General features: G+C 37.0%; 236 protein-coding genes, 3 pseudogenes and 3 riboswitches (2 of these 242 cut by a window edge). Of the genes and pseudogenes, 46 read left to right on the top strand and 193 right to left on the bottom strand.

Annotated elements, in window-relative coordinates:
• Together ACM26V_RS02270 and ACM26V_RS02265 are read left to right on the top strand one after the other, a co-directional pair.
• Window positions 1-93: the 3' end of an amidase family protein gene (locus tag ACM26V_RS02270; protein ID WP_416149845.1), read on the top strand. Its footprint begins 1,389 nt before the window's first position; 93 of the gene's 1,482 nt are visible here — the last part of the coding sequence; the start codon falls outside the window, past its left edge; it ends in the stop codon at window positions 91-93.
• Between the two features lie 190 nt (window positions 94-283).
• Window positions 284-1,474, top strand: a complete 1,191-nt coding sequence (locus ACM26V_RS02265; protein WP_416149844.1) for a M14 family zinc carboxypeptidase — start codon at window positions 284-286, stop codon at window positions 1,472-1,474.
• A 128-nt stretch (window positions 1,475-1,602) separates the two neighbouring features.
• On the opposite strand, the gene ACM26V_RS02260 is transcribed toward ACM26V_RS02265, so the two are convergent.
• Entirely contained in the window at window positions 1,603-2,343 is a 741-nt protein-coding gene (locus ACM26V_RS02260; protein WP_416149843.1) for a MerR family transcriptional regulator, read from the bottom strand.
• A gap of 383 nt (window positions 2,344-2,726) precedes the next feature.
• Here ACM26V_RS02260 and ACM26V_RS02255 point away from each other — a divergent pair, with 383 nt between their 5' ends.
• On the top strand, window positions 2,727-3,125 hold the full coding sequence (locus ACM26V_RS02255; protein WP_416149842.1) for a hypothetical protein: 399 nt from the start codon (window positions 2,727-2,729) through the stop codon (window positions 3,123-3,125).
• Between the two features lie 77 nt (window positions 3,126-3,202).
• Here the strand turns inward: ACM26V_RS02255 and ACM26V_RS02250 are convergent, their stop codons facing one another.
• Window positions 3,203-4,060 (bottom strand): metallophosphoesterase, encoded by an 858-nt coding sequence (locus tag ACM26V_RS02250; protein ID WP_416149841.1) that lies wholly within the window; start codon window positions 4,058-4,060, stop codon window positions 3,203-3,205.
• A 190-nt stretch (window positions 4,061-4,250) separates the two neighbouring features.
• Window positions 4,251-4,418 (bottom strand): hypothetical protein, encoded by a 168-nt coding sequence (locus tag ACM26V_RS02245; protein ID WP_416149840.1) that lies wholly within the window; start codon window positions 4,416-4,418, stop codon window positions 4,251-4,253.
• 174 nt (window positions 4,419-4,592) lie between these two features.
• Between ACM26V_RS02245 and ACM26V_RS02240 the strand changes: the two genes are divergently transcribed.
• On the top strand, window positions 4,593-5,501 hold the full coding sequence (locus ACM26V_RS02240) for an SDR family oxidoreductase (RefSeq protein ID WP_416149839.1): 909 nt from the start codon (window positions 4,593-4,595) through the stop codon (window positions 5,499-5,501).
• Window positions 5,502-5,887: 386 nt separating this feature from the next.
• Here the strand turns inward: ACM26V_RS02240 and ACM26V_RS02235 are convergent, their stop codons facing one another.
• Together ACM26V_RS02235 and ACM26V_RS02230 are read right to left on the bottom strand one after the other, a co-directional pair.
• A complete protein-coding gene (locus ACM26V_RS02235; protein WP_416149838.1) occupies window positions 5,888-6,307 on the bottom strand; it encodes a DUF1801 domain-containing protein in 420 nt (139 codons plus the stop codon).
• Window positions 6,308-6,396: 89 nt separating this feature from the next.
• Window positions 6,397-7,425: pseudogene (locus tag ACM26V_RS02230) on the bottom strand (serine hydrolase domain-containing protein).
• Between the two features lie 206 nt (window positions 7,426-7,631).
• Here ACM26V_RS02230 and ACM26V_RS02225 point away from each other — a divergent pair.
• Window positions 7,632-8,558: a hypothetical protein gene (locus ACM26V_RS02225; protein ID WP_416149837.1), complete on the top strand. Its 927-nt coding sequence runs from the start codon at window positions 7,632-7,634 to the stop codon at window positions 8,556-8,558.
• A 51-nt stretch (window positions 8,559-8,609) separates the two neighbouring features.
• Here ACM26V_RS02225 and ACM26V_RS02220 read toward each other — a convergent pair whose 3' ends face one another.
• The 4 genes from ACM26V_RS02220 to fosB form a co-directional block, all read right to left on the bottom strand.
• The gene (locus ACM26V_RS02220) at window positions 8,610-10,742 is read right to left on the bottom strand and encodes an AAA family ATPase (RefSeq protein WP_416149836.1); all 2,133 of its coding nucleotides are present in this window, start codon (window positions 10,740-10,742) and stop codon (window positions 8,610-8,612) included.
• 308 nt (window positions 10,743-11,050) lie between these two features.
• Window positions 11,051-12,052 carry a C45 family autoproteolytic acyltransferase/hydolase gene (locus tag ACM26V_RS02215; protein ID WP_416149835.1) on the bottom strand — a complete coding sequence of 334 codons (1,002 nt, stop codon included), beginning with the start codon at window positions 12,050-12,052 and terminating at the stop codon, window positions 11,051-11,053.
• Between the two features lie 259 nt (window positions 12,053-12,311).
• Window positions 12,312-13,193, bottom strand: coding sequence for an AraC family transcriptional regulator (locus ACM26V_RS02210; protein ID WP_416149834.1), 882 nt, complete (start codon window positions 13,191-13,193; stop codon window positions 12,312-12,314).
• Between the two features lie 102 nt (window positions 13,194-13,295).
• Window positions 13,296-13,763: a metallothiol transferase FosB gene (fosB, locus tag ACM26V_RS02205; protein ID WP_416149833.1), complete on the bottom strand. Its 468-nt coding sequence runs from the start codon at window positions 13,761-13,763 to the stop codon at window positions 13,296-13,298.
• A gap of 131 nt (window positions 13,764-13,894) precedes the next feature.
• Between fosB and ACM26V_RS02200 the strand changes: the two genes are divergently transcribed.
• The 4 genes from ACM26V_RS02200 (at window position 13,895) to ACM26V_RS02185 (ending at window position 17,477) form a co-directional block, all read left to right on the top strand.
• The gene (locus tag ACM26V_RS02200; protein WP_416149832.1) at window positions 13,895-14,875 is read left to right on the top strand and encodes a Gfo/Idh/MocA family protein; all 981 of its coding nucleotides are present in this window, start codon (window positions 13,895-13,897) and stop codon (window positions 14,873-14,875) included.
• A 168-nt stretch (window positions 14,876-15,043) separates the two neighbouring features.
• Entirely contained in the window at window positions 15,044-15,196 is a 153-nt protein-coding gene (locus ACM26V_RS02195) for an SDR family oxidoreductase (RefSeq protein WP_416149831.1), read from the top strand.
• Window positions 15,187-16,143: an SDR family oxidoreductase gene (locus ACM26V_RS02190; protein ID WP_416151771.1), complete on the top strand. Its 957-nt coding sequence runs from the start codon at window positions 15,187-15,189 to the stop codon at window positions 16,141-16,143. Before ACM26V_RS02195 ends, ACM26V_RS02190 begins: the two co-directional genes overlap by 10 nt.
• Window positions 16,144-16,850: 707 nt before the next feature.
• A complete protein-coding gene (locus tag ACM26V_RS02185) occupies window positions 16,851-17,477 on the top strand; it encodes a LysE family transporter (protein WP_416149830.1) in 627 nt (208 codons plus the stop codon).
• On the opposite strand, the gene ACM26V_RS02180 is transcribed toward ACM26V_RS02185, so the two are convergent.
• Window positions 17,461-18,837: an amino acid permease gene (locus ACM26V_RS02180; protein ID WP_416149829.1), complete on the bottom strand. Its 1,377-nt coding sequence runs from the start codon at window positions 18,835-18,837 to the stop codon at window positions 17,461-17,463. The two genes, ACM26V_RS02185 and ACM26V_RS02180, sit on opposite strands and share 17 nt — an antisense overlap.
• Window positions 18,838-19,076: 239 nt before the next feature.
• Between ACM26V_RS02180 and ACM26V_RS02175 the strand changes: the two genes are divergently transcribed.
• Together ACM26V_RS02175 and ACM26V_RS02170 are read left to right on the top strand one after the other, a co-directional pair.
• Window positions 19,077-19,355, top strand: coding sequence for a hypothetical protein (locus ACM26V_RS02175; RefSeq protein WP_416149828.1), 279 nt, complete (start codon window positions 19,077-19,079; stop codon window positions 19,353-19,355).
• Window positions 19,356-19,474: 119 nt separating this feature from the next.
• Window positions 19,475-21,322 (top strand): LTA synthase family protein, encoded by a 1,848-nt coding sequence (locus ACM26V_RS02170; RefSeq protein WP_416149827.1) that lies wholly within the window; start codon window positions 19,475-19,477, stop codon window positions 21,320-21,322.
• An 87-nt stretch (window positions 21,323-21,409) separates the two neighbouring features.
• Here the strand turns inward: ACM26V_RS02170 and ACM26V_RS02165 are convergent, their stop codons facing one another.
• The 10 genes and pseudogenes from ACM26V_RS02165 to ACM26V_RS02120 all read right to left on the bottom strand — a co-directional run bounded on the left by ACM26V_RS02165 (window position 21,410) and on the right by ACM26V_RS02120 (window position 28,154).
• The gene (locus tag ACM26V_RS02165) at window positions 21,410-21,556 is read right to left on the bottom strand and encodes a hypothetical protein (RefSeq protein WP_416149826.1); all 147 of its coding nucleotides are present in this window, start codon (window positions 21,554-21,556) and stop codon (window positions 21,410-21,412) included.
• A 258-nt stretch (window positions 21,557-21,814) separates the two neighbouring features.
• Entirely contained in the window at window positions 21,815-22,591 is a 777-nt protein-coding gene (locus tag ACM26V_RS02160) for an alpha/beta hydrolase (RefSeq protein WP_416149825.1), read from the bottom strand.
• Between the two features lie 182 nt (window positions 22,592-22,773).
• Window positions 22,774-23,304, bottom strand: coding sequence for a GNAT family N-acetyltransferase (locus tag ACM26V_RS02155; protein WP_416149824.1), 531 nt, complete (start codon window positions 23,302-23,304; stop codon window positions 22,774-22,776).
• Between the two features lie 208 nt (window positions 23,305-23,512).
• Window positions 23,513-23,701 (bottom strand): annotated as a pseudogene (locus ACM26V_RS02150) (IS200/IS605 family transposase); the annotation flags it as partial.
• A 158-nt stretch (window positions 23,702-23,859) separates the two neighbouring features.
• A complete protein-coding gene (locus tag ACM26V_RS02145; RefSeq protein WP_416149823.1) occupies window positions 23,860-24,381 on the bottom strand; it encodes a hypothetical protein in 522 nt (173 codons plus the stop codon).
• 112 nt (window positions 24,382-24,493) lie between these two features.
• On the bottom strand, window positions 24,494-25,204 hold the full coding sequence (locus tag ACM26V_RS02140) for a class I SAM-dependent methyltransferase (protein ID WP_416149822.1): 711 nt from the start codon (window positions 25,202-25,204) through the stop codon (window positions 24,494-24,496).
• 18 nt (window positions 25,205-25,222) lie between these two features.
• Window positions 25,223-25,468, bottom strand: a complete 246-nt coding sequence (locus ACM26V_RS02135) for a histidine phosphatase family protein (protein ID WP_416151770.1) — start codon at window positions 25,466-25,468, stop codon at window positions 25,223-25,225.
• A 177-nt stretch (window positions 25,469-25,645) separates the two neighbouring features.
• Window positions 25,646-26,878, bottom strand: coding sequence for a DUF418 domain-containing protein (locus tag ACM26V_RS02130; RefSeq protein ID WP_416149821.1), 1,233 nt, complete (start codon window positions 26,876-26,878; stop codon window positions 25,646-25,648).
• 34 nt (window positions 26,879-26,912) lie between these two features.
• On the bottom strand, window positions 26,913-27,635 hold the full coding sequence (locus ACM26V_RS02125; RefSeq protein WP_416149820.1) for an HAD family hydrolase: 723 nt from the start codon (window positions 27,633-27,635) through the stop codon (window positions 26,913-26,915).
• 3 nt (window positions 27,636-27,638) lie between these two features.
• Window positions 27,639-28,154 (bottom strand): GNAT family N-acetyltransferase, encoded by a 516-nt coding sequence (locus ACM26V_RS02120; RefSeq protein WP_416149819.1) that lies wholly within the window; start codon window positions 28,152-28,154, stop codon window positions 27,639-27,641.
• Between the two features lie 179 nt (window positions 28,155-28,333).
• On the opposite strand from ACM26V_RS02120, the gene ACM26V_RS02115 reads away from it, so the two are divergent.
• A complete protein-coding gene (locus ACM26V_RS02115) occupies window positions 28,334-29,143 on the top strand; it encodes a LysM peptidoglycan-binding domain-containing protein (protein ID WP_416149818.1) in 810 nt (269 codons plus the stop codon).
• On the opposite strand, the gene ACM26V_RS02110 is transcribed toward ACM26V_RS02115, so the two are convergent.
• Window positions 29,121-29,279: a hypothetical protein gene (locus ACM26V_RS02110; protein WP_416149817.1), complete on the bottom strand. Its 159-nt coding sequence runs from the start codon at window positions 29,277-29,279 to the stop codon at window positions 29,121-29,123. The two genes, ACM26V_RS02115 and ACM26V_RS02110, sit on opposite strands and share 23 nt — an antisense overlap.
• Before the next feature lie 319 nt (window positions 29,280-29,598).
• Here ACM26V_RS02110 and ACM26V_RS02105 point away from each other — a divergent pair, with 319 nt between their 5' ends.
• Window positions 29,599-30,573, top strand: coding sequence for an NAD(P)/FAD-dependent oxidoreductase (locus tag ACM26V_RS02105; protein ID WP_416149816.1), 975 nt, complete (start codon window positions 29,599-29,601; stop codon window positions 30,571-30,573).
• 100 nt (window positions 30,574-30,673) lie between these two features.
• On the opposite strand, the gene dhaM is transcribed toward ACM26V_RS02105, so the two are convergent.
• The 10 genes from dhaM to ACM26V_RS02055 form a co-directional block, all read right to left on the bottom strand.
• Window positions 30,674-31,072, bottom strand: a complete 399-nt coding sequence (gene dhaM / locus ACM26V_RS02100) for a dihydroxyacetone kinase phosphoryl donor subunit DhaM (protein WP_416149815.1) — start codon at window positions 31,070-31,072, stop codon at window positions 30,674-30,676.
• 1 nt (window position 31,073) lies between these two features.
• Window positions 31,074-31,697 carry a dihydroxyacetone kinase subunit DhaL gene (dhaL, locus tag ACM26V_RS02095; RefSeq protein WP_416149814.1) on the bottom strand — a complete coding sequence of 208 codons (624 nt, stop codon included), beginning with the start codon at window positions 31,695-31,697 and terminating at the stop codon, window positions 31,074-31,076.
• A gap of 37 nt (window positions 31,698-31,734) precedes the next feature.
• On the bottom strand, window positions 31,735-32,730 hold the full coding sequence (dhaK, locus tag ACM26V_RS02090; RefSeq protein WP_416149813.1) for a dihydroxyacetone kinase subunit DhaK: 996 nt from the start codon (window positions 32,728-32,730) through the stop codon (window positions 31,735-31,737).
• Between the two features lie 62 nt (window positions 32,731-32,792).
• The gene (locus tag ACM26V_RS02085; RefSeq protein WP_416149812.1) at window positions 32,793-34,280 is read right to left on the bottom strand and encodes a phytoene desaturase family protein; all 1,488 of its coding nucleotides are present in this window, start codon (window positions 34,278-34,280) and stop codon (window positions 32,793-32,795) included.
• 167 nt (window positions 34,281-34,447) lie between these two features.
• Complete coding sequence (gene odhB, locus ACM26V_RS02080; RefSeq protein WP_416149811.1) at window positions 34,448-35,725, bottom strand: 2-oxoglutarate dehydrogenase complex dihydrolipoyllysine-residue succinyltransferase; 1,278 nt, start codon at window positions 35,723-35,725, stop codon at window positions 34,448-34,450.
• Between the two features lie 17 nt (window positions 35,726-35,742).
• Window positions 35,743-38,580: a 2-oxoglutarate dehydrogenase E1 component gene (locus tag ACM26V_RS02075; protein WP_416149810.1), complete on the bottom strand. Its 2,838-nt coding sequence runs from the start codon at window positions 38,578-38,580 to the stop codon at window positions 35,743-35,745.
• 218 nt (window positions 38,581-38,798) lie between these two features.
• Complete coding sequence (locus ACM26V_RS02070) at window positions 38,799-39,962, bottom strand: aminotransferase A (RefSeq protein ID WP_416149809.1); 1,164 nt, start codon at window positions 39,960-39,962, stop codon at window positions 38,799-38,801.
• Window positions 39,963-40,001: 39 nt separating this feature from the next.
• A complete protein-coding gene (locus ACM26V_RS02065) occupies window positions 40,002-40,514 on the bottom strand; it encodes a hypothetical protein (protein WP_416149808.1) in 513 nt (170 codons plus the stop codon).
• Between the two features lie 38 nt (window positions 40,515-40,552).
• The gene (locus tag ACM26V_RS02060) at window positions 40,553-41,734 is read right to left on the bottom strand and encodes an alpha/beta hydrolase (RefSeq protein WP_416149807.1); all 1,182 of its coding nucleotides are present in this window, start codon (window positions 41,732-41,734) and stop codon (window positions 40,553-40,555) included.
• Window positions 41,735-42,168: 434 nt separating this feature from the next.
• Window positions 42,169-42,852: a DUF4397 domain-containing protein gene (locus ACM26V_RS02055; protein ID WP_416149806.1), complete on the bottom strand. Its 684-nt coding sequence runs from the start codon at window positions 42,850-42,852 to the stop codon at window positions 42,169-42,171.
• Between the two features lie 166 nt (window positions 42,853-43,018).
• On the opposite strand from ACM26V_RS02055, the gene ACM26V_RS02050 reads away from it, so the two are divergent.
• On the top strand, window positions 43,019-44,713 hold the full coding sequence (locus tag ACM26V_RS02050) for an ABC-ATPase domain-containing protein (RefSeq protein WP_416149805.1): 1,695 nt from the start codon (window positions 43,019-43,021) through the stop codon (window positions 44,711-44,713).
• A 66-nt stretch (window positions 44,714-44,779) separates the two neighbouring features.
• Here ACM26V_RS02050 and msrB read toward each other — a convergent pair whose 3' ends face one another.
• The 6 genes from msrB to ACM26V_RS02020 form a co-directional block, all read right to left on the bottom strand.
• Window positions 44,780-45,205, bottom strand: coding sequence for a peptide-methionine (R)-S-oxide reductase MsrB (gene msrB / locus ACM26V_RS02045; RefSeq protein WP_416149804.1), 426 nt, complete (start codon window positions 45,203-45,205; stop codon window positions 44,780-44,782).
• 2 nt (window positions 45,206-45,207) lie between these two features.
• Window positions 45,208-45,741: a peptide-methionine (S)-S-oxide reductase MsrA gene (gene msrA, locus ACM26V_RS02040; protein WP_416149803.1), complete on the bottom strand. Its 534-nt coding sequence runs from the start codon at window positions 45,739-45,741 to the stop codon at window positions 45,208-45,210.
• A 211-nt stretch (window positions 45,742-45,952) separates the two neighbouring features.
• Window positions 45,953-46,828, bottom strand: a complete 876-nt coding sequence (locus tag ACM26V_RS02035) for a fructosamine kinase family protein (protein WP_416149802.1) — start codon at window positions 46,826-46,828, stop codon at window positions 45,953-45,955.
• Window positions 46,829-46,904: 76 nt separating this feature from the next.
• Window positions 46,905-47,828 carry a dipeptidase gene (locus ACM26V_RS02030; protein WP_416149801.1) on the bottom strand — a complete coding sequence of 308 codons (924 nt, stop codon included), beginning with the start codon at window positions 47,826-47,828 and terminating at the stop codon, window positions 46,905-46,907.
• A gap of 32 nt (window positions 47,829-47,860) precedes the next feature.
• Window positions 47,861-49,252 (bottom strand): class II fumarate hydratase, encoded by a 1,392-nt coding sequence (gene fumC / locus ACM26V_RS02025; protein ID WP_416149800.1) that lies wholly within the window; start codon window positions 49,250-49,252, stop codon window positions 47,861-47,863.
• Window positions 49,253-49,361: 109 nt separating this feature from the next.
• The gene (locus tag ACM26V_RS02020) at window positions 49,362-49,517 is read right to left on the bottom strand and encodes a hypothetical protein (RefSeq protein WP_416149799.1); all 156 of its coding nucleotides are present in this window, start codon (window positions 49,515-49,517) and stop codon (window positions 49,362-49,364) included.
• Between the two features lie 289 nt (window positions 49,518-49,806).
• Between ACM26V_RS02020 and ACM26V_RS02015 the strand changes: the two genes are divergently transcribed.
• Both ACM26V_RS02015 and acsA read left to right on the top strand, forming a co-directional pair.
• Entirely contained in the window at window positions 49,807-51,162 is a 1,356-nt protein-coding gene (locus ACM26V_RS02015) for an IS1182 family transposase (RefSeq protein WP_416147931.1), read from the top strand.
• A 186-nt stretch (window positions 51,163-51,348) separates the two neighbouring features.
• On the top strand, window positions 51,349-53,064 hold the full coding sequence (gene acsA, locus ACM26V_RS02010; protein WP_416149798.1) for an acetate--CoA ligase: 1,716 nt from the start codon (window positions 51,349-51,351) through the stop codon (window positions 53,062-53,064).
• A 176-nt stretch (window positions 53,065-53,240) separates the two neighbouring features.
• On the opposite strand, the gene ACM26V_RS02005 is transcribed toward acsA, so the two are convergent.
• The 3 genes from ACM26V_RS02005 to pgmB form a co-directional block, all read right to left on the bottom strand.
• On the bottom strand, window positions 53,241-54,008 hold the full coding sequence (locus ACM26V_RS02005) for a LysM peptidoglycan-binding domain-containing protein (protein WP_416149797.1): 768 nt from the start codon (window positions 54,006-54,008) through the stop codon (window positions 53,241-53,243).
• Window positions 54,009-54,330: 322 nt separating this feature from the next.
• Complete coding sequence (locus tag ACM26V_RS02000; protein ID WP_416149796.1) at window positions 54,331-56,634, bottom strand: glycoside hydrolase family 65 protein; 2,304 nt, start codon at window positions 56,632-56,634, stop codon at window positions 54,331-54,333.
• A gap of 68 nt (window positions 56,635-56,702) precedes the next feature.
• Window positions 56,703-57,347, bottom strand: coding sequence for a beta-phosphoglucomutase (pgmB, locus tag ACM26V_RS01995; RefSeq protein WP_416149795.1), 645 nt, complete (start codon window positions 57,345-57,347; stop codon window positions 56,703-56,705).
• A 215-nt stretch (window positions 57,348-57,562) separates the two neighbouring features.
• Here pgmB and ACM26V_RS01990 point away from each other — a divergent pair, with 215 nt between their 5' ends.
• Window positions 57,563-57,712, top strand: coding sequence for an aspartyl-phosphate phosphatase Spo0E family protein (locus tag ACM26V_RS01990; protein ID WP_416149794.1), 150 nt, complete (start codon window positions 57,563-57,565; stop codon window positions 57,710-57,712).
• 7 nt (window positions 57,713-57,719) lie between these two features.
• Here the strand turns inward: ACM26V_RS01990 and ACM26V_RS01985 are convergent, their stop codons facing one another.
• The 7 genes from ACM26V_RS01985 to ACM26V_RS01955 all read right to left on the bottom strand — a co-directional run bounded on the left by ACM26V_RS01985 (window position 57,720) and on the right by ACM26V_RS01955 (window position 65,119).
• Window positions 57,720-59,510 (bottom strand): S8 family peptidase, encoded by a 1,791-nt coding sequence (locus tag ACM26V_RS01985; protein ID WP_416149793.1) that lies wholly within the window; start codon window positions 59,508-59,510, stop codon window positions 57,720-57,722.
• Window positions 59,511-59,775: 265 nt separating this feature from the next.
• A complete protein-coding gene (locus ACM26V_RS01980) occupies window positions 59,776-60,321 on the bottom strand; it encodes a DUF420 domain-containing protein (protein WP_416149792.1) in 546 nt (181 codons plus the stop codon).
• Window positions 60,322-60,444: 123 nt separating this feature from the next.
• Complete coding sequence (locus ACM26V_RS01975) at window positions 60,445-61,710, bottom strand: OFA family MFS transporter (RefSeq protein ID WP_416149791.1); 1,266 nt, start codon at window positions 61,708-61,710, stop codon at window positions 60,445-60,447.
• Window positions 61,711-62,134: 424 nt separating this feature from the next.
• Complete coding sequence (locus ACM26V_RS01970) at window positions 62,135-62,305, bottom strand: hypothetical protein (RefSeq protein WP_416149790.1); 171 nt, start codon at window positions 62,303-62,305, stop codon at window positions 62,135-62,137.
• 69 nt (window positions 62,306-62,374) lie between these two features.
• On the bottom strand, window positions 62,375-63,586 hold the full coding sequence (locus ACM26V_RS01965) for an MFS transporter (protein WP_416149789.1): 1,212 nt from the start codon (window positions 63,584-63,586) through the stop codon (window positions 62,375-62,377).
• A 105-nt stretch (window positions 63,587-63,691) separates the two neighbouring features.
• Entirely contained in the window at window positions 63,692-64,132 is a 441-nt protein-coding gene (locus tag ACM26V_RS01960) for a hypothetical protein (RefSeq protein WP_416149788.1), read from the bottom strand.
• 120 nt (window positions 64,133-64,252) lie between these two features.
• Window positions 64,253-65,119, bottom strand: coding sequence for a patatin-like phospholipase family protein (locus ACM26V_RS01955; protein WP_416149787.1), 867 nt, complete (start codon window positions 65,117-65,119; stop codon window positions 64,253-64,255).
• A 151-nt stretch (window positions 65,120-65,270) separates the two neighbouring features.
• On the opposite strand from ACM26V_RS01955, the gene fdhF reads away from it, so the two are divergent.
• Window positions 65,271-67,346, top strand: coding sequence for a formate dehydrogenase subunit alpha (fdhF, locus tag ACM26V_RS01950; RefSeq protein ID WP_416149786.1), 2,076 nt, complete (start codon window positions 65,271-65,273; stop codon window positions 67,344-67,346).
• 204 nt (window positions 67,347-67,550) lie between these two features.
• On the opposite strand, the gene ACM26V_RS01945 is transcribed toward fdhF, so the two are convergent.
• The gene (locus ACM26V_RS01945) at window positions 67,551-68,399 is read right to left on the bottom strand and encodes a DegV family protein (RefSeq protein WP_416149785.1); all 849 of its coding nucleotides are present in this window, start codon (window positions 68,397-68,399) and stop codon (window positions 67,551-67,553) included.
• A gap of 259 nt (window positions 68,400-68,658) precedes the next feature.
• Between ACM26V_RS01945 and ACM26V_RS01940 the strand changes: the two genes are divergently transcribed.
• Window positions 68,659-69,309: a deoxynucleoside kinase gene (locus tag ACM26V_RS01940; protein ID WP_416149784.1), complete on the top strand. Its 651-nt coding sequence runs from the start codon at window positions 68,659-68,661 to the stop codon at window positions 69,307-69,309.
• A gap of 18 nt (window positions 69,310-69,327) precedes the next feature.
• Complete coding sequence (locus ACM26V_RS01935) at window positions 69,328-69,993, top strand: deoxynucleoside kinase (protein ID WP_416149783.1); 666 nt, start codon at window positions 69,328-69,330, stop codon at window positions 69,991-69,993.
• 133 nt (window positions 69,994-70,126) lie between these two features.
• Here ACM26V_RS01935 and ACM26V_RS01930 read toward each other — a convergent pair whose 3' ends face one another.
• From ACM26V_RS01930 to ACM26V_RS01915, 4 genes are all read right to left on the bottom strand, one after another.
• The gene (locus ACM26V_RS01930) at window positions 70,127-71,062 is read right to left on the bottom strand and encodes a hypothetical protein (RefSeq protein ID WP_416149782.1); all 936 of its coding nucleotides are present in this window, start codon (window positions 71,060-71,062) and stop codon (window positions 70,127-70,129) included.
• Between the two features lie 197 nt (window positions 71,063-71,259).
• Window positions 71,260-71,988 carry a twin-arginine translocase subunit TatC gene (gene tatC / locus ACM26V_RS01925; protein ID WP_416149781.1) on the bottom strand — a complete coding sequence of 243 codons (729 nt, stop codon included), beginning with the start codon at window positions 71,986-71,988 and terminating at the stop codon, window positions 71,260-71,262.
• Window positions 71,989-72,061: 73 nt separating this feature from the next.
• Window positions 72,062-72,265: a twin-arginine translocase TatA/TatE family subunit gene (locus ACM26V_RS01920; RefSeq protein ID WP_416149780.1), complete on the bottom strand. Its 204-nt coding sequence runs from the start codon at window positions 72,263-72,265 to the stop codon at window positions 72,062-72,064.
• A 200-nt stretch (window positions 72,266-72,465) separates the two neighbouring features.
• Window positions 72,466-72,849 (bottom strand): hypothetical protein, encoded by a 384-nt coding sequence (locus ACM26V_RS01915; RefSeq protein WP_416149779.1) that lies wholly within the window; start codon window positions 72,847-72,849, stop codon window positions 72,466-72,468.
• A gap of 130 nt (window positions 72,850-72,979) precedes the next feature.
• On the opposite strand from ACM26V_RS01915, the gene ACM26V_RS01910 reads away from it, so the two are divergent.
• Window positions 72,980-73,876: a diacylglycerol/lipid kinase family protein gene (locus tag ACM26V_RS01910; protein ID WP_416149778.1), complete on the top strand. Its 897-nt coding sequence runs from the start codon at window positions 72,980-72,982 to the stop codon at window positions 73,874-73,876.
• On the opposite strand, the gene ACM26V_RS01905 is transcribed toward ACM26V_RS01910, so the two are convergent.
• From ACM26V_RS01905 to ACM26V_RS01895, 3 genes are read right to left on the bottom strand one after another with little or no spacing between them, the layout of a single operon-like run.
• The gene (locus tag ACM26V_RS01905) at window positions 73,863-74,615 is read right to left on the bottom strand and encodes an NRDE family protein (RefSeq protein ID WP_416149776.1); all 753 of its coding nucleotides are present in this window, start codon (window positions 74,613-74,615) and stop codon (window positions 73,863-73,865) included. The two genes, ACM26V_RS01910 and ACM26V_RS01905, sit on opposite strands and share 14 nt — an antisense overlap.
• Before the next feature lie 45 nt (window positions 74,616-74,660).
• Window positions 74,661-75,179: a hypothetical protein gene (locus ACM26V_RS01900; protein ID WP_416149775.1), complete on the bottom strand. Its 519-nt coding sequence runs from the start codon at window positions 75,177-75,179 to the stop codon at window positions 74,661-74,663.
• Between the two features lie 21 nt (window positions 75,180-75,200).
• Window positions 75,201-76,586, bottom strand: coding sequence for a GGDEF domain-containing protein (locus ACM26V_RS01895; protein WP_416149774.1), 1,386 nt, complete (start codon window positions 76,584-76,586; stop codon window positions 75,201-75,203).
• Window positions 76,587-77,101: 515 nt separating this feature from the next.
• Here ACM26V_RS01895 and ACM26V_RS01890 point away from each other — a divergent pair.
• Window positions 77,102-78,157: a toxic anion resistance protein gene (locus tag ACM26V_RS01890; RefSeq protein ID WP_416149773.1), complete on the top strand. Its 1,056-nt coding sequence runs from the start codon at window positions 77,102-77,104 to the stop codon at window positions 78,155-78,157.
• Between the two features lie 27 nt (window positions 78,158-78,184).
• Window positions 78,185-79,114, top strand: a complete 930-nt coding sequence (locus ACM26V_RS01885) for a hypothetical protein (protein ID WP_416149772.1) — start codon at window positions 78,185-78,187, stop codon at window positions 79,112-79,114.
• A 103-nt stretch (window positions 79,115-79,217) separates the two neighbouring features.
• On the opposite strand, the gene ACM26V_RS01880 is transcribed toward ACM26V_RS01885, so the two are convergent.
• Both ACM26V_RS01880 and sigI read right to left on the bottom strand, forming a co-directional pair.
• Window positions 79,218-80,321, bottom strand: a complete 1,104-nt coding sequence (locus ACM26V_RS01880) for an anti-sigma factor domain-containing protein (RefSeq protein ID WP_416149771.1) — start codon at window positions 80,319-80,321, stop codon at window positions 79,218-79,220.
• A 17-nt stretch (window positions 80,322-80,338) separates the two neighbouring features.
• Entirely contained in the window at window positions 80,339-81,079 is a 741-nt protein-coding gene (gene sigI / locus ACM26V_RS01875; RefSeq protein ID WP_416149770.1) for an RNA polymerase sigma-I factor, read from the bottom strand.
• A gap of 502 nt (window positions 81,080-81,581) precedes the next feature.
• Here sigI and ACM26V_RS01870 point away from each other — a divergent pair.
• A complete protein-coding gene (locus ACM26V_RS01870) occupies window positions 81,582-82,541 on the top strand; it encodes a DUF2777 family protein (RefSeq protein ID WP_416149769.1) in 960 nt (319 codons plus the stop codon).
• Window positions 82,542-82,702: 161 nt separating this feature from the next.
• On the opposite strand, the gene ACM26V_RS01865 is transcribed toward ACM26V_RS01870, so the two are convergent.
• The 4 genes from ACM26V_RS01865 to ACM26V_RS01850 form a co-directional block, all read right to left on the bottom strand.
• On the bottom strand, window positions 82,703-84,313 hold the full coding sequence (locus tag ACM26V_RS01865; RefSeq protein WP_416149768.1) for a PH domain-containing protein: 1,611 nt from the start codon (window positions 84,311-84,313) through the stop codon (window positions 82,703-82,705).
• Window positions 84,306-84,815: a PH domain-containing protein gene (locus ACM26V_RS01860; protein WP_416149767.1), complete on the bottom strand. Its 510-nt coding sequence runs from the start codon at window positions 84,813-84,815 to the stop codon at window positions 84,306-84,308. The genes ACM26V_RS01865 and ACM26V_RS01860 overlap by 8 nt, the downstream gene beginning before the upstream one ends.
• Entirely contained in the window at window positions 84,815-85,024 is a 210-nt protein-coding gene (locus tag ACM26V_RS01855; RefSeq protein ID WP_416149766.1) for a hypothetical protein, read from the bottom strand. Before ACM26V_RS01855 ends, ACM26V_RS01860 begins: the two co-directional genes overlap by 1 nt.
• A 275-nt stretch (window positions 85,025-85,299) precedes the next feature.
• Window positions 85,300-86,424, bottom strand: coding sequence for a conserved virulence factor C family protein (locus tag ACM26V_RS01850; RefSeq protein WP_416149765.1), 1,125 nt, complete (start codon window positions 86,422-86,424; stop codon window positions 85,300-85,302).
• Between the two features lie 142 nt (window positions 86,425-86,566).
• On the opposite strand from ACM26V_RS01850, the gene ACM26V_RS01845 reads away from it, so the two are divergent.
• Complete coding sequence (locus ACM26V_RS01845; RefSeq protein ID WP_416149764.1) at window positions 86,567-87,298, top strand: metallophosphoesterase family protein; 732 nt, start codon at window positions 86,567-86,569, stop codon at window positions 87,296-87,298.
• Between the two features lie 106 nt (window positions 87,299-87,404).
• Here ACM26V_RS01845 and ACM26V_RS01840 read toward each other — a convergent pair whose 3' ends face one another.
• The 5 genes from ACM26V_RS01840 to ACM26V_RS01820 all read right to left on the bottom strand — a co-directional run bounded on the left by ACM26V_RS01840 (window position 87,405) and on the right by ACM26V_RS01820 (window position 91,561).
• Complete coding sequence (locus tag ACM26V_RS01840; protein ID WP_416149763.1) at window positions 87,405-87,827, bottom strand: TlpA disulfide reductase family protein; 423 nt, start codon at window positions 87,825-87,827, stop codon at window positions 87,405-87,407.
• Window positions 87,827-88,159 (bottom strand): thioredoxin family protein, encoded by a 333-nt coding sequence (locus tag ACM26V_RS01835; protein WP_416149762.1) that lies wholly within the window; start codon window positions 88,157-88,159, stop codon window positions 87,827-87,829. Before ACM26V_RS01835 ends, ACM26V_RS01840 begins: the two co-directional genes overlap by 1 nt.
• Before the next feature lie 98 nt (window positions 88,160-88,257).
• On the bottom strand, window positions 88,258-90,114 hold the full coding sequence (locus ACM26V_RS01830; RefSeq protein ID WP_416149761.1) for an SLC13 family permease: 1,857 nt from the start codon (window positions 90,112-90,114) through the stop codon (window positions 88,258-88,260).
• Between the two features lie 157 nt (window positions 90,115-90,271).
• Complete coding sequence (locus ACM26V_RS01825; protein ID WP_416149760.1) at window positions 90,272-90,898, bottom strand: cyclase family protein; 627 nt, start codon at window positions 90,896-90,898, stop codon at window positions 90,272-90,274.
• A 96-nt stretch (window positions 90,899-90,994) separates the two neighbouring features.
• Window positions 90,995-91,561, bottom strand: coding sequence for a cysteine hydrolase family protein (locus ACM26V_RS01820; protein WP_416149759.1), 567 nt, complete (start codon window positions 91,559-91,561; stop codon window positions 90,995-90,997).
• A 131-nt stretch (window positions 91,562-91,692) separates the two neighbouring features.
• Between ACM26V_RS01820 and cbpA the strand changes: the two genes are divergently transcribed.
• Window positions 91,693-92,322, top strand: coding sequence for a cyclic di-AMP binding protein CbpA (gene cbpA, locus ACM26V_RS01815; protein ID WP_416149758.1), 630 nt, complete (start codon window positions 91,693-91,695; stop codon window positions 92,320-92,322).
• A gap of 62 nt (window positions 92,323-92,384) precedes the next feature.
• On the opposite strand, the gene ACM26V_RS01810 is transcribed toward cbpA, so the two are convergent.
• The 3 genes from ACM26V_RS01810 to ACM26V_RS01800 all read right to left on the bottom strand — a co-directional run bounded on the left by ACM26V_RS01810 (window position 92,385) and on the right by ACM26V_RS01800 (window position 93,881).
• Window positions 92,385-92,834: a hypothetical protein gene (locus tag ACM26V_RS01810; protein ID WP_416149757.1), complete on the bottom strand. Its 450-nt coding sequence runs from the start codon at window positions 92,832-92,834 to the stop codon at window positions 92,385-92,387.
• A 105-nt stretch (window positions 92,835-92,939) separates the two neighbouring features.
• Window positions 92,940-93,311: a YppE family protein gene (locus tag ACM26V_RS01805; protein ID WP_416149756.1), complete on the bottom strand. Its 372-nt coding sequence runs from the start codon at window positions 93,309-93,311 to the stop codon at window positions 92,940-92,942.
• A 42-nt stretch (window positions 93,312-93,353) separates the two neighbouring features.
• Complete coding sequence (locus ACM26V_RS01800) at window positions 93,354-93,881, bottom strand: MerR family transcriptional regulator (protein ID WP_416149755.1); 528 nt, start codon at window positions 93,879-93,881, stop codon at window positions 93,354-93,356.
• 179 nt (window positions 93,882-94,060) lie between these two features.
• Between ACM26V_RS01800 and ACM26V_RS01795 the strand changes: the two genes are divergently transcribed.
• On the top strand, window positions 94,061-94,183 hold the full coding sequence (locus tag ACM26V_RS01795) for a hypothetical protein (protein ID WP_416149754.1): 123 nt from the start codon (window positions 94,061-94,063) through the stop codon (window positions 94,181-94,183).
• Between the two features lie 48 nt (window positions 94,184-94,231).
• Here the strand turns inward: ACM26V_RS01795 and ACM26V_RS01790 are convergent, their stop codons facing one another.
• A complete protein-coding gene (locus tag ACM26V_RS01790; protein ID WP_416149753.1) occupies window positions 94,232-95,191 on the bottom strand; it encodes a DUF2515 family protein in 960 nt (319 codons plus the stop codon).
• A gap of 202 nt (window positions 95,192-95,393) precedes the next feature.
• Here ACM26V_RS01790 and recU point away from each other — a divergent pair, with 202 nt between their 5' ends.
• Both recU and ACM26V_RS01780 read left to right on the top strand, forming a co-directional pair.
• Window positions 95,394-95,996, top strand: coding sequence for a Holliday junction resolvase RecU (recU, locus tag ACM26V_RS01785; protein ID WP_416149752.1), 603 nt, complete (start codon window positions 95,394-95,396; stop codon window positions 95,994-95,996).
• A gap of 36 nt (window positions 95,997-96,032) precedes the next feature.
• Window positions 96,033-98,672 (top strand): PBP1A family penicillin-binding protein, encoded by a 2,640-nt coding sequence (locus ACM26V_RS01780; protein ID WP_416149751.1) that lies wholly within the window; start codon window positions 96,033-96,035, stop codon window positions 98,670-98,672.
• Window positions 98,673-98,822: 150 nt separating this feature from the next.
• Here ACM26V_RS01780 and nth read toward each other — a convergent pair whose 3' ends face one another.
• The 17 genes from nth to ACM26V_RS01695 form a co-directional block, all read right to left on the bottom strand.
• Complete coding sequence (gene nth / locus ACM26V_RS01775) at window positions 98,823-99,488, bottom strand: endonuclease III (protein WP_416149750.1); 666 nt, start codon at window positions 99,486-99,488, stop codon at window positions 98,823-98,825.
• Window positions 99,488-100,210 (bottom strand): DnaD domain-containing protein, encoded by a 723-nt coding sequence (locus ACM26V_RS01770; RefSeq protein WP_416149749.1) that lies wholly within the window; start codon window positions 100,208-100,210, stop codon window positions 99,488-99,490. The genes nth and ACM26V_RS01770 overlap by 1 nt, the downstream gene beginning before the upstream one ends.
• A 114-nt stretch (window positions 100,211-100,324) precedes the next feature.
• Window positions 100,325-101,614, bottom strand: a complete 1,290-nt coding sequence (asnS, locus tag ACM26V_RS01765) for an asparagine--tRNA ligase (RefSeq protein WP_416149748.1) — start codon at window positions 101,612-101,614, stop codon at window positions 100,325-100,327.
• Window positions 101,615-101,847: 233 nt separating this feature from the next.
• Complete coding sequence (locus ACM26V_RS01760; RefSeq protein ID WP_416149747.1) at window positions 101,848-103,026, bottom strand: pyridoxal phosphate-dependent aminotransferase; 1,179 nt, start codon at window positions 103,024-103,026, stop codon at window positions 101,848-101,850.
• A 71-nt stretch (window positions 103,027-103,097) separates the two neighbouring features.
• Window positions 103,098-103,643 carry a DUF5590 domain-containing protein gene (locus ACM26V_RS01755; RefSeq protein ID WP_416149746.1) on the bottom strand — a complete coding sequence of 182 codons (546 nt, stop codon included), beginning with the start codon at window positions 103,641-103,643 and terminating at the stop codon, window positions 103,098-103,100.
• A 256-nt stretch (window positions 103,644-103,899) separates the two neighbouring features.
• Window positions 103,900-105,204: an amidohydrolase gene (locus ACM26V_RS01750; RefSeq protein ID WP_416149745.1), complete on the bottom strand. Its 1,305-nt coding sequence runs from the start codon at window positions 105,202-105,204 to the stop codon at window positions 103,900-103,902.
• Between the two features lie 7 nt (window positions 105,205-105,211).
• On the bottom strand, window positions 105,212-108,043 hold the full coding sequence (gene dinG, locus ACM26V_RS01745) for an ATP-dependent DNA helicase DinG (RefSeq protein ID WP_416149744.1): 2,832 nt from the start codon (window positions 108,041-108,043) through the stop codon (window positions 105,212-105,214).
• Window positions 108,044-108,208: 165 nt separating this feature from the next.
• Window positions 108,209-108,592, bottom strand: coding sequence for an aspartate 1-decarboxylase (gene panD / locus ACM26V_RS01740; RefSeq protein WP_416149742.1), 384 nt, complete (start codon window positions 108,590-108,592; stop codon window positions 108,209-108,211).
• 15 nt (window positions 108,593-108,607) lie between these two features.
• Window positions 108,608-109,465, bottom strand: coding sequence for a pantoate--beta-alanine ligase (panC, locus tag ACM26V_RS01735; protein WP_416151769.1), 858 nt, complete (start codon window positions 109,463-109,465; stop codon window positions 108,608-108,610).
• Window positions 109,458-110,303 carry a 3-methyl-2-oxobutanoate hydroxymethyltransferase gene (gene panB, locus ACM26V_RS01730; RefSeq protein ID WP_416149741.1) on the bottom strand — a complete coding sequence of 282 codons (846 nt, stop codon included), beginning with the start codon at window positions 110,301-110,303 and terminating at the stop codon, window positions 109,458-109,460. The genes panC and panB overlap by 8 nt, the downstream gene beginning before the upstream one ends.
• Before the next feature lie 369 nt (window positions 110,304-110,672).
• Entirely contained in the window at window positions 110,673-111,638 is a 966-nt protein-coding gene (locus tag ACM26V_RS01725; RefSeq protein ID WP_416149740.1) for a biotin--[acetyl-CoA-carboxylase] ligase, read from the bottom strand.
• The gene (locus ACM26V_RS01720; protein WP_416149739.1) at window positions 111,635-112,774 is read right to left on the bottom strand and encodes a CCA tRNA nucleotidyltransferase; all 1,140 of its coding nucleotides are present in this window, start codon (window positions 112,772-112,774) and stop codon (window positions 111,635-111,637) included. The genes ACM26V_RS01725 and ACM26V_RS01720 overlap by 4 nt, the downstream gene beginning before the upstream one ends.
• Window positions 112,775-112,783: 9 nt before the next feature.
• Window positions 112,784-113,911: an N-acetyl-alpha-D-glucosaminyl L-malate synthase BshA gene (bshA, locus tag ACM26V_RS01715; protein ID WP_416149737.1), complete on the bottom strand. Its 1,128-nt coding sequence runs from the start codon at window positions 113,909-113,911 to the stop codon at window positions 112,784-112,786.
• A complete protein-coding gene (bshB1, locus tag ACM26V_RS01710) occupies window positions 113,911-114,561 on the bottom strand; it encodes a bacillithiol biosynthesis deacetylase BshB1 (protein ID WP_416151768.1) in 651 nt (216 codons plus the stop codon). The genes bshA and bshB1 overlap by 1 nt, the downstream gene beginning before the upstream one ends.
• 62 nt (window positions 114,562-114,623) lie before the next feature.
• Window positions 114,624-115,046, bottom strand: a complete 423-nt coding sequence (gene mgsA, locus ACM26V_RS01705; protein ID WP_416149736.1) for a methylglyoxal synthase — start codon at window positions 115,044-115,046, stop codon at window positions 114,624-114,626.
• Between the two features lie 28 nt (window positions 115,047-115,074).
• Window positions 115,075-115,872: a 4-hydroxy-tetrahydrodipicolinate reductase gene (gene dapB / locus ACM26V_RS01700; protein ID WP_416149735.1), complete on the bottom strand. Its 798-nt coding sequence runs from the start codon at window positions 115,870-115,872 to the stop codon at window positions 115,075-115,077.
• Window positions 115,869-116,213 (bottom strand): nucleotide pyrophosphohydrolase, encoded by a 345-nt coding sequence (locus tag ACM26V_RS01695; protein ID WP_416149734.1) that lies wholly within the window; start codon window positions 116,211-116,213, stop codon window positions 115,869-115,871. Before ACM26V_RS01695 ends, dapB begins: the two co-directional genes overlap by 4 nt.
• A 213-nt stretch (window positions 116,214-116,426) precedes the next feature.
• Here ACM26V_RS01695 and ACM26V_RS01690 point away from each other — a divergent pair, with 213 nt between their 5' ends.
• On the top strand, window positions 116,427-117,242 hold the full coding sequence (locus tag ACM26V_RS01690) for a YitT family protein (protein WP_416151767.1): 816 nt from the start codon (window positions 116,427-116,429) through the stop codon (window positions 117,240-117,242).
• Between the two features lie 105 nt (window positions 117,243-117,347).
• Here ACM26V_RS01690 and ACM26V_RS01685 read toward each other — a convergent pair whose 3' ends face one another.
• The 57 genes and pseudogenes from ACM26V_RS01685 to ACM26V_RS01405 all read right to left on the bottom strand — a co-directional run bounded on the left by ACM26V_RS01685 (window position 117,348) and on the right by ACM26V_RS01405 (window position 172,350).
• Window positions 117,348-118,034, bottom strand: coding sequence for a zinc metallopeptidase (locus tag ACM26V_RS01685; RefSeq protein ID WP_416149733.1), 687 nt, complete (start codon window positions 118,032-118,034; stop codon window positions 117,348-117,350).
• Window positions 118,035-118,123: 89 nt separating this feature from the next.
• The gene (locus ACM26V_RS01680) at window positions 118,124-118,939 is read right to left on the bottom strand and encodes a sporulation protein YpjB (RefSeq protein WP_416149732.1); all 816 of its coding nucleotides are present in this window, start codon (window positions 118,937-118,939) and stop codon (window positions 118,124-118,126) included.
• A gap of 83 nt (window positions 118,940-119,022) precedes the next feature.
• Window positions 119,023-119,622, bottom strand: a complete 600-nt coding sequence (locus ACM26V_RS01675) for a DUF1405 domain-containing protein (protein ID WP_416149731.1) — start codon at window positions 119,620-119,622, stop codon at window positions 119,023-119,025.
• A 137-nt stretch (window positions 119,623-119,759) separates the two neighbouring features.
• On the bottom strand, window positions 119,760-120,548 hold the full coding sequence (locus ACM26V_RS01670) for a c-type cytochrome (protein WP_416149730.1): 789 nt from the start codon (window positions 120,546-120,548) through the stop codon (window positions 119,760-119,762).
• Window positions 120,549-120,586: 38 nt separating this feature from the next.
• A complete protein-coding gene (qcrB, locus tag ACM26V_RS01665) occupies window positions 120,587-121,258 on the bottom strand; it encodes a menaquinol-cytochrome c reductase cytochrome b subunit (protein WP_416149729.1) in 672 nt (223 codons plus the stop codon).
• A gap of 16 nt (window positions 121,259-121,274) precedes the next feature.
• Window positions 121,275-121,724: a ubiquinol-cytochrome c reductase iron-sulfur subunit gene (locus ACM26V_RS01660; protein ID WP_416151766.1), complete on the bottom strand. Its 450-nt coding sequence runs from the start codon at window positions 121,722-121,724 to the stop codon at window positions 121,275-121,277.
• A gap of 191 nt (window positions 121,725-121,915) precedes the next feature.
• Complete coding sequence (locus ACM26V_RS01655) at window positions 121,916-122,395, bottom strand: YpiF family protein (RefSeq protein ID WP_416149728.1); 480 nt, start codon at window positions 122,393-122,395, stop codon at window positions 121,916-121,918.
• A gap of 149 nt (window positions 122,396-122,544) precedes the next feature.
• Window positions 122,545-123,096 carry a ReoY family proteolytic degradation factor gene (locus ACM26V_RS01650; protein ID WP_416149727.1) on the bottom strand — a complete coding sequence of 184 codons (552 nt, stop codon included), beginning with the start codon at window positions 123,094-123,096 and terminating at the stop codon, window positions 122,545-122,547.
• 191 nt (window positions 123,097-123,287) lie between these two features.
• Window positions 123,288-124,568 carry a tetratricopeptide repeat protein gene (locus ACM26V_RS01645; protein ID WP_416149726.1) on the bottom strand — a complete coding sequence of 427 codons (1,281 nt, stop codon included), beginning with the start codon at window positions 124,566-124,568 and terminating at the stop codon, window positions 123,288-123,290.
• Window positions 124,569-124,657: 89 nt separating this feature from the next.
• A complete protein-coding gene (locus ACM26V_RS01640) occupies window positions 124,658-125,548 on the bottom strand; it encodes a hypothetical protein (protein ID WP_416149725.1) in 891 nt (296 codons plus the stop codon).
• 527 nt (window positions 125,549-126,075) lie between these two features.
• Window positions 126,076-127,368: a 3-phosphoshikimate 1-carboxyvinyltransferase gene (aroA, locus tag ACM26V_RS01635; protein ID WP_416149724.1), complete on the bottom strand. Its 1,293-nt coding sequence runs from the start codon at window positions 127,366-127,368 to the stop codon at window positions 126,076-126,078.
• 16 nt (window positions 127,369-127,384) lie between these two features.
• Window positions 127,385-128,488 (bottom strand): prephenate dehydrogenase, encoded by a 1,104-nt coding sequence (locus ACM26V_RS01630; protein WP_416149723.1) that lies wholly within the window; start codon window positions 128,486-128,488, stop codon window positions 127,385-127,387.
• 10 nt (window positions 128,489-128,498) lie between these two features.
• Window positions 128,499-129,581, bottom strand: a complete 1,083-nt coding sequence (gene hisC, locus ACM26V_RS01625; RefSeq protein WP_416149722.1) for a histidinol-phosphate transaminase — start codon at window positions 129,579-129,581, stop codon at window positions 128,499-128,501.
• A gap of 43 nt (window positions 129,582-129,624) precedes the next feature.
• Window positions 129,625-130,422: a tryptophan synthase subunit alpha gene (trpA, locus tag ACM26V_RS01620; protein WP_416149721.1), complete on the bottom strand. Its 798-nt coding sequence runs from the start codon at window positions 130,420-130,422 to the stop codon at window positions 129,625-129,627.
• Window positions 130,419-131,633, bottom strand: a complete 1,215-nt coding sequence (trpB, locus tag ACM26V_RS01615; protein WP_416151765.1) for a tryptophan synthase subunit beta — start codon at window positions 131,631-131,633, stop codon at window positions 130,419-130,421. Before trpB ends, trpA begins: the two co-directional genes overlap by 4 nt.
• Window positions 131,634-131,669: 36 nt before the next feature.
• Window positions 131,670-132,221: pseudogene (locus ACM26V_RS01610) on the bottom strand (phosphoribosylanthranilate isomerase); the annotation flags it as partial.
• A gap of 26 nt (window positions 132,222-132,247) precedes the next feature.
• Window positions 132,248-133,024, bottom strand: coding sequence for an indole-3-glycerol phosphate synthase TrpC (trpC, locus tag ACM26V_RS01605; RefSeq protein ID WP_416149720.1), 777 nt, complete (start codon window positions 133,022-133,024; stop codon window positions 132,248-132,250).
• Window positions 133,021-134,037 carry an anthranilate phosphoribosyltransferase gene (trpD, locus tag ACM26V_RS01600; protein WP_416149719.1) on the bottom strand — a complete coding sequence of 339 codons (1,017 nt, stop codon included), beginning with the start codon at window positions 134,035-134,037 and terminating at the stop codon, window positions 133,021-133,023. The genes trpC and trpD overlap by 4 nt, the downstream gene beginning before the upstream one ends.
• Window positions 134,034-135,551 carry an anthranilate synthase component I gene (trpE, locus tag ACM26V_RS01595; protein ID WP_416149718.1) on the bottom strand — a complete coding sequence of 506 codons (1,518 nt, stop codon included), beginning with the start codon at window positions 135,549-135,551 and terminating at the stop codon, window positions 134,034-134,036. Before trpE ends, trpD begins: the two co-directional genes overlap by 4 nt.
• Before the next feature lie 449 nt (window positions 135,552-136,000).
• On the bottom strand, window positions 136,001-136,384 hold the full coding sequence (gene aroH / locus ACM26V_RS01590) for a chorismate mutase (RefSeq protein ID WP_416149717.1): 384 nt from the start codon (window positions 136,382-136,384) through the stop codon (window positions 136,001-136,003).
• Window positions 136,381-137,472: a 3-dehydroquinate synthase gene (gene aroB, locus ACM26V_RS01585; protein ID WP_416149716.1), complete on the bottom strand. Its 1,092-nt coding sequence runs from the start codon at window positions 137,470-137,472 to the stop codon at window positions 136,381-136,383. The genes aroH and aroB overlap by 4 nt, the downstream gene beginning before the upstream one ends.
• Window positions 137,473-137,474: 2 nt before the next feature.
• Window positions 137,475-138,647, bottom strand: a complete 1,173-nt coding sequence (gene aroC, locus ACM26V_RS01580; RefSeq protein WP_416149715.1) for a chorismate synthase — start codon at window positions 138,645-138,647, stop codon at window positions 137,475-137,477.
• 352 nt (window positions 138,648-138,999) lie between these two features.
• Window positions 139,000-139,770 (bottom strand): CheR family methyltransferase, encoded by a 771-nt coding sequence (locus tag ACM26V_RS01575; protein WP_416149714.1) that lies wholly within the window; start codon window positions 139,768-139,770, stop codon window positions 139,000-139,002.
• Between the two features lie 222 nt (window positions 139,771-139,992).
• Window positions 139,993-140,436 (bottom strand): nucleoside-diphosphate kinase, encoded by a 444-nt coding sequence (ndk, locus tag ACM26V_RS01570; RefSeq protein ID WP_416149713.1) that lies wholly within the window; start codon window positions 140,434-140,436, stop codon window positions 139,993-139,995.
• 173 nt (window positions 140,437-140,609) lie between these two features.
• Window positions 140,610-141,581: a heptaprenyl diphosphate synthase component II gene (gene hepT, locus ACM26V_RS01565; protein ID WP_416149712.1), complete on the bottom strand. Its 972-nt coding sequence runs from the start codon at window positions 141,579-141,581 to the stop codon at window positions 140,610-140,612.
• A gap of 14 nt (window positions 141,582-141,595) precedes the next feature.
• Entirely contained in the window at window positions 141,596-142,453 is an 858-nt protein-coding gene (locus ACM26V_RS01560) for a menaquinone biosynthesis protein (protein WP_416149711.1), read from the bottom strand.
• 2 nt (window positions 142,454-142,455) lie between these two features.
• Window positions 142,456-143,061, bottom strand: coding sequence for a UbiX family flavin prenyltransferase (locus ACM26V_RS01555; RefSeq protein WP_416149710.1), 606 nt, complete (start codon window positions 143,059-143,061; stop codon window positions 142,456-142,458).
• Window positions 143,058-143,918 (bottom strand): UbiA-like polyprenyltransferase, encoded by an 861-nt coding sequence (locus ACM26V_RS01550; RefSeq protein ID WP_416149709.1) that lies wholly within the window; start codon window positions 143,916-143,918, stop codon window positions 143,058-143,060. Before ACM26V_RS01550 ends, ACM26V_RS01555 begins: the two co-directional genes overlap by 4 nt.
• Before the next feature lie 230 nt (window positions 143,919-144,148).
• A complete protein-coding gene (locus ACM26V_RS01545; RefSeq protein ID WP_416149708.1) occupies window positions 144,149-144,850 on the bottom strand; it encodes a demethylmenaquinone methyltransferase in 702 nt (233 codons plus the stop codon).
• Window positions 144,851-144,853: 3 nt separating this feature from the next.
• Complete coding sequence (locus tag ACM26V_RS01540; RefSeq protein ID WP_416149707.1) at window positions 144,854-145,669, bottom strand: heptaprenyl diphosphate synthase component 1; 816 nt, start codon at window positions 145,667-145,669, stop codon at window positions 144,854-144,856.
• 274 nt (window positions 145,670-145,943) lie between these two features.
• Window positions 145,944-146,162, bottom strand: a complete 219-nt coding sequence (gene mtrB / locus ACM26V_RS01535; protein WP_416149706.1) for a trp RNA-binding attenuation protein MtrB — start codon at window positions 146,160-146,162, stop codon at window positions 145,944-145,946.
• 156 nt (window positions 146,163-146,318) lie between these two features.
• Window positions 146,319-146,885, bottom strand: a complete 567-nt coding sequence (folE, locus tag ACM26V_RS01530; RefSeq protein ID WP_416149705.1) for a GTP cyclohydrolase I FolE — start codon at window positions 146,883-146,885, stop codon at window positions 146,319-146,321.
• A 363-nt stretch (window positions 146,886-147,248) separates the two neighbouring features.
• Window positions 147,249-147,521, bottom strand: a complete 273-nt coding sequence (locus ACM26V_RS01525) for an HU family DNA-binding protein (RefSeq protein ID WP_416149704.1) — start codon at window positions 147,519-147,521, stop codon at window positions 147,249-147,251.
• A 439-nt stretch (window positions 147,522-147,960) separates the two neighbouring features.
• The gene (gene spoIVA, locus ACM26V_RS01520) at window positions 147,961-149,439 is read right to left on the bottom strand and encodes a stage IV sporulation protein A (RefSeq protein WP_416149703.1); all 1,479 of its coding nucleotides are present in this window, start codon (window positions 149,437-149,439) and stop codon (window positions 147,961-147,963) included.
• A 383-nt stretch (window positions 149,440-149,822) separates the two neighbouring features.
• Window positions 149,823-150,539, bottom strand: coding sequence for a hypothetical protein (locus ACM26V_RS01515; protein WP_416149702.1), 717 nt, complete (start codon window positions 150,537-150,539; stop codon window positions 149,823-149,825).
• A 48-nt stretch (window positions 150,540-150,587) separates the two neighbouring features.
• Window positions 150,588-150,791, bottom strand: a complete 204-nt coding sequence (locus tag ACM26V_RS01510) for a DUF2768 domain-containing protein (RefSeq protein WP_416149701.1) — start codon at window positions 150,789-150,791, stop codon at window positions 150,588-150,590.
• 396 nt (window positions 150,792-151,187) lie between these two features.
• Window positions 151,188-151,448 (bottom strand): stage VI sporulation protein F, encoded by a 261-nt coding sequence (locus tag ACM26V_RS01505; protein WP_416149700.1) that lies wholly within the window; start codon window positions 151,446-151,448, stop codon window positions 151,188-151,190.
• Between the two features lie 83 nt (window positions 151,449-151,531).
• Window positions 151,532-152,581 carry an NAD(P)H-dependent glycerol-3-phosphate dehydrogenase gene (locus ACM26V_RS01500; protein WP_416149699.1) on the bottom strand — a complete coding sequence of 350 codons (1,050 nt, stop codon included), beginning with the start codon at window positions 152,579-152,581 and terminating at the stop codon, window positions 151,532-151,534.
• A gap of 11 nt (window positions 152,582-152,592) precedes the next feature.
• Window positions 152,593-153,210, bottom strand: coding sequence for a glycerol-3-phosphate 1-O-acyltransferase PlsY (plsY, locus tag ACM26V_RS01495; protein ID WP_416149698.1), 618 nt, complete (start codon window positions 153,208-153,210; stop codon window positions 152,593-152,595).
• A 27-nt stretch (window positions 153,211-153,237) separates the two neighbouring features.
• A complete protein-coding gene (gene der, locus ACM26V_RS01490) occupies window positions 153,238-154,554 on the bottom strand; it encodes a ribosome biogenesis GTPase Der (protein ID WP_416151764.1) in 1,317 nt (438 codons plus the stop codon).
• A 266-nt stretch (window positions 154,555-154,820) separates the two neighbouring features.
• Window positions 154,821-155,456 carry a hypothetical protein gene (locus tag ACM26V_RS01485; protein WP_416149697.1) on the bottom strand — a complete coding sequence of 212 codons (636 nt, stop codon included), beginning with the start codon at window positions 155,454-155,456 and terminating at the stop codon, window positions 154,821-154,823.
• Between the two features lie 235 nt (window positions 155,457-155,691).
• Window positions 155,692-156,747, bottom strand: coding sequence for a type 2 isopentenyl-diphosphate Delta-isomerase (gene fni, locus ACM26V_RS01480; RefSeq protein ID WP_416149696.1), 1,056 nt, complete (start codon window positions 156,745-156,747; stop codon window positions 155,692-155,694).
• Between the two features lie 142 nt (window positions 156,748-156,889).
• Entirely contained in the window at window positions 156,890-158,047 is a 1,158-nt protein-coding gene (rpsA, locus tag ACM26V_RS01475; RefSeq protein ID WP_416149695.1) for a 30S ribosomal protein S1, read from the bottom strand.
• Between the two features lie 104 nt (window positions 158,048-158,151).
• Window positions 158,152-158,739: a lysophospholipid acyltransferase family protein gene (locus ACM26V_RS01470; RefSeq protein ID WP_416149694.1), complete on the bottom strand. Its 588-nt coding sequence runs from the start codon at window positions 158,737-158,739 to the stop codon at window positions 158,152-158,154.
• Window positions 158,732-159,415, bottom strand: coding sequence for a (d)CMP kinase (gene cmk / locus ACM26V_RS01465; RefSeq protein ID WP_416151763.1), 684 nt, complete (start codon window positions 159,413-159,415; stop codon window positions 158,732-158,734). The genes ACM26V_RS01470 and cmk overlap by 8 nt, the downstream gene beginning before the upstream one ends.
• A gap of 120 nt (window positions 159,416-159,535) precedes the next feature.
• Window positions 159,536-160,192 carry a flagellar brake protein gene (locus tag ACM26V_RS01460; protein ID WP_416149693.1) on the bottom strand — a complete coding sequence of 219 codons (657 nt, stop codon included), beginning with the start codon at window positions 160,190-160,192 and terminating at the stop codon, window positions 159,536-159,538.
• A gap of 215 nt (window positions 160,193-160,407) precedes the next feature.
• Complete coding sequence (ypeB, locus tag ACM26V_RS01455; RefSeq protein WP_416149692.1) at window positions 160,408-161,751, bottom strand: germination protein YpeB; 1,344 nt, start codon at window positions 161,749-161,751, stop codon at window positions 160,408-160,410.
• A gap of 19 nt (window positions 161,752-161,770) precedes the next feature.
• Window positions 161,771-162,820, bottom strand: coding sequence for a cell wall hydrolase (locus tag ACM26V_RS01450; RefSeq protein ID WP_416149691.1), 1,050 nt, complete (start codon window positions 162,818-162,820; stop codon window positions 161,771-161,773).
• 289 nt (window positions 162,821-163,109) lie between these two features.
• Window positions 163,110-163,277, bottom strand: a complete 168-nt coding sequence (locus ACM26V_RS01445) for a hypothetical protein (RefSeq protein ID WP_416149690.1) — start codon at window positions 163,275-163,277, stop codon at window positions 163,110-163,112.
• Between the two features lie 120 nt (window positions 163,278-163,397).
• Entirely contained in the window at window positions 163,398-164,069 is a 672-nt protein-coding gene (prsW, locus tag ACM26V_RS01440) for a glutamic-type intramembrane protease PrsW (protein WP_416149689.1), read from the bottom strand.
• A gap of 105 nt (window positions 164,070-164,174) precedes the next feature.
• On the bottom strand, window positions 164,175-165,140 hold the full coding sequence (locus ACM26V_RS01435; RefSeq protein ID WP_416149688.1) for an asparaginase: 966 nt from the start codon (window positions 165,138-165,140) through the stop codon (window positions 164,175-164,177).
• 102 nt (window positions 165,141-165,242) lie between these two features.
• A complete protein-coding gene (locus ACM26V_RS01430) occupies window positions 165,243-166,226 on the bottom strand; it encodes a YpdA family putative bacillithiol disulfide reductase (protein WP_416149687.1) in 984 nt (327 codons plus the stop codon).
• 183 nt (window positions 166,227-166,409) lie between these two features.
• Window positions 166,410-167,702: a Glu/Leu/Phe/Val family dehydrogenase gene (locus ACM26V_RS01425; RefSeq protein WP_416149686.1), complete on the bottom strand. Its 1,293-nt coding sequence runs from the start codon at window positions 167,700-167,702 to the stop codon at window positions 166,410-166,412.
• A 226-nt stretch (window positions 167,703-167,928) separates the two neighbouring features.
• Window positions 167,929-168,510, bottom strand: coding sequence for an adaptor protein MecA (locus tag ACM26V_RS01420; protein ID WP_416149685.1), 582 nt, complete (start codon window positions 168,508-168,510; stop codon window positions 167,929-167,931).
• A 120-nt stretch (window positions 168,511-168,630) separates the two neighbouring features.
• A complete protein-coding gene (locus ACM26V_RS01415) occupies window positions 168,631-169,533 on the bottom strand; it encodes a MerR family transcriptional regulator (RefSeq protein ID WP_416149684.1) in 903 nt (300 codons plus the stop codon).
• 185 nt (window positions 169,534-169,718) lie between these two features.
• Window positions 169,719-170,477: a metallophosphoesterase gene (locus tag ACM26V_RS01410; protein WP_416149683.1), complete on the bottom strand. Its 759-nt coding sequence runs from the start codon at window positions 170,475-170,477 to the stop codon at window positions 169,719-169,721.
• 190 nt (window positions 170,478-170,667) lie between these two features.
• Window positions 170,668-172,350: a formate--tetrahydrofolate ligase gene (locus tag ACM26V_RS01405; RefSeq protein WP_416149682.1), complete on the bottom strand. Its 1,683-nt coding sequence runs from the start codon at window positions 172,348-172,350 to the stop codon at window positions 170,668-170,670.
• Between the two features lie 596 nt (window positions 172,351-172,946).
• Between ACM26V_RS01405 and ACM26V_RS01400 the strand changes: the two genes are divergently transcribed.
• Window positions 172,947-173,156, top strand: a complete 210-nt coding sequence (locus ACM26V_RS01400) for a hypothetical protein (RefSeq protein ID WP_416149681.1) — start codon at window positions 172,947-172,949, stop codon at window positions 173,154-173,156.
• Between the two features lie 29 nt (window positions 173,157-173,185).
• Here the strand turns inward: ACM26V_RS01400 and ACM26V_RS01395 are convergent, their stop codons facing one another.
• The 5 genes from ACM26V_RS01395 to ACM26V_RS01375 form a co-directional block, all read right to left on the bottom strand.
• Window positions 173,186-173,641, bottom strand: coding sequence for a DUF2663 family protein (locus ACM26V_RS01395; RefSeq protein WP_416149680.1), 456 nt, complete (start codon window positions 173,639-173,641; stop codon window positions 173,186-173,188).
• 64 nt (window positions 173,642-173,705) lie between these two features.
• Entirely contained in the window at window positions 173,706-173,948 is a 243-nt protein-coding gene (locus tag ACM26V_RS01390; protein ID WP_416149679.1) for a hypothetical protein, read from the bottom strand.
• A 60-nt stretch (window positions 173,949-174,008) separates the two neighbouring features.
• On the bottom strand, window positions 174,009-174,590 hold the full coding sequence (locus ACM26V_RS01385) for a lysostaphin resistance A-like protein (RefSeq protein WP_416149678.1): 582 nt from the start codon (window positions 174,588-174,590) through the stop codon (window positions 174,009-174,011).
• A 3-nt stretch (window positions 174,591-174,593) separates the two neighbouring features.
• Window positions 174,594-176,129 (bottom strand): RecQ family ATP-dependent DNA helicase, encoded by a 1,536-nt coding sequence (locus ACM26V_RS01380; RefSeq protein WP_416149677.1) that lies wholly within the window; start codon window positions 176,127-176,129, stop codon window positions 174,594-174,596.
• Window positions 176,126-177,133 (bottom strand): helix-turn-helix domain-containing protein, encoded by a 1,008-nt coding sequence (locus ACM26V_RS01375; RefSeq protein WP_416149676.1) that lies wholly within the window; start codon window positions 177,131-177,133, stop codon window positions 176,126-176,128. The genes ACM26V_RS01380 and ACM26V_RS01375 overlap by 4 nt, the downstream gene beginning before the upstream one ends.
• 308 nt (window positions 177,134-177,441) lie before the next feature.
• Here ACM26V_RS01375 and ACM26V_RS01370 point away from each other — a divergent pair, with 308 nt between their 5' ends.
• Complete coding sequence (locus ACM26V_RS01370; RefSeq protein WP_416149675.1) at window positions 177,442-177,690, top strand: ferredoxin; 249 nt, start codon at window positions 177,442-177,444, stop codon at window positions 177,688-177,690.
• Window positions 177,691-177,731: 41 nt separating this feature from the next.
• On the opposite strand, the gene ACM26V_RS01365 is transcribed toward ACM26V_RS01370, so the two are convergent.
• Window positions 177,732-178,385 carry a Crp/Fnr family transcriptional regulator gene (locus ACM26V_RS01365; RefSeq protein ID WP_416149674.1) on the bottom strand — a complete coding sequence of 218 codons (654 nt, stop codon included), beginning with the start codon at window positions 178,383-178,385 and terminating at the stop codon, window positions 177,732-177,734.
• A 42-nt stretch (window positions 178,386-178,427) separates the two neighbouring features.
• Window positions 178,428-179,123: a FadR/GntR family transcriptional regulator gene (locus ACM26V_RS01360; RefSeq protein ID WP_416149673.1), complete on the bottom strand. Its 696-nt coding sequence runs from the start codon at window positions 179,121-179,123 to the stop codon at window positions 178,428-178,430.
• 422 nt (window positions 179,124-179,545) lie between these two features.
• Here ACM26V_RS01360 and ACM26V_RS01355 point away from each other — a divergent pair, with 422 nt between their 5' ends.
• Window positions 179,546-180,364, top strand: coding sequence for a SurA N-terminal domain-containing protein (locus ACM26V_RS01355; RefSeq protein ID WP_416149672.1), 819 nt, complete (start codon window positions 179,546-179,548; stop codon window positions 180,362-180,364).
• 162 nt (window positions 180,365-180,526) lie between these two features.
• Here the strand turns inward: ACM26V_RS01355 and ACM26V_RS01350 are convergent, their stop codons facing one another.
• Complete coding sequence (locus tag ACM26V_RS01350; protein WP_416149671.1) at window positions 180,527-181,084, bottom strand: cob(I)yrinic acid a,c-diamide adenosyltransferase; 558 nt, start codon at window positions 181,082-181,084, stop codon at window positions 180,527-180,529.
• A gap of 164 nt (window positions 181,085-181,248) precedes the next feature.
• Here ACM26V_RS01350 and ACM26V_RS01345 point away from each other — a divergent pair, with 164 nt between their 5' ends.
• Window positions 181,249-181,770: a MogA/MoaB family molybdenum cofactor biosynthesis protein gene (locus ACM26V_RS01345; protein WP_416149670.1), complete on the top strand. Its 522-nt coding sequence runs from the start codon at window positions 181,249-181,251 to the stop codon at window positions 181,768-181,770.
• 247 nt (window positions 181,771-182,017) lie between these two features.
• On the opposite strand, the gene ACM26V_RS01340 is transcribed toward ACM26V_RS01345, so the two are convergent.
• From ACM26V_RS01340 to ACM26V_RS01305, 8 genes are all read right to left on the bottom strand, one after another.
• The gene (locus ACM26V_RS01340; protein WP_416149669.1) at window positions 182,018-183,811 is read right to left on the bottom strand and encodes an ATP-binding protein; all 1,794 of its coding nucleotides are present in this window, start codon (window positions 183,809-183,811) and stop codon (window positions 182,018-182,020) included.
• Window positions 183,811-184,527, bottom strand: a complete 717-nt coding sequence (locus ACM26V_RS01335; protein WP_416149668.1) for a response regulator transcription factor — start codon at window positions 184,525-184,527, stop codon at window positions 183,811-183,813. The genes ACM26V_RS01340 and ACM26V_RS01335 overlap by 1 nt, the downstream gene beginning before the upstream one ends.
• Before the next feature lie 178 nt (window positions 184,528-184,705).
• Window positions 184,706-185,890 carry a c-type cytochrome biogenesis protein CcsB gene (ccsB, locus tag ACM26V_RS01330; RefSeq protein ID WP_416149667.1) on the bottom strand — a complete coding sequence of 395 codons (1,185 nt, stop codon included), beginning with the start codon at window positions 185,888-185,890 and terminating at the stop codon, window positions 184,706-184,708.
• Window positions 185,874-187,532 (bottom strand): cytochrome c biogenesis protein ResB, encoded by a 1,659-nt coding sequence (resB, locus tag ACM26V_RS01325; RefSeq protein ID WP_416149666.1) that lies wholly within the window; start codon window positions 187,530-187,532, stop codon window positions 185,874-185,876. Before resB ends, ccsB begins: the two co-directional genes overlap by 17 nt.
• 327 nt (window positions 187,533-187,859) lie before the next feature.
• Window positions 187,860-188,579, bottom strand: a complete 720-nt coding sequence (locus tag ACM26V_RS01320) for a pseudouridine synthase (RefSeq protein WP_416149665.1) — start codon at window positions 188,577-188,579, stop codon at window positions 187,860-187,862.
• A 137-nt stretch (window positions 188,580-188,716) separates the two neighbouring features.
• The gene (locus ACM26V_RS01315) at window positions 188,717-189,247 is read right to left on the bottom strand and encodes a spore maturation protein (RefSeq protein ID WP_416149664.1); all 531 of its coding nucleotides are present in this window, start codon (window positions 189,245-189,247) and stop codon (window positions 188,717-188,719) included.
• Window positions 189,248-189,253: 6 nt separating this feature from the next.
• Window positions 189,254-189,844: a nucleoside recognition domain-containing protein gene (locus tag ACM26V_RS01310; RefSeq protein WP_416149663.1), complete on the bottom strand. Its 591-nt coding sequence runs from the start codon at window positions 189,842-189,844 to the stop codon at window positions 189,254-189,256.
• A complete protein-coding gene (locus ACM26V_RS01305) occupies window positions 189,837-190,991 on the bottom strand; it encodes a D-alanyl-D-alanine carboxypeptidase family protein (RefSeq protein WP_416149662.1) in 1,155 nt (384 codons plus the stop codon). The genes ACM26V_RS01310 and ACM26V_RS01305 overlap by 8 nt, the downstream gene beginning before the upstream one ends.
• A gap of 176 nt (window positions 190,992-191,167) precedes the next feature.
• Between ACM26V_RS01305 and ACM26V_RS01300 the strand changes: the two genes are divergently transcribed.
• Window positions 191,168-191,884, top strand: a complete 717-nt coding sequence (locus ACM26V_RS01300) for a DUF421 domain-containing protein (RefSeq protein WP_416149661.1) — start codon at window positions 191,168-191,170, stop codon at window positions 191,882-191,884.
• 23 nt (window positions 191,885-191,907) lie between these two features.
• Here ACM26V_RS01300 and spoVAE read toward each other — a convergent pair whose 3' ends face one another.
• Genes spoVAE through ACM26V_RS01285 form a run of 3 tightly spaced genes read right to left on the bottom strand, consistent with a single transcriptional unit; the run spans window position 191,908 to window position 193,207 of the window.
• Window positions 191,908-192,258: a stage V sporulation protein AE gene (gene spoVAE / locus ACM26V_RS01295; protein WP_416149660.1), complete on the bottom strand. Its 351-nt coding sequence runs from the start codon at window positions 192,256-192,258 to the stop codon at window positions 191,908-191,910.
• Window positions 192,259-192,296: 38 nt separating this feature from the next.
• The gene (gene spoVAC, locus ACM26V_RS01290; RefSeq protein ID WP_416149659.1) at window positions 192,297-192,761 is read right to left on the bottom strand and encodes a stage V sporulation protein AC; all 465 of its coding nucleotides are present in this window, start codon (window positions 192,759-192,761) and stop codon (window positions 192,297-192,299) included.
• 2 nt (window positions 192,762-192,763) lie between these two features.
• Entirely contained in the window at window positions 192,764-193,207 is a 444-nt protein-coding gene (locus tag ACM26V_RS01285) for a hypothetical protein (protein WP_416149658.1), read from the bottom strand.
• 187 nt (window positions 193,208-193,394) lie between these two features.
• Between ACM26V_RS01285 and ACM26V_RS01280 the strand changes: the two genes are divergently transcribed.
• The gene (locus ACM26V_RS01280) at window positions 193,395-193,907 is read left to right on the top strand and encodes a hypothetical protein (RefSeq protein ID WP_416149657.1); all 513 of its coding nucleotides are present in this window, start codon (window positions 193,395-193,397) and stop codon (window positions 193,905-193,907) included.
• Window positions 193,908-194,071: 164 nt separating this feature from the next.
• Here ACM26V_RS01280 and ACM26V_RS01275 read toward each other — a convergent pair whose 3' ends face one another.
• From ACM26V_RS01275 to ACM26V_RS01265, 3 genes are all read right to left on the bottom strand, one after another.
• Window positions 194,072-194,569, bottom strand: coding sequence for a DUF3907 family protein (locus tag ACM26V_RS01275; RefSeq protein ID WP_416149656.1), 498 nt, complete (start codon window positions 194,567-194,569; stop codon window positions 194,072-194,074).
• Between the two features lie 163 nt (window positions 194,570-194,732).
• Window positions 194,733-195,344 (bottom strand): SMC-Scp complex subunit ScpB, encoded by a 612-nt coding sequence (gene scpB / locus ACM26V_RS01270; RefSeq protein WP_416149655.1) that lies wholly within the window; start codon window positions 195,342-195,344, stop codon window positions 194,733-194,735.
• Complete coding sequence (locus ACM26V_RS01265; protein WP_416149654.1) at window positions 195,331-196,101, bottom strand: segregation/condensation protein A; 771 nt, start codon at window positions 196,099-196,101, stop codon at window positions 195,331-195,333. Before ACM26V_RS01265 ends, scpB begins: the two co-directional genes overlap by 14 nt.
• Before the next feature lie 145 nt (window positions 196,102-196,246).
• On the opposite strand from ACM26V_RS01265, the gene ACM26V_RS01260 reads away from it, so the two are divergent.
• Window positions 196,247-196,774, top strand: coding sequence for a DUF309 domain-containing protein (locus ACM26V_RS01260; protein WP_416149653.1), 528 nt, complete (start codon window positions 196,247-196,249; stop codon window positions 196,772-196,774).
• 160 nt (window positions 196,775-196,934) lie between these two features.
• Here the strand turns inward: ACM26V_RS01260 and ACM26V_RS01255 are convergent, their stop codons facing one another.
• The 23 genes from ACM26V_RS01255 to ACM26V_RS01145 form a co-directional block, all read right to left on the bottom strand.
• On the bottom strand, window positions 196,935-197,285 hold the full coding sequence (locus ACM26V_RS01255; RefSeq protein ID WP_416149652.1) for a GNAT family N-acetyltransferase: 351 nt from the start codon (window positions 197,283-197,285) through the stop codon (window positions 196,935-196,937).
• 221 nt (window positions 197,286-197,506) lie between these two features.
• Window positions 197,507-197,977, bottom strand: coding sequence for a 6,7-dimethyl-8-ribityllumazine synthase (gene ribE, locus ACM26V_RS01250; protein ID WP_416149651.1), 471 nt, complete (start codon window positions 197,975-197,977; stop codon window positions 197,507-197,509).
• A gap of 131 nt (window positions 197,978-198,108) precedes the next feature.
• Window positions 198,109-199,308 carry a bifunctional 3,4-dihydroxy-2-butanone-4-phosphate synthase/GTP cyclohydrolase II gene (locus tag ACM26V_RS01245; RefSeq protein ID WP_416149650.1) on the bottom strand — a complete coding sequence of 400 codons (1,200 nt, stop codon included), beginning with the start codon at window positions 199,306-199,308 and terminating at the stop codon, window positions 198,109-198,111.
• Window positions 199,309-199,327: 19 nt separating this feature from the next.
• Window positions 199,328-199,984, bottom strand: coding sequence for a riboflavin synthase (ribE, locus tag ACM26V_RS01240; protein WP_416149649.1), 657 nt, complete (start codon window positions 199,982-199,984; stop codon window positions 199,328-199,330).
• A 3-nt stretch (window positions 199,985-199,987) separates the two neighbouring features.
• Window positions 199,988-201,079 carry a bifunctional diaminohydroxyphosphoribosylaminopyrimidine deaminase/5-amino-6-(5-phosphoribosylamino)uracil reductase RibD gene (gene ribD / locus ACM26V_RS01235; RefSeq protein WP_416149648.1) on the bottom strand — a complete coding sequence of 364 codons (1,092 nt, stop codon included), beginning with the start codon at window positions 201,077-201,079 and terminating at the stop codon, window positions 199,988-199,990.
• A gap of 274 nt (window positions 201,080-201,353) precedes the next feature.
• A riboswitch (FMN riboswitch) is annotated at window positions 201,354-201,502 on the bottom strand.
• A 100-nt stretch (window positions 201,503-201,602) separates the two neighbouring features.
• A complete protein-coding gene (locus ACM26V_RS01230) occupies window positions 201,603-202,037 on the bottom strand; it encodes a peptidylprolyl isomerase (protein WP_416151762.1) in 435 nt (144 codons plus the stop codon).
• A gap of 116 nt (window positions 202,038-202,153) precedes the next feature.
• Window positions 202,154-203,503 carry a diaminopimelate decarboxylase gene (lysA, locus tag ACM26V_RS01225; RefSeq protein ID WP_416149647.1) on the bottom strand — a complete coding sequence of 450 codons (1,350 nt, stop codon included), beginning with the start codon at window positions 203,501-203,503 and terminating at the stop codon, window positions 202,154-202,156.
• Between the two features lie 104 nt (window positions 203,504-203,607).
• Window positions 203,608-203,784: riboswitch (Lysine riboswitch) on the bottom strand.
• Window positions 203,785-203,873: 89 nt separating this feature from the next.
• Window positions 203,874-205,355 carry a spore germination protein gene (locus ACM26V_RS01220; protein WP_416149646.1) on the bottom strand — a complete coding sequence of 494 codons (1,482 nt, stop codon included), beginning with the start codon at window positions 205,353-205,355 and terminating at the stop codon, window positions 203,874-203,876.
• Window positions 205,339-205,917 carry a stage V sporulation protein AE gene (locus tag ACM26V_RS01215; protein ID WP_416149645.1) on the bottom strand — a complete coding sequence of 193 codons (579 nt, stop codon included), beginning with the start codon at window positions 205,915-205,917 and terminating at the stop codon, window positions 205,339-205,341. The genes ACM26V_RS01220 and ACM26V_RS01215 overlap by 17 nt, the downstream gene beginning before the upstream one ends.
• 84 nt (window positions 205,918-206,001) lie before the next feature.
• The gene (gene sigF, locus ACM26V_RS01210) at window positions 206,002-206,757 is read right to left on the bottom strand and encodes an RNA polymerase sporulation sigma factor SigF (protein WP_416151761.1); all 756 of its coding nucleotides are present in this window, start codon (window positions 206,755-206,757) and stop codon (window positions 206,002-206,004) included.
• A gap of 14 nt (window positions 206,758-206,771) precedes the next feature.
• On the bottom strand, window positions 206,772-207,212 hold the full coding sequence (spoIIAB, locus tag ACM26V_RS01205) for an anti-sigma F factor (RefSeq protein WP_416149644.1): 441 nt from the start codon (window positions 207,210-207,212) through the stop codon (window positions 206,772-206,774).
• Window positions 207,209-207,562, bottom strand: a complete 354-nt coding sequence (gene spoIIAA / locus ACM26V_RS01200) for an anti-sigma F factor antagonist (RefSeq protein ID WP_416149643.1) — start codon at window positions 207,560-207,562, stop codon at window positions 207,209-207,211. Before spoIIAA ends, spoIIAB begins: the two co-directional genes overlap by 4 nt.
• Window positions 207,563-207,803: 241 nt before the next feature.
• Window positions 207,804-208,961, bottom strand: coding sequence for a D-alanyl-D-alanine carboxypeptidase family protein (locus ACM26V_RS01195; protein ID WP_416149642.1), 1,158 nt, complete (start codon window positions 208,959-208,961; stop codon window positions 207,804-207,806).
• 293 nt (window positions 208,962-209,254) lie between these two features.
• Window positions 209,255-210,556, bottom strand: a complete 1,302-nt coding sequence (locus ACM26V_RS01190) for a pyrimidine-nucleoside phosphorylase (RefSeq protein WP_416149641.1) — start codon at window positions 210,554-210,556, stop codon at window positions 209,255-209,257.
• Window positions 210,557-210,559: 3 nt separating this feature from the next.
• Window positions 210,560-211,414, bottom strand: a complete 855-nt coding sequence (locus tag ACM26V_RS01185) for a purine-nucleoside phosphorylase (protein ID WP_416149640.1) — start codon at window positions 211,412-211,414, stop codon at window positions 210,560-210,562.
• Between the two features lie 5 nt (window positions 211,415-211,419).
• Entirely contained in the window at window positions 211,420-212,235 is an 816-nt protein-coding gene (locus ACM26V_RS01180) for a purine-nucleoside phosphorylase (protein ID WP_416151760.1), read from the bottom strand.
• 20 nt (window positions 212,236-212,255) lie between these two features.
• On the bottom strand, window positions 212,256-213,440 hold the full coding sequence (gene deoB / locus ACM26V_RS01175; RefSeq protein WP_416149639.1) for a phosphopentomutase: 1,185 nt from the start codon (window positions 213,438-213,440) through the stop codon (window positions 212,256-212,258).
• A 125-nt stretch (window positions 213,441-213,565) separates the two neighbouring features.
• On the bottom strand, window positions 213,566-214,456 hold the full coding sequence (xerD, locus tag ACM26V_RS01170; RefSeq protein ID WP_416149638.1) for a site-specific tyrosine recombinase XerD: 891 nt from the start codon (window positions 214,454-214,456) through the stop codon (window positions 213,566-213,568).
• A 20-nt stretch (window positions 214,457-214,476) separates the two neighbouring features.
• Entirely contained in the window at window positions 214,477-214,710 is a 234-nt protein-coding gene (locus ACM26V_RS01165) for a YqzK family protein (protein ID WP_416149637.1), read from the bottom strand.
• Window positions 214,711-214,945: 235 nt separating this feature from the next.
• Window positions 214,946-215,380, bottom strand: a complete 435-nt coding sequence (locus tag ACM26V_RS01160; protein ID WP_416149636.1) for a Fur family transcriptional regulator — start codon at window positions 215,378-215,380, stop codon at window positions 214,946-214,948.
• A 190-nt stretch (window positions 215,381-215,570) separates the two neighbouring features.
• A complete protein-coding gene (gene spoIIM / locus ACM26V_RS01155; protein WP_416149635.1) occupies window positions 215,571-216,212 on the bottom strand; it encodes a stage II sporulation protein M in 642 nt (213 codons plus the stop codon).
• An 82-nt stretch (window positions 216,213-216,294) separates the two neighbouring features.
• Entirely contained in the window at window positions 216,295-217,500 is a 1,206-nt protein-coding gene (locus ACM26V_RS01150; RefSeq protein ID WP_416149634.1) for an endonuclease Q family protein, read from the bottom strand.
• A 2-nt stretch (window positions 217,501-217,502) separates the two neighbouring features.
• Window positions 217,503-218,054, bottom strand: a complete 552-nt coding sequence (locus tag ACM26V_RS01145; protein WP_416149633.1) for an NUDIX hydrolase — start codon at window positions 218,052-218,054, stop codon at window positions 217,503-217,505.
• Between the two features lie 199 nt (window positions 218,055-218,253).
• Here ACM26V_RS01145 and ACM26V_RS01140 point away from each other — a divergent pair, with 199 nt between their 5' ends.
• The gene (locus ACM26V_RS01140) at window positions 218,254-219,168 is read left to right on the top strand and encodes an aldo/keto reductase (protein ID WP_416149632.1); all 915 of its coding nucleotides are present in this window, start codon (window positions 218,254-218,256) and stop codon (window positions 219,166-219,168) included.
• Between the two features lie 196 nt (window positions 219,169-219,364).
• Here the strand turns inward: ACM26V_RS01140 and ACM26V_RS01135 are convergent, their stop codons facing one another.
• Entirely contained in the window at window positions 219,365-219,700 is a 336-nt protein-coding gene (locus ACM26V_RS01135) for a hypothetical protein (protein WP_416149631.1), read from the bottom strand.
• Window positions 219,701-220,180: 480 nt separating this feature from the next.
• Complete coding sequence (locus ACM26V_RS01130) at window positions 220,181-220,837, bottom strand: TlpA disulfide reductase family protein (RefSeq protein ID WP_416149630.1); 657 nt, start codon at window positions 220,835-220,837, stop codon at window positions 220,181-220,183.
• A 328-nt stretch (window positions 220,838-221,165) separates the two neighbouring features.
• Here ACM26V_RS01130 and uppP point away from each other — a divergent pair, with 328 nt between their 5' ends.
• From uppP to ACM26V_RS01105, 5 genes are all read left to right on the top strand, one after another.
• On the top strand, window positions 221,166-221,996 hold the full coding sequence (uppP, locus tag ACM26V_RS01125) for an undecaprenyl-diphosphatase UppP (protein WP_416149629.1): 831 nt from the start codon (window positions 221,166-221,168) through the stop codon (window positions 221,994-221,996).
• A 142-nt stretch (window positions 221,997-222,138) separates the two neighbouring features.
• Window positions 222,139-223,188 carry a permease gene (locus ACM26V_RS01120; RefSeq protein ID WP_416149628.1) on the top strand — a complete coding sequence of 350 codons (1,050 nt, stop codon included), beginning with the start codon at window positions 222,139-222,141 and terminating at the stop codon, window positions 223,186-223,188.
• 37 nt (window positions 223,189-223,225) lie between these two features.
• Window positions 223,226-224,200 carry a TIGR03943 family putative permease subunit gene (locus ACM26V_RS01115; protein WP_416149627.1) on the top strand — a complete coding sequence of 325 codons (975 nt, stop codon included), beginning with the start codon at window positions 223,226-223,228 and terminating at the stop codon, window positions 224,198-224,200.
• Between the two features lie 154 nt (window positions 224,201-224,354).
• Window positions 224,355-224,456, top strand: a riboswitch (purine riboswitch).
• A gap of 137 nt (window positions 224,457-224,593) precedes the next feature.
• A complete protein-coding gene (locus ACM26V_RS01110; RefSeq protein WP_416149626.1) occupies window positions 224,594-225,181 on the top strand; it encodes a xanthine phosphoribosyltransferase in 588 nt (195 codons plus the stop codon).
• A 20-nt stretch (window positions 225,182-225,201) separates the two neighbouring features.
• On the top strand, window positions 225,202-226,713 hold the full coding sequence (locus ACM26V_RS01105; RefSeq protein ID WP_416149625.1) for an NCS2 family permease: 1,512 nt from the start codon (window positions 225,202-225,204) through the stop codon (window positions 226,711-226,713).
• Window positions 226,714-226,826: 113 nt separating this feature from the next.
• Here ACM26V_RS01105 and ACM26V_RS01100 read toward each other — a convergent pair whose 3' ends face one another.
• A complete protein-coding gene (locus ACM26V_RS01100; protein ID WP_416149624.1) occupies window positions 226,827-227,696 on the bottom strand; it encodes a Cof-type HAD-IIB family hydrolase in 870 nt (289 codons plus the stop codon).
• A 68-nt stretch (window positions 227,697-227,764) separates the two neighbouring features.
• Window positions 227,765-228,508, bottom strand: coding sequence for an SDR family oxidoreductase (locus ACM26V_RS01095; RefSeq protein ID WP_416149623.1), 744 nt, complete (start codon window positions 228,506-228,508; stop codon window positions 227,765-227,767).
• A 249-nt stretch (window positions 228,509-228,757) separates the two neighbouring features.
• On the opposite strand from ACM26V_RS01095, the gene ACM26V_RS01090 reads away from it, so the two are divergent.
• The 3 genes in view from ACM26V_RS01090 to ACM26V_RS01080 are tightly spaced (at most 3 nt apart) and all read left to right on the top strand, a layout consistent with a single transcriptional unit that may run on beyond the window.
• Window positions 228,758-229,570 carry a carotenoid biosynthesis protein gene (locus ACM26V_RS01090; RefSeq protein WP_416149622.1) on the top strand — a complete coding sequence of 271 codons (813 nt, stop codon included), beginning with the start codon at window positions 228,758-228,760 and terminating at the stop codon, window positions 229,568-229,570.
• Window positions 229,539-230,261 carry a lysophospholipid acyltransferase family protein gene (locus ACM26V_RS01085; RefSeq protein WP_416149621.1) on the top strand — a complete coding sequence of 241 codons (723 nt, stop codon included), beginning with the start codon at window positions 229,539-229,541 and terminating at the stop codon, window positions 230,259-230,261. Before ACM26V_RS01090 ends, ACM26V_RS01085 begins: the two co-directional genes overlap by 32 nt.
• A gap of 3 nt (window positions 230,262-230,264) precedes the next feature.
• A protein-coding gene (locus ACM26V_RS01080) for a glycosyltransferase (protein ID WP_416149620.1) crosses the window boundary here: on the top strand, window positions 230,265-230,686 show its start. 685 nt of this gene lie beyond the right edge of the window; only the first 422 of its 1,107 coding nucleotides appear in the window; the start codon lies at window positions 230,265-230,267; its stop codon lies off the right edge, out of view.

Raw genomic sequence — 230,686 nt, 5'->3', positions numbered from 1 at the left:
TACTCTGAACCAACACTGATAAAATTTGCTTATGCTTTTGAACAAGCAACACTTCACAGGATTCCCCCACAACATAATGTAGGATCTTCTTAAAAGGCATGAAGCGTAAAGCTTCGTGCCTTTTCTTTTAGCAATGATGACATATACTGATCAATCGTTAAGTTTCGAATAATATATTTAACCTTTTGATCATATATTTATATAGATTTCTCTGTATTTTAGCTAAATAAATCATTTTAAAGTGGCAATCGTAAATTATCAAGTGGTAAAGGAGATTGTAATTATGCAGATTAGCGTACGTCAAGGCGATAACTTCTGGTATTATAGTCAACTTTTCAATGTACCCTTACAATTAATTACAGATGCCAATCCAAATGTAAATCCTACTACTATACAGATTGGCCAACAAATTTTGATACCAGGCTTTTATGTCAGTTTTTACACGATACAACCTGGAGATTCACTATGGCGTATTTCAGCACAGTTCGGGTTTAATATTGACGCTCTTTATTTATTGAATACAACGATTGACCCACTTGGCCTTCAAGTCGGACAGAGAATTAATGTTCCTGTTAGAGTTGAGAGTCCAATCGTTCAAGGAAGAAGAGATTATACTTATGCTGCAATGATGGCAGATATTCGTCAACTTCAGGAAATTTATCCGTTTTTAAGATCACGTTTAATTGGTCAATCTGTTATGGGTAAGGACCTTGTAGAACTTCAGCTTGGTCGAGGAGACAAACGCGTACACATGAACGGATCTTTTCATGCTCACGAATGGATTACAACACCTATTTTAATGCAAACTTTAAACCAGTATTTATTAGCTCTGACTAATATGGGCGACATTAGAGGACTTGATGTGTTCCCTCTTTATGAATCTGTATTCTTATCGATTGTTCCCATGGTTAATCCTGATGGTGTAGATCTTGTTATTGAAGGTCCACCTAATGAAGAACCTTATCGCAGCAGTGTTTTAGCCCTCAATAACGGAAATCTAGATTTTTCTGGATGGAAAGCTAATATTCGCGGAGTTGATTTAAACAATCAGTATCCTGCTCTTTGGGAACAGGAAGCTGAAGTAAAGCCAGAACAACCAGGTCCACGCGACTATCCAGGAGAGGCGCCATTAACAGAACCGGAGTCAATTGCTATGGCAGATTTAACGACAGAGTCTGATTTTGATCGAGCCCTTGCCTATCATACGCAAGGAAAAGTGATTTATTGGGGATACCAAGGACTAGAACCACCAGAGGCAGAAACGATCGTCAATGAATTTTCTCGTGTAAGTGGGTATGAACCTATCCAGTATGTAGAAAGTTATGCAGGGTACAAAGATTGGTTTATCCAAGAATGGCAGCGACCAGGATTTACAATTGAGTTAGGAAGTGGTGTAAATCCTTTACCGATTGAACAATTTGATGAAATATACGAAGAGAATCTCGGTATTTTTCTAGCCAGTTTATATATGTGATTTTTTCGTAATATCCTTCTGATCAACTAGCAATTTTCTCATCAGAATATCTTTTCATTTTAGGTAATTCGATTAATAAGGCTGCGTACACAAGTGTACACAGCCTTTCCTAATGTCTTTTCTATTTGTTAAGATTTTTGATCGTCCGCATAAATTGTCATAGCTTCAGACATAAACACTGCTAAACCCTCGCCGTATTGATCAATATTATCCGTGAACCGTTGATCTGCCACGTACATCTGACCTAATCCTTTGAATGCATCAAGAGAGTAGTTACCAAAAGTATTTATCAAATGAAACCACTCACCAATAAGTGCTTGAGCTTCATTTGAACCTGGAGAGTACTCTCTAATAAGCGCTAGTTTCCTATATATAGCATTACATTGATCTTGCAACTCTTCTTGTTTGAGAGACGACATCTGATTCATTTTTTTATTATATTTGTCGACCGTTTCATCCCCCCATCTTTCTCTAGCTTCTTGCTCATATGGGTTATTACTAAAATCAAACCCTTTAAATTTCTCTTCATTCGTCATCGTCATTTCTCCTTTCTGATACCGAATCGTTTGATCAATTGTCTCCATCATCTGATCCAGCTTCTCTCGTTTGTTTTTCAACATTTCCCTTTGCAAAACAAGCGCCTCTAACCGATCAAATGTTGGACTTTCGAGGATCTTCTTAATTTTTTTCAAAGGGAATCCAAGCTCTCTGAAAAACAAAATTTGCTGCAGCCTCTCTAAATTTTCTTTAGAGTACATTCTGTATCCAGATAACGTGGTTTCTTCAGGGACAAGTAAACCGATCTCATCATAATGATGCAGTGTGCGCACACTGATCCCTACAAGATCCGCTACTTCTTTTACTTTCATCTTGTTCCCTCCCTTCACCATTAACTATAAAGTATCACGTTACGTGAGAGTCAACACTCATTTTTCGGTAAATTGTAGATTTTCTCAAAGAATTCGACACCTTAGAAACCGTTAAACTACAAACTACTTTAAACTTGTCATAGGTTAGACATACCTTTCTTTGCTTTGAGCACCTAAATAACGAACATACGTGCTATAATTATATTTGATCATTAATCTTACATAAACTTTTTTCATAAGACAGGCAAGTCCTTTTGCCTCTTGTCCATAGATTAAATTCATTTTATAATTGGCTATGTTAAAGCACAATGAAAAGCGATACATGCCAACCTACACCAAACAAGAGCTATAAATATAATCCTAATAAAAGTGAGGTGAAATAAATGACAAACGATCAATTTCAACAAATGATGCTAGCAATAAAAGAACTTAGTATCGATTTATCAGGAGTGAAAGAAGATGTTGGAGGCCTAAAAAAAGATGTCTCTGGTTTGAAAGAAGATGTCTCTAGTTTAAAAGAAGATGTCTCTAGTTTGAAAGAGGATGTCTCTAGTTTGAAAGAGGATGTCTCTAGTTTGAAAGAAGATGTCTCTAGTTTGAAAGAAGATGTCTCTAGTTTGAAAGAGGATGTCTCTGTATTAAAAACAGATATGGCAGAAGTGAAAGTAGATATTAAACAGCTAAAAAAGCAAGTGACGAAATTAGAAGATGGGATGGAGTACCTCTACCACAAATCAATGGAACACGATGAAAAGATATACCATCTTAAACGAGCGAAATAATGATATTTATTCCCTATCGAATTGACACCAAGAGGTTATTTCATACATTGAAATAACCTCTTGGTGCGATATTATCATCATTCTTCTATTTTTCGCAAAGTAACACTTGTCACCTCTGGTCGATTAAATATCCGCTGAGGGATAATGCTGTTTCCTAATCCTCTGTTCACAATCAACGTTGATCCTTTTTCATCATATTTCCCTGCTGTATATTTGGGAAACCAGCCTTGTCCCGGAGCAACTATTCCTCCAACAAAAGGGATCCTAAATTGTCCACCATGTGCGTGTCCTGAGAAAGTTAGATCCAATTCGAAGTCTTGATAAATAGAAAACATTTCTGGTCTATGAGATAACAAAATTGTGAAATGATCTGTATGGTCTTTGTCATCTAGTGCTTGCTCGATCGAAGAGATAATGCTGGATTCTTCTACGTATCCACCTTCAAATTCAGCTGGATCGTCTATACCAAGCAATGTAAGAGACTCCCCATTCCGTTCAATTTCCTCTTTATCGTTTCTTAACACACGTACACCTAAATTCGTCAGCTCTTCTTCTATCGATTCCGTTTGATTTGCCCACCACTCATGATTTCCTGTCACATAATATGTAGGGGCAATCGATGTAACATGTTCCATCAACACAAGACCGGGTTTAACATCTCTGCTTTTTTCATCGATTAAATCTCCAGTAAACACAATAAGATCAGGGTTTTCTTTCTTAACGCGTTCAACAAGATTTTCTTGGTTTGATCCAAACCATTTACTATGTAAATCAGATAATTGAACGATTTTATATCCATCGAACTCATCAGGTATATCATTTGATATTACATCAATGCTTGTTGTCGTTAAAAAGTTATTCTGATAGTAAGAGAATAATATTGTAGCACCTATTACTATAAAAATAATTCCTAGTTTTTTAAGAAAAGGGTTCATCTCTTTCACGTCCTATCATTTAATCGTGGAATGACTCTCATAATTCAAAGCTATTGTCATCCAAGTGATAAGTTCCTGTTCTACTAACATTACCATATATTTCTTAAGAATAATTAAAAAGACTCCTTCCCTTAATCACAATTTGGAAAAGAGTCGAAGAATACCTATTTGATCAGGTCTTATACAATCGTTATAAGATAGGATAATATTTTCCGAACCGCTGGTTTGTATAACATGGTGGTCTAGGACCTATTTTCGGTAACAGAAATGGTTGGGGATCATTTGCATAAAACACTTGCACTTTCTCATCAGATTCATTTATCTCAAGCAAATATTGTTCAGAGTCTTCATATTGCAAGATGATAACCTCCTTTCATGTCTATTTAGGTTATTCGTGATATGAAAAGTAGAGCAAGTCTCTTAACCTTATTTCATTTTTTTCTTAAACAATGCACAGCATCCGCCTAGTTTTCATAAAGTGTTGAGAAATAGATATTTTTCATCACACCAAGATGACATAGGAGGCAATATCATGCACCAAGGATATCCGATGTATCCATATTACGGAAAAGTCACTCAATATGAAGATATACCGATTAGTGCACCAGCACAACGTCAGCTTAGACAACCAGGGTTTGAACGATACATGGTTCCGAAACCGATTGTAGAAAATCCCCAGTACAAAGGAAGCGGAAAACTATTAAATAAAGTTGCCCTCATTACCGGTGGAGATAGTGGAATGGGGGCAGCTATTGCGATTATATATGCTAAAGAAGGTGCAGATGTCGCGATCTCATATCTAGATGAACACGAAGATGCCCAACGGACAAAAACGAGAGTAGAGCAATTAGGCCGTCGTTGTATTCTCTTGCCTGGAGATTTACGTGACAAAAGTGTTTGCAAAGGAATTGTCAAAAATACAATCGATGTTTTTGGTAAGCTAGATATTCTATGTAACCATGTTGGCATTCAGTTTCAACAATTAAGTTTATTAGATATTACTGACGAGCAATTTGACGACACATTCAAAGTTAATATTTACTCGCATTTTTATATTTCAAAAGCTGCACTACCTTACTTAAAACCTGGTAGTTCAATTATTAATACAGCTTCTGTCGTAGCGTTTGCTGGTGAAAAACAACTTATTGATTACACAGCAACAAAAGCTGCAAATATTGGATTTACAAGAGCGCTTGCGAACAGTGTTGTCGATCAAGGCATTCGAGTTAACGCGGTTGCTCCTGGGAGAGTGTGGACACCACTTATTCCTTCAAGCTTCTCGTCAGATATGGTTAGTGTCTTTGGTTCCTTTAATCCAATGCAGCGGATGGCTCAACCGTTTGAATTGTCGCCGACTTGGGTTTTCTTAGCTTCTGACGATTCACGTTTTGTCACTGGTCAAACCTTTCATATTAACGGAGGCGAAACAACTGCTTCTTAATAGATCATGCCGCGGATGGTAGATACGCTGGAGACGTAAAAAGGTACAACTTTACCTTTAGCATTCGTAAAGCTGTGCCTTTTTAAATTGCTTGACTAAAATCGATTGATCGATTCCAAGAACGCCGTCCACCAATTCAATATACAAATGAACAATAGACTAAAGAATAATAGCATCACCACTGCAAGGATTAGCCACTTTTTCCATTTGCTCAATCGGAACTTCCTCCCTCATGGTGTCAATCTCTATTTCTTCACGTTGTATTAATTAATATGCATCTGCTATTCAATCTAAAACCGAACTTTTCTAATAGGGTTTTTAATACTGATTTGAACAATCGAAAAAGCTTAGAGAAAGTTGTCTCTAAGCTTATTAATGTTTACTGCTTATTCCGGATATGTCCGTTGTAAAAAATAGACCGATTGATCGATTAATTCCTTTAATACATCGACATCGATATCCGCTACTTTGTTAATATACACACAGGCTTTTCCAGACGTGTGTTTTCCGAACTTCTCTAATAAGTGCCCTCGTTGATCATCACCCGTCGCAAAATACAAGCTGATTTTCGCTTTACGTGGTGAAAAGCCTACAAGAGGTGCGTCTCCTTCATGCCCAGAAGCATATTTATAATGGTATGATCCAAATCCAATGATTGATGCCCCCCACATTTTCGCCTTATATCCTGTCACTTCCGTGAAAATATCTAACAATTTGTACGCGTCTTCCCGCTTCTTCACGCTATCTACCGCTTCAATAAACTCGATAACACTATTTTCTGTTTCTTTTGTTTTTAATTCATACACGTTACATTCTCCTTTGCTTGATAAAACACTATAAATATATAATACCTTAAAAACCCAAGTAAAAAAACTTAGGTTTTTAAGAGAAATAGTTATTCTATTAGCTTTTTTTCTACAAGAGACATCACGTCAAATGGACCTGATTCTTTATTTGACAATACAGTGAGTGTCACTTCTTTTTTAGGATAGACAGCCGAGTGGAAACTAACGCCTGGATCATAACCCATAACATGGTATTTATAAATTTCTCCGTTTCTTTTAGAAATCCAAATTCCATACCCATAACATTCATCAGGATCATCCACCTCATTCATATAGGGAGTGAACAACTTTTGCGTATATTCTTAACTCAAAAGTTTATTATTTAACAGTGCTCGCCAGCACTTCGACATATCACCAGCAGTAGTAAAAGCACCACCATCTGCCCCACCTTTAATCGGAATCGAGTAAATGTTCGTTCTCCAGTTGCCATCGTTCTCATTATCGATATAACCATAAGCTGTATTTTCTGGTAGTCGATCTAACATGAAATACCCTGATTTTGTCATTTCCGCTTTAGCAAAAATATTACTTTCAACGTACTCCGAGAAAGGTATCCCTGATATCTTCTCGACAATTAAGCCAAGTAATATATAGCCAGCATTGTTATAATGAAACCTCTCTCCTGGCTCAAACACTACTTTTTCCTGCTGAAAAAGTGGTAGGAAATCCTTTAAATTTCTAAGTGTATACATAGGAAATTCTATCCACAAATCCTCAAAATCATCCATCACTTCTTCATCAAAATAATCCGCAACACCTGATGAATGAGTTAACAGGTGATGGACAGTTACTTCTTTACTTACATGCGGAAAATCATCGTCTAAACACTCTCTCATACTAGTTTGGAATGATAATTTACCAGCCTCGACTAATTGACAAATAGCAATCGCTGTATATAATTTACATCCTGATGCAATCCCAAATCTTGTATCGAGATCATTTCTTAGTTGATTCGATCGATCTGCATAACCATAAGCCAGATGCAAATCATTCTTCCCCTTAGTTAGCTTGATCGTACCTGAGAATTCGATCTTTTTACATAAATTCCTAAATGATTCATTCATTGTTGCGTTCGACATGAAGACAGCCTCTTTTCAAGTTAAATTATGACATTACGGCAGGTCAGCATATTGTCGGTTCCGGGACTCATGTATAAATTTACCATCAAATCACTTTTCTTACAATGTATATAATTGATTATCACGAATTAATTGTATATATTTACATAATATCCTATAATTTAAGAAACTGCTGATTATTTGTACAAAAGGAGGTGGCTTATCTTATGAAATTATCATCTGAAAATTTTATTAAAGCAAAGACATTCATCAATTCGCAAGCTCGTCCTTTAGATCAAAAGCTATTTAAGTACTACTTTGAAAACGAAAGTGTTGCTGATGTTATTGAAGAACTAGAAAATTTTCAAAATGGTGATGGAGGTTTCGGAAAATCAATTGAACCAGACTTTAGACTAGCTATTTCTTCCCCGATGGCAACGACAATAGGCTTGCAATATGCACGCGAATTAAATCTAACCAGTAATCATCAAACTGTCCAAAGAGCGATTCGTTACTTATTAGAATCATTTAATGAGAAACAATTAAAGTGGATAGGAGTACCAAAGGCAGTGAATGATGTTCCTCGTGCACCATGGTGGAATTACGATGTTGCAAAAGTTGAAGGTGGTCAGACCCCATTTGCAAATCCCAGTGCTGAGATTGTAGGGTATCTCCACGAATACAGCGACCTTGTACCTCCTGCTTTTTTGGAAATGGTAACCGACGTAGCATTAAATGAGCTGAATCAGCTTCCAACCGCTATGGAGATTCATGATTTCTTTTGTTACCAACGTTTATTGGAAATGATTCCAAGCCCAAATAAAGAGAGTATTTATGAAAAATTAATATTGTCCGTTCGAGATATCACGTTACTTGATCCCGAAAAATGGGGAGGATACGGCGCTAAACCTTTACAAATAGCTTCTTCACCTCAATCACACTTTATCAGTCTACTAGAAAAGGAAGTCCAACTAAACCTTGATTATGAAATCAGTACGCTGAGTGTAGAAGGCTCTTGGAATCCTACTTGGTCTTGGTTTGGACAATATGATGAGGTTTGGAAACAAGCAGAGCAAGACTGGAAGGGCTGTTTAACTGTTCACAATTTAAAAATACTAAATAATTTCGGTAGGCTTGAAAATGCTCATATTTAAAACTAAAACTCCCGCTCCTTGGGTATGAACCAAATAGCGGGAGTTTAGAGTTTATTTCAATGTTATCTCTTCGTTTTCAACGACGACATTTATTTGTTTGACCCCTTCTTGATCGAGAATTAAATCAGTAATACGATCCTCTAGTTGTTCAGAAATTGCTCGTCGTAATGGTCGAGCACCAAATGCTTGATGGTATCCTAGCTCTGCTAACTTTTCTTTTGCGTCTTGTGAAACGGTAATTGTCATTGTTTTTTCTGTTAACGTTTCCTGCAAATCTTCAAGCATCAAATCAACAATTTCGATAAGGTTTTCTTTTTCCAAGTGATTGAACTCAATGATCGCATCGAAACGATTAAGAAATTCTGGTTTAAAGTAAGAGGACAACGAATCCATAATCGACGTTTGCCTCACTGCATCACTCGTAAACCCTACTGTCGGTTGTTTCGAACCCACTCCGGCATTACTCGTCATAATGACCACGGTATCTTTAAAGCTCACCGTTCGCCCCTGGCTATCTGTAAGACGACCATCCTCCATAATCTGCAAGAACATATGCTGTACATCTGGATGTGCTTTTTCGATTTCATCAAGAAGAATAATCGAGTAAGGATTGTGACGAACTTTCTCAGTTAATTGTCCCGCTTCTTCATGTCCGACATAACCAGGTGGGGAACCAATTAATTTCGATACGGCGTGCCTTTCCATGTACTCACTCATATCAAGACGAATCATTGAGTCTTTCGAGCCAAACATTTCTTCTGCTAATGTTTTTGTCAGTTCTGTTTTACCAACACCCGTCGGTCCAACAAACAAAAAGGAGCCAATTGGTCGATGCTTAGGTTTCAATCCTGCACGGGAGCGTCGGACAGCTTTGGCAACTTTCTCGACCGCATCCGCTTGACCGATGACTTTCCCGGCAAGATTCTCGGAAAGATTCTTCATTTTTGACGCTTCATTTTCTTGTAGTTTTCCAACGGGAATTCCTGTTTTCTTCTCAATAATCGCTTGGATATGCTCGACATCAACTACAACCGTTTGGTGATTTTTTGTTTCCATCTGCTTTTCAAGCTTCTCTTCTTCATCTCGAAGTTTCGCTGCTTCCTCATAATTTTCTTCTTCTAATACTTTCACTTTTTCATCTGCGATCGTAGCTAAACGCTCTTCGATTTCTGAATCACTCGCCATGTTCGCTTTTAAATTAAGTTTTGATCCTGCTTCATCTAGCAAGTCGATTGCCTTGTCTGGTAAAAATCGATCTTGAATATAACGGTTTGATAACGTGACACAAGCGTTAATCGCTTCTTCTGTATACGTTACTTCATGAAACGTCTCATATTTATCTTGAATTCCTTTTAGAATTTCAATCGCTTCACCTTCTGCTGGTTCATGAACAATAATCGGCTGAAAACGTCTTTCTAATGCTGCATCCTTTTCAATCGAGCGGTATTCTTTTAAAGTCGTTGCACCGATTACTTGCAGCTCACCTCGAGCGAGTGCTGGCTTTAAGATGTTTCCTGCATCCATCGACCCCTCAGCTGATCCTGCTCCAACTACTTGATGGATTTCATCGATGAACAGAATAACGTTCTTTCGTTGCTGTAATTCTGCAATGAGTTGCTTCATTCGTTCTTCGAATTGACCTCGTACACCTGTATTTGCAACAAGTGAGGCGACATCCAGTAAGTAAACTTGTTTATTTAACAGTTTGGAAGGTACATCTCCTTCGCTAATCTTAAGAGCAAGCCCTTCAACAATCGCCGTTTTACCTACACCTGGTTCCCCTATGAGAACTGGATTGTTTTTGTTACGGCGGTTCAATATCTCAATGACACGCTCGACCTCATCATTACGGCCAATTACCGGATCGACTAAACCAGTTTTCGCTGCTTGCGTAACATTTTGCGCTAGTTGGTCTAATAAGCCTTGCTTTCCACCACTTTGCTTTGCTTGATCTGTGTTTTTACCTTTATTATCCACGTTCATATCTGAAGAGTTAAATTGATTAAAGAATTCGTTTATTGGTACCCCTGAAAATCCATTCTCATCTAAACCAGAAGGCATTTTGTTTTCAGCTTGTAATTCTTCAAAGCACGGGTGACACAATTGAACCTGACGCTTACTGTTGTTAAATAGAACATTTAAATTGATTGTCGCTTTTCTTTCTTGGCAATGTTGGCAATTCATTTGTACATGACCTCCTTGATATAATGGTGGGTTAATTGTTTTAATCAAATTTGACTATCTTTGACTAACTTAACCTCATTATAGTTTGACCTATTTTGACTTTCAAGTATTATGCTCAGAATGAAAGATTATTTTTCTTACATTTCTTTATCCCCCGTCACAACAAATTACTATATTCATTCCACCATCAAAAATCAGACAAAGGATTTCTTTGTCTGATTTTTGATGGTATTTTTTTAAAAGGCTGTTTTCATATAGATTGTTACTATTTTGACCAAATTCTCTTTTTTTTTTTGCAGTCTTTAACGTTAACGCTTTTTATTACTTCTCCTAATTTCGTCATTCAATCTATTGTCTTGCTTGTATTTTGTACGATTTGGCTGGCCTTCAGCCCTTAAAATGTCTAATTTATTCAAATTTAAAACAAGGGAATAGAGCGTTCCAAAGTTATGCTCTTTTAAATTTAAACAAACATAGCCATTACTGTCAGACATAATATTTTTAGCTTTTTCCTCTCTCATATTTTCTTTTCTTGTTAAATGGTTTATCATAGTATAATTTCGTTCCGCAGTTCTACTCCAGGTTGCATTGGGTTGTGAGGTTTGATGAACAAAATGATTTGTACAAACAATATAAGATTCATCTTCATTCGGTGTTCGTACTCGAAAGTGATTTGGTCCTACTTCAATAACTGCCATATCACCATTTTTATCAGCAACTAAATAATTATTACTGAGTGAAGTGTGGAAACCACGTAACACTTCAATTGCCTCGTTTACAATTTGACAATGTTCCAATATATATCTAATAGCGAAATAGAAGTTTATACCAGGTCTTGTTTCTTCACTAGGAACAAGAGTCATACCAATGAATAATCCTTTTTCATTCAACCCATCAACTTTACCGATGAATACATCTGAATGACCTACAAAGCGTAATTTGTTTTCCATACAAATTAACGAGCTTTCGGTAAATTTCTTTACACTCAACAACATATCATAGTTTCTTCCTATAATCATTTCATCATTTTGAAATGAAGCAAATATACTACATTGAGCATTAATATCAAAGATTCCTATGCTTAATAAGAATGAACTTACTTGTTCACAAGAGACGTTACAAGCATCTGCAAAACCTATCATTTCATCAATAATTTCAGGATAAAAATTTTGCAGATATGGAAGACTCTCTTTACCGAATTCTAATTTTTCTTTTGACACATCAGGGAAGCGAAAACCGTTTTTATAAAGAATGCTTCCATAATGTTTACCAACAGCATAATAATTACCTCTTAAACGAGGATGATACATTAAATCCCTCCTCCTAAATTTCCCATCATTATCAGTAAAATAGTACATACGTTCGCTATAATCAACCCATATAATGGGATTTAATATACTATAAATTTTGTTAAGTTAATAAACCCTTTTTCCTTGTATTAGGGAAGGAAGTCTCTATGCCTATGTCGGATTTTTAATGATACCAAAAAAATAAATCCTTTTTGTATAATTAGCAACAATCAAATCTTTACGAAAACAGCCTTTTAAAACTAGATTCCTCTGTGTTCTTTTAGTTCGACTTATCCATAATTGGAACCCAAACTTGACATACATAGTTATCTGAATCAGTTTGATCATCATCTAACGGATACACTTCTAGTTCGGGTGCATGGGCATGTTCATAGCCTGTTGCTGGAAACCACTCTGAAAATATTCTTCCCCACGTCTCTTGAATTGACTTTGGAAGGGCACCTACAGATTCAAATACTGCCCATGTAGATGCTGGAATTTCTTTCACCACACATCCTTTAGGAATGTCATCCGTTTTCTTTTCAACAGCAATCACATAACTAAACGTTTTTAGCTCTTCATCAAAATCCATGCAAACACCTAAAACACCTAAACTGTCATTTCCTATCATCGATTCTAGTTTCTTCACTTCTCCATTTTTATGACTATCACTCCAAAATTGTGGGATTTTCATTTTATTCTCGCCATTTTCTGTCGACACTCGTTTTTCTATGCCAACAATCGGAAAAGCATCTTTTTTTATAATTTTATATTCCATGTCTGCAACTCCTTTTATTTGAATTTGAAAGGATATTCTTGGATAAGCTTTCATTTTCCTCCCTTCTTTTTTCGCTTTAGAGGGGCTAATTCCATGAAGTGCGCGAAAAGCTCTAGAAAACGATTCAGGAGATTCGTATCCGTATTTTAGCGACAGGTCAATTACTTTACTATTTGAATTTACTAGATCTTGAGCAGCTAATGTGAGCCTTCGATTTCTAATATAGGAGCTTACTGTAACACCCGTCAAAATTTGAAAAAGTCGTTGGTAGTGGAAATTTGAACAAAAACAAATACGGGCAAGATCTTCCGTATGAATATCTTCTAATAAATGCTCTTCCATATAATCAATCGTTTCAGATAGTCTTTGCAGCACTTCCATCATTTCCCTCCCTCATTTATAAGATATCAAATTAGTTACCTAATTTCCTGACATTATTTGCTCACTTCTGTATGATTTTTGGATCGTAAAGGACTTCAATTGAATTTAATCATAAAATGTCATAAATTCTTTATCTTGTTTATAGTAAGCCAATCTATCTTCTAAACTGCCAGTGTGAAATTCAAATTTGTGTCCATCAGGATCAATAAAATAGATCGATTTTTTATCTTTTTCATCTCTCGACCGACCAGGAAGAATTGTCACATTTAATGCTTGTAACCTCTTATAAATCTCTTCAAAATCTGAGTCATCAATAGTAAATGCCATGTGAGTATATGAATGATGGATCTCATTTCTCGGAATATCTATTTCTACATTTAGAGCCAGCCATATCCCATTCAAATCAAAATAAGCCGTCCGACTACCTTTCACTAACAATTTTGCTTCAAAAACTTGTTCATAAAATGAAATCGATTTTTCTAAATCAGAAACTGAAAATAATAGATGATTTAGTCCTTTTACTTTCACGCTATCTCTCCTTATCTTCTTAGTGACTATTTCACTTTTCTTCATTATATCTCCTCTCCTCATCTATTTCCCTTATAAAGTAAGACAAACTTCCCTAGTATATTTAAAGGACTTTGCCAAATTAATATAGAAGCTACTTAGTTGAAGTGAAAAATCTAACAAAGGAGAGGTTATAAATGAGTGAAAAGATTCGTTGGGGAGTTCTGAGCAGTGCAAAAATAGCAAAAACTGCAATCGTTCCAGCTATTCACGAAGCAGAAAGCGCAGAACTTGTCGCGGTAGCTAGTGAAAGTGGTAAGGCCGAGGCAACCGCAGCTGAATGGGGTGCTAAGTCGCATTATGACTCTTATGAAGCGCTTCTACAAGATCCAGAAGTAGATGCCGTTTACATACCACTACCAAATGCCCTGCATAAAAAATGGGTCATTGAAGCTGCAAAATATAAAAAACATGTCCTCGTTGAGAAACCTGCGGGCGTGACCTCTGATGAAGTCCTTGAAATGGGGGGAGCTGCCAAGCAAAACTCTGTTATTTGGATGGAAGCATTTATGTATCAATTCCATCCACAACATCAATATGTCAAAAAGCTAATGCAAGATGGATCAATCGGTGATGTAAAAAGAATCCGTGCACACTTCTCCTATCCTATGGATTTATCAAGTGATAATATCCGATTAAAAGGAGACCTTGGTGGGGGAAGTCTTTATGATGTTGGATGTTACTGTGTCCATGCTAGTCGCTTTTTACTTGAAGAGGAACCACTAAAAGTTTTTTCAACTGCTCGAAAACTAGACGAAACGAACGTCGATCTTTCTACTTCTGGGATACTTACTTTCGCGAATGCCGATGCAGTGTTTGATTGTAGTTTCCAAGAATCCGGCACTAACAGATATGAAGTTATTGGAACAAAAGGACGCATTGAAGTTCCCTATGCTTTCAGACCCGATTCAAATCCTAACGGTGGGAAAGGTGAAGTGATTTTGAAAAATGCTGGTGGTGAAGCGCTCGATCACCAATCCTTTGAAGCCAATCAATTTACCGTTCAAGTTCAGCATTTTTCTCAATGTGTAATAAACAATGTCGATCCAATGTATTCAGCAGATAGCACATACAATAACATGAAAGTGATTGAAGCGTTGTACCAATCACAAAGATGAGACTGGTTAGATATCCATTGTTAACTATTTATTGATTGTAAGCAAAAATCGCGGAAGGCTTTATACAGGCCTCCCTCGATTTTTCTGTATCAATTGAAATAACAAATCGATTCTAATCTAAATGATCCATAAATTAATAACTACAATTACGCTCCTAAGGGGGGGGAGATGGGTAATATTTATTTTTTTACGGGCTATCCTGGTTTTCTCGCACAAGCATTGATTAAGGAACTTGCTTCCTCACCCGATTCGATTAATCACATCTATTTGCTTACATTACCTGAAATGAAAAAAAATCCGAACATCTCGTTATCTCTCTGATCCAAGAAACAGAACAACTTAATCCAGAGAACGTTACACTTATAAAAGGGGATATCACCAAAGATCAACTTAATATAACTCCCTCCATCAATGATCATTTAATCAAACATGTTACTCACGTTTTTCATCTAGCAGCCATTTATGATTTATCTGTTACTCAGTCAATTGCTGACAACGTGAATGTAAAAGGGACGAAACATGTAACTAATTGGGTAAAACAATTAAACAATATTCAGCGCTACATTTACTTTAGTACAGCTTATGTTTCTGGAACTCGTGAAGGCAACATCTATGAAGTTGAATTGGAAATGAATCAATCATTTAAAAATTATTATGAAAAATCGAAGTACGAAGCAGAAGTTTATGTACAGAATAACATTTCTGAAATTCCTACCACGATTATCCGACCTGGAATTGTAAGGGGGCATTCTATAACTGGTGAAACGATCAAATTTGATGGTCCTTACTTTTTCCTTCGCATGTTTGATAAATTCAATCGTAGTCCGTGGATTCCGTACTTAGGAGAAGGAAAAGCCGAGGGTAACTTTGTCCCTGTCGATTACGTTATTCAAGCATCCATTTACTTAGCACATCTCCCACAAGGACGTGGAAAGACTTATCATTTAACAGACCCTGCTCCATTTCGCATGTTTGAAGTTTATGAAATGCTATTGAAAGAGTATTTAAATAAAAAGCCAAAAGGACGAATTCCAATTGGACTCGCTGAAAAGAGCATGGCAATTCCTCCTTTAAGGAGATACATCTCCGTTCAACGAGAAGCGATGAGTTACTTTTCGTATTTGTCTTCTTATGACTGCCAACAAGCAAATCATGATTTATTAAATAGTGGTATCAAATGCCCTTCGTTTGACCAGACATTGTCATCCATGGTTAACTATTACCGGGAACATAGAGATGATCAAACAAAATGGATAAAAGTAAGATAAACAAGATTTTTAACGAGGTGAGAAATCATCAAAAAAATCATTCTATATAGTGCATTAGCTGGACTTATTATCGGGTTTATCATTGTATTCTATTTACTAAATTTAGAAGCAGATCCTTCGGTAGCTGGTATGTTTGCTCAAAAAGTAACTCCTACTTTGTAGTGAGTTTCTTTTTTATTTTTCTTTTAACATGTTCTCTAGGTTATGACCAATGCAGAAGATGACCTCTCTTGTGCATTATAATCTTAAATTCTGCTTCCTTCACGCTCAAGATACCCTCTCTTCTGCAATATAATCTCAAATTCTGCTTCCTTCATGCTCAAGATGACCTCTCTTGTGCACTTTAATCTCAAATCTTTCTTCCTTCATGCACAAGATGCAGCCTCTTGTGCACTTTAATCTCAAATCTTGCTTCCTTCATGCTCAAGATGACCTCTCTTGTGCACTTTAATCTCAAATCTTTCTTCCTTCATGCTCAAGATGCAGCCTCTTGTGCACTTTAATCTCAAACCTTGCTTCCTTCATGCTCAAGATGCTCTCTTCTCGAGAAATCCCCTCCATAAATACCTATAAATCCTAAAGTTACGCCCTCTTTCAATCGCAGATTAATACATAATATCTAATTTTTAGTCGTATCATCCTTCCCCTTTGAATAGAATGTACAAGTATCTAGCTTGTCTGCTCTAGACTTATTGGAGGATGGTTAAATGGCTATATTTATGACTTATTTGTTATTAGGACTCTCCCTTGCTGCACCAATTGGACCAGTTAATGCAGCTATCTTGGACAGAGGGATAAAAAACGGATTTTTTCATGCTTGGTTAGTTGGCCTAGGAGCGACTATAGCAGATGGTTTGTATATGCTATTCGTGTTTTTAGGTGTCGTGCATATCGTTGAGATTCCGTTTGTTCAATCTTTTCTTTGGCTATTTGGTTTTTTTGTATTAGTTTATACAGGAATCGATAGTTTGAATGGAGCCGGGAAAATATCTATATCCGATACTAGGTCTTCAAATGAACTCCATACGAAATCATTTTTATCTGGTTTTTTTATGGCGTTATTTAATCCGCTAACGATTTTATTTTGGCTAGGTATTTTTGGTTCTATCTTAGCAAAAACAGTTCATTCCTACGGAACAGAACAAATAATTATTTACGTTAGTGCGATTTTTCTTGGGATTATAATTTGGGATGTTATGATGGCTGCTTTTGCTAGTACGTTAAGAAGATATTTAAGCTATCGTCTCCTGATGGGGATCTCTATTTTGTCAGGTCTTTCATTAATTGGATTCGGTGTCTATTTTGCTATCCAAGCAGCTACTGTTTTATTTTAGAGAACAATGAACCTGGCCCAGAATTATTTGGCTTATCATTCTTTTTACTCCATACGTAAATCATAATCAAAGTAATCAGTGCTATGATAACAAGGAATAGCAAACTCACATAAAAACCGGGACGACTAATTTCATGAAAAGCCGTACCTACTATTGCAACTAAAACAATGAGAAATCCTAATGCCCTCTTGAATTTTTCCAAGGTAGACAGCTCAAGTAATCGATTGTACGCCCCTAATATAAAAAACCAATTATATAAGAGCATCAATCCAGCTGCGGTCGTAATATACTCATAAATTTTTCCAGGCATTAGCAGAGACAAGACAATCGTCGCACTTATTGCTATTGCAGTCACACCAATAGCAGGCAGCGCAGTGTCTTTCAAAACTTTTTTGGAGAAAAAGTGAGGTGCATCAAATCCTTCTGCTAAGCTCAAGAGAATTCTAATCATTGCAAACATAGAAGCTACCATCGTTGAAAAACCTGCAATAATAAACACACTATTAAATATATCCGACATATAGGGAATCTGATAGTTCTCTAAAGACATCACAAAAGGACTTTTTTCAGTTTTAAAATCATCCCATGGTAGCAAGATCAATGCTAGTGAGAGGGAAGCAATATAGATAATTGCAAGCAGAGAAAACATGACCTTACCCGCTTTCATCGCATCCTCCATATTTTTTAGACGAATTGCAAGTAATCCAATAATTTCAATTCCTGCAAATCCATAAAAGCCAAAAATAAAGGCTGGCATTAATCCTGTCCAACCATTTGGCGAGAATGCATTAAATGAACGAGGAATCGGTGCCCGCTCAACTTGCTCTCCGAATACACCAAATAATGCGATGACTGCAATAATTATAAACATTAAAATCGCAGCAACTTTCAAAACAGCCAAGAGATTTTCAATTCTGTCAAACCCTTTTGCTCCAGTAAGAATGACAATTATTCCTAGCGCTGCATATCCAGAAGCGAATATCCATAATGAGATATCTGGAAACCAAAACTGAGAAAATAGTGATAGTGCCGTCAACTGACTCCCCATAATTAATAACTCCGATAGCCAATAAACCCAGCCACAAGAAAATCCTGCCCAACGACCATAAGCTTTTTTAGCATAAATACGAAAAGATCCTTCTTGCGGATCATCAATCGATAACTTCGCAAGAGCCTCATATACAAAATAAGTCCCAATTGCCGCTATTCCATAGGCTATAATAACTGATGGTCCTGCCATCGATATTGCAATACTTGAACCAAGGAAAAAACCTGTGCCGATAGTCGCCGCAACACCTAATAAAGAAAGTTGCCACCATTGAAGTTTTTTCTCTTCATTTGCTCTAGATTTAGCAATCATTGTTCTCCCTCACTTCCCCGAATGGTCTTAGTGTTTCAGAAAAACCAATTGTTTATGTAGGGCTACTGAAGCAAGAGACAAGAAAATAATTTAGAATTCTGCTTGAGACAAAAATTGTTTCAGGAGTTTTGAATTTTTTGTTCAAATCTATCACATCTTAAAGTAAAACAACTAATACAATTGTCGGCTACAATCCTTTTATTTTAGAAGGATATCAAACCGGCATCGGAGGGATTCGGTTGCAACTATATTTTTCCCCAGAGTTTTATAAACAAGACGCTCAAGTCCTTAATATTGTCACTGATAAGAATTTACCTGTTGGTTATCTTGCTTTTTTAATGACAGAAAGAAAAATGTATATCTATGGCTTAATAGAGGAAGAAGGGGTTGCCGAAAATTTCAAGGAATTAGTGACACCTTATATACAAGGACTCACAAAACTAACACCAGATTTGGAAATTTTCACTTATTTATCCGTAGGTGGAAAAAAGATCGAAATGGAAACTGGCAAAAATTAATAAAATAATAATGAGCGAATTGCTCGTTGATACTTTTAGCAAATTTCAATGACAAAGTTATTTTCAAATCTACTCTTTATATATTGCACACAAGGTTTTAAATTAATGGGGGAAGTATTGTGAAAGAAGTCTCACAACGTCAATTTATTGTGTTTATAGCTATATTCTTACTTTGGATTAAAACCATCTATATCGGTTTAACTGAGTTTCAAATTTCGTTAGAGAATCTAAATCAGTTGGTCATCCTTTTGTTAAATCCTTTACCTATCTTAATGGTTGGCATGATTTGGGTAAGCACAAGAAAGTATTCTAAACAAGTAGCCTATCTATTACTATTCATGACAGTTATCTCATTGATTCTTTATGCAAATATCATTTATTATCGCGCGTTCACAGATTTCATTACCCTTTCACTATTTGCGTTACGTACTCATGCTTCGGAACTAATATCAAGTATTATAACAATTATTAAATGGTCCGACCTAACTTATTTCATTGATATAATCGTAATTACAATTCTTCTTTATGCAACTGATAACTCAAGTAAGCAACTAGAGTTAAAATTTAAATTATCATTCATTCAGCCTTTTGTTACTCTATTAATCCTCATCACAGTCATACATTTGTGTCTCGCACACATTGAAAGACCACAATTGTTAGTCCGTTCCTTTGACAGAGAATTATTGGTGAAAAATATTGGAATTTACAACTTTCACATCTACGATACCATTTTGCATACAAATGCTAGAGCTCACCGCATGTTTGCTTCTGAAGACGAATTCATAGAAATTAAAAATTCAATTAGCAAAGAGCACAAAATTGCAGATAACGATTTACATGGGATTGCTGAAGGTAAAAATATTATTGTTGTTGCTGCTGAATCATTGCAAAACTTTGTGATCAATCAAACAGTGAATAACGAAGAAATCACTCCATTTTTAAATGAATTAATTGATGAGAGCTTTTACTTTAATGAATTTTATCACCAAACTGCCCAAGGAAAATCTTCAGATGCAGAATTTATCGTAAATAATTCGTTATTTCCACCATCAAGAGGGGCCGTTTTCTTTTCCCATCCAAATAACGAGTATGATGCTCTTCCGGAAATCCTCAACACTTATGGATACTACACATCTTCGTTACATGCAAATAATGGTAGTTTCTGGAATAGAGATATTATGTACAATCAGTTAGGTTATCAGCGTTTCTATACACAACTAGATTATCAGGTGACCCCTGACAATAGTATTGGTTGGGGGTTAAAAGATATCGATTTTATGAAACAATCAGTTGACCATTTACTTGAAATGCCTCAGCCTTTCTATGCAAATCTGATTTCTTTAACGAATCACTTTCCTTTTGAGTTAGGTGAAGAAGACATGTATATTGATCGATATGATTCTAACAGCCGAACATTAAATAAGTATTTCCCTACTGTCAGGTATATGGATGAATCGATCAAGATTTTGTTTGAAGAATTAAAAAATACAAAACTTTACGAGGAATCTATCATAATCATTTATGGAGATCATGATGGAATCTCATCGAATCACAACCGGGCGATGTCAACATACTTGAATAAAAAAGTGACTGCTTTTACCGAATTAGAACTTCAGAAAGTACCGCTTATTATCCACATTCCAGGAATAGAAGGAGAAACGATCACAACTGTGTCAGGACAAGTTGACTTTCGTCCAACATTGCTCCATTTATTAGGTATTGACTTAACAGATCAAATCATATTTGGAGATAACTTATTCTCTGAAGAACATGAAGCGTTCGTTTTCCGAAGAGATGGGAGCTTCGTTTCTGATGAATTAGTTTACACCGGAAATACTTGCTACTTAAAAAAATCTGGAGAACCTACTGATTTTTATTTATGTGAACCTTATATAGAAAGGGTAAATAAAAATCTAGATTACTCTGATATGATTATTTATGGAGACTTATTTCGCTTTAATAACTGAATGCACTGTATACTTATCAAAAATGCCTGGCTTACAGTTTCATAAGCCAGGCGAATCACACTTTATAATATTTTTGCAAATAGCTTCTTATAAACTTTTTTTACGTTTGCGAAGTGATTTTTCGCTTTCACGATTGTGTGAAATCGGATGTTCTTCATTGTGATCAGGCAAGCTTTCATCAGGTGTGTTGTTATTCGTCAAAGCAGCATTTTTCTCTGGGTTTCGTTTCTTCACTTTTCATTCCTCCTTCAAACGGTCATAAAAATAGGTTTAGTAAAGGTAGAATAATTATGCGCGAAAAATAAATATTTATAGCTTAAACGGTGTTCAGCAACAATATAAACTTGTCGCCCCACCCCCTCCAAAACCGCATTACTACGCCCCTATTTTTTACCAATATAATAAACATTTGCTTAAATCCTCTTTTCCTCCTACATATCCACAATCCTTCAGTCAAAATCTTATTAATCTGTTAGCTAAAAAAGCCTATTATTAATCTTTATATAAGTATCTAAGAATATCTGGAAACCGCTCTCTCCAAGAAACTTCATTATGAACACCACCTTCAACAGTTTCAAAACGATAATCGATATTCTTTTTATTAAGCACTTTTTTAAAAGAAAGATTGGAATTGAGATACTCTATTGGTCCAAAATGTACTACTTGTTCCTCTGTTCCCACATCGGAATAAAATTTCTTTACATTCGTTAAATCAGTTTTTTCAGCCAATTCTTCTATTTCTTTTTGACTAAGCCAATATGCAGGAGAAAGCGAGGCTGATCGTTTAAACACAGATGGATACTTACAAACAGCATATGTTGTAATAAACCCACCTGATGAACTCCCAGCCATCGCTGTATCTTCACTGATTGTTCTGTATTTTTTATCAATATCTGGTTTTAATTCTTTGACAATAAAATCAATATATTGCTCACCCTCGCCCCCTAAATTAATCGATTCATCTATTGATAACATTCTATTAATATTTTTATCACTTATCCAAGGTCCCATTTCATCGAATCGTTTGGTCCCTTCTCCATTACAATCAATGCCAACCACGATAAGTTCTAAACCACTCCGTTTAAGGCAATTAATCATTCGCCAACTGGTGCCAAAAAATGAATCTTCATCTCGGTACAAATTTTGTGCATCGTGCATATACAAAACAGGATACGCCTTATCAGATTGTTCATATCCTTCTGGAAGACAAACTCTTATCATTCTTTCTCGGTTTAATGCTCTCATATTAACTATGAATTTTTCTATCATATATCCTGTCCTCCGATTACACTCCCATTTTAATTGACGACCACCAATCATATGATAATGCATATGGTATATCTCTTAATGATTTCTAACTCACTCTCTTTACATAAACTCCACGATAGCGCCATAATAAGAGGTACGATTTTTTCACTAACGCTTTTCCATTTCTTTTAAGAAGAGATAATTCACTTATGGTATTCAATCAACCAACAATCTTGATATATCCCTTCGTGAAGCTCATGTTTTGGGAGTATTCTAACTTTTTTAAAACCACTTTTCTCATAACATTTTATAGCCCTCGTATTTCTTGTTTGAGGGTCCATAACTACTCGGTCTGCTTTTTTGTGCTCGATTAAGAATTTAACCATAGATGTAACAAGTAATGTTCCAATTCCTTTATTCCAATACTCTACTTCACCTATAAATTGATCTGTGCCATAAATATTTTTATCAAGATAACCATATTCTTTTTTCGTTTCATCATCTAATTTATAGAATTGGATATATCCTATCTCATTACCATCAAACTCTACAATACATTTAACTTCATTATCATCGATATCATAAAAAACTTTATTAACTTTGTTTAAATCAAAACGGTTGTCCCTTCCTTCATAAAATTGAAGTAATGTTGGGTCCGAAAGCCAATTTGCTAAAAGGTAATTATCCTTTATTTCCAATTTACGAACTCTTAAATTCTTATTTTGGAACAACATAATATCACCTCACATAAACTGCTTTTGGAAGATAATTCACTTCTTTATGGTCATTTCCTCCGTTTGTTTTGTTGAAATCAAAACCACCGGTGTGAACTGGTGGTTTGCTCTGCGGCTGAAAGCCTCTCTTACCGGCCTTGGCCTAAAAGGCCCACTGAACGGTTTTCCCTCCTGCACCACATTCTCACACTAATTCTAAAGAATTTCTTTATTTCTTCTTATTTTTCTGGCCTGTAAATGGGTCATATTCTTCGAACAACGTTAATTGATCGCCCATATAGTCTTCTTTTAGCTGATTTCTAATGTAATCTCGTATTTGCTTTTTGTTTCTGCCCACTTGTTCATAAAAACTTGCCGATTTTTGATAGTTTCTCACATTAATGTGAGTTTCAAATATACCTTTAATCATAGAACAATAATCCACCTTTTTTCTATTATAATTATACAAGTCATTATTTAACTGGACTAAACTACGTTTCTTTAATTGACCTTACATTACCTTCTTAAAGTTAACTTGCTCGTTAGTTGAAATAGTTCTTATGAAAATCCTTCGACTTACCCTGTGCGATTTGTATAGGTCAAATGCAATATAGAAGAATCTAAGTTTTTAGTATCTGATAGCCTAATCACTTTATTTTTATATAAATCTAACCTCTCTTCAAAAATTTCTCTGTTTCTTTCAAAGTCTCGTGTCCATTTATACATCATTTTTAACATAGTAATATCTGGTTTGTACTCACACTTTTCAAAACCAAGATTCTGCTTTAAAAACCGAATTAGAATTCTCATCTTTCGCTTCCAAAGTGGTGTATCAAGAAAAATGATTGTGTCTGCCATTTCAAATAAGCAACGATACGATTCACGGTCAGTTCCTTCAAAAATCCATTTTCCTTTTTCATCAATGTCATTGATTATGTCAACTTGTTCAGATGGAGTAAGTTTATATCTTGCATCTTTTGTTTTTTTGTGAACTATACTATCCAATTCATACCAAGGTATATTTATCTTTTTAGATATTTGTTTTGCAAGAGTTGACTTACCACTCGCTACAATTCCAACTATGTATATCTTTTTCATATTTTCCCGTCCACCTCTATAGATACTGTATTTTTGTTTCGTATCCTGTGTTAAGTTAAACTCACCTTTAGCGTCACAATCGTGTCCGATTGGAGGAGACAAGAAACACAAACTACTTTTTTGATGAAGCTTTTACTATTAGAAAATGAGGGCTGGTCATAAGATAGTGATAAGATTTTTCTTTCATTTCTTTAATCTTTTCTTGCGGTTGGGGTTCAATCAGTTTATCGAGATTGAAAAATTGCGTAGTTTCATTTAGGATGCTTTGTAAAGGTCTTCTGTAAAAACTTACATCAATAGTAATATTAGGTTTGTTCCAGGTTTCTGTTAAGGATTGGGTTTTAAAGTAATCCTCGCAATTATGTCTTGTATAGTCCATAAATGGATGATGAACCGAAAATAATAAGGTTCCGCCTGCTTTTAGAATGCGATTAAATTCTTGAAATGTGTAAGTCCAATTCTTTATGTAATGGAGCGTAAGCGAACTTACGATCACATCAAATGAATCATTCTTAAACGGAAGGCTTTCTTGAAGATCGTGACAAAGCAATGTCGCTTCTTCTCCTAAACGTTGCTTCGCTACTCTAATCATCTCAGGACTTACGTCTATACCAGTAACTTCTGCCCCTTGTTGCAATAATTGAGAAGAATACCATCCAGCCGAACAACCCGCATCAAGCACCTTTTTACTCTTCAATTGGTGGGGCAAAGCTGTCATCATAGCTGGGCGTTCATAATAAGCGTTATAAGGACTATTTTCATCAACATCGTTTTGATATGTATTAGCTAACTTATTATAAATATCTACAGGAGAATTTCTCATTAAATTCCCTCCTTCAGATTATTGAAATGTAGTTTTATAATCATTTATCAATACTCCTTTTTCCCTACATTCATGTGAAAAATCACTTTCCACAACTAAGTGATAATCTTCATATAACTCAATTATTGTAAGACTCGTACTGTGAATGAAGGAAAGTTCCCATAATTTTTCTATGGGGTGGTTCTTACAACAAGCTAATAATATTTTTATTACAACTGCATGAGTAACAATAAGTATATTTCCTGAAGTAAATTTTTCTTGTATCTTGCTTAAAAATTTTACAACTCTGTTCCTTAAGCGATTTAGTCGGCAAATTAAACTACTATTTTAAGTTTCCTCTCCAAAAAACCAACTCGATTAAAAACAATGTGCTACTACATGTAGCACATTGTCAGTTAACATTAATTCACAATAATATATGATTTTTCAAAAGGATATTTGTTATTTTTCTTTTATTACAAACGGTTGCCGTTTGCCATATGTTAAACTTTTCCACAGCCACTCCGCTGGGCCAAACCTGAATTTCTTCACCCAAATATTGCTGATCCAAATTTGTAGTCCGAATAAGATTGCAACAATAACTAACCAATAAAGTGGTCCAATCTCACCGTAAAATCCTAAACCATAGTTATAGAAAATCAGCGTCGATACAATCGATTGAAGCAAGTAGTTACTTAAAGCTGTCCGTCCAACTGCACGTAATGGATTAAAGAATTTCTTCCATCCTTGAACACGGCTCAGTAAAATAATCGAAGTCATGTAAAAGAAGCACAAAGCTGGTCCTCCGATAATCATCCCGACAAAATGAGTCATCATGTACGCGGATAAGTCCGCTCCTTGTTCAAAGTAACTATAAACAAAAATGACGTTAAATGGTAAACCAATTGCCAAACTCCATACCCATACTTTACGAAAAAATGGAAGATTGTTTTCAATATTTTGGTGAATGCCTTTCTTTGCGACATAAACACCAAATAAAAACATACCAAGCACAATTGGCGCCATTAATAAAGAATCACCAAATAGAAATAGATAGTCCGTCGCACGTTGCGCAAATATATCTGCTATTGATCCTGATCCATAAGCAGCGACAGATTGTTCTAACATTTGCATCCCTGTTGCTGTCATTCCCGTATCTGCTGGCATTAAATCGCCTAATAAGTATATAACCAAGCCCATGAACGACATAAAAGCAGCGGGTATCAGGATAAGCGCAAACGCCCAAATTAGCACTGTTTTTGGTTTTCTATTATAAAACAACAGTAAAAACACACCCGTGATCGCATATATGACTAAAATATCACCATACCAAATCCCGAACGCGTGGACCAATCCAATTAGAAATAAATAGAACAGCCTTTTCAGAAACAACTTCTTTGGATTTGAAACTTTCTCCGTTGCTCTCTGCAAGAAAATCACAAATCCTAACCCAAACAAAAACGAAAACATCGTGAAAAATTTTGAGGAAGCAAAAAATTGAATGATAAAATCTGCAAATACATGCCAACTCTCAATCCACCATGTTTCGCCTGTTAATGCTAAGTAAATCGCTGGTGAAGCAAATATCGGCATGTTTGCAATCAGTATTCCTAACAAAGCAAAACCGCGAATCATATCTAGTTCATGAACTCGCTCTTGTTCAGACACTGGGGTTGAATATTGTTTATTTTCCATGACAACCTCCCTATTAAGTTTTTTCTCAATCCACTTACTTCTGAAAAATACTTGCCTGAGCGTTTAACATTCGGATCAATTCTTGCAACGATCCTTGTTCATCAACTGGAAAATCAGGTTGTCCGCGATCAATCACACATCCATCTACAAGAAACGTCTTCATGCCAATTTGTGAGGCTGCCATATCTTCTTGTTTATCATTGCCGACCATTACACAGTCTACAGCAGGTACATCAAGTTTTTCGCAAATGTGCTGATAGTATTGTTTATGCGGTTTTGTGTAGAAACTGTCTTCATAGACGGTCACTAATTCAAAAGGAAGGTCGGCTACGTTTGCCCATGTTAACCGATGGTAAATCGCAGACTTCGGAAAAACAGGGTTCGTAGCTACAGCGACACGGTACCCCTGTTCAATCGCGACCTCAACCACTTCTCTACCTAATGGTGTCGGTTCGCATAGGTGTGAAAATGTTGGAAAGACAGTTTCATAAAAATCGTCTAATGTTGGCCAAATCTCTTCTTTATTCAAATCTGTCATCGATAAAAACGTTTCTTCAAAAACTTTCTCATTCGTTTTAAAAGCGTCTAGATTCTTCATCATCGCTTTTGTTCCACCCCATAGTGCTTTTACAAAGGTTTCTGGCTCTACGATATGAGAAACCCTTCCAGCTAACTCCCGAATATACGTTTCTACAAATCTTTCTGTGTCCATTGGTAATAATGTACCGTCTAAATCAAATAGAATCACTTTTGTCATATGTCACAATCCCCGTTCGCTGTTTAGTAATTTTGCTAGATAATATTCATCCACGCCCGTACCGTCGATGATAAATGATTGTCGTCTTAATCCTTCCACTTCAAATCCCATTTTTTTATATAAGGCTAATGCAAGTTCGTTATGTACCATCGTTGTTAATTCGAGTCTTGTCACACCATTTTCATTTGCCCATTTTTCTATCGACTGCATAAGATATGTACCGACTCCTCTGCCAATGTGATGCTGGACCACCCCTAATACAATCGATGCCGTGTGTTTTTTTCTGGCTACTTTCCCACCAACTGCCATTACATATCCTAATAACTTCCTATTCTCTTCCACTACCAAAATAGTAGAATTAGGTTGACTTACAAATGATGTAATCATAGATTCGAATTGATTTGTAGTCATATTTCTTTCACCTTTTTGATAGAGCATAAATGCTGATTCTCCATCAATCAATTCAACCATTTCTTTAAATTGGTCTGTGTCTGACTTATCAACTTGTCTAATACGCATGCCTTACTCCTCGCTGTAAGAAAATTTCGTTTTTCATGTTTCACAACTCGTCTATTATTGAGACGAACTTGTTTTATTTTACCATATTTTTCACAGCAATTTGTTTTTTTTTGCATAAGATCTTACTTCCCTATCATAAGCATTAATGACGAGACTTTGACTATGAAGGAGCGATAACCATGGCTTTTCAATGGGGAACACACATTATTCATACTGTACAACCAGGAGATACAATTTACAGCCTTGCCGTTCGCTACGAAAGTGACGTAAATAGAATTGTTCAAGCAAATGGAATTTATCCACCATTTACGGACCCCTTTGTGATTTTTCCAGGGCAAGTATTAGTCATTCCTAGAATGTATGTCGATCCTCTCGAAACCCTTTATGTCATTCAGCCCGGCGATACACTAGGAGCTTTAGCACAACGTTTTTCTTCTGAAGCTACGCTGTTAGCTGGTACAAATTCAAACATCCAAAACCCAAACATCATTCTCCCAAATCAACAAATACGTATTCCTGCTTTTACTTACGATGTAGAATCTGGAGACTCGATTGCATCAATTTCGCAACAAACTGGCGTGCCAATAGAATACATTCTAGCAGCAAATAGTTTCAGACCGAGTATTTCACCCGATTTAATCTATGAAGGAATTAAGTTAATCATTCCAATTCCAGTTTCAGAGAATATCGTTGTCTATCAACCTGTACCGGGAATGATGGTCCACGACAACACGATGATAAAGGGATATGCAAGAGCATTTGAAGCTAATGTCTTATATCGTTTGATCGATGATAATGAAGTTGAAGTCATGGAGGAAACCTTCACTACAGCAGAATTTGCTGGCCCCAATTATGGGAGATTCCAAGATACTATCTCATTTGACAGGGAACCTACTGCTTCAACAGGAGAACTGCAAGTTTATACAAGAAGTGCGAAAGATGGATCGATTCAAGATTTAGTACAAATTAATGTTTCTTTTCAGCAATGACGAGGATAAAAGTCGCTAAAGGTCCTAAAAAGATTGATAGCAAAAACCAATTAAGACCAGACCTATTTTTCCCTTGGGCAATACCTGCATTGATCAATGTCAATGTGCCCCACCCAACATAAAATGATTGATCCATTTATTTCACCTCCGTTTTTTTCTATTTAAACTGATTTTCATTTCTCTTATTAATCATGATATTTATAGCGTTGATTATAACAAGTCATTAAATAAATTGCATTGCTCTATTGATACGATATTTCTTGTGCTAAGGTTCCTATTTTTAACGATTTAATCTCATTATCATGAACAGAATTTGAAAACAGAATTTTGCTAGATTCTTTTCTCCTCATCAAATTTCGTTCTGTCGCTGGTTCTGTCGAAGCAAATCATGTGCATTCCTGTTAATAAACCACTACCATAAGAAGATAGATATGATTAGATGGGAGTTGCTTAAGATGGATGTTTCGATTATTGGTGGGGGTCTTTCTGGTATTTTTGCTGCAAAAACGTTACGAGGTTATGGCCATAACTCTGTGATCATAGAAAAAAGTCGCAGTGTTGGTGGACGAATGGCGACAAGACGAATCGGATCTGGACATGCTGATCATGGGGCGCAGTTTTTCACAGTTCGTTCAAAAGAATTACAAACACTAGCAAATGAATGGCTTGAAAAAGGCTGGATTCAGCGTTGGTTCGGAAACGATTATCCTCGCTATGCTGGCACAAATGGCATGAACCCATTTGTTAAAAATCTTGCAAGTGATCTGTCCATCAAACTAAATGAACAAGTTGTAAAAATAGAATCAACTTCTTCATCAGTAACGTTAGAAACAGCACAAGGTCATTCATTTAAATCAGACGCAACAATTATCACTGCTCCAGTCCCGCAAACACTTTCATTACTTCAGCAGTCACCTTTACTATTGAAGGAAGAAATCGAGCGGAATCTTGCCACTTCACATTTCAATCCTGCTTTTGTTGGACTGATTAGCCTTAAAAGCCCGATAAATATAGGTGAAAAAGGTATCATCTCTAATAATTTGCCTTCTGGTGTAGATAAAATCGTCGCTAACGACGAAAAGGGAATCTCTCTTTCTCCGATTTTATCTGTATACATGACTGGAGAATGGAGTGCTGAACGTTTTATGGATCAAGACGAATCGATTATAAATCAGCTTGTCGATATCATTACGCCCAATACTGTCCGTAGCGAGATGATTAATGACGTCCAGTTGAAACGTTGGCGATATGCTGAAGCATCTCACGTATATGATGAACCTTTCTTGAAATTGGATAACTACCCTATCTATATTGCCGGTGACAGCTTTTTGATGACAGATGATACTAGTGGACGAACAAGAGTGGAGAGTGCAATTCTATCAGGAATCCGTGCAGGAGAAGCTATCCATAAACGATTATTATCGATTTAAAAAATGCTCAGAGATTCTTTCTCTGAGCATTTTTCATCTTAATACGTTTTTATCACTAGACTAATTAGGTGGTTAAAAACTGAAAATACTGATTGTTACATTATGATCGATGTACTTTTTGCATTTCCTTCGCTTTTTCCGCCGCCTCAACGACTTTATCGACATCACTTCCGAATCCTGCCTCAACAACAGCACTGTAACCACCTTCTAGTAACGGAGCGTCAGCAATTCTAATATTTAATGGATCGGCGAGCATTTCTATCGCTAGCTCGGCGTTGATTAATGCACTTCCAAGATCAAATAAAATAACTGTTCCTTTTGGTGAGTGAACGGACTCAAGTGCCGTTTTAATATCAAACGCATTTGTCCCTATCCCTCCATCTTCTTCTCCACCGGCTATTCCAATCGTCACTGCCGGTTGCATTTCATACAAAAGAGCTTTCAACCCCTTTACAATGTCTGCACTGTGCGAAACAAATACGAGACTTACATAATCCAATTTAATGCCCTCCCTCTATCATCGTTTCTGCCAAACTTTCAAAAAGAAGATAGCTGGACATTGCACCAGGATCAATGTGTCCAACAGAGCGTTCTCCTAAATAAGCAGCCCGCCCTTTCTTCGCATGAAGTTCTTTCGTAGCTAGCATGTTTTTATGTGCTAGCGTCTTAAATTCTTCCCAGTTAATAGCTGATGTTTCAGCGAATTCAGCCAATAATGGACTCCACACATCAACCATCGTTTTTTCCCCAACTGACGATTTACCACGATGGATAATCGCTTGTTCTCCCTCTTTCAACACATCCAATAATTCTACATCAGATAACTTTATATTTGTCCCCATTTTTATGCTCATTTTCAGAAACGCCGAACCATACAAGGGGCCCGCAGCTCCACCCACTTTTCCGATCATTGTCATCGCTACTGCTTTGCTCAACTCTCCAAGCGTATCGAACGACTTACCCTCAAGCGTTTTAATGACTTCAGTTAATCCTCTTGACATATTTATTCCATGGTCTCCATCACCGATTGATTGATCTAAGTCCGTCAATGTATTTTTATTTGCTTGTATTTTCTCATCAAATTTTCTAAACCACGTTACAGTTGACTCAATTGTTAAACTCATTCTCTGCCCCCTCAATTCCATAATAAAGCAAATTCAATTATCTTTTAAATGCAACCGTATCTGCTGGTGCACAAAGCAATTCTTCCAACTGATCATCTAACCTCAGAATAGTTACAGATGCGCCGCCCATCTCTAACGAAGTCATCCATTCACCAACAATCGTTTCCGACACATTTAACCCTTTTTCTTTTAAAATATGGCTAAGTGTATGATTCATAATGTACAATTCCATCAATGGCGTTGATCCAAGCCCGTTGATGAGCACCGCAACATCCTCCCCGGGAATCAATTGCAAATCATCATTTATTTTAGTAAATAACGTGTCAACCAGATCATTTGCCTGAAAAATTTCTTTTCTCTCAATACCAGGTTCACCATGAATTCCTGTGCCAATCTCCATTTCATTTTCTCCAAGCGTAAAACCTGGCTTTCCTGCTGCTGGAACAGTAGCAGGACTTAGTGACATCCCCATAGATTTCACATTTTTAATCACTTTGTTCGCAACGGCCTCGACCTCTAGTAAATTTGCACCGGTTTCAGCCAGTGCTCCAGCAATTTTATGCACTAAAACAGTTCCTGCAATTCCTCTTCGACCACTCGTAAACGAACTATCTTCGACGGCTACATCATCATTGACGACGACTTGTCTCACGTCAATACCCTCGGCCTCCGCTAATTCAGCTGCCATTTCAAAGTTCATCACATCACCGGTATAGTTTTTAATAATCAGTAATACACCATGTCCACTATCGACAGCTTTAATTGCTGCAAAAACTTGGTCAGGTGTTGGAGAAGTAAATACTTCGCCTGCAACAGCAGCGTCCAACATTCCTTTTCCAACATAGCCGCCATGTGCAGGTTCATGACCGCTACCTCCACCACTAACCATACCAACTTTCCCTTTTATAGGTGCATCAACTCTCACTAATACCGTAGTCCCTTCAATCCTTCTCAATTGTTTCGGGTGCGCGGCCACCATTCCTTCTAACATTTCATCTACAACCGCGTTCACGTCATTCAAGATTTTTTTCATAACAAAACCACGCTCCTTCAATAAGTTATTAACCAAACCAAGACTCTATTTGCAGAATTTATTTACACAAGCCGTTTTCCAGATATTGATCGAGCCACGTGCACCCCTGAACTTGTCGCACCAACCGTGCCAGCACCAGGAAACACATTGTCACCGCACAACCATAACCCTGGTAATTTCGTTCGATGTTGCACCGCCCTCCATAAAGCATTCGCCTTTGTTTGCGAAAATCCTCCTACACCACCAGAATTTCGATGAACAAATCTTTCCCATGCCCTAGGACCACCTGTCAATTGATGGCGTAAACCAATTCTCGCGCCCGGCATCATCTCTTCCAATTTTGCCAACACACTTTCTAAAATCACCGAAGCATGCTCATCGTATTCGTGTTTCGTCTGCCATTCTTTTAAATCAATATGTGTCGACACAGTCATTGTCCGGTACCCATCAGGAGCTCGTAGAAGATCACCTTTTTCAGATAGCGACATAAAAAAATGGTTTGCACCAGTAGGTTCTGCTTCTGGATTGACCATCACTTGATGGAACAAATTAGTACTAGCCGGGATCACTTCTTCTTTCAAACTAAGGTATGTCGTAAACGATCCCCACTGTTTCAACGGATCTTCTTTCTTTTTCAAAGCAGGTTTAATGATTTGATACTCCTTTGGCTCGAGTAAATCACCAATCCCTCCCAAAGGAATATTAAGAACAACATGATCAGCTTCGTATGCATTACCTCGGTGGTCTAAAATTAGCCAACTTTTCCCTTCCCTACGAACCGAAATAACACGCCGCGGCTTTTTCACTGTCCCACCATTTTCTTTGATCGACTGAACAAGTTCCTCGGCTTCGCGATATAAACCACCCTTAACATAAAAAGCACGATGATGGTAAATATCTAAAGCCGTCGCCCCCATCATCAACTCACACTTCTCATACGAAGTCTGCATACTATCCATCAAAACACCGTTTATAAAATGTCTAAAAGTGTCACAATGCTCCAATCTGTGTTTCTTCACCAACGAATCAAGCGTCCTACCAAAATAAGGAATTAACCCCACCGACTTCGGTGATAATCCCCTAACTAACGCAAATATCTCCTGTTTCGATTTCGGAGGCAGCACCGGATAATGAAGCATATGCTTTCTCACTCCTCGTCCAATTCCCCACACTTCTTTGAAAAAATTTGCAATATGTATAAATTCATCAGGTTCTTCTTTCTCCCACATCGCTAAAAATCGCGAACGGTTTGTATAATATGGAAAAACCCTTTTTCCGATACGAACATCCATCACTGTTTCCAATTCAGTAAGTTCCAGTTGAATATCTAATTGGTCATTTACTTTTTTGTGAATCCCGTCCAATTCAAATCCCATTCCAAGAGTGGCACCAACAGGAAAAGTAAAATCGCTTCTCTGAAACTTACCAGCACATCCTCCCCATTCTGCAGCAGCTTCAAATAATGTAACGTGGTATCCTTGTTTCTGAAGCAGCGCCCCCGCCGTTAGTCCTGCTATTCCAGATCCTACAACTATTACCTTTTCCCCCATCTTAATACCTCCGCTTGTTACCTTTTATAGTCATTATCTTAAAGGTTAGTAATTTTTGCAAAGTATTCGTATTGAATAAGTCACCAAGTCTCATAAATGCAAAAGAGGCTGTCCACCCAAATGATGGGGACAACCTCTAGCTTCTTCACTAAACAAAATGAATTATTTTATCCTTCCAAAAGAAGTGATTCTGGATCTTCAATCAATTGCTTTACTTTAACGAGGAACTGGACGGCATCTTTCCCGTCAATGATTCGATGATCGTATGATAATGCAATGTACATCATCGGACGAACTTCAATTTCATCATTCTCCATCACAATCGGACGCTTCTGTATCGTATGCATACCTAGAATACCAACTTGTGGTGCGTTTAAGATTGGCGTCGACCATAACGAACCAAATACGCCGCCATTCGTAATTGTGAATGTTCCACCTGTAAGATCGCTTATAGCTAACTTTTTATCGTGGGCTTTTTTCCCTAATTCTCCAACTTCTCTCTCGATACCTGCAAAGTCCAAACGATCTGCATTGCGGACGACTGGAACAACCAAACCTTCTTCTGTTGATACAGCAATACCAATGTCATAGAATTTCTTTAAGACGACATCATCTCCATCAATTTCTGCGTTCACATTTGGATATTTCTTTAATGCACCGATAACCGCTTTTGTGAAAAACGACATAAATCCTAACTTCACGCCATTTGCATCTAAGAACTGATCTTTTCTGCGATTACGAAGATCCATTAAATTCGTCATGTCCACTTCATTGAACGTTGTCAACATCGCCGCAGTTTGTTGTGCTTCTACTAAACGTTTCGCAATCGTTTTACGACGACGAGTCATCGGAATTCTTTCTACTGGTTTAGCTGGATCATCTTGTTTCTTCTCAGGCTTCTTAGATTCAGTCGATGCCTGTTTACTAGAAGATTGCTGCCTCGATCCATGTTCATCAATATCTTCTTTACGGATACGCCCGAGTGGATCTCTTGGACTCACGTCACTTAAGCTAATTCCTTTTTCTCGTGCATATTTACGAGCAGACGGAGAAGCAAGCGGTCGTTCATGATCGTCGTTTGAATCTGACTCAGGCTGTTGGTTATTGACCTTCGTATCAGAAGGAGCTTTCGTTTCTTCAGGTTGTTCTTCTGGTTTCGACTCTTGTTCTGGTTTCTTTTCAGAATCATCACTTTTAGCTTCTGATTTTCCACTTGTATTTATTTTAGCGATGATATCGCCTACTTTTACAGTATCGCCAGCTTCAAACAGTGTACTCTCAAGAACACCTGCTTCATCTGCTGAAAGTTCAACATTCACTTTATCTGTTTCTAATTCGACGATGTCTTCACCTTTTTCTACAAAATCCCCCGGTTGTTTTAACCACTCTGCTATGGTGCCTTCTGTAACTGATTCTGCTAATTCTGGTACTACTACTTCTAACATTCGTTCTATCTCCCTTCTTAGTTTCGCGTTGTTGCTTCGGTTAAAATTCTATTCTGGTCTTTTTTGTGTACTTTGGGATCGCCTTCTGCGGTACTAGAACGACGTCTCCGGCCAATAAAAGTGACTTGATTTTCATGGCTGCTCAACTCTTGTAAGTAAGGAAGAATATAGTGCCAAGCTCCCATATTTTGTGGTTCTTCTTGTAACCAGATATATTCATCGACATTTGGATAACGATCCATCACTTCTTGGATCTTCTTGGTTGGAAAAGGATAAATCTCTTCGACTTTCACCATATGCATCCAGTCGAGGTCATCTACTTTCTCGCTAATCACTTCATCAAGTTCCACGGACACTTTTCCGGAACAAAATACAATTCTTTTTACACTATCGTTCTTTTTTCCTAAAAGCTGATTTTCCAAAATAGGCTCAAATTTCCCTTCACTTAACTCTTCAGGAAGAGAAGCAACTTTTTCATTTCTCAACAAGCTTTTTGGTGCCATTAACACTAGCGGACGAATCTCATTTTCTTTTAATAATTTTGCCTGTCTGCGCAACAAATGAAAGTATTGACTTGCTTTTGTCAAGTTTGCCACATGCCAGTTATTTTCAGCTGCCAACGTCAAAAACCGTTCCATTCTCCCGCTTGAGTGTTCTGGTCCTTGCCCTTCATAGCCATGTGGCAACAATAATACAAGTCCAGATTTCTGTCCCCATTTTGCTCGACCACTTGAAATAAACTGGTCAAAGATTACTTGTGCACCGTTGGAAAAATCACCGTATTGTGCTTCCCATATTGTCAACGTTTCTGGAGATTGTACGTTATAGCCATATTCAAAACCTACACACGCCGCTTCTGATAATGGGCTATTATGGATTGCGAAAGAAGCTTTTGCTGACGGCAATGTATGCAGAGGTGAATAAATATTATCAGATTCATAATCATGTAAGACAATATGCCGTTGCGAGAAAGTCCCTCGCTCGGAATCTTGACCTGTCATCCGAATTGGAATTCCGTCTGATAAAATCGTTGCGAACGCCAATGTCTCAGCTAATCCCCAATCAATTTTACCGTCTTGTTGAAAAGAGGCAATTCGACGTTTTAAGATTTTTTCCAATTTAGGGAAAACATTAAATTCATCTGGAAACGCTAAAAGATCATCATTTAACTGTCGTAATGTTTTTAACGGAACCTTCGTTTCAATACCGTCTAAAGTACTTCGAACATAAGCTGGTGGCACCATCATTTCATCAATTGTATCTCGCTTGTTATTTTTTATGTTTTCAAAGTGACTGTCGAGCCTAGCGTTAAACTCATCACGAATTTGCTGATTATATGTTTCCTCAACTAACTTTTCCGTGGACAGTTTCTTTCCATATAGCTCAAAAATCGTTGGATGAGCCTGTATTTTTTTATAAAGTCTTGGTTGTGTTGCCAGAGGTTCATCCATTTCATTATGACCATATCTACGATAACCAATCAAATCGATCACTATATCTTTGGCAAATTCCTTGCGATACAAATAAGCTAAATGTATCGTGGCAATACAGGCCTCAGGATCGTCAGCATTTACATGAATAACTGGGATTTCATAACCTTTTGCTAAATCACTAGCATATTTTGTCGATCTTGAGTCTCCACTCACCGTCGTGAAACCAATCATGTTATTTGCGATGATATGTATCGTTCCACCTGTTGTATACCCATTCAATTGACTTAAATTCAATGTCTCTGCAACAATGCCTTGCCCCGGGAAAGCGGCATCTCCATGAATGGAAATGGTCAAAGATTTATAAATTGATTGAGTTGGAAGACCAGGCTTTGAACGATCGTCTTGAGCTGCACGCGTCGATCCTTCTACAACAGGATTGACAAACTCTAAGTGACTAGGATTATTCGCTAAGGTGATCGTCGCATTAGATTTATCCTCTGTGATTTCCCTGTCTGCTCCAAGATGATACTTTACATCTCCAGTCCAACCGTAGTTAATCCCTACCGAACCTTCAGAAGGAACCAAATCTTTGTTAGGTGCGTCATGAAATTCGGAAAATATCATCTCGTATGGTTTCCCTAAAACGTGTGCAAGTACATTCAAACGTCCTCTGTGTGCCATACCAATCATCAATTTTTCCGTTCCGTCCTCAACAGATTCACGAACAACCTCATCAAGCATTGGCACCATCGTGTCTAAACCTTCAATTGAGAAGCGTTTTTGTCCTTTGAAAGTTTTGTGGATATAATGTTCAAAACCTTCCACTTTATTTAAACGTTCAAGTAATTTACGCTTTTTATCATCTGATAATGGTGGTAAATAATCACCAGACTCGACTTTTTGAAACAACCATTTCCGCTCATCAATATCGTGAACTTGGTTGAATTCAAACGCTTGCTTTTTTGTATAGATTCCTTTTAAGTGCTCAATCGCTTCCAATCCATTCTTTAAAGAGCGATAGTAGTGAGGCGAAAGTAATTCTGGTGGAACTTTCTTTAATTCTTCTTCTGTTAATTCGAACCGTTCAAGATCAAAAATGTTTGGTTTATCTTCTAATTCAATTGGAGAAATATCCGCCATTAAATGCCCATTGCGACGAATTGATTCAGCAAGCTTCATTGCATTGATTGCCGTGTAATAGCTATTGTTATTCGCTAAATTCACCTCTTGATTTCCAAGTGTTTTTTGTTGTTTTTCTTCTCCTTCTTCGTATGCACCCCATTGATCGAAAAAATTCGTTAATTCTTCTTCTACCGAATCAGGGTCCAACGTATACTCTTCATATTTTTCTAGCATGTACCCTAGATTGGGTCCATAAAATTGTGACCAGCCTTCACTCAATCGAATAGACTGATTTGCCATGTCCTTAACCTCCATTGATAATAAATATGTACTACATTTCGTTTTTCACTATGTTGATAGGGCAAAACCGTTTGCAAGGCTATTTTATCACTATCCTTGTCTTTCCTCAAAGGGTTTGTTTTAAGAAATGACATATTTCTCTAGGAATGACTGTCATACAGTCATCTTTCCCACTCATAAAAAAATCAATCGTATTTTTTTATATGTTAAAACCATAACTATGAGGAAGTTATTCTTCTCCAAAAAGATTCTAATCGCAGAAGTGCCTCTTCTAATTCTTCTATTCGATAGGCATATGACAAGCGAACGTAACCTTCGCCCAAATAAGAAAAAGCATCTCCGGGAACAACTGCAAGCTTTTCTTCTTCGAGTAATTTCAATGCAAACTCAAATGATGTAACCCCAGACTTCTTAATAGAGGGAAATACGTAAAACGCGCCTGAGGGTGAATTCGTTGGAAGTCCGATTTCTTCCAAACGTCTTATCATGAAATCTCTTCTTTTTTGATATTCTGATTTCATATCTAGCGAATCGTCTTGCCCGTATTTCATCGCTTCTAACGCAGCATATTGTGAAATAGAGCTCGCGCAACTAACATTATATTGGTGAACTTTAATCATATGTTTACTAATCTCTCTAGGTGAAAAAATAAAACCGATTCTCCAACCTGTCATTGAATGCGACTTGCTTAGGCCATTGATGACAATCGTTCTTTCTCTCATGCCTGGAAACGAGGCAATCGATTGATGGGGTCGGTCATAATTTAATTCAGAATAAATCTCATCAGCAACGACAAATAAATCTTGTTTATTTAAATATGTAGATAATTCCATTAATTGATCATTCGTTAATACCGCACCTGTAGGATTTGATGGATATGAAAGGATAAGTGCTTTTGTCCGCTTCGTTTGATGCCGTCTTATTTGCTCTGTAGTCACGACAAAATTCGTTTCTCTCGTGTCAATAAAGATAGGGACCGCTCCACACAATCGGATAATCGGTTCGTATGCTGGATACACAGGTGCTGGAATTAATACTTCATCTCCCGGTTCTAGAATTGACCTCATCGTGACATCAATGCCTTGGGAAGCACCAGTTGTCACGATGATTTCATCAACTGGATTATAATCTAGCATGTATTTTTTCTTAATAAATTCACTTGTGTATGTACGAAGCTCCATTAATCCAGCATTTGCTGTATACCTCGTTTGATTTTGATCGATCGCCTTTTTGGCTGCTTGCTTTACGTGATCAGGTGTATCGAAATCAGGCTGCCCCAACGTTAATTGAACTGCTTCTGGATAGGCTTGCACTCGATTGAAAAATTGACGAATACCTGATAATTCAATATTTTTTACGTTTGAATTTAATTTTGATTCCATATTTCAAATGCCTCCATAGTTATTCATTTTTTGTGTAGCTCAATAAGGATTAAGTGACATTGTGAGTATTGTTAGGGTAAAGTGAACGAGATAAATTGCAATTGCAATTAAAAATACTTTCCAAAACCATTCAATAAATGATTTATTAACTTTGAAAATTTTTCGTATTTGCGAAAGAGAAAAGCTTACAATTACGATAAGATACATGACTAAATAGAGAATTTCAACCAATACATTTGATCCTTGTAAAGGTTCTGCGACAGAACCAGAAACAAGCAGAAAAACAGTAGCCGCAATCGCAATGACTTTAGATATAAACAATTGAACAAAAATACTCATCGTAAACCACCATGACCACGTCTTTCGTAAAAGAATCCCGATTGCAGCCGGCACAAAAAGCGAAAAAACGCTATCAGAAACTAGTAGCATGAGCAACCTTTCGCTAAAACCCCAGAAGATCCCCACGTAGACGTAATATCCAAAGTAAACAAACACGAACAATAACAGAAAACTAGCAAATATATTAATAGGGATAGCTAATTTACGATCCATTGCACGACTCTCCTCCATCCTTCATAATAAAACGTCCGCTACTCATTCAATAGATCTGCTCCCGAACGGCCTATTAAATATGCGGCAATCGCAAAAGCTTCTGTTTGTTCTCTGACTCGGTCCAATCCTTGGGGAGGCTGGCGAACTTGCAATTGGTATTGATCAGTGATTTGAAGCGTATCTTGATTAGCTTGCCTTAAAAAACTAGACATTTCTTGTAAACCGTACCGACCGCTTTGCATGATTTCGTAAAAGGAGATGAATGCATGCATGACGCCACGATATCTAGTTGCTCGCACCGGAACATCAAATTCAGCTAACCGCTCCGCATAAGCCTCACCTTCATCGCGTAAAGGGTCGAATTCGGCCGTAATGATTAGCGTTGGCGGCAAATCACTTAAATCGTCAGCATGTAAAGGGGAAGAATAAGGATTCGCCCACATTAATTCGTCTGGAGTGTATTGATCTCTCGCCCGATACATGACCTGCCTTGACAATAAATAATAGCCACTATCGTAAATTTCTCGCGATTCCAATGGAACATCTTGGAACGTCGTTAATGGATAGAGTAATACTTGCGAGATGATATCTGGACCATTTCGATCTCGCGCCATCATTGCTGTCACTGTAGCAATGTTTCCACCAGCGCTATCTCCAACAACACTGATTCGATCCACGTCCCCATGAAACGTATCTGCATGATCCACTGCCCATGTTAATGCTGAATAGCTATCTTCTACAGCAGCAGGGAATATATACTCTGGTGCAAGGCGATACCCGGGTGCTAACACAATACTATTTGTCCTTGAAGCTAATGAACGAATAATGTTGTCATGCGTCTCAATGTTTCCGTAACCTTTAAGAAATGCACCACCATGATAGTACATAATGATCGGAAATGGTCCTTCTCCTTGGGGGCGGTACATTCTCATAGGAATTTGCACATCTCCTTGCACAGGAATAAATAAATCTTCTTTTAATAGAGGCGATCCCCCACCGCCACCTCCTCCTGAAACGATGCGAGGGGGGGTTATGTTAATATCCAGGTCAACTAAGTTATTATTAATGGCATGGAGAACAACTGCTGTTTTTGCCGGAAGTCTTCCTTCTTCTGTCGATTGCCATAAATATACAGATAACGATATGATTATCAATAGCACGGCTACACCTAATGAGCTTATTAAAAAAAGATGTTTAAAAAACGGTTTGCCCCATCTCATGTTGTCCTGCCCCTCCCAACATCGAAATTACCTGAATACGTTTTTCACTTTGACATACTATTAAGTTTAATTATAAACCATTTTCGGTTGATAGTATCAAAGAAGAATGAATTACCATTATTCTCGATTTAGCTTCCTATTCATAAGGCTATGTGAGTATTAAAAATTGATTAATGTTCCATAATTTAAAGCTGGTTCCACTGTTTTATTCACCTGCAGCAGCACTAATAATAATTTTTATAATTATGTATTATTTTACTTACTTCCCCTGAAAAAAGTGTACCATTGTGAAAGTCATTCTAAAACACTATTTTCTAATAGGTTTTAATAACTGAGTTGTTTGGCTGATACTTTAATTGTCAGCGTGAAATTTTTTTATTGAGAAAAGAAGGAGGCCGATAGATGTTTATCGGCCCCCTTCTTTTTTAGAATAGTTATTGATCTTTTGCTAAAATTAGGTCAAAGGCTGGGTCACCTTTTAGTAAACCTACGGCGATAGCTGTATAATTCTCACCTTTTTTCAGTTGAATATTTGGTACATTAAATATTGCTTTATCTTGTCCTGCTGGCCGGATGTCTACCGAATATTCCCCTTCTGGCAAATTCTGATACTCGGTTGCCTTTTCGTAACCTACATCCGTAAATAAAGGAGTGTCTATTGAAAAGACATCGACTTTCGGTGCATCGGGAGATAGATGAATTACTCTTAATTTTGCCTCATCATCTACAGTCGTTAAATCATCACTAAATTCAGTAAGGGCTAGATCGTTTAATTTACCACTTGCGGCTAATGTATAAGCTTCTCCAGCCATGAACGTAAGATTTTCTTCTAAAACAGGGTCAGATTTCTTCGGTTTGCTTCCTGCCGCAAAAATCTTTATGTCGTAACTTCCTTCATCGAGTGGTAAGTATTCGCTTAATTCTTTAAATTTCATTCCACTTATGATTTTATCTTTGTTAACATAAACATCAACTGCTGGTGCATCTGGAGACGCATGCAATACGCGAACTTTTGCACCACTCGTGTCTTGATTAGCTTCAGCACTAATTGTTAAAGGCGTCACCAGCATCATTACAAAAGCAGTTAATGTAAACAACATCACGATTCGTTTTCTCACTTATTTCACTCCTATTTTTGTATTTGACAAGGTTATCCTGTCCAATTTATTACCTTTATATGTACGTATATCAGTCTAAAATGTTTGATAAAAAGTCGGAGAGGTTATAACTAAACCGTCATACACAAACAACCAATTAAATTTTTAAGCGAGGATGGTTAATTAAATGGAAAAATTACTAGAATCATTAAAGAAATTAGATGGAAAGTCCTACCGTTCTTTGAAATCAATTCAAGGCACTTACCATGGAGATCTGTTTACTTTGTTTGTAGACTATGTCCAGGGAGACCCTTTTGCAGCACCATCGAGAATTCGAATATTTATTCCTATGAAACACTTGGATATCAGATCGACACAATTTAATACAAATGAGCGTCTCGTTGCATGCAAGCATTTTTTTGCCAATGAGTTTTCAAAGCAACTCGTCAAAACAAAGAATCCGGTCCACGGAACGGGAAAAAGTGGCATGGTCTTCATAGATCAACCTGGCCAAGAGGTGATTGACCGAACGGCAGTTAAAATCAACGAATCTGGAATCGAATTTCGACTATCTGTTGGACTACCTGCACAAGGTCGACGCATTCTTGGCCACCAAGCTGCAACACTCTTAGGCCGAATCGCCCCTGAAATTGCAACGAATACGGTCGCTAACTACGATCGCAACCGTTTGAAAGAAGCGATCCAATTAACTGATGATCAGACGGAAATACGTCGACAATTAAAGAAGAGGAACTTAATTGCTTTCGTAGCAAATAATGCAATTCTCCCAAGGAAAAGCGGAATAAGCGACAAACCGCTGAGTGGAAAGGATGTCATCTCTTTCCAAAGTCCAGAAAACTATCAAGTTTCGATCGAGCTTCCTTCCGGAAAAACCATTGTAGGTATGGGAGTGAATAAAGGGATCAGCTTGATTATTGGCGGGGGTTACCATGGTAAGAGTACGCTGCTTCAGGCTATCGAAAGAGGTGTCTACAATCATCAATTAGACGATGGAAGAGAATATGTAATCACAGATGACACTGCGATGAAAATCCGCTCCGAAGACGGACGGAGTGTCAGTCATGTAAATATTTCTGCTTTTATTAATGATTTGCCCTTTGGTAAAAAAACGACGGATTTCTCATCTCAAGATGCAAGTGGAAGTACATCTCAAGCCGCTAATATCGTTGAAGCTCTAGAAATGAAAGCCAACACTCTTCTGATCGATGAGGATACAAGCGCAACAAATTTTATGATTCGTGACGGGCGTATGCAACAATTAGTCAAAAAAACGAAAGAACCGATCACTCCGTTTATCGATCGTGTTCGAACCCTTTATGATGACCATGGTGTTTCTACGGTTCTTGTATTAGGTGGTTCTGGTGATTACTTCGATGTTGCCGACCACATTATTATGATGGACGAATACCAACCTGTGGATAAAACGGAAGAAGCAAAAAGTTTAGCCCGTGATATGAAAACTACGCGAACGGCTGAAGGTTCAAGTTTCATCGAACTTCAGCAATCACGGCATGTCCAACGACAAGCAATCTCTAAGCTTTTAGACAGAAAAGAAAAAGTTGATGGGAAAGGTCTTCACACTATTAGAATCGGAAATAGCAACATTATTTTGAATGATGTTGCGCAGTTGGTTGACGCAAGCCAAACGCGAGCAATCGCCCAGATGATTAAAAAAACCGTCAAGGACACAAACGGCCCGACGGAATTAAAAGCAACGATAGACAAACTTTATTCAAACATTGAAAAAAATGGTATTGATTCTTTATCAGCTTTTGTTAATCAGCACCCTGGCGACTTTGCCTTACCACGTAAACTCGAAGTTGCAGCAGCATTTAACAGGATTCGATTAGAAACACGCTAGCTATTTGTTGATTCGCTACTACTTAGGTAAGTAATCCACCTTAGTAGTAGCTAAAATCACTTCAGCTTACTCAAAAATTGAAACATATTCCCCATATCCTTCTGCTTCGAGTTCAGCTTTAGGAATAAATTTCAACGAAGCTGAATTAATACAATAACGTAATCCAGTTGGGGCAGGTCCATCTGTAAAGACATGACCTAAGTGAGAGTCACCAGTTTTACTGCGGACTTCGGTACGAACCATGAACAAACTACGATCATTTTTTTCAACAACAGCTTCTTCTTTAACCGGCTTCGTAAAACTTGGCCAACCACAGTTCGATTCAAATTTATCCTTTGATGTAAATAACGCTTCACCCGAGACAACATCGACATATAACCCCTCTTCGAAAAAATCCCATAGCGGGTTTTTAAAAGGTGGTTCCGTCGCATCCTCTTGCGTAACGCTAAATTGGATTGGCGTCAGTTTCTGCTTTAATTCGTCCTTACTCATTTCTAAACACCCCACGTTTTCGTAATATAATCTTCTCTGCCGCTTCCTTTTCGATACATCTTATAATGCATTGAGTTCTTTTTATAATAGTGCTGATGATAATCCTCTGCCGAATAGAATGTCGAAGCTGCTTTTATTTTCGTCACAACTGGCGCCTTAAATTTACCGCTCTCGTCAAGCGCCTTTTTTGCATCTTCTGCAATTTGTTTTTGTTGTTCGTCATGATAAAAAATCGCTGTCGTATAAGACTCTCCGCGATCATGAAATTGACCACCAGGATCTGTTGGATCTATTTGTTGCCAAAACAGTTCGACTAATTTTTCATATGGAAAAATCTCCGGATCGTACGTGATTTGAACGGCCTCTACATGGCCTGTCGTTTCTGAACAGACTTCCTCATACGTTGGATTCTCTGTGTGACCACCTGTATACCCTGATTCTACTTTATGAATTCCCGGCTGTTCATCAAACGGGGAAACCATGCACCAGAAACAGCCTCCTGCAAATGTTGCTTTTTTCAATCCTTGTTGTTCCATCAAACAAAAACCCCTTTCATTATTGAATCATTCTCTGTTAAACGGTATTTTGAATATAAAATATTCTAATTCAGTGAAGTACCTCTTGTTATTTTGTGTCGAACTTGGAAAATGCTTTTGAATTACAACATTATCACCATTATAACATGGGAAATGTCGGTTTCCTTATTAGGTGCTTATAAGGAAATTGAGTACAATTTCACTTTACTAGTTAACCGACATATCTCTTCAACACGGTATCGACATGACTCCCGTATTTTTCACCAAACGTATTTAAATGTACTAGTAAAAAAAACAATTGGTATAAAGGTTTTCGATTCTTATATTCACGATCGATCGGAAGTATTTGTTGATACACGTCATAAAACTCTTCAGGAAAACCTCCAAACAATTCTGTATAAGCCAACTCGAATTCATGATGCCCATAAAGAATCGAAGGGTCGATCAAGTAAGGTAGCCTATTCTTGCCAATCATCCAGTTTCCAGCCCATAAATCCCCATGTAGAAGTCTTGGAGTGATGTCATCAGTTGGTATCCACTCATTCATTCGTCCAACCAGTGCCTCCAACCTTCGCCTTCTAATTAGCGGCATGTATCCAAGCTGTTCAGCTAACCTCATTTGAGGTTGGATTCGCATCATTTGGTAGTATTCACACCAATTGTCCCACCAACCATTTTGTTGAACAATTTCCCCGACAAATGTGCGGTCTTTATAGCCGTATTGAGCAGAGGTTACCTTGTGTAGTTTGGCCACCGTTTCAGCCAATAGTTTCGGAGACCCTCCCTGTTTGCTCTCTATCCATTCCATCACACAACCACTTAAATGCCCTTCGTTTATAGTAAATAAGCCGAATACGTCTGGCGTTAGAACGCCACCTCTTTCTTTTAACTCCATTAACCCTTCCGCTTCAGATTGAAAAAAATCCTCCCCAAATGCAGCGTTTGCTTTTATGAATATTGGGGATTTATCTGTTTCCACATAGTACGCTTGATTGATTTCTCCACCAGAAATAGGTTTCATACTTATAATTTCACTATGTATTCCTACTTGAGTCATTGCTTCTTTCATCCATGGTAGCGGTCGCATTCTACTTACCCTCCAATCTCAACATATTTAAAATAGGAAGAATAGATGATTATATCTACTCTTCCTATTTCCAAATTTAAATCGGTAACTTGTTCAAAACATTCTGATAAGCAAACCCACGAACTTCCTCTTCTTTAAATCTCTTTTGCAGTTCTTCAATCAGAACTTGATATTTTCCACTATGCTCCAAACCTGTTACTAACGTTGTCAGCCCGTCAAAATCAGAACCTAAAGCAATGTGGTTAACTCCACCAATCGAACAGAAATAATCAATATGCTTGATGAGATCATCGATCGTAGCCGCTTCCGTTCCATTAACAAATTCTGGACTGAAAACCATTCCAATAAACCCATTTTTGCGAAAAACTGCTTTAGCTTGAACATCATCCAAGTTTCGCCGATGATTACAAATCGTCTTCGAATTTGAATGAGTTGCGATCGGGTAGTCGGCTTTATTCAACACATCCCAAAATGATTTAACTGAAAGGTGAGAAACATCGGTCCAGATATGGTGATCATTATTCATTGCAACAACGTCAAAACCTAGTCGTGTTAACCCCCCACCTCGTGGTTCACCAACACCATCCGCGCATAAATTGGCATTGTTCCAGGTTAGGCCAAGTGATTTAACGCCTAAACGGTAAAACGTTCGTAGTTTAGTTAGATCATTCCCAAAAGCATCGGCACCTTCCAAGGAGAGCATTGCACCAATTTCACCTTTTTTTAGTTGATGAATATCTTGCCAATTGCTTATCTTTTTCATCTGACTATGTTCGTCGACAACTTTCGTATGAAATAAATCAATTTGCTCTAATGCTAATTGAAATTTTTTGTCACTTGGAATATCTGGATCAATATAAACAGCAAATACTTGCAAAGCGACATCCCCTTGAACGAGACGTTTCACATTTACATTTAAGTCTGGATGATTTGTAAACGAACGCGTGCGATCCTCTTGCAGTTTTAATAATGCGTCACAATGTAGATCAACAACTTTCATTGATGCCCTTCCTTTCTTGGTGTCTCTGTAATCTAGTCTGTCGTTGGTCGAACCATTTTTTCAAGATTAATATATTCATCAAATTCTTTTTCTGTTAAAAATCCGAGTTCAACAGCTGTTTCTTTTAGTGTCGAATTATTTTGAAAGGCTGTTTTTGCTATGATTGCTGATTTTTCATAACCGATATATGGGTTTAAAGCTGTTACAAGCATTAGTGAGTTTTTCACATGCTTTTCGATAACTTCTTCATTGACTTCGATACCCACGACACATTTATCATTGAACGAATCCATCGCATCACTTAACAACCTAACAGACTGAAGGAAATTATAAATGATGACAGGTTTAAATACATTAAGTTCGAAGTTTCCTTGGCTTCCGGCAAATCCAATCGTAGCATCATTTCCAAACACTTGTGAAACTGCCATCGTTAATGCTTCAGATTGGGTAGGGTTTACTTTCCCAGGCATGATGGAACTACCTGGTTCATTTGCAGGAATAGAAATTTCACCAATACCTGAACGTGGGCCACTTGATAACCAACGTACATCGTTAGCAATCTTCATCAAATCAGCAGCAAGTCCTTTTATCGCTCCATGTGCATAGATGAGTTCATCATGACTCGTTAGAGCATGAAACTTATTATCAGACGAATCAAAAGATACACCTGTAATACGACTAATTTCTTCGGCAGTGTACTCACCAAATTTTGGATGAGCATTTATTCCAGTACCTACTGCGGTACCGCCAATAGCTAAGTGGCGTAGTTGATCTGCTGATTGCTCAATCATTTGTTCTGATCTTTCGAGCATGTAAGACCAACCACTCATTTCTTGTCCTAATGTCAATGGTGTCGCATCTTGCAGATGAGTTCGACCAATTTTAATAACATCCTCAAATGCCTTTGACTTTTGATCTATTGTCTTTTTGAGTCGTTTTAATGCCGGCAAGAGTCTTTTATGAACATCTTGTAATGCAGCAATATGCATCGCTGTTGGGAAAGTATCATTCGAACTTTGTGAACGATTCACGTCATCATTTGGGTGAATGCTTATGCCACTTTCCGATTTAGCTAATCTTTCGTTCCCTCGAAAAGCGACGACTTCATTCATATTCATATTAGATTGTGTTCCACTGCCTGTTTGCCAAACGACTAACGGGAAGTGTTCGTATGTACCTTCTTCTCTTAATTCCTGACACACCTCTTGGATTGTCTTTGCTTTTACTTCATCCATATTTTTTAAGCGGAAATTTGCAGCAGCTGTTGCTTCTTTCAATATCGTAAACGCCTCAACTACTTCTTTTGGCATCTTTTCTGTACCAATTTTAAAATTATCCAAGCTACGTTGTGTTTGCGCTCCCCACCATTTATCTACAGGTACCTTTACTTCACCTAATGTATCCTTTTCCACGCGATAATCCATGATAATTCCTCCTTTTTTTATTAACAAAATAAAATCATAAATCGAAAATCTACAACATAACACTAGTTATTACTTCATAATGTATTCTAATCGTTCGAGGCTGCATTTATCAAAGAAGTATCATATTTACAGTGACCACTTGCTGAATAACATAAATAATTAGTAAGATTAAACCTACTGTTATGACAATCCGAAAAATCGCCCCAACGACTCTCAACAAGACTATTCCTATAACAATAAGAATAAGTATCGTTATTAAATCCATCTACTATCACTCCTTATGGTTTTAAAATACTTTTCTTTGCATTAAAAATCAAGATGGAAGCCTCATTTCTTAATTTTAAGTATTATCACAGTAAGTACTGTTTGAAATTTCGAAATATTAAGTATATGATATTTATATATCTTTTTTTAAAAGATTAGTTGAGTGAATTTCATAATTTAGAGCCCTTGCGTCCCAAGGAGTTTGAGACACAAAAAAGGAAGTACCTCCCCAAGTCCTGTATAATGGTGGTTGACCAAAACAACCAAAAAGACTGGAGGAAATACTCCCTATGGCCATTATACGACAAACGAGCTTATTTAGCATTCAAGACTTATATGAGATGGAACCTACCCAACGTTATGAATCGATTATTTCAGCGATAGATTTAGATGCGATCCACGATGAAATAACCAAAAAATCCCGACTTGGTGCACCCGTAGAGCTGAATTATGCGGCAATGGTTATTTCTATGTTTGTACGAATCGTTGAGCGCATTCCAACGATGAAGGACTTAATAAAACGTTTGAATGATGACTTTATATTTAAGTTGAATTGTGGTTTTCTTGTGTCTGACAATACTCCCTCTGAAGCTGCCTATTCACGACTTATAACGAAACTGGATGACTCTATTGTTTTAGAGGAATCACAAGAGAAAGTTGTTCTTCAAGCCATGGCGGAAGGCTTTATTATGGATGACACGGTCGCTATTGACGCCACCCATTTTGAAGCACGTGATCAAGCACCACCAAAAGAAGAAAAGCCAAAAGCAGAACCTAACAAGCGTGGGCGCAAACGTAAAGACGAGCGAGAACAATGGCTGATGGAACAAGCAGAAAAGGAAGCAAATCTTCCACTTTTCGAAAAGAAAATAGAAGCTCAGTTGGATGTTCCTTTACATGAGTTACGTTCGGAAGTTCCTCAAGACCCTAAATGGGGTGTAAAGAAGAACAGCGAAGGAAAAAATGTCTTTTGGTACGGCTACAAAGGTCACTTAGCTGTTGGTACATCCAGTCAATACATTTTACAGTCCCTTTTTTCTTCTGGCAGTTTGAATGATGGAAAAGCAGCTATTCCTTTATTAAAGGGAGTGGATGAATGCCTATCCTTGCCTTCTTTGGCCTACCAGACAATGGACGCAGGCTATGACTACGCCCCTATTTATGAACAAGTTCATCGAATGGGAAACCAATCTGTGATTGCTTATAATAAGAAAAATGAAGCAGAACCCATCGGGTTTGATAAACACTTTGCCCCAACCTGTTTTAGGGAACATTCCTATCGTTATGATAGTTTTGATGCCAAGTATGAAACGTTGAAATACACAAGTCCAAAAGAATGTAGCGACTGTCCTTTAGCTAACGAAGGCATTTGCCAAAAGGTTTATAAAGTAAAAATCACGACAGACCTCCGAAAATATACAGCACCAGCACGTGGTTCAAAAGCATGGAAACATCTATCCAAACGCCGCTCAGCAGTAGAACGCGTCAATGCTTATCTAAAGGAATATTATCAACTAGACAATGTACGTTATCGAACGGGAAAACGCGCAAAAGTTCATTTTGACATCGTCACGCTTATTTATAATGCATCAAAATTAGCAAGTGATCGTATCAATTTACTGTTAAATCAGCAACAAGCTGCTTAAAGAAATTTTTAAAAACGACATTATTAAAATTCTGCAGGTCTTTGAATTTTTAAAAAGGTGAATTATGAAATTGATTCAGTTAAATGAAAATTTCATTTCAAGAGAATATTGTGGCTGCACTGATGTAAATAACACGACAAGATTTATTTTTATAGGGTAGCCTTAGATTAAGTGGAGGTGGAATGTATGGAAATATTACAACCAAAACAAGAAACTTATCAGTTAAAAAATTATCAAGAAGCGAAAGATACATTTAAATGGGACGACGTAAAAAGTGTATTTAGTTGGTCTAAGACTGGAAATGTCAACGCAGCTTATGAATGCATCGATCGCCATGTTGTAAATGGGAACGGCGAAAAAGTAGCACTGTTATATTCAGATGCTGCAAGAGATGAATCATACACATTTAAACAGCTACAAACAGAAACCAATCAAGCAGCTCATATGTTTCGAAGACTAGAAATAGAAAAAGGTGATCGTGTTTTTATCTTCATGCCTAGATCTCCTGAATTATATGTAGCACTCCTCGGCGCTATTAAAATGGGAGCAGTTGTCGGCCCTTTATTTGAAGCATTTATGAAAGAAGCCGTTCGAAGTCGACTTGAAGACAGCGAAGCGAAAGTAATCGTAACAACTCCTGAACTCGTATCTCGTATTCCGCATGAAGAGCTTCCACATTTGGAGAAGATAATTCTTGTAGGAGAAAACGTGCAAAAAGATGGCCCTTTCTATTCTTATTACGAAGAAATGGAAACGTCTCCAAATGATGATTCAGCGATGGAGTGGGTAGATTTAGAAGATGGAATGATCCTTCATTATACTTCAGGTTCAACTGGTAAACCTAAAGGGGTTTTACATGTTCACAACGCAATGATCCAACATTATCAAACAGCTAAATGGGTTCTCGATCTACGAGACGATGATATTTACTGGTGCACCGCTGACCCTGGATGGGTTACTGGAACATCCTACGGTATTTTTGGACCTTGGTTAAACGGAGTGACAAATGTTATTCGTGGAGGCCGATTCTCTCCTGATGACTGGTACGCAACGGTTGAGAAAAATAATGTCTCCGTTTGGTATAGTGCACCAACTGCTTTCCGTATGTTGATGGCCGCGCCAAAAGAAGTCCTCGCTAAATATGACTTAAGCTGTTTGCGTCATATTTTAAGTGTCGGAGAACCATTGAATCCTGAAGTTGTTCGTTGGGGCTGGGAAGTCTTTCACCACCGCATCCACGACACGTGGTGGATGACCGAAACTGGAGCTATGCTCATTTGTAACTATTTAAGCGAACCGATCAAACCAGGTTCGATGGGAAAAGCCTTTCCTGGTATCCATGCTGCTATTATTGATAATGAAGGAAAAGAACTCCCACCATATGAGATGGGTAACTTGGCGATTCAGGCAGGATGGCCAGCACAGATGAGGAAAATTTGGAAGAATGATACGAAATTTCAAGAATATTTTTCCATCCCTGGTTGGTATGTTTCCGGGGATACTGCTTATATGGATGACGATGGTTACTTCTTCTTCCAAGGACGTAATGATGATTTAATCATGACAGCTGGAGAGCGCGTTGGACCATTTGAAATTGAAAGCAAACTTGTAGAACACCCTGCGGTAGCAGAAGCAGGTGTCATAGGAAAACCCGATGAAATACGCGGCCACATTATCAAAGCGTTTATTGCTCTAAATATAGGTTATGAGCATACAGATGAATTAAAAGCTGAAATTAAGCATTTTATTAAATCTGAATTATCTGCTCATGCTGTTCCAAAAGAAATTGAATTTAAAGATAAACTTCCTAAAACAAGAAGTGGAAAAATCATGCGCCGTGTTCTGAAAGCTTGGGAATTAGATGAACCGGCCGGCGATTTATCAACGATGGATGATGCTTAATAAGAGTACCTCCTGAACTGACATTTAGAGAAATTCTACAGTCATGATAAAATAACTTAAGTTACAAAACAGATTAATATTGATTAATCAAAAGACCCTCAAGTTGTCGAGGGTTTTTTGGTTCAAAATATAGGTTAGTTCCTACTTTGTAAGTACCTTGTATTTTACACTTATGTTTATTTTGCAAAAACGTGATTTCCAATACGTTGACTAATCGTTAGGTTATTAACCCATTCCGATGTTGCTGTATCTGGATTGAAAAAATAAATGGCACCATTTGTAGGATCATACCCCTTCATAGCTTCTTCCACCGCTTGGATTGAATCTGAACTTGCATATCCACGAATTGTCCCATTTTGAACAGGCTCAAATGCATATATACTTCCAGAATCGTACGTTTCATAAATCACATGAAAGATGCTTGATGGAAAACCGTTATGATTCACTCTATTTAATACAACTGAAGCAACAGCCACTTTCCCTTCATACGATTCACTTTTTGCCTCAGCTTCTACTAGTCGAGCTAATACTTCCCCCTCAGCTTCACTGTAACCATTAACTTCTCCAACATTATTCACCTGATTGCTCTCTGATATCGTAAGCGTCTGACCTGGATAAATCAACGAACCAGAAATTCCGTTCCAATTTCTCAACTGAGAGACAGTTACAGCATGATGATTTGCGATAATCCAGAGGGTTTCTCCTCTCTGAACCGTATGATGCGATACTCCCTTGTTTGGAATTATTAATGCTTGTCCTGGTCTAATTTCATTATGAGATAGGTTATTTTGACGTTTTAACCCCTCAATTGTAACACCGTATTTTTGGCTGATTGTCCAAAGACTATCGCCACTTCTCACTTCATAGGAAGAGGCAGAAACTTCCTCTTGTAAAACCAATAGAAACATTCCCATTAACGCACTCATGACAATTATTTTTTTCATAAATGTACACCCTCCTTTTTTTAATAAATGAAACTACTTTTTTTATCGTAATAAATTGCGTGTGTTATGTCGTTAGTAGATTGTTAGATACTTTTCAAAAAATGACCAAATGATAGCGTTTAGCTGAAATAAATGGAATGTCTCACATTTTTACTGCAGAAGTGGGATTTAATCATGAAGTTTCTCGTAGAATACATCGAGCTGACCTTCCATCTTCTTTTCACAATAGAAAAAGATGATTCTTCATCAGAAAAGTCCGGCTTTTAAAATTCCGGAACAAAAAAGCACCCCAATTGAGATGCTTTTTAAACTTCATTTTATGTTAGTGAGTAACCGTAATCGCTTTATTGCCCTTTAGAAGGATTTTTTCTCCATGAATCACAACATCTAAAGATAATGCTGATTCGTTTGTAACCGTTACTTCTTCCTGATCGACTCGAATCATTAAACGTGCTCCACGGAACAGTACTTTAAATGAGAACGATGTCCACTGACTTGGAATGAATGGATTTAACACAAACTGATCGTTGGTAATTTTCATTCCGCCAAAACCTTGAACAACAGACATCCATGTTCCTGCCATACTCGTCGTGTGACAGCCATCTTCTGTGTCATTATTGTAATTGTCTAAATCAAGGCGTGCTGTCCGTAAATACATGTCATATGCTTTATCCTTATAACCTAGTTCACAAGCTAAAATAGCATGAACACAAGGTGATAGAGACGATTCATGAACTGTCATTGGCTCGTAAAAATCAAAATTACGTTTTTTTGTCTCTATATCAAACTCATGATTTAAGAAATAAAGCCCTTGCAAGACATCTGCTTGTTTAATAAAACAGGAGCGTAAAATCCGATCCCATGACCAGTTTTGATTTAATGGGAGATGCTTAGAATCCAAATCTGCCACAGGTAATATCTCTTTGTCTAAGAAATTATCTTGTTGCAAGATGACACCTAGCTTTTTGTCCTCTGGATAATACATTTTGTCAATGATATCGAGCCATTTTTTCATTTCTTTTTCGTTTAGTTTCAACTTGTCAATCCACTGCTGATATAATTTATTATCCGAGTCTTTCAAATAGTCAAGAACGTAGAGAGTGTATTCCAATGTCCAACTAGCAATACGATTTGTGTACCAATTGTTGTGTACATTATTCTCGTATTCGTTCGGTCCAGTCACACCTAGCATCATATACACATCTTTTTGCGGAACGTAATTTACACGCTCTTCCCAAAAACGAGAAATCTCTACTAATACTTCAACACCATATTCACCAAGATAAGCTTTATCTCCAGTGTAATTCACATAGTTATAGATCCCATATGCAATCGCACCATTTCGATGAATTTCTTCAAATGTAATTTCCCATTCATTATGAGATTCTTCCCCGTTCATCGTCACCATTGGATAAAGTGCACCTTTTTCAAATCCTAGCTTACGAGCGTTTTCTTTCGCTTTTTCTAAATGGTTATACCGATAAATAAGTAGGTTTCTTGAGATTCTTTCCTCAGCTGTTGCTAAATAAAACGGTAAACAGTAAGCCTCCGTATCCCAATAAGTGCTTCCTCCATATTTTTCACCGGTAAAGCCTTTAGGACCGATGTTGAGACGAGCATCTTCACCAGAATATGTTTGATTCAATTGATATATATTGAAACGAATGCCTTGCTGTGCAGCAACATCTCCTTCTATGACAATATCACTGTTTAGCCACTTCTCTTTCCAAGCAGACGCTTGTTCTTTTTTTAATTGTTTGAAGCCTTTGGCAACAGCTTTATCTAGTTCTTTTCCTGAGATAATTTCAAGCTGGTTCTCATCGTGATCACGATTCGTTACATTTGCCGCATATTTATAAATGGTTGTTTTTTCGTTTTTTACAAGTGGCGCTTTGTAAGTTAGCCCAGCATATTTGATTTCTTCTATACCTATTCCTTCTACATCAAGCTGTTTATCCGCTTTGAAAATTTGTGTTTCTATCGTTGAACAAAATTGAAAATTTAATTTTTTTGTTTTGACAGATAGAGAAGCTCTGTCTTTACTCAACGAAGAATCGATAGGGTCCCAAAATTTCTCGTCGTAATTCGCATCTTGGTTTCTTACGTCACCGTCAAGATATGAGGTGACCTGCAAAGTTCCATCAAAATTCAAAGGGGTAATATCGTATTTTATCGCTCCTATTTCTTTATCAACAATACTGACAAAACGAGTTGCTTGCACCCTTATTCTTTTTCCTTCACGAAGTTCTGCTTCGAAAGAACGTGTTAAGTTTCCTTCTTTCATATTCAGTTCACGAACGAAGTCACTAACTACCGCCTTATTTAAATCGAGGTCTTCTCCATCGATAACAATTTGTAATCCAATCCAGTTTATTGAATTTAAAACTTTTGCAAAATTTTCAGGATAACCGTTCTTCCACCAACCGACTCTTGTTTTATCCGGATAATATACGCCTGCCATGTAACTACCTTGAAGCGAAGAACCAGTATATGTTTCTTCAAAGTTTGCTCTTTGCCCCATATGACCATTACCTAGACTGAATACACTTTCTGAAATTTCGTGGTTTTCGGGATTAAACCCTTCTTCTATAATTGACCACTCGTGTTCTTTCAAATACGGTTTCATATTAATCTCCTCCTATTTTAAATATTTTCATTTGCGCAATCGGTTGCACTTCGTATGAAAAAAATTTACTACGACAGACGCTCTATTGACATCTGTTCCATCGAATTAATATAATCATTAGCTCCTTTTAAAATATTTGGATTTCCTACAGCCACAACGTACATTCCTGCTGCTTTTCCTGCTTCAATTCCTGATTGTGCATCTTCAAACACGACACAATTTTCAGCGTTTACTGAAAGTTCTTCTGCTCCCAACAAAAATACTTCTGGGTCAGGTTTCGCATTTGATATCGAATTACCATCTATAATAGCATTAAATTGGTCATATAATCCAATTTTCTTAAGAATTATCGGTGCATTTTTACTCGCTGAACCTAATGCAAAAGGAATATTATTATCTTTTAATTCAGTAAGAAATGCTTGCACACCTGGAAGAATTTCCGATTCATCCATTTTCGAGATAGATTTTACATACCGTTCATTTTTACGTGCTGCGAGTTCCTCTTTTTCCTTATCATTTTTAACCAAATTACCAATCTCGAGTAAAATATTTAATGAGTCCATTCTACTTACGCCTTTTAAACGTTCGTTGTCATCTTCGGTAAAATCAAATCCTAATTCGTTTGCTAATTGTTTCCACGCTTTAAAATGGTGTTTAGCCGTATCTACAATGACACCATCTAAATCAAATAGGACGGCTTTTAATGTTGCCATCTTTTCATCCCCTTCCAGTAATGTTTCCACTCTATTTTAGCTCAGCTAACTTGAATAGGGAAGCGTTTTATCAATAATGTTTTAAATCTAGCAATTGTCGTATTTTAAGATTTATTAGTTTTTTTTGACATTTATAGAAGAATGGGTTTATTTCCGTCGAATTATGTTTAATAATTGTACTATCTCCATCAAACTTTAAAGGGGCTGTTGTTAACATGGTCAGTCTATTATCTATTGAATCGAAACGAAAGCAATTAATTGAATGTGTTATTATTCATGGTTTAACATCTGATTTGACGTTAGAACGATCAAAAGAGCTTGATGAATTGATCATTCAATATCAAGCTCTTCAAAATGAGGAATAGTTGAAGTTCACCAGTTCATCGCTTCACTAGCATTGATCATTCCATAGCCGTGATACCGATCAAACCCAGCTGGGCCGATATCATCTGCGGTCACGCGAATTTTTTCATAGACATCTTCATTTGTCAGGTCTTCATCTTGAGATCGGATCAAAGAAGCAATTCCAGCAACATGTGGAGCTGACATCGAAGTTCCACTCATCATTACATACTGGCCTCCAGGAAAAGTACTTGGTATATGTTCTCCTGGTGCGGTTACATCCGTATGATCACCAAAATTTGAAAAAAAACTTCTCTCGCGGTTTTGATTCGTTGATCCGACTGCTAGTACTTCATCATAAGCCGCTGGGTACATAGGAGTTTCTACATTGTCATTACCTGTTGCTGCTATTAGCACAACATCATTATCATAAGCGTACCTAATAGCTTCATACATCACTTCCGAGTCGTGTTCATCCCCTAAGCTCAAGTTGATGACCTTCGCGCCATTGTCTGTTGCCCAATAGATCCCTTCGGCGATTGAGAATGAATTTCCAATCGCTTCATCATCTAAGACTTTCACTGCCAATATGGGGGCGTTCCAAGTAACCCCAGCGATACCATCCTCATTATTAGTCACGGCGCCAAATATCCCTGCAACATGAGTCCCGTGTCCATTATCGTCAAAATAGGACTCATTATTTTCAAATGCATTGTAGCCTTTAACTACTCTCTCTTGCAAATCACGATGCTCTGGATCTATGCCACTATCAACAATTGCGACGGGAACACCCTCACTCCCTTGTGTTTCATTCCACACACCTTCTAAGTTCATCTGCTTTAAATTCCATTGATAAAAATCATATAATTCATCGTTGGGTAGATCTATAGGCTTGGATGAAGTACTTGCTTTATTACTTGTTTGTTTCTTAAAGTTATAATTAGGTTCCATATATTTAACAGAAGGGTCATGATCCCATTGATTCATCATTTCATCAGCCTCTTTCGTTAAATCACGGACAACGACCGTCTTACCCATTTGATCCAAAAGGAACACATCATGATCTTCAGCCCACTTTTCGGGCTCTACTTCTTCAGCTAACACTACAACTACCTCGCCTTTTTTCATTTCCTCTTTTGTAGTATTTTCTAATTCTGATGACAAATATAGGTCCCATTTTAATTCTGGTATTTTTCTTCTTGCCGATAATTCATCAACAGTTGCTTCACTTTCAGAAAAAGATAAATCGAGACCAGAATTTCCAATAAAGAAATTTCCATTATTATCAGATAAGGATGCTAGTTCTTTGACGTAATGTTCAACAAAACTTAAATCAACTTCTGATATAAAAAATTCGTCATCATTCTCCAATCCGACTACCATCTTTTTAGTGCCGCGAGAAGTATAAGGTTCTGAGTATAACCATTGGTCGCCACTTGTTGATTGGCGTTGGAATTTATCAATGCTGTCTTCTGGTAGCGAACCATGTTCATATATTAATGTTTCTGATGGCAGTTCATAACTAGCAAACCCATCAATATGAGCATGATTATTTAACTCCTCTTCGATCCAGGCTGCTTCATTTTGATTGTTAGTTAACGATTCTTCCCAATGAAGTAAATCAAGTTTCACTTGTGATAAAAAGAGTTCTATTGTCATGACCAAATCTTCTGCTTGTTGCTCATTAAATGCCTGTTGCTGATCAGAAGTTTGTAGATCTGGATAGGCAATTCTGTTTAAATGTTCTGACCTATACCAAACAGCTAATACGACAATCAGCACTATACTACTTAACAAGGCTAAACGATAAATGGCTCTCATACATCGACTTCCTCTCTCTTAAGCGACATTCTTTCTATTATGATGCGCAAAAGAAAAAAAGATATGAGAATTAATTATTTAGGAAAAGAAAATGCAAATTATTATGAAAGATATAGCCCAAATCAATAAAAAACATCTACCAAATTAACATGTAATTTGATAGACATTTTAAGCAATATTATTAATGTTTTCGATAAATAATTGAACTCGTTATGAAAAACCAAGAGATTTCCGCCGGTTCTTTTATATTATAATTGGACTTTCGTTAAAATGTATAATACGGTGAAATCATTACATACACCAATACCCCTGTCGCACTAACGTATAGCCATAATGGCATAGTCCAACGCACCCATTTGCGGTGTGTCGGTCTCATATCTTTGTATCCAGTGAAAAAACTCATTAATGCTAAAGGAACAATCACAACTGCTAAAATTATATGCGTAATTAAAATAAAATAGTAAAACCCTACAATTGCCCCAGTTCCTCCATATGGAGTCGACTCCGCCATGAAATGAAACGTCACGTAAGAAATCAGAAATAAGCTTGTTGTTGTAAAAGCCGAATAAATGAACCTTTTATGCACAGTAATATTTTTCTTCAATATTGCGATTAACGCAAAGAACAAAAACATAAATGTAAATGAATTTAATATTGCATTTACTAAAGGAAGTCGGCTAATCCAAACTGGAAGTTCTCCTCCGTAACCAGGTAAAAAGGATAACAGAACAATCAATAAATTTACAACTAAAGTTAATACAATCACTGTTTTTATATGGTTATTTATAATAATATTCCACAATGCTTTCATTTCCGCTACCTCCATCTCCATTCACCAAACATTTTTCTTATTAACCATTAAATAGTATACAATGAATTTTGCTAACATAAAAGAAGAAAGCACCTCGCTTTAGTAAGCGAAATACTTTCTTCATCAAGCATATTGCGTTTTGACTGACTTCACTTTCTTTTCTTCTGTTACTTGCTTGATATTTCTAATCATAAAGATCGAAGTAGTGAATGCAATAACTAATAATCCTGCAAAAATATAGAAGGTTAAATCATAGCTTGCCGTGGTTGCTCTCACATACGAAACAACCATTGGACCAACCACACCCGCCATCGACCATGACGTTAATAATAATCCGTGAATCGCTCCTAATTCCTTCGTTCCAAATAAGTCACCAATAAATGCCGGTAAAGCAGCAAACCCTCCACCGTAAATAGAAATAACGGCTAATATCAGTATTTGGAATAAAATAACGTTGGATGTCATCGGTAGAATTAAAAAAGCAACTAAATTAATTCCAAAGAAAATCATATATACTCTTGCCCGACCAATATAATCAGATGCAGATGCCCAAATAATTCGACCGCCACCATTAAATAGTCCCATTATTCCAACCATACTCGCTGCAGCAATCGCCGTCATGCCAACTTTTTCTTGAGCCATTGGAGAAGCGACCGATATTAACATGATTCCGACAGAAATATTGATAAACATCATCACCCAAAGCATCCAGAAACGCTTTGTTCTAACTGCTTCTTTTGCAGTTAATTGAGCTAAATCTTCTTTCGCAGGCTTTTTTTGTTGCTCTTGTTTTTCAGTCATCGCTTTCGGTTTCCAGTCTTTCGGTGGTCTTTCAATATACAACGCACCTGATACCATAAGCACGAAAAATATCGTTCCCAATATAAAAAATGTAGCTGATATTCCAACTACTTCAATTAAATTTGCCGCAACAGGTCCAGAAATTAAAGCACCTGCTCCAAATCCAAATACAGCCATTCCTGTCGCAAGTCCACGGCGATCTGGGAACCACTTTACTAAAGTTGATACAGGTGATATATAGCCTAATCCTAACCCCATACCACCGATAGCACCGTAAAATAACAGAAACAAAACTACAGACTCAACGGCAATGGCTACCCCAGATCCAATTAAACCCGTTGAAAAGAAAATAGCTGCTAACAAAGCTGCTTTACGAGGACCTTTTTTTTCCACAAATGGACCAAAGAATGCAGCTGAAATACCTAAGAAAAAGATCGCTATTGTAAAGGCTAATGCCACTTGTGTCTTCTCCCATCCCAACTGATTTGCTATTGGATTTTGAAACACACTATAAGCATAGGCTGAGCCGATAGATAAATGTATTGCTACTGCAGATAAAGCAATTAACCAACGATTTTTTTGTTTCATTTTAATAAACCACCTTTCGAAATCATAATGTTTCTTATATCTAATAATCTACTTATGATTTTAAAGGTTTTTTTCATTTTCAAAAAGTAGTTTGTTACAAACTTCACAAATTCATCGTTTCTTTTTAACAAATTTGTGACAAAAATAGCGGAGTTGGATCAAATACGGGCCTGTTAACATACTTAGTTTCTAATAAACAATCCGAGCATTTAAAACAATAGATAGGTTTGTTTATAAGGTAGGGAGATTGCTATATGACTTCGTTTTTCTCCTAGGCGCCACAAGAGTATATCATCTTCCCCCCCTAGGTTCTCCTATAAAATTAAGAAAATATTCTTTAACTTAAAAAAGTTAAAGAATATTTTCCATGCTTAATTAAAATTGTTAGCTACATATACTAACCCGCAAATATATAAGAATTCCGCTATAATTTCGTTGGTTTCACTGTGTTTACTTTTTCATTTCTAAAGCTTTGTTCCATTTTATCTAATAACTGATCAACGTCTTGTTTCTGCTCCTTTCCCCCGAACACTCTTCTCTTTTCTTTCTTCAAAATGCGAATCAACATTTTTTTCTCTTTAGCAGTCAATACCATGAGTTCATTACCCCTTTACTTGGTTTCAGAGCAATCGTCATTACTTTTATGCCCGTTATAAGAAGATTACTAAACTTCTATTTTCTGTGCATTACTTTTAGTTACTCGTAGAACGATATAAAACATTAATGCAGCAATAAAAAATAAAAATGAAGACATGTAGAAGACAGATGAAATTCCCCAAAGTCCAGCAACAACTCCTCCAGCGACCGGTCCTATAACGTTTCCGAGAAACCGAAAACTTTGATTGTATCCTAATACTTCCCCTTGCATCGAAAGTGGCACAGCAAGACGAATATACGCAGTGACACATGGAATAATTCCCCCGATCGCCATCCCAAACATAAACCTTAATCCAACCAATTGCCAAATGTTCGTAACAAAAGCTTGTGGAATAAAGAAAATACCAGCCATTATTAGACATATTAGTAGGATTTTTTCGTGACCAATCCGATCACCTTGAATCCCCCAAAATCTTGTTGCAACAAGATTTCCAAGGCCGGTAACCGAAAAAGCTAATCCTGCCAAAAAAGCAATATTCTCAGCAGTGATTAATTGACCAACGTAGAGAGCTAATTGTGGTTGAATACTGAAATTTGCTGTTTGTACAATCAATGAAATTATCATAGTCATTACAAGAATCCGATCAGCAGCAATATGTTGAACCACTTCTTTCATCGTTTGTTTCGCTTGTTTAGGACCTTCATCTACTTGAACTTTCACTTCTTTTATAGCAAACAATACAAGCGTTGTTGCGATTGTTATAACAATTCCTGTGATAAAAAATGTATAAGTAAATCCAACCGAATCAGCTAATAACCCTCCAATAAGTGGACCAAATAACCCACCGGAAACAGTTCCCATTTGTAACGTCCCCAACACTTTTCCTGCAATTTCTTTTTTCGTTTGGGCTGAAATCAATGCCATAGATGTTGGTATAAAACCTGTCACAATACCCATAAACATTCTTAACAAAAATAACCCAGCTACTGTTTCCACATAGCTCATTAAAAAAATAGAAATAGCTATCCCATAGCCAGTTATTAATAGTATTTTTTTCCTGCCAAACTTATCACCAAATCTCCCCCATAAAGGAGAAACAAAAAAAGCGATCAAAAAAGTAATTCCAAAAATGAAGCCAGACCAACGTTGAACATAAGCCTCAGAAAAAGAACCGAACGTTTCTATATATATTGATAAAAAAGGCAGAACCATGGTCGCACTTGCTGCTACAAAAAAATTTGCTATCCACATGATCAGCAAATTACGATTAGCCATCATTGATCACATACACTTCCTATTATATATTTCGTCACTCTAAATACTATTGTATCTTAAATAATATTAGATTGACAAATGCTAAAAAGAAAGCTTATCCTGCTCTTCTTAGCTTAACCATTTTTTTAGGATTGTAGTGAAACCATAGAGAGACAAGACAATACCTCCAATTAAAAACACGAGAAATACAAAGTGTTCATTTTCCATCCAACCTAATCGATGAAAAACCCCTTCCACTTCAAAGTATCCATTAAACCCAAAAATCACCAATATTGCTCCAACTATAAATAACAATATCGGAAATATCATCGTTGATGTTGATGTCGAAACAGCTGATTGGTGACCTGATTTGTTCGAGATTGATCGTCCCATTTCATTATTGTTTTTTTTTAGTCGCTCTCTTTCTTTTACATCTCGACTTAACAATACAATAATTAATACGGCAATCGTTAAAGAGATCACTAAATATATGATCGATCTCGAGATCAAACTAACAAAAGCAAATATTAAAATAACAGATAGTATTCTGTAGCTTTTTCCACGGTTCACGTTAATTCTCCTCATCGTTACATTCCTACAGATGGATTCGGCATTTTGGTACAGAATAAACCCTATAATAAGCGACGACGTAGCTGCTATCAGATTCCGCCTACTGCCTAAACTTGAGTGTCAATCCTTTAAAAACTCCATCATAGCTTCATACTGTTTTTCTGCTTGTTTATACCCATGATCATACAAGGCTTCCAAGCGATCTTTTTTCCGTTCAATTCGTCCTACTTCATGTAAATGGTCTGGTCTGAAAACAAAAGCTTTCCCTTGCTGTTCAAGCTCCGCTACTCGTTCAATTGCTTGATTATAGACATTTGAACGGTTTTTGACGACTTCAATTAATCCTGGATAATTTCGGTACTTCCTCGTAAAATACCACATACCTCGCTTCGCAGGTCTTTTCAAATACCCTTTACATTGCGTGAGAACAACGATATGTTTTTCATTCCCAACACGAATCGACTGCTCTATTGGAATAGGATCACTAATGCCTCCATCGAGAAGTGCACGACCATCGTGTTCAACGACAGGTGCAACCATTGGTAAAGACGACGATGCACGCAAAATTTTATTTATTAGCTGATCGCCTAAATCCTGTTTTTCATAATAAATAGTCTCTCCAGTATGACAATCAGTTGCACCAACATAAAACTGTTGTGTAGATGAAAAAAATTTATTATAGTCAAATGGATTTTCTATATTTGGAATTAGGTTAAAAATCAAATCCATATTAAATAATTCACCAGATCTTATGAGACGTTTAACAGAAATATATTCTGGATGGTTTGCATAACCAATTGTTACAGCTTTGTTACGACCTGCCTGTCTAGAAACAAAAGAAGCGGCATTACAAGCGCCTGCTGAGACGCCTAAAATATTTGGGAAGTTAACATCTTTTTCTAAGAGATATTCCAATACCCCTGCGGTATAGACTCCCCTCATGCCGCCCCCTTCAAGAATTAAGCCTGATCTTTTCAAAAGTGTCACTCTCCTTGTTATCTATTTCTCTATTGTATCGAAACGAAGATCATTCCTCAAATACTTCTATACACGATCCTTATAAAAAGTTCATCGAATCTACAATTAAAAGTGAGTGATCGCTAACTTATTTTTGATAAAATTGACATAAATCATAACAATGAAAGGAATGTTAACTATGTCCGAAACAACAAAAGTAGAAACAACTTGCGCATATTGCGGTACAGGTTGTGGATTAATTGTCGAAGTAGAAGATGATCAAATTGTTCGCGTCAGAGGAAACAAGGCAGCTCCTGTGAACCAAGGACAAACGTGTATCAAAGGTGCCTTGGGTTATCACTATATTCATTCAGAAGATCGCTTGACAACGCCTTTAATTAAGAAAAACGGTGAGTTTAAAAAATCAACATGGAGTGAAGCGCTAACCTATATATCTGAAAAATTAACGTCGATTAAAAATCAATTTGGCGGAGAAGCTTTATCGATGTTTGCCTGCGCCCGAGCAACGAACGAAGTCAATTATGTTACGCAAAAATTTACTAGAGCTGTCATGGGGACAAACAACATTGACGGCTGTAACCGAACGTGACACGCCCCTTCTGTCGCCGGTCTGGCGACTGTATTTGGCAATGGTGCACCAACGAGTTCTATCATGGATATTGATAAAGCAAATGTCCTTCTCTTAATCGGATCAAATACGACAGATGCTCATCCTATTATTTCAAACCGGATGAAAAAAGCCACAAAAAATGGCTTGAAAATCATCGTCATTGATCCAAGAAAAATTAGCATGACAAAAGCCGCTGAATTACATCTCCCATTAAAAGTTGGTTCAGATATTGCGCTGATGAATGGCATGATGAATGTCATCATCGAAAATGGCTGGTATAACAAAGATTTTGTGAAACATACCTCCTTACATTTTGATGAGTTAAAGCAACACGTTTCAAAGTATCCACTAGATACTGTTGAGGAAATCACTGGCATTCCACAAGAAGATATCATTGAAGCGGCGAAACTTTATGCTCAAGCCGATAGGGGAATGATCGCTTACACCCTTGGAATTACAGAACATCACTGTGGTGTAAACAATGTATTTGATATAGCTAACATGGCCCTTATCACTGGCCATATCGGTCGTGAAGGAACAGGAATTATGCCACTTAGAGGACAAAATAATGTCCAAGGAGCCGGAGATATGGGATGTTTACCAAACTTGCTTCCTGGTGGCGTTCCATTAACAAGTGAAGAATATCGTATACCGATGCAAGAAGCTTGGGGTGTTCCTATCCCTCCTAATGTTGGTCATACACAAACAACAATGCTAGAAAAAATGGAAGAAGGTTCAATGAAAGGGTTATATATCATCGGAGAGAACCCGATTGTCGCTGATGTCCATAAAAACCATACGACAGAGCTATTCAAAAAATTAGATTTTCTTGTTGTGCAAGATTTATTCATGACCGAGACAGCGGCCCTTGCTGACGTAGTTCTTCCTGCAAAAGGTTGGGCAGAAGTTGAGGGGACCTACACGAATACAGACCGTAGAGTTCAAAGAGTCCGAAAAGCCGTTCCTTCTCCTGGTCAAGCAATGGATGACTGGAAAATTCTCAGCGACTTAGCAGCAATGATGGGTTATCCGATGAATTATCAATCCTCAGAAGAGATTTGGAATGAAGTTCGTGAAGTGGCTCCACATTTATTTGGTGGCATGTCTTACCAACGCTTAGGTGAAAACATGAGTTTGCAATACCCTTGTCCTGATTCAAATCATCCTGGTACAGCTCTTCTTCACCAAGAACTTCACCATAACGGTACAGGTAAAACAGCGCCATTTACACCAGTAGATTACACAGAGCCAATCGAAATGCCTGACGACGAATATCCGTTTACGCTAACGACAGGTCGTCGTGCTGAGCCTTACAATACGCATACGCAAACAAAATACTATCCAGATACATTGAAACGAAAACAGCTAGAAGAAACCGTAGATATACATCCATTAGATGCTAAACGACTTAACATTGAAGACGGTGAGTATGTCAATGTCGCTTCAAGAAGAGGTCAAGTAACTGTTAAAACAAAAGTGACAGAAGAAGTTCAGCCTAACCTAGTATTCATGAGTTTCCATTGGTCGGAAGTACCAACAAATGTGTTAACTATCAATGAATTTGATCCCATTTCTGGTACTGCTGAATACAAAGCTTGTGCTGTTAGTGTGGAGAAAATAAGATAATAACAGATTCGATCTAAAAAAACAGTCTAAAATTAACCTCTGGACACTCCTCTACCAAAATCCAGGCGAGTGTCCCGATTGAGTGCCATTCTGGACACTGAAGGAGAAAGATGGAGGACAGTTTCCCGAACGTCTATCTGTGTCAGTATCGCTCCCTAAACAACACAAAACAGGCCATAATTTTTCAAGTTATGGCCTGTTTTACTATTCATCAAAATAATACATCAAAGCCAATGCCCCTGGTCCTGTATGAGTACTTACAATCGGTGTTGTTTCAATAATCGATACGTCCTCAAACCCTGAGATATCCTTCATTGCATCTTTTACTTGATTCGCTAATTCCAATGCATCTATTTGTGCGATTCCAATCCCTTTTACAATTTTACCTGCTGCTTCTTCTTCAAACTGATTTTTCATAAATTTAATCATTTGGAGATGCGTTCTTACTTTTTTTGCAGGTGTATAAACCCCATCATCAAGTGATGCGATAGGTTTAATTTTTAACAACGAACCTAGAAAAGCACTCCCTCTTCCAATTCGTCCACCTTTCACGAGATATTCCAACGTATCCACCATAATATACAAGGAAGTATTCTTTCTCACAATTTCAAGGCGATCCAATATTTCTTTCAGTCCTTTACCTTCATTTGCCATCTTTGCTGCTTCACGTACTTGAAATCCTAGCGCAACAGAAATAAATTTAGAATCGACAACAGTCACATCACTCTCAGTCATGTCAGAAGCAGTTTTAGCTGAAGCGTATGTACCACTCATTCCATTAGTCATATGAATAGACAAGACAGAACTTCCATCCTTACCAAGTTCATCATATACCTCAACAAAAGAACCTGCTGATGGTTGTGAGCTTTGAGGAGTTTCTTCTGACTCAACTAGCAGTTTAATAAACTCTGATGAAGTAATATCTACACCATCTAGATAGGATTTTCCATTAATCGTAACTGAAAGCGGAACGACCGTAACACCAAGCTTATCCACCTCTTCTGTTGATAAATCTAATGTCGAATCCGTTACGATCTTCACATTTTTACCCACATTGAACACCCCTTTATTTACTTGAAAATCTATTACTTTATTTTACTATAGATTACTACCCCTGTTAAGTTTAGTGACTGTATATCCCAAAACTCCGACAAGCTTCTGAAGATTTCTTACATTTGTTCCATTTGCTAAATTACATATAAATATACAAAAAGAATTCTATCCCCCCCCCCGTTACCTTTGCTAAGTTATATGGTAAACTATACGTTGCTATATTGAATTCAACATTCTTTTGAAAGGAGGAACGATAAAGTTGAGCAATCAATTTGACGCTCCATTTATTGCTATTGAAGGCCCAATCGGTGTAGGAAAAACTTCCTTAGCAACAAAACTCTCTGAATATTTCCAGTATGCTATATTGAAAGAGATCGTCGATGAAAATCCATTCCTTTCAAAGTTTTATGAGGATATTCATGAATGGAGTTTTCAGACGGAGATGTTTTTCCTATGTAATAGATTCAAGCAACTTGAAGATACATACGATCACTATTTATCAAAAGGTTATCCTGTAATTAGTGATTATCATATTTTTAAAAATCATTTATTTGCAAAACAAACTTTAAAAGAGCAACATTTCGATAAATACGATCGCATTTATAATATCTTAACTAATGATTTGCCTATGCCAAATATTATTATTTATTTACATGCTAATCTTCCGACACTACTTGATCGTATTAAGCAACGTGGCCGCACCATGGAGCAATCAATCGAACCTGATTACCTAAAACAACTTTCGGCAGACTATCATCAGTTCATGAAGGAACATCATCGTGTTTACCCGCACATTCCTGTCCTTTGGTTAAATGGAGATGAACTCGATTTTATAGAAAAAGACGAGGATTTCCAACGAATTATTGATCAAGTGAAAACAGCGCTACTAAACAAACGTACACTATTTTAATTTACTGGAGTGGCTTAAATGGAAAGTATTAATCATCAATTACACCCAAATTCTCTTATAACACTAGCAGGTACTGTGGGTGTTGGTAAATCAACATTAACAAATGCGTTATCTGGTGCATTAGGATTTAAATCTGCTTTTGAAAAAGTAGATGGAAATCCCTACTTAGAAGATTATTATAAAGACTTTAAGACATGGTCCTTCCATCTACAAATGTATTTTTTAGCAGAAAGATATAAACAACAAAAGCACATGCATGAAGATGGACTAGGTTATGTACAAGACAGAAGTATTTATGAAGATGTCGGGATTTTTGCAAAGCTACAGTATGACCAGGGGAATATGACAGATCGCGATTACGATACATACCGATCACTGTTTGAAGCGATGGTCATGTCGCCCTATTTCCCCAAACCTGACGTATTAATTTTTATCGACGGTTCGTTTGATAGCATCATGAAACGAATTCATATTAGGGGACGCGAAATGGAAATAAAGACTCCAGTTTCGTTTTGGGAAGATCTATATTTACGTTATAAAACATGGATATCAGAGTTTACAGAATGTCCTATTCTGCACTTGGACATTGATCACTACGACTCTCAAGATCCTGCCTCTGTCAAACAAATTGTCCGGGCGGTGGAAGCATTACAAAAATCTAATAGCGATAGAAAATATTTATAACTTGGAAAATTAGTTTCTTAGGAATGACGATAAAACAGAGATAAGCCATCACCCTTCTCTGTTTTATATCATTAACCTCGAAATCCACAAAAACAGGCCACAACGAAATTATGTCTGCCATTTTTATACTTCATTACTCCTTTATTCCTGAATAGTACTCTCTCTCAAAAGATTTATTATTAGACCACAAAAATTTAGAAAACCGATCCTCTTCATTCCCAGTCGTCGGAATAAATAATAATTGAACAAGGATAATCGTCTGGATATAGATAATCATCGTGGTCTGAATAAATATTGGAAACCTAAAACCTAATGGCCAATGAATGTATAAAATAAATGGTTGCAAGGCAACGACAATAAATAATGGAAAACCAAGCCAAAATAGCAAGGACGACTTAGACCCTCTCCATAAAGCGAATATTGGAATGAATCCTAGAATCATCAAGACTGAATGAGTTACCATCGCCATGCGTTTCTTCGATTCAAAATATAATCCAAAATGAAATGATTTTTGATTATAGTAAGGCTCTATAAATGGAAAAATCATACTACTCATCAAGTAATATGTTATGAAAAGGAGAATTCCTCCAGCTAGAATTCGGACTGCCCAATCAAATGGATGGCGTTGATTGAAGAATCTATAAATTTGTTGGAAGTATGGCTTTGTTTCACTAGAAGATTTTTGAAAACCTTTAATGATCAGTGCTGCGCTCGTAATAGAAACGAAGATTGATGTAATTAGCAGGGATTCAAAAAGTACTTCCGTTTGCATAACGTAATGAACAAGACCTTGTATAGCGCCAGTTAAAAAGAAAAAATAAAAAAATAAACTAATAGTTTTCGCACGTATTGATAATAAAAATTGTTCAAAAAGTAAGCTAACAAAAAAGATAATTACCCAGTAACTTAAAAGCATGTAAAACAAAGCATTCATCGAAAATAAATGGTGTGAATTAGAGAAAAAGTAGCTTGATAAGTAATCAGTACTAATATAAATAAACACGCATCCAACTGCTATCACAAGACTATACATCATTCTGTGTGCATATTTAAACGTCTGTTTAGTCATTTTAAAATCACACCTTTCTAGAATACAACGAATTGTCTCACCTTAATTATCTTATAAGATGAGTTAAATGGATGCTTAATAATTGACAATTTGTTGAAAAGGCTATGGACATTTCGTTCACAAAATATTACAAAGGCAAAAACAACCTTCCCATAAATTAACCATGGAAAGGTTGCTAAAACAGATAGCTTATTTTATTATTCGTGAGACTGTGCCTGTTTCTTTTTTTTGCGCCGATAAATAATTCTCGACATTGTTATACTAATTTCATATAAGAGTAGTAATGGAATAATTACCAACACATCCGAAATGAAATCCGGTGGTGAAATTAATACACTAACGACAATTAAAGCAAAATAAGCGTATTTACGATTTTTCCTCATACCATCTGGAGTAATGATCCCAATACTAGTTAAAAACATTACTACTAATGGCATCTCAAATAAAATACTGAATGGAACGGTCATTCGAAGCACAAATTGAAAATAGTGTTGCGCCGTAAACATCGTGAGAAATGTATCACTTCCTAAATCAAGTAAAAACTCAAATACAATCGGCATGACAACAAAATAACCAAATGCAAGGCCCCCGACAAATAATACAAATGATGCTGGAATGTAAATAATCGTCGCCTTTTGCTCCTTATCTGTTAAAGCAGGTTTCACAAATAACCAAATTTGAAAAATGATAACGGGAACGGTTAGAGCTAGTGCAATGATGGCAGCTAATGTGAAATAAATCATTATAATGTCCAATGGTCCAAGAACGGCCAACGTCATATCCAAATCTTTAGTGAACCAATCATAAATATCTCTAACAAAAACAAAAACACCGATAAAAAGAGCAATAAATATTCCTAAGATAATCATGATTCTTCTTCGTAATTCATCAAGATGATCTAATATGTTCATGTTTTCATCTGACATGACATGTCTCCCCTTAAACTAAACGTAAACGTAAAAAGATGCAAGATGAAAGCATCTCACACCTCTTCATCTATCATTTATCCTTATTGTCACCCTTCTTATCCGAACCATCTCTTTCATCGTCATCATCTTTCGTTAATTCTCTCGTAGAACTCTTAAATTCTTTTAATGTCTGGCCCATCGCCCGACCAATTTCCGGGAGCTTTTTAGGTCCAAAAATTACCAGAGCTATGACCAACACCAATATGAGTCCTGGAATTCCAATGTTAGAAAGCATGTTTCCCCTCCTTAGCTGACTGCTATATCAACACACTCTGTGATTATACTATCAAATGATCGTTTTTGAGTGCAATAGGATAATCGCAACTTTAGCTTGCCAGTCTTTTCGATAAGCCTAAGTTTGACTGTACTCTCTATTATAAGGTCTCCAACTTCATTTTACTATAAACATATATCTTCTAAAACAAAATACATACTTTAGTCATCATTAGAAAACTGAATTAACAACTCATCAACAGAAACCCCTTCACCATATCCAATTCCATCGCCTTCTTTCACATCAGAGGGATTATTGATGGAATTAGTAGAAGAAATTACTTCTCTATCATTCGTTATCAACCCACCACCTTCATTATTAGAAGGAGTTTCTTCAAATGCAACTGGTTTGTCTCGCAAGACAAAATCAGCAATCAATTCACCTTCTCCTAATAAGTGTCTCTGATTTTCAGCATCCACCGGCTTTTCCGCGATGTTTCCAGCAATATGAACAGAATTTCCCTCTCCTTGTATAAAGATATTTAAAAAAACTCCCCAAACAGAGATAGCAATAATCGTCGTTGCAGTTAAAACAAACCATTTCATTAATATTGACCCTTCTTCCTTTAAAATAAAAGCATTCTTAGTTTCATAAGATGATATAATAATTTACAGTCACAACAATAAACGACAAAATAAGAAGAAATCTAGACCTTATCTAACAAGGAGCCGCGTCATGTATATTGTCATTGTAAATTCCCACTCTGGTCGTAAAAATTTTCGAAAGTTACCCAACTATTTCAACAACAAAGAATCATCTATATCTTTTGTACCATACTATACAAGTAAATATCAAGAAAAAGATCTTTGGGACCAGGTAAAAAGATTCATTTCATTAAATAAAGTTGCTATTCAAGGCGTTATTATTGTTGGCGGAGATGGTACTTTTCATGAAGCAATTAATCAATTACACAATTTTAACGTTCCATTTGGATTAATTCCTACCGGATCTGCAAATGACTTTGCAAAAGCATTAAAAATACCATTAAATCAAAAAAAAGCCCTTCATAGAATTACGTCTGGTTTGCCTAGCTCATATGATTTACTAATGGTAAATCATAAACGGGTTCTTTCTGTAGCTGGAATGGGAATCGATGCTGAAACCGCAATTAAAACTAATAGCTCATCTTTAAAAAAATGGCTTAACCGAATATATCTTAGTAAACTCACGTATTTACTAACATTTTTTACACTAATTCGACAGTACCATCCTTTTAAAGCAGAATTAACGTTTCAAGATGGAAGCAAAAAATTCTTTGATCGAGTATGGCTTTTAGCAATTGGCAATACCGTTTATTATGGAGGCGGTATCCCGATATGTCCTTCTGCTAACCCTCAGGATGGTTTAACAGAAGTAATTATCGTTCATCGGTTATCAGTAATCACCTTGCTACTCGTCTTGCCAACTGTATTTTTACGCTTACATACATTTCTTCCATATGTAACAAAAATTCAATCATCTAGCTTTTCTGTCAAAACAGAACATCCAGTCTTAGTTCAAGGTGATGGGGAAAAGATCGGCCATACCCCTCAAAAAATCTCGGTTCAATCAGATGCTATTAAGATCTTTTAACCGGAAAGTGATAAGTAACTTGTTTTCGCTCACTGCCAAATGTTTTTTCAACAAATGTTACCGTTCCTTGACGATTAATCAAAATAACTGTACTGCTTTTCGTTCCATATTCATCTGTTTGAATATGGATTGGAGAAAGTTTCCTTTCAAGATCTATACCTATTCCAGTGTTCGGTAACTCTTGGTCAGTAAATCGCTCTCTTTGAAAAAGGGTATCAAATAAATAGTGAGTCATTTCCTCTTCATTCTTTGCTTGTAACTTTTGCAAATCAGCCTCTAATTTCTGTGCTTTTGGCCACGGTGAATTGAGTGTAGCATTACTTAAAACGTGGATTCCCTTTTTAAACTTTTTATCTTCATACGGTTGATTTGTCGTATATGTTAGTTCACGAATATTCCCATACAACAAATTAAATCCATCATACGTGTCTTTCTCTTTCAATATCCGCTTAAATCTGTTTCGATCATTGAAGTAAGCAGCAATAATATCACCTCTTGAAGTCGAAACACTTTTGGACGTTTCGCCACTTCTAACATTTGTTAATGCGGCTAACTCTCCTGAAGCAGATAATCCTAACCAAGTACCTCCTTTTTCTAGGTCTTTTCCAGCTAGTAATAATGGGTTCTCATCCCAAAAATGTGCCTCTTTCGTTTGTCTGTGGTAAAATTCATCGCGATTAGCACAAAGAATAAAGGGGAATTGTTCAGACACGCCTAACGCTATTCCGATTAAACACATACATTAGTCCTCCTCATACTTACACACTTACTATCCTTCACAACTTCAAAAAACCTCAGTGGGTTCCTCAACAAATAAAATTCTATCATCTCTTCTAATTTGTCTATAAGCTTCTTCAATAAATGCTGCTCGCGTTAATTTATGAATCAACACATAAGATTTCATTTCCATATACTCTTTTTCGTTGATTTTTCGTTCATGCCTCCAACGCTCCAACAACGGAATACGAAACTGATCTACACTCATAAAAGCGATATTTATGTCTTGATTTCCTCTGTGCAATGTCGTTATCAGTCCTTCATGTACAGGAAAGATAAATGATCTGTATGAAGGTTTTGCTTGAAAGTGACTTAATTCAGAATGATAAATCACCGGGTTTCGATTAGGAAGGGATACGAAATACGTTAATTCTTCAAAAGAGTAATGAATATCTTGGATGTCTGTATTTAATTTAGCAAACTTGCTTTCTGATTTCCATTTTATAAGAAATTCAGAAAAAACTCGGCTAAAGATAACAGAACAAATTACTACAATAAAACAAGAAAGAATCACTAAAACTATCATTCAAGATCACTCTCCTCACCGCTATAAACTAATAACTCTGTTCCGACCTAAATGTTTCGCTTGATATACAGCTTCATCAGCGAGATGAATTAGCTTCCCACAATCTTTAGTTGAGTTAGGGTAAGAAGCTACTCCAACACTTGCAGTTACGTAACCAAGTGGTTGTGACTCTCCCCCTTGGAAGTTATGACTACAAATTGATTGTCGAATCTTTTCGGCAACCTCCACTCCCTTAATAGCGTTCGTTTTCGGTAATAAAATAACAAATTCTTCACCGCCAAATCGACAAACAATGTCGTCATCATCTACCGATTCAGATAGAATTCTACCCATTTGAATGAGAACATCGTTACCCAATAAATGTCCATGTGTATCATTGAAAATTTTAAAATAGTCAATATCTAATACAATTGCCGTTAAATTCGTTTTATTTGATTGTGCTGATTCCTGTAAGTGAGGAAACATCCTGTCGAGAAATCTTTTGTTTTTCAAACCTGTAAGGGCATCCTCAATTGCCATGCTTTCTGATCGCTCATAGAGAATAGCATTTTCTATCGCCATTGCTCCTTGAGTAGCCAGAGGCATAATATTATCTAAATCGTCAAATTCGATCACATTATGATCAACAAAATTATCAATCATCATCAACCCAATTACTTTTCCTCTTGTCAGCAAAGGGATTATCGCAAACTGTTTCATTGAGAACTTTTCTTTAATGGATTGCAACAGTTCATCTGATTCAATAAAATGGTCATCAACAATAATAGGTTCTTTTTCAGTTAAAACTTGGTTGCATATCCGGTGATTTGACTTAATTTTAAAATGATAAGACCGAATCATAGTATTTAATTCCTCATCATTCATCTCAGCTTCTCGTTGCAGTTTAATAAAATCCCGTAACGTCAATTTTTTGCTGACAACATTTTCCCAAATGACATGCCCTTCTTCGACACTAAGTGGCCCAATAGCTAAGCGCCCATTAAAAATACTAGAATCCTTACCATCTTGCAATAAAATAAATGCACGATTAAAACCTAGTCCGTACCCTGCTGTAACAGCAGTTAAAAAAATGTGCATTATTTTGTCTACTTTTAAGGTACTTTGTAAAGCTAATGATACTTCTCTTAGTACATGTAAATTTTTAGACTGCTTGTTAAAGAAATTTTGCCATCGATTCAAACGTTCATTTTGGTGATCAAAATATTGAAACGTTCCCGTAATTACAATTGAAAATAGTAAATACCCTCCTGCTATGTATAGAAAAGCCTCACCATCGTACAAATCGTATATATAATAAAGTGCCACTAATACCGTTGAACCAACAAGTGAGCCTATCCACTTATAGGAAGCTGACAACACGAACAAAATGAACAATCCTAGCCAGTATGCATTCTCAAAACCTAACACAAAGCAATTAACAAATGTAAAAAAACATCCAACTAGTGTGAAAATAAACTTATTGTAACTCTCGTTAAATTTAAATCTAATAATATTTATAAATATGAAAAAAATTGTATTTAAAAAAATAACGAGCAATGGAATCATTTTTATATACCTCCAAGTAACGAGTAAAATAAGGCAATCTTTTAAAGTATTTAAACTCAATACAATCGTTTGCATAAATTCCTATATGGTGGAATCAATATTTCGTACTATCGTACTATTGTACCATAAAGCCAATAATAACTTATATTTATCATTCTTTATCTATAATTGTTTAGATATGATAATACCTGTATAATTAAAGAGAAGCATAGTATTGAAACCTTTTATCACATATTTCGTAAAGATTAACAGAGGAAATCATTTATAAATTCTCTTCATTAATTTGTTTCTATGCAGCTTGAATTTATTATGCAGCTAATAAGCAACGAGCATGTTCTCTAATTTCATCAATCCCCTAAAAAGTGGAGGTAATAAATATGAATCAAAATAACGACACAGAAGCCGCAACTTCAATGAATCAAAATCCAGAAAACTCTAATGAAAACGCAGCAACAGAATACGTAGATAAAATTCGTTCACAAGAAAGCTTGGATCAAGTGCTAAACTCAATCGGCAAATTAGGTGCTCGTGAACAGGAAAAAGCAGGTGAATCTCTAGAAGCTTTAAAACGCCCCGTTAGTGATATGATGAACGATCCTAATCATGAGTTGCCTGATCAGCTTTCAAAATTAAAAGATGTTGTATCTGAATTAGAACCAAATTACTTACAACAAGGAAAGGTCAAACAATTCTTAACAAAAATCATTCGAAAAAGTCCAGCTGAGAAGTATGCTAGAAAATACCAATCAATTGAATCAGAAGTTGAAACGATAATTGAAGCGCTACTTCACGGCAAAGATCGTTTGGAAGAAGATACGGTTATGCTTCATCAATTAAAAGACATTGCTAGAGACCGTATCAAAGGATTGAATGAGCAGGTTGCAGTTGGTAAACAATTAAACGGAATGCTCGAGGAAGAACTCTTAAAAGACGAGTGGAAAGATGATCCCTCTCCTATTCAGAAGGGACAACAAAAAGTACTTTCAAGAGTGAAAAATATGCAGCAAGCTGTACTCGTCCTCCAGCAATCATTGGCATCTGTAGATATCATTGTCGAAAATAATGATAAACTAGAAGAAGCAATCTTCAATGCGATTACGATGACGAAAAACATCATAACCGTCACAGCTGCAATTCAACTCTCCCTAAGTAATCAAAAAAGAGTGATAGATGCTGTGAACAATGTGAATAAATCTACGGAATCAATGCTTCTAAATAATGCAGAAATGCTTAAATCAAATACGGAAGAAACATTAAAAACTCTTGAAGAACCTGCTATTGCAATGGAATCTTTTAAGAAAGCGTATGAAGATGTCTATTCTGCAATTGAAATGACTGAGCAATCAAATACGCGAATTATTGAATCCAGTAAGCAATTTATAACTGAAATGGAACAATTAAACGAGCAAATGGAACATAAACTATTAAAATAGAAGACACATTGAATGGGGGGGAACCCTTTGAATTGGCGAGAGCGACTAATAGAACAGAGTTGGATCATTCCACTATTACCGAACTATATGAAACCATTAAACGAACCTAACTTACAAAATCAACATACGAAAGAATTTGTTTTTGAAGCAGAAGAATTTATTTCTGACCTTTCCGCTCTTTCCGAGTTGCCACGATTAAATAAAACATTTAAACGGAGCATCCAAGGGTTTGCTTATAAGATAAAAATTAAACAGAAAAAAATTCATGTTGAAATGGTTGACACAAATAAATCTTCTTCTAATATCAAAAAGAGAGTCTATATTACGATCTTCAGAAAAAACATTAAACAGGAAAATGGTTTTGGTAAAGTCATTGATTCAACGATCTACTTCCAATTACAAGGAAAAACAGTTGTCAGAAATGTTCGCAGACACCCTTTATTTTTATCGTTATTTCATCATTTACATCGCCTTGATTTATCTCTTTCTGGGGAATCAACAGAAAACATTGTTGCTCCCACATCTGCTATAGAAGAGCAGCAGCTAGAGCCGACGAAAGATCATCATGATCAAATTAAAGCACTTATGAGTTCTGTAGATCATACGTACAAACAATTCAGAACGATTGATGCTAAAGTTGACAAAATACTACAAGATCTTGTAACTGAAATTGGGCGTTGTACAGAAGAATTTCAATTACTAGATCTAGAAGAAAAACACCATATGAAAAGGATGATTCAACACGATTTACCAAATTTATTAAACACTTATGATTCACTTACCAATGAACAAAAAAGCAATGCTTTTCTAGAAATGGTCACTTCCTTAAAAAATATGAGAAGTTTCTTACAAAGACAAGCTAATGACTTACAATCAACTCGAATGGAAAGAATGAACTATTTATTAAAACTTAATGAGCTGAGATATGATCCTAATAGCGATCAAAAAAAGATGTAACCATTTAGGTTTACACCTTTTTTTGATTGGATGTTTTATATCTTTCATGTTTTCGTATTTATGGTTAAAATAAGAAATTTGTTAATTGTAATATTATTATTATTTAATTCGATTTTTTTCCCCCGGCATGAGTTGGTTTTCCTTTCTCTTTCTCTTTTCCGTTTGCCTCGCCAACTTCGCCATTAGATGAATTCTTTTTTCCATTATTCGATTTATTTTCCTTGTTATCTTTATTATCTTTGGTATTTTTGTTTAGTTTTTGGTCCTTCTCGTCTACATTTCCCTTTCCTGGATGCTCTTGCTTATGAGGGTGTGACTTTTTCCCAGATGGGTTTAAGGGTGCATCTTTTTTCTCATCTTTATTTCCATCACTTTCACTATTTTCAGGTTCTAGTTCAGCTTTACGAACTTCATTGCTAGAAGAATCATCTTTAGATGTGTCCTCTAATTCTTCCTTATAGTCATCTTTATTTTTAGATATATCTAAAACACTTTCAACATTAGTCATGTCATCGAATGATTGACCAAAATTTTGTTCGATTTCTTGCATTGGTGTATTACTCAGTTCTAAAGAATCAAATTTATCTGACTCCACGTTAGATTGTAAAAGTAGTTTAGCAGGAGAGATAGAAAGCTCTTGAGCTTCTTTAGCAAGCGGCTCTTCTACCAAAATCGAGTATACATCAAAATTATATTCATCTGAAATGGAAATGGACCAAGATTCAAGGTTTAACTCATCATAAAAGGATAGAGCTGAACTGAAGTAAATCGCATTTGTATCTCCAATCATCCCTTGATCATATCCTTCTTGTAACAATTCGCTTGCCGCATTTAAAAAGGTCATTCCTTCTAAAGAATTTTCAATATTTTTTAACAATGACTTTCCTTTTTCGTTATAACCAACCGTTGATACAATTTCATAATGATCATTTACAGCTAACTCAATACTTGGGTTCATATCCAACGAGACAACCCCATACACTGTAGACGTTTGAAACAAAGAAGAAATAGGAAAAATAAGTAAAAGTGCAAGTGCAGAAGCAATAGGAACACTATAAATCTTCCGTTCAAAAAAAGTCGAAAATTGATAAAGTGGTATTGGTGAGAAAGACACTTCCTCACCTATGCCCACATTTGCTTTCGTCTTTGCTCGGATAAATTCCCCTTTTTCCGTCAGGACAATCATATTTTTGTTTCTGATCTCCATGACGACCCCTTTTTTCACTATAACCACTCCCTCAAATAATCCTTTAGATATTGATAGTCTTCCATCATCACAATAACTAGCGCAATAATATATTTGCGGTTTCTTTCTAAAGTTTTACGACTCATCGAAATATAGCTCATTAATTGCTTCACTGGTAGACGCTTCTTTTGCATAAGAATTTTCAATAATACTTCATTTTCTATGATTATTTTAGAAATTTCAACCATATTCTTACGAGCATCCAAATGTTTTGGACATTGATCAGCTACTTCTGTTATTTGAATTTCAAAAGATGATAATCTTTCTTGAAAATGACGAATCTCTTCTCTACGATGTTCACTTTCTATTTCTTGATAATAATCTTTAAAAGAGGCAGATATTTCTGCAACATTCTCTACGTTTTCCATGTCTTCCTCTTTGTAATCTAATGAAAGAAATGTTTTTTTTCGTTGTTCCATTCGAATATAATCAATTACTCTTCTTTTCATAACTAAACTTGAAAAAGACAAGAATGAACTTCCTTTTTCTGGATGATACTTGTTAATCGCTTCACTAAATGCAATCATCGCAATACTAAATTCATCGTCAATATTAGGATCTATGTATCTTTTACAAACACTTGCTGTTACTTTACGAATAAATGGAATGTATTGGTTTATTAAGTCATTTTCAGCTTCATCATTACCAGTTTGTATCAATTTTATCGTCGCATTTATGTCATCGTTTTGTTTTGGTTTGGCTAAAAGGCGCTTTAGCACAACAAACACCTCACTATGTGTTCAATATTGTATTCGACCCATCTCTACAATTTAAGGGGGGGCATTATAACATCATAATCATATTTTGGTCTTGTAGCAGGAGACCTTGTCCCTAACTATCGATTACGTTTTAATGTTAGCTGCTTTACAAAACGATGACGAGTTATTATATTTCTTATACAAACTAGGTTCTAAAAAAATACAATCCCCTGGTACAACTTGATTTGTAGAATGAACTTACCGTATTAATCAGCAATTATAATTTTATCAGGTAAGATTAAAGAACCAAGACTTTAGAATCGTTATATGTGTTAAAAACAAGAGATGCGTTGTCATAATCACTCCATATCACTCAGTTAGCTATTAAATTTATAACTCAAAGTTGATTATTATTTTTAGATTATCAAGGGTGTCGTTTTGCAAGAAATGATAGTATAATAAGAATTATACAGTATCTTGAATATCGATTATTAAATGAAAATTTATTAAAGTGAGGTTTCTTATGAATCGAACGGAAGCAAAACAGTATATTGGTCGCCAGGTACTTATTGACCAAGTTGATAATGGACAGTACACTGCGATCTTGGAACAAATGATTACCCAACCTAACACTCCATGGCGAGGAAAAGTGCGCATTACAGGAGTTCTAACATACCCTTCCAATTTATCAGATCATGTGCACTCCCTCCTTTACGATGAAAATCAAATCGTTGAAGTCCCAGGAAAGCAAATCCATCCTTTAACTGAACCGCTAGAGCAAACATTTAAAGAATCATTGGCGTCTTCTTTAAAGACAAAGTGGGACGAAGTTAGAGAGGAAAATGATCAATATGATAAAGCATTAGCTCACATACAACAAGAACTTAGAAAAATTGGTTCGGAGCATTTAATTTTTGAAGATTCATTTGTTTACTATCAATTAGTAAAAAAAGGACGAGAGTTATATATTTACGACGAAGTCAAAAAAGAATCTCTCTCTTTAAATGGATGTCCTTTTGAATTTGAAGTGAAAATCAACGGAAAATGGAAACCGTCGTTTTACATTAGTGACTTTACCTTTCAAACAGGTGAAGATGAAGAGGTTGAATTAAAACACGGGTCAACAGTTAGATTAAATAAATCACAATTTGATCCATACAGAATATTAACAAACGAACTTGAAACGCCTGCTTTACAAGCATTAGAGAGCGGCTTGCAAAAGTTAGGAATTGGACACGAGCATTCCGTTTACTGTCACAATTCTCTCCTTATTCAACTTTTAAGTTCATTCAAGCATAAGTCCTTCTCAGGTGTTAATTTCATATCATATGCGAATACAACAACTCAATTTCTTGTCCAGCATCATTATGAGCGGACGATTTTGGAAGACGATGATGATATTACATTTGATAGATTTGAATTTACATCTGATAAAGGTGAACGAGTATTAACTACTTATGCCACACAGTTTTCAAAGGATTAATTAGAACTTAAATTACTTTGAATAGCGACACATAATCAGGAGATAGGTTCAGGAAAATTAGGACATCTAGGTAAGTAATGGAACGAAACATCTCTAGTGATTCACTACGTTTATTAAATCTAGTTAACACTATAATTTTTAATAAAAAAAGACATCTGTATTCACGAGTTCTCGTGAATTCCAGATGTTTTTTCTTGATTCTTTAATAATTCTTCATAAGAATACCACAAATATCCTGCTTCTACTTGCTTTCCACTGACATGGCGAAGAGAGAATGTTTTCCCAACCATGCTAGTTAGCACTGCAACATGAATCGTATACAAATCATCAAATTTTTGTAAGACATTTTGCGACGTTTCTACGTCTTGAATTCTGCGCCTCGGTAAAAGCACTTCAGTCTTAGCAAACACTCGCGACTTTATACAAAGAAAATCTTCTTGTTGTGATATTCCTGCTGAGCGATATTGAACGTAACCGAGTACTGCTGCTATTACAGGCAATACAAATGCAATCCATCCATAAGGAATAAAATATGTTACCGCCCCCGCTACAATAAGTGTCGGGACAATTAACTTAATCATATACCTCCGTAAACTCTCTTTTGGAAGTCCTTCATAACTTGGTGTAAATGAAAATTCAGGAATAATTTCTTTGAGGATCCCTTCCACTTCACTTCGCTTACATATGGGTGTCAAAATAGTTGATAAATCCTCTTCCTTCGTACCTCCTCCAGCACTTTCTACATAGATAGAGACAAAATTAAAAAGCTGTCTAATTGGACTCTGAACGATTCTGACAGCAGTAATTCTCGTTGCATTCAATGTCAACTGCCGTTGCTCTAACACCCCTCTTGAAATATGGATGTCATCCTTCTTTTTCGTCAACGTAAATAAGCCATATTTTAAGACTGTACCAATTAAAGTAAACAGCCATGCTGCAACAAGAATTGAAACAAGCGTTCCACCAATAAGCATAAAGCTAGATCGAACAAACCAACCTATCACTTGATCGAAAAGCCAATCCGGTAAAAATTGTGGAGCTTGAGAAACGATCGCTGCTATAAACGTAGCGGCAATCCCTACACCACTGGAAGTTATTGCTGCAATGAAAAGCCTTTTGGCTCCCAACTCCCATTTATAATCAGGTGTTTCATCCTCTTCTTCTATAGTAGGTTCCACTTGCTCTGTTAAATCATCATTTTGTTCAAATTCCGTTTCTATCTCTGAATTAGCTGATTCTGGAGTAGTGGAGATAGCCCCCCTGGTAGATGTAATCTCATTTTCTTCGAGCGGCCCTTGTTGTTCAACAGCTTTTTTTTGATGGTCTGGATATTTCGCTAGTAGGTGTTTTTTTATCTTAGCTGCTTCTTCTTTTTTTAATGCAACAATTCGAAATTCTGGTTCACTTCCCCCACCAGCTGTTTCGATACGAACTTCAACTAATCCAAATAACCTTTGAATCAGCTTTGCATTGATATCAATACTTTGAATACGATCTTTACGAATAAAGCGATTTTTCCGAAAAATTAATCCTTGTTTTATTTGTAATTCATCGTGTTTTAAGTAATAGTGAAATTTCCACCAACTTATAAACCCATTACCAACAGAAAATAATAATATCACTGCAAAAATAATCACATACACCGTAGCACTCATTCCCTGAGCAGATTGGCCAAAAATAAACAATGCAATCAAAGTAACGATCATTTGTTTTAAGTTACTTAGAAAACTAATAAAAATAGCTGCTGGATGTTGTCGTTTCCATTCATTCATCAGGATCAGCTTCCCTTGCTAGTTGAGCGATATGATCTCTCACAGTATCTGCCTTTTCTAATGTCAATCCAGGAATCTCATGCGTAGTTGCTGCAGTTGACACCGTTACAGTAGCGAGATTGTAATGACGTAATAATGGCCCTTGTTTTGTATCCACATGTTGTACACGAATCATTGGAATGATTACTCTTCTAACAACGAAAACACCATGCATTAATTCAATTTCGTTCTCGTATATTTTGTAACGCCATCGACTCCATTGTAGCTTTTGAATGATAAAAATATTAATGATTGCTACTAAGATAACAAAAGCTATAATAAGATAAAATGGCCACATTGGAATATCCCAAATCATCCTTGCTCCCCAATAGGCTGCTGGAAAAACAATTAGTAGCAACGATGACAATGCGGTGACAATTTTCCACACTTTTAATGTTTTAACCGCTAATGGCTGATCTGGTTTTACTCTCATCTTCAGTTCTCCTTCAGTTTCTATCGGCATTATTCATCCTCATTAACATAAATAATTTCAACACCTTGTTTAGTCAAGTAGTCTAAAACTGCTTTGTTTAAATCCTCATCTCTCAATAAACCTAACGAAGGTGCTAGTTCCAACTCATGAAGGTGACCTCTTTCTGCATCGTCAATAAGCTCTAAAATTTCAATCATATTATTTTCCGATAATATTTCCATCATCTTTTCGCGATCCATACGTTTACCTCCTTTTAATAAGCTAACTGTATGCTATCATAGCTGTTAGTGTTTTTCCATATTTTATTAATAAGGCACATCTTACTTTAAAAATTGAGACCTATACACTGGTTATTTATATAGATAGTCATTCCATTGTTTCCAAACAAAACCAAGCTCTTTAAATCAGCTTGGCTTGGTTTTGTTTTATATTATATTTTATAACAAATTCGTAAAACAATTCAATAGACCAAATAAAATGACCACGATCGACTTTCTTAGAATTTCATATTACGTTAATCATCAAATGCTTCGGTCATTTGTTTCCAAACTGATCCTTTTGCTTCCTCGCCGCCTTCTATACGTGCTGATGCAATCTTTGCTTGCATGCTAACCTCAAACTCAGGATCATCCTCAGCTTTTTTTAAAGCAGGTATAGCTGAATCATCACCTACTTCATAGAGGAACATTGCCGCTCTCCATCGTACAAGTTTGCTTGGATCTTCCAGTGATTTAATCATCGCTGGAATCCCAGCCGTACTTCCTATGTCTGACATTGCATCCCCTGCTGTTCGTCGAACTGTGACTGTCTTGTCTTGTAATGCTTTTTCTAGATAAGGGATGATAGCATCGTCTTCAATCATTCCTAAATATACGGTTGCTAGTCTTCTAATCGAAGCCTTAGGGTCAGCAAGCGCTTTTTCGAGTACAGCAAGATCACTTAATTCTGGATTCATTTGTTCTAGAATCGCAAACCTTTTTTTCCAATCGGATTCATCAAGCATCTCTTCCGTCACTTTCAACCACTCTTTTTTTGGCTTCTCTAGCGTTAAACTATCGTTTGCATCGATTGCCGTTTCCACTATTTCTTTTAAACGGCCATCCGTAAATGTTGCTTGTAATTCTTCCGCAACTTCATTTGCTACTTCTTCCAAGTCGCCATAACGAGGACGTTCTTCTTTCCACTTTCTCATTAGGACAACATTGTCATCTTTCTTCGTCGCTTTCGCAACTGATTCAATAAATCGCTCTGGCATCCCCACACGCTTCTCTTGTTCACCATCACTAACTTTAACCTGCATCGGAATTCCTTTGAATTCTTGAATATTCACTGTTACTTCTCCAAAGTGATCATCTACATTTGTGCTATCTTCTTCATCAGCAACTTCACCAAAAACATGACGTACTTTAGGTAAGATCACTTTCCAATCTACTTTCGCATTTCGTTCAACAGCGATGAAGTCCGCAACATGATACACACCCTTCACACCCTCGATTTCAAAAATATCTTTAACAAAGGATGGACCTTCGTGTTTGTTTTTATCTGTGTAATTATTAGCTGTTCCTTGTGCAAGTGACTCATTTAAAGTAAATTTCATTGTATTTGGACTAGGCGTTGGTTCTACTGAAATAATTTTCACGTTTGTATTCCCCTTTCCACTATCTTAATGTTGTAATTTCATCGTACCATAAAGCGACAACCAACCCAATGAGCATGCTTGGTTCACATTATTTTTAGAGTTTGGTAAAGTAGAGGAAACGAAGAAAATGGAGGCAATAATTATGAAGCTAGCAATACTATCAGATATACATGGCAACGAACAAGCATTACGAGCTGTACTAGAAGATATTTCCAAGATTAACGTGACACATATCGCAGTTTTAGGTGACATTTCATACAGAGGAGCGAAACCTAAGCAATGTCTTGACTTAGTTAGAGAGTTAGATGCAAAAGTGATCAAAGGAAATGCAGATGAGTGGATAGTTCGTGGTGTAAAAAGCGGAGAAGTTCCAGAAAAGGCTTTGTCAATGATGCAAACTGAACAAGCGTGGGCAAAATCAAAGTTAACAGACGAAGATCTAAACTATTTAAATTCATTACCTGAAACTCTTGAAATTCCTCTCACCAATAAAACTCAGTTATTTGCATGTCACGCGACACCTACTAGCTTATTTGATATCGTTTCCGACCAAGCAGGAAAAGAGCAATTCGCTCAATTTAGTCAAGCAAATGAACGTGCTGATTTTTATGTATACGGTCACATTCACCTTCCTTTTTTGCGTAGTTTTTCCGGAAAAAAAATAATAAATACAGGTAGCGTTGGATTACCATTTGACGGTGATCCCCGTGCTTCTTACCTTATCTTTGATCGGTTTGGAGATGATATTCAATTACAATTTAGACGTGTTAAATACGACATTGACCAGGCTTGTGCTGATTTAGATGACGAAAATTATCCAGAAAACGCTAGAGATTTAATTAAAGGGATATACCGCAGTGCAATGAAACCTTAATCGCCATTCCAAGGATGATGTTACTTATGCAAAGGCTATCTGATAAGAATAAAATCTTATCAGATAGCCTTTTATATGTTTAGATCTGAATCCTTTTGGGACTTAACTAGGACGACAGTACAACCCCTATTTCTTTAATCATTTGTTGAAACGAAGCTTTGTCATTAAATCTTCCGACAATTTCATGGTCTTTATTTAACAAAAATGTCGTCGGAACGGACATACACTGATAAGTGTCATACACTTTTGTTCCCTCATCTTTGAGAACAGGAAAAGTGAAGTTATTCTCTTTATAATAAGTTTCTCCTGCATCTTCTGACCCTTCACGTCCTGATACATGGATCATCAACATCTCTAAATCATTCGTCCTCATAGACTTATATAACTGTTCTTTATTCGCAAGGTCTCTTTGACAATCTGGACACCAAGAAACCCAAAACGTTATTAACAGCGCTTGATTCTGATAATACTGTAAAGAATATTCCTTACTTGAATGCATATCTTTCAATGAAAAATTTGGCGCAACCATTATTGATCACCTTTCTTTACTAATTTTTGATGATTAATAAACTCAAATACAGTTGATACAGACTCAAATGCATATAATTTTTGTTGTATTTCGCCATGAGAAAACTCGACAAGACAAGGGACACTTTCAATTTCCCATTCACGCGCTTGATCTTTAGCTAAGTTCAAATCCATTTCGCAAACAAACTCGATTTCTTTCACTTTTTCAACCATCGTAATAAATGATCTAGCAATTTCACACGTCCCACACATCGGCGCGTATAAAAAGACCCAAAGTGTTGCATCTGTTTCAATTTTATTAATCAGTATTTCACGACTATTCACCCTCTTCATCTTGTCACCTCTCTTTTTAATTAATTTTAACTATAGCATAGCAAGAAGAAGGACAAAAGTAGGGTGAATATTTTTTTGATTTTTGTTAGAAATTTTGTTTAAAAAGGAAAGAACAACGGAATTGCTATCATCATTACAATAAATAAAATCACCTGCAGAGGCACACCTACTTTAATGAAGTCCATGAATGAATAACCTCCCGCTGTCATCACTAAGGCATTTGGAGGCGACGCAACAGGGGTTGCGAAGGCCATACTCGCTGCAACAGAAACAGCAATTAGAAAAGGGTATGGACTAACTCCTAGTTGAATTGCTGTCGTAATCGCTATCGGTGCGAATAATACAGCAGTTGCTGTGTTACTAATGAATTGACTAAACAACATTGTGAAAAAGTAGAATCCTGCTACTACAGCTAATGGGCCTAGTTCTCCGAGTACTTTAATAAATATATCTGATAAATGTTGAACTCCTCCCGTTTTTTCAAGTGCAATAGCCATCGGCAACATCCCCGCGATTAGTAAGACACTTTCCCAGTTAATCCTCGAGTATGCTTCATCCATATTTCGTAAACAACCTGTTAAGACCATTGCCATTGCTGCGATCATAACAGCAGTGACTGCAGCAACAATTTCAAATGTCATCATCACTAACATCACTATCATAATTCCCGCTGCTATAGGGGCTTTTCCATTAGCCTTAGCATCTGAAGCATGTTCTGTTGGTTGTCCTACAACAACCACATCTTGAAATTCTTTTGATATTAACTCAATCTTATTCCAATTACCTTGCACTAGTAAGGCATCACCAAACTGAAGTTTCTCATTTCCCCACTGTTGAAAAAAATACCGACCTTTACGGTTCATACCAACGATGTTTAATCCATATTTATCGCGAAACTCAAGGTCACAAACTTGTTCGTTTAAGAATTTAGAATGGGGAGTAAGTAATATTTCAGCTACTCCGAGCTCAGCATCAACGAGACTTCCATTTATTTCTCTTTCTGTTTTTGAATGAATAGTTAGCCCGTAAGTAGCTGCGAAGTGATCAACATTTTCTTTAGGACCTTCGATATTAATGACGTCGCCTTTTTTTAGGACTGTATTTGCTCCTGCTGGTTTCCTAATATGTTTTGGTTGAAACGTTCTTTTATCTCGCCATTTACGTTCAATCGTTAAAATATAAATTCCAAACCGGTTCGTTAGCTTTAATTCTTTTAATCTTTCACCTGTTAACTGATCATTGTCAAGTGGAATAACAATTTGATAAATTTTATCATTCAACCCATACAATTTCATTAATTCACCAGGTGTCGCTTCTGCTGAATCATCCCCTCTAACAGCAATTCTCTCCGGAATTAATTTTCTTCCGAATAAAGCTAGGAAAATGATACCCGTTGTTAACGCTACAAGTCCAATAGGAGTAAAGGCAAAAAAACTCAATCTTTCATATCCATAGTCTGCCAATGTCTGACTAGCAATTAAATTTGGAGGCGTCCCAATTAAGGTCAATACCCCGCCTAAGCTACTAGCAAATGCTACTGGCATAAGAAATCGTGATGGGCTTATCTTCATTTTCATCGAAACACTTATTATAACAGGCATAAGAACTGCTACCGTTCCTGTGTTACTCATAAATGCACTTAGAACAGCAACTAAAATCATAAGCATGATTAATAATAAAAATGGCTTGCCTCTCCCCAACTTCATTGTCTGTTTGCCCGCTGCTTCCGCTAAACCTGTTCGGAAAATTCCACCACCAACAATAAACAGTCCTGCTATCATGATCACAAGACTATTGGAAAAACCACTGAGCGCCTCTTCGGTTGTAATAATACCTAACAATAACAACGTAAGCAGTGATAATAGTGCTACAACATCAGAACGAAGCTTTCCCCACGCAAAAAATACTGTTGTAACAACCAATACAATAAACGTTAACATCAAGTCTAAACTCATTTTCCCACCTCAACATTATATTGACGTATGAAATAATGTGAATCTTTTCACAAATTGTGTTAAAAAAAGAGATTACCCCATTTAATAATGGAAACAATCTCTATAACTTCATTATAAATCAGTACTGCAAGTCTAACGAAGGAAAAATATTACAAGGTTATGAACGTTTGATTTCTTTTAATAAGGCTCTTACTGGCGATCCATCGCCACCTTCTAACTTTAGCGGAAGTGCAATCAGATCATAAATTCCAGCCGCTACATGATGTAAATCTACTCCCTCAAGAATAAACACCCCACCTCTTTTAAAAGCATGATGTGCATCGAGCGATTTGCTGGTTAGTGGGTCAACTGATGGTGCATCGGTTCCAATTAACTGAACCCCAATTTCACTCAAACTAATAGCCGCCTTTTCTGAAATAACCGGAAAATGATCATAATTATAGACCTCTTCATTCTTCGTTGTTTTAAATAATATTTTCGTTATTCCTTTAAGATCCATTGTATTAATTACCTCTTCATCGATTACAGAAACCGTCCCTGTTTCAACTACGAGGCATTCACCACATACAGCATCTAGCGGAATCTCATCTATCGTTATGCCGTCTTCATCATAATGGTATGGAGCATCTAAATGAGTGCCTGTATGAGTACTCATTTCAATTTTGCCAACATTTACGTTATCGCCTTTTCTTATCGACATCGAGGATGTAAATTTGAAATCGTAATCACCTGGCCAAACTTTCATTCCTTCAAATAAAGGTCTTGTAATATCAATATATTTCATTTAAACACCTCTTTTAAATTGTGCTAAGCTTATATTACGTCTATTTGAATGTCTTGTTAACTACTCTCTAATTGATTTATGAATTATTCACCCAAGTTACTCTTTCCAATTTTCAACTACATTTGCTCCTAACGTTTGTGAAAAATGCTGCAACGCCCAAGAATGTCCTTCCGGGTTAAAACTCTCTACAGCGTCAGAATGAACCGTGATGGTAAACCCTTTGTTATAAGCATCAACTGCGGTATGAAGAATGCAAATATCTGTACACACACCGACAAGGTGAATCTCATCAATATTTCTCTCTCTAAGTTTCAGTTCTAAATCAGTACCTGCAAATGCACTGTATCGCGTTTTGTCCATCCAATGATATTTGTCTATTCCTTCATATGTTAAGTCATCTATATATTGACCTAAACTTCCATAAAGAGCTCTTCCCTTCGTTCCAATAACATTATGAGATGGAAATAGTTTAGCTTCAGGATGATGGGGATCTTTCTCTTTATGAGCATCTATAGCAAAAGCAATGAAATGATCTTGTTCAATAAATAATTTCGTTAATTCAGTTAATCTTTTATCTATAGATTGACCGCGTTCACCACAAGTTAACCTGCCATCCTCTGCTACAAAGTCATTCGTATAATCTATTACAATTAGTGCCTTCATAATATCCTCCTAGACAACTTATTTTCTTCATTGTATCATTTTGACGCGTAAACAGTTGAACATCAAAGTATATTTTATTCTACTAATTTTTCATATATACTTGAATAAGGTAAAGAGAGGTGGGAAATTTCATGAAAATTAAATATAATATCATAAAGAAAGATAACGTCCGTTTCTGTAAAGAATCATTTACTGTTCGTGAAGCCATTGAAGAATTAGAAAAAAACGGTTATCGATGTGTTCCTATTCTTGATGACAGCGGCAACTATTTCAAAGGTAACATTTATGTACAAGACATCTATCGAGCTATTGTGAAAGAAGCGGTCACATGGGATGATTCTATATCGAAACTTATTGATGATGTGGACGTCTCGATCAACGAAAAAGCATCTTTCTTTCGTATTTTCACAACCATTAAAAAATATCCATATTTAGCAGTACTCGACGAAAATGAAAAATTCACAGGAATCTTAACACACGCAAATGTTATGGAAATTCTTGAAGATTCATGGGGGTTAGAAACAGGGAGTTATACAATGACCATTTCAACACATGAATATCAAGGCGCACTAAACACAATCGTTGCTAGCCTAAAGAAATTTACAAACATTCAAAGTCTCATGACGCTTGATAATGAGAGTACATTCTTTCGGCGTGTGATTGTTACATTGCCAAATGAAACGTCTATTACCAAATTGGATCAAGTTGTAGGTCACCTTGAAAACGAAGGTTTACGAGTATTTGATGTTGAAAAAATATAACACTAAATATGGGCTGCTTTTTAACAAGAGTATAAGTAGCACCTACTTTACGTAGGTGCTACTTAATCGTCCGAACGTTCGATCGCTGTAATTCTAAATCCACTATTCCCTTCAGATATGTAATACCGCCTATCTCGAGTTTCTTCAAGAACAGAATCTAATTGCTCAATCTCCACTGTTTCGTTCCAATGGACTCTGAATTCATCAAATTGATTTGTTTCAACTAATATATCATTAGCCTGTTGAAATTTCTCGATTTTCCTTTCTCCCATCAATTGTTGATGTTGTTTTCTCTCCATATGGAAAACTTGACTGTTCCCTACAAAAAAAGTTTCCATCAACGAATATGACTGTTCTGTTAAGCTTTCTTCCCAAACTTCTTTATAATCATGCATAAATTTAACCAATTCTTGTGTCAAGTTTTCGTCCTCTAACTCTTTCCAAACCTCTTCTTCGTCACATGCGATCATCAAAGGAATCACAATAAGCCAAAGACAAAATACTTTCTTCAATGTTCTTCATCCTTTCTTCTTACTATACAATGGCCACTGAAAAACTTAGAACACAAAGAAAAACGTAAGCTTCGAAGCTTACGTTGGTCATTGCGTTCAACCATGTCAATTTCCATCTAATGATTGGGCAACGAGGGATAACGTATACTCGATGGACTTATAACGATCCATTAGTTTCTTGTTTCTCGTATCTTTTTGAAAGCAAGTAACAGAGAGAATTTCAAAATTCTCCACTAATTCATCAATTTGTTGAGGATGAATATAAGGTGGTTTTTTCGATTCTAACCACTTAAGAACATTTGGTGTCCATTGTTCTAAATTATCTTTTACTTCATCAGCAAACGGCTTTACGTCTGCAAAGAAATCTGCTACTTCTTCACTTTCAGAATATTTTTTGAAATGAACAAGTGCCTGTTTATTCAATTCACGAAGTAGCATTGTTTGTTTCGTTAATTCTTCTAGTTTTTGTTGTTCCATTAAAATGTCACCTCAAGGTGATTGTATCAAACTCACAGAAAGTTACAAACTAAAAATACCTGCTAATCGCCTTTTTTTCATGGGAACTTCTCTTCTTTCTATAAATGTTCTCTGCTCTTTCTCACGTAATTCTGCTTCTAGCGCTTGCAAACGTCTAGTTAACTGAGAAATTAAGTCATTTAATTCATTAATTTCTTTTCTTTGATTAAGCACTTGATATTCAACGACTTCATCTGCTTTCGTCTGTAAATTTCGATCTAGTTGGTCAACTTGAATGATTAGTCTATCAATCCTTTCATCCAATCGATGCGTAGGAACCATCTTTTTAAATTGAACTTGTGGTGTGGAAAAACGGTGTCCTGCTAGTGTCACTTCTTTTAGTTTTTTCCCTTGATTTGTTTCATTATGAATGTGTTTTAATTTTTTATACGTTGCTTCATTTAATTCGAAGTGTCCTTGACTGTTTATTTCACAAGATAATTGAAAATGTTTAATCCACCGTTGAACTGTTGAAGGATTGACCCCGAATTCTTCAGCAACCTCCTTGGTTTTCCAACTTTTATTTATCATACACCATCGCCCCTTTCCTTTCGTTTGCTACTATATTCTCTGCTTATTATTTAATTCCCTTGTACAGCGACAAAACTAGTTATCTTTCGGCAAAGAAAGTAAGAATCCTTCAAAGTATCATACGAATCATTTTTTCGTTACTGCGCAAAATAGAAGTAAGTAATAAAATTGGAGGTGATATGATGTCAAAGCGAACAGAAAATGAGAAATCACGTCGTAATCAGAATCGCACGTCACAAACTGCCGATAACAAAGGTCAAGTGGACAAAAAAAATTTAGGTCCAAATCGTCCTTCAACGTAACCGTTTAATAACCCCCTATATATATGAATCAATGCAGGTACTTAATATTCAAGTACCTGCTTTTTTTACATATGAAATCAATTTAGATGCAACATCAATTTGTAGTTGTTTTTTTTCGTACCAAGCAGTTAAACAGTATTTTCTAGGAATTTTTGGTTTTTTAGCGAGTAATAACTGCGGATGAAATCGCTTATCTGTTGACCAGTCCCTCCTTGATTCGTCATGATGAAGAACTTGTGGGCATAGTATTCTAAATGTGAACTTGTCTCCTTCTTCTTGGTGTAAATAGGGAATATCATTAGCTCGATTAGCAGTAAATTCGTGTTTGATAAAATATTTCATAATAGATTCACTCTCTTCAGAGTCAAACAACATCCATGCAAGTGTTTTTCCAAGAATGACTCTTTCATTTACATTAGTGAAATTTCTCACTGATGTGCCGAATAACTCTCCATCTAATGTTGGAAAAATAACAACACTGAAATGTAACCTTTCTTGCCATTCATACACAGCACGGGTAAATAAAGCTTCTTTAAAAAGCGGGGCACATATTACTGGTTTTTCTATGACATGTTGTTCATTTATAATAAGGGCATCCATTAGTTGATTTTTATCTTTTTTATTCCAGAAAATCCACCACTGGTCAATCATCCATTGTGAGACTTGAAACAACCTGAGTTTATCAAATAAAGGATATTCTTTTTTTTTGGACCATTCATAAATGATTAACTGTGGATACACATCCGAAAAAATAAGCCAATTAATTCGCTCAAATGTTATAAACAATCTTCTACGCCACTCATTTGAAATCATGTTTACGAGAGCATTTGTCATTAAATCGCTCATTGACCAACCAGCATTGCGAGAAACGAAACTAGCCAAATAAGCCCACCTTATCTCTTGGTGAGAAAAATAATATCTTTGATATGCATATGTACGGGAAATATTATCTTTATTATTTTTTATTGTTAATCGTTGGATTTTTTTTACTAATTGCTGATCATTCATTTTTGCACAACCTCCATGAAATTTTGAAAGTATATCTATACCAATTTTCCCACAGTTGATGTAACTTACTCACGAATGAGCTAATAATCCTATTCTCAATCGTTTAGGATGTGGTATGATGGAGTGATGATTTCTTTGTATTACTAAACTATTTTATAAAGTGATCCTAGCACTTTCTTTTTTTTAGGGAAAGGACATTGATATGACGATTCATTATCCAAACGGAAAAAAATTTCATAAAAAGCGAATCCTTTCACAACAAAAAAACGTCAATTATAAAGATAATCGTTTCAGTAATCGTGGAATGAGTCTAGAGGAGGATATAAACGCAACAAATGAATATTACAGGACCCATAAAATAGCTGTCATTCATAAAAAACCTACTCCGCTGCAAATTGTTAATGTTAATTATCCTAAACGGAGTGCAGCGGTCGTAACAGAAGCTTACTTTAAGAAACCATCAACCACAGACTATAACGGTGTTTATAAAGGAAGATATCTTGATTTCGAAGCAAAAGAAACAAAGAACAAAACAAGTTTTCCATTAAAAAACTTTCATGATCACCAAATCACCCACATGAAAGAAGTCGTTGCCCATGAAGGTTTTGCATTTGCGTTGTTAAGCTTTTCCGTTTTGAATGAAGTTTATCTATTGAAAGCTGTAGATTTATTTCATTATTACGATAATCAAGACACAAAACGAAAGTCTATTACGAAAAAAGAAATAGAAACTTACGGATACCATATCCCGATTGGTTTTCATCCAAGAATTGACTATTTAAAACTAATTGATAACATTCTTTAGTGATTAAACACTTAAAGTTCGAAAGGAAGATGAATCATGTCTGAACAATTCTCAAGACAAGAACGCAAAAAAGCTAAAACGAAAAATAAAAGTGAAGGATCAAAAAATAAAAAGGATCGAAAAGGTTTAGCGAAAAAAATCTTTATTGCTTTAGGAGTCATGATTCTTGTAATGATGCTAGTTGGTGCTATATCAGTTTTTGCAATTATGCGTGGAGCACCTGACTTGGATCCTGATAAGATGACTTTACCTCAAAACCCAGTTATTATGGATATGAATGACACTGAAATGGATACAGTAAAGGCAGCTGAAAATCGCACATCCGCTAATATTGATGATATTCCTCCTGTGCTAAAAGATGCAGTTATTTCAGTCGAAGATACTCGTTTCTATGATCACTTCGGCATTGACCTTCGTCGTATTGGTGGAGCGATCAGAGCAAATATCACAGGTGGTTTCGGTAGTGAAGGCGCAAGTACAATCACACAACAGGTCGTCAAAAACCTATTTTTTGAGTTTGATAAAACAATGACCCGAAAGCTGCAAGAACAATATTTAGCAGTAAAATTAGAACAACAATACACTAAGGATCAAATTCTTGAAATGTATATGAATGCAATCTATTTTTCCGATTCTCGTTATGGTGTTGTTGAAGCAGCAAATTACTACTTTAGTAAGGATTTAGATGAATTAACAATTGAGGATGCGGCATTATTAGCAGGAATACCTCAGCGACCTAATGCTCACAACCCTCTCAATCATCCAGAAGCTGCCGAAGAAAGGCGAAATACGGTCATTCAACGTATGTTGACGAATGGTAAAATTACGGAAGAAGAAGCTGAAGCTGCTACAGCAGTTCCAGTAGAAGACCAGTTACAACGAAGCGAACGTGAAGCTTTCCAGTTTCAGTTCTATATTGATGAAGTGTTAGCTGAAGTGGAAGAAATTGAAGGCATTGACATGACTGATATTTATACGAGTGGAATGAAAATATATACAAACTTAGATCAAGATTTACAAAGCCACACTGAACAAGTGATTCAATCAGATATCGCTTACCCAGATGAATACTTTCAAGCAGGAGTTACATTAATGGAAACGAAAACTGGCCAAGTCAGAGCAATCGGTGGTAGTCGTAAAGCAGCTGAAGGAGAACAACTGTTAAATTGGGCTACAAGAGTAAACGGCCAAGCTGGCTCTGCTATGAAGCCTATAATTGATTATGGTCCTGCGATTGACGAGCTGCAATGGTCAACATATCATCAAATTGTCGATGAAGAATATTCTTATAATAGTGGGGATCCAGTACGAAATTTTGACAGAACCTTTAGTGGTTCCGTTTCTATGCGAGAAGCTTTGAGACGCTCACTAAACGTCCCAGCAGTAAAAACACTTCATGAGGTTGGTCTAGATAACGCGCAAAATTTTGCACAAAACTTAGGATTTCCTATGGAAGAAATTTTTGAGTCTTTTGCGTTAGGAGCAAATGAAGTTTCCACTTATCAAATGGCAGGTGCATACGCTGCTTTCGGGAATGGTGGTGAATTCAATGAACCACACACTGTGAGAAAAGTTGAATTCCCAGATGGACGTGTTATTGAATTAGCTCCGGAACCTGAGCAAGCAATGAATGACTACACTGCGTTTATGATTTCAGATATGTTAAAAGATGTTGTCGAATCTGGAACAGGGACAGCAGCACAAATCCCAGGCTTGCCTGTCGCTGGAAAAACGGGATCTAGTAATTTTACTCCAGAACAAAGAGAGGACCATAACATTCCAGATTCCGCAATTCGCGATGGTTGGTTTGCGGGTTATACGACGGAATTAACAGCAGCAGTATGGACTGGGTATCCTAATATAGGAGACGGTCAAATCATTATGGATAATGGTGAAGAACAAATATCGCGACAAATTTTTACCGGTGTCATGGGTTATGCTCACGAAGGCCGAGAAACTTCTGATTTCGTTCAGCCTGACTCCGTAGTCGAATTAGGTATTGAACGCTCTACAGGTCAGCTACCGAGCGATTTCACTCCTGAAAGTGAGATCATTTATGAATACTTTGTCAGAGGTAATGAACCGACAACCGTTTCTGAAGAATTTGAGGAAGCAGAGCCTGTTCAAGGACTTTCAGCAAATTACGATGAAGAGGAACACTCGATCTTCATTGAATGGGATTATCCAGAAGATCTCAGAGACAATTTCAGTTTCAGACTTGAAGTTAGTGATGGTCAAAGCAGTGACTATTCATTAATTGATATTACAAAAGACATGCAATTTCAAATAACTAACCCAGAGTATGGAGAAACTTACTCCATTCGTGTCACTGCGATTGCCGATGATAACGAAGATTTACAAAGTGATCCTGCCTCTGTGGAAGTAACAATTCCTGAAGAAGAGGAAGAGGAGGAAGAAGAAGAAGAGCTAGAGGAAGAAATTGAAGAAGATATTGGAGAAGAAGAAACAGAACCAGACAATGGGAATGAAAATCAAGGCGGAAATAACGGAAACGACAATACAAATAACAATGAAGATACTCCAAACAATAATAACAATGGTAACGGAAATGGTAATGGTAATCGAAACAACGAGGATAACGACGATACCAGTGAAGATGAACCTGATGTTGATGATAGTGAAGAAGAGAATCCGGAAGGCGAAAATAGTAACTAATAAAAACCCAACAAGGTTTGATACCTTGTTGGGTTTTTATTTGGGGTTTGTAAAAAGAAAAAATCCTTTTTAACTCGGATAAATCAAAACCGTGCCCGAGGAGTTAAGCTACTTCCCAGTAACTAATTTTCAGTTTTTAACTACATATTTTTACGTAGGCATAATGATCCCTTGCTTTTTCAGCCTCTTTTTACCTTCTCTACACATACTGACTAATGGGCATTCTCTGCATTTCGGTGATTGAGATTTACAATGGTATCTGCCGAAAAAAATCATTCGATGATGCGTAACAGACCATTCTTCTTTTGGTACTTTTCTCATTAATGTTTTTTCTACTTCTAATACAGAATCCTTCCAACGACAAATGGCCAACCTCTTACTTACTCGTTCCACATGTGTATCAACTGCTATAGCCGGCTCGTCAAAAGCTACCGATGCAACGACATTAGCCGTTTTGCGACCAACACCAGCGAGTTTTATTAATTCATCGCGCTCTCTAGGAACCTCGCCATCATAATTATCTAAAAGCGATTGGGCAAGTTTCTTTATATTTTTGGCTTTACTTCGAAACAACCCAATAGATTTTATATCTTGTTCCAATTCCTCCAAAGGAACTTGAACGAAATCGTCAGGATTTCTATATTTCTCAAATAGTTTTGGCGTTACTTTATTAACTAAAGCATCTGTTGCTTGCGCCGAGAGAACAACTGCGATAGTTAACTCAAATGGATTAGCATGAGTTAACTCACATTCTGCCTCTGGAAACATTTCAGCCATTGTTGATAAAACTTCTTTAATTTGTGTTTTTGTCAACATTAGTTTCCATCTCCTTCAAGCCAATTGTAACCAGGATTACGCTTTTTTGGAGGTGAGGACATTTTTGATTGAAACTTCTGTGAAGGCTGGTGATGGCTCCGTACTTTTTCTCCGTGGATTTTTGCTTGTTCAACCGTTTTTATACCGTTTTTCTTCCAATCGAAAAGAATTCTATCAATATATCTAAAATTCAAGCGTGAGGATACGACAGATTCTCTCAATGCCGCTTCGATAATATGAGATTCATGTTGGTCCTCATCAATCCACATTGAAATCATCTCCATTTCCATCGGAGACAGCGGTCTGGAAAATTCTTGCTCAAATCGCTGAAATAATTGACCTTCCAAGATTTTCTTGTCATCAGTATCTTTTTCGACATCTTGTTCATTTAAATATAAATGGAGTTTTTCGAATAACGGTTCAATAGAAATAGCTTCAGAAATTTTCAGATCTGCTGCGGCTTTAACTTCGACAATCTCAATAAATCGATGAGATAATAATTGCTTTAATTGTTGTGTACATTCCATTTCGTTTATAGTCATTCGATTAATTAAATCTTTTGGTGTTGGAAATTCATGGCCTTCTTGATGAAATTGGCGAATATGAATTAAAATTAAAAATTGTATATCCGTGAGCCCTAGATCTTTGTAGTGTCTAAATAAAACTCCCGGTAATGTCATCGGCTTCTCAGTAAGTAATTGAAAACTTAGATCATTTTTCAAGTTTGTCCTCCTCCCTTTCATGTTCGTTGATTGCTCATTTCTAAATGACACGCTTCGTTATAAAAATGAAGAAAGGCCCCCTTTATCAAGAGGCCTCTTTTAAACAGATCAAGATTATGGGTATAAACGATTTAACAGTCGCGGAAACGGAATGGTTTCTCTTACATGGTCTGTTCCACAAATCCAGCCTACCGTTCGTTCTAATCCCAATCCGAATCCCGAGTGTGGAACGGATCCGTATTTTCGTAAATCCATGTACCACCTGTAAGCATCATGAGAAAGGTTGTGCTCATCATAACGTTGCTTTAACAATACCTCATCATCAATTCTTTGGCTACCGCCAATAATTTCCCCGTACCCCTCCGGCGCGATTAAATCAGCACATAAAACGACGTCATCTCGCGTTGGATGAGGTTTCATATAAAAAGCTTTAATATCTTTCGGGTAATTGGTAATAAATACTGGCTTATCATATTTCTCAGCAATTGCCGTTTCGTGTGGAGACCCGAAATCTTCTCCCCATTCAATTTCATATCCATCATTTTTCAAGAATTCAATAGCCTCATCATACGAAATTCTTGGAAATGGAGCTTGAATATTTTCAAGTTTAGACGTATCACGTTCTAGCGCATTTAATTCTAATTTACAGTTCACAAGAACAGATTGAATGACATAGCTCACATAACTTTCCTGAACAACTAAACTTTCTTCATGGTCCATAAACGCCATTTCAGGTTCAATCATCCAAAACTCAATTAAGTGACGACGCGTCTTCGATTTTTCCGCTCGAAAGGTGGGGCCAAATGAAAAGACTTTGCCTAAAGCCATCGCCGCTGCTTCCATATATAGTTGACCACTTTGTGAAAGATAAGCATCCTCGTCAAAATATTTCGTGTGAAATAAATTTGTTGTTCCTTCAGCTGAGCTTCCAGTTAAAATAGGCGGATCAACTTTGACAAAGCCATTGTCATTAAAAAATTCATAAGTTGCTCGAATTATTTCGTTTCTTATTTTCATAATCGCATGCTGACGCTTCGATCTAAGCCAAAGATGGCGATGGTCCATTAGAAACTCAGTTCCGTGTTCCTTTGGAGTAATAGGATAGTCACTAGCTTCATGAATAACTTCAATGCTGTGAACAGACAACTCAAACCCCGATGGTGCACGTTCATCTTCACGAACGACTCCCGTTACATACAAAGATGTTTCCTGAGTTAATTCTTTGCTTCGTTGAAAAATTTCTTCCCCTACTTCTGCTTTTACAACGACTCCTTGAATAAAGCCCGTTCCATCGCGTAGCTGAAGAAAGGCAATTTTACCACTTGATCTTTTGTTAGCTAACCATGTTCCGATGGTTACGGTTTGCTCTAAATGCTTTCCTACTTCTGAAATCGTCGTTTTCACGTTATTCCCTCCAACAATCTATCATCAAATCCTTTGCATCATTTCGTTCTAATGACCATCATCGTGAATCAGAGCTTGTCTATCCATAAAGCTCAACTTTTAAATAGCTAGGTTATTATACCTTTGCTATAAAAAAGATGTCAATAATCATATAGTTATTGGTATGGTGATTAGATTAATTCATAAAATCAAACCTCTCACTTTACCAACACCGAATTAGCGATTATTAGACTTTAGTTATTTTCAACAAACTTACGAATTCGAGCTAAAGCACCTTGAAACTGCTCTAAACTTGTTGCATACGATAAACGGATATTGTCTGGTGAACCAAAACCACTACCTGGGACAACGGCAACTTTTTCTTGTTCTAGTAATGCCGTTACCCATTCATCAGTTGTATCATATGGACTTTTGTCAACCGCTTCTTTCACGTTTGGAAACAAGTAAAATGCTCCTTGTGGCTTGACACATGAAAAACCAGGAATATCATTCAACTGACTATATACCTCGTTTAATCGCCCTTCAAAAGATTCTCGCATGTTTTCAACTGAACCATCATCATTGGTATAAGCCGCAATCGCACCGTACTGTGACATTACTGCTGGATTTGATGTTGTGTGACTAGCCACGTTAGACATCTTTTTTATAATTTCTTTATTACCTGCAGTATACCCAATTCTCCATCCTGTCATTGAATGAGATTTGGACACACCGTTTACAATCACCGTATTCTCCTTCAATTCAGGTGATAATTGTGCAATGGAAACATGTGTTTTTCCACCGTAAATTAATTTCTCATAAATTTCATCTGAAACAATCGTTACATTGTTTTTCAAACAAACATCACCAATTAACTTGAGTTCTGCTTCTTCATACATAACCCCAGTCGGATTACTTGGTGAATTAATAATGATCGCTTTTGTTTTAGGTGTAATCGCTTGTTCTATTTGTTCCTTTGTTACTTTAAAGTCATATTCCTCTTTCCCTTCAATAAAGACAGGTTTTCCCCCCGCTACTTTTACCTGCTCAGGGTAGCTCACCCAGTATGGCGTTGGAATAATTACTTCTTCATCTTCCTGTAAAATCGTTTGAAATAATAACGATAAAGAGTGCTTCGCCCCACTTGTCACAATAATTTCATCATTTGTGTAATCAATACCTTGATCCTGTTTAAATTTTTCACAAATGACTTTTTTCAGTTCCGGTAATCCCGCAGCCGGAGTATACTTCGTATGTCCTGCAAGCATTGACTGATAGCTAGCTTCGATAATATGCTTCGGTGTATTAAAATCTGGCTCACCTGCACCTAACCCAATTACATCATGGCCTTCTGATTTTAACTGCTTAGCCTTCGCTGTGATTGCCAAAGTAGATGATGGCGTAATCGACGTAACACGTGGTGAAAATTTCATAATAAAATCGCTCCTTATTTTTATTCAGCTCCGTCTATTTTATGTTAGCAAATTAGCAGAGCTGGTTCTCATTAAGATAAAAATTGATAATGACGCATATAAGTCCCCTCTGCAAACGTTAAATAATAAAACGAATGTCGATCTTCATCGTCAATGTAATTAACTTCATAAACAGGTGTTGAACCAATCATACCTAATCGAACCGATTTTAATCTTTCAATGATTAATTCATCTTGCACAATTTCAATAACTTCTTGTTTCGTTAAACCTTCAGACTGAAGTCTAACTTCAATTTTTGCCTCTTCTGATTCCTCAGATTCTTCGATTTCATTTGTTTCTTCGCTCTCATCAATTTCTTCAATTTCTTTTATTTCTTCAACCCATATGTAAATGTCATTTCCTTCGTCATCAACCGCATCAATGATTTGGTAAGACTTACTTCCATGATAATAATTCACTTCTCTAACTTCCGAAAAATCAACAGTTTCTCCAGCCAAAGTAATAGCTTCATCTTGGCGATCGCGAATCGGATCAGCAGTCACCTCATAAAGGTAATATGACAAACCTATAACCGTCGCAAGCAAGATAACAGATATCGAAATGATCCATGCTTTCATACTCATTCCTCACGTTTCATAAATAGTAAGAGTCATTCTATTTTTATTTTCATCGTCTAAAATCAAATCAAATAACAAACCTATTGATTTTATTAGAAGGTCAACCTTGTAAAACCACTCATACCGATAGTGTTTTAAGTTTTCTACAGTTTAGATGTTTTCTATCTAGCAAACTGCCCTTACATAAATCGGATCTGAATCATCGAAAGTGGTACGCTTTTTATTTTATCATATATAAACGATCTGGCTAGATTTATTAGATGAATTTTTTAAGTTTTTCGTTTGCCTGAGAAATAATTTTCTCTTCATCAAAATTGATGAGTTGACGATTTAAATAAATCGGTTGTCCATCAATGAATACATCTGTTACATCACTTCCACTAGCTGAATAAACCAAATGAGACTGAACTCTTGACTCATTCCACGGAGTAAGGTGTGGTTCATTGGGATTTACGATAATAAAATCAGCTTTGAAACCTGGAGTTATCTTACCTAGTCGATCTAACCTCAACGCCTCAGCACCTTTACTCGTCGCCATAGCTAATGTCTCAATACTTGTTGTTGCTGAAGGATTTTCATTAAAGCCTTTATGAATGAGTGCAGCCATCCTCATTTCTTCAAACATATCCAAATTATTATTACTTGCTGTTGAGTCTGTACCAAGGGCTACCGTAATACCTTTAGATTGCATTTCCGGAATTGGTGCGATACCTGATCCTAACTTTAAATTACTCATAGGATTATGTGAGACGGCCACTTGACAGTCTTTCAAGATATTTATTTCTTGCTCGTTCACATGTACACCATGAGCGATCAAACAAGGCTGACGAAATAGGCCGAGTTCCTCCATATGTTCGACAGGTCTCTTCCCGTAATCTTTCAGATGTTTCTCTACTTCTCCCCTCGTTTCGGATAAATGTGTGTGAATTATCATCTGATGTTTTTCCGCAGTTTCAACAACCCGGTTCAAAAATGGGGGTGGACACGTATAAGGTGCATGAGGGGAAAGCGCAATCGACAATTTCCCATTACCTTTCCCATGGAACTGATCGAAGAGACGAACAGACTCTGCAAGTTTGGCTTCTTGTTCTTCTTCTGAACACAGGCCAATCATGCCTCTGCATAGGGTAGCTCTCAACCCTTTCTCCATAACTAAATCTGCTACGTCATCTAAGTGCATATGGTACATATCTAAAAACGTTGTCGTCCCGGATTTGATCATTTCCATCATCGCCAATTCAGCAGCAATCAAGACAGTTTCTTTATCAAATCGCGCTTCATTTGGCCACATCACTTGTTCTAACCATGTCATTAATGACATATCATCTCCTGCACCACGAAGGAGAGTACTCCCTAAATGACCATGAGTATTGATTAAGCCAGGCATCAACCATTTTCCTTTACCATCTATGACTTGATTTGCCGATTTCAATTCTTCGGATGTAGGAGAACCTTTACTAACTTTTTTAAATCCATTTTCTTCAACAACGACGTATCCATAAAAAAGACTATTGTCGTCGTCCATCGTAACGATTGTTACTGAGTGTACAACCGTATTCATCAAAGTATCACTCCTTTCTATCGTTTTCCAACAACGGTTCAAACCACTGTTCAATTCTAATTTCCATTTCGCTCATTGATTCTTCGATGAGTGGAATATCTGGCAATGATTTCGTAAATGACTTCCCATACCTCGTATTTACAATTCTTCGATCTAATACGACAACAATTCCTCTATCTGTTGAGCGGCGAATAAGCCTTCCGAATCCTTGTTTAAAACGAAGAACGGCTTGCGGCAATGCTAATTTCATGAAAGGAGATTCCCCTTCTTGTTTTAATTGTTCTGAACGAGCTTTAAATACCGGATCATTCGGTGGGCTAAAAGGCAATCTTGCCATCACAATTGCACTCAAATCACTTCCAGGAATATCTACCCCTTCCCAAAAACTGCTCGTTCCAAGTAGAATTGCCTGATCAAATTGTTGAAAATTCTTTGTCAGCTTCGAACGACTTTTCGTCTGAACTCCTTGAGCAATCAACATAAACGAGTCATCAAACATTGTTTTCAAAATGTTGTAAGTTCGCCTTAACATGTCATAGGATGTAAACAAGACAAGCATTTTCCCTTTTGTCACATGTGCTATACGATAAATTTGCATCGCCGCTGCCTCAATATAAGCCTCTTCTCCCGCTTCTTGAATCAACGGCATATCCTCAGGTACCATGAATGAAACTTGAGAATCCCATGAAAAAGGCGAGTCTACTTGCTTTGTCTCGACCGGAAAGTCCTCTAAGCCCAATCGCCGAATCATATAATTAAATTTGTCATTTACCGTCAACGTTGCTGACGTTAAGATAACACGACTTTTCTTCGTGAAAAATTTGTCAGCCAATTTTTCTGAGATGTCAATTGGGCAACCTTGAATTGAAATCGATTGCTTCGGTCCACGTGTTTCTAATTCCAACCAATACACAGAATCTTCTTCTTGATGAAGGATCAATGTATGAAAATTAGCGTATTGCTGCTCCAATTGAGTCTGAATTGTTTGTAACCAATCAAGTTCTCCATAATTATTGCCAAGAAAAGATTCTCCACTTACGATATCTTCAAGTGAATCTGTCAAACGATTCATCATTTTCAGTATCGGCTTCACAACGAAGTCACATCTCACAGCAGCTTCAGAAACTTTGCTCCATAACTCATCGGTTGTTTTGATAATCTTTGATAACCTGCCAGTTTCATTTTTGCGTGATTGGAGGTTCGTAATATATTGGTTTAAAAGTAAAAATAAATCATTCCACTCTTGTCTAAAGACCTTTATCTGCTCTTCCAATTCAATCGCTTCGTTTTTCAACTCTTGATCGATATGATCCCATAAATGACTAGGAATCCACCCGCCTTTCTCACGTCCAACCATATCATTTAACAGCTGTGTCATCGTTAAATAGTCTAATTTATTACCAAATTGTCTCGTTGCTGTGTCTTCTAAATGATGAGCCTCGTCGACAATCAACGTTGAGTATCCAGGAATGAGTTGATGTTCAGCAACTAAGTCGGCACACAAAAGAGAGTGATTTGTGACGATGATATCTGCACGTTTTGATTTTTTGCGTGCACGCTGATAAAAGCACCGTGAGAACCAGGGACAATTTGGCGTTGAACATGACGAAGCATCGCTTGCAATTTCATGCCAAAAACGAGTATTCCCTGCGGCTAAACTCAATTCTTCCACATCTCCAGTCACTGTTGATGTTAACCATACGAGAATTTGCGCCTTCGATAACGTTCGGTCATATGTATCTGCTGGATCACTGTGAAGAAGATTTTCAAATTTTTGCAAACATAAATAATGACTTCTCCCTTTGAGTAAAGCACTTCTAATCGGAATAGGGAGAATTTGCTGCAATACAGGTAACTCTTTTTTTACGATTTGTTCTTGGAGTTGAATCGTCTCTGTACTGATTACTACTGGTTCTTCATTTTTTAATGCGTAGAGAGCTGCTGGAATGAGATAAGCTAATGTTTTTCCTGTTCCTGTCCCCGCTTCAACAAGCCCAATACTATTAGCTTGGAACATTTGATCAATAAACTCAATCATTTCAATTTGTCCGCTTCTTCTTTCATATCCAGGAATGAGTGTTTTCATCTTTTCGTGATTATTTAGCGTTTGCTCTAAAAACTCATTGACGTTTGGGATGTCCTCTGACTTTTCTTCCATTCCATTAAGTGACGGATCTTGTTTCAAGGCAATCCCATGAAAAGCATCGATTTCACTTTCTTGTTCAGGCTTCGATAATTTTTTTTCAATCCAAGACATTAAAACCGACCCGAGATCACTATTAAGTTTCGTTGATAGCTTTTCAATCTGTTGAAGTGTAAGCAACGGAAGGCTTGTAAACTTTTTAAAAATTTCTATCAATAACAATGCCGTAGCCTCAGCATCGCTGTCCGCCTTGTGAGGTTCCAAATGATCCATTTCGAAGCTCTCAGCTAGTTGTGACAATCGAAAACTGTCTTGAGTTGGAAAAACTATTCTCGCTAGCTCTACAGTATCGATCATCGGGCCATTAAATGGTGGATACCCTGCATTCTCGAGCTCTTCATTAACAAAGCCTAAATCGAATTCTGCGTTATGAGCTACGAAATAAGCACCGTCTAAATCTTTCAATAGTTCTGGAGCAACTTCGCCAAAACTTGGTGCATCATTTACATCTTTTTCACCAATATTTGTTAATGACTGAATAAACGTTGGTATTGATCGTTCTGGATTTATGTATGACGAATAACGGCGAACAATTCTCTCATGCTCGACCACGGAATAGGCTAGTTGAATAATACGATCTCCCCGAGAAAATGCCACACCTGTTGTTTCAACATCGAGGACGACAAAGCGGTTCATAGAAATACCTTCTTTCAATAGTCTGAATAAATTTATATGCTCAATGATTTCTCTATTATTGTAGCATGAGATCGGCTGACAATCACCTCGCCAATTCGAATTTACCAAAATGACAGACTCTTGCAGCAGAAAAAAGCGCAAGGCATCTGCCTCACGCTTCTTTCCTTATCTATAAGTCGCTTCTGGCTCCGTCCCCATCATTTCAACAATAACATTTTTCTCATTTAGTATTGCGACTTTAGGTATGTGCGAGTGACATTCCTCATTATGAAGCCACTGATAAGCAATAATAATCACTTTATCCCCAGGCTGAACTAATCTAGCTGCTGCCCCATTTAAACAAATCGTTTTCGACCCTCTATCACCAGCAATCGTGTACGTTTCTAATCTAGCTCCATTATTATTATTTACCACTTGCACCTTTTCATTTTCAAGAATGCCGACAGCTTCTAACAAATCTTCATCTATTGTAATACTTCCTACATAGTTTAGGTTTGCTTCTGTTACGGTTGCACGGTGAAGCTTCCCACTCATCATTTCACGAAACATATTGTTTATCTCCTTTCAACCTCTTTGATGCCAAGTTATATTATCAATCAGTCTAGCTCGCTCATAGTAAACAGCAACTGCCAAAATCATTTCACCTTCATAATCAGTAGGCATGGTTAATTCAGGGAAATTAAGAATTTGCACATAGTCAATTTCTCCTTCAATCAGTTGAGATTTCAACTGATTCTTCGTCCATCGCTCTAAACCTGGAATATCGGATGTGTGCTTGTCTAACGCTTTATGTTTTACTTGCTTTAGAGTTTGATATATTTTGGTTGCTTCGGCTCTTTCTGAAGATGATAAATTCACATTACGCGAACTTTTCGCCAAGCCATCTTCATCCCTAACAATCTCAACGGCAACTATTTCAATCTTTAAGTTAAAATCAGTAACCATTCTTTTGATCACAGAAACTTGCTGTGCATCTTTCATACCAAAAAAAGCTTTTTCAGGCTCTATAATTTGCAATAATTTCATTACGATCGTTGCGACCCCATCAAAATGGCCAGGTCGACTCCCTCCACATAACACATCAACACCTTGATGAACCTTCAACGTCACACTTAACGGTGTTGGGTACATTTCTTCGACATCCGGGTAAAATAATACATCTACCCCATGTGCCTCCGCCAAGCTAGCATCACGCTGTTTATCACGCGGATAATCGTCAAAATCTTCTCCTTCACCAAATTGCAATGGATTGACAAACACACTCATCACTACAAGGTCCGTTTCCTGTTTCGCTCGTTCAATTAACGATAAGTGTCCTTCGTGTAAAAATCCCATCGTAGGAACAAAACCGACGCTGAGTTTTTCACTTTTTTTAGACTTTGTCCACTCGTTCATTCCTTTTATCGTATTAATTTCAATCATCACTCTTATGTCCTCCGTATAATTGATTATCTATTTGTTGGGTAGGCTGGAATACATGTGTTTTTTCAGGAAAGGACTTATTCTTCACATCGCTTGTGTATTGCTTAATCGAAGCCTTAATCGTTTCACCTATGTGACTATATTGCTTCACAAATTTTGGAACGTGGCCAGAAGAGTACCCAATCACATCATGATAAACAAGCACTTGTCCATCGGTATATCGGCCTGCACCGATACCAATCACAGGGATTTGCAGTCGATGAGAAATTTCTGTCGCTAACGCTTCTGGAACACATTCAAGTACAAGCATCGATGCCCCAACAGCTTCTACACGGATAGCATCTTCAAGTAATTGCTTCGCTTCTGAATCGCCTTTCCCTTGGACTTTATATCCCCCGGTTACACCTACCGTTTGTGGCGTAAGACCGAGATGGCAAACGACAGGAACCCCACCGCGAACCAATTTTTCTGCCTTATCAAGTACCGGGCCATTCCCTTCCATTTTTATCGCATGAGCACCACCTTGTTGGATCAGATTTCTCGCATTTATGAAAGTTTCTTGATCTGAAGCATGGTAACTTAAAAAAGGCATATCAGTAATAATAAATGTATCTGTCGTCCCTCTTTTAACTGCTTTCGTATGGTGTATCATATCTTCCATCGTCACGGGTACCGTCGACTCATAGCCAAGAACGACCATCCCTAATGAATCACCAACAAGAATCGTGTCAACTGATGCTTGTTCTGCTAGTTTTGCACTAGGAGCATCGTATGCCGTCAACATTACTATTGGTTCTTGATTTTTTTTCATTTTTTTTAAATCTGCCGTACTTTTCATAACTGACTCCTCTCAACTTTGTATTGGTGGACCACCTGGGTTTGCAAATTGACCCATTTCTGTTTTTCGAATAAAGCGATTTCGAGTCCATTTCCCTTAAAACAGCTAAAACAAAAAACCTTCTTCCTAGAGGAAGAAGGTTTACATCGTCAACATTACGCGAAAGTACACATCAAACAACAGCCGCATTTCATTAAAAAAACGGCATGAATCGATGTTCACTCTCCAATTTGTTGTTCACCCTCTGTCCCCGTCCAGCACCCTGGATCAAAGCAGAATTTACGCATATGATAATAAACCAAAACGGTACAGTTCGATTACGATACTGTCCAAAGCTATTATATCAAATTAATTGAAGGAAATGTTATATTAAGATTTAATATCAATATCGGCTGAATAAATGTGATGAGTTTCGCCTTGATTGTCTTTCAGAAGCAATACTCCTTCATCATTAATTCCAATTACTTCGCCTTCCACCGAATCTCTCGCTCTTCTTGCAGTAATAACCTTACCAATTGATAATGAGTGGGCTTCCCACAGTGGTTTGATAAAAGAGAATCCCTTTGACAAGTATGTCTCATAGAGCCAAGAAAATTCACGTAATATTTCGCCGATAAGATCCGCTCGATCAAATTCTTCTCCCGACTCTACTTTCAAAGACGTTGCAATCGAAGTCAGCTCGTCGGGAAAATTATCATGATTCACATTTATTCCAATCCCAATAATGACAGATTGAATTCGATCGGGATCAACTTGCATTTCTGTTAAAATACCTGCTAATTTTTTCCCGTTAACTAACAAATCATTCGGCCACTTAATATCAATCGACAAGCCTGTCCTTTCTCGTAGTGCCCTCGTCACTGCTACTGCTGATACTAGTGTTAACTGGGGCGCTTGACGAAAATCTATGTCTGGTTTAAGTACGAGACTCATTGAAATTCCAGACTGTTTTTGTGATTGCCAAGGTCTGCCTAATCGGCCCTTACCATCCGTTTGCTCATCTGCGACGACGACGATTCCTTCGCTATCTCCTTCATTCACAAGTTGATTGGCGATTGTTTGTGTAGAAGATACTGAAGGATAATACACGACTTTGTGAAACAGTCCATTCCCTTTAATTCTCGAAATAAGATTATGTTCACTGAGGTCGCGACCACCTTTTATTAATTGATAGCCCTTATTCTGGGTTGCTACAATATCAAACCCTTCATTTCTTAACGAATTAATCTGCTTCCATACTGCTGTTCGCGAGCAGTTTAATTCGCGACTAATTTTTTCTCCTGATAAAAAGGTATGTTCATTTTCTCTTAACAATGTGAGAACTTTGCCTTTCATTCAAACGACTCCCTTTCTAACCAACGAAGAATAACATCTTTATCATTTCGAAGTTCACTACTAACGACAGCATGTTCAACTTTGCAAATCAACTTTCCTATATTCGATCCTGAAATGCCAGGATATTTATTGAGAATATCTCTTCCAGAAATATTTAATTCTTGTTTTTGTTTAATAGGTAACTGGAGATATCTATTGGTCCATGCGGCTACATCTATTTCATCTTGCAAATGAGAAAGAAGTTGTAATGCAACACTTAACCGATCACACCCTAACGTGTATAAATCAAATAAGCTCCAATGTTTATTAGCAAACTGCGTCACTTTTTGCTGTATTTCTTTCACATCTTTAGAAAGCTTGTTTGACCTCTTATATACCCTTAAGGCTTTGTTGACTTCCTCAATATTGGGAGAATAAACAGCAAAGCTCCACCAAGTCCGTTCATCTACAAAAGTTACGCTCTTACGCTGAGTCTGAAGAGATACCCTTAGTCTCTCATAGTTAAAAAGATAAGGTAGTTGGTTGAAAACAGCTTGATTAAAAAGCCATCGCCACTGCTTTCCATCTAAAGGGCACTTACTTATTTTCTCTAATTCGGCAGCTATTCTTTCTTTGGCCGATTTCTTAATCAATACTGACAAGGTATTCATTGTTTCTTGTGTTTCAGGCTCAATTTCAAACCGAAGCTGTAAAGAGAACCGCAAAGCCCGAAGCAGGCGTAGCGGATCATCAATAAATGGCTTTTCAGTCCCTGTCACTGTTCGAATTTGCTGTTTTTTCAAATCGTCCATCCCTTGAAATGGATCGATTATCTTGCCGTTCTTCGTTTCTGCTAGTGCATTGATTGTGAAATCCCTCTGTCCAAGATCCTCCTCAATAGATGCCCCTTTAAACGTGCTGACTTGTACTGGAAATCTACCTATCAGGACAACTACTGTACCATGTTGAATGCCAACCTCAATTGTACGAGCAAAGATCGATTGAATGTCTTTAACCTTTGCTCTAGTGGAAACATCTACATCATCGGCAATTCTATCAAGCCATTTATCTCTAACCGCTCCACCGACAATATACGATTCGTACCCAGCCTTTTCTAGTTGAGAAATCACCTCATCACCAGCTTGTTTCCAATTCATTGCCGATCCCTACTTTTTAAGAGTATCTTCATAAACCTTTTCATATTGAGAAACAATTAAATCTTGATGAAACGTACTAATGGCTCTCACTTTTGCAGATTGTGACATTCGTTTTTGCAATTCAACATCCTGGAGCAACGAAATCGCATGAGTTGAAATTTCATCGATATCGCCTAACGGACATATGTATCCATTTTTCCCATGCTCAATCACTTCAGGAATGCCACCAATATTCGTGCCAATCACCGGAACTCCGCAAGCCATAGCTTCTAAAATAACTAATCCGAAGCTTTCTTTTTCGGATAAAAGAAGATTCACATCGCTCATAGACAAAAACTCTGCGACTAATTTTTGATTGCCTAAAAATCGTACACGATCGGTCAAACCTAGTTCTTTTACTAAGTCAGCTATTACCGTAAGTTCAGGCCCGTCACCGATTAGCAATAAAACGGCGTCCATTTGTTGATTGATTCTTTCAAAAACGTAGACGACATCTTGGACTCGTTTCACTTTTCGAAAATTTGAAATATGAGAAATTACTTTCGTCTTCTCTCCAATTCCATACTTTTGTCTCATATGATCTACTTCTCTTGGATAATAAATTCGATGATCTACAAAGTTATATACAGTTTCAATAGGTGTATCGATATTTAACAATTCTTTTGTCTGATCAATTAAATCATTTGACACTGCTGTCACAGCGTCCGACCTTTCAATACCAAAGCGGATCATGTCTATCAATGATGGATCGTAGCCTAGAACAGTAATATCAGTCCCGTGCAACGTCGTAACAATTTTCACATCACGATCAACCATTTGCTTTGCTAAATAGGCGCTGATCGAATGGGGGATAGCGTAATGGACGTGAAGCAAATCTAACCCTTCACGTTTAATCACGTCAGCCATTTTACTTGCTAAAGCTAAATCATAGGGAGGGTAACGAAAAACGGAATATTGATTAACCTCTACTTCGTGATAATATATGTTTGCTGTACAGTTATCCAAACGGTATGGGAGACTAGAAGTAATGAAATGAACTTCATGTCCTTTTTCAGCAAGCGCTTTACCTAATTCAGTAGCAACGACTCCTGATCCTCCCACAGTAGGATAACACGTAATACCAATTTTAAATGTCATTATTCATCTCCTAGTAAGTCATGGATGAGAATCGGTCTTTCTGAAAGGAAGCCTTCTGCATATGTAACACCGGCTTCTCCTCCTAATAACAGGTCTCGAGCTTTTAATTTTTCAATATATCCGCTATTTAAAGGCGTTTTGACTTGAGCTTCTTTAGACGAAAATTGACTTTCAAAGCATGCTAAAGCCTGATACTTAAGGTCAATTGTTGTCGAAATATCTATCAAAAAATCCGGTGTTACTATTCCATTAATTTGAAAAAAATATAATGCTTGTGGAAGAAACGCTTCGTTTTCATCGTGTGAAAGATATTTTTTTATTCCAGCCGAAAAAAACGCTTCTTTCGTCAGTTCACCACAGTGACCATGATCAGGATGTCGATCTTGGTGATTTGGTGCAAACACAATTTTAGGGCGCAATTTCCGAATAACTTGAACGATAGCATCAATCGCTTCTTCACGGTGTTCTAATAATTTACGATCAGGGAATTGAAACTGAATGGGATCAGGCAAACCTAGTACTTCACAAGCATTTTTAGCCTCTAATTGTCGATTCTCTACAGTTCCATTTGATGAGAGCTCCGCTTCTGTTAGGTGCATAATAACTACTTTTTTTCCTTCTTGTCGAAACTTAGCAATTGTGCCTGCCATCCCGATTTCAACATCATCTGGATGCGCACCGATGGCTAATACATCTAGCTCATATTTCTTTGTCACTCTTGATTCTCCCCGTGTTCATTTCCTTTGATAATGTCCCTCCACTGAAATTCTCCTCGTTTTAAGCCTGATAAGAGAATTTCTGCTGTTGCCATATTTGTTGCTAGCGGAATCGTATACACATCACAAAGACGGATAAGTGCGCTAATGTCTGGTTCATGAGGCTGTGCTGTCAATGGATCTTTGAAGAATATAACTAAATCCATCTTGTTATCTGCAACAAGTGCACCAATTTGTTGATCCCCACCAAGCGGACCCGATTTAAAGCGATGAAGTTGAAGAGAAGTTGCCTCCATAATTTTTTCTCCAGTAGTTCCAGTAGAATATAATTGATGATTTTTTAACACATGTTCATAAGCAATCGTAAAACCGACAAGGTCCGCTTTTTTCCTATCATGAGCAATAAAAGCAATATTCATTTTTGTATCCCCTCTCTTTTATGCAAATCTATTCAATAATTTCTTCTAATCCGTAAACAAGTACACCGAGTTCCATCACTGTTTCGCATGCAAGCTTCACACCTGGCATAAAAGATGTACGGTTAAATGAATCGTGACGAAGCTTTAGTGATTGACCTTCCCCACCAAACAAAACTTCTTGATGAGCTACTAAGCCTGGGAGCCTCACACTATGAATACGCATGCCGTCATAATCTGCCCCACGTGCTCCTGCTAGTTTTTCTACTTCCTCAGGGTGACCTTGTTTTTTCGGGTCTCTCACTTCAGCGATCAATTGTGCTGTCTTTACGGCCGTCCCTGACGGCGCATCCAATTTCCGATCATGATGCTGTTCAATAATTTCAACATCTGACATATATTTCGCTGCCATTCTCGAAAACTTCATCAGTAAAATCGCACCGATTGCAAAATTAGGTGCAATAATTGCTCCTAATTTCTTCTCTTCTGCAATAGCAGATAATTCTTCAATATCTACATCGGTGAATCCTGTCGTCCCAACAACTGGTCGAACCCCATATTCAAAAGCTGTTAACATATGTTTTTTTCCAACTTCAGGGGTCGTCAAATCAATAAGAACGTCACACGACACTTGTTGAAAACACGCCTCCATATCTTCATAAACTGGAAGATCCAATGGCTCCATTCCTTCTACATCTTTCATACGAAATCCATTATATTTATGATCGACAACAGCAGTTAATTGAAAACCTAGCTCTTTATCTACCATTTTTACTGCTTCTCTTCCCATATTTCCTCTTGGTCCAGCAATTACTATCTTGATCATCACTCACCCTCCGTTTCATCAATTCTTGTCCATCGATCTTTATCTCGAGTATTGAATTTTTCCATTACTAAATCAAAAGATTCCTCGATATTTATATTAAGGGAATTAGCTAGACAAATGATCACAAACAGCATGTCGCCTAACTCCTGTTCCAGTGATTTAGACTCTTCCGTATCTTTTTTAGGTTTCTCTCCGTAATAATGGTTTATTTCCCGGGCAAGTTCCCCTGTTTCCTCTGTAAGTCTAGCAAGCAGAGCCAATGGTGAAAAATACCCTTCCTTGAACTGCGATATGTATGAATCTACTTCCTGCTGCATTTGTTGCATTGTTTTCTCATTTCTCATCCATTCATCACCTTCCTTTCCTGAAAGGATTAGTATAGCCACACGACTATCGTAGCGAATACGATCGATTTTGACAAATGTTTTTTTGCATTTGAACCGACTTTCCCTATGCTTTATAATATAGCAGTCTTACAGAAAATCAAGGAGGTGCGGATTGTGATCGGAAATATTCAATGTAAATATATCTTTTTTATACTACTAGGAACGGCAATTATGTCATTTGGACTCGTATACTTTAATATGGAAAATAATTTAGCTGATGGTGGTTTTACTGGAATCACGTTAATTTTATTCTTTATTTTTAAGATAGATCCGGCCTATTCAAATCTCATTTTAAACATTCCTTTGCTCTTTATTGGCTGGAAAGTTCTTGGACGAAATGCATTCATCTATACTCTCATCGGAACGATCGCTGTATCGGTATTTCTTTGGCTGTTCCAACGTTATAAATTTATGGCGATCCCCCTAGATGATGATATGACACTTGCCGCTCTATTTGCTGGTGTATTTATTGGTGTTGGGTTAGGGATTGTGTTTCGATTTGGTGGAACAACAGGCGGTGTCGATATTATTGCTAAGTTAGCATTCAAATATTATGGTTGGAGCATAGGAAGAACGATGTTTGTCTTCGATGCTATTGTCATTACATCTTCCCTAATTTATTTAAATTACAGAGAGGCCATGTATACTTTAGTTGCTGTTTTTGTTGCAGCAAAAGTGATTGACCTCATGCAACAAGGAGCTTACTCAGGTAAAGCGGCGATGATCGTTTCCGATCAAGCTTCTCAGATTGCCACAACAGTATTAAAAGAAATGGATCGCGGAGCAACAATCTTAAAAGGAAGAGGTACATACTCTGGTGCAGATCGCGACGTTCTCTACTGTGTCGTCAGTAGAAATGAGATGGTCAGGTTAAAGAACTTAATCTCCAAAGTCGATCCTCATGCATTCGTCACTCTAGCTGATGTGCAAGATGTCATGGGCGAGGGGTTTACCTTGGATGAAAACAAGAAACCGCTGGAAATATGAATTGCATAAAAGTTACTACCTTTTCTAGAACAGGACAGCAACCAGCCACATGAAAAGTCACCGAAATTATATTTCGGTGACTTTTCAAATCTCATCTAATTTTAACTAATCATTGCTTGCTGTATACATCATTATAAAACGCATGAGTTCTGCTACGGCTACAAGAGCTGCAGCAACATACGTTAATGCTGCTGCATTAAGGACTTTTTTCGTTTTTCGTTCTTCATCGTTACGGATGACGCCAACAGAAACGACCTGTTCCATTGCCCTACTAGACGCATTAAACTCAACAGGTAACGTCACAAGTTGAAATAAAACGGCAAAAGACATGAAAACAATTCCCGCTAAGATTAGATTTCCCATATCGAATATCATTCCACCAATAATTAAAAAAATTGCGGAATTAGAACCAAAATTTGCTACTGGTACAAGCGTATGACGGAAACGTAAAAAACTGTAAGACTCCGCATCTTGCATCGCGTGACCCACTTCGTGTGCGGCTACCGCTACCCCAGCAACTGAATTCCCATAATAGTTGTGCTTTGATAATCGTACCTCTTTTTTACTGGGGTCATAATGATCTGTTAGATGACCTTTGACTGGTTGTACGACAACATTAAATAAACCATTGTCGTTTAATATTTTACGTGCTACTTCAGCTCCTGTCATTCTTGAAGAAGACACCACATTTGAATATTTTCGATACGTACTTTTTACTCTTGAACTTGCCCAAAAAGGGATAACCATTAGTAACGCAAAGTAAATCAAATAACCACCAAAAGTTTCAAACATGCTCCCATTCCTCCAATTGATCTAAGTCCTCTATTTAAAATTATTTTAGTCAAAAGACACGGACTGGTCCACTATCTTACATCTTGCATTCACTCGTTTTGGCGCTTTTTTTTATTTAATCGCGCAGCTTTATGTGCATTATATTTTCTCCAGCCTACATAACTTAATGAGCTAAATATTGCACTGCTAATAGTGATAATAAGCCAATAGAAGGATGGATCGGATTCCTCATCTACATCTTCCCCTGAAAAAATAGCAATTAATTCAGCTTCTACACGTTCGATATGTTGAACCCATTCTTGTTGTGTTACGGATCTATTCGTCATTTCGTGAATATATTGAATTTGCGAATCGATTTTTTGCACCCTCTCTGGAGGAAGGGTAACATTCCAAACAGGCTTCACCGTTTCATAATAAGAGATGAAGTTATTCACTTTTTTTTCAGACACCTCAGTGGTTCCTTGCTTTACAGTATTTAATTCATTGAGGGCGTCTAAGAGTGGCTCTTTTAACTGATGCCACAATGGCTCCTGCCTAGCTACATAAACATCTGTCAATAGCCGTAGTCTGTATACGTGCAGAATTCTATCTCTCTGAGACAATGACGTACTCTTAACTGCATAAACGGCTTCATCATATGCTTCTGTAATAACTTGAAGTTCTGTCATCGTTAAATCGTGATCAGCACGATTTATTTGCAAAAATGTCTCTGCAAAATTGTCTAGTAGCTCAGCCGCTTCTTCATAATGTTGTTCTTTTACATATCTTAATATTGCCTCACTCTTATGATTTAAGTCTGACCAGTAATCTTGTTCTTCAGCGGATGTACTAAGCGATCCAGCTATCATCATAAGTATGAACATAATCGTTAGTAGCAGTAGCGCCGTGAACCTTCCTTTCCTCATGCCTGTCCCTCCTCTTTATCATACTTCATCTTATGAAGGATGGGACAAGAGTAGACCGACAATGAAACAAGAAAAGGAGAAATTTATTTAACTTCGACTTGTCGTTCAACAGATTGTTTATTTAATAAGTAAACTGTAAACAACGAAATAATGCTCAACCAAAATGTAAAGTAGGCGATCTCCTGAATATATGGATAGATAGATCCAGCCACTCCTGGGTGCATCTCGTAAATGTAATCAATCACATCATTATGTAACGTCCATATGGCAACAATAATTAAATGCCAGGCTTTTATTCGGTAATAAGGCGTATAGAGAAGTCCTTGTATCGCCATGCCCAAATGAGAGACAATTAGCATATAATTGAGTGGTCCTATAGGTGAACCCGCTACCGCTGCTGCTAGAATCATAACGACAGCCCATACGCCGTACTTTAACAAAGTCACTGCAGCTAGAGCTTCAACAAATGGAATATTATTTCCAAATAATAAGGCGGCTAATACAATACAAAAAAACAAACTAGCTGATGGACTATCCGGCACAAATATTAGGAAGTGTGCTGGTGTATTTACTATTTGACTTTCATACCAGATAAATCCGTAGATAGTACCTAAGATATTAATGATTAACAGTATTGCTATAAACCAACGTTGTCCAATAATTGTCAATATATATGAAAACATCTTAATCTCCCTTAAAAGTTATTTAGGTGAGTCAGCACCTGCCAACTTAATAGCAAATGAAAATCTCAGAAATTATATGAAAAAAGAGCCGACTGAATCCATCTCAGCCAGCTCACACATCTGTTTCTCAATGTTACTTACTCATCACCATCAGGTTCTTGCCCATCATTAGCGATGAATTCTGCAAGTGTTTCAAGTTCTTCCTCTGATCCTTCAAACTGATCAGCCGGCATTCCATCTGCCCCATTAACGATAATTTCCATCACTTGCTCCTTATCATAATCACTTTCAAAGATATTCGGAGCAGCTGCTCCACCTAACATATCTCCACCATGACATTGGATACAGGATTCTTGAGACTGGTAAATTTCATAACCAGCTGCTGTTTCATCTACTTCCATATCAACAATTTCCCCTTGCTGTGCTGCCGCTTCCCAATCGTGGTCATCGACTGATTCCCAAGTTAAGAAAAAGACTGACGCAATTCCAAGAAGCATTAACCCACTAGCAATTGGACGTTTCAATGGACGTCTTTCTTTCCCACTATCTAGCCATGGAACTAGTAAAAGTGCTCCAAAAGCTACTCCAGGAATTAAAACCGCCCCAATAACGGTATAATCCCCTGCTGCAAATTCGTACTTTAACAGTTGGTATAAAAATAAGAAATACCAGTCCGGTAACGGTATGTAACCAGAATCTGTTGGATCCGCGAGCCTTTCTAAAGGTGCTGGATGAGCCACAGTTAAGACCAAAAAGCCAACTAGAAAAACAGCCCCAACCATCCATTCCCGAAGTAAAAAGTTCGGCCAGAATGCTTCTGTTTTTCCAGGATATTCTGAATAATCCTTAGGTATATTAGGTTTTCGTTCAGAAGGATGGGTTACACGTGAATCTCCTACGAACTTCATCCCTTTTCCGCGGTGCATAGTTTTTCCTCCTTATCACTTCAGCTCCCACTTTACATTTACAATGGGCCAGAAATTCCTTGCTTCCGAATCATGAAAAAGTGCGCTCCAAGTAATCCTAATAATGCTCCTGGTAAGAAGAACACATGTATAGCAAAGAAACGTGTTAATGTTTGTGCCCCAATAATTTCTCCACCGGCTAGCAATGTTTTTGCAAAAGTCCCAATAACAGGTGCACTTTCAGCAATTTCAAGTCCTACTACAGTAGCAAAATATGCTTTCATATCCCATGGTAGTAAATACCCTGTAAAGCCTAGACCTAAAATAACGAAAAATAGTAACACTCCAACAACCCAGTTTAATTCACGTGGTTTCTTATAAGAACCTGTGAAGAAAACACGGAGGGTATGAAGAAACATCATCACAATAACCAAACTTGCGCCCCAATGATGCATCCCACGAACGATCATTCCATGAGTTACTTCATTTTGTAAATAATATACTGATTCATATGCATGAATAATATCTGGAACGTAATACATCGTTAAAAACATTCCAGAAAGAATTTGGATAACTACAACAAAAAAAGTTAGTCCTCCAAAACAATAAACAAAAGCAGAAAAGTGATGAGCCGGATTTACGTGTTCTGGTACCTCATGGTCAGCAATATCGCGCCATATAGGTGTAATATCTAAACGTTCATCCACCCAATCATATATTTTCTGTAGCATTCTTTACGCCCCCCTTCTAACTACGCTGATTAATTTGACCTAAATAAATCATTCCGTCACGGACTTCGACATCATAAACGTCCAACGGTCGCGTCGGTGGCGTGTTTGCAATGTTCGTCCCATCTCGCTCAAACCTTCCCATATGGCACGGGCAAAAAAATTGATCAGGATAATCTTCATTGCCATTCCAGTTCACTGTACAACCTAAGTGTGTACAGGTAGGTGAAAGAGCTAATATTTCATCTCCATTTTTATAAATCCATGCAGATCTCGGCTGGTCTGATGTATACCAAGCATCTTCAACTTCCAATTGGAAATTAACGATCTGTGGCTCGTCTGTTAATTCGTCTTCGCCAAGTCCTACAGATACAAAATCCGTTTCTCCTGTTGCTTCTAAAGCAGGATCTAACGCCATTCTTACCATTGGGCTAACCATTCCAGCAGCCATAAAGCCACCAACACCCATTAATGTATAAGTTAAAAATTGACGCCTCGAAACCCGATGGTTTTTTTCGTCGCTCACAAACTTCCCTCCTCACATCCAGTTCTTTACATTAGTATCACACATTTTAAAATATACTAAGACAGTATTATGATAGCCCAATAAAACGTACTATGTCAATAAAATCACGTTAATCATTTTTGAAGAATAATATATTATTCCCCTCGAATGTTTGGTTCCGTTTGCCATTTCCCCGTAAACAATGGCATTATCTGCGATGTTTGCTGTTCTACAGTTTTTTTCAATTGGTTTAAATCCATCGATTCACTTGAAATTGCCGGGATCCAAATCAACTCATCAGGTAGTTGTTTATCCAGAGACTTCCATTCAATATCTGAAGTAATATAAAAAATATATTTAAATCCTTGTTGAAATAAATGAGCATCCCATTCTTTCAAACGACGAACTTTTTCAGCGGACTCCTCTGATTTCAAATAAGTGAATGGAGGCATTAAAAATACCCTACCTGTAAATTGGTTTTCAATTCGATCAGTGATGTATTCAGTAAATTCTCCCATTGTTACCGTATCTTTCTCCTCTTTCCCCCACTGCAACGGAATGAGTGGAATAACGGCAGTGTCGACATATTCCTTTGCTTCAAAATAGGTAACCAATTGATTAACTTTCCATTTCATTTTGACACTCTCCTTGTAAAACTATTCTCCTAAGGGATTACTTATAGTATATCAACAAAGTAGCAGATCCCCCAAACCTTAATTAATTCTAATCTCTGAATTCTTCAGTACCACGATTTAAATTTAAAGTTTTCCTAAAAGAAAAGCCCTTAATCTTCAAGGGCTTTTAAAGCGGAATATTTTTTTGATAAGTTTTGAAAAGTGATTTCATCTCCGTTTACTAAAGCGAGATCAATTTCCTCTTCTAACCGCTTCACTTTTTGAATGCGTATCGATTGGTCTAAAATCATTTCTGCCAATAAGCCTTGTAAATTCTCTTCTTCTTTATTTACTGGTAAGTACGGATTCTCTTCTAACACAGCCATGTACTGTGGCAAAGTCTGTTTCTCTTTGAAATTTAACTGGATATAAATATCCTCGTTTCGGTTCAATCGAATATCATGAAAAGATTTCTCTGCATCCATCGTCACATGCTGATTTTTGTGGAAAGCAAATGGAACTTGATCTACATTATTAGCTGAAATCATTAATGATTTAGGACAATGTTCGGCATTCTCAACAAAGTGGACTCTCTCCATTAAGATATCATCACTCATTAAAAAGTTTAGTAGCCACGCACACTCACGCCGTTTCAATTGATATGATTCCAAAAACCATTTCAAAAAATCACGTTTTTCCATTACTGGAACTGGGTTGTTCATTTAAACCCCTCCCTTATTTTCATCGCATAGGGACAGAACAGACTTGCTTTTGACAGAATAGAATCCTCACTTTTACTTAAGTAAATAAATCTTTATATAGTTATTATATTCTCTAAATATCTTGAAAATCCTGCTAAAATGATGATATTTTTCATATTCCCTTTATTTAGAAAGTTTAACCCATTAAATTATTAACGATTATCGTGTGAATTGTTCAATTCTAGGAGACGCTCTTCAATGTCAAAACGGTGTGGTTGAAGTACCAACAATTCTTCTAGTAAGATCATTCCCTTTTGCTTACTATTTGTAGCTAAAAATGTGAAGGCCGCTTCTTCAAGCAGTATTTCATCCCGTGACAAAGACTCCAATGCAATATCATAAGCTTCTGCAGCACCTTGTATATCATCTTCTTCAAATAACGCTTTCGCCCGATAACGTTCATACGTAGGATCAAATTCACCATAGTCATCAAGATAGCTAACTAAATCAATGATACTTTCATAATCTTCTTCATTGTTAAAGTAGTTAAGCAACTCTTTAACAGCAGATAAATTAGATGGATTCAGCGCGATTACTTTTTCAAGAAATGTCTTTCCATCTGTGTGATTCCCTTTAGAGAATTGTAGTTTAGCTATTTCTAAGTAAAGTTCTTCATTAAACTCATCTCTTTTTATTCCTTCTTCAAGAGTCTCTGTCGCCTCATCTAACTTTTTTTGCGCTACGTACGCTCTTGCTAAATACGGATAGGCACTCGTGTAGTCAGGATCCATTTCTAATAGTCTTGTGAATGTTTTAACCGCCGTATCAATATCATCAATCTGCAACGCTGTAAATCCATATCCGAATAGCCCGTCTGGAGTTTCTTCTTCCTCTAATCCTTCTTGATAATAATTCATCGCGTCTTCAAATTGTCCTGTTATACTGTAAGCTTCTGCTAATTTTATCTGAGGTTGAATTGGTAATTCCTCGGGGAGTTTCCCTTGAAGAATCGCCTTTTTATAGTAAAATATTGCTTGATTGTAGTCGCCTCGATTCAAATAAAATTCGCCTAATCCAAATTGAAGAATTGCGTTTTCTGGTTCATTCTCAATCGCCTCTAGCAACTTTTTCTCCGCTACTTCTTCAAGTCCCTGATTCTCATAAAGGTCCGCTAACAAAAGTTGTGCTTGGACGTAGGAAGGATCACCCTTGTCGATTTCGGTTAGCATATCAATTGCCTCATCTTCTTTACCAAGTTCACTGTAACATTCTGCAGCAAAGGCAAATAATTCTCCATGATCGGGATAAGTAAACATTAACTCTTCAACTATCTTCACGGAACGGTCGACAAGTCCTAGCTCAAAATAAAGCTCTGCAATTGTTCGTTTCGTCTCGTCATCAACTGTACCTTCTAGTACTTCTACTTTTTTAAGGGCTTCTTCATGTTGCCCTTGCTCTATTAACTTAATTGCGCCTGCTAACTGTTCGTTCATTTATTAAGCTTCCTTTCTCTAAATAGCTCTTTCTCCCATTTTAACGGACCTATGCTGTGAGTCAAATAATGAGCATGCAATCCGGTCCGTTATTCATAATGAAAAATATCCTCAATTGGTAAAAATTGTTCAGGAATAATCTTTAATTCTACCCCACTTGCTTTATGCAAAAACCAAGTTTGTCCAGATTTAATAATGATTCCTTTTAATACAATAACATCAGGTAAAATCAGTGGTTTTTTATTTTGCTTTTCAGTGAGATACATAAAATAGTCTGCATCGCTTCCAGAATCAAAACTTCCCTTTTGTGGGTACATTCCTAAACGCTTTAAAAAAAGAAGCGGCAAACCCTTATGTGAATGTGGAATATAAAGGTGACTGTTCAACTTCCATTGGACGACGATCTGCTCCCAAGCTTGCTCAAGCAATTGATGTTCTTTTTCACTAACATGTATCTTGTCCTGGTCTAACAAAAACATCGTCCTAGCTGGAAACGCCGCTTCAAGGTACCGCTGCCACGGTGCGCGGATCAATTCGTCTTTTGAATCAACATAAAACATTATTAGTGGAATCATCAATTGTTTTAACTTTCGAATCCATGAAGCAGTAAGTCTTGGTAATGGCACCCTAGCTGCAACAATAAAATCAATTGGACAGCCCTCTAGGCTCTCTCGTACTTTATTAATACGATCTTCCGTTATGCTCTCATATTTCAAATCAATCACATAAATAAACGAAGAAAAACCGAATAATAACATTCGTTTAATATAAGAGTTTGCTTCCTCATTTTTAAAATTAAGCCCTTCTCCTCTTTCAATTCTTACTTTTCCAGGATGGACAGTGAACTTGTCTGTCGTCATTTTGATTGTGTTACGACGCCCCTCTACACTTTCCGCACAAAAAGAAATCGAACCTCGATCAACTAAAACCTTTTTTTCCTTTTCCGTTATTTCGTCCCAAACCTCCATCACATATTTCATTCGTACCCCACTCCGTCCTATAATAGACAAGCTATTTATAGACAAAATATGAAAATGAAATGAATGTTATGCCTGTAGTGGCAAACAAACTGTAAATATTATTCCGTCCGGGCTTATGGCACAAACAGCTCCCTTTTGTAATCTTGTGCCCTATCTTCCCATATTCCCGCTCTCTTACGGCACAAGCTGCTCCCTCTTGTGCCCTATCTTTCCATATTCCCGCTCTCTTACGGCACAAGTAGCTCCCTCTTGTACCCTATCTTTCCATATTCCCGCTCTCTTACGGCACAAGTAGCTCCCTCTTGTACCCTATCTTTCCATATTCCCGCTCTCTTACGGCACAAGCAGCTTCCTCTTGTGCCCTATCTCCCCATATTCCAGCTCTCATACGGCACAAGCAGCTTCCTCTTGTGCCCTATCTCCCCATATTCCAGCTCTCATACGGCACAAGCACCCCATCAAAGTTTAGCATATCTTAGAAAACACAAAAAAACCGCTACATACTAGATGTAACGGTTCACGTATTATTATTTTTCCCCACTCAAACTTTGCAGGTCCTCAAAAAACGTTGGATACGAAACAGCAATTGCCTCCGTATCTTCTACATGAACAGGATCAGTGGAAATCAGTCCACATAATGCCATCGCCATTCCAATACGATGATCATGAAAGCTTTGAACGTTTCCACCGTTAACAGTTGATTTACCCTCGATAATCATTCCATCTAATGTCGCTTCAATAGCAACACCTAACTCAGATAATTGGTTAACGACCGTATCGATTCGATTCGTCTCTTTCACCTTAAGTTCTTGGGCATCTTTAATCACTGTCTTCCCTTCTGCTTGAGAAGCTAAAACAGCGATCGCAGGAATTTCATCAATCAATCTTGGGATCAAATCCCCATCAATCGTCATTCCCGATAGCTTAGAATAACAAATCGTTAAATCGGCGACAGGTTCTCCACCGAATAATCTTTCATTTTCTATTGTTAACTTGGCTCCCATTTGCTGAAGAACATCAATTATACCTGTTCGAGTTGGATTCATACCGACATTTTTAAGCGTGATCTCACTACCAGGAACAATCGCTCCTGCTACTAGAAGGAACGCTGCAGATGAAATATCGCCTGGAACATGAATATTCGTGCCTTGTAATTCTTGCCCACCTTTTAATGATGCTGAAAACTCGGTCACATCAACTTTCACACCGAAACTTTCTAACATCCGTTCAGTATGGTCTCTTGACTTCGTAGGCTCCGTTACTTTCGTTTCACCTTTCGCGTACAAGCCTGCTAACAAAATTGCAGACTTCACTTGTGCGCTAGCGACAGGAGAAAGGTAATGGATTCCTTTTAAATCTCCACCGCGTAAATGAAGCGGTGTATATTCAGCTTGATCACGTCCATCAATATCTGCATTCATCATTTTCAATGGGCCTGTCACTCGTGCCATAGGTCGCTTTGCAATCGAATCATCTCCAATAAGAACAGAAGAGAATGATTGTCCTGCTAAAACTCCTGATAAAAGCCGAATCGTTGTACCTGAATTCCCAACATCCAGAACTTTCGCAGGTTCAGTTAACCCTTGGAAACCTTTTCCCTTTACAGAAATTCGATTACCATCTTCGTCAATTTGAATTCCTAGTTGCTTCATACAGGCAATCGTACTTAAACAGTCATCGCCATGAAGGAATCCATCTATCGTCGATTCACCTTTAGCTAAAGACGCAAATAACACCGCGCGATGACTTATCGATTTATCTCCTGGAATCGTAACCTTACCTTTTAACGCATTCTTAAGTGGTTGGATAGTCTTATTCAATAGCTTTCTCCCTCCTCTATGGTGCCTCGTATGTGTCGTACATGTGATCCTTGAGCTTTATCCTCGCCAAGTTCAAATCATCTCCAGAACGAAAACTCAGCCTTAATACACCCATAATATCTTCTCTAGCTTCAATAATGCGGATATTTGTAATACTAATATTTGAATCAGCTAAAATAGCTGTCACGTCTGAAATAACCCCTGGATGGTCTGGAATATCAACAAACAAATCGTAAAAGGGCATTAATGCTCCCTTTTCTTTCGAAGGTAATTGATCTCTCACATCTTTTGCATCGGAAAAAAATGAATATATTTTCTGGCCATCTTGTTCTACAAGCATTTTTTCGATATCAGTCATCATATTTTTCCAATCAGATAGCATCGGCAACAATAAATCGCGGTTATGAAGCAAAATATCTCGCCACATAGCTGGAGAAGCGGAAGCAATTCTTGTTACATCGCGAAAACCTCCTGCTGCAAGTTGTGAAACAAGTGGTTCATCCTCACTAACCTTTGCAACTTGGTGCACGAGAGCTGATGCAATAATATGAGGTAAGTGACTAATGAGCCCAGAAAAACGGTCGTGCGTTTCAGGATCTAATTCAATAAATTTCGCTCTTGTCGCTTTTAAAATGTTCTGTAACTGAATCATTTTTGATTTTGGCACTTCTTCGGTTGGTGTTAATATGTAAAAGGCATTTTCAAATAATCTTTCCCGAGAAGCTTCCACTCCTGTTTTATGAGACCCGGCCATTGGGTGACCACCAATAAAATAAACACCCTTTTCACAGAGTTGTCTTCCCTTTTCTACAACCGTCTGCTTCGTACTACCCACATCAGTAATAAGACAACCTTTTTTCAACGGCAGCCCTTCTAATTGAGTTAATATATGAATCGAACTTTCAACCGGTGCTGAGAGAATTATTATATCAGCGTTTGGAGCCTCTTTAGCTATCTCATCAACGCTGTCATCGATAATTTGCAAACTGCTTGCAAGCCTAGTCGCTTTAGAATCAATGTCATACCCTATAATTGTCGTATCAGGGTATCCTTTTTTTATAGCTAAGGCTAGGGACCCACCGATTAATCCCAAGCCAATAATCATTATTCGTTTACTCACAGTGATCCTCCTAAACGAGCCACTTGGTCAATTCAGCAATGATTTTATCATTTTGTTCCGGTGTTCCTATCGTAATACGGACAGATGTAGGGAACCCAAGCGCTTCTCCATTTCTTGTAATAAACCCTTTAGCCAATAGATAATTAAAAATATCACTGCCAGGTTTCTGTAAATCCATTAAAATAAAGTTTGCTTGTGATGGATAATATTTAAATCCATTTTCTTCACAAAAAATTTCATATTTTTTCATTTCTTGTTTGTTTTTTTCATAACATGATTGGACAAACTCTTGATCACCCAATGCTGTTAACGCCGCTTTCTGTGCAATGGTATTCGTATTAAAAGGCCCTCTACCAGGATCAATTTCTCTAATTAATTGTTCGCTTGCAATTCCGTATCCTACACGTAAAGAAGCAAGTCCATATGCCTTAGAAAATGTTCGTAAAATGACTAAGTTCGGATACTCATCTAAAAGCGACAACGTATTTGGGTAATCTTCCGCAGTCACATATTCATAGTAAGCTTCGTCACTAATGACTAAAACATCCTTTGGCACCTTACGAATGAAAGACATAAAAGCTTCATCATTCACATACGTACCTGAAGGATTGTTTGGATTACAAACAAACACCATTTTTGTATTTTCATCAATTTCGTCTAGCATCGCATCCAAATTGTGAACACCGTCGTTTAGAGGAACCTCCCTAATTTCAGTTCCCTCAATCACTGCATTATGAGCGTACTGAGAAAAAGTAGGGTGCGCCGTTACAATATTATGTTCTGCCGTTAAGAACGAGCGACACAAAATCAAAATCACTTCATCAGAACCATTGCCAAAAATCAGTTGTTCCTCCTTGACACCGAGATGCTCTGCTGTTTTCACACGAAGTTCTTTTGCATATCCATCTGGATAAACGGCAATATTTTGAAACTCCTCGATAATCGCTTTTTCTACTTTCGGAGAACTCCCATATGGATTCTCATTTGATGCTAATTTAATAACTTCATCTAACCCTAATTCTCTTTTCACTTCTTCAATTGGTTTTCCTGGTATATATGGTTCAAGACCAACCATCGATTGTTTAACGTTCACCGACATCTCCTCCACCTGCAAATCAGTATTATTCTCTATACTATTACGAAATCAGCTCTTGTACAAACTCTTTTATTTCTTGAAGTGCAACATTTTTATTTTTTTCGTCTGTCAATGAAGCTTCTCTTTCAGCAATAAATCTTACGAGTGCACTGCCGACAATGACACCATCAGCAATCGTTTGGAAGTGACGAACCTGATCTCGGGTTGAGATCCCGAAACCGGCTAAGACTGGAACTGTTGCTGTCTTTTTTAATTCCTTAATAGACTCTGACACTTGTTCAGAAAAACTTTGTCTTGTTCCCGTTACACCTAGAGACGTCACGTAATAAAGAAAACCATCACCAAATCGGCTGATTTTCTCCATCCGAGTGCTTGAACTTGGTGCAACCAATGAAATTAATGATATGTTTGCTTCATGACATAATTCACGAAGTTCTTCGCTTTCTTCAAATGGTAAATCAGGAATTAAAATACCATCAATATCTGCAAGCTTCATTTCTTCAACAATTTCTTTATAACCCACGGAGAGAACTGGATTAACATATGTGAATAAAATTACTGGTACAGTCAACCCCTGCTTACGTGCTTGTTTCATTCCTTCTAGCGCTTTTCTTATACTACCACCAGCCTTACGAGCACGATCACCTGCTTCTTGAATGACCGGACCATCCGCAAGTGGATCGCTAAACGGAACGCCCCATTCAATCGCATCTACTCCGGCGTCCTGGAGGGTTAACGCTACATCAATCGATGCCTCATAAGACGGATCACAACTCATCATATATGGAACAAATTTATCTTGTTTAGATTTAAACGCGTCTTGTTTTAGTCGGTTCATTGCTCTTTCCCCTCCATTACTTGCTGAATCGTATGCACATCTTTATCTCCCCTGCCTGAAAGACATACAAGGATCACATCGTCTTTCGACATTTTTCCAGCTTTGTCTCGAACGTAAGCAAGCGCATGCGCCGATTCTATCGCTGGAAGAATCCCCTCTAACTTACACAAGTCTTCCAAAGCTTCCATTGCTTCAGCATCCGTGACCGCATAATAATCAACCCGCTTAATGTCTCGTAAATGAGAATGTTCCGGACCTATTCCTGGATAATCTAAGCCTGCAGAGATTGAATACGGCTCAATAATATTGCCATCTTTATCTTGTAAAAGATAGGATAATGAACCATGTAGGACACCTTTACGTCCTTTAGAAAGCGTTGCAGCATGATCAGCCGTATCTGTCCCCATTCCAGCAGCTTCAATCCCCGTTAATTTCACGTCTTCGTCAATATAAGTATAGAACATCCCCATAGCGTTACTGCCGCCACCAACACAAGCGACAACCTCATCTGGATGACGCCCGATACGATCGATCATTTGTTTCTTACTTTCCTCGCCAATGATACTTTGAAAATCCCTCACCATCATTGGATACGGGTGCGGTCCGACGACACTTCCTATCATATAAAAAGTATCATTGACATTAGCAACCCAATGGCGAATCGCTTCATTTGTCGCATCTTTCAATGTTTTTCCTCCAGAGTGGACTTCGATGACTTCTGCACCAAGAAGACGCATACGAAACACATTTAATTCTTGGCGTTGAATGTCTTCCATTCCCATGAAGACTTTGCAGGACATTCCAAATCTTGCTGCAACTGTCGCAGCAGCAACACCGTGTTGCCCCGCTCCTGTTTCAGCAATAATTTGCGATTTCCCCATCTTTTTTGCTAATAATCCTTGTGCGAGAGCATTGTTAATTTTATGTGCTCCTGTATGATTTAAATCTTCTCTCTTCAAATAAATACGAGCGCCGCCATAAGATTCAGACAAACGGTGTGCATAAGTTAGTGCTGTCGGTCTTCCAGAATATTCTTTCAATTCTTTCTGTAGTTCTTCAACAAACTGCTCATCTTCCTTAATTGACTTATACGCATCTTCCAATTCTTCTAAGGCATACATCAATGTTTCCGGAACATACTTGCCGCCAAACGGACCAAATCTACCTAAATGATCTGGTGCATTATATGTCTGATTAACTGCTTTTGTCATAATGCTCATCTTCCTCTCATCTTTTTTGCTATCCGATTCAATTCCTGAAGAAATGTCGATCCCTATAGGCTTATATCCCAGCAACGTTCCAATGTTATCTACGTTAACGCCTCCCGCAATCAAACACGGAACACCTTGCAATGTCGCTTCTTTTGAGTAACCAGGAATCGCAGCCCAATCGAATTGTACACCTGTCCCTCCCCAAGCTTCTGGAGTCTTCGTGTCAATCACATAGCCGTCAGCCACACCTTTGAAATGAGTCATCTCTTTCAATGCTTGTTCGTGATGATGAATCGTTTTATACACGAGAGCTCCTGTTACTTGCTTTACAGACACTAATTGCTCCGTAGTCTCAGAACCATGAAACTGAACAACATCCAGTCCTGCTTTAATTGTCTTCTCGACAATTTCGTCAACGGACTCGTTAACAAAAACTCCAACAAGTTTTTGATGCGACCCTGCGGGGATTTCTTCTTGCCATATGGCCACATCCTCAGCTGCTACTTCACGTTTACTTTTTGCAAAAATAAAACCAATCATATCCACACTAGAAGAAACAGCCTTTTGGTAATCTTCTTTTGATCTCATCCCACAAAACTTTAACAAGGCTTGTTTCATTTAGAGTCCCCCGCATAAAATAGCGAATTCAAAAACGTTTGCTTGTCTTCACTCTTCATAAACCCTTCTCCAACTAACAGACCATCCACTTTCGATCCCCTTAAAAAATCTACGTCTTTTTTCGAGTGGATGCCACTCTCAGAGATCAACTGAACTCCTTTAGGCATAAGCGGAGATAAGCGTTCTGTTGTAGTTAGGTCAGTTTCAAAGGTTGCCAAATTGCGATTATTGACACCGATCATCGACGGTGTCACGTGGGTAAGAACCTTTTCTAACTCCTTTTCGTTATGAACTTCCACTAAAACATCGAGTCCAAGTTCCGTTGCTTGCTGGTGCAATTCAGCTAAATGGCTACCTTCAAGAATAGCTGCAATTAAAAGAATCGCATCCGCACCAATTCGCTCTGAATAGGTGACTTGTTTTTCATGAATAATAAAATCTTTACGAAGGATTGGAATGTTTACTTCCTTTTTAATTTCCGTTAAATAGCCGGGATCTCCTTGGAAGAATTCTATATCTGTCAAAACAGAAATTCCGGATACCTCAAGCTTTTCGTAAGCACGAGCAATCTCTACTGGTTGGAAATTCTCCAACAATACCCCTTTAGAGGGACTCGCTTTTTTCACTTCAGCAATAATACCGAGTGGGTGATCAGTAGAAGCTATAGATTTTGATAATGATTGCTTCGGTTTATCTAATTGACGTTCCGTTGGTAAAACTAATGACGTTAATTCTTCTTTTTTCTTTGCAACAATCGTATCTAATATAGTCATTGATTATCTGATGCCCCTTTCTCACTTTGTAACGCTTCAAGATGCGAGATTACTCGAGGCCCTAACGCTTTTTTACTTTCATGAATACCTTCAGCAATCGACGATACTCTTCCATCCACATACAATCCTGCACCTGCATTTAAGATTACTAAGTCAATTGCTGCTTCTGGTGCGTGTTTCCGAAAGACATCTTGAATCAATGCCGCACTTTCTTTTGGCGTATTTACAATTGCGCCCTCAAGTGAATGTTGCGCAAGGCCTGCATCTTCTGGAGAGAAAGAATACTCATGAATTTGGCCATCTCGAATTTCAATAATGGTCGTCCTTCCTTGCACGGTAATTTCATCTAAACCGTCGTCTCCACAAACAAACAAGGCACGTTCAATATTCAATCTTAATGAAGCTTCAGCCATTTTCTTGGCCGCTCTTTTATCATAGACCCCGATGATCCGCTTCGATGCACCTGCTGGATTCGTCAACGGACCTAAAAGATTAAAGATTGTTTTCACTGCTAACTCTTTTCTAACCGGTGCCACGTGCTTCATCGCTGCGTGGTAGGTAGGTGCAAAGAAAAATGATAGATGATGCTTCTTTAGCATATATTCCGCTTCTTGCTGATTTTTTTGAAAAGGAATTCCGAGTTCTTCCAACACATCCGCACTTCCAGTTTTAGAAGAAACACTTCGATTCCCATGTTTTGCTACTTTGACTCCCATCGAACTCAGTAAGATCGCGACAGCAGTTGAAATATTAAAAGTACTCGCTCCATCTCCGCCAGTTCCGCAAGTATCCATAACAGGAAATGGTAACGTCACACGGACACTTTTTTGTTGCATCCCTTTAGCAAATCCAACAATTTCATCAACTGTCTCTCCGCGGTGCTGAAGAATTGCTAATATCGCTGCCATTTCTTCGTTCGATCGTTCCCCTTGCATCATCTCCATTACAAGAGTCTCTGCTTCGTTTTCCGTTAACGTCTGTTTTGCGATAATTTTATCTAGCGCTCGGCTCATCTCTTTGTGACCTCCTCTTGGTTATACCTCATCTCAGCTAATTTGATCGCATAAATCAATGCTTTCGCTTTACTTCTAGTTTCTTCATATTCACTTTCTGGTACAGAATCTTGCACAATACCTGCACCTGCTTGCACATATGCGACACCTTTTTTCAAGACAATCGTTCGAATCGCTATACAAGAATCAATTGCTTCATTAAAACCGCAATAAGCAATTGCTCCGGCGTAAACACCTCTCCTCATCTGTTCAAGTTGTTGAATGATTTCAACAGCACGAACTTTCGGTGCTCCTGATACAGTCCCTGCTGGATGAGTGGAAAACAATGCTTCAAAAGGGTGTGCCTTCTGTTTTAATTTCCCATTCACAACCGTCGTTAAATGCATCACATGTGAAAAATACGAGACATGCATCATATCTTTGACTGTAACGGAACCATATTCACTTACCCTACCAATGTCATTTCTAGCTAAATCAACTAACATTAAATGCTCCGCACGCTCTTTCTCATCCGCGAGAAGGTCATCTGCCAAGGCCTGATCTTCTTCTTTCGTTTGGCCTCTTTTTCTCGTTCCTGCAATCGGGTGGATTTCCAATGTTTTATTTTCATCAACTTTGACAAGCCGCTCTGGTGAACTTCCAATAATTTCTTGTCCCTGACAGCGAATATAATACAGATATGGTGAAGGATTAATTTTCCTTAACACACGGTACAACGACAATCCATCAGATTTAATGGGGAGTTCAAACCTTTGTGACAATACCGCTTGGAAAATATCACCAGCTGCGATATATTCTTTTATTTTCTCCACATCAGCCATGTAAGACTTTTTCGTATAATTTGACTTCACATTTGCAAAGAAGTCTTCTTCTAACGCATCACCTAAAGGCGTCATCGTCACAGGAGACACAACATCCTGTTCAATTGTATGAAGAATTTCTTGAATTCGCTTTTCACCTTCTTTATAGGCATCCTTCGGAAGATTTAAGCCTTTATCTTGCAAATGAACAACCGTCAACTCCTCTTTTCCATGGTGGTAAGCAAGAATTGTTTCACAAAACATAAAGAATACGTCATGCTCATTACTTCCACCATCCTTTGCTGAGGCTAATCTTGGTTCATAGTAGTGGTATGCTTCAAAACCTAAGTAACCAACAGCCCCTCCTGGGAAGGGAAGGTCCGGTGTTTTCGGCGAAACATTGATATAGCTTAATGCTTGTTCCCAAGCCTGTTGAAATTGATTTGCTTTTAAAATTGTTTTTCCATTACTATTATTGAATACAAACTCTCCTTGATGATCTTCAATATAGTATCTTGGATTCAACCCAATAAAGGAATAGTTTGACCAAGGAGATAAAGGGTCTTTACTCTCAAGTAAAAATGAGGCTTGCTCATTGAACAAATGGAATAATTGAATAGGGGTTTTCGTATCTGCAAATACTTTTGCAGACATAGGAATCGTATCATATGTTTTCGCTTCAGCTTCAAATTGAGCTAATGTCATTGTTAACATGTCAATCACCTCTCTGTTGATGAAGAGAACTGAAGAATGAGGAGGGGAGGGAAGAAAACAGAAAATTTTGCTACTAGTTATTACTAGGAAATAAACGATTCCATATGTAGCTAGTGGTATATTATAGAGCGTTTAACTATCGTTTAAAGTCATCACTCTTTCTTGTAACTCTATAGATAGTGGTACAATCGGTTATCTACTTTTATACCTAAGAAACGAAAGTAGCCACAATCAGCCGAAAGAAAATAATTACTCCGTTTTCTCTTAACTAACAAATTATTTTTTGTTAGTAGAACCGAAAAACGCCTGTCACAGGACAGACGTATCCTCTATAAAGATACACTCTTCTCTGCTCTTCTCTCCTCAACTAAACCTCTGCTCTTCTCATCTTTAGTAAACTTTCATTACTCAGCTATTTTAACTCTGCTATTTTAAACTTATTTTACATGCTAACGTGTTTCATGTTCCTTTGTCAAGGATAAATCAGGTCTAAGAGACACTGCATCATTTAAAAAGATATGATGAATTTCCCCTGAGTTCTTTGATGTATTAACAGTCACCATTAGTCGAATACATTTAGGGAGCCCTTTTGGAACTGGAATTTCTTGTGCGCACATCACCGGCACAAACTGAAACCCATCAAGATCCCTTATCGCTTTAGCAGGAAATGTCGCATTTAAATCATTCGTCATTGTAATGATAATCTGCGAAATATCATCGGGGTGCAGATGATTTTTTTGTTGTATTTCCCTCATCACTTCGATCGTTGCCTGAAGAATAGCTTTTTCATCATTTTCAGTAACGGTCGTTGCTCCTCTTACTCCCCTAATCATATGTTCGTCCCCACCTTTTCGAGTAATCTTCGTATAGTTTCATCTTCAACAGCTACTAATTTAGGCTTTCCAATCTCTTCTAGTAAAACGAAACGGATTTTTTTACTAGCCGCTTTTTTATCTAACTTCATACGCTTTAACAACTGTTCACGGGAAAAATCATTTGGAACAGTTAAATCATAGCCCAAGTTTTTCAAGTGATTCTCAGTTTTTTCATAATCAAATGTACAATTAAAATGTTGTTCACTTAGCTTTAAAGCAAAGATCATTCCAATCATTACCGCTTCACCATGAGTAATTTTTCCATACCCTGCCTCCGCTTCAATACTATGTGCTAACGTATGGCCAAAATTAAGAAATGCTCGAATTCCCTGCTCTCGCTCATCCGCTTGCACAATCGTTACCTTCACTTGAATTGACCGCTTTAACATTTCATTAATTGTTTTTGTCGAAATGTCAGAAAAAGACGTAACATTGTCTTCTAACCAATCGAGAAAAGTAGGCTCAGCAATAAATCCATGCTTAATTACTTCTGCGAATCCCGAACGCCACTCTTTTTCGGGTAACGTTTTTAACATCTCCGAATCGTATATCACTGCTGATGGTGGATGAAAAGCACCAATCAGATTTTTCCCTAAAGGATGATTAATACCTGTTTTTCCACCTACGCTACTATCATGCGCTAACAGCGTGGAAGGCATTTGGATAAAGCGTATACCTCGCATATACGTTGCAGCTACAAATCCCGCCAAATCACCTGTCACTCCCCCGCCAAGGGCTATGACAGCCGCTTGACGATCCATACCTGCTTCAAGGGCACTGGTAAGGAGCCTTTCATACTGCTCAATCGATTTGGATGCTTCGCCAGCAGGGATGTACGTAACAAAAGGTTTCTCGTCTGCAGGAAAAGAAGCCATCACATCATCCAAGTAAATTTCTGCAACAGATTCATCAGCAATAATCATAAATGAACTTACAGATTTCTTTAATGTCTGACTTATTGCTTCATATGCGCTGTAACGAAGTCCATCACCAATATAAACTGGGTAACTGTGTGACTCACTCTCAATCATTAATTGAGGTTCCATGATTAAAACGTCCTCGCTTCTTCAAGGTATGCTTCATAGTGCTTCCTAATATCGTCCATTGTGTCTGAACCGAATTTATCTAAGAAAGCGTCAGCTAACTCCCAAGCTACTGCTGCTTCACAAACAACTGCTGCTGCTGGGACAGCACAACTATCTGAACGTTCAATACTAGCTGTGAATGGCTCTTTCGATTCAATATCAACACTTTGAAGTGGTTTATACAATGTTGGGATTGGCTTCATTGCTCCATGAACAACTACAGGCATCCCATTCGTCATTCCGCCTTCAAATCCGCCTAAGCGATTCGATTTTCTATAGAATCCTCGTTCCTCACTATGGGCAATTTCATCATGAACTTTACTTCCCATCATCCGAGCTGCTTCAAACCCGAGGCCAATCTCAACACCTTTAAAAGCATTGATACTCAACACTGATTGAGCAATTTTCCCGTCTAGCTTACGATCATAATGAACAAAGCTACCGAGTCCTACAGGAACGTTTTCAGCAATAACTTCAACAATACCACCGATCGAGTCGCCATTTTGCTTGGCGTCGTCAATCGCAGTTTTCATTCTTTCAGATGCGCCTTCATCTGCACAACGTACTTCAGAATTTTCCGTTACTTCTTTAAGCGTTTCGACTGACTCAAACGGTTTTTGTTCACTTACAACATCACCAATTTCAAGAACATGCCCGCAAAGCTTTATATCAAACTGTTTAAGCAATGTTTGCGCCACCGCTCCTACAGCGACTCTAACCGTAGTCTCCCGTGCCGATGATCGCTCTAATACATTCCGCATATCACGATGCCGATATTTGATTGCACCATTTAAATCGGCATGACCAGGTCTTGGACGCGTAAGCTTTCTCTTAACCTCTTGCTCTTCATCTTCTGAGAGAGGTTCTGGGCCCATTATTTTAGTCCAGTGAGTCCAATCTTTATTTTCAACATTTAAAGTTATTGGCGCACCTGTTGTTCTACCATGACGCACACCGCTTGTAATTCTTACTTGGTCTTTTTCGATCTGCATTCTGCGACCGCGACCATACCCTTTTTGTCTTCTAGCTAAATGCTCGTTTATATCTTCTGCCGTTAAGGGAAGTTGGCTAGGAACTCCTTCTATAATAGCTGTTAATTCTGGACCGTGAGATTCTCCTGCTGTCAAAAATCGCATTCTATATCTACCTCAACTTTCTTTATCGCTTTTATGTGTTAAAAAGTCATTAGTTCTATTGTTGATGATTTCAGCTAATTTTTCAAGAGAAATAGACTAAATTTTCTATTTTTCTTGCTATCTTTTCTGTTTTTTACGATTATACACTGATCATACAGATATTGAAAATAAGATCTTCTAGTTGATTTAGTCGGTCCCATCCTATTCTAACTCAAACTAATTTTGAACACGAAAGCCAAAAGATAATCTTTCGGATTTATCTTTTGGCTTTATAATATGGTTTCGTGACTTATTTCAGTTTTCCATCTAATCAACGTTTATTGGACGCAGATTTTCAGCATTAACAAAATTATCAAAGCTTTTTATAAAAGAATGTATCCTCAACCTCTAATCCAAATCGTTGTGGGTTAAATATTTGCTCAGTACTGCCAACAAAAAGGACTCCACCAGGTTTAAGTGCATCACTAAATTTCTGATATAATTCATTTTTCGCCTCTTCTGTAAAATATATCATCACATTCCGACAAACAATAAGATCATACCCATGATCGAATTTTTCTGATAATAAATTATGGCGTCTAAAATTGATCATTTTCTTCAAATTGTCTTGCACGCGATAGCCAACCTGTTCGTCAGTAAAATAATTCTTTAGCATCGTTTCATTTACTTCTTTTAAAGATCGTTCCGGGTAAAAACCCTTTATCGCTCGATCCAAAATTGATTGATCTAAATCTGTTGCTAATAAATCAATTTGGTTTGGCTTTAAGTATTTGAGAAACAACATCAATAGTGAATACGGTTCTTCCCCTGTCGAGCATGCAGCACTCCACATTTTAATTTTCGATTGATGTGATAGTAACCTTACGAGAATTTTATTCTCTAGAACTTCCCATCTTTGCGGATTACGAAAAAATTCAGAAACATTAATAGTCATTCTCTGAAGAAATTCCTCAAAAAGTTCCTGATCTTTTGATAAAACTTGATAGTACTCATCAAAAGTAGAGAATCCTCTTTTTTCTCTCAAAGACGTTAAACGCCTTTTCATTTGTGCTTCTTTATACAATGATAAGTCAATTCCCGTTTTTCTTTTTATCTGATCTATAAATTTTAGATAATCATCCATTGTCAAAACCCTCTCATCTCCTAGACTCCATAAATTAAACCTATCTATATTTTTATCATATTTTTGTTCTCTCGACTATAAGTTTCTTTTTCTATTTTTAAACAGTCGTGTTGATTATTAAAAATAAATCCGCTTACCACACAAGATTTGACTGCTTCCGGATTTCTCTTCAAAAATTTTGACTACAAATACAAAAAGCTGCCTCAGAAGGCAGCTTTTTGATTAAATCCATTTTAAATTATCTTTTTCATATGAGACAATTTCACTGTCATCAAAAAATAAAGCTATTTCTCGTTTGGCACTTTCCACAGAATCAGAACCATGAATCAGGTTTTTCGAAGTTTGTAAACCAAAGTCACCCCGAATTGTTCCGAGGTCTGCCTCTTTAGGATTTGTTTTGCCAATCATTCTTCTCGATTCAGCTATTATTTCGTCGCCTTCCCAAACCATCGCAAATACAGGTCCAGATGTGATAAATGAGACAAGTTTCTGAAAGAAGGGACGGTCTTTATGTTCACTATAATGCTTTTCCGCCAACTCTTTCGTTATATGTAATACTTTAGATCCGACCAATGTATACCCTTTCAATTCAAACCGCGAAATGACTTCACCAATTAAATTTCGTTGTACTCCATCAGGTTTTACCATCATAAATGTACGTTCCATATTCGATTCCCCCAACAATATAAATGTATAACAAACCTTTTTGATTATAGCAAAAATTATAACAATTAACAAACTAGCTAATGTCAAAAATACTTTTTAATATCTAGAGTTTTTACTTAAATATTGTACAGAATCCCTCTTGCATATTTCACGCGAGAGGGATTTTATTAGTATCAAAACTTTCGTTCGCCAATATACTCGGCAATTTGAATTAGAGCTTTTTTTGCTTGAATGTCAGGCAATGGTTCAAGAGAGTTTAACGCTTTTTTTAAATATTGGTCGGCAATCTGCTGTGAATAATCAATCGCCCCAGTTTGTTTAATACGGTAAATAATATCAGACATGTCCATTGGTTCTCCGCTTTCATCTTTTAGCAAAGAAATAATTTCTCGCTTTAATTGCGGATCCTGATTCATTGCGTAAAGAGCAGGTAATGTCACATTTCCTTGAGCCAAATCACTTCCAGCTGGTTTCCCAAGGTCCTTTTCTGTTCCAACAAAATCCAAAATATCATCGGTAATTTGAAACGCCATTCCAACATTGTAGCCATAAAGCTCTAATTGCTTTTGATTTTTCAATGATACTCCAGCAACTAACGCTCCCAACTGACAGCTAGCAGAGATCAATAATGCTGTTTTCCTTTTAATTCTCCTCAAGTAAATACGTAGGTCTTGATACCAATTATATTGGTCGCGAATTTGTTCAACTTCTCCAATAACCATTTCCACCATAGCGTCAGAAAGAATTCGGTGAAGTTGAGGAGTTTCACTATACGTAGCGAATTCAACAGCTTTCGCAAAAATATAATCGCCTGTATACATCGCTACACGATTATCCCACTTTGACTTTATCGTCTTTTTCCCACGTCGGAGTTCCGCGTCATCAATGACGTCATCGTGAACGAGAGAACCCATATGTATTAACTCCAACGGAACAGCTACATGTTTGATTTTTTCCAAATCATAATCGCCGAATTGAGCCGATAATAATACAAAGACTGGCCGAATTCTTTTTCCACCAGCCTTTAATAAGTGGGAAGTAGCTTCTTGCAATACAGGATGGTCTGCATCAATGTTATTCTCAATTTCTTTTTCAATTTTCATAATATCAGAACGTAAATGCCAGTAAATATCAGTTAGTTTCATACTACTCCACCTTGTTAAACAGAGTGAAATTGCCCGGATGGCTTCCAAATTGATATATTCTTCACTGGTTTTTCCAGTAAATTTAAATCCCAGGCCAAATCGAAGAAATAATACAGTCCTTCTAAATGCCGCCCGGAAAGTTGATAATTCAATCCAGAAAAATAGTCTTTCCAAAACGAGGTCGTTCCACCCAATTGATATTGTATAGATTTAATCATTTCTTGAAAGCCATTGTCAATACAATGTGTTTTGCTTTTCAAAAATTGGTAATGCACTTCTGAAAGTAAATCCGCTTGAGTTTCTATCGTTTCATTGCGAACAGCAAAAACCGCATATGTCATTGGGAATCCAGTGAAATTATCCCATAATTCACCTAGATCATATTGGTATATGGTTTCTTCCCTTGATAAGCTAGCTAAGATTGCATCATCACCAATTAACAACCAAGCATCATACTGCTTCATCATACGGTTATAGTCAGGAGCAGTCGTTTCATAAGTAACATTTAATTCATAAAAACGGTGTAAGATTATTTTTAGTAAATTAACAGAAGTTGCTGAACTAGAAGTTAGACCAATATTTGATCCTTCCAATTCTTCAATAGGACGTTTCGAAAACAAAAAAATGGATCCTACTTTACTGATCGATGAGACGGATAGATCAGCTAATATTTGATATTCGTCACTGTGTTCTCCGTATGAAAAGGAGGAAATTCCTCCAACATCAACTATTCCAGTCGCCATATCTTCATTCAGCTTTGAAGGGATTGCTGGAACAAATTCACAGCCTAGGTTCATTAGTCTTTCGCGTTGAATATAATAAAACATTGGCAAAATGTTTGTGTAAGATATTTCACCTATAACAAGACCCACGATCAGCTTCCTCCCCAGCGGGCAAACAAGTCATGTTCGACTCCCACCTGATCCAGTACTTTTCCTACGACAAAGTTAATCAGGTCGTCCATTGATTGCGGATTATGATAGAAACCTGGCATTGCAGGTACGATAATACCGCCTAGATCACTTACACGTTTCATATTTTCAAGGTGAATAGAGCTTAAAGGAGTTTCTCTCGGCACAATGACTAATTTCCTGCGTTCCTTTAAAGTGACATCCGCAGCTCGTTCTAACAAATTACTCGATATCCCATGTGATATCTTTGCCAACGTCCCCATAGAACAAGGAATAATAATCATTCCATCATTTTGTGCCGATCCACTAGCTATTGGAGCTGAAAAATCCTGCTGGGAGTGATAATGGAAGTTTTCAAAACCACCAAACAAGTCATGTAAACATTTTTGTTTATTTTCTGTATCCATTTTTAATTCATAATAAAGCACTTGCCATGCAGCTCCTGTTAGTAAAAAGTGAACTGTATGCCCACCCCTTAAAAGTGCTTGCACAAATCGTACACCATATACAGCACCGCTTGCTCCTGTTATAGCTACAGTCACGACTTTTTTTTCATCATCTATCTTCATAACAGTAAATCTCCAATCGTAAATGCGAGCATAACCATACTAATAATTCCATTCATCGTGAAAAATGCAACACTCACTTTAGATAGATCTTTTGGTGAGACAAGGGAATGCTCATAAACCATAATCGCACCGACAATAAAGATTCCTATTAAAAATATCCAACCTAGTGGCGTAATAAAAAAGAGCGAAAGCATAGCTGAGAAACTAATGATATGGAATCCTTTTGCAATTAATAACGCTTTCTCAATTCCAAAGTGACTAGGAATGGAATACAATTTCACTTCTTTATCATATTCAGCATCCTGCGTCGCATAAATTACATCAAATCCAGCAGTCCAGAAAGCAACTGCCAAGAACAAGACAAAAGCTTCCCATGTTAACGTTCCAGTTGCACCTACCCAACCACCAAGAGGGGCTATAGCTATTGTCATACCTAAAAAGACATGACAAAGCCAAGTGAATCTTTTTGTATAAGAATAGAATACAAGAAAAAATACGGTGATTGGTAGCAAATATACAGCAAGCATATTTAGCTGGTACGCAGAAAATAACAACAGCCCAAATGATCCGGCAATAAACATACCCGTTTCTAATTTGGAAAGAAGTCCAGCAGGAATTGCACGGCCTTCCGTTCTTGGATTATCTGCATCAATCTTCGCATCAATTAAACGATTTAACGACATTGCAGCACTCCTTGCACCTACCATCGCTAAAGTAATCCAAACCCATTCCAATATAGATGGCCAGTTTCCTTCTATTAATAGACTTCCCAAAACAGCACCTAAAAAAGCGAAAGGTAAAGCAAAAACCGTATGTTCAAATTTAATCATCTCTAAAATTATTTTTATTTTTTTCATCTAAATCCCCACTTTAACTTCCAAAAAATGACTTCCGTACATTTACTAGCTAAAATCTATATCACTTCTACGTTTAAAGTTATATTTGATATTAATATCTTTTTATTTTGTTGGATTGCACCTAAGAGGCTCATAACTTGCCAAATTTTCTCAATAGCAGATGAAACCCTCTCTGTGCCTGTTGAGTTATCATTAAAAATTATGTTTACATACCTATGAAATTATTTCGTTTATTTTGTTGCAAAATGAGACGCAGCTACTCCGCCAGAGTAAGATTTATACTTTACAGTTTGAAATCCTGCTTCTAAAAATAAATCCTTTAGTTCTTGTTTACCAGGAAATGATTGACTTGACTCTTGTAACCATGAATATTCTTCATAACTCTTTGCAAATACCTTTCCAAAAAAAGGCATAACATGTTTGAAATAAAACCAATAGGCTTGTTTGAAACCAATCATCGATGGTTGTGATGTTTCTAAACAGACAACCATTCCATCAGGTTTCACAACCCTTCTCATCTCTTTTAGTACTTGTAAATAATCAGGAACATTCCTTAATCCAAAACCGATAGTTACATAATCAAAATGATTATCCTCAAAAGGTAACTCCATGGCATTCCCGTGAATGAGTTTCACTTGCGAAAGTTTCCTTTCATTCACTTTATCATGCCCCACTGAGAGCATATTTTCACTAAAATCAAGTCCTATGACGTCCCCGTCAGGACCTACAGCTTCACCAAGATGAATCGTCCAGTCTGCCGTTCCGCAACAAACATCTAAAGCTGAAGCATCCTTAGGTACTGCCATTTTTTTCATTGTATCCTTTCTCCAAGATAGGTGCCTTTGAAAACTAATAATTGCATTCATCTTGTCATACTGCCCTGAAATGGATTGAAATACATCGTGTACACGTTCTTCTTTAGACCGGGACATATCTTACCCTTCCTCTACCGCACATTGTTCATTGTATTGATATTCAAGTAACAATTTATCCACTCTTGCCTGAATAAAGTCAGCTATACCAACCTTCCCCAATGTTAATTTTTGTAAATTGTCAGCCGTTTCCTCAATATATTGATTAAACTGAGTCAAATAAGCGTGTTCACTTACGGTAGATGTTTTTATATTTTCTATTCTCCGAAAGAAATTTAATGCTTTTCCATCGTACCCGTGCTCGATGAAAAGAGATCTTTCTTTAAGTAAAGATTTCAGTAAAAAGAATTCACCTATCATCGCAGACCATTTTGATAAATGAATCATATCAGATATATTTTTCAACAACGAAGCATTTATTGTCTTCAAATCTCCTATAGTAGGTTGAACTCTTTTCCTATGTTGTTTATAAATATTCATCTTTGATTCGTTAATTTCTTGAATTGATTTTGCCAGAACTCTGATGAGTGAGACATCCTCAATCTTCGAAAGCACATAATAGTATAAGCTACTATAATAATCTCCAGCTAAAACAGTCAACTGGCGTTTTGTTTTCACTTTTTCTGAGCCTAACCCATGAATATTAACAATCTCATGTGTATCGAGTGCAGCTTGTACAAGCAAAGCTGTTAAAATACAGTCATGAGTGTACTTTTTTGGAAATTCTTTTTCTTTTAATAATAAGAAAAGAATCGTTGCCTGATCTTCGTCGATCACTGGATCGTCTATAAATTTCTTTAAATAAGGGTGTTTTATACTTCGATAGAAGCTCTCAAACACCTCATGTATTTCTCGGTTATCCTCATAGAGTGCAGTCATTCAAAAGTCCCCCAGCAATGAAAATCTCAATGTTATCGTCTGAATCATTCGGTCGATGTCACACATATCTAGTATATCACAATTGCTTCATACCGATAAGAAATCCATAAAATAAATAACAACACATTTTGAGTTGTTTACTTAAACACAAGTAACCGTCTTTTAAAAAATTTAATCTACCTATTTATTAACGCTACATTTCTATTTGCAAGCACTCTTGTTCAATGAGACTAACACTAGGTAAAAAAGAAAAAGTAAAGCAGGAAACCCTACTTTACTCATTATTGTTCATTTCTCCATGCGCTGTTTGAAGCGTTGCTTTTCCACGGATTTTAATTGCCGAAGTATGTTCGGTAAATTGCGCAATCATCATTTCGTTTTTATCTAGTTTCTCAGAATGATGAAATCTCGTATCGGTACCTCTCGTTAAACCAATAACATTTACTCCATCTTCCTGAGCTTTAATTACAATATAATCATTAGATTCTGCCACCTTGATCTCCCTCCTAGCTTCACTTCATATTATTTATAGACCATGTATCTTATCATCCTAATAGAATCACCACTAGCAAGACCTATATATAATAAATAGGGTTTACCTTTATACTCATTTCACTGAACCACTTGCTGATACCGTTGTGATAACCTTCTATTTATTAATAAAGGCCAATACTTCAGCTCTAGCAGCATCATTGCGCTCAAATGCTCCCCTTACGGCTGAGGTCACAGTCATTGCTCCTGGTTTACGTACACCTCTCATTGTCATGCACATATGCTCAGCCTCTATAACGACAATCACACCTCTAGGGTCTAATGTCTCAACCATTGAATCAGCAATTGTAGAAGTAATTCTCTCCTGTAATTGCGGCCTTCTAGTCACTGCTTCAACAGCACGGGCTAGCTTGCTTAATCCCGTTACTTTTCCTCCGCTTGGTAGATATCCAATGTGAACTTTCCCAAAAAAAGGAACCAAGTGATGCTCACACATAGAATAGAAAGGAATATCTTTTACTAAAACGAGTTCTTCGTGTTCTTCACCAAATACAGTTTTGAAATGTTCTTTTGGATCTTGCCTTAAGCCTTGAAACACTTCTTCATACATTCTTGCTACACGACTAGGCGTATCTAAAAGACCTTCACGATTCGGATCTTCACCAATCGCTTCAAGAATCATTGTTACTGCTTTCTCTATTTTCTCATGGTCTACTTCACTCATTTTATATTGCCTCCGTTTCACGTCATCTTAATATGTTATGTAATAATATCTATTCTTTAAAATTCTAGCACAAGCGTTTTAATAAAAACAAGAATTGGGAACTTTCATTTTTTTAACAGCACAACGTCTTGATTAATGTCATATGCTGATTTGAGTCAAAGCTAATAACTTTCTCGATAATTAGAGACTTTGCTTATTAGAAAAACTCGGCTTGCCACCAAGTCCTTCATGGCGAAAACCTTAATTTATCTTATACTTTAATCCATTAGCGAAGTTAAACATTCTTAAAGTGTAAAAAAAAGCGTCCCAAAAGCTAAGTGCTAGTGGGAACGCCTTTATTTAAACATACAGCCCTATATGTACTTACTTGACTGCGTCTTTAAGAGCTTTACCAGGTTTGAATGCTGGCACATTACTTGCTGCGATTTCAATTTCTTCACCTGTTTGTGGGTTACGGCCTTTACGAGCCGCACGCTCACGTACTTCAAAGTTACCAAATCCAATAAGTTGGACTTTTTCACCATTTTGAAGTGAACCAGTGATGACTTCAAAAACTGAATCAACAGCACTCGTCGCATCTTTCTTAGATAGTTCTGTCTTTTCAGCAACTGCATTGATAAGTTCTGTCTTGTTCATACTATTCACCTCCTTCTTTACTTATAATGTGTTATTCCTTTTCTTTCACAAACTTAAGCTTTTTATACTTGTTAGCCTGTATTTCAAGGGTTAACAAGGATTATGTTAAACGAAAAAGCTTAACAATTCAACATATTTTGCGTTTTTTTTAGTTTTTTTATCTGTTTTTCACTTAACAAGAGATTTAAATGTGATATTTATTCCAAATTATGTATATTTACTATGTCTTAATCATTTAATTATGAAAATCCCTTAACAATAGCCGTTTTGCAAGCATTCTTATTTTTTCTTCAAAAATTAGAGAATCTGAAACAAAACAATTAGAAAAACTTGGCTTGTCGCCAAGTCCTTCATGGCGAAAGCCTTAGTTTATCTTATACTTTAATCTTTAGCGAAGTTAAATATTCTTAAAGAATAAAAAAGCCCTCCAAATGGAGAGCTATAAGATAATCGCTATTAATCCTCCTGATCCCTCATTTATAATTCTCTCAAGAGTTTCTTTCAACTTATAGCGAGCATTTTCCGGCATGAGAGATAACTTTGCTGATATACCTTCTCTAACGATAGAATTTAATGATCTTCCGAAAATATCTGATTTCCAAATAGAAAGTGGGTCTTCTTCAAAATCTTGCATTAAATAGCGGACTAATTCTTCACTTTGTTTTTCTGTACCTATAATGGGAGCAAATTCCGACTCTACATCTACTTTAATCATATGAATAGATGGCGCTACAGCCTTCAAACGAACTCCAAACCTCGAACCTTGACGAATAATTTCAGGTTCATCTAAGCTCATATCAGATATCGTTGGAGCCGCTATACCATAGCCGGTTTGTCTAACCATTTTTAGCGCTTCCGCTACTTGATCATATTCTGATTTGGCATATGCAAGGTCCTGCATCAACTCTAACAAGTGGTCTTTGCCTCTTATCTCTACACCTACTACTTCCATTAATATTTGATCATAAAGATCTTCAGGTGCTTTTAAATCAACTTCCGCTACACCTTGACCCATTTCTATCCCAGCTAGTGAGGCATTATCAATAAATTCATAATCCAAAAATTGTCCCACCATCCGGTCAACATCTCTTAAGCGTTTAATATCTTTGACCGTTTCTCTAACCGCGTGTTCATAATTCTCTCTTAGCCAATGCTCTTCTTTTAAAACCATCACCCAACTTGGTAGATTTACGTTCACTTCATGAACTGGAAATTCAAATAATACTTCTCTCATTACAGTGTGAATATCTTGTTCCGTCATTCCTTCAATATTCATAGCCAATACCGGTACATCATGTTCATTTTCTAATTTCTCTCGCAGACTTTCCGTTTCAGGATGAGTTGGATGAACCGAGTTTACAACAACGACAAATGGTTTTCCTACTTCTTTTAATTCGTTTATGACTCTCTCTTCTGATTCTACGTAATCTTTTCTTGGAATTTCGCCAATGGAACCATCTGTCGTAATAGCAACTCCAAGAGTAGAATGTTCTTGAATCACTTTTCGCGTTCCTATTTCTGCCGCTTCCTGAAACGGAATTGCGTCTTCGTACCAAGGAGTATGGATCATTCTTGGTCCATGTTCGTCTTCATAACCTGTCGCGCCTGGAACAGCATATCCTACGCAATCGACCACTCGGACATTTACATCTAATCCTTCATCTACATGAATAGATACTGCCTGATTTGGTACAAATTTAGGTTCCGTTGTCATGATTTGTTTTCCCGCCGCACTCTGCGGAAGTTCATCTTGTGCCCTGGCCCGATCAGCTTCTGTTTCAATGTTTGGAATTACGACTAGCTCCATGAATTTTTTTATGAAAGTGGATTTCCCTGTTCTGACTGAACCAACAACACCGAGATAAATGTCACCACCCGTTCGCTCTGCAATATCCTTAAAGATATCTACTTTTTCCACAAAATCGCCTCCTGCTAAGTTTCTAAGTAAACTTCATTCATGCGGGCATGATTGAATTCAAGCCTTTGTCTCTATTACTCTATGATGTTGTCCACTATTTATGACAAGGATATTTAAAGCTTTCACAACAACAATTTCGTCTACTTCGATACATATTCATGCAAATACCAAATAGAACGAAATGATTCGATTAGATTCTAATCTTTATAAAGAAGAAATGAAGTGATTAAATCTTGATTGAAAAGCATTAGGAAAACTTGGCTTATCGCCAAGTCCTCCATGGCGAAAGCCTTAGTTTATCTTATACTTTAATCCTTTAGCTAAGTTAAACATTCTTAAAGTACAAAAAAACTACCAGTTTAAAACTGATAGTTTAAGATAAATTATTCTTCTGAGAAAATGACTTCTCCGTCTTCCATCTCTTGGGGACGTGAATAAACTGGAACAAAAGGAGAGTTCTCGACCAACAACGAAAGTAAATCATCTTCTTGATCACTTTCCTTGCCATACTCATCGACATAATGCAAAATATCTATCGTATAATCAATAACAACCGTTCCATCTGTCTGATATAGGATCGGAAGCTTATGATTAGGGTGAAAAGGGCTCTCTATCAATGGTTCTTCTTGATAACCTAGCTCTTCAAAATCCAACTTTAATAATCCATTTCCCATTAATTCTGCAATAGGAGCATAGTCATTTCTACTTCTATATTGAGAAATTTTTCTTTCCAAGTCTTGAATAGGTCGAACTGTGCCTAAGTCAATTAGCTTCACTTCTGGATAATCTTCTGGATTTACTATTACGTATTGATAAATCCCACCATTTTCAAATGAATTACCAGGAGGAGCCTCAAGATAAGCTGGAACTAGTTGCGAGAAATTGATAGGATATTTACGATAAATAGGAGTATCTGCATCTCTTGTCATGATCGGCAACATTCCAGTATTATTTTCTTGATATTGTATAACAGCACTCTGCACTGATTGTAATTGATCTTCATAAGGTGCCTGATTTTGTCTTCGTTCATCTTGTGGATACATGCATCCAGTTAATCCAATCAAAACTAATAACAGAATCCCTACACGGACATTAGCCATTTAAAAATCCCTACCTCTACTTAATCATCTAACTCAATTAAATTCTATCTAGTCTGGAACTGGTCCAGTAAAAACAACTAGAACCATGATTAGTCCTGAAACCATAATTAAAATAAAACAAATTGTCAATAATGTATACCTCAATATACCGGAAAGCTTCTCTTTTGTGAAAATCGTCAAAACGACTGAAAAGAACATTAGCCCCATTCCGATAAATGATACCCACATTTTTAACAGCGGATCTTCAAACATTTTTGCTCCCTCACTTCTCATCAACTTCTCTATACAATTTAATATTATATGTACTTTATTAATAACTTTAATCCTGAATAATTATAGCATAACGACTTAAATGATGCATGATTTACCCCTTGCACCCTTTCTTTCCTTCCTCCGCTTGCTTTAGGGAACGTGTAGCTTCCTCTTGTGCCTTTCCAATCATTTTCTCGCTCACACAGAGCTTCACTCGCTCTTCCCGCATTCCCAAAAGTAGCACAAAACAAAAAAAGCCAAAGAAAAGGGGCCCTTTCTTCGGCTTCCATTGACTAAACACCGCCTTCAACATAATCATGACAGCCATGCTTCTGTCATTACTATATTTATGCAAGCCTTGGTGTTCTTGATCAATATGAACGCCTAAGTCTAATGCTATTTTTGAAACATTTTTGCAAGAGTTCCAAAATCCAATGGAACTTGATTTGACGTAATTGCCTTGACTAATTCATCCTCTTTTTCCTTTGACACTGGTTTATTAGCCATTTTAGCAACTTGATGAATCAACTGTCTAACATTTGATTCCTCAGTTAGATCGGTCTGATTTAAAGATTGAACAAGTTTAAGCAAGTCTTCTTGTTTCACGTTAGTTTTTTTCTCTATTTGTTCATAAAAAGGATTTTTCTTTTCATCCACACTTCATTCCTCCTCATGCTCTGATGTGTTACATGTTATGCATAAGTAGGAAATTGGTGAGAAGAATGAAAACAATTTATTCCCTATGGTTCTAAGTGATTTAGTGGATCACCATCTCCAAGTTTAAGATCTTCCACCTCGTGTTTTTTTACTCGACCCATTAACTCTGTAACCGCATCCTTTGAAGACTTATTATGGAATAAAACTTGGTAAAGTTCTTCGGTAATTGGCATTTCTACTCCAGTTTCTAGCACTAGTTGATATGCCGCTTTTGTCGTACGAATCCCTTCAACCACCATTCCCATTTCATTTTGAACGTCAGTTACGCTCCTTCCTTTTCCGAGCATATTACCAGCGCGCCAATTTCGACTATGTACACTTGTACAGGTCACGATTAAGTCACCAAGTCCAGTTAACCCTGCAAATGTAAGTGGATTTGCACCTAACTTCATCCCTAAACGAGTAATTTCTGCTAATCCCCTTGTCATTAATGCTGCTTTTGCATTATCACCAAAACCTAAACCATTCGTCATTCCTGCTCCTATAGCAATGATATTCTTCAACGCACCACCAATTTCAACACCAATGAGATCAGGGTTTGTGTAAACACGAAAACGTTGATTCATAAATAAATCTTGAACTTCTTGAGCACTGTTCATATTTAAAGAAGAACTAGTAACCGTTGTTGGCTGGCGTTTACAAACTTCTTCAGCATGACTTGGTCCCGATAGTGCAACAACAGAACTCCTCATTTGTTCTGGGATCTCTTCTTCAATAATTTGTGAAATTCGTAAATGCGTCTCAGGTTCGATCCCCTTACTTGCATGAATGAATAATAATGGCTTAGTAATAAATGCTTTAGCTTGAGATAAGACTTCTCTCATTGCCTTCGTCGGAACAACGACAAGCACAGCATCAACTTGATCTAGTGCTTCTTCTATATTTAAAAATGCTTGAATGTTGTCTGGCAATATAACGTCAGGTAAATAACGAGTATTTCGCTTCTCTTGGTTGATACCTTCTACTTGGTCAGCTGATCTTCCCCATAACTGAACATGGTGACCATTGTCCGCTAATACGATTGATAACGCAGTTCCCCAGCTTCCAGAACCTAATACTGCAATTTTCGCCATCGTTACGCCTCCTATTCATTCACTGATGCTTTTTGGCCAAGTTTATTTTCTTCGCCCGTTAGTAACCTCTTAATATTTGTGCGATGTTTCCAAAAAGATAATCCAGTAATCACTATTAAAAAATAGACAAAATAAAATGGAAAATCAAAATATTCATAGAATAAGGCCGTTATGATCGTTGTTCCAAGCATGAAAAGTAAAGAACCTAGTGAAACAAATCTAGTAATAATAATCATAAGAATAGCAATAACACCTGAAATCAATGCAGGAAGAAAAACTAAAGCAGCCAACACGCCAATCGTGGTTGCCACTCCTTTTCCACCTCTAAAACCATAATATACAGGCCAGTTATGTCCAATAATTGAGGCAAGACCACTAGCCGCTGCTATCATCGAGTCTCCACCCGATAGTAAATATCCAATCCAAACAGCAGCGATCCCTTTGGCACAATCTAATAATAATACTGTTATTGCGGGTCCTATTCCCATCACTCTCAATGTGTTTGTTGCACCCGCATTTCCACTGCCGTGTTCACGTATATCCAATTTTTTTACCTTTTGCCCAATTACATAACTAAAACTAACAGCACCAATAAGATAGGATAAAATAATCGCAACCGAAGCTGTCATAAAACCCCCCCAAACTTTAATTCCTAATTAATTATTTTTTTTACGAGCCATAATATGAATTGGCGTTCCAACAAAATTAAAAGCTTCTCGAATTTTATTTTCTAAATACCTTTTATAAGAAAAGTGGAGCAATTCAGGATCATTCACAAAAATAATAAATGTCGGTGGTGCTACTGAAACTTGAGTAGAATAGTTAATTCTTAACCTTCTTCCACCATGATCTGTTGGCGTTGGATTCATTACTACTGCATCGACAATAACATCGTTTAAGACGTGCGTCTGAACACGGCGTGTATGAGATTCACTTACTTCCTTAACAGCAGGTAAAAGATGTTGTAGTCGCTTCTTCGTTAAAGCAGATAAGAAAATAACCGGTGCATAACTCAAAAACAAAAATTCATCGCGAATTTTTTGCTCGAAATTTTTCATCGTCTTATCATCTTTTTCTACTGCATCCCACTTATTTACGACGATTAAAATTGCTCTTCCCGCTTCATGTGCATAACCTGCAATTTTTTTATCTTGCTCAATGATACCTTCTTCTGCATCGATAACAACAAGAACAACATTAGAGCGTTCAATTGCTTTTAAAGCACGTAATACACTATATTTTTCAGTAGACTCATACACTTTACCACGTTTTCTCATACCCGCAGTATCAATGACAACATACTCTTGATCATCTTTCTTAAATGGTGTATCAATAGCATCGCGTGTTGTTCCTGGAATGTTGCTGACAATGACACGATCCTCACCCAAAATAGCATTGACTAAAGATGATTTCCCAACGTTTGGACGACCGATTAAGCTCATTCGAATCGTATCTTCGCCATAATTATCTCCTTCATCTTTAGGAAAATTAGCGGCGGCATGATCTAATAAATCACCTAAACCAAGGCCATGAGAACCCGAAATTGGAAAAACCTCACCAGTTCCTAAACTGTAAAATTCATAAATTTTTTCATGCAAGGAAGGGTCGTCCATTTTGTTTACAGCAACAACAATCGGTTTTTTAGAGCGCAAAAGGATCTGTGCAACTTCTTCATCAGATGATGTTATACCTTCTCGTCCATTTACGACAAAACAAATAACATCCGCCTCATCAATCGCTAATTCTGCTTGCATTCTTACTTGCTCAAATAAAGGTTCTTCACTTATTTCAATCCCACCCGTATCAATAAGAAAAAATTCGTGTTGTAACCATTCACCTGAACTATAAATACGATCTCTGGTTACACCTGGTTTATCTTCAACAATGGAAATTCGTTCTCCTACTATTCGGTTAAAAATTGTCGATTTACCGACATTCGGTCTACCCACAATGGCTATTACTGGTTTTGGCACAATTTGTTCCTCGCTTTCATTAATAAATCCAAACTTCGATACTTCATTCATTATACGTGGAAGTGCACAGGAAAGAAACCTTCCATTCACGTTGTCCACATCAATGAAGGTTGATAACCTATACATTATAGCAGATTATCGTGAATCCTCACAGAGTCAATAGTAAATCGACTCACTCTATAAGAAACTCTCTCATGATTTACTAACACTTTTCAAGCACCGTTAAATTCTAGCGTTTCTATCATTGAAAAAAATATCAGCCAGACTTACACATTCATATTGGTTTGTTTTTTAGATATTGGTTGATTTGTTGCAATGATTTTTTCTTTTATTTTCTGCGCGAACATTTCTAATCTAGACCAGAACAAAATAATAATAAGCGCTAAAGAGATAACATCTAGCAAAAACATACCACTAATATTATGCAACGCTTCAGCCGTCATACCTAATTCAACAGTCACCAATAAGCTAGTAAGTGTTATCCCCTGAAAAAATCCGATAATTAAAGAAAAAATTCTAGTATATAGATTACGAATTATGATGATTAGTAGCGGTATACTAACTCCTAATATCATCGAAATTGGTGACAAAAGTAGCCAAACAGGCTCAAGATAAATAGCATTATGAATTAACCAAAACCAATAAGCAATAAAAATACTTATGATGAATCCCACAATCAGCTGGTTTCTATTCAATTTCGTCATAGAGTCAATACAAAGAAATAAAAAAGGCACGAAGGCAAGATTCCACTCTATGGAAAAGAAAGTATAGGACCATAAAGAGAGTATTATTGTCGATAAACTGAAAACGAGCGTAAATGTCCGCTTTTTTGAATGATCCATAAGAAAATATGCGTAAATAATAATTAACCAGGCTAGCCATAAAAACAATACACCATTCATGATTTTGATCCTTTCACTTTTATACGAAGTTTCACCGAAACGAGGTCTATTCATACATTTAAACTGAAAATGTAAGTTGAAAATTCTTTTTGAAAACCACGTTAGAAAAACTTGGCTTGTCGCCAAGTCCTTCATGGCGATAGCATTTGTTTAACTTATATTTTAATCCTCTAGCGAAGTTAAACATTCTTAAAGTACAAAAAAAAGTCCACATATGTGTGGACCTTCTTGTAAATTAACTTTTACGATTTGCATATTGCTTCGTATCAATATTTCTTTCATTTAACCATTCTTTCGTCTGCCCCATTATCATAATAGGCGATGTTTTCAACGATTTGATATCTTGCGCACCAACCGCAGTCATAATCATTTTTAAGTCTGTTAGTAAATCATTTATATGTTGGATTGTTACTTCCATTCCATCTTCTTGCAACCACTTTAATACTTGACCAGCCATTCCAGCAGAATCTGCTCCTAAAGCGATCGCTTTAGCTATGTCGTAAGCATTCTGAATGCCTCCAGAGGCGAGAACCGTTAATTGGTCTGATACAGACCTTGCTTCAGCAATAGAAACTGCTGTAGGAATACCCCACTCATCAAAAAATGACATTTGACGATCACGCCTCTTATTTTCAATTAAAGAAAAATTGGTACCTCCAAACCCTCCAACGTCTACGAAGTTAACTCCTATCTCCTGTAACTGTAGGACAGATTCTCTACTTATACCAAATCCAACTTCTTTAACAATGACAGGCACTTCTACACTTTTTACTATGTTTTCAATTCGCTTAAGCGCACCTCGAAAGTCTCTATCTCCTTCAGGCATAACAAGTTCTTGGATAACATTCATATGAATCTGCAACGCATTTGCTTCTAAAAGGTCGACTGAGAAACGAGCTTGATCAGGAGTAGCCTCACTCCCAACATTTGCAAATATGAGACCCCTAGGGCTATACTGCCTTACAACTTTATACGATTGTTGTTCTTGTTTATCTTTTATAGCAGCCATTTGTGAACCAACAGCCATAGGTATATGAAAAATATTAGCTAATTGTGCCAATTGACGATTGATTCCTTCTGTAGGCTTTCCTCCGCCTCCAGTCATCGCATTGATAAAAATCGGCGAACTAATATTAAGTTCGCCGATTTTTGACTTTAAAGAAATCTTTTCAACATAAGTGTTCGGAAAACTTTGGTGAATAAACTGAAGATCATCGAATCCTGATGTTCGCGACTGTCCTGTATTTAATGCATATTGAATATGGTCTAATTTTCTTTTTGAACGACTCAATTTATCACCTTCAATCTCCCTTAAGTCTAACCTCGCGGAGTGCGGAAAAACAAACGACAAGGTCTCGCTTGATAGATCTCTTCACATGTAGGTTTCTTATGAAATACTTCCTATTTTTATCTTAAAAGGAAACTCCTAATTGCTAGTTTTTATACTTTTTCAATTGGTCACCAATCACATCACCTAAAGAAAAGCCAGAATGATCTTCTTCTCTCTGATACTCTTTTTTTGCTTCGTTCTCCATTTTCTCTTCTTTTTCTTCCTCTAAAGCTCTGATACTCAAAGAGATGCGTTTTTCAGAAATATTTACATCAAGAACTTTCGCTGAGACAGTTTCACCTTCATCAAGAACTTCCCCTGGCGTTCCGATATGACGATTAGCTATTTGAGAAATATGAACAAGGCCTTCCACTCCAGGAGCAACTTCAATAAAAGCACCAAATGATACGAGTCTTCTCACCGTACCTTCAACAACATCTCCTTGCTTCACTGTTCCTTCAATCACTTCCCAAGGTCCAGGAAGTGTTTCTTTTATTGATAGGGAAATCCTTTCATTATCAGGATCAACCCCAAGAACTTTCACTTTTACTGTATCACCTTCGTTGACAATTTCGGATGGCGTTTCTACATGATGATGAGCCATTTGCGAAATATGGACTAAACCATCGACACCACCAATATCTACAAAGGCTCCAAAATCTGTTAATCTTTGAACTGTTCCTTCTAACACTTGTCCTTCAGAAACATTTGAAAGTGTTTCTTTCTTTTTCTCTGTTACCTCATCATCCAATACAGCTCTTTGAGACAAAATCAACTTGTTTCGTTCTTTATCCATTTCAATAACCTTTAAACGCAAAGTTCTTCCAAGGTAGTCAGAGAAATCTTCTACATAGTGACGTTCCACTAAAGAAGCAGGTATAAATCCTCTTACACCCACATCGACAACAAGACCACCTTTAACTACATCAGCCACTTCAGCCTCAAATGTATCTTTCTCTTCTAGTTTTTCAGCCATTACCCCCCATGCTTTTTCTGATACAACAGCACGCTTGGAAAGAACAAGCTCGTCTTCAGTCAATTTAATGACTTTGAATTCATGCTCTTCTCCCTCTTTCAAAACATCTTCTACCTTTTCTACATGAAGGCTAGATAACTCACTAATTGGTAAAACACCATCCATTTTATAGCCTACATTTACAAATGCTTGTTTTTCTTCTACTTTTGAGACCGTTCCCTTTGTCAAATCACCTACCGTCAAAGAATTAAACTCGGCCATCTCACTATTCATTTCTTCTACCATTGACAAAAACCTCCCTGAATCCCGGATTTTATTACCGGGTACATAAATGCTAATTATTTATGATCACTTTCACAAATGTGAAAGAATTTACCTGAGAATTGGTTTCATTTACGGTGTTCATCTAGTAATCGCTGGATCCCCATCATAATTTCTTCTGTAGCTTCTTCTGGAGAGGCTTTATTATCCCGCACCACACTCATGTCAATCGGGGGACCATATACCACTTTTAATTGAGAAAATAGTTTGTAACTACTAATAAGTGCGCAAGGAACGATGTAAGCATTAGATCTTAGTGCAAAGAAGCCAACTCCAGCAAGACCTTTACTCAATTCACCTGTTTGACTTCGTGTTCCTTCTGGAAATACTCCTACAACTTCTTGCTCCTTTAGTAATTTCAGTCCAGCTCTTAATGCTTGACGATCACTCATGCCTCGCCGTATTGGAAAAGCACCTACTTTAGGAAGTATCGTTTTCAAAATAGGTGCTTCAAATAACTCAGCTTTCGCCATAAATTTAGTCTGTCTTTTCAAAAAAGCTCCGACCAATGGTGGATCCAAGATATGTATGTGATTACTACAAAGTAAGACGCCACCATCAGAGGGGATGTTTTCCCTGCCTATTAATTTAACTCGATAAAAAAGTCTAAAGTACGTTCGACAAATAAATTGTCCAAAAGAATATGTCCTACTCAACCGCCCCAGTCCTTTCAGCCACAATTGTATAAATATGATCAACAACTTCTGAAATCGTCATCGATGTTGAATCAATTTCAATTGCATCAACGGCTTTTTTCAACGGAGCTACCTTTCTTTCGGTATCCAATTGATCCCTCTTTGCAATCTCTTCTCTTAATTGTAGGTAGTCTGAAGGAATATCTTTTGACAGCTGTTCTTCATGGCGCCTTTTCGCTCTTTCATCTACGGAAGCTGTCAGAAAGATTTTAACATCTGCTTTAGGTAAAACAGCTGTCCCTATATCTCTGCCATCCATGACCGTGCCACCTTGTTCAGCCAATTTCTGTTGCTTAGAAACCATTTCTGCACGGATAAGCGAATGTTTAGCAACATAAGATACATTATTTGACACTAGAGTCGTGCGAATGTCTTCTGTTACATCAGAATTATTAATTTTAACATGATGCTCTCCAGATTGGTTCACTAACTGGATATCTGTTTGTTGTAGTAACTTATTTAGTAAATGTTCATTATTTACATCCACTTTTTCTTGAAGAGCCTTCCAAGTCAGTGCTCTGTACATAGCACCAGTGTCAATATAAACAAACATTAATTTTTCCGCTAGTAGTTTTGCGACCGTACTTTTACCAGCTCCTGCCGGACCATCGATCGCAATATTCATTAGTGTTGTCATCATGTAACCCTTCCTAAAAACGATATTATTGATTGCGAATATACAACATATATTATCACAATTATATATGAATGGTCTATTTTTTCAGAATCTTTCTTATTTGTAAAAAGTAAACGATATTTATATCTTTTCTTTTCTTTTCATTAGTAATTGTCTCTCAAAACAGTATCGTACTATCTTTTGCCTTTTTGTTTCTCCGATATTTACAAATTGGAATGAACCTTTAATTCTTCCTCTCTCTCTAAATGTTCGAATTGCTTTTGCTTGAATGTCAAGATATTCTATGTCACCAGATTGATAAGGGATCGCTAACCATATTTCTAGCAGATCGTTAGCTTCTATCGCATGATCATCGGGTAGTATTAAAGCAAATCCACCACCACTTACATCAGCTGTAGTTGTTGTAAGTGCTTCAAATTTATTTGATTGGGAATTAACAGCAACATCAATTGTGGCTTCTACTCTAACATAATGACGACGCTGAATTCTAACATAGTTATTTGCCCCTGGATCTTTTAAAACAAGCATAGGAAATTTCTCTTCATCCTTACCTAGGACTTCCGTTTCGAATAAATATATTGCTTCATCTTTTCCAACAAACCATACACGAAATTGTGTACCTTCTAAAAAAAAGCTAGGTTTCTTGGATTTTTGATCAACTGGATAATCGATAAAAACTTGATTACCTTCATGATCTAAGATTTTGCTTTTAAATCGTTTTTTTTCTTCATCGTTATTATTTAATTCCAAATGAATGGTGTTTCCTACTTTTATCAAAGAAGTCCTCCTCTCTCAAAAAAAACGTTATAAAACAGGTTTGTGTATGTATGGTTCGATAAATGAATGATAAATCCCTTCTTTTACCGAAACATCTATTCAATATCTATTATGAAAAGAACGAAGAGCCTAGTCAAGACTCTTCGTTCATTTTATTCGTATGCTATAAAACGAAATTAAATTTTTTCGCTTTGAACATCGGAATTCTATATCAACTATTGATAAACAGGTTCAGGGTTTGCGAGTTTTTCGACTTGTTCTTCTCGTCCATCATCACTATTGATAAATATTCTGTATGTGTCATTATTAATTGTCCCATAAAACTCATGGCATAGAACTTCTTCTCCTAGCTGATTCTCAATTGTTGCTAAATGGTGTTCTCTAATTTGAAGACTTGGATTTAGTTGTTCTTCTGCTTCTTCTCTTGAAATAGAGGGCTCTGTATCAAGGTCATTTCCAATATGTGCTAGATGAGCAAAGTTCTCAAATCCGATAATATCTCCTTCGTCTAATGCGATTTCCAAAACTATTTCATCAGAATAAATTCGAACATCACCTTTTAATTTAACAAACTGAAAGACGCCGATATTATCGTATTGTTTACTATCGACCAATTGCATGTTAGTAAAATCATGGTTATTGAGAAATTGTTTTGCTTCTTCCGATGCTTTATTTAAACTTAATGATTCCTTATCTACATCACGTTCATTTAACATCCATACGGGATGCCCTCCTACTTTCGTAATATCCATCGTAATGTTTGTATTATGCTTTTCGTCTGGAATTACTAAACTATAAGCTTCGTATGCAAGCCCATCACCCGTTTCTGTTATTTCAACACCATCAAGAGTATCGCGGTCTAAAAACTCTTTTGCAACTTGAAGTGCTTCTTCTTCACCGATTTTATCCCCTTGGAGATTTTCATTAATTTCTTTATCATTTGCTGAAATATTAGTCGAATCAGCACCAAAGTGCACATCAGAAAATCCTCCTACTTTTTCATCAATGATATGAAAACTGTTAACAATTGAATTGTCTAGAGGTTCATCTTCAGCTGCTAGCTCTGATTCCACGTCTAGCCAACTTAAATTGTCGTTTAAGATAAGCGACTGTACTTCACGAAGCTCTCGTTGAATCTCTCCCGCTTGTCCATATAACGTTTCAAGGTCTTCATAATTTTCATCAGTTAGTGGATCTTGGTCTAAATCCTTAATCGCGTGTTGATAGGAGAAGTCACCAATTTTGTGCAAAAACTCCTCTGTTTTACTAAAAGGCATTAATACAAGCGGTAATTCACCTAAATCTTTTTGAGCTACCGAGGTTATTCTCCAAACCTCTGCTAATGATGGTGATAATCTTTCCTTTGAATTCATCGCCAATGTTGATCCAATTTCGTCATGCAATAAATCGATTTGATAGCTTAAATCATGGAAAGCTCTCTGATAATTGTTTTCAGTCTGCATTTTCACAACATTCTTTTCCTGGTTTTCACTGTAACCCCAAAATCCTGTCCCAATAAGCGCGGCTGCTAATAAACCTATAATCGTATTTCGTACCATCTTATTCACCTCCGTTACATTATTTACAGAAAATATGCTTTCCGATTTGTTTTATTTGGGGTCTTGACCAAATCCAATCTGACGTCGCTGTTACTGGGTTGAAATAGTATAATGCATGTCCAGTTGGATCCTGTCCATTTATTGCGTCAAGCACCGCTTTTCTGGCAGTTTCGTCTGGTTCCATCCATATTTGTCCGTCGGCTACCGCAGTGAACGCTCTTGGTTCGAATATTACGTCTGATACCGTGTTTGGGAATGTCGGACTTTGGACTCGATGTAATATTACTGCCGCTACTGCAACCTGCCCTACATAAGGTTCACCTCTTGCTTCTCCATAAACTGCTTGAGCCATGATCCGAATGTCGTTGTCCGAATATCCTTCAGGTACATTTATCGCTTTTTCAATATTCACATTATCATCTTGAGGTACAGGTTCTTCTTCATCTGGTGTCTCAAGACCGTCCTCCTCAACTCCTGGAGTTGGCTCTGGTTCTAAATCTTCCTGTTTTTCAGGCACATCTGCCTCTGGTTCTTCTGGTTCTGCTCCTGGTTCTGGTTGTTGTGCTGGTTCTTCTGGTGTCGGATCTGCTAATTCTTCTCTTGGTTCGTTTTCTTCTTTTTTATCTGGCTTAGTTGGTTCTTTACGAGGCTTGTCTTTGCTTCCTTTCACGCCCTTTTGAATCTCCTTATTTACTCCACCATAGTAAGTAAACTGCCTTCCTTCTTCTAACATTCGATGAACATATTCTTTATCAAATTCGGTCGACTTTGCTAGCATTTCTTTCATCTTGTCTCCTACAAGCCCGTCCACCTTCTCAAGACCAAACTGCTCTTGAAACTCTTGAACGGACCAATACGTCTGCCACCCAAAGACGCCATCGATGGTTCCATCATAATACCCTGTGTATTGTAATCTTGATTGAAGTTCAACGACGTCATCGCCTGTCGCTCCTTTCTGGATAATTTGGTCAGAAAACGCTCCCACACTCATAGGGTTTATAGCAAATATTGTACTAACGATCAAAATTACCCAAATGTGTTTATAACCCCTCTGTCTTTTGTACTTCATCTAAATCCTCCTCTATTTCATGCTTTCTTTTAAATAACGATCGAATAGGAATAGTTTTTATCCAAAACGACAAATTTATTCCAAACAAAATATTACTATCAAATATACTTCTATTTTTTCGGCTATACTACTTAAAAACATAGAGGTAGTTCCAACTTTTGATCCGCCCACTCCACAGAGAAATAAGCATTTCTTATCGCTCTCTACGAATTGATTATTAATTTCACTCTCAGAAACAGCAAAAAAGATACGGAGCAAACTGCTCCGTACCTTTCATTCTCTATTAACTTTATTCAGGTGACACATCTATATCGAAGGTTGTTTCATTACCACAAACACAACGTTTAAATCCTGTATCAAATCCTCCATCATCATTTGGACGTCCACGAAGAATATATTTTTCTCTGCACTTTTGACAACGGATCGTTACTTTGTACCTTTGCTTTGTTTCAGGCAAAAAAGACCACTCCTTTATCAGCGGGACATTCTAATTTTTAGAAAACAATTCCTATTTGTAATTGTTAGTTCACTCCACTATACATTGAATCACTTAGAAGATTCAAGAATTTATGATTATCTAACCAGTCCGTGGGTTAAATAAGTACATCTCCTGAGTCCGATTTGCTTTTTTTACTTTCCTCAAGGCAAACAACCAAAGAAAAATCATAAAAGGAGTCAAAACATACATCCAATGATTTAATGTTAAGAGAATTAAGTTATAAAAACTATGCAAGAAGTATGGGAATATAAATGCTAAAAACAAGTATCTGTAACGACGTTTCCGATCAAACTTAGCTTTTCCAAAGTAATACCCCATCACTACACCGAATAAAGCGTGACTAGTAACAGGAAAAACAGCCCGTAAGAAAGCCGTATCGACACCATTGGCTAAAATATAAAGCACATTTTCTACAGAAGCAAACCCCAATGCAACTGCCGTTGCATAAACAATTCCATCATACCGCTGGTTAAAATGAACGTGGTAAAATACAGCTATAAGTACAACAAACCATTTAAGAAACTCTTCAATAAATCCTACTTGAACAAAAGAGATCATATACGGAGTTACTAACCCTGTTTCTTCCTGCAAAGCAAATTGAATAAACATAATAGGAAACACTAACAATGCTCCAAAAACAAAGCAACGAACGACCATTGTAATTGGTTCTTGTTCAAATTCGTCTTTCAAATAGAAAAAAATTAAAAGTGCAATAGCCGGAGTTAACGCCACTGTTATTATTGAGAGCATAGGCAATTTTTCCTTTCAACTTCTTATTATCTGTCATATTAATTTGAATAACCGCAACGTGTAATTTAATTGTAAGAAACCGACATGAAAAATGCAAATGATGTTTTACCTTTCAAAAGCCGCGTTAACGTCACTATTCGATTTTAAACAAACCATCAATTTAATTCTTGCTTTTTTACTATCATAATCTTTCCCTAATACGACTCCCCTTTTGTATAAATCATAAGCACTCCCATTATAATCATACGTTGGATATACTTCTCCCTCTTCTGCGGATGTTGTAATCACTATTTTAATCCCTCTGTCAATGGCCTTTTGAATTGCTGCTATCATACTTGGTGAAACCTGACCCCTACCTACACCTTCAAGCACAATTCCATTAACACCAGCGTCAACACACGCTGTAATAAATTTACCATCTGATTCTAGATAACATTTAATAATATCAACAGTAATACTTTTTTTCGGTTTGACCTTATAGTATTCCGATTTAACAGGTTTTTGATAGACGTGAATTTTATTATTATCAATGATTCCTAAGTATCCAAATCCAAAACTGTTGAAACCTTGAATATTAGATGCATGTTCTTTTTTCACGTGTATTGCAGAAAAAATTCTTTCGTTAAAAACAACTGTTACGCCTATACCATTCAATTGCGAATCTCCAGCTGCATAAATAGCATGTCTCAAATTAATATTAGCATCACTTCCTAATTCCTCTGGAGATCTCTGTGAGCCTGTTAGCACAACTGGAATTTTAACATCAAGCGTTAAATCTAAATAATAGGCAGTCTCTTCCATCGTATCAGTTCCATGGGTTATGACAATTCCATCTATTTTTTCTTCAAATGTAAGTTTTTCTATTTTTTCTTTAAGCTCATCTAAATCATCAAATGAGATGTGAATACTTGGTTTTTGCAAGATTGAATAAATATGTACTTCAATATCTTTAGGAATTCCGACTAAATCTGATAGTTCTTCCCCTGTGAAAATGCCTGATTCTAACCTACCATTTTTATTGGGTTTGCTCGCTATTGTACCACCCGTTGTTAAAACCGCTACTTTTTTCATAAAAATCCTCCACTCAAATTTGAACTTGTCTGTAGTTTTAAATTCGGCATCGCAATCTATCCGAAGATAATTCTGAGAAAAAGGTCTCTCCAATTGATAGTATTAGCTTGTTTTCGTTGCTATATAATTAGCAATAACTTCCCCATGTAACCGGCCATTTTCTATAAAAATTTCATTAGCATTATTTCCAGCTGCAATTACACCTGCAATAAAAATGTTCTCTACATTCGTTTCCATTGTTTCTTCATTATAAAATGGACGCCCTGTTTGTTCGTCAATATTCACACCAATTCCTTGTATAAATGAGTGATCAGGATGATATCCAGTCATCGCAAAAACAAAGTTTACTGGAATTTCTAAAACCTGACCGTATGCCCTAACTCTGACACTTGTTTTTCTAATCTCTTCGATCTCTGTTTCAAAGTACATTTTAATCTCACCTTTTTTGACCAACCCTTCAAATTCAGGTAGAATCCATGGTTTTATGCTAGATGAATAATCCTTTCCACGATAAATAACAGTAACTTTCGCTCCCGCTTTTTCTAATTCAAGTGCAGCATCAACAGCTGAATTTTTACCACCAATAACTGCCACTTGTTGGTCAAAAAACGAATGAGCTTCGTGAAAATAATGAAAAACATGTGCTTGTTCTTCGCCTTTTATTCCCATAATGTTAGGTGAATCATAGTAGCCCGTTGCAATAATTATAAACTTTGCTTCATAATTTGTTTTCTCGCCTGTATGTTTCACAGTCTCTACATAAAAAGTTGCATCGGATTGTTGAATCACTTGTTTTACTTCTTCAAAAGCTTGAATTCGTATCTGCTTATGTTTCACAACATGTCGATAGTATACAAGCGCTTCATTTCGTTTTGGTTTTCTTTCTGTACTATAAAATGGAATATCTCCTATTGAAAGCTTTTCACTAGAGCTAAAAAACTGTTGATGTGTGGGGTATTTATAGAGTGAGTGAACGATGTTTCCCTTCTCAATGACCAATGGGTTGTAACCTTTATTCTGCAGTTCTATTGCAGCTGACAACCCACATGGTCCTGCTCCGACAATGATGACACATTCTTTCTGCATGTATTACACCTCTTTCATATTAAAAAACTTGGATTGTCGCCAAGTCCTTCATGGCGAAAGCCTTCGTTTATCTTATACTTTAACCCTTTAGCGAAGTTAAACATTCTTAAAGTATAATAAAAGAACCCCTCAAATAAAGTTAAGGGATTCTAACTATAGAAATATCTTAACGTGAAATCAGTTTTAAATCCAGCCTCGAAACCTGCTTGCTTCTGCCATTTTTCTAACACCAACCATATAAGCAGCCAATCTCATATCTATGTTTCGAACAGAAGCAACGCGGTAGACATTATCAAAGGCAGTGACCATAACTTTTTCCAGTTTTTCAGCAACTTCCTCTTCTTCCCAATAGAACCCTTGGTTGTTTTGTACCCATTCAAAATAAGACACCGTCACTCCGCCCGCACTTGCTAAAACGTCAGGAACAAGTAAAACTCCTCGATCACTTAACATTTTTGTCGCTTCAATTGTCGTCGGGCCATTTGCCGCTTCAACAATTATCTCCGCTTTGATCTGATTCACATTTTCTTCAGTAATCTGATTTTCAATCGCAGCTGGCACAAGGATATCGCAGTTTAGTTTTAGTAACTCCTTGTTGGAAATTGTATCTTTAAATAATTTTGATACCGTTCCAAAACTATCTCTTCGATCCAATAGATAGTCAATATCTAATCCTTCAGGATCGTGAAGTCCACCATAAACATCGGAAATCCCAACGACTTTAGCTCCTGCGTCATACATAAACTTTGCTAAAAAACTGCCAGCATTCCCAAACCCTTGAATGACAATTCGAGCTCCTTCAAGATTAATCCCTTTTTTCTTTGCCGCTTCACGAATACAAATGGTTACACCTTTAGCAGTGGCTGATTCACGCCCGTGTGATCCACCTAGAACCAATGGTTTCCCAGTAATAAACCCTGGTGAATCAAACTCCTTCATCCGACTATATTCATCCATCATCCACGCCATAATTTGTGAGTTCGTAAATACATCAGGGGCAGGAATATCTTTTGTAGGTCCAACTATCTGACTAATCGCTCTAACATACCCTCTGCTTAGGCGCTCTATTTCTCGAAAAGACATGTCCCGAGGATCGCAGACAATCCCTCCTTTTCCGCCACCGTATGGCAGATCAACAATTCCCGCTTTCAGACTCATCCAAATTGATAACGCTTTCACTTCTGTTTCTGACACATCTGGATGGAAACGAACGCCACCCTTTGTTGGTCCCACTGCATCATTATGTTGCGCACGGTAACCCGTAAAAATACGAATAGAATCATCGTCCATTCTAATCGGAATACGAACAGTCATCATTCTTAATGGTTCTTTCAATAACTCATATACTTCATTAGGATAACCTAATTTATCTAGTGCTTTGTGTACGACACTTTGAGTTGATTGAAGAACATTTAGTTTTGATTTTGGTCGCGTACCAACATTTTCTTTATTCTCTTCCTTCCCGATATCTTCCATTCGATTCACCCCTGATAATTATGTTTAAAAACTACTCATACTTTATACACTCTTCTCTCCTGACTATAAAGAAGATAACATGTTTTTTCCACTGTTCTTTTGTTATCATATTGATTATTTCTTAGATTATAATGGGAAGTTCTTTACGGTAACGAGAAGTAGCAAATAAATTGTTCGATTCACAGCACAAAAAGGAAAGAAGCCAAATATAGTCAAAAGTGGCTTCTTAAGAGAAATGTTCGTACATTTGCCTTACAGCAGATGAATCAATAATTAAATTTCCGTATTCTTTAATGAGGTCTGTTGTAACTTTTGCCTTCTCCCCATATTCTCTTACAATAGATACTAACGTTGTCTTTTCCAATTGTGAGACATCTTCCCCTCTAAAATGGAGATAATACAAGTTCTCATATGAATAGAGACTTCCTCCATTAATATCTAATGATATAAGAGTTTTTGACAATTGAATGACGTACTCTATATCATCAAACTGAAACAATAGTGGATCATTTTGAGCATCACTGAGTTGCCACTCAATAACAGGATCATCCATGTCATCAAACATTTCCTCCGTTTTTGTAACAATTACAACGACTCCTTGAGCAGGAATAGAAAAAACTTCAACTACAACCGGGCCTTCAGCATCAAAGTTTAATTCCTGACTCGCTTCTGCAATCATATCTTGAAACATATCATCAATTACAGGAACATCCGTCCATTTTTTATCGGTTGAAATTCCTCGTTCTTCTAAATCCTCATATGTTAAAAATATTTTCATCTTATCGTAAGCTAGTCTCTCGAGGCGCATGAAAATTCCTCCCCTATTCGTGTCATCATTCTTTGACGTCCCCTTTATGAATGACTTCATTTAGTCTAAATTATGTTTATAATCCTCAATTGGTGCGCTCTCTTGCCTATATTACTCATTCTATAAATTTGATTTCAGCCATTCTAACCATTCGTTTTCATTTTCGCCAATCAAAAAGGATTGATAGGTCTTCATCCTAGAGTTAGGAATACTTTTCACAGCATATCCACCCAACCCTACTTTTAAATCATGATAATGTTTATCTAGATCAGTTACTAACTGAATCGTCTCTGGAAAATGTTCAACCATCGTACAGGATATAATAATCATTTTAGGGTTCACTTCATCCACTACTTGAAATACATCCTCAGCAGGAATACCTGACCCTAAGTAAATAACCTCATATCCCTTCCTGCGAAGAAAAAATGTAAATATGAGTAACCCTATTTCATGTTGTTCATTCGGTCCGCAGACAGCAATAACTTTTGGCAGAAGCGGATTTATCGGTAAATTATGGAATACCATTCCTATTTTCGTACGAATATAAGAAGTCACAAAATGCTCATGAGCAGTAGATATTTCCTTATTTTCCCATTTGGCACCAATCTCAACAATGATGCCACCTAAAATTGTAATCACAACTTTTTCAATTGAGAAAACATTGAAAGCAAGATCTAACGTTTGATTTGATTTAGGTTCATCAAATTTAAGCAAAGAGTCAAGTAAGTTTTGTTTAAATGATTCTATTTGATTGTTACTTAATTTGTCGTTATGATCATCATTAATAACTTCTTGCTTGTCTAATAATTCCACTGCTTGTCCAATAGTAAACCCTTGCTCTACTTTTCCTATGACCCAACTGAGCACTTTTAATTGATCATCTGTATATAATCGATGCCCAGCATCATTTCTAACTGGTTCGATGACATTATACCTTCTTTCCCATGCTCGAAGTGTCCCAGGGTGGATTCCAAGCATATTGGAAACAGCTTTAATATTATACTTCCCCTTTTGTACACTCATACACGGACACCTTCTTTTCTTTAATCAATAAAAATCATATTTAAACAGACATCCACTCACTATGAAACTACCAAGGAAGTGTTTTAATTAGGATGCCTTAAACGAACCCTATTTGACCTAATAAACTCATTATAGACGAACATAGAGAATGTGCAAATTTTAACCATTTAAGTAGAGAAATTATCCTACTGATTATTTACACCCTTTATCGTAATTACATGTATTTCAGGAATAGCCCCAAATCTTGCTGGTATGCTTGTCGTCCCGAATCCGTTACTAATAAATACTCGGAAGTTATTCTTTATCGTCCATCCTCCTCTTTCACCTAAGGATAGTGAACCAAGTCTAATTTGTCCGCCATGCGTGTGTCCAGTAATTATCACTTGAACATCCTTATATTTATCATTAATCAAGTAGGCTACTTCTGGATTATGGCTCACAAGCAGTACGGGTCCTTCCGCTTTCTTTAGAGCAAGTTCTACATTTGTTCTATCACAACCTAGGTCATCCACCCCCGCTATGGTCCATGTATGATTTTCTTCTTTAATCTGCAAAGACTGATTTTGTAATGTCGTGATACCATGTTTATTTAAGCTTTCCGTTAGTTTATCTTCTCCGTACTCATAATCATTATTTCCCCAAATAAACAATGTTTTTCCGAAAGCTGTTAATTTCGACAAATTATTATCTAGAGTAGCCTTTTTAACTCCTTTTTCGCATAAGTCGCCGCCTATAATAACATAATCAACTGCGGGTACTTTTGACAACATTCCTGGTTTTATTTCTCTTTTATGTAAATCTGTAATAAATAAGATCTTAGTGTTTTTCATTGAAATAGGCCAATCAATGACATCGTTTTTAATGGTTAATTTTTTCGCTTCAAGAAACATATAAACTGTCATGATAAGTATAGTAAATAGGATAAACACAATAATTAAGTGCATCAGCGTCTCCTTCATGACTAATTAAGTATTAGAATTTCGTTTAGTATATCTGAATTGGTTTCACAAAACAATCACCAAATATTTATAAAACTTGTGACATAGAGTTACTAAGTATATTTCTTAAAAAAGTCACTCCTTTCACTTGGAGGAACCTCCGAGTATCGTCGTTTTTATTAAATTCACGAAAACACTAATATAACCCCACTGCTTTCCCTCTCCCATCAACATCCATATTCATAGCAGCTGGCTCCATAGGCAATCCCGGCATTGTCATAACATCCCCAGTCAATGCTACAATAAATTCAGCGCCAACAGCAGCTTTTAGTTCCCTCACTGTAATCGTGAAATCTTCAGGTCGACCCAATTTTTCTGCATCATCCGTTAATGAATATTGCGTTTTTGCGATACAAATAGGATAATCCCCCCACCCGTTTTCTTCAAATTCGGTAAGTTGAATTCTTGCTTCAGGCAAAAAAACAACTCGCTTTGCTCCATATACTTTTTTCGCAACACATTTAATCTTCTCTTCAATTGACATATCTAACGTATACATATGTTTAAAATTTTTCTTTGTATAATTAATTTCATATACAACTCTTTCAGCTAGCTCTTTTCCGCCTTCTCCTCCTTTTGCCCAAACATCAGCTAATTCAACATTAATATCTTGATCCTCACACCATGTTATTAAAGTTTCTATCTCTTCATCGCTATCATGAATAAAACGGTTAATCGCTACAACATGAGGTAGTCCGAAACAACGAATCGTTTCTACGTGTTTTTCCAAGTTAGCTAACCCTTTTTTTAGTGCATTGACATTATTTTGTTTAAGATCATCCTTAGGAACTCCTCCGTGCATTTTAAGCGCCCGAATCGTGGCTACAACGACAACGATACTAGGGTCAATGTTTCCAGCTCTTGTTTTAATGTCTAAGAACTTCTCTGCACCTAAATCTGCTCCAAAACCTGCTTCAGTTACAACATAGTCGGCTAATTTCGATGCCATTTTTGTCGCTATGATGCTGTTGCATCCATGAGCAATGTTCGCAAATGGGCCACCGTGAATAAGTGCCGGCGTATTTTCTAAAGTTTGCACAAGATTAGGTTTAATCGCCTCTTTCAACAGTAATGTTAATGCTCCTTCGGCTTGCAAGTCTTTTGCCGTTACAGGCTCGCCATCGCTATTATATGCAACGACCATTCTAGCCAATCGCGCTTTAAGGTCATCGATACTATTTGCTAAACAAAGAATCGCCATCACTTCTGATGCAACGGTGATATCAAATCCCGATTCTCTTGGGACCCCATGCTTCGGTCCTCCTAATCCAACAACAACTTGACGAAGTGCTCTGTCGTTCATATCTAACACTCGTTTCCATGTTATTCGCCTAACATCCACTCTCAGCTCATTCCCACGATGAATATGGTTATCTAGCATGGCTGCAAGAGCATTATGAGCCGAAGTTATCGCATGAATATCTCCAGTAAAATGTAAATTTATATCTTCCATAGGAACAACTTGAGAATACCCTCCACCAGCAGCCCCTCCTTTAATCCCCATTGTTGGACCTAATGAAGGTTCTCTTAAAGCGATCATCGCATTCTTATTTATCTTATTTAATGCTTGTCCTAACCCGACCGTTACGGTAGATTTGCCTTCACCTGCTTGCGTTGGATTTATCGACGTTACCAGGATCACTTTGCCGTCTGGTCTTTTTTCAAGCCGCTCCAAAACTGATAAAGAGATTTTCGCCTTGTAATGCCCATAAGGTTCCCATTCGTCTTCATCAAGCTCAAGCTTCTTTACTATCTCTTTTATCTTGTCCATGTTACTTTCTTGAGCAATTTCAATATCTGATTTGACTTCTTGATTCATTCTTTCCACTCCTTATTCGTTAACAATAATAATATTCATTACTTATGTCTAACACTATTTTAATGATTATTTTGTAACTTTTGGAGAGCTAAAAAGTAAGTAACGATTAGTAACTAACATACCGACTAGATATTATCTTATCATTAGAAATCCCATTCGTCTTCGGCGTTATATATATAAATAAAGAACTTTGTTGTTTTAATGCATATTTTTTCATCCTAAAATAAGAAAGTAGCCATGTAGACTACATCATCTGATTCAGACCGTTTCCCTATTCCGATTCCTCTAACAGTCCGAATTCCTGATTCCCACTTTTCCCCGAATGACTGAAGCATCTGGCGCGGAAAGGCATCGCCTATAGTGGATCGAGTGTCCCTTGAAAATTGTGTGAAAAATTATTTTTTTCATCCCATATGTCTAGCATATCTTACTTCTTACTTCTTTATGAATAATTCAGGTATAATTATATTCGCACAAAATATCCCACTATAAATGCTTAAATTTTCAAAAATTCTGTTTTCTGTAGCTTGAAATAATCAAGCTACTACGTATATAATTACCTTATCAGAAAATTCAGTTTATTGGAGGTGGAGAGTTTGCTTGATTTACAAAGTCAGCATAACCAGTTTCTCGTCACTGATGAAGATTTCAGAGAATTTAATAAGTATGGATTACCAGTTGCCGTTTTTTGCCCCAATAAATGTAAAACTGTTGCATTTGGTTTATTACAAAAATGGAACGTAGAACATGCTATTGTGAACGGAAAAAAATTTGATAGAAATAAAGTTGTTTTCTTAATAAAATAATAAATCGAGGTCGTGATCACGACCTCGATTTATTTGTGATAAATATTTATATCATATTTAGTCTTTAATTCATTAAAAATCCGCGCCCGTTCTTTCCATTTTTCTGGCGTTGACCAGATTTCACTGGCACGATCAATCATGTCTTCTTTCAATTGATCATAGTCCTTTTCAGCTTTTTCAAACTTAAATTTTATGTTTTGTAGGTTTACATAACTAATCCCTAACAAAGTCATGAAAACAAGCACTACCGGATCACTAGCAACACCGGCCAGTAAGGTTGGGCCCTCTGTAAGTGTCCCCCATTGCGTTGACAAATAAAACATAAAACCTGCAACGGAAGCTAAAACATACAACCCAGCTCGCCAGAGTCTCTTCCCAACTTTTGATTCTTTGCTTTTTGCCTTGATAATCGCATTGATCAAATAGGTTTCAACACTGTCAATGTTTTCAAAGCTATCGATTTGAATGCGCCTTTCTTCTCCCAACTAGTCCACCTCCTCTGTAAAGTCTATGCATGAGGAGGCGAAAATAGGATATTCTTGCTTATGTTTAACCCCATATTGGATACGTAATGACTAATACTACCAATAGCAAAAATAAAATAAGCCAAACTCTAACTAAAGGAAAACGAATTCTCTTTTTTTTAGGTTTATTTACTCGTGATTTTCGAGAAATTCTTTTATGTGTCTCTTTTCTTGACGGAAGACCTTGAACATCAACAGAGTCATGATGCATTGATTCATCATCCCCATGTTCGTTTTCTTCAACCTTACTATCCAATTTCTCTGACAATGTAATCACCCTCTTTTTCATATCTATCATCGGATTCTTAGTATTATTTATTTAGCAGAACTATTCATAATGTTCCTTGCCATTTTTTAATCGGATGAATAAACCTAACAAGAAATCAATTACAAAGTGAGCGACGATAACCGTTAATAAGTTTTCAGTAAATAAAAATAAGGCGCCTAGCGAAAAACTCAATACTACTGTGAATAATAACAAGAACTTATTCGTTAAATATCGAAAATGGATTACCGCAAACAGGAAGGAAGCAACCCATATTCCAAATTGTGATTGTAACAGTCCACGAAATAATATTTCTTCACTTGATGCAACTAGCAATGATAAAACCCCAATGTGCACTGGATGACGATTTGAGAAAATCCGTTCATTTATTCCTCCATCATCAAACCAACTGCGAGGAAGTTTTTGGTACAGAAAAACCTCAATAAGAACGATAATAACTCCAAATATAAGCCCAATCAATAAGTGATTGATATGAAAATAAAAGTAATCAAACGGAAGGAGTGGATTTCCTAACAACCAACTAAGTAAAATAGCAATCCCTAGCATTGCAATCTGTGTCACATACAAATTAAGTAGCAATTCTTTGTCCGTTAACTTGGCTATTAGCTCAGCTTGTTTACTCACTTTTCATGACTCCGTTTCTATTAATAACATGTTTTTTAACCTACTTTTCCAATCATCTTTTAGCTCTGCTACCGGCATTTTTATTAAATGCGGTGATTTATCAATTTCTAATTTGAACCAATCATTAAACTTGTTGGAAGAATGACAGTATGAACAGCACCAATTTGGAGAGTCAATGACTGGATCACTGAAATAAGTAGCAATATCTGCACGGATACAAGCTTCAGACTTTATTAACCTATTCATTTGGTCTAAGAGAATGATTTTTTCACTTTTTCGTTTCTCAAAATAATCAATAATTTCTGCTAATACCTCTTCTTCTCTCCCTAATAAAATAAACCTGTTATTATTTATGACATTTATTTGTTCTAAATAATATACAAGCATCTTCCATTGCGTTTCATTCATTTGATTCAGTTGTTGAACTTCCTCCACTGTTCTTCCCTCTATGATAGTATCTCTCATCAACTGCTCAATCAAATAATTTTCAGGAAATTCATTTTCAATAAAAGAAAGTGGCAGAATTCGATCTTTCTCACAATTAATTATAAGCGCTAAGCTTTGATTGTTATCACGTCCAGCACGACCGATTTCTTGCACGTATTGTTCAACAGAAGAAGGAAGATTTAAATGAATAACTGAGCGAACATTTGGCTTGTTGATCCCCATTCCAAACGCATTCGTACAACAAATTACATCTAATTCATCACGTATAAACTGTTGTTGAATAAGTAATCTATCTTCTTTATCCATCCCGCCATGATAAAAGGCAACTTTCTGCATACCTTTTTTTCGAAGCATTGCAGCATAATAAACCGCGCGTTTTCTTGTACCTGAATATACAATCGTCGGATACTTAATCGTCTCCATTCTACGTAAGAATAACTCGTCTTTTTCCTTTTCATATTCGACAGTTTCAACTTCGAGAAAGATGTTTGGTCTATTCACTGGAAATCGACAAACGATTCCATTCTTCATGTTTAAATGATGACGAATATCTCTTTCTACTTCTAAGGTAGCTGTTGCTGTTAATGCTAAACAAGGTGGATTTCCTAGTTGCTTCCGAACATCACTCAATCGTAAATAATCTGTTCTAAATTCGTGTCCCCATTGGGAGATGCAATGAGCTTCGTCTACTACAAATAAATCAATTTTCTGTCGCATTAATAGTTGTTTAATATATGGAACAGAGATCATTTCAGGAGATACGAAGATCATGTGATAGTTGTTAAGGTCTTTCAAAATCTCCTTTTTATCTTGAGAACTGACAAGACTACTAATATGGGCAACAGCCTTATCGCCACTCGCTTTCATTTGCGTAACTTGATCTTCCATTAACGATACAAGTGGTGAAATAACCACCGTCAATCCACCTAATAATTTCGCCGGTAAATGGTAACAGATTGTTTTACCACTTCCTGTAGGGAGCACAGCCAAAACATCATTTCCACTTAATACAGCTTCGATAATTTCTTCTTGCCCTTCACGAAACTGTTGATATCCGAACTCTTCTTGTAATGCATCCTGCAAAGACTTCATGAGTTTTTTTCTCCTTTTTGAGAAGAGATGGCTAAGCGAATCTGAAAATATGTATATTTATCCCCTAATTCACCCTTAATCGGTCTTAGCTTCTTTGTGCTTAATCTGTCGGCATACTCACGAATTTCTTTCATTTGCTCGGTAGTAATAAAATCCGTAAAATTAAAATTTGAATCGTGGATCGACAATTCAATAATATGATCTTCTATCGTACTTAGTTTAAGCTGTCTTTTAACAGCAATTTGTTGTATTGTATGTCCACTAGCTAATAATTTTTTTGTCACTGCTGACGTTTTAGTAACCGTAGCTAATTCTTCATTTTCACTAATTAGCGAGTAAAGAAGTGGATAGGAACGAGGAGTCTCAGCAACTCGATTCATCATCTCATGGATGATCGATCGAAACGCAATCGCTGTAAACAAAGGATCATCAGAATAACTGACAGACAATTGGTCAAATGTTCGACCTACACGAAAAAAAGAAGTTAAACGACTTACAAATAACTCTGCTTCTTTTTCTGGTAAAAACCCGAGAATTGTTCCTAATTCTGTATAAAGTTGTGAACCGAGTTGTTGCAAATTGTTATTTTTATTCTTCAATAATTGTTTAACCTTTTTCTGAACATCTCTATTATAACTTATTGGGATAAATGTATATTGCCTTTCTTTTATAAATGATATGGATTGTACGAGCAAGGACAAATGTTCCCAAAAGTAAGCTCTTGATTCGTTCCATTCATATTTTAAGCCATTAAACGAACGTGGCATTTCAAAACTGTCTGATAGCGAATCTAGTGACTGTTTCCCGGCAGGGGATAGAGTTACTTCTTTCTTATCGTGCTCTTCTATAAGATGATATTTTTTTAGATCATGAACGCCTTGATCTACGAACGTTTTTGATTCATTTTTCAAAATAGCCGTCCATCTCTCCAATTTAAATAGTGAAATATCTTGAATCGTTTGTGCAGACCTTTTTCCTCTTAAGATATGAATAATTCCATTCATTGATCTTTCTCCCTGCAATTTATAAACAGATTGTAATAAGATATAATGAAGACTGTTCATTTTTTTCTCCTTTACAAGTATTAGACCTTAATTATAAGTGAAATGTATCACTCATCCAAGTTAATTCCCCTTGTTGATAAGGATTATTAATTACCTTTTTCTATTGAAAAGTCATGTAAGAAGCTTTACAATGGGTTTAGAAAGAACAACCTTCATGCTGAAGATGTTCTTGGTAATTTGACCTTTAATAAAGAGAGAGAGAACTATTATGGGTTTTCATATTATACTGCATTGGGAGGTTTTTTGTTATGGCAAAGTATACAATCGTTGATAAAGACACATGCATAGCCTGTGGCGCATGTGGAGCAGCAGCTCCAGACATTTATGATTACGATGACGACGGAATTGCATGGGTAATCTTAGATGATAACCAAGGTACTAAAGAAGTTCCAGAAGATCTTTATGAAGATATGGAAGATGCACTAGACGGATGTCCAACAGACTCTATCAAAATTGCTGAAGAGTCATTTGATGGAGATGCTTTAAAATTCGAATAGAGTATATTTAAAACCACCGAGAAATCGGTGGTTTTTTCCTACTAATACCCGCTCAAGTCAAATTTCGTTTTGATGACAACACGATCTTTTTTCACTTCCACAAAACCTTCACGTTCCCACTTTTTCAACTGACGACTTACCGTCTCTCTTGATGCCCCTATAATATTTCCTAGTTCTTGATGAGTTAATTGAATGACGTTTCCTTGAACTTCATTCAGATATGAAAATGTCGATCGTAACCGCGACTCGACATTAAGTGAGAGAACTTCGTTTAACTTTCTTTGTAAGTAAACAATTTTTTCATTCATCACTTGAATAATTTTAAAAGCAATCTCTGGTTTTTCACGGATAAATGATTCAAATCCTTCAATAGGAATCGTTAAGACCGAGACATTTTTTTTTGCAGTCGCTGTGCCTGGATAGGGCGAACGATGAAAGAATCCAGTATGAGGAAATATTTCTCCTTCACCCAAGACGTTAATGAGACTTTCATCTCCCCCCTCCGTAAGCTTACTAATTAATATTGTTCCTTTTCCAAGTACGTAAAAGGAACGTTTCTCTTCCCCTTCCCAAAACAAACGGTCTTTATCATTTAAATTTTGTATACGACTCATCTTAATAATTGGATTAAGTTCGTCTTCAGTCAACCCTTCAAATAACGGGGATGCTTGCAAGTATTTTATCCAGTTGATCATAAAGATTTCCTTCTTTCTTTTATATTCATCATCACATCGCTTTTATTTTCTAAATAAGTCGCTTTCAACACCTACAATGTGGTCCATCATTGCTTTATATGCTCCGTCTGCATCTTGCTTTTTAACGGCTTGATAAATCTTCATATGTTCATCGTAAAGTTCGTTCATTCGCTGTGGATCTGAATATATGAACAACTGACGGGCTTCTTTCATTGATTCTTTCATTGTATCTGATACCGTCGTCATCAACCGATAAAGCATATCATTTTTTGACGCATTCACAATCGCCATATGAAAATCAATATCCGCTCTTTCACCTAATTGTCCATTTCCTTCTGCATCTTTCATTTCTACCAATATTTGTGCAAGCTCTGCTAAGTCATCATCTGTTCGGTTTAAGGATGCTAGCAGAGCAGCACCAGTCTCATTAAACTTCCTTACCTGAAAAAGTTGTTGTAAATCTTTATGTGCCATAACTGACGGAATCATCGTTTTTGAAAGGTCAAAATCAGTTTTTTTAACAAATGTGCCTTCACCTTGACGTATTTCAATCAGACCCATCGCTTTCATTGCGCTTAAAGCTTCTCTAATCGCTGAACGTCCTACGTGAAATTCTTCAGCTAACTTTTGGACAGAAGGTAATCGATCGCCAACGTCAAATTCACTATTTTTAATCATTTCAGTTAATTGTTCGGCAACAATTTCATAAATTTTTTTAGTCTTGACTTGCTTGATCACAACCGTTCCCCCTTTTTGCTATTCATATGTTTTCGCAAGGTACGAGTTGCGAAGCTGAAAAATTCGTAATACGAATTAAGCGCGGTAATTTCTTGTTTTATTTAAAATGGCAGGGAAAATCTGTTTCAATAGTATAGATAAATTGTACCTATAAAACTTAAAAGTATCAATATGAGTCAAATAAAATAAGCCTCTCTTTCGATAACCGTTAATATGGGAGTATACAGCTATTCCACATTTTAACAATAAAATCTCCTTTTGGGTAAATATAAATATTTATAGTATATTGCAAGGATTTAAACCTCTCTAAAACATACATTAATAAGGAATTAATAAATTGAATTCTATCCTTCTTCTATGGTAAAGTTGTACTTATGCAGAAAGCGATGCAATAACATAGAAAAGGAAAGGTTGATTTTGACATGAAGAGGTTTAACAAAAAAGCATTCCTTGCTCTTCCACTTTCAGCAGCACTAGTTTTAGCTGCATGCGGAGGCGAGAATGATGCGGATAATAACAACAACGGAGAAAATAATAATGAAGAAAATATCGTTGATGAAGAGGGCAATAATGACGTTTCAGACGCTGAAGACGGAGAAATTGCGGAACAGCCGGAAATGCCAGAAATGCCTGAGCCTGACTTAGAAGATGTTCCTGACGTTGTTGCAATAGTAAATGGCGTAGAAATACTAAAGGAAGAATTTGAAATCAATTACGTTGGAGTATTTCAGCAAGCTTCCATGGAATCAATGATGTCCGGTCAAGAAGTTGACCAAGACAATTTGAAAGAAAGGGTTGCAGAAAATCTGATTTCTACGGAAATTCTCTTACAAGAAGCAGAGAACCGTGGCTTTGACGCAACAGAAGAAGAAATCGATGAAACCTTAGAAGGTTTAGCAATAAATAATGGGCTCGAATCAAAGGATGACTTTCTTGCTGCTTTAGAAGAACAAGGTATGAGTGAAGATGAAGTTATGAGTCAGATTGAAACACAAGTGAAGATAGATCAGCTTGTTGCTGTTGAGTCTGGTGACACTGAACCTACAGACGAAGAAATAGAAGAGTTTTATGATCAGTTAGTAGCCCAGCAAGAGGAAATGGGTTCAGAAGAAGAAATTCCATCTTTTGATGAAATAAAACCAGAAATTGAAGAAATAGTAAAAGAGCAAAATGATTCAGAAGTATTCCAATCATTTTTTGAACAACTTCGTGAAGATGCTGACATTGAAAATCTTATATAATGTTTTGTAATTTTCTCAAGTGAATATCCAGATAGATAAACCTAATAAACAAACACCCTTATTTTCAAATTCGGGTGTTTGTTTTATTTTAAAGAGTTATTGGTAACTAACTTAAACTTTTAGAATAGGATCAAAGTGAAGAAATCATCCTGAAAGATTGTGCTACTTAAACACGTCACTTCCACGTTCATAAAGGACATCATCTGTTCCGGATCTTACATTTACGGCTCTTGCTACCGCAAAGAAGTAATCTGATAAGCGATTCAAATAAGCAATCGCATTCGGCGGTGTATCCATTTGTTCATCTACTTTAACAACGAGACGCTCTGCTCGTCTTGCAATTGTCCGACAAACATGAAGTTGAGCTGCCCCCTTTTCGCCACCTGGTAAAATAAATTTTCTAAGTTCCGGCGCCTCTTCCCAATATTTATCAATATTCTTTTCTAAATCATCAATATATTCTTTTTTTACTGCCCACTTCTGATTATCTGTGACATTAGCTAAATCACCCCCGAGATCAAAAAGTTCATGTTGAATTTTTGTCAAATTTTCTATCATATCGATGTGAATCTCTTTATTTAGGAACGTTATTGCAAGACCGATCGCACTATTTAATTCATCAACTGTGCCATATGCTTCGACACGTTCATGTGTTTTCTTTACTTTTTGACCAATCAACTGGGTATTTCCATGATCACCTTGTTTTGTATAGATCTTCATACAATCTTCCTCCATTTTTTTCATACTCTTACTAGGTTTTATTATACAAACAATACAAATAAATAGCACACAGAAGCAATTAGTATCATACAAAATTTTAATTGTTACACAACGTCTTTCCTAGTAAAATATAGGATATAGTACAAGCAAGAAGGAGGTAAAAAATGAGTGTGGAGGAACATAAACAAGAAGCGCCTAATCAAGTTGCATGTATGATTTTAACGGTATCAGACACTAGAACATTGGAAACTGATAAAAGTGGACAGTTAATGATAGAAATGCTAGAAAGAGAAGGACATTCTATTGTTACACACAAGATCGTTCAAGATAGCCTTACAGATATTCAACAGTGGATTCGATACGCAGATAACAACGACAACATTGAAGCACTTCTTTTAAATGGTGGAACAGGCATCACTTTTAGAGATACGACATATGAAGCTGTTTCCGTCATGCTTGACAAAGAATTGCCGGGATTTGGTGAATTATTTCGTTATTTGAGCTATGAGAAAGATATAGGCCCGGCCGCTATGCTAAGCCGAGCCATTGCCGGGGTTCGGGGTCATATGGCTATTTTCTCCACACCAGGGTCGTCAGGTGCAGTCAAATTAGCCATGAAGGAGTTAATTATTCCAGAGTTGCCACATGTGATGCGAGAAATATATAAAGACAAAAATAAATATTAACAATTTAATCTGGAACACTTGCAGATCTAGGCTGTGTCGAGTGTCCTGCATCTCTCGGGTTCTGACACTCAACATGGTTTTCACCTCTACAGTGTCCTGCAACTCTCCGATTCGGGACACTCAACATGGTTTTTAGCTCTACAGTGTCCACCACAAGTAATTAATACGAAATAGCCGCCCCAAAATATATTTTGGGGCGGCCTGCTCACTTTATTGTTACTTGTGGAACAAGATTTTTCTTGTTTTTTTACTCTTCCAATGTTGATCCGTAAGGTAAAAAGACTGAAAATGTCGTTCCCTCACCTATCTTACTATGAGCTGACACTTTTCCACCATGAGCGTCAATAATATTCTTAACAATTGCTAATCCTAATCCAGTACCAGATCTTCCTCTTGTTCTCGCCTTGTCCGCCTTATAGAAGCGCTCAAAAACAAACGGAAGATCATCTTCAGGTATCCCGGCCCCAGTATCTTCAACTTCTAATTTTACACCGTTATGAAACGGTTCTAACCGAAGAGTTATAGACCCCTGATCCGGAGTATGACGAATCGCATTATCTATCAAGTTTGTTACAACTTGCTCGATTCGATCAGAGTCAGCATGAACAGGATTGTCAATTGAATGAATATCTCCGATGAGATTTACATCATGTTCTTTCGCAACACCTTGAAATTTGCGAACAACTCTGTAGGCAAACTCTTCAATTTCAAGAGGCTCGACATTCAATTGAATGTGACCAGCCTCCATTCTAGTTAAATCTAACAATTCATTAACTAATCGACCCATTCGTAATGATTCATCATGAATAATTTGAGCCAATTCCTTTTTTTCTTCTTCGCTTCCACCAATATCATCAACAATCGCTTCACTATATCCTTGCAACATTGATATCGGAGTGCGAAGCTCATGTGACACGTTAGCAATAAAGTCTTTTCGTAACTTATCATGCAAACGTTCTTCAGTCATATCACGAAGTACTGCCACAGCGCCTCGGACATGCGATTGATCATATAGAGGTGTCATTAAAATGACCCAACTTCTACCTTGAACATCGACTTCGCCCATTTGCTCTTTTTCTTCTTCAACTACTCGCTCAAATAGATTTTGCAATTGCTCAGGAAGTTGTCCTGATTCTTCTACCTCATATCCTTGTTCATATAGCCAAGCTCCAATAAATTCATTCGCAGGAGGGTTTGTCACCATCACAGCACCATCGCGATCAAGCGTGATGACACCATCGGCCATGGAACTTAAAATTCGCGATAACTGCTCTTTTTCTTGGTTCAATGCATTTAAGTTAGTGTTTAAAGCACGAGCCATTCGATTAAATGCAATCCCTAATAATCCAATTTCATCGTTTGTCAAAATAGGAACTTTTGTATTAAAATTACCTTTAGCAACTTCCAAGGACGCCTTCCTCATTTTTCGTAACGGGGCTGTAATTCTCGTCGTTAAGAAAAAAGCAAATACTGTCGTTAGAATAATTGCGATTCCAGCAGATAAGAAAATAATGTTTTTCGTTTGATTTGACGCTTCTTCGACAACATCAAGAGATTGGTACAAAAACAAAGAACCTTCTTCTTCTGTAGCTAATTGAAACGGAATCCCGACTACCATGACCTCTTCTGTTACTTCTTTCCCACTGACATCGAACGTATAATTGCCTTGTGTAACAACAGTTTCACTTGATTCGATAACTTTAGCTAAATTTTCATCTTCATAAAAAATATTAACCGGCAAGTCATCGATACTTTTGTCAGTAGTATACCAATACTCATCTTCATTCAATAAAATCAACGCTTTTGTTGAATATGTCTCAGAAATCATTCTACTCATGGAAAATGCCGCATCATCCGTTTCTCCATCCTCTAGTAACGTGACAATAAGAGAAGCATGATTCATTAATTCTCCCTCAGCATGATCCGTATGAAATCTCTCGAAATATTGCAATAACAAGACAGTTAAAATGACGAGTACAACAGATACGAGGAGGAGAATCGTAAACCATAACTTGCCCACGACACTTCGCCAAAACATCATTAGTCTCTCACAGCCTCAAATTTATAACCAACACCCCAAACGGTTGAAATCATATTTGCCGCTTCTGGAGATACTTTATTCAACTTCTCACGTAGTCGTTTAATATGAGTGTCAACTGTACGAAGATCTCCAAAGAACTCATAATTCCAGACGTCTTTCAATAACTGCTCTCTTGCAAATACTTTATCTGGCGCTGAAGCAAGGTATAGAAGTAACTCATATTCCTTTGGTGTTAAATTAATATGTTTACCTTCTGTAGTTACTCTGTGAGCATCGTTATCAATAGTCAAATGAGGAAAAACAAGTACGTCTTTTGTCGCCGTTTCCGTCTGTAAAAACTTTGTTGAAGAAGCCCTTCGTAGTAACGCTTTCACACGAAGAACTACTTCTCTTGGACTGAATGGTTTAACAATGTAATCATCTGTTCCCGCTTCAAAACCTTGGACACGATTGGCTTCTTCTCCTTTAGCAGTAAGCATAATAATGGGCGTTGCCTTATGTTTACGAATTTCTTCACACACTTCTATTCCATCAATACCTGGCATCATAAGATCAAGAACTATTAAATCATAATCTACTTCTAATGCCATTTTAAGAGCTTTCTCACCGTTCTCTGCATCATCAACATCATATTCTTCACGCTCTAAATACATCTTAAGCAACCGTCTAATTCGTTCTTCATCATCAACTACTAAAATTTTTGGCTGATCTTGCATTGCTTCTTCCCCCTTAGGACTCCTACTTAAATATCAACTTTCATCATAAGTAGGTTTACTGAGTTAAATAGCTTTTCTAAATTAATTGTACCATGTTCGTTACGCAATTAGAATGTATAGTTATCACCATAAAAGAAAGCAGCCCTACTTTAATTCTCCATAGGTACTGCTCTTATATTCATGCATATGAATGTAATCCTGCTATTACTAGATTGACAAAAACCAAATTAAACATAATTAAGGCGAAACCAATTACACATAACCATGCGCTCTTTTCTCCATGCCATCCTCTCGATAACCTTAGATGTAAATAAACAACATAGAATAGGAATGTAACTAGAGCCCAAACTTCCTTTGGGTCCCATCCCCAAAACCTTGTCCAAGCAATTTGCGCCCAGATCATCGCGAAAATTAAGCCACCTAAAGCAAAAATTGGTAACCCAATCGCAATTGCTCGATAACTAATCTCATCGACTGTTTGAGGATTCACATTTTTCAAAATAGGTTGAATCGTTGCACCGACAGGCTTTCTAAAAATAAGCCGTAATACACCATATAAGAAAAGACCACCTAATATAGCCCAAATAACCGTATTTAAATCCCCGCTTTCTATTATTGCTGGGGCATTTACTAGCGGTGACATCCCTTGATCAGAAATTAATTGCCCCTCATTAGGTCCAACTAATGGTGGGAAATAATAACTAATTTCTGCTTGATTTCCTTGTTCATTTACATATTCAAACGTTGCTTGGTAATCAGTTGCACCGAAGCCAATCCCGAGTAAAACATATGCTAAGGTGCTTAATAACGTAAACAAGATAAATTCAACACCTTTTACCTTGATAGACGCTTCCTTAAAATTAATCACGCGAATTAAATATACCAATCCACCCACAAAACCAATAGCGAGAATCCCTTGGCCAATAACCGTTGTTATCACATGAATCGTTAACCAATGAGATTGCAAAGCTGGGATTAGCGGTTGAACATCACCTGGGAACATAGAAGCATAAGCAATAATCAGCATCACTACTGGCATCGCAAACAAACCAATGTAATTGTTACGATAGATTGCATAAATGATAATAAATCCTAAGGTAATCGCGATCCCTAAGGCTGTCATATACTCAAACATATTACTAACTGGTGCATATCCTACGCCAATCCATCTTGATGCGAAGTAAGTAATCATCGCAATAAAAGCTAATATTGCGCTTATATAACCTAACAGTCCTGCCTTATTCACTTCCATACCCTTTTGATTTTTGAATTTCTTTCCTGTAATAGAGACAGCGAAAAGAATCGTTGCTGCCAAAGACAAAAAGAATGCGACGTACATGGCATTGCTACTTAGTAGAATCATCGTCCTGACTCACTCCTTCATTTTCCTTTTCAGTTTGGTCTATTGGTGAAGGAATATGAGTGTTATCAGAAATTAGCTGAAAATCTTTTTTCAGTGCTTGCCAATTTTTATTTGCGTGGCCAGCCAATAACAATGTTCCTTCACGATTTTGGATCCATATCCGTCGATGATGCCAATAAGACCCTTGAATAAAACCTATCATAAAGATAATTCCTCCTAATGAGATAATAGGAAGAGTCCGATCTTTCCTAATCGTTAATCCGGTTACATCAACCATCTCAACACCTGACATGCGTATCACATGGTCATTCTCACCATTGAGCGCCTCGTTAACCCGAACACCAATTAAACTGATCTCCCCTTCATCTTCATCAGCTCCAGGTGGAAACACTTCGAAAATAATGCGAGGATTATCTGGTATACGATTCACCGTTGTCGGTTCTCCATTATCATCAATGACAAAATTAGGGAAATAATCCATAATTTCCACTCTGTACCCATTATCAAATTCATATGTCTTTTGCGGATCATTTAAATCTACGGTAAATTCTATATTAGATAAATCCGCATCAACCGTGTCACTTTCCAATGTAAAGGTAAACTGAGACAATTCATTTAATTTATAATCAACTTGATATAAAGAGAAGCCTTCGAAAGTTAATGGGTCATTTACGCGAATTTCATAATCTTTTACCTCTTCAAGTTCTGTGTCACTTCCAATAGTTCCATCGCTAGTTCTTCTTAATAATGTCGCTGAAGTTTGGTAGGTTTTAACTACAGGTTGTTGCGTTCGTTCTAGAGCTTCTCTATATTTCTCATCTTCTTCATCGTATAATTCAACCAAAAAGTTATTGTTCCTCAAAAAATACTCACCATTAGTTCCAGTTACTACTTCTTGCTCTCCCTCGCGAACCCAAATATGCTCATCTAAGTACATCTCAGGAAAGAACCTCAACATTCCACCAATAAGAAAGATAATAAGACCAACATGATTGACATAAGGACCCCATCTTGCAAAGCGTCCTTTTTCAGCAAGAATATGCCCATTTTCTTTCCGAACATGGTACCGTTTGTTTATTAGTAACTTCTCGGCCTTGTCAATCTCCTCATCAATATTAGCGATACTATCCGTTTGCCCAAACAACCTCTGACGTTTTAAAAAACCTTCGTGTCTAGAGATTCTTTGTGTTTTAAGCGCCCTGTAGAGGGGAACAACCCGATCTAAACTAGCAATCACAAGAGACACACCTAAGGAGGCAATCAACAGCATATACCACCATGAACTGTATAAATTATGAAATCCTAATTGATAATAAAGTTTTCCAAACAACCCGTATTCCTGCTCATAATAAAGCGTTGGGCTCTCGCCAGCTGGGATATACATCTCTTGAGGAAATAAAGTTCCCATAGACGATGTCACTAGTAATAACACAATAATCGAGATACCAATCTTAACTGAGGAAAAAAAGTTCCAAATTCTATCTATTGGTGACCTTTTATAAGTTTGTGACCTTCTTGCTACACCTTCATAACGCATGTTTGCAAGCTTTCCTTTTTCTTCTTTTAACGGTTTCCCACAAGATTCACATAAATATGTCCCATATGGGTTGACATGACCGCATTCGCATTTGACGTTTTCCATTTTAATCCCCCACTAGCTTTCCGGAATTAACCCATTTAATGACTCCACCACTTGCACTGCTGTTTTGTGGCCAAATTGTCTCTCTCTTAATTCGCCATACTCATTAATCAATCAGTTACTGGGAGACCCTATGGACACCGTATGCATTAGTTACGAACATATCGTCATTAATAAATAACGGGTATTCTAATCCTTGGCTCTCTTTATAATTGCTTCAATTAACGCTTTTTCATCTAACTTCCTCACTATCCATTTACAGTTGTTCTTATTCTATATTAACATCACTAAAATAGTGTTAATAGCGGTAGATTTGTAAGTTTGTGAACATTATGTGACAGCCATTTCTCTAAGTTGTTTTACTTCATGAGGCTTTAGTTCTCTATATTCACCAGCATTCATCCCACGTAAATGTAAAAAACCATAGTTTTCTCTCTTTAGTTTAATTACAGGGTGCCCGACAGATTCAAGCATTCTGCGAACTTGCCGGTTTTTCCCTTCATGAATAGAAATTTCGACAATTGCAGTATTTTTCTTTGGGTCTGTCTTTTTCACTTTCAGCTGAGCCGGTGCTGTTTTACCATCTTCAAGTTGAACGCCTCTTTCAAGTTTTTTCAACGTTTCTCTTAAAGGCATTCCTTCTACTTTTGCTATATAAGTCTTTTTAATCTTATATTTTGGATGCATTAGTATGTTGGCAAAATCTCCATCATTCGTTAATAATAGTAAACCAGACGTATCAGAATCTAACCGTCCTACCGGATAAATCCTTTGGGCTACATCGATATAATCAGTGACAACTTTTCTACCAAACTCATCAGACACGCTTGAAATCACGCCTGTCGGTTTATAAAGTAAAAAGTACACTGGTTCTTCTCGATCAATCGGCACTCCGTTAACAACCACTTTATCAGTGGCTGGATCTACTTTCGTTCCTAATTCAGTAACTTTCTTTCCATTGACAGATACTTTACCATCGGTAATAAGTGCTTCTGCTTTTCTTCTTGATGTGATTCCTGATTGAGCAATCACTTTTTGTAAACGTTCCATATCTTTCACCTCAGCCTCATCTTATCATTATCTTTATTGTCGTCGACAGTAATTTGATTTCAAACGTTAATTTTAGCTTTTTTTTCGAGAAGATACAACATAAACCCATGAATCGATCGATTCATGGGTTTACACGTCTATAAAAAGACAAGTCTAACTATTAAAATGGATGCAATAATCCCTATCACATCAGCAGATAAACCAACTTTAAGGGAGTCGCCCATTTTTTTTATACCAACTGCACCAAAATAAACAGTTAGTACATAAAATGTTGTATCAGTACTTCCTTGCATCGTCGAAGCCAACCTGCCAATGAAGGAATCTGGACCGTACGTTGCAATTAAGTCACTCGTCATACCTAACGCCCCTGTTCCTGATAAAGGTCGAATAAGAGCAAGAGGTAATATTTCAGTCGGAATATAGAAAAAGGATAATAACGGGTGAAGTAAATCAATGAAAAAACCCATTGCCCCTGATTCACGGAATACTTTAATAGAAACGAGCATTCCTACTAAATAAGGAATAATTGATAATGATAACTGGACACCTTCTTTCGCTCCATCAGTAAAGGCTTCATAGGTTGGAACCCGTTTCCATGTTGCCGTCATTAAAATAATGAAGAGAAAACTTGGAATAATCCATATTGAAATCGTAGATAACCAACTCATCAGCTATCACGTCCCTTTTTTTAATCTTCTATAATAGAAAAATCGGTCAATCAAGACAGCACCAATTGTTGAACAAGCTGTAGCAAGGATCGTCGTCACAACAATCTCTGCAGGAGCAACAGAACCATATTCAATACGAAGGGCAATAACGGTTGTTGGGATTAGAGTCAAACTCGCAGTATTGATAGCTAAAAGAGTCACCATCGACCGACTCGCTTCGTCTTTATCATGATTTAACTTTTTTAACTCCTTCATCGCTTTAATTCCCATTGGCGTAGCTGCATTTCCAAGCCCAAACATATTTGCACTCATATTTGAAACGATATAACCTTGAGCTGGATGGCCTTGTGGTATGTCAGGAAATATTCGCGATACAACCGGATGAAGCCACTTACTAACTATTTTTAAAATCCCAGCCAACTCAGCTATTCTCATCATACCAAGCCAAAATGTTAATACGCTAATCAAACCTATACAGATAACTACAGCTTCTTTTGCTCCTGAAAAAATAGCTTCATTCACTTCTGTCATCGTGCCATTTATTGCTGCAAAAATAAAACCTATGAAAAAAAGGCTCACCCATATCACATTAACCATAAGAATTTACTCCATCAAATGAAAACCATCTTCTTACCCACTTGTCATAAAAAGAATCGCCTTTGATTTCTTCTCTCATGTATCTCAGAGGCACAACACCTATCACCTCATTATTCAATTCGATTTGAATCGATCCAATTGGATATGGATATCCCTCTTTCTCCCACCTTTCCTGATTATCAGGATTAGGGACAATAATTCGTTGACTGAGATTTTGCTTTTCCTGTTCACTAATAGGATATTCAAAGGAATACTCCGCTTTTAAGCGGTCTTGATAAAACGGATCATCCACTCTTTCAACGATCCCTTCTTTTACGAGTGTCTTTGTTTGAAATTGAGAAAATCCCCATTCGAACATATTCATGTGATCATGCCAATCACTTGGTGCATTAATCGTTACAGCAATTAATTTTAATTCATCCTTTTCCGCAGTTGAAACTAGAGTTCGCTTCGCTCGTTTTGTATACCCTGTTTTCCCACCTGTTGAATGTTGGTACAACTGCGTCAGGAGCCTGTTTTTGTTCTTAAAAACCCGAATTCTATTTTCTTCTGTTTCTGATCTATATGATTCCGTACCAACTACTTCCTCGTATATCGGATTAGCCATCGCATATTGTGTAAGCTTGGCCATATCAAGGGCAGTAGAATAATGTTCTTCATGATCGTCTAGGCCATGCGGGTTTGCGAACAAGGTCCCTTCCATTCCAAGCTGATTCGCTTTTTCATTCATCATAAAGACGAAACCTTCGAGACTCCCGCCAATATGTTCCGCGATAGCAACCGCCGCATCATTGCCCGAACGCAGCATAAGCCCGTAGATCAAATCTCTCAAAGAAATTTCTTCTCCTTCTATTAAATATATTGATGAACCTTCTGTTCCAAAAGCTTCGCTAGAAATCTTTACTTTTTCATCTAGATCGCCATGCTCAATTGCCAAAATAGCCGTCATAACCTTTGTAATGCTAGCAATTCTCATCTGCGTTTCTGCTTCTTTTTCATACAAAATTCTACCGCTCTCTTGTTCAATAAGAATAGCCCCTTGAGCCGAAACTCCTTGCTGATAATTAACGTCTGTTGGCGAAGATATCCCCAACAAAAAAAACGTCGACAAGATAATTATCACTAACTTTCTTTTATTGTTCTGCATACTTTCCCTCCGATCACTGACAACGAAGCATTTATTCATATTATCAACCCTTTATAATAACCAATTTATGCTAAGAAAAAAAAAGTATGTCCTATTCACACCCAGGAAAATTGAATATCTTTCATTCATTGGTTAAAACTAAATATACTCAATCACGAATGTGAGGCGATAAGGAAATGCTCTGGTTAGATTTATCAAAAATAGTATTTAGAATCGTAACAATTATGCCTCTATTACTCATTGTCGCGTTGTATATGGGCAAGCGTACTATTGGTCAGTTACCATTATTTGATTTCCTAGTTATCATCACGCTTGCATCTATTACTGGTGCTGATATAGCAGATCCAACTATTAACCAATTACATACAATCGTTGCCATTATCGCAATCGCTTTACTACAAAGAACCGTTAGCTTCCTTTTAATCAAAAAAAGTTGGTTAGGTAACGCAATGACTTTCAAACCAACTGTGGTTATTGAAAACGGAATTTTACTCATTGCAAATATTGAAGAAATTCGGTATTCCATTGATAATATATTACAAATGCTAAGAGAAAAAGACATCTTTGATTTATCGATTGTGAAGCTTGCAATCGTTGAAGCAAACGGTAAATTAACGGTTTTAAAAAAATCGTTAAATTCCTCTGTGACTTTGGAAGACCTCGGTCTAAAGAAATCCTCATCCAACCTGGCTTATCCAGTTATAATTGAAGGGAAAATTCACGCTAACATGCTAAAATACTTAAACTTTTCTGTTAAATGGCTACTAGAGGAGTTAAACAAAAAAGGGATTGATCAGACAAAAGACGTTCTTTTTGCCAGCGTTAATCAAGAAGGCATTCTTCATGTATCAATGGTAAATCCTACGATGAAAGGAACTCCCTTTCATCATTAGTAATACTTGCATTACCTTAACTTTTATCCTTTTGGCCTAAAAATAACAGCTGCAAGAAAACTAAATATTATTGCAGACGATATACCAGCACTCGTCACTTCAAAAATACCGATTCCAATACCAATCCAACCATTTTGTTCCGCTTCTACTATAGCACCATGAACTAGCGAATTACCAAAGCTTGTGATTGGTACAGTTACTCCTGCTCCAGCGAAGTCAATAAGCGGTTCATATAATCCAAGACCATCTAAAATCGCTCCAAAAACAACTAACGTACTGAGCGTATGAGCTGGAGTCAATTTTAATACGTCTAGTAAAATTTGTCCGATGACACATATAAGTCCCCCGACTATAAATGCATTTAAGAAAATCATCCCTTATCCTCCTTGTTCTTGATAGACAACACCAAGTATTACAGTCCAAAAAATGTCATTTTAATAAGGACAACAAAAAAAGCAGCTACCACTCCAAATACGATGACTGCCCCAGCCAGTTTAAACATGTTTGAAGATACTCCTAAAACTAAGCCTTCTGTTCGATGTTCAATTGCGGCTGACGCCATCGAATTTGCAAATCCAGTAACTGGAACAGCGGAACCTGCTCCAGCAAAGTGACCAAACCTGTCATACACTCCAAAGCCAGTAAGCAAAGTAGCTATAAAGATCAATGTTGCTACAGTTGGATCACCTGCTGTCTTTTCTGTGAAGTCGAAGTAATAAATATAAAAAGTTTGAAGTAGCTGACCAAATGTACAAACCAAGCCACCGATGACAAAAGCTTTAAGACAATTTTTTAATACTGGCCTTTTAATTTCATGGTTACTAGCTAATTTTTGATAATTCTTTTGTGTAGGTGATTTCTTCGATTGTTTAGCCATTCTTAAACACCTGCTTTCATATCATCATCAACTTTTTTCAAATCATCTTTTAACTGTTTTTTTGAGATTTTTTGATCTGATAGTTTATGCTTTAATTCAGTTAATTCCAACTCGAGTTTTTTATCTGTAGATACTTCTACTTTTCCATCAGGATTAGCTCGCTCAAGTTTGTCTTTAGCTTTCTTTCTTACATCCTTTAAAAACAAACGATCAAACCCTGAAACTTTGAGATGGACATAGACATCTTTATCCTGCGATACCGCAGTAGCTTCCTCAACTTGTTCCAACTCTTCTGCAATTTTTTCAGCTTCTTTCGCTACAGTTTGAGAAATTTTCTCAGCATTATCTACTGATTGGCTTTCAAAGTCTTTTTGTCCGGCTTGTTCACATCCACTTACACTTATCAGCAAAATAATAGCAAGAGTAATCATTCGATTTATTGTCATTTATCTAAACCACCCTTTCACTATCCTACAAGTAGTATTTGAATCGATTCGATATTTATGTTGGGAATAATAGTTAATGTTCACTTATAAATTCTTTGTCGCAACAGAAAACTCGTAAAATCAAAGGGCTATCGTTTAGCTAAGAATATTGGTATGATTCAAGGTGTGGAAGAGGGAGGAGAACGATATGCAGATTTTGACCGTTAGCCTATTAACACTCATTTTTATTACTCAATTGTTGATTTTATTTATCATATTTAAGAAAATGAGCCTTGCTAACAAAACAGAATTAGAATCCGTCGGGAAGCCAGTAAAGGACAATGAACTCCTAGAAAATGATTGGGAAGAAGAAGTCAAACGCACTGTTGAACTTCAGTTGATGAGAATTCGAAATGCCGTTCAAAAACAAACGAATAGCATCCATAAAAAAGAAATTGAAATTGCCCCTAAATCTCTTATTTTTGATGACAAAATACTGATTAAAGTTTACAACGAGGAAGAACGAGCTCTCCTATATACCTATATATCATCTTTCAATACGTATTTGGAACGTTTTTGGTACACAAAAAACGGTACATTTAAAACCGTATTCTCTGGTTCAACGGGCAATCCTGAAACGCATGCTGGTCAATTATCTCGTGCCTCGCATGAGCTTTGTCAGCACATGGACCTGTGGTTGAATCAACTTCATCTTGGTTAAGACTCAGATACATAGCAGGTTGGTCGGTGCTTGTAACGGTCGGTTCCTACATATAGAGCTCACCGTCAGACACATATCGACATTCGACAATTCCACACCAATATATTTTTCAAAATCAAAAAAGAAGAAGAGGCTCAATAGCCTCTCCTTCTTTTTTTCTATTTTTATTTACTTCCTCTTTGATTTACTTTTGTACGATAATCTGTTTCATAATACTCCAACTCTTCGCGTACTTCTTGAAGAGGTCCTTCAATCGATTGGACAATTTCTTTTATTTTACTTGGAACATCTGAGCGGAATTTAATTGCGTTCTTACCGGTATAAGCAGCTCTACTATCTTCGAACCAAATATCAAAATGAGGTTGAAAAAACTCTTCGATACATTGATGAAAAATCCAAAATAACGTTTTTTCAGCTGCACCTTTACGAAAGTTTTCACTACGAAGCAAGAGATTTCCAGATTCACGCCCTTCATCAAAAAAGACAAGTAATCTTCGGAATTGGTCAAGAATATGTTCGAATTCCTGTTTTGATGTTTCGTTTCCTTCAGCGATGAAATTTGATAATGTTGCTTCATTTAAGAATAGCCTTAACTTTGAGGATGCTACTTCCAAATTCTTCATTGTAAATTCTAGCTGTTGTTTAACCAAATCATTTCCCATGTTTATATATCTCTCCTTCTTCATTATCTATATTTATTACATACCACACTTTACTATCACACAATCATTCTTATACTATTATAAGTCAAAATTCCTTTTGAGTGACCAAATAATTATAACCCTATTATTATACTTTACCATCAATAAGAAGAGTAAATTCTCATTAAACTGACTTTTTATTAATCGTATTATTATCAGAGAATTGTTCCTGAAATTTCTCAAAAAACAAGTCTACCTCTTCTTCCACCTCTTCTTCTGCTACAGGATCAGGAAGTGGTGGTAACTCTTCTACGGACTGTAACCCAAATTGTTCCAGAAAAAACTTAGTTGTCCCATAAAGGATCGCTCTGCCTGTCCGATCCGCGCGGCCAACTTCTTTAATAAAACCTTTTCCATTTAATGTACGAATCGGCCGCTCTGATTTTACTCCGCGAATATCTTCGACCTCGACACGAGAAACAGGCTGCTTATAGGCAATAATAGCCAACGATTCAAGTGCTGCCTGAGATAGCGTTGCTGAAGTAGGGGATTGTATTAACCTTTTAAAGTAAATTGCATGTTCCTTCTTCGTCGTCAGCTGATAGCCACCCGCTAACTCAACCAATTGAATCCCTCGATTATTTGAATGATACATCTCTTTTAGCTCTGCTAAATAGAATTTGAGTGTTTTACGGTCTATCTCTAGAACGTCCATCATCTGATTTTCGTCTATTCCTTCTTCTCCAGAAACAAACAAAAGTCCTTCTATAATTGCTTTGATTTCATGACTTTTCAAACAATTGAACCTCCTTTTTATAAACCATAATATCATCGAAATTATGCTCCTGTTCACAGCGAATCGAGTCATACTTCATTAGCTCCAGTAATGCCAGAAAGGTAACTACTAAGTGATCTTGCTCTTCTTCCTGAAAGAGTTCAGAGAATCTACTTACTCCTCCTCTGAGATGTAATTCAGCAACTATTTGAGACATCTTTTGTTCAATTGGAACTTCTTGGCGTTGAATCTTTGAGAAAACAGGTTCATGCTTCTTTTTTCTTTTTTTCATTTTTTGAAAAGCTTGGAGCATATCATAAATTGAGACATTTATTTTCGGATGATCCTCGCTTTCTTCGTTGAGATCAGTTAAAAGTGGTGTTAAGTCTGTCAAAGGTTTTGAAAAAAGATCACTTCTTGCTAGACCTCTTCCTCTTAAATCGCCAGCTACATCTTTGTATTTTTTGTACTCTATCAATTTTTGCATGAGGTCTTCACGCGGATCTTCTTCATCATCAATGAGTAGATCCTCATCCCAAACGTCTTCCTCCACTGGCAGTAACAATTGACTTTTCATATGTAATAACGTTGATGCCATAACTAAATATTCACTAGCCACATCTAATTGAAGTACCTGGACAGCATGAATATACGTCATATATTGCTCCGTGATCTCTTTAACAGGAATATCATAAAGATCTAAATCATTTTTTTGAATTAGATGGAGTAATAAATCCAATGGTCCCTCAAAGGAATGAAGCTTAACATTATATTGCATGAATTCACCATTCCCTTTCATTCATGATTAAATTATATCATATTTTAGTTTGATTATTGAGCAGAACATTAAAATTAGTTACCTTCACATTGCAATTAAAATGCTTTATGATATAGAGATAAACTTGATATATATGGAGGGAAATATGAAAAAATACCCTGAGCCTTATTTAGAATATCTTGTCCATTTTCATGCTTCAAGAGATTACTTTGAATGTCATGAAATTATGGAAGAATATTGGCTTGAAAATGATCGTGACATCAAATGGCTAACATTAATTCAACTTGCAGTTGCAGTTTATCATGAACGGCAGGGAAATTTCCCAGGTAGTCTGCGATTATATCGTAAAGTATTATCTCATCTCAGAACAAGTAATCATTTATTAGATGACTTACACATTCATCAAGGTGATTTAGAGCAGTCTGTCAAATCAAAAATAAAAAATATACTCCATGATGGGAACTATGAGCCAATGAATCTCCCTCTAACTGATGAATCTCTCATTACTCATTGTAAAGAGCTTGCAAAAGAAAAAGGTTGGCAGTGGTTGTCTTCAAAAGAAACTGATAAGCAAGATTTGATATATAGGCACAAGCTTCGCGATCGATCTGATGTTATTCTTGCAAGACAGCATTCTCTTATACGAAAAAAACAGGAAAGGGAAGAGCGTTAACTCTTCCCTTTTGTCCTACGAATCAATTTCATCATTTAGAATATGTTGGATAATATCTACATATCTCTCTAAAAAGTTAAGGCATAAAGCCATACACTCGATCTCCGCGAAATATGAGTTTCATAGTACATCAACAATATCATTTTTTCTGCATATCATTTCAAGATTGATTTTGATAATGCTTTACAAATAATTCGGTATCATTCGTTCCTAACACTCGAATTGATTTCATATCTTCTATCATTTTTATCATCAAACTTCCTAGTCCTTCATTTCGATGCGACGGATCAACAGTGAGGTCAGTAATATAAACAGAACCATCCAAATCTTCTACTCCAACCACACCAACGAATCGATCTTTTTCATTTTTATATAGATATAATTGATGATTAGGTGAGGTTTCATACATTTTCAATACTTTTTGCACAACTATCCCCTTATTATCTCTTGGCATAAAAGAAAGCAACCCCATGGCAATTTTTTCGTGTTCTTTTTTTATTGGAATCAACATCTCACGATCCCTCACAATCTTTTTCCTTCATTGTTTCCAAATCCCCCTGAAATTAATCAATTGACTTGTGGCACAGCTTTTAATGATAACATATCTCTTGACAATTTAGGGCAAAAAAATTTCCGCTTTTATTTACTAAGAAAATGTCATTGAACTTTCGGCAAAATCATTTTTAGAAACCCAAAAAAGCACCCGTTTACTTAAACGGATGCTCATCAACCTTAGTTAGAAAATGTTTTTGATAAATTAGCCATTTCAATAGCTGCTGTCGCTGCGTCCCAACCTTTATTTCCTGCTTTTGTTCCCGCTCGTTCTATCGCTTGTTCAATTGTATCCGTTGTTACTACACCAAAAATAACAGGAACGCCGCTAGAAAGAGAAACGGAAGCAACCCCTTTCGATACTTCACTACATACATAGTCAAAATGAGGTGTTGACCCTCGAATGACTGTACCCAATGTTACTATTGCATCATATTTACCTGAATCTGCCATCCGCTTTGCGATGAAAGGAATTTCATATGCTCCCGGAACCCATGCGACATCCACGTCACTTTCTGAAATACCATGTCTCTTAAACGCGTCTTCTGCTCCACCTAGAAGCTTACTTGTAATAAAGTCATTAAAACGCCCAACTACAATCCCTACTTTCAATCCTGTTCCGATTAAGTTTCCTTCAAATACTTGTCCCAATACTAACGCCTCCTATAGTTTATTTGCTTTGTTACGCGATATATCATTAAAATAATTTTACTAGCTTCGATGAACGTCTATGAAGAATCTCAAAGCTTTCATCCAAAGAAGCTAAGCTAGCAGATTTCATCTTAAAAATTTAATAAATGTCCTAGCTTTTCTTTTTTCACTTTAAGATATCTTTCATTTGATTTCGAATGTGGCATTTGTATTGCCACTCTTTCGACAACTTCCAAATCGTAGCCTTTAAGACCTGTTATTTTCCGCGGGTTATTTGTTAGTAATTTCATTTTCCGAATCCCTAAGTCACGAAGGATCTGCGCACCTATCCCATAATCTCTTAAATCGGGAGCAAAACCAAGCTTCTCGTTCGCTTCAACAGTATCATAACCTTCTTCTTGCAGTTTATAAGCTTTCAATTTATTTAACAGACCTATGCCGCGCCCTTCTTGACGCATATAAAGCAATACCCCAGATCCCGCTTCTTCAATTTGAGCGAGGGCAGCATCCAATTGAGGACCACAATCACATCGATTCGAACCAAACACATCACCCGTTAGACACTCTGAATGAACTCTTACTAGTGTTGGCATTTCTCCACCAACTTCTCCTTTAACAATCGCCACATGTTCTTTTCCGTCAACGATATTTGAATAGGCAATTGCATTGAATTCACCAAAATCCGTAGGTAACTTCACTTCTACTTCTCGCTTAACTAACTGGTCTTTCCTATTTCGATATTGAATCATGTCCTTAATTGTAACCATTTTTAAATGATGCTCATCTGCAATTTTGCGAAGATCAGGTACTCTTGCCATTGTACCATCCTCTTTCATAATCTCACAAATAACACCCGCTGGTTTTGCTCCACTCATGATTGCTAAGTCGACTGCAGCTTCTGTGTGTCCAGCTCGACGTAATACACCACCCTCTTTTGCAATGAGAGGAAATATATGGCCCGGACGCTGAAAGTCAGCCGGCTTGGCATTATCGTCAATCAATGCTTTTACCGTCATCGCTCTTTCTGGAGCTGAAATTCCCGTAGTAGTATGTTTATGGTCAACACTTACTGTAAAAGCCGTGCCATGAGGGTCAGAATTTCGATCTACCATCGGAGCTAAACCGAGTTTTTCTGCTCTATCTTGTGTAATTGGAGCACATACCAAACCTCTCCCGTGTGTCACCATAAAATTAATCACTTCAGGCGTTGTTTTTTCCGCAATGGAAACGAAATCCCCTTCATTCTCACGATCATCATCGTCACATACAATCACTACTTCTCCTTGCGCAAGTGCATATATTGCTTCTTCTACCGGATCAAAAATACTCATGTTTGTTTGCCTCCTACCATTATTTAAACCCATGTTCTTTTAGAAAACTCTCCGTCATTTTCCCAGATGGTTCATCATCTGAAGATAAACGTTGTGTCATTAACTCTTCCACATATTTTGTCAGCATGTCACACTCAATATTTACTATATCCCCCGGCCCCTTTGTACCAATAATTGTCTCTTGAACTGTATGCGGAATAATCGATATCGTAAAACTGTCTGCGGTGACGCCAAAAATTGTTAAGCTTGTGCCGTCAACGGCAACGCTACCTTTCATCATCATGTATTTACGTAATTCTTTTGATATTTCAATATCGTAATAAACGGCATTGTGCTCAGCTCGTTTTGATTTAATCACACCTGTTCCATCGACATGACCAGTTACAAAGTGACCTCCAAAACGGCCCTTTGCCGACATAGCCCGTTCTAAATTAACTTCTGATCGTACACTTAAATCCCTCAAACTCGTATTTCGAACCGTTTCTGGCATTAAATCAACAGAAAATGCGTGTTGATCAAATGCTGTAACTGTAAGACAGACACCATTTATCGCTATACTATCCCCTAAGTGAATGTCGGATAAAATTTCAGAGGCATGAATCTTCATAACAATTGCATCGCCTGTTTGTTGAATATGCTGAATCGATCCTTTCTCTTCAATAATTCCTGTGAACATCTATTATTCCCCCTCTTTCGATTTATGAAAAATAAATTTTGTGTCGTTTCCAATTTGCTTCATTGATTTTAATTGGAGTCTCGGAGCTTCTTGCAAATGTGTAATTCCTTCTCCTGAAAACGATGACCGAGCTGATTCTCCTCCAATTAGAATAGGAGCCATATATTTTATTACCCGTTGAAAATAACCCGAACGCAGAAAACTATCATTCACATTTCCGCCTCCTTCAACAAGGATAGAGGTAATTTTCTTGTTAAATAATGCTATTAGGAGCGAGGGAATTGAGATGTCTTCATTTTCTATCACTATTATTCCTATCCCTAACGCTTCAAATTCTTCTTTTCTCTGTTTATCAGCTAAAGCGGTTGTGACGATCCATGTCGGTGCTTTTTGATCAGTCACTATTTTTGCCTCCAACGGCGTACGAAGCTTACGATCTAATACAATCCGGATAGGGTTTTTCCCACCATTGGCTAATCTTGTCGTTAACGACGGATCGTCTTGAATGACTGTATCAACTCCAACGAGAATTGCATCATGTTCATGTCTTAATTGGTGGACATCATTTCTCGCTTCTTCTCCAGTAATCCATTGACTCTCTCCCGTTGAAGTGGCAATTTTCCCATCAATACTAGTCGCCATTTTCAATGTTACATACGGTGTAGATGTAGTCATATAGTGAAAAAAAACATCATTTAGTTCATCTGCTTCTTCTTTCATAACACCAACTTCAACGTCAATTCCAGCGTTTTTCAATTTATTTATTCCTTTGCCTGACACTTCAGGATTCGGATCTGTTGAAGCAATCACCACTTTGGATACTCCAGCTTCAATGACAGCATCAGCACAAGGAGGTGTTCGTCCATGGTGTGAGCAAGGCTCCAATGTGACATACATCGTTGCCCCTTTGGCATTGGCTTGAGCGACTTGAAGAGCGTGACGTTCAGCGTGACGTTCCCCTGCTTTTAAGTGCGCCCCCATACCAACAATTTCACCGTTCTTGACAATAACACACCCTACAACAGGGTTCGGAGCTGTTTGTCCTATTGTTTGTCTTGCGATCTCGATCGCTAATTTCATATAGTTATTATCCATAAGTCGAACCCTCCTGTTATATAAACGTATACTTCTAGTCATCAATCAAACTGAGATAAAAAATTGTAATTTAACTCAATTTTTTTTAAAACAAAAAAGCCCTAAAAGGAATTTCCCTTCAGGACATAGTTTCAGAATATGATTTGTGCAGAAAAAGATGCTCAAAGTTTACAGAGAAAACCAAAATTCAATTCTCTCCGTAAAAAAGAGTGATTCTAGGAACAGTAAATGTCATAAGACACACTTCTCCTAGATAACCATCTTTTTCAACCGTCATATCCTTCTCCCATCCAGACTATACTGTCGGCTTTGGAGTTTCACCAAATCCACCGTTGCTTAAATATAAGCAACGGGTCACGGACTTAAAGGCTATTGCGCCTCATCACCGCCGGTTGGGAATTTCACCCTACCCCGAAGGAACGGTTTATTCATTTTGTATAGTGTATCACAAGATGTTTCATTTGTTCTTCATTTTGCTCAAAAAAAACGTCCAAATGAGAATTTGAACGTTTTTGGACATATTTTATGCTTCGTAAACTTTAACCTCTGACATTTGATCGCCTGCTTTAATCCTTGGAAGAATATCTAACCCCTCTGTTACCTGACCAAATACAGTATGAACACCATCTAAATGTGGCTGTGGTTCAAGTACTAAAAAGAATTGACTTCCCCCAGTGTCTTTACCAGCGTGAGCCATTGAAAGACTTCCTTTTTGATGCTTATGTGGATTCCCTTTTGTTTCACACTTAATTGTGTAACCAGGTCCCCCTGTACCATTTCCTTCAGGGCATCCTCCTTGAGCGACAAAACCTGGAATCACTCGATGGAAAGATAAACCATTATAAAAACCATCGTTCGCTAATTTTTCAAAGTTAGCTACCGTTCCCGGTGCCTCATCAGCAAAAAATTCAATCTCAATCTTTTCACCATTTTCAAAAGCAATTGTACCTTTTTTCATCATTATTACCTCCATTTTTTCAATTAAATTATGTATATTGTTTCTATTTTACACGAGAAATACGAAAGAAGGAAACAAAACAATCAAACCGCTCTATTTCCTTCGATTTTTCGAGGTTAATTTTGACCTATCTGTGTGTCTAATCCTTTTTGCATAATAAGTTGCTTGTAGGAACGTTCATGTCGTATTAAATCTTCAAACTTCTCACGTTCAATAACCAAATGATGTTCACCGTCTTCCACAAATACAACCGCTGGACGTAAAATACGATTGTAATTACTTGCCATCGAATAGCCATAAGCTCCTGTTGAAGATACGGCAAGTAAGTCTCCTTGAATAGCTGGAGGTAATGCCAAATCCCAAATGAGCATATCTCCACTTTCACAGCATTTGCCTGCAATAGAAACAACTTCTGATTTTTCTTGATCGGCTTTGTTAGCTAAAATAGCTTCGTATTCAGCTTGATATAATGCCGGTCGAATGTTATCAGTCATTCCACCATCAATAGAAATATACGTTCTTAACCCAGGAATATCTTTTCTCGAACCAATTCGATACAACGTTGTGCCCGCTTCTCCTACTAATGCTCTTCCTGGTTCAATCCAAATTTCTGGCACAGGCATATTTAATTTTCCGGCTTCTTCTTTTGCTGCCATCACCATTTTATCAATATACTCATGCAGAGGAAGTGGGTGGTCGTGCTTTCCATAACGAATGCCAAATCCTCCACCTACATTCAATACATCAGGATAATAGTCCAATTCTTGTTTCCATTCTGCTAGCGATAAGTAAATCGCTTTAACTGCCTCCTCAAAACCTTCTGCATTGAAAATTTGTGAGCCAATATGAGAATGAACACCTTTCAATTTTAAATGGGAATGCGTTAAAATCATTTTTATTGCTCTTTTCGCTTGACCACTGTTCAAATCAAAGCCAAACTTCGAATCTTCTTGTCCTGTTGAGATATAGTCATGTGTATGGGCCTCTACACCTGGTGTAATTCGAATCAATACGTCGATATTTGTATTCAACGTCTCCGTTAGACCCATAAGCCAAGATAATTCTGTGAAATTATCAACCACAATACATCCTATCTCTTCTTTCACAGCCATTTCAAGTTCATCTGGTGTTTTGTTATTTCCATGAAAATGAATTTTTTCTACTGGAAATCCAGCTTGCAATGCAGTGAAGAGTTCCCCACCTGAACAAACATCTAAACTTAATCCTAGTTCATCGGCCAATTCAATCATTGCAATACAACTAAAAGCTTTACTAGCATAAGCTATTTGATACTGCACTTGTTGATTTTCAAACGCATGATGAAACTCTGACGCCCTATTACGAATATCTTTCACATCATATACATAAAGAGGTGTGCCATATTGTTCAGCTAAAGTAGTGACATCAACTTCACCAATTGTTAAATGACCCTCCTGATTAATCTTACTTGTTCCATATAACCCCATATATACCCACTCCTTGTAACCTTACTCACACTTGAACAATAGAAAAAGAGAAATGAATGTGAATCACACTCATTTCCCTTTTGGGAGTTCCGTTTCCGGCAATCCATCAAGGTTAGTGCTCCACTACAAATTGCAGTGACAGTGAGCAGTTTATTTAACTACACCCCAGTAAACTAAAGTAAGTTGCTTTAGTTACTTCGGCAAATTGACCTTTCAATAGCCATCATCGTTTCCTTTTACTCAGGCTATTTACTAATTCTTTTTGCACCTCTACCTACATTATAACTTATCTTATACCATATTTTATTTTTTTACAATATCACACTCTTATCCATCATGCAACTAACATACGAATACATTAGAAAATTTATTAACCATCTTGTTTCGTTACATTCTGCGGATGAACAATACTCGGTCTCTTCCGTTTAATTGGTACTGCCTGCCGGAAAATAATATCAAATAACGCTTTTGGATAAAAAGGTAGGAACGGCCACATATATGGCGCCCCTAGGGTTTTTGATCGTACGAGCAGGATAAACAGTACCGCTGTACCTAGGACAAACCCTGGGACGTTGAATAGCGCCACCGAAAACAGAAGAACGAGTCGTAGTATTTTTAATGCAACTGACAATTCATAACTTGGTGTTGCAAACATTCCGATCGCGCCAACCGCAACATAGAGAATTACCTCAGGAATAAACAGTCCTACTTCTATTGCAATTTCTCCAATTAACAAAGCAGCAACAAGTCCTAATGCTGTTGCTAATGGAGAAGGTGTATGGATCGCCGCCATCCTTAATAATTCTATTCCTAACTCTGCTAAAACAATCTGCCCAAATACCGGTACATTCGAATCTTCTGAAGGACCAATATAGTCGAAAGCATCGGGAAGAAGCTCGGGTTCTTGTACCATTAACAACCAAAATGGCAAAATAAATAAAGCAAATAGAATCCCTGAAAATCTCACCCATCGAAAAAAAGTCCCCGCCATCGGTGCTTGACGATATTCCTCAGCATGCTGTACATGGTGAAAAAACGTTGTTGGAATAATAATCACACTTGGAGATGCATCGATAAATAAAACGACGTGACCTTCCAATAAATGAGTTGCACACACATCAGGTCTTTCGGTATAGCGAACCATCGGAAATGGATTATATCCTTGTTTAACTACAAATTCTTCAACAGCCTTATCAGCCATGGTTAATCCATCGATATCAATGCCTTTTAACTCTTTCTGAACAATTTTCACAAGTTTCGGATCCGCGATGCCTTTAATATAAGTAACACTGATATCAGTTTTAGATCGACGGCCAACGCGCATAATTTCGTTTCTTAATCGTTCATCGCGGATTCTTCTTCTTGTCAATGCAGTATTTTCAATAATATTTTCCGTATAACCGTCTCGACTTCCTCTGACAACTTTTTCGGTATCAGGTTCCTCAGGGCCTCTCCCAGGGTAATTTCTCACATCAATCACAAGGGCTTTGGAATCTCCTTCAATGAGAATAAAAATTAACCCTGATAACATTTCTACGATGGCTTCATCTAGCGTACCTACTTCTTCTACTTGTACATGAGTTAGCCGGTTTAAAATCTGCTCTTTTACACTAGATTTTTTTTGTTCAACCGCATCAAGAAACATTAGTTCTTTTAACAATTCAATAATGTATTGAATATCGCACAATCCATTTACAAAATAAAATTGAACTTCTTTATCGAGGACAGATATTTTTCTAACACCTACGTCAAAACTTTCACCAATACCAACTCGCTTTTTTAGACAACGCTCATTTTCATGGATGTCTTCTGAAATAGGATGGTCAATCTTGCTTTCATCTTGGTGGGTCACTTAGACCACTCCTTTCCAAAATCAATTGAATCGCTTTTTTTGTGACAGGGGCTCCTTTTTCAAAGTCATCATACCCTCCCATTTTTCCTACATCACCAACCCCAATAATGATTGGATCTTCATTGACATTTAAAAGATCCACAGTATCCCCTCGTATTCTTTTTATTTCTGTTTCTTTTATCCCAGCTTTGTCAACACCGTATTCTGTAATATTTCCATAGCGATCAACACATACGTCCACTTTTGACCAATCGTCTGTATCTGTATGAGCAGCAACTGCGATAACACCTAACACTTGAATAAAAGGGGAATTCGCTACGCCTCTCATACGCGATTCTCCAGGACCAATGCCTGGGTATCCCGCATCATCAAATAAAACAATGACAGGCTCTATCGGAGCTTCCAATATTTTTCTAATTAAAACGTCTGTTTGGATAATACTAGGATTTCCCTTAGATAAAGAAAGAAAATAGCATTGAAGAGAATTTGCCGCGACACTAGCTGCATTTACAGCCGATTCATCGCCATCTGTTATAAAGATCACTTTTTTCAATCTCGTCATGAACTCACCTTCTCGTCTCAGCTTGTTTGTACTAACTTAGTATTAGTGAAAGTATTCAATTCCATACAAAAAAACAACTCAACATTATTCGTTGAGTTGTTCCTTTAATTGATCTAGTATTTTCTTTTCTAATCGAGAAACTTGTACTTGGGAAATGCTTAATCTCTCAGCAACTTGAGATTGAGTTTGATCTTTGTAATACCGTAAGTAAATAATCAGTTTTTCTCGTTCATTTAATTTATCAATTTCATCTTTTAAAGCGATTCTATCAAACCATTTCCCATCATCAGGATTTGAGATTTGGTCGAGAATTGTAATAGGATCACCATCGTTTTCATACACTGTCTCATGAATCGAAGCGAGTTGGCGACTGGCTTCTTGTGCAAATACAACTTCCTCTGGCGACAGATCCAACTTGTTAGCAATCTCTTGTATTGTCGGCACTCGGCCAAGAGTCTTTGATAACTCATCGTTCATTTTTCGAATATGATTAGCTGATTCTTTAATAGATCGACTTACTTTCACAGTTCCATCATCTCTTAAAAACCGCTGAATTTCACCAATTATCATTGGCACTGCATACGTCGAAAACTTCACTTCGTAAGTTAAATCAAATTTATCTATTGATTTAATTAAGCCTATACAGCCAATTTGAAATAAATCGTCTTGGTCATATCCGCGGTTCATAAATCGCTGAACAACGGACCACACAAGTCTTGTATTATGGTGAACTATCCTATCTCTAGCTGTTCGATCCCCTTTCTGAGCCTGTGCGATTAATTCTTTAACCTCTTTATCTTGCAAATGTTTCTTCTTAGTCTTCTTATAATCTAGATTCATCATAGGGTATCCTCTCAATTACAAAAGGCTTTTTGCTTCGAGAGTCGTTTCATCAATGTAACTGTTGTTCCATTCATTGGCTCAGAATCTACTTCAATGTTATCCATGAAATTCTCCATTATAGTAAATCCCATTCCACTTCTCTCCAATTCAGGTTTAGAAGTGTATAGTGGTTCCCGTGCTTCTTCCAAATCACCAATGCCATTCCCTTCATCACGAATGACGAGCTTTACTGTGTCGTCAATCAACTCAACTTCGATATACACGATCCCTTCATCACTTTCTTGATATCCATGTATGATTGAATTAGTTACCGCTTCACTCACAACGGTTTTTATTTCTGTTAACTCATCTAATGTTGGATCAAGTTGACTCACGAATGCTCCTACTGAAACTCTCGCAAATGATTCGTTTGCACTTCTTGCTAAAAATGAAAGCTCCATCCGATTATTCATGACGCCACCCCCAAACTGAGTAACGCTTCTCTTTCGTTAGTGGCAAGTGTAACAATTTTAAATAAACCTGAAAGCTCAAATAACCTCTTCACTTGAGGAGACATACAACATATAACCATCTCTCCACCAACAGTTTTTACCTTCTTATACCTACCAAGAACGACTCCCAAGCCAGAGCTATCCATAAATGTAAGCTTCTCTAAATTCATCAATACATGAGTTAGATGATGCTCCGTTAATGCCGCATCCACTCTTTCACGTAGTTTAACCGCCGTATGATGGTCCAATTCACCAACTAATCTGACACAAAGTACTTGTTCTTTTTCTTCCAAATCAATTAACAAACTCATGACGTTTCACTCCTTCGATTAAAGTTCAATGCCCCTCCGGTTTCCCTCTCCATTTGGAAACGATGGTTACGCTCAACTAATTCCTTTTAAACAACCTTTAATCCTTCCCAAAAACAAAACTAGTGCAGATTCGCTAAAACCAGTTGAAATTCGTGTTAATTTTAACCTGGGTATTCTGGGTTGTAGGTTCCCTACCTCAGAGTATTAGGATATTCTGTCTTCGCGCTTTTCTCAGATAACTTCATCCACCAAACATGAGCGATGAAGTCCTCTTTACTAATTGCCACAACGAAGCTCGTTCGATGGAGTCAGATGCGACTAGATTTTTACTGGTAACTTCCTTTCCATCATTCTCTAGTACAATCTTTCCCAATTGAGTTCCTTGTTCAATTGGTGCTTTAACGTCTTTATTTAATGTCACTTTTTCGGTCATCCCTTCAATATCTTCGCCTTTTTTAATTAGGATTGAGAGTGGTTCTTCTATCATTACATCCACTTCACGATTACTTCCTTTATCAACTCTTACTTTCCCCAATACATCTTGTGCCTCATATAGATTATGAAGTTTGTATTGACTATAAGCGTAATCAAACATTTCAGTAATCTGACGGTTTCTATCTTTCGGTGTAGGCGCCCCCATAACAACCGAGATCATTCTCATTCCATCTTTATTTGCTGTCGCCGTCAAACAATACATCGCGTCTCTAGTAAAACCTGTTTTTAATCCATCCACACCAGGATAGAATTTGACCAATTTATTCGTGTTCACTAACCAAAATGGGTCATCCGAATCTTCTCTTAAATAATCCTCGTAAACACTGGTAAACTCTGTGATTTTTTCATGGTGTAAAAGTTCTTTCCCAATTATCGCTAAATCGTATGAGGATGTGTAGTGATTTTCAGCAGGTAACCCATTTGAATTAACGAAGTTTGTATTTTTCAATCCTAATTCTTTTGCTCTTTCATTCATAAGCCGCACAAATTCTTTTTCTGAACCAGCTAAGTGTTCTGCCATCGCAACCGAAGCATCGTTACCAGAGGCAATAGCAATACCTTTCATCATTTGTTCTACAGTCATTTCCTCTCCAGGTTCTAAAAATATTTGCGACCCTCCCATTGAGGCCGCTCTTTCACTCGTTCGAACTTTTTCATCCCATGATAAATCGCCATCATCAATCGCTTCCATGATTAGCAACATCGTCATTATTTTTGTCATACTTGCCGGAGGAAGAGCTTCGTTACTGTTTTTTTCATAAAGTACCTCGCCGGTATCTCGTTCCATTAAAATAGCCGAAGTTGCTTCATCGGCAAAGTCTTGATTTTCTTCATTTGCTTGGACAAATGGGGTTTGATAGATAAATACTAGAATAGTTAGAAAACCCATTACAACATTTTTCAATTCATATCCCTCCGCTAGTCTTCAATCTGAGTTCTCTTTATTTTCTCCAAGTGATAAATATTTTATTCTAATTTTTTAAAAGAAAAATGAAATATGGATAAAGTGTCGTGTTGGGAGTTCTATTTGGAGCGAGATACTGCTGCTTTTCATCTTGTATCCTTTGCCTAGCTAATTGAGCATAGATGGGGCACATGTTGGTAGTACAAGCTGCAGCTATGGTAGATACCCCTTTTCGTCTTGACTAAACAAAAAAAGTTACCCTCGCTATGGGTTATAGCGAGGGTAACTTTAAATTAAGAGATGACATCGTAGATTAACTTTGGTGCATCTACTTTTGTCGTTGAAATTTTATACGAAGAGATAATTTTTTGTTTTGATGCTTCAATATCTTCTTGATTCGCGTAAATGGTCGCTATCGGTTCTCCAACATTCACTTGATCTGCGATTTTCTTGCGTAGTTCGATACCAACAGAGAGATCTATTTCTGAAGTTTTTGTCGCTCGTCCTGCTCCGAGAAGCATCGCTGCCACACCAATTTGATCAGCGACGATTTCTGCTACATATCCATTTTTTTCTGCTAGAATATCTACTTTATATTTGGCAGCAGTAAGTTTTTCAGGATTATCTATTACTGATGAATCGCCATTTTGTGATTCAACGAACAGCTTGAATTGTTGCAAAGCCTTTCCAGACGATATTGCTTCTTGCAATAACTTTTTTGCTTCAGTAAGCGTTTTTGCTTTTTTCGCTAACACCACCATATGACTACCAAGTGTTAAACAAAGATCAGTTAAATCTTTCGGTCCTTTCCCCTTCAATGTATCAACCGCTTCTTTCACTTCTAACGCATTTCCGATCATATAACCAAGCGGCTGACTCATATCTGAAATAACCGCTGAAGTTTGACGACCCAAGTTGTTACCGATTTTCACCATCGCCTCGGCTAAAACTTTTGACTCAGACAACTCTTTCATAAAAGCGCCTGACCCTGTTTTGACATCCAACACAATTGCATCTGCACCTGAAGCAATTTTTTTACTCATAATGGAACTTGCGATGAGTGGGATCGAATTTACTGTTGCAGTCACATCTCTTAAGCCATAAAGCTTTTTATCTGCAGGTGTTAAATTTTGAGTCTGCCCAATAACCGCCGCTTTATTTTTATTTACTAATTCAATAAACTTTTCATTAGTAATTTCCACACTGAACCCTGGGATCGCCTCTAATTTATCTATCGTACCACCAGTATGACCTAAACCTCGGCCACTCATCTTCGCAACTGGAACTCCTACGCTAGCAACTAAAGGAGCTAAAACTAATGTCGTTGTATCCCCCACACCACCAGTAGAATGCTTATCAACCTTAATTCCTTCAATCGCTGAAAGATCAATCGTATCGCCCGATTGAACCATTGCATCTGTCAAATAGGCACTTTCTTCTTGCGTCATATCTTTGAAAAATACCGCCATCGCCCATGCACTAATTTGGTAATCTGGTATTGAGTCATTGGAATATCCATTAATAATAAAGTCGATCTCTTCTTTCGAATGAACGAGACCATTTCGCTTTTTCTCAATTAAATCAACCATTCTCATTGTTTATTCCTCCTCTTTCGAATGCCACAACTCACTTTTCCCCGTTTTCAACACATGGCGAACAAGTGTTTTAAACCTTGGTTTTGCTTGTGCCGCTACTTCCATCACTTCTTCATGTGTAATCCCTTCAATCGTTTCACCGATAGCCATATCTGTGATGCAAGAAATACCTAGGATATTCATGGACATGTGTCGTGCTACCATAGCTTCAGGTACTGTAGACATGCCAACAACGTCTCCACCTAGCTTGCGTAACATCACGAGCTCCGCACCCGACATATATGTCGGTCCACTGACAGCTGCATAAACACCTCTTTGAATCTCTTGTCCTAATTTTTCTGCAGATTCAAAAGCATGTTCACGTAAAGCTGGAGTATAAGTATTGCTCATATCTGGGAAACGCGGACCATAGCCATCTAAATTCTTGCCGATCAACGGATTTCCACCAGTGAAATTAATGTGATCATCAATGATCATTAGGTCTCCGGGTTGAAAATCGTCATTCATTCCACCACATGCATTGGTGACAATTAAACTCTCACAGCCTAATTCTTTCATGACGCGGACCGGAAATGTAATTTCTTGCATAGAATACCCTTCATAATAATGGAACCTACCTTGCATCGCCATGACAGGTTTCCCTTCTAACGAACCGATAACAAGCTGTCCTTTATGTCCAGCCACTGTTGAAGTTGGAAAATGCGGAATATCCTCGTATGAAAGATGGACAGGTTGATCAATTTCGTCTGCTAAATCACCTAAACCAGACCCTAATATTAACCCTACCATTGGTTCAACAGTTATTTTTTGTTTGATCCATTCTGCTGATTCTTGAATCATATTAACTGAAGTCATCATTTCACCTAACCCTTCATTTTCTTTACAATTTGTTTCACAAATTGAAGGAAATCAGCTCTTACTTTTTCCGTTGTGTCCATTACCTCATCGTGAGTAAGTGGTTGATCGAGAATCCCTGCTGCCATATTCGAAATACAAGACATCCCTAGAACATTCATGCCACTGTGACGTGCGACAATTACTTCTGGTACTGTTGACATACCAACCGCATCGCCTCCTAATGTACGAAGCATTCGAATTTCAGCTGGAGTTTCATACGTAGGCCCCGTATTTCCTACATAAATACCTTGTCTTACTTTTAGATTAATCTCATCCGCCACTTCTTTAGCTAATTCAACTAACTCCTTTGTATAAGCCTGAGACATATCTGGAAAACGGACGCCAACTTCTTCATCATTTGGTCCAATCAGCGGATTAGTGCCAAACATATTTATATGATCGTTTATAATCATTAAATCTCCAGGATCAAACGCTTCATTTATTCCTCCTGCAGCATTAGTCACAATCAGTTGTTCCACTCCAATTGCTTTCATCACACGGACTGGAAGTGTCACAAGATCCATAGAGTATCCTTCATAATAATGAAATCGACCTTGCATCGCGACTACCGTTTTACCTTGAAGGTCACCAATTACCAATTGACCTTTGTGACCTGCAACCGTAGATGTCGGGAAACCGGGAATTTCATTGTAAGCGATTTTCACTGGATTTGTTATTTCATCTGCCAACACGCCTAATCCGGATCCAAGAATGAGTCCAATCGAAGGCTTAGTCGTAATTTTTTTCTCAATAAATTGTTTCGCTTCCATTATCATTTCCATATTTATCATAATATCATCTCCTATTTTAATTCATCTAAGAAACTTTCTCCAAATGCAGGTAACCTCACATTAAAGTTATCTGCGACTGTTGCACCAATATCAGCAAACGTTTTTCTAATACCGATCGATTTCCCCAGTGTCAGTTGCTTATTATAAACAAGAAGCGGTACATATTCTCTCGTATGATCTGTCCCATGATGAACAGGATCGTTCCCATGATCTGCTGTGATAATCAACAAGTCATCATCTTTTAAGTTTTCCAATACTTCAGGAAGACGTGCGTCAAATTCCTCCAGAGCATTGCCATAACCGATTGGATCTCGACGATGACCAAACTTTGCGTCAAAATCAACTAAATTTAGAAAACTTAGTCCCTGAAAATCCATCGCAAGTGTTTGTTTTAATTTGTCCATCCCATCCATGTTAGATGTTGTTCTTAAGGAATTGGTGATCCCTTCTCCATCAAATATATCAGAAATTTTTCCTATTCCGATTGAATCTAACCCTTGATCCTTTAGTTCATTCATGACAGTTCTTCCGAATGGTTTTAGTGCGTAATCATGTCGATTAGACGTCCTCTCCCAATTTCCTGGTTCCCCTAAAAATGGTCTTGCTATGACGCGTCCAACCATATACTTTTCGTCCAATGTAAGTTGACGTGCAATTTTGCATATTTCCCAGAGCTCTTCAGGGGGAATCACTTCTTCATGAGCAGCAATTTGCAGAACTGAATCCGCTGATGTATAAATAATTAAATCTCCTGTTTTGATATGAGCTTCCCCTAATTCATCAAGAATTTCTGTCCCAGACGCTGGTTTGTTACCAAGAACTTTGCGGTCAGTTCTCTTTTCTATTTCCTCTATTAGTTCTTCTGGAAAACCATTTGGGAACGTCCGAAAAGGTTTATCTATATGTAAGCCCATGATTTCCCAATGACCAGTCATGGTATCTTTACCAACAGATAGTTCCGCCATTTTTCCAAAGAAAGCTGTTGGTTCTTTAATGTCTTGACCACCTTCATACTGTTTAATTTGCGTTAATCCAAGTTTATCTAAATGAGGCATTGACAAACCTTTCATTGATTCAGCAATGTGTCCGAGTGTATCTGCCCCTTCATCATTAAACTCTTTCGCATCGGGAGCTTCGCCAACCCCTACCGAATCCATAACAATTAAAAAAATACGTTTGAATTTATTCATACTCATTTATTTTCCTCCTTTTTCTCATTCGAACCTTGTAGTATTATACCTTACCCTAATTCATGTCATCTAATTGATTTACAATCGTTGTCTGAAGTCAGACTTCTTATATAATAAAAAGTTTATTCTCTTTATGCTCTAGGATGATATTGAGTATAAACTTCTCTCATTCTTACTTTTGTAACGTGAGTATATATTTGCGTTGTTGATATATCAGCATGCCCTAACATTTCTTGAACAGCTCTTAAATCCGCACCATTTTCCAATAAATGAGTAGCAAATGAATGTCGTAATATATGAGGAGTTACTTCCTTTTCAATCTTCGAGTCTATCGCTAATTGTTTCAATACTTTCCAAAAACCTTGCCTACTTAGAGGACGGCCATGATGATTGACGAATAAGGACTGATGATATTCTCTTTTTGTAAGATGAGGTCTACTTTCTTGTAAATAATAATGTAGGGCTTCAACAGCGATTTTTCCAAGTGGAATAATCCGCTCTTTATTACCTTTTCCAAGACATCGGATAAATCCCATATTCAAGTGAACATCTTCAAGTCTCAAACCACATAATTCACTGACTCTTACTCCTGTTGCATAAAGCAATTCAAACATTGCTTTATTACGATTACCTAATGGCGTGCTTTGATCCGGCGTCTCTAGTAAAGATTCGACTTCTAAAGTTGATAGAATCTTTGGAAGAGTTACATTCTGCTTAGGCATCTCGATATTTACAGATGGATCATTAGAAATAAATGCTTCCCTAATTAAAAATTGATGAAATGACCTGATCGATGAAAGCATTCTAGCTATGGTAGAATTAGCTCTACCACGTTCATTTAAATGATGTAAAAAATGAAGAATATCTGACTTCTTCACATCTCGAAACGTAAAAATCTGTTCGACAGTATTCAAATATACAATGTAAGCAGATAAATCTCTTTCATACGCTCTCGTTGAGTTTTGAGCTAGAGCTTTTTCAACAACTAAATAAGTAATAAACTCTTTTAACTCTTCCTTCATCAATTGGCCACCTCCTTTCGTTATTCTCCATCCAACAAAAAAAGGCGTAAACGTTCGATTGATGTTAACTCCCCTTCTGCTTCTTGTGAAGACGGAGAGACAACCTTCAATGATTTTCCTTCAGGTTCTTCATATCGATGGTATTCTGTAAATTCAACACTTACCCACAATATACCATAATAGAAAAGGAGCGTGCACCCCATGAACAGGAAAAAGAGCCAGATCATTTGAAAAATACGAATAAAGTTATCCATACATCTCCCTCATTTTTATAAGCTTTAATAGTAGAGGATATGTCCAAGCGAAGACAATGTATACATAAATTTTATTTTTTGACACTTCTCCCCCCTAAAGTAAAAACAGTACTTCCATGCATTCATGTAAGTACTGTTAATGTGAACTCCCCGTCGCTAAAATTCTTCCGAATATAATCTCAAGAAAAACCTGACAGTAGTGGAATTTCCCGTTTGATAAATCAACGCTATTAATTTAATTACACCTGTGGCAAATGCCGTGGAATGTTAGACGATGGTCTTTGATAACAAAATTCCAACGATCTTCGACTACTTTCTCTACATCTTCTAATAAATCTTCTTGGATTTCATCCACAGATCCACACTCGATACATACAAGATGATGGTGAAAATGTGCCGCTCCCTCTTGGCGCAAATCATACCTCGAAACACCATCACCAAAGTTAATCTTGTCAACAACCTTAAGTTCTGTAAGAAGTTCTAATGTACGGTATACAGTAGCCAGCCCAATTTCAGGGTACTTCTCTTTCACTAGCATATACACATCTTCAGCACTCAAGTGGTCATCTTCGTTTTCAAGGAGTACACGAACGGTCGCTTCACGTTGTGGAGTTAGTTTATAACTTTGCGAATGTAACTGTTTCTTTATACGCTCAATTCGTTGTTCCATGATTTTCCCCCTACACCTAACTTATCAGTATTTCTCCCACTTTACAGGCAATGGGAATCTACTTTTCTTCATATTCCTTTATCGCCTGTGTCATCTTTCCTCCATTATACTCTTTGAGAAAAAAAAGTGTCAAATGATAATTGTTACAAAAATTAATTTATAATAATTATTAATAAATAACCTCTATAAATTAAAGGACTTTTTCGACGATAAATTGCATAAGAGCTGGACTTACAAAAGCTTCAAATGCTGATACACCAACTAATATACCACCAACAAGTAAAATAAAAAGTGTGTAGGATGTGAACTGTTGAAAAATCGGCTGATGTCCTCTACTAACAATTTGCCTCCAAATTTTTATCGAAAAAGACGAGGCTGCTGAAGCAACGAGAATAAAAATCGGAATTAGAATAATATTTTGTGGAAAGACAGATACAAATGCAAACAAAAATCCTTCAAACCCCATTTGGTCAACAAGAAATCCAACCGTGAATCCGACCATTAATCCTTTGATGAAAAGCAGAATAAATACAATGGGTAGACCGATCACCGATAATCCAAGTAACCAAATAAAACCAAGCATCTTACTATAATAAGCAAAACTTTGCGTAAATATTTCTTGTGGATTAGCAAACTCCCCTTTATCTACTTCGCTAAAAAAAAGTGTCAAATAAGCGTACAAATCATTTTTCTGAGAAAAACTCATACTATTAATAATAACTGCACCGAAGATCACACCCATGATTAATAAAACAGTCGTAAAAATATAGATTGATCGGTTTTCCTCCAAGTAATTTATCAGTTTATTCCGTTTCAAGTAGGACTTAGCCATTCCGTGTCCCTCATTTCTCATCTGATTATGTATCTATCAGAGTCTATGAATTAACACGAGAAACTATGATAAAAATAGTTTGCTACTCTATAATTCTACCTTTTGTCCCACCACCACCAGGAATAATCGCCAGTTTACCACTACGCATCAAATCTACTATTTTAACAAATTTTGGGGAGAGGACCTCATTTAAAGCACGTGAAGGGACTTCATGAAGAATAACCATCTCGGAGCCAAATTTATAAATGAGAGATTGAATTGTTTTAGGACCGATCCCAGGAATCATTTCTAAAGGTGCTTGATGAAGATACGGAGGTCTATAAAATTTAGATTTTGCTTTACTTGCTGTTGAAATTATTTGTTGTTGCAATGTTAACTCATTAATTCTCTCGCTTACACCTTTGACTGTCGAGCGCTCATCATGATTGCATGATGATGCTTCGTTCATTGTCTTATGGCAATACTTGCAAACTGTTTGAAAATATTTACCGAGTTTAGGACTCAAACCAACGTTTTTAGTAATCGAGCGACCTTTTGATGATTGTAGCGCTTTGTTAATTTCTTGAAATGTTGGTGCTTCCGTCTGAATCACTTGATGCTCTCGTGCAATCATCTTCACTGAATGAGCATCAGAATTTGTTAGAAATGGAAAAGGTACAAGTTCTGAGAGTTTACTGCCCATCGACGTATCGGAACTTAAACCAAGTTCAATCGCATCGATGTGTTCTAGGTTAAAAACTTCTTCCATAAAAGTGTCGACTCCTTTACCATAGACACTTTTAAATGGCGTAAACACGTGAGCAGGAATAAACCATCCTCCCATTTTTTTCACTTTCGTTTGCAATTCTTTTGCAGAAATGTATATCCGTTGGGTACTTAAATGAATATTTTTTATATAATGACTGCACCATGTTGAAAAAGACTTCATGTCAGCTATCGTCGGAAAATAGCATAGTACGTGTATTGGCCCTTTACAATTTTCATCATAAAGTTCTATCTCTGCACCAAGAATGACTGTTATTTTTCCATCAAATAGTACGCCACCTTCAGATAATTCCGTTGCTCTGCCTTCGTGAATAAACTGCTCTATTTCACTTAGAACAGAAGGTGAGAGGCAATCAATAATTCCTATGATATCCATTCCTTTGTTGTTGGAGGCTTCAAGTAATACTGCCTCGAGGGTCATGTTTTTAGAAGCGGTTATTTTCACTGGCGCATTGTTCGTAGTTCTGCCTAGATGAACATGCAAATCCATGTAATAATTCATAAATGCTAGTTGTTCCTTCACAATTATTCGTGTGCCTTTGCTTCTATTAATTCCCAATATTGGATTGCGTAAATCGTTTTAGCATCATGAATTTCTTCAGTTGCAATCATCTGTTTCGCCTCTTCAAGAGTTACATCTATTCTTTCAACAAATTCATCTTCATCCATATTAAGAGTTCCAACTTTTAACCCTTCTGCTAAATAGACATATACGATTTCATTTGCAAAACCAGGGCTCGTATAAAAAGAGTGTAACTTAGATAATTCTTCTGCCTTCACACCTGTTTCTTCTTCTAACTCGCGTCTCGCACATTCAAGAGGATCTTCTCCTACTTCCAATTTTCCAGCAGGAATTTCAGCAATTACCTTTTCAAGTGCCTTGCGATATTGCTTCACCAATATTAATTTCCCCTCATCAGTAAACGCGACAACAGCAACAGCACCTGGGTGATGAATAATTTCTCGTTTACTTTCTTGCCCATCTGGTAATACGACATCTTGCACTTCTAAATCAATTATTTTCCCTTTGAAAATTGATTTCGTACTAATTGTTTTTTCTATTAAATGATCTGTCATCGTATGGCCTCCAATTATCGTTCTCTTGCTTCCTCTTTAGCATATCAAAGTCAACAACGTTTTTCATTATCAAAATCCCACGATCGGTTTTCTACGAGAACTATTTGACGTTTATTTATGTCCGTGTTCCAATAAAACTTAAAAGATATTGGCATATCCATACATGAATTTGGGTATAGAAAGATGGAGGTGGTTGTTTATGAAGAAAAACCAATTAGGGACATCTAATTTATTTGTTTCTGAGATCGGTTTTGGCTGCATGTCTTTATCAGATGATAATGCAGCAAACCAAATTATAATTGATGAAGCGATTGATCGTGGAATTAATTATTTTGACACAGCCGACTTATATCAGCTCGGCTTCAATGAGGAAACAGTAGGAAAAGCATTGAAGGGAAAAAGAGACAAAGTAATACTTGCTTCTAAAGGCGGCAATGAGTGGGGAGATGGCATCGATGGTTGGCGTTGGAACCCTAGGAAAAGCTACATAAAATCTGCGTTAAAAGACTCACTACGTCGGTTAGATGTAGATTACTTGGATTTATACCAACTTCACGGGGGAACGATTGATGATCCTATTGATGAAGTCATCGATGCATTCGAAGAACTTAGCAAAGAAGGAACGGTCCGATATTATGGTATCTCGTCGATCCGTCCAAATGTAATTAAGAAATTTGCCGAGAACTCGAATATTGTCAGCGTGATGATGCAATATAGTATACTTGACCGACGACCTGAAGAATGGTTCTCTTTGTTCGACAAACACGGAATCTCGATTATTTCCCGTGGCCCTGTAGCAAAAGGATTACTAACAGATGATTATCAACGGAGAGTAACTGAAAAGGGGTATTTGGACTTCACATCCGATGAACTTAATGAAGTATTGCCACAGCTTAAGCAACTCGCTATGGATAAAGGAATGACGATGCAACAACTCTCATTAAGATACGTGATCGATCAACTCCCGGTAGCAACTGCTGTAGCAGGTGCTAGTCAACGATCACAACTACTCGAAAATATCCAAAGTTCAAATGTGCCTGAACTCCCTCATCAGCTAATAAGCGACATTCAACGAATTGTTAAAAAATCAGTTTATGAAAACCATCGAAGGTAACTGTTTGTCTAAGGGGAAAGTCGGGGCATACATTGTCCGGCTTTTTTTTATTTTTTCTGATTGTGGAGTGAGTTTAAAGGTCAATTTAATTATGCTGAAAACACATTTGGAAAATGGGCGTGCGTATCGAATATCTCTGTTAACTCACTAAGAGCGAGTGCAAAACTTTACCACATCAGAATACAAATTAAATAGTTTACAGGTTAACAAGTATCGAAAAAACTAATGCAAATAGTAAATTGGCTCCACCCATAATAAGAAAAGCAATTCGTTGGGCTTTGATTCCTTCTACGTGACCCTCGGTAGCCTGCTTAAAACAAAAAAAGCTTAATACAAATAACCAGGCAACAAATGGATTAATGATCATTTCAGGGTTTGTATTATATATCACGGGAATAGCAATGAAAGCCAGCAACGTTAAAAGATCGAGGATATTAAATATCGGTTTTCGATCTTTAAATTTCTTTCTACCTGTGACCTTTCTGATCATTTTTTCAAATTCATTACTACCACCCTCGGAGGGTAAAACCATATCTATTCCTCCTATAAAGTATTATAAACCATCGCAGGGAGCGTGATTACACGTCAGAGAAAAACTCCTATTATTTAAAAGAAGGTGTCAATGGATTAGGCTTACTCCTATTAATCACACCAGCGTATTCCACAGACCATATTGTATATACACTCATATTGTTTTGTTCACCTGCGGTATTGTGCTCATCACAATAGTAATGATTTCCCTATTTAATAATAATAAAACAACTGGTCAAGAACAACGATATCAAACATGAAGTTTTGTACCCCTCCCCTCAATTTTCTGCTCTCATAGGGCTCAAGTCGCCTCCGCTCGTGCCCCTTCCTCTCAATTTTCTGCCTCCATAAACCCCAAAAACTTTGCTAAAAAGCTCATTTGAAATAACATACTAAAAAACGTATCGATTTCCAAATTGGAAATCGATACGTTTTACTTAATTCCGCTTATAACGAACTTTTTCATGCCAATCACTTTGTTTTATGAAGATAAATTTTCTTCATAGTTTTCCTTTATTTCTTTATAATAGTTTTCCAATATATCGTAATTAATGAACCCCGGTCTGTTCACAGCTACACGACCATCTGGATCAATAATGTATGTTGTCGGCATCACGTGTACTGCATAATTTTCAAGTACTGCCCCCTCTTCATCTAAGGCTATATAAAATGGTACGGTGAAATCATCGACAAACTGCTGAACTGCATCCATATTCCGTTCCTGTGTCGCCATATTGACACCGATCATCTCGACACCTTCATCTTTGTAATTCTCATAAAACTCAACAAAATCAGGCATCTCATCCCGGCAAGGTGGACACCAAGAAGCCCACATATTAACAACAACATATTGACCTCGAAAATCGGACAATTTCACAGGCTCTTTATCCCCATCCAAGTTTGCCAAAGTAAAATCTTTTGCAAGCATCCCAGGTTGAGTGCCTACTTCGTCTCTTTCCTCATATTCCTCGAAATCATTGTTGACATTCTCCCTATCATCTATTCCACCACTCTCCAAATATTCATCTAATAGCTTCTGATTAGCATCCGTTTCACGGCGGTCATCATAAATAACAATTGCACCGATTCCAACCGCAACAATGATGATCGCGATACTAAATATTTGTTTTACTCTCATTGATAACTTCCTTTCTAAAAAACATAGTTATATTCTAGTATCATGTTTAGCTTACGATATCATATAATAAACCAAGCATATTTGTGTTATCTGATCACTTCATTATACGACATTTCAAATTTAATTTAAAAGAAACGAACATTTTTTACAATAAATAATACTTTGTATGTCAAAGTTTTGTTAGAATATAAAAGTGGTTGATGGTCGTTTCAAGCAAAGTGATTTAGTCACCTATAACACTACAACCATAATTATAGGGCTTTACTAACTATTCACAAAAACTTTTGATCAATAAGATATTTTCAAGCCATTAGAAAGGAAGATTACATTGACATTATTAGAAGCAATTATTTTCGGTATCGTTCAAGGCATTACTGAATTTCTACCGGTATCCAGCACCGCTCATATCGTTATCACACAAATGATATTAGGTTACACTTTCCCTGGGTTAGCTTTTGAAATTTTCTTGCACCTCGCTTCCGTACTCGCTGTTATTCTCTATTTCTGGAAAGACCTTTTGAAAGTTGTTCAGGGCTTTTTTAAATTTATTTTCCAACGTAGAAGAGAAGATCGTGTGCAGTTTTATTTTGGTATCTACATTCTCGTTGCTACTGCAATAACTGGAGTCTTGGGCCAACTGTTAACTGGTTTTATGGGTGAAGGACTAAAAACGCCTGCGATGATCGCCGGATCTTTAACCGTCACAGGAATTGCGCTAATTTTCATCGATAAATTCCATAAAGTCGGTAATAAAGATGAATCATCCATGACATTTCTAGACGCAATCATTGTCGGACTTGGACAAACATTAGCTGTCATCCCTGGAATTTCACGTTCAGGTTCAACTCTTGTCGTTTCCCTCATACTGGGGTTAAATCGCGAGACTGCTGTTCGTTACTCATTTCTATTAGCGATTCCAGTCATTCTTGGTTCTACTGTGTTAGCATTCGGTGATTTCTCACCAGAGATGCTCGCATACATCGGCCCGCTCAATTTATTTGTATCATTTGTTGTGACATTTTTCTTTTCTATGTTAGGTATTATTTGGTTAATTGAGTTTTTAAAACGAAGCAAATTAATTTATTTTGCTGTTTACTGTTTCATTCTTGCGATCCTTGTCTACACAATGATTAACCCAGAAACTATTATGGAAGTGTAATTTCGTAAAGCTAGTAGGGACGTCCCTACTAGCTTTCTTTCATCTTTATTACAATTTCGCAATACTGATATACGTAACAGCTAACCTCTGTTAAAATGATGAGCAGTAATTAAATAGTTATCATGAATTCGGGAGCCCTAAAATGAAAAACTCAAATAAAGGAAAAATTATTGGCAAGGATTTATTAGGCCTTGGCCTTCTGTTTTTATTTTTAATTCTTTTTTTATTTAGTGAACAAGTGAGTAACAGTGAACAAATCGAATCGATTCCTAATGCACTCATAAATGTTAATACGATTTTTCTCAGCATTGTTATTGAAGCGATCCCATTTATTTTACTCGGGGTTTTTATTTCAGCACTCATTCAAATGTATGTCTCAGAAGAAACAATTAAACGATTTTTGCCGAAGAACGCAATCGTTGCTTTAGTACCAGCAGCAATGCTTGGTGCGATCATACCATTATGCGAATGCGCAATTGTACCTGTTGTTCGTAGACTCATTAAAAAAGGCATGCCGATGCATGTAGGCGTTGTTTTTTTGGTCGCTGCACCTATCTTGAATCCTGTTGTCTTTGCATCAACCTATTTTGCGTTTCGGAACAACCCAACAATTCTTTATTCAAGAATGGGACTAGCTTTCGTCCTATCTATTATCATTGGTGCGATCCTTTACAGACTATTTAAACGATCACCTAATCAGTTAAGACATACTGCGAATATGTCTCTTGCAAGTCATCACGTTCATAGTGAAGGGATTCAACCTACTCAAAGAAATGTTTCCCTATTCACTCGCGTTCGTGACATGCTTTACCATGCCGTTGACGAGTTTTTTATGATGGGGAAGTATTTAATATTAGGAGCGTTCATTGCCGCATTATTTCAAACATTTCTTGACCGTAGTTTACTGGAGACGATCGGCTCTAACGAATACTCTTCGACACTTGTAATGATGGTTTTTGCATACCTTCTTTCATTATGTTCTGAAGCAGATGCATTCGTTGCCTCCTCTTTCGGTAATCAATTTACAGATCAATCTCTCGTTGCCTTCTTGGTATATGGACCGATGTTAGATTTAAAAAATACGTTTATGCTTTTCGCATTCTTTAAAGCAAGATTTGTCATTGCGTTTATGATCACTGTAACTTTTGTCGTATTCTTTTCGATAATGATTTTATTTGGATGGATATTGTAAATGAAATAAACTCAAACCACGAAAGGGGGAATCCCATTTGAAATATTATGATCATTCATTCCATGCATTTATTCAAGGCGTTATTCTGATTGGATTTGCTCTGCTAATATTAGCGTTAGTCTTATCAGGCAACATTGTCTATTATATTGCACCAACGATGATGCCTTTCGTCTATTTTTCGTTGATAACTTTTTTCATATTAGGAATTGTACAAGTTTTACGAAGCATGGGTAAAAACGAAGATCACGACCACGATTCCTGCAATTGTGAGCACGACCATCAAATCAAAGGTCCTACATGGGTCAAATTGATGATTTATAGCATCTTTATCCTACCAGTCGTTTTCGGATTCACCCTTCCTGACCAGGCACTTGATAGTTCTATCGCAGCCAACCGTGGCATTCAATTTGGTTCCGGAATTGGTGAACAAACTGAAACGTCCGCAAGCGAGACGGCAGAAAAGAGCAATGAAGACCAAGAAAATGGAGGAACTTCTCGAGCAGATGCTTATTTAGAAGATCCGGATGCTTATTTAGATTCTCTAGGTTCAACTAGTCAAGATGATGACCATGTTTCTGAAGATGTCTATGATGAAAATTGGTCTAATGAAGACTATTTTCGTGAACTAGCAGAGGACTTACTTAAAGACGACAAGGTTATTGTCACTGAAACCAATTATTTAGATGTGATGACCGTTTTCGATCTCTACCTAGATAAATTCATAGGAAAAGAAGTTGAACTTATCGGATTTGTTTACCGAGAATCAGATTTTGATAGTAACCAGATCGTTGCTGCTCGATTTGCGATGACTTGTTGTACAGCAGATGCTGGTGTTTATGGAACATTAGTAGAGTCAGATAATGTAACTCAATTTGAAGATGATTCATGGATTTCTGCGACAGGAGTAATTGATGAAGGAGATTACCACGGACAAGTCATCCCTGTCATTACAAATGCAACCATCACCGAGATTGAGGAACCTAATAGTCCGTATGTTTATCCAAGTTATTAAAAAAGGTTGCCGATTGGCGACCTTTTTCTTACACATGAAGACACAACATGGCCTTCCCCCTCTCACCTAAATGCGTACATTCGTAAAAAAATTGTTTTATTTCGTTCGGAAAATTTTCTTGATTCATATATTTATTGTGATATAATCAATCATATTCACTAAAATTCCATATACTCGTATAACTGTGAGAATACGGCTCACGCGTCTCTACCAAACGACCTTAAATTGTTTGACTACGAGTGACAAAACTGTTGATTCATACATGTCGATCATTGATATGTATGTATATTTCATTGATATTTCTTCTTTGAAACTCGGGATTTTGTTCACTCTTTACTGAGACGTGAGCAGAATATCGAGTTTTTTTAGTACACACAATTTAGGAGGCATCACATGGAACGTTTGAAGCAATTTATCGAAAAAGAAGGAAAAGTTTTAAATGAAGAAGTATTAAAAGTTGATACATTCCTTAATCATGGCATTCACCCTCAATTAATGAAAGAGATTGGAATAGAGTTTGCCCACAGATTTGAGAAAGACGGAATCACTAAAATATTAACATTAGAATCTTCTGGCATTGCGCCAGCATTAATGACTTCCTTATCACTAGATTGTGAACTCGTTTTTGCACGAAAAAGGAAATCGATTACGATGACAGACAACCTCTTCACGTCATCCGTACATTCATTCACAAAAAAAGAGACAAGTGATATTTCAGTAAGTAAAAGCCTTATTCATAAAGATGATCACATCCTCATCATTGATGATTTCCTAGCCAATGGACAAGCCGCATTGGGTCTCATTGATTTAGTAAACCAATCTCGGGCAAGTATCGCTGGATTTGGGATTGTTATTGAAAAATCATTTCAACCAGGAAGACATCTTTTAGAAGAAAAAGGATTCAAAATTGAGTCACTAGCACGCATCTCAAGACTATCAAATGGACAAGTTAGCTTCATTGATCCAATAAAACAATCCTAAGAAAGGAGTGAAACCGTGCCATGTCAGAAAATAACTTTCATTATCCTTGGTATAAAAAAGAGGATACGGATGCATTTTTTGCATTATTTCAAAATAACTTAGCTAATTTCGTGATTATTACGGTTACGATGCTAGGATTCGGATTCCCAGCTAGCCTTGTCTTTGGAAAAGTCATCCCAGGCGCTGCTGTTGCTGTCATTTTCGGTAATATCTATTATGCATTCATGGCAAACCGTTTAGCAAATAAAGAAAAACGGACGGACGTGACTGCTCTCTCATATGGGATTAGTACGCCAGTTATGTTCATCTTTCTATTCGGTGTTCTTGTCCCAGCAAATGCATTAACTGGTGACCCTGAACTCGCTTGGAAGATTGCGTTGGCTGCTGCATTTATAAGTGGACTTATTGAAGTATTAGCTAGTTTTACAGGAAGATGGGTGCAACGAAATATACCAAGAGCTGCAATGCTCGGGGCATTAGCAGGCGTAGCTCTCACTTTCATTGCCGGAGAAATGTTATTTACATCTCTAGAAATGCCTGTAGTTGGTCTATTTGTGTTAGCCGTTATTCTTGTTGGCATAGTTGGTAAAGTATCTTTACCATTTCGTATTCCCGCTTCTCTATTTGCAATGGTAATTGGAACTGGTTTAGCCTTTACATTAGGTTATGCGGATACTAGTGCAGTTCGAGAAGGCTTTTCACATTTAGGTTTCTATCCAATTTTGCCTTCAATTGATGTATTCCAAGGATTTGAATATTTATTTGGAGCAATGATCGGTTTATTAGCGGTTATTTTACCAATCACCATTTATAATGCTGTGGAAACAATGAACAATGTTGAAGCTATGAATGCTGAAGGAGACGACTATGATGTCAGGGAATGTCAAGCCGTTGATGGAGTCGGAACGATGCTCGGTTCTGTATTTGGTGGAATGTTTCCGACAACAGTTTACATTGCTACAGTTGGTTCTAAGAAAATGGGTGCTGGTCGAGGTTATAGCTTGCTAAATGCTGGTGTATTTGCGATCGCTGCATCTTTTGGTATTATTGCAGCATTAAGTGCGATTATTCCTGTTGCAGTTGTCGCACCAATTTTGGTATTTGTCGGAATTTCGATGGTTTCATCTGCTTTCAGTACGAATAAAGAGAAATATTATCCTGCTGTAGCAATTGCGATGCTCCCTTATTTTGCAAATTATTTAATGACACGATTTAATAATCCTGTTCCTGAAACGATTGCAGAATTATCACCTGGAATTGTCCCATTAGGAGAAGGCGCAATGTTTACCGCAATTATACTTGGCGCAATTACTGTTTTTATTATCGATCATCAATTTCATCGCGCAGCTATCTTTGCCTTTACTGGCGCATTCTTAAGTTTCATCGGCATGATGCATGCACCAAGTCTTCAATTTGGTGCCGCCAATGATTTTGCGATTGGTTATGCTCTCGTCGGACTTTTCTTTTTAACTTATTATCTGAAAGATATTCGAGAAAAGAACCAAAATAAAGCACAAAGTAAAGCCGCTTAGATTAGAAGTCTAAAGTAATCTCACCTAACGTATTCAAATACAAAAAAAGTCCTAACAAATGGACAATCCATTTGTTAGGACTTTTAAGCTGTTACTGTTAATTTGTATCACTTTTACAAATTAGGAATAACCTTTTGAATGGCATGGGCAACGCCATCTTCTTCATTCGATTTCGTCACGAGATCGCAAAGGGCTTTAATTACTGGATCCGCATTTTCCATCGCTACTGCATATCCTGCTACTTTCATCATTGACACATCATTGAAATTGTCTCCTAGGACCATTGTTTCGGGCAAATCGATATTATAATGTTTCGACATGATCTCGAGACCGTTTCCTTTTGTTGCTGATTTGTTAGTTATCTCCAAATTATCATTAGCAGAAGCACTAATAGTTATTTCTAACTCTTCTTCTAGCCTACGTTTTGCACGTTCTCGCTTTACATCATCTTTCGAAAAAGCTAACAGCTTAAATAATTGGTATCCCGATTTTTCCAATAATGTTAGATAATTATCCACTCTGTTTATCGCACCTTCTTCAAAGCGCTTCTCAGCTAATTTCAAAGCATTGTCGTATGAAGAATAGGCCCCTGTCGTTAGCAACACATCGACGACAAGCTGTAAGCCTTGTTTTTCATCATTGGTATAAGCACCTTTTGACGTATAAATCTCAAAATATACTTCTTCCTCTGTAAGTATCCGATCCATTTTTTTGAATTGTTCGGTTGACAATGTTTGTTGATGGAGAATTTCGCCATCTTCTTTGCGGATGTCCGCTCCATTTACACAAATTAGCGGGAGTCTAAGGCCTGCTTCTTTTAATGGAAACACAGCTTCCGTATAATCTCTCCCTGTTGCAACGATGACTTTTATCCCTAACCGTTGCGCTTCTTTAATGATGCGTATGTTTTCTGTTGATACGGCTCGTGCTTCATCTAGTAACGTCCCATCCATATCTGTTGCAATTAATTTTATCTTTGTCATTGTGTCAATCCTCTCTGATGCCAATATGTGACAATCTTTTTTGATCGTACCCGAGTTTTATATAAAGATCAATGATTGTAGATCATTTTACGTGTCATTCCACCGTCAATCACGAGATTTTCTCCTGTAATGAAATCATTCTCTTGATTTGATAAAAACAAACAGGCACGTGCTATATCTTCAGGCTTACCGACACGATTGGACCAATGTTGATCATGATCAACATCTCTTAATTGATCGTATTCTTCGGTTTCAATCCATCCAGGGCTAATAGCGTTTACCCTTATACCTTGTGGAGATAGACTTGCCGCAAGGGCATGAGTTAATGCTACCATAGCGCCTTTGGATGCTGCATAAGCTTCACTACCAGGTTCAGACATCGTTGCCCTTGTCGAGGCTATATTAATAATCGAACTTCCTCTCTTCATTAATTCTGCTCCTAGTTTTGCGAATAGCCAAGCACTCCGAACATTTGTATTAATGATGCGATCCCATTCGTTTAGGTCTAATTCTTCAAGTGGGGTAAAAGAAGACACTCCTGCATTATTAATTATCGTATCAACCATTACTCCCATAGAAGATAACTTTTCAAAAAACTCTTCTATCTTTTCTGCATTCGCAACATCAACATGAACAAACGTTGCCTTCTGAGCTTTATCTTCAATAATTTTCTGCAGTTTTATTCCATCTTCCTCTCGAATATCTACAAGCCACACGTGGGCACCCTTTTCTGCATAATGGTGCGAAATCACTTTTCCGATTCCTTTCGCTGCCCCAGTGACTATCACGTTCTCTTCAAACTGTCTCGTCATGCTCATCCCTCCTATTTTTCATAACGTTAGCATTTGTTGTACAATTATTCTACAATTCGATATAATTTAATGAAGAATAACTAGAGATTATTTTCAATGATTGCTAATAACATATTAGAAAAACTTGGCTTGTCGCCAAGTCCATCATGGCGAAAGCCTTAGTTTATCTTATACTTTAATCCTTAAGTGAAGTTAAACATTCTTAAAGTATAAATGAATATATCTTTATATATTAAGGGGAAATCAGCTATGCCTGCTAAATTTGATGTATATTTGTTTCGTTTTTTTATTATCTGGTACACGATTGGTGTGTTTCTATTAAGTTTCGACCTTGTGCCACCTTGGTTAGAGTGGGCGAATGTCGTCTTTTTAATTACCTCTGGATTGTTAGCAATCGTTTTTTTCTATCGAAGTGGCTCAAAAATCAAAGGAATCTTCGCGATAGTCATCATCTTTACGCTTTCAATGGCGATTGAAAGCTTCGGGGTTCACACTGGTTTGTTCTTTGGTGACTATACATATGAAACTGACTTTGGTCCCAAAATAATTGGTGTTCCAATTACGATTGGTTTTGCTTGGATAATGGTGATGGGAACTTCGCATGCTCTTGCAGCACCAATTGTCAAATTAGTTCCAAGATTTAAAGCACTCTTTTATGCTATCTACGGAGGATTAGTTGCAACGTCGCTTGATTTGATCTTGGATCCGTTTGCTTACGAAGCAAAACAATATTGGGTCTGGAATCAACCTGGACTGTATTATGGCATCCCTTTCTCTAATTTTTATGGATGGTTCTTGTTATCTTTCTTGCTCCATATCATCATCTATCTTCTTTATTATCGCAATAATCAATGGAGTAACCTTCGCTCTTCCTTTTGGTCGATAAATATGGTCAAGCTATATGCGATGATGGTGATCATGTTTGTTATCGTTTCACTTGTTAATCAATTGTGGCTAGCATGCATCGTATCTCTGAGTACATTACTGGTCATATACAGTATATATTTCAAACTGAAAAGGACGAAAATAGATGATAAAAGCAAACAAAAAGCCACTCTTTGAAAATATTTTTCATTCTTACAATAAATACTTACTAAGGAGATCATTTCATCAAATTTCACTATCGAAAAACTCTACCGTCCCCACTGAAAAACAAGGTATATATTTGATCAACCATAGTTCTTGGTGGGACTCTCTCATTCTTTTTTATTTAAATCAAGAAAAATTAAAACTTGATGCAATTGCAATGATGGCTGAAGAAGGGATAGAACGATTTCCATTTTTCGCTAAAATCGGCGCCTTTTCTGTTAATCCATCATCCCGGAAATCCTTGATGGAATCGCTACATTATGCTTCTGATCAACTTCACGAAGAGAAACACTTATTCTTATTCCCTCAAGGTGAAGAAGTTCATCTTGAGAAACGTCCATTCAACTTCTTCTCTGGAGCAGCATACCTTCAGGAATCTGTATCGTCTACACCTGTGATTCCAATAGTATTTTACCATGGTTTATTCCATCACCAATTGCCTGAGTGGTTTATTCATATCGGAACCCCGATTGAATTTGATCAAGAAACCACTCGAAAGGAAAAAACAGTTGTTTTTGAAAAACAATTGGAGTATGAGCTTGATTATCTTAAGCAGATGATCATTGCTGATCAACCAAAGCAATTTCAAACCCTACTTAAAGGCAAGCAAGGAATTGGTCACCGCTGGGAATCCTTGAAAAATCGATTTAAACGGGGGAACTAACCGATGCTTTCCATTTACCTTATTACTCTTACTATTTTATTGCTGTGGACGATTTTAAATGGCTTAACTCTTCCATTATTGAAAATACCTAAAAATAAGCCAATCATGTTTCCAGATAAAGTTTCTGTACTCATTCCGATGAGAAATGAAGAAAGAAATGTGCGGCCTTTAATAGAATCCTTGAAAAAGTTAACATATGAAAATATTGAATTCATCTTATTAGATGATGGTTCTGAAGACAGAACGAAACAACTTTCAGTTGAAATGATTGATGGAGACACACGTTTTAACCTTATGGAAGGAGAGCGATTACCTCCTGACTGGATTGGGAAAGTCCATGCTTGCCATCAACTTTCCGCAAAAGCGACCGGCGACTTTTTTCTATTTCTTGATGCGGATGTCAGGGTTGATCCTGACACTGTGCA

It is taken from the genome of Salipaludibacillus sp. HK11 (assembly GCF_047795645.1).
GTDB lineage: Bacteria > Bacillota > Bacilli > Bacillales > Salisediminibacteriaceae > Salipaludibacillus.
Note: the sequence above shows the minus strand (reverse complement) of the source record. Positions and strands in the feature narration are given on the sequence as shown.

Excerpts from the sequence above, each read along its gene's own strand:
- ACM26V_RS02265 (WP_416149844.1), top strand. The coding sequence starts at position 284 with ATGCAGATTAGCGTACGTCAAGGCGATAACTTCTGGTATTATAGTCAA.
- ACM26V_RS02260 (WP_416149843.1), bottom strand. The coding sequence starts at position 2,343 with ATGAAAGTAAAAGAAGTAGCGGATCTTGTAGGGATCAGTGTGCGCACA.
- ACM26V_RS02255 (WP_416149842.1), top strand. The coding sequence starts at position 2,727 with ATGACAAACGATCAATTTCAACAAATGATGCTAGCAATAAAAGAACTT.
- ACM26V_RS02250 (WP_416149841.1), bottom strand. The coding sequence starts at position 4,060 with ATGAACCCTTTTCTTAAAAAACTAGGAATTATTTTTATAGTAATAGGT.
- ACM26V_RS02240 (WP_416149839.1), top strand. The coding sequence starts at position 4,593 with ATGCACCAAGGATATCCGATGTATCCATATTACGGAAAAGTCACTCAA.
- ACM26V_RS02225 (WP_416149837.1), top strand. The coding sequence starts at position 7,632 with ATGAAATTATCATCTGAAAATTTTATTAAAGCAAAGACATTCATCAAT.
- ACM26V_RS02220 (WP_416149836.1), bottom strand. The coding sequence starts at position 10,742 with ATGAATTGCCAACATTGCCAAGAAAGAAAAGCGACAATCAATTTAAAT.
- ACM26V_RS02215 (WP_416149835.1), bottom strand. The coding sequence starts at position 12,052 with ATGTATCATCCTCGTTTAAGAGGTAATTATTATGCTGTTGGTAAACAT.
- ACM26V_RS02210 (WP_416149834.1), bottom strand. The coding sequence starts at position 13,193 with ATGATGGAAGTGCTGCAAAGACTATCTGAAACGATTGATTATATGGAA.
- fosB (WP_416149833.1), bottom strand. The coding sequence starts at position 13,763 with ATGAAGAAAAGTGAAATAGTCACTAAGAAGATAAGGAGAGATAGCGTG.
- ACM26V_RS02200 (WP_416149832.1), top strand. The coding sequence starts at position 13,895 with ATGAGTGAAAAGATTCGTTGGGGAGTTCTGAGCAGTGCAAAAATAGCA.
- ACM26V_RS02195 (WP_416149831.1), top strand. The coding sequence starts at position 15,044 with ATGGGTAATATTTATTTTTTTACGGGCTATCCTGGTTTTCTCGCACAA.
- ACM26V_RS02185 (WP_416149830.1), top strand. The coding sequence starts at position 16,851 with ATGGCTATATTTATGACTTATTTGTTATTAGGACTCTCCCTTGCTGCA.
- ACM26V_RS02180 (WP_416149829.1), bottom strand. The coding sequence starts at position 18,837 with ATGATTGCTAAATCTAGAGCAAATGAAGAGAAAAAACTTCAATGGTGG.
- ACM26V_RS02160 (WP_416149825.1), bottom strand. The coding sequence starts at position 22,591 with ATGATAGAAAAATTCATAGTTAATATGAGAGCATTAAACCGAGAAAGA.
- ACM26V_RS02155 (WP_416149824.1), bottom strand. The coding sequence starts at position 23,304 with ATGTTGTTCCAAAATAAGAATTTAAGAGTTCGTAAATTGGAAATAAAG.
- ACM26V_RS02145 (WP_416149823.1), bottom strand. The coding sequence starts at position 24,381 with ATGAAAAAGATATACATAGTTGGAATTGTAGCGAGTGGTAAGTCAACT.
- ACM26V_RS02140 (WP_416149822.1), bottom strand. The coding sequence starts at position 25,204 with ATGAGAAATTCTCCTGTAGATATTTATAATAAGTTAGCTAATACATAT.
- ACM26V_RS02130 (WP_416149821.1), bottom strand. The coding sequence starts at position 26,878 with ATGGAAAATAAACAATATTCAACCCCAGTGTCTGAACAAGAGCGAGTT.
- ACM26V_RS02125 (WP_416149820.1), bottom strand. The coding sequence starts at position 27,635 with ATGACAAAAGTGATTCTATTTGATTTAGACGGTACATTATTACCAATG.
- ACM26V_RS02120 (WP_416149819.1), bottom strand. The coding sequence starts at position 28,154 with ATGCGTATTAGACAAGTTGATAAGTCAGACACAGACCAATTTAAAGAA.
- ACM26V_RS02115 (WP_416149818.1), top strand. The coding sequence starts at position 28,334 with ATGGCTTTTCAATGGGGAACACACATTATTCATACTGTACAACCAGGA.
- ACM26V_RS02110 (WP_416149817.1), bottom strand. The coding sequence starts at position 29,279 with ATGGATCAATCATTTTATGTTGGGTGGGGCACATTGACATTGATCAAT.
- ACM26V_RS02105 (WP_416149816.1), top strand. The coding sequence starts at position 29,599 with ATGGATGTTTCGATTATTGGTGGGGGTCTTTCTGGTATTTTTGCTGCA.
- dhaL (WP_416149814.1), bottom strand. The coding sequence starts at position 31,697 with ATGAGTTTAACAATTGAGTCAACTGTAACGTGGTTTAGAAAATTTGAT.
- dhaK (WP_416149813.1), bottom strand. The coding sequence starts at position 32,730 with ATGAAAAAAATCTTGAATGACGTGAACGCGGTTGTAGATGAAATGTTA.
- ACM26V_RS02085 (WP_416149812.1), bottom strand. The coding sequence starts at position 34,280 with ATGGGGGAAAAGGTAATAGTTGTAGGATCTGGAATAGCAGGACTAACG.
- odhB (WP_416149811.1), bottom strand. The coding sequence starts at position 35,725 with ATGTTAGAAGTAGTAGTACCAGAATTAGCAGAATCAGTTACAGAAGGC.
- ACM26V_RS02075 (WP_416149810.1), bottom strand. The coding sequence starts at position 38,580 with ATGGCAAATCAGTCTATTCGATTGAGTGAAGGCTGGTCACAATTTTAT.
- ACM26V_RS02070 (WP_416149809.1), bottom strand. The coding sequence starts at position 39,962 with ATGGAATCAAAATTAAATTCAAACGTAAAAAATATTGAATTATCAGGT.
- ACM26V_RS02065 (WP_416149808.1), bottom strand. The coding sequence starts at position 40,514 with ATGGATCGTAAATTAGCTATCCCTATTAATATATTTGCTAGTTTTCTG.
- ACM26V_RS02060 (WP_416149807.1), bottom strand. The coding sequence starts at position 41,734 with ATGAGATGGGGCAAACCGTTTTTTAAACATCTTTTTTTAATAAGCTCA.
- ACM26V_RS02050 (WP_416149805.1), top strand. The coding sequence starts at position 43,019 with ATGGAAAAATTACTAGAATCATTAAAGAAATTAGATGGAAAGTCCTAC.
- msrB (WP_416149804.1), bottom strand. The coding sequence starts at position 45,205 with ATGAGTAAGGACGAATTAAAGCAGAAACTGACGCCAATCCAATTTAGC.
- msrA (WP_416149803.1), bottom strand. The coding sequence starts at position 45,741 with ATGGAACAACAAGGATTGAAAAAAGCAACATTTGCAGGAGGCTGTTTC.
- ACM26V_RS02035 (WP_416149802.1), bottom strand. The coding sequence starts at position 46,828 with ATGCGACCGCTACCATGGATGAAAGAAGCAATGACTCAAGTAGGAATA.
- ACM26V_RS02030 (WP_416149801.1), bottom strand. The coding sequence starts at position 47,828 with ATGAAAGTTGTTGATCTACATTGTGACGCATTATTAAAACTGCAAGAG.
- fumC (WP_416149800.1), bottom strand. The coding sequence starts at position 49,252 with ATGGATTATCGCGTGGAAAAGGATACATTAGGTGAAGTAAAGGTACCT.
- ACM26V_RS02020 (WP_416149799.1), bottom strand. The coding sequence starts at position 49,517 with ATGGATTTAATAACGATACTTATTCTTATTGTTATAGGAATAGTCTTG.
- ACM26V_RS02015 (WP_416147931.1), top strand. The coding sequence starts at position 49,807 with ATGGCCATTATACGACAAACGAGCTTATTTAGCATTCAAGACTTATAT.
- acsA (WP_416149798.1), top strand. The coding sequence starts at position 51,349 with ATGGAAATATTACAACCAAAACAAGAAACTTATCAGTTAAAAAATTAT.
- ACM26V_RS02005 (WP_416149797.1), bottom strand. The coding sequence starts at position 54,008 with ATGAAAAAAATAATTGTCATGAGTGCGTTAATGGGAATGTTTCTATTG.
- ACM26V_RS02000 (WP_416149796.1), bottom strand. The coding sequence starts at position 56,634 with ATGAAACCGTATTTGAAAGAACACGAGTGGTCAATTATAGAAGAAGGG.
- pgmB (WP_416149795.1), bottom strand. The coding sequence starts at position 57,347 with ATGGCAACATTAAAAGCCGTCCTATTTGATTTAGATGGTGTCATTGTA.
- ACM26V_RS01990 (WP_416149794.1), top strand. The coding sequence starts at position 57,563 with ATGGTCAGTCTATTATCTATTGAATCGAAACGAAAGCAATTAATTGAA.
- ACM26V_RS01985 (WP_416149793.1), bottom strand. The coding sequence starts at position 59,510 with ATGAGAGCCATTTATCGTTTAGCCTTGTTAAGTAGTATAGTGCTGATT.
- ACM26V_RS01980 (WP_416149792.1), bottom strand. The coding sequence starts at position 60,321 with ATGAAAGCATTGTGGAATATTATTATAAATAACCATATAAAAACAGTG.
- ACM26V_RS01975 (WP_416149791.1), bottom strand. The coding sequence starts at position 61,710 with ATGAAACAAAAAAATCGTTGGTTAATTGCTTTATCTGCAGTAGCAATA.
- ACM26V_RS01970 (WP_416149790.1), bottom strand. The coding sequence starts at position 62,305 with ATGGTATTGACTGCTAAAGAGAAAAAAATGTTGATTCGCATTTTGAAG.
- ACM26V_RS01965 (WP_416149789.1), bottom strand. The coding sequence starts at position 63,586 with ATGATGGCTAATCGTAATTTGCTGATCATGTGGATAGCAAATTTTTTT.
- ACM26V_RS01935 (WP_416149783.1), top strand. The coding sequence starts at position 69,328 with ATGGAAAGTATTAATCATCAATTACACCCAAATTCTCTTATAACACTA.
- ACM26V_RS01930 (WP_416149782.1), bottom strand. The coding sequence starts at position 71,062 with ATGACTAAACAGACGTTTAAATATGCACACAGAATGATGTATAGTCTT.
- tatC (WP_416149781.1), bottom strand. The coding sequence starts at position 71,988 with ATGTCAGATGAAAACATGAACATATTAGATCATCTTGATGAATTACGA.
- ACM26V_RS01920 (WP_416149780.1), bottom strand. The coding sequence starts at position 72,265 with ATGCTTTCTAACATTGGAATTCCAGGACTCATATTGGTGTTGGTCATA.
- ACM26V_RS01915 (WP_416149779.1), bottom strand. The coding sequence starts at position 72,849 with ATGAAATGGTTTGTTTTAACTGCAACGACGATTATTGCTATCTCTGTT.
- ACM26V_RS01910 (WP_416149778.1), top strand. The coding sequence starts at position 72,980 with ATGTATATTGTCATTGTAAATTCCCACTCTGGTCGTAAAAATTTTCGA.
- ACM26V_RS01905 (WP_416149776.1), bottom strand. The coding sequence starts at position 74,615 with ATGTGTTTAATCGGAATAGCGTTAGGCGTGTCTGAACAATTCCCCTTT.
- ACM26V_RS01900 (WP_416149775.1), bottom strand. The coding sequence starts at position 75,179 with ATGATAGTTTTAGTGATTCTTTCTTGTTTTATTGTAGTAATTTGTTCT.
- ACM26V_RS01890 (WP_416149773.1), top strand. The coding sequence starts at position 77,102 with ATGAATCAAAATAACGACACAGAAGCCGCAACTTCAATGAATCAAAAT.
- ACM26V_RS01880 (WP_416149771.1), bottom strand. The coding sequence starts at position 80,321 with ATGGAGATCAGAAACAAAAATATGATTGTCCTGACGGAAAAAGGGGAA.
- ACM26V_RS01870 (WP_416149769.1), top strand. The coding sequence starts at position 81,582 with ATGAATCGAACGGAAGCAAAACAGTATATTGGTCGCCAGGTACTTATT.
- ACM26V_RS01865 (WP_416149768.1), bottom strand. The coding sequence starts at position 84,313 with ATGAATGAATGGAAACGACAACATCCAGCAGCTATTTTTATTAGTTTT.
- ACM26V_RS01860 (WP_416149767.1), bottom strand. The coding sequence starts at position 84,815 with ATGCCGATAGAAACTGAAGGAGAACTGAAGATGAGAGTAAAACCAGAT.
- ACM26V_RS01855 (WP_416149766.1), bottom strand. The coding sequence starts at position 85,024 with ATGGATCGCGAAAAGATGATGGAAATATTATCGGAAAATAATATGATT.
- ACM26V_RS01845 (WP_416149764.1), top strand. The coding sequence starts at position 86,567 with ATGAAGCTAGCAATACTATCAGATATACATGGCAACGAACAAGCATTA.
- ACM26V_RS01840 (WP_416149763.1), bottom strand. The coding sequence starts at position 87,827 with ATGGTTGCGCCAAATTTTTCATTGAAAGATATGCATTCAAGTAAGGAA.
- ACM26V_RS01835 (WP_416149762.1), bottom strand. The coding sequence starts at position 88,159 with ATGAAGAGGGTGAATAGTCGTGAAATACTGATTAATAAAATTGAAACA.
- ACM26V_RS01830 (WP_416149761.1), bottom strand. The coding sequence starts at position 90,114 with ATGAGTTTAGACTTGATGTTAACGTTTATTGTATTGGTTGTTACAACA.
- ACM26V_RS01825 (WP_416149760.1), bottom strand. The coding sequence starts at position 90,898 with ATGAAATATATTGATATTACAAGACCTTTATTTGAAGGAATGAAAGTT.
- ACM26V_RS01820 (WP_416149759.1), bottom strand. The coding sequence starts at position 91,561 with ATGAAGGCACTAATTGTAATAGATTATACGAATGACTTTGTAGCAGAG.
- cbpA (WP_416149758.1), top strand. The coding sequence starts at position 91,693 with ATGAAAATTAAATATAATATCATAAAGAAAGATAACGTCCGTTTCTGT.
- ACM26V_RS01805 (WP_416149756.1), bottom strand. The coding sequence starts at position 93,311 with ATGGAACAACAAAAACTAGAAGAATTAACGAAACAAACAATGCTACTT.
- ACM26V_RS01800 (WP_416149755.1), bottom strand. The coding sequence starts at position 93,881 with ATGATAAATAAAAGTTGGAAAACCAAGGAGGTTGCTGAAGAATTCGGG.
- ACM26V_RS01795 (WP_416149754.1), top strand. The coding sequence starts at position 94,061 with ATGATGTCAAAGCGAACAGAAAATGAGAAATCACGTCGTAATCAGAAT.
- ACM26V_RS01790 (WP_416149753.1), bottom strand. The coding sequence starts at position 95,191 with ATGAATGATCAGCAATTAGTAAAAAAAATCCAACGATTAACAATAAAA.
- recU (WP_416149752.1), top strand. The coding sequence starts at position 95,394 with ATGACGATTCATTATCCAAACGGAAAAAAATTTCATAAAAAGCGAATC.
- ACM26V_RS01780 (WP_416149751.1), top strand. The coding sequence starts at position 96,033 with ATGTCTGAACAATTCTCAAGACAAGAACGCAAAAAAGCTAAAACGAAA.
- nth (WP_416149750.1), bottom strand. The coding sequence starts at position 99,488 with ATGTTGACAAAAACACAAATTAAAGAAGTTTTATCAACAATGGCTGAA.
- ACM26V_RS01760 (WP_416149747.1), bottom strand. The coding sequence starts at position 103,026 with ATGAAATTTTCACCACGTGTTACGTCGATTACGCCATCATCTACTTTG.
- ACM26V_RS01755 (WP_416149746.1), bottom strand. The coding sequence starts at position 103,643 with ATGAAAGCATGGATCATTTCGATATCTGTTATCTTGCTTGCGACGGTT.
- ACM26V_RS01750 (WP_416149745.1), bottom strand. The coding sequence starts at position 105,204 with ATGAATACGGTTGTACACTCAGTAACAATCGTTACGATGGACGACGAC.
- dinG (WP_416149744.1), bottom strand. The coding sequence starts at position 108,043 with ATGAACCGCTTTGTCGTCCTCGATGTTGAAACAACAGGTGTGGCATTT.
- panD (WP_416149742.1), bottom strand. The coding sequence starts at position 108,592 with ATGTTTCGTGAAATGATGAGTGGGAAGCTTCACCGTGCAACCGTAACA.
- panC (WP_416151769.1), bottom strand. The coding sequence starts at position 109,465 with ATGATTGAAATTAATACGATAAAAGGAATGAACGAGTGGACAAAGTCT.
- panB (WP_416149741.1), bottom strand. The coding sequence starts at position 110,303 with ATGAAAAGTACGGCAGATTTAAAAAAAATGAAAAAAAATCAAGAACCA.
- ACM26V_RS01725 (WP_416149740.1), bottom strand. The coding sequence starts at position 111,638 with ATGAAAGGCAAAGTTCTCACATTGTTAAGAGAAAATGAACATACCTTT.
- ACM26V_RS01720 (WP_416149739.1), bottom strand. The coding sequence starts at position 112,774 with ATGAATTGGAAACAAGCTGGTGATGAGGTGATTTCTCAACTAGAAAAG.
- bshA (WP_416149737.1), bottom strand. The coding sequence starts at position 113,911 with ATGACATTTAAAATTGGTATTACGTGTTATCCTACTGTGGGAGGATCA.
- bshB1 (WP_416151768.1), bottom strand. The coding sequence starts at position 114,561 with ATGGCAGGCACAATTGCTAAGTTTCGACAAGAAGGAAAAAAAGTAGTT.
- mgsA (WP_416149736.1), bottom strand. The coding sequence starts at position 115,046 with ATGAATATTGCTTTTATTGCTCATGATAGGAAAAAAGCGGACCTTGTC.
- ACM26V_RS01695 (WP_416149734.1), bottom strand. The coding sequence starts at position 116,213 with ATGAGAAATGAGAAAACAATGCAACAAATGCAGCAGGAAGTAGATTCA.
- ACM26V_RS01690 (WP_416151767.1), top strand. The coding sequence starts at position 116,427 with ATGTCATTTGGACTCGTATACTTTAATATGGAAAATAATTTAGCTGAT.
- ACM26V_RS01685 (WP_416149733.1), bottom strand. The coding sequence starts at position 118,034 with ATGTTTGAAACTTTTGGTGGTTATTTGATTTACTTTGCGTTACTAATG.
- ACM26V_RS01680 (WP_416149732.1), bottom strand. The coding sequence starts at position 118,939 with ATGAGGAAAGGAAGGTTCACGGCGCTACTGCTACTAACGATTATGTTC.
- ACM26V_RS01675 (WP_416149731.1), bottom strand. The coding sequence starts at position 119,622 with ATGTTTTCATATATATTGACAATTATTGGACAACGTTGGTTTATAGCA.
- ACM26V_RS01670 (WP_416149730.1), bottom strand. The coding sequence starts at position 120,548 with ATGCACCGCGGAAAAGGGATGAAGTTCGTAGGAGATTCACGTGTAACC.
- qcrB (WP_416149729.1), bottom strand. The coding sequence starts at position 121,258 with ATGCTACAGAAAATATATGATTGGGTGGATGAACGTTTAGATATTACA.
- ACM26V_RS01660 (WP_416151766.1), bottom strand. The coding sequence starts at position 121,724 with ATGGGTGTTGGTGGCTTTATGGCTGCTGGAATGGTTAGCCCAATGGTA.
- ACM26V_RS01655 (WP_416149728.1), bottom strand. The coding sequence starts at position 122,395 with ATGAAATGGAAAGTTAATCAATTGGTTACCTATTTTGAAGCAAAGGAA.
- ACM26V_RS01650 (WP_416149727.1), bottom strand. The coding sequence starts at position 123,096 with ATGAACAACCCAGTTCCAGTAATGGAAAAACGTGATTTTTTGAAATGG.
- ACM26V_RS01645 (WP_416149726.1), bottom strand. The coding sequence starts at position 124,568 with ATGAACGAACAGTTAGCAGGCGCAATTAAGTTAATAGAGCAAGGGCAA.
- ACM26V_RS01640 (WP_416149725.1), bottom strand. The coding sequence starts at position 125,548 with ATGAAATATGTGATGGAGGTTTGGGACGAAATAACGGAAAAGGAAAAA.
- trpA (WP_416149721.1), bottom strand. The coding sequence starts at position 130,422 with ATGAACCGACTAAAACAAGACGCGTTTAAATCTAAACAAGATAAATTT.
- trpB (WP_416151765.1), bottom strand. The coding sequence starts at position 131,633 with ATGACAAAAGCAGTTAATCAGACATATAATGCACCAGATCATTTAGGT.
- trpC (WP_416149720.1), bottom strand. The coding sequence starts at position 133,024 with ATGACTATATTAGATACGATTGTTGCAAAGAAAAAAGAAGAATTAACG.
- trpD (WP_416149719.1), bottom strand. The coding sequence starts at position 134,037 with ATGAGCCGAGCGCTAGATAAAATTATCGCAAAACAGACGTTAACGGAA.
- trpE (WP_416149718.1), bottom strand. The coding sequence starts at position 135,551 with ATGTTAACAATGACATTAGCTCAATTTGAAGCTGAAGCGAAAACATAT.
- aroH (WP_416149717.1), bottom strand. The coding sequence starts at position 136,384 with ATGATTAGGGGAGTAAGAGGAGCAACGACCGTTACTGAAAATGATGAA.
- aroB (WP_416149716.1), bottom strand. The coding sequence starts at position 137,472 with ATGGAACCTCAATTAATGATTGAGAGTGAGTCACACAGTTACCCAGTT.
- aroC (WP_416149715.1), bottom strand. The coding sequence starts at position 138,647 with ATGCGATTTTTGACAGCAGGAGAATCTCACGGTCCAGAATTAACAGCT.
- ACM26V_RS01575 (WP_416149714.1), bottom strand. The coding sequence starts at position 139,770 with ATGGATGATTATCTAAAATTTATAGATCAGATAAAAAGAAAAACGGGA.
- ndk (WP_416149713.1), bottom strand. The coding sequence starts at position 140,436 with ATGGAACGTACATTTATGATGGTAAAACCTGATGGAGTACAACGAAAT.
- hepT (WP_416149712.1), bottom strand. The coding sequence starts at position 141,581 with ATGAAACTAACTGATATTTACTGGCATTTACGTTCTGATATTATGAAA.
- ACM26V_RS01555 (WP_416149710.1), bottom strand. The coding sequence starts at position 143,061 with ATGAAGATAGATGATGAAAAAAAAGTCGTGACTGTAGCTATAACAGGA.
- ACM26V_RS01550 (WP_416149709.1), bottom strand. The coding sequence starts at position 143,918 with ATGAAAAAAATAAAAATAATTTTAGAGATGATTAAATTTGAACATACG.
- ACM26V_RS01545 (WP_416149708.1), bottom strand. The coding sequence starts at position 144,850 with ATGTCCCGGTCTAAAGAAGAACGTGTACACGATGTATTTCAATCCATT.
- ACM26V_RS01540 (WP_416149707.1), bottom strand. The coding sequence starts at position 145,669 with ATGACTGCACTCTATGAGGATAACCGAGAAATACATGAGGTGTTTGAG.
- folE (WP_416149705.1), bottom strand. The coding sequence starts at position 146,885 with ATGAGTGAAGTAGACCATGAGAAAATAGAGAAAGCAGTAACAATGATT.
- ACM26V_RS01525 (WP_416149704.1), bottom strand. The coding sequence starts at position 147,521 with ATGAACAAGACAGAACTTATCAATGCAGTTGCTGAAAAGACAGAACTA.
- ACM26V_RS01515 (WP_416149702.1), bottom strand. The coding sequence starts at position 150,539 with ATGGCTAATGTCCGTGTAGGGATTCTGTTATTAGTTTTGATTGGATTA.
- ACM26V_RS01510 (WP_416149701.1), bottom strand. The coding sequence starts at position 150,791 with ATGTTTGAAGATCCGCTGTTAAAAATGTGGGTATCATTTATCGGAATG.
- ACM26V_RS01500 (WP_416149699.1), bottom strand. The coding sequence starts at position 152,581 with ATGGCGAAAATTGCAGTATTAGGTTCTGGAAGCTGGGGAACTGCGTTA.
- plsY (WP_416149698.1), bottom strand. The coding sequence starts at position 153,210 with ATGACAGCTTCGGTTGCGATTATTTTATCCTATCTTATTGGTGCTGTT.
- ACM26V_RS01485 (WP_416149697.1), bottom strand. The coding sequence starts at position 155,456 with ATGAATGGTGTATTGTTTTTATGGCTAGCCTGGTTAATTATTATTTAC.
- rpsA (WP_416149695.1), bottom strand. The coding sequence starts at position 158,047 with ATGGTAGAAGAAATGAATAGTGAGATGGCCGAGTTTAATTCTTTGACG.
- cmk (WP_416151763.1), bottom strand. The coding sequence starts at position 159,415 with ATGACAACACTAATGAATATTGCGATCGATGGTCCGGCAGGAGCTGGT.
- ypeB (WP_416149692.1), bottom strand. The coding sequence starts at position 161,751 with ATGGTACGAAATACGATTATAGGTTTATTAGCAGCCGCGCTTATTGGG.
- ACM26V_RS01450 (WP_416149691.1), bottom strand. The coding sequence starts at position 162,820 with ATGAAGTACAAAAGACAGAGGGGTTATAAACACATTTGGGTAATTTTG.
- prsW (WP_416149689.1), bottom strand. The coding sequence starts at position 164,069 with ATGCTCTCAATAATAACAGTGGCGTTAACTCCGGCTATTGCACTTTTA.
- ACM26V_RS01435 (WP_416149688.1), bottom strand. The coding sequence starts at position 165,140 with ATGAAAAAAGTAGCGGTTTTAACAACGGGTGGTACAATAGCGAGCAAA.
- ACM26V_RS01430 (WP_416149687.1), bottom strand. The coding sequence starts at position 166,226 with ATGCAGAAAGAATGTGTCATCATTGTCGGAGCAGGACCATGTGGGTTG.
- ACM26V_RS01425 (WP_416149686.1), bottom strand. The coding sequence starts at position 167,702 with ATGGAAGATATCGGGAAGGAAGAGAATAAAGAAAATGTTGGTACGCGA.
- ACM26V_RS01420 (WP_416149685.1), bottom strand. The coding sequence starts at position 168,510 with ATGCGCCTCGAGAGACTAGCTTACGATAAGATGAAAATATTTTTAACA.
- ACM26V_RS01415 (WP_416149684.1), bottom strand. The coding sequence starts at position 169,533 with ATGAGTGTACAAAAGGGGAAGTATAATATTAAAGCTGTTTCCAATATG.
- ACM26V_RS01410 (WP_416149683.1), bottom strand. The coding sequence starts at position 170,477 with ATGCACTTAATTATTGTGTTTATCCTATTTACTATACTTATCATGACA.
- ACM26V_RS01405 (WP_416149682.1), bottom strand. The coding sequence starts at position 172,350 with ATGAATCAAGAAGTCAAATCAGATATTGAAATTGCTCAAGAAAGTAAC.
- ACM26V_RS01380 (WP_416149677.1), bottom strand. The coding sequence starts at position 176,129 with ATGAAGTCTTTGCAGGATGCATTACAAGAAGAGTTCGGATATCAACAG.
- ACM26V_RS01375 (WP_416149676.1), bottom strand. The coding sequence starts at position 177,133 with ATGAATGGAATTATTCATATCTTAAGAGGAAAAAGGTCTGCACAAACG.
- ACM26V_RS01370 (WP_416149675.1), top strand. The coding sequence starts at position 177,442 with ATGGCAAAGTATACAATCGTTGATAAAGACACATGCATAGCCTGTGGC.
- ACM26V_RS01365 (WP_416149674.1), bottom strand. The coding sequence starts at position 178,385 with ATGATCAACTGGATAAAATACTTGCAAGCATCCCCGTTATTTGAAGGG.
- ACM26V_RS01355 (WP_416149672.1), top strand. The coding sequence starts at position 179,546 with ATGAAGAGGTTTAACAAAAAAGCATTCCTTGCTCTTCCACTTTCAGCA.
- ACM26V_RS01350 (WP_416149671.1), bottom strand. The coding sequence starts at position 181,084 with ATGAAGATCTATACAAAACAAGGTGATCATGGAAATACCCAGTTGATT.
- ACM26V_RS01345 (WP_416149670.1), top strand. The coding sequence starts at position 181,249 with ATGAGTGTGGAGGAACATAAACAAGAAGCGCCTAATCAAGTTGCATGT.
- ACM26V_RS01340 (WP_416149669.1), bottom strand. The coding sequence starts at position 183,811 with ATGATGTTTTGGCGAAGTGTCGTGGGCAAGTTATGGTTTACGATTCTC.
- ACM26V_RS01335 (WP_416149668.1), bottom strand. The coding sequence starts at position 184,527 with ATGCAAGATCAGCCAAAAATTTTAGTAGTTGATGATGAAGAACGAATT.
- ccsB (WP_416149667.1), bottom strand. The coding sequence starts at position 185,890 with ATGATTCTACTAAGTAGCAATGCCATGTACGTCGCATTCTTTTTGTCT.
- resB (WP_416149666.1), bottom strand. The coding sequence starts at position 187,532 with ATGGAAAACGTCAAATGCGAATGCGGTCATGTCAACCCATATGGGACA.
- ACM26V_RS01320 (WP_416149665.1), bottom strand. The coding sequence starts at position 188,579 with ATGGAACGTTTACAAAAAGTGATTGCTCAATCAGGAATCACATCAAGA.
- ACM26V_RS01315 (WP_416149664.1), bottom strand. The coding sequence starts at position 189,247 with ATGAGTTGGTTATCTACGATTTCAATATGGATTATTCCAAGTTTTCTC.
- ACM26V_RS01310 (WP_416149663.1), bottom strand. The coding sequence starts at position 189,844 with ATGGTTAATGTGATATGGGTGAGCCTTTTTTTCATAGGTTTTATTTTT.
- ACM26V_RS01305 (WP_416149662.1), bottom strand. The coding sequence starts at position 190,991 with ATGCAGAACAATAAAAGAAAGTTAGTGATAATTATCTTGTCGACGTTT.
- ACM26V_RS01300 (WP_416149661.1), top strand. The coding sequence starts at position 191,168 with ATGCTCTGGTTAGATTTATCAAAAATAGTATTTAGAATCGTAACAATT.
- spoVAE (WP_416149660.1), bottom strand. The coding sequence starts at position 192,258 with ATGATTTTCTTAAATGCATTTATAGTCGGGGGACTTATATGTGTCATC.
- spoVAC (WP_416149659.1), bottom strand. The coding sequence starts at position 192,761 with ATGGCTAAACAATCGAAGAAATCACCTACACAAAAGAATTATCAAAAA.
- ACM26V_RS01285 (WP_416149658.1), bottom strand. The coding sequence starts at position 193,207 with ATGACAATAAATCGAATGATTACTCTTGCTATTATTTTGCTGATAAGT.
- ACM26V_RS01280 (WP_416149657.1), top strand. The coding sequence starts at position 193,395 with ATGCAGATTTTGACCGTTAGCCTATTAACACTCATTTTTATTACTCAA.
- ACM26V_RS01275 (WP_416149656.1), bottom strand. The coding sequence starts at position 194,569 with ATGGGAAATGATTTGGTTAAACAACAGCTAGAATTTACAATGAAGAAT.
- ACM26V_RS01265 (WP_416149654.1), bottom strand. The coding sequence starts at position 196,101 with ATGCAATATAATGTTAAGCTTCATTCCTTTGAGGGACCATTGGATTTA.
- ACM26V_RS01260 (WP_416149653.1), top strand. The coding sequence starts at position 196,247 with ATGAAAAAATACCCTGAGCCTTATTTAGAATATCTTGTCCATTTTCAT.
- ACM26V_RS01255 (WP_416149652.1), bottom strand. The coding sequence starts at position 197,285 with ATGTTGATTCCAATAAAAAAAGAACACGAAAAAATTGCCATGGGGTTG.
- ACM26V_RS01245 (WP_416149650.1), bottom strand. The coding sequence starts at position 199,308 with ATGAGTATTTTTGATCCGGTAGAAGAAGCAATATATGCACTTGCGCAA.
- ribE (WP_416149649.1), bottom strand. The coding sequence starts at position 199,984 with ATGTTCACAGGAATTATTGAAGAGAAAGGATCGATTCAGCATATTCAA.
- ribD (WP_416149648.1), bottom strand. The coding sequence starts at position 201,079 with ATGGATAATAACTATATGAAATTAGCGATCGAGATCGCAAGACAAACA.
- ACM26V_RS01230 (WP_416151762.1), bottom strand. The coding sequence starts at position 202,037 with ATGAAAAAAGGTACAATTGCTTTTGAAAATGGTGAAAAGATTGAGATT.
- lysA (WP_416149647.1), bottom strand. The coding sequence starts at position 203,503 with ATGGGGTTATATGGAACAAGTAAGATTAATCAGGAGGGTCATTTAACA.
- ACM26V_RS01215 (WP_416149645.1), bottom strand. The coding sequence starts at position 205,917 with ATGACGAGATTGAAAAAAGTGATCTTTATAACAGATGGCGATGAATCG.
- sigF (WP_416151761.1), bottom strand. The coding sequence starts at position 206,757 with ATGAATCTAGATTATAAGAAGACTAAGAAGAAACATTTGCAAGATAAA.
- spoIIAB (WP_416149644.1), bottom strand. The coding sequence starts at position 207,212 with ATGAATAATCGGATGGAGCTTTCATTTTTAGCAAGAAGTGCAAACGAA.
- spoIIAA (WP_416149643.1), bottom strand. The coding sequence starts at position 207,562 with ATGAGTTTGTTAATTGATTTGGAAGAAAAAGAACAAGTACTTTGTGTC.
- ACM26V_RS01190 (WP_416149641.1), bottom strand. The coding sequence starts at position 210,556 with ATGAGAATGGTTGATTTAATTGAGAAAAAGCGAAATGGTCTCGTTCAT.
- ACM26V_RS01185 (WP_416149640.1), bottom strand. The coding sequence starts at position 211,414 with ATGATGACTTCAGTTAATATGATTCAAGAATCAGCAGAATGGATCAAA.
- ACM26V_RS01180 (WP_416151760.1), bottom strand. The coding sequence starts at position 212,235 with ATGGAAATGATAATGGAAGCGAAACAATTTATTGAGAAAAAAATTACG.
- deoB (WP_416149639.1), bottom strand. The coding sequence starts at position 213,440 with ATGAGTATGAATAAATTCAAACGTATTTTTTTAATTGTTATGGATTCG.
- xerD (WP_416149638.1), bottom strand. The coding sequence starts at position 214,456 with ATGAAGGAAGAGTTAAAAGAGTTTATTACTTATTTAGTTGTTGAAAAA.
- ACM26V_RS01165 (WP_416149637.1), bottom strand. The coding sequence starts at position 214,710 with ATGGATAACTTTATTCGTATTTTTCAAATGATCTGGCTCTTTTTCCTG.
- ACM26V_RS01160 (WP_416149636.1), bottom strand. The coding sequence starts at position 215,380 with ATGGAACAACGAATTGAGCGTATAAAGAAACAGTTACATTCGCAAAGT.
- spoIIM (WP_416149635.1), bottom strand. The coding sequence starts at position 216,212 with ATGGCTAAGTCCTACTTGAAACGGAATAAACTGATAAATTACTTGGAG.
- ACM26V_RS01145 (WP_416149633.1), bottom strand. The coding sequence starts at position 218,054 with ATGACAGATCATTTAATAGAAAAAACAATTAGTACGAAATCAATTTTC.
- ACM26V_RS01140 (WP_416149632.1), top strand. The coding sequence starts at position 218,254 with ATGAAGAAAAACCAATTAGGGACATCTAATTTATTTGTTTCTGAGATC.
- ACM26V_RS01135 (WP_416149631.1), bottom strand. The coding sequence starts at position 219,700 with ATGGTTTTACCCTCCGAGGGTGGTAGTAATGAATTTGAAAAAATGATC.
- ACM26V_RS01130 (WP_416149630.1), bottom strand. The coding sequence starts at position 220,837 with ATGAGAGTAAAACAAATATTTAGTATCGCGATCATCATTGTTGCGGTT.
- ACM26V_RS01120 (WP_416149628.1), top strand. The coding sequence starts at position 222,139 with ATGAAAAACTCAAATAAAGGAAAAATTATTGGCAAGGATTTATTAGGC.
- ACM26V_RS01110 (WP_416149626.1), top strand. The coding sequence starts at position 224,594 with ATGGAACGTTTGAAGCAATTTATCGAAAAAGAAGGAAAAGTTTTAAAT.
- ACM26V_RS01105 (WP_416149625.1), top strand. The coding sequence starts at position 225,202 with ATGTCAGAAAATAACTTTCATTATCCTTGGTATAAAAAAGAGGATACG.
- ACM26V_RS01100 (WP_416149624.1), bottom strand. The coding sequence starts at position 227,696 with ATGACAAAGATAAAATTAATTGCAACAGATATGGATGGGACGTTACTA.
- ACM26V_RS01095 (WP_416149623.1), bottom strand. The coding sequence starts at position 228,508 with ATGACGAGACAGTTTGAAGAGAACGTGATAGTCACTGGGGCAGCGAAA.
- ACM26V_RS01090 (WP_416149622.1), top strand. The coding sequence starts at position 228,758 with ATGCCTGCTAAATTTGATGTATATTTGTTTCGTTTTTTTATTATCTGG.
- ACM26V_RS01085 (WP_416149621.1), top strand. The coding sequence starts at position 229,539 with ATGATAAAAGCAAACAAAAAGCCACTCTTTGAAAATATTTTTCATTCT.